The organism is Paenibacillus rhizosphaerae, assembly GCF_014192015.1.
Classification (GTDB): Bacteria; Bacillota; Bacilli; order Paenibacillales; family Paenibacillaceae; genus Paenibacillus_AQ; species Paenibacillus_AQ rhizosphaerae.
On the sequence record NZ_JACHXJ010000003.1, the window covers coordinates 115,343 to 346,028 of the forward strand.

The 230,686-nt window shown below is 53.6% G+C and carries 218 protein-coding genes, 3 tRNA genes, 1 other RNA gene, 3 pseudogenes and 2 riboswitches (2 of these 227 cut by a window edge); of the genes and pseudogenes, 87 read left to right on the top strand and 138 right to left on the bottom strand.

From position 1 onward, the window contains the following. A protein-coding gene (locus FHS19_RS17110; protein ID WP_183583098.1) for a CD3324 family protein crosses the window boundary here: on the bottom strand, positions 1–254 show its 5' portion. It extends 10 nt beyond the left edge of the window; the window shows 254 of its 264 coding nt (coding positions 1–254); its start codon is at positions 252–254; the stop codon falls past the left edge of the window. A gap of 49 nt (positions 255–303) precedes the next feature. Continuing rightward, positions 304–1,335, bottom strand: coding sequence for a Cfr family 23S rRNA (adenine(2503)-C(8))-methyltransferase (locus FHS19_RS17115; protein WP_183583099.1), 1,032 nt, complete (start codon positions 1,333–1,335; stop codon positions 304–306). A gap of 457 nt (positions 1,336–1,792) precedes the next feature. Between FHS19_RS17115 and FHS19_RS17120 the strand changes: the two genes are divergently transcribed. Together FHS19_RS17120 and FHS19_RS17125 are read left to right on the top strand one after the other, a co-directional pair. Continuing rightward, positions 1,793–2,212 carry a DUF1259 domain-containing protein gene (locus tag FHS19_RS17120; protein WP_183583100.1) on the top strand — a complete coding sequence of 140 codons (420 nt, stop codon included), beginning with the start codon at positions 1,793–1,795 and terminating at the stop codon, positions 2,210–2,212. A 52-nt stretch (positions 2,213–2,264) separates the two neighbouring features. After that, positions 2,265–2,684 (top strand): DUF1259 domain-containing protein, encoded by a 420-nt coding sequence (locus FHS19_RS17125; RefSeq protein WP_183583101.1) that lies wholly within the window; start codon positions 2,265–2,267, stop codon positions 2,682–2,684. Between the two features lie 109 nt (positions 2,685–2,793). Here FHS19_RS17125 and FHS19_RS17130 read toward each other — a convergent pair whose 3' ends face one another. Beyond that, positions 2,794–4,407 (bottom strand): GMC family oxidoreductase, encoded by a 1,614-nt coding sequence (locus FHS19_RS17130; protein ID WP_183583102.1) that lies wholly within the window; start codon positions 4,405–4,407, stop codon positions 2,794–2,796. Positions 4,408–4,706: 299 nt separating this feature from the next. On the opposite strand from FHS19_RS17130, the gene FHS19_RS17135 reads away from it, so the two are divergent. Next, positions 4,707–5,321, top strand: coding sequence for a DUF8580 domain-containing lipoprotein (locus tag FHS19_RS17135; RefSeq protein ID WP_183583103.1), 615 nt, complete (start codon positions 4,707–4,709; stop codon positions 5,319–5,321). A 216-nt stretch (positions 5,322–5,537) separates the two neighbouring features. On the opposite strand, the gene FHS19_RS17140 is transcribed toward FHS19_RS17135, so the two are convergent. The 4 genes and pseudogenes from FHS19_RS17140 to FHS19_RS17150 form a co-directional block, all read right to left on the bottom strand. Next, on the bottom strand, positions 5,538–6,347 hold the full coding sequence (locus FHS19_RS17140) for a sugar phosphate isomerase/epimerase family protein (protein ID WP_183583104.1): 810 nt from the start codon (positions 6,345–6,347) through the stop codon (positions 5,538–5,540). A gap of 475 nt (positions 6,348–6,822) precedes the next feature. Beyond that, complete coding sequence (locus FHS19_RS34940; protein WP_246426669.1) at positions 6,823–6,978, bottom strand: hypothetical protein; 156 nt, start codon at positions 6,976–6,978, stop codon at positions 6,823–6,825. 172 nt (positions 6,979–7,150) lie between these two features. After that, positions 7,151–7,612, bottom strand: a pseudogene (locus FHS19_RS35720) (sugar phosphate isomerase/epimerase family protein); the annotation flags it as partial. A gap of 12 nt (positions 7,613–7,624) precedes the next feature. Next, positions 7,625–8,719 (bottom strand): Gfo/Idh/MocA family protein, encoded by a 1,095-nt coding sequence (locus FHS19_RS17150; RefSeq protein WP_183583105.1) that lies wholly within the window; start codon positions 8,717–8,719, stop codon positions 7,625–7,627. Between the two features lie 189 nt (positions 8,720–8,908). Between FHS19_RS17150 and FHS19_RS17155 the strand changes: the two genes are divergently transcribed. Genes FHS19_RS17155 through FHS19_RS17170 form a run of 4 tightly spaced genes read left to right on the top strand, consistent with a single transcriptional unit; the run spans position 8,909 to position 10,482 of the window. Continuing rightward, on the top strand, positions 8,909–9,775 hold the full coding sequence (locus FHS19_RS17155; protein ID WP_183583106.1) for an AraC family transcriptional regulator: 867 nt from the start codon (positions 8,909–8,911) through the stop codon (positions 9,773–9,775). A 56-nt stretch (positions 9,776–9,831) separates the two neighbouring features. Beyond that, complete coding sequence (locus FHS19_RS35725; protein WP_183583891.1) at positions 9,832–10,062, top strand: cellulase family glycosylhydrolase; 231 nt, start codon at positions 9,832–9,834, stop codon at positions 10,060–10,062. Continuing rightward, on the top strand, positions 10,059–10,307 hold the full coding sequence (locus FHS19_RS17165) for a hypothetical protein (RefSeq protein ID WP_183583107.1): 249 nt from the start codon (positions 10,059–10,061) through the stop codon (positions 10,305–10,307). Before FHS19_RS35725 ends, FHS19_RS17165 begins: the two co-directional genes overlap by 4 nt. A 25-nt stretch (positions 10,308–10,332) precedes the next feature. Further along, a complete protein-coding gene (locus FHS19_RS17170; RefSeq protein ID WP_183583108.1) occupies positions 10,333–10,482 on the top strand; it encodes a hypothetical protein in 150 nt (49 codons plus the stop codon). A gap of 110 nt (positions 10,483–10,592) precedes the next feature. Here the strand turns inward: FHS19_RS17170 and FHS19_RS17175 are convergent, their stop codons facing one another. The 11 genes from FHS19_RS17175 to FHS19_RS17225 form a co-directional block, all read right to left on the bottom strand. Further along, positions 10,593–11,879, bottom strand: coding sequence for a glycosyl hydrolase family 28 protein (locus FHS19_RS17175; protein ID WP_183583109.1), 1,287 nt, complete (start codon positions 11,877–11,879; stop codon positions 10,593–10,595). Positions 11,880–11,965: 86 nt separating this feature from the next. Beyond that, a complete protein-coding gene (locus FHS19_RS17180; RefSeq protein ID WP_183583110.1) occupies positions 11,966–12,253 on the bottom strand; it encodes a polysaccharide deacetylase family protein in 288 nt (95 codons plus the stop codon). Further along, a complete protein-coding gene (locus FHS19_RS17185; protein ID WP_183583111.1) occupies positions 12,229–12,978 on the bottom strand; it encodes a ChbG/HpnK family deacetylase in 750 nt (249 codons plus the stop codon). The genes FHS19_RS17180 and FHS19_RS17185 overlap by 25 nt, the downstream gene beginning before the upstream one ends. 312 nt (positions 12,979–13,290) lie before the next feature. Next, positions 13,291–15,114 (bottom strand): sensor histidine kinase, encoded by a 1,824-nt coding sequence (locus tag FHS19_RS35520; protein WP_183583112.1) that lies wholly within the window; start codon positions 15,112–15,114, stop codon positions 13,291–13,293. Beyond that, a complete protein-coding gene (locus FHS19_RS17195) occupies positions 15,111–16,679 on the bottom strand; it encodes a response regulator transcription factor (RefSeq protein ID WP_183583113.1) in 1,569 nt (522 codons plus the stop codon). Before FHS19_RS17195 ends, FHS19_RS35520 begins: the two co-directional genes overlap by 4 nt. A gap of 108 nt (positions 16,680–16,787) precedes the next feature. Beyond that, positions 16,788–18,434 carry an extracellular solute-binding protein gene (locus FHS19_RS17200; RefSeq protein WP_183583114.1) on the bottom strand — a complete coding sequence of 549 codons (1,647 nt, stop codon included), beginning with the start codon at positions 18,432–18,434 and terminating at the stop codon, positions 16,788–16,790. Positions 18,435–18,517: 83 nt separating this feature from the next. Next, positions 18,518–19,423, bottom strand: a complete 906-nt coding sequence (locus FHS19_RS17205; RefSeq protein ID WP_183583893.1) for a carbohydrate ABC transporter permease — start codon at positions 19,421–19,423, stop codon at positions 18,518–18,520. Positions 19,424–19,451: 28 nt separating this feature from the next. Continuing rightward, positions 19,452–20,324 carry an ABC transporter permease gene (locus tag FHS19_RS17210; protein ID WP_183583894.1) on the bottom strand — a complete coding sequence of 291 codons (873 nt, stop codon included), beginning with the start codon at positions 20,322–20,324 and terminating at the stop codon, positions 19,452–19,454. 447 nt (positions 20,325–20,771) lie between these two features. Next, the gene (locus FHS19_RS17215; RefSeq protein ID WP_183583115.1) at positions 20,772–21,737 is read right to left on the bottom strand and encodes a glycoside hydrolase family 43 protein; all 966 of its coding nucleotides are present in this window, start codon (positions 21,735–21,737) and stop codon (positions 20,772–20,774) included. A 57-nt stretch (positions 21,738–21,794) separates the two neighbouring features. Beyond that, positions 21,795–22,817 (bottom strand): zinc-dependent alcohol dehydrogenase, encoded by a 1,023-nt coding sequence (locus FHS19_RS17220; protein WP_183583116.1) that lies wholly within the window; start codon positions 22,815–22,817, stop codon positions 21,795–21,797. A gap of 16 nt (positions 22,818–22,833) precedes the next feature. After that, positions 22,834–24,954 carry an alpha-galactosidase gene (locus FHS19_RS17225; protein ID WP_183583117.1) on the bottom strand — a complete coding sequence of 707 codons (2,121 nt, stop codon included), beginning with the start codon at positions 24,952–24,954 and terminating at the stop codon, positions 22,834–22,836. A gap of 219 nt (positions 24,955–25,173) precedes the next feature. On the opposite strand from FHS19_RS17225, the gene FHS19_RS17230 reads away from it, so the two are divergent. Beyond that, positions 25,174–26,184, top strand: coding sequence for a LacI family DNA-binding transcriptional regulator (locus FHS19_RS17230; RefSeq protein WP_183583118.1), 1,011 nt, complete (start codon positions 25,174–25,176; stop codon positions 26,182–26,184). Between the two features lie 57 nt (positions 26,185–26,241). Here FHS19_RS17230 and FHS19_RS35300 read toward each other — a convergent pair whose 3' ends face one another. Both FHS19_RS35300 and FHS19_RS17240 read right to left on the bottom strand, forming a co-directional pair. Beyond that, complete coding sequence (locus tag FHS19_RS35300) at positions 26,242–26,517, bottom strand: S-layer homology domain-containing protein (RefSeq protein WP_183583119.1); 276 nt, start codon at positions 26,515–26,517, stop codon at positions 26,242–26,244. 187 nt (positions 26,518–26,704) lie between these two features. Continuing rightward, entirely contained in the window at positions 26,705–27,571 is an 867-nt protein-coding gene (locus tag FHS19_RS17240; RefSeq protein ID WP_183583120.1) for a class I SAM-dependent methyltransferase, read from the bottom strand. A 1,355-nt stretch (positions 27,572–28,926) separates the two neighbouring features. Here FHS19_RS17240 and FHS19_RS17245 point away from each other — a divergent pair. Together FHS19_RS17245 and FHS19_RS17250 are read left to right on the top strand one after the other, a co-directional pair. Continuing rightward, entirely contained in the window at positions 28,927–29,703 is a 777-nt protein-coding gene (locus FHS19_RS17245) for a hypothetical protein (RefSeq protein WP_183583121.1), read from the top strand. A 27-nt stretch (positions 29,704–29,730) separates the two neighbouring features. Next, a complete protein-coding gene (locus FHS19_RS17250; protein WP_183583122.1) occupies positions 29,731–30,189 on the top strand; it encodes a hypothetical protein in 459 nt (152 codons plus the stop codon). Positions 30,190–32,234: 2,045 nt separating this feature from the next. Here the strand turns inward: FHS19_RS17250 and FHS19_RS17255 are convergent. After that, positions 32,235–32,720 carry a hypothetical protein gene (locus FHS19_RS17255; RefSeq protein WP_183583123.1) on the bottom strand — a complete coding sequence of 162 codons (486 nt, stop codon included), beginning with the start codon at positions 32,718–32,720 and terminating at the stop codon, positions 32,235–32,237. 262 nt (positions 32,721–32,982) lie between these two features. Then, positions 32,983–35,589, bottom strand: a complete 2,607-nt coding sequence (locus tag FHS19_RS17260; RefSeq protein ID WP_183583124.1) for an adenosylcobalamin-dependent ribonucleoside-diphosphate reductase — start codon at positions 35,587–35,589, stop codon at positions 32,983–32,985. Positions 35,590–36,042: 453 nt separating this feature from the next. Between FHS19_RS17260 and FHS19_RS17265 the strand changes: the two genes are divergently transcribed. From FHS19_RS17265 to FHS19_RS17275, 3 genes are all read left to right on the top strand, one after another. Continuing rightward, a complete protein-coding gene (locus tag FHS19_RS17265) occupies positions 36,043–37,788 on the top strand; it encodes a DEAD/DEAH box helicase (protein WP_376771915.1) in 1,746 nt (581 codons plus the stop codon). Next, positions 37,788–38,729 (top strand): YqhG family protein, encoded by a 942-nt coding sequence (locus FHS19_RS17270; protein WP_183583126.1) that lies wholly within the window; start codon positions 37,788–37,790, stop codon positions 38,727–38,729. The genes FHS19_RS17265 and FHS19_RS17270 overlap by 1 nt, the downstream gene beginning before the upstream one ends. Before the next feature lie 138 nt (positions 38,730–38,867). Beyond that, complete coding sequence (locus FHS19_RS17275; RefSeq protein ID WP_183583127.1) at positions 38,868–39,860, top strand: hypothetical protein; 993 nt, start codon at positions 38,868–38,870, stop codon at positions 39,858–39,860. 80 nt (positions 39,861–39,940) lie between these two features. On the opposite strand, the gene FHS19_RS17280 is transcribed toward FHS19_RS17275, so the two are convergent. After that, on the bottom strand, positions 39,941–40,159 hold the full coding sequence (locus FHS19_RS17280; protein WP_183583128.1) for a YqzE family protein: 219 nt from the start codon (positions 40,157–40,159) through the stop codon (positions 39,941–39,943). 173 nt (positions 40,160–40,332) lie between these two features. Here FHS19_RS17280 and FHS19_RS17285 point away from each other — a divergent pair, with 173 nt between their 5' ends. Then, positions 40,333–41,043 carry an N-acetylmuramoyl-L-alanine amidase gene (locus tag FHS19_RS17285; RefSeq protein WP_183583129.1) on the top strand — a complete coding sequence of 237 codons (711 nt, stop codon included), beginning with the start codon at positions 40,333–40,335 and terminating at the stop codon, positions 41,041–41,043. Here the strand turns inward: FHS19_RS17285 and FHS19_RS17290 are convergent. Together FHS19_RS17290 and FHS19_RS17295 are read right to left on the bottom strand one after the other, a co-directional pair. Then, positions 41,018–41,926, bottom strand: a complete 909-nt coding sequence (locus FHS19_RS17290) for a divergent polysaccharide deacetylase family protein (protein ID WP_246426673.1) — start codon at positions 41,924–41,926, stop codon at positions 41,018–41,020. The two genes, FHS19_RS17285 and FHS19_RS17290, sit on opposite strands and share 26 nt — an antisense overlap. 174 nt (positions 41,927–42,100) lie before the next feature. After that, positions 42,101–42,185: transfer RNA gene (locus FHS19_RS17295), tRNA-Leu, on the bottom strand. Positions 42,186–42,388: 203 nt separating this feature from the next. On the opposite strand from FHS19_RS17295, the gene FHS19_RS17300 reads away from it, so the two are divergent. After that, positions 42,389–42,850, top strand: coding sequence for a YhjD family protein (locus tag FHS19_RS17300; RefSeq protein WP_183583130.1), 462 nt, complete (start codon positions 42,389–42,391; stop codon positions 42,848–42,850). 53 nt (positions 42,851–42,903) lie between these two features. Here FHS19_RS17300 and FHS19_RS17305 read toward each other — a convergent pair whose 3' ends face one another. The 4 genes from FHS19_RS17305 to FHS19_RS17320 form a co-directional block, all read right to left on the bottom strand. Then, the gene (locus FHS19_RS17305; RefSeq protein WP_183583131.1) at positions 42,904–43,119 is read right to left on the bottom strand and encodes a hypothetical protein; all 216 of its coding nucleotides are present in this window, start codon (positions 43,117–43,119) and stop codon (positions 42,904–42,906) included. A 259-nt stretch (positions 43,120–43,378) separates the two neighbouring features. Beyond that, a complete protein-coding gene (locus FHS19_RS17310; protein WP_183583132.1) occupies positions 43,379–43,708 on the bottom strand; it encodes a hypothetical protein in 330 nt (109 codons plus the stop codon). Between the two features lie 118 nt (positions 43,709–43,826). After that, entirely contained in the window at positions 43,827–44,399 is a 573-nt protein-coding gene (locus FHS19_RS17315) for a xanthine phosphoribosyltransferase (RefSeq protein WP_183583133.1), read from the bottom strand. 91 nt (positions 44,400–44,490) lie between these two features. Beyond that, complete coding sequence (locus FHS19_RS17320; RefSeq protein ID WP_183583134.1) at positions 44,491–45,081, bottom strand: DedA family protein; 591 nt, start codon at positions 45,079–45,081, stop codon at positions 44,491–44,493. 185 nt (positions 45,082–45,266) lie between these two features. Between FHS19_RS17320 and FHS19_RS17325 the strand changes: the two genes are divergently transcribed. Continuing rightward, on the top strand, positions 45,267–46,295 hold the full coding sequence (locus tag FHS19_RS17325; RefSeq protein WP_183583135.1) for a YkvI family membrane protein: 1,029 nt from the start codon (positions 45,267–45,269) through the stop codon (positions 46,293–46,295). Between the two features lie 77 nt (positions 46,296–46,372). Here the strand turns inward: FHS19_RS17325 and FHS19_RS17330 are convergent, their stop codons facing one another. Then, the gene (locus tag FHS19_RS17330) at positions 46,373–47,500 is read right to left on the bottom strand and encodes a glycosyltransferase family 4 protein (protein WP_183583136.1); all 1,128 of its coding nucleotides are present in this window, start codon (positions 47,498–47,500) and stop codon (positions 46,373–46,375) included. 134 nt (positions 47,501–47,634) lie between these two features. Between FHS19_RS17330 and FHS19_RS17335 the strand changes: the two genes are divergently transcribed. Both FHS19_RS17335 and FHS19_RS17340 read left to right on the top strand, forming a co-directional pair. Next, a complete protein-coding gene (locus tag FHS19_RS17335; RefSeq protein ID WP_183583137.1) occupies positions 47,635–48,801 on the top strand; it encodes a GGDEF domain-containing protein in 1,167 nt (388 codons plus the stop codon). Between the two features lie 43 nt (positions 48,802–48,844). Continuing rightward, complete coding sequence (locus tag FHS19_RS17340; protein WP_183583138.1) at positions 48,845–50,236, top strand: RsmB/NOP family class I SAM-dependent RNA methyltransferase; 1,392 nt, start codon at positions 48,845–48,847, stop codon at positions 50,234–50,236. Between the two features lie 102 nt (positions 50,237–50,338). Here the strand turns inward: FHS19_RS17340 and FHS19_RS17345 are convergent, their stop codons facing one another. From FHS19_RS17345 to FHS19_RS17365, 5 genes are all read right to left on the bottom strand, one after another. Then, a complete protein-coding gene (locus FHS19_RS17345; protein WP_183583139.1) occupies positions 50,339–51,139 on the bottom strand; it encodes a Cof-type HAD-IIB family hydrolase in 801 nt (266 codons plus the stop codon). Positions 51,140–51,217: 78 nt separating this feature from the next. Beyond that, on the bottom strand, positions 51,218–51,979 hold the full coding sequence (locus FHS19_RS17350; protein WP_183583140.1) for a pseudouridine synthase: 762 nt from the start codon (positions 51,977–51,979) through the stop codon (positions 51,218–51,220). Continuing rightward, positions 51,976–53,538, bottom strand: coding sequence for an RsmB/NOP family class I SAM-dependent RNA methyltransferase (locus FHS19_RS17355; protein WP_183583141.1), 1,563 nt, complete (start codon positions 53,536–53,538; stop codon positions 51,976–51,978). The genes FHS19_RS17350 and FHS19_RS17355 overlap by 4 nt, the downstream gene beginning before the upstream one ends. A 112-nt stretch (positions 53,539–53,650) precedes the next feature. Further along, a complete protein-coding gene (gene yjbM / locus FHS19_RS17360) occupies positions 53,651–54,481 on the bottom strand; it encodes a GTP diphosphokinase (protein ID WP_183583142.1) in 831 nt (276 codons plus the stop codon). Between the two features lie 24 nt (positions 54,482–54,505). After that, positions 54,506–55,600 (bottom strand): quinone-dependent dihydroorotate dehydrogenase, encoded by a 1,095-nt coding sequence (locus FHS19_RS17365; RefSeq protein WP_183583898.1) that lies wholly within the window; start codon positions 55,598–55,600, stop codon positions 54,506–54,508. Positions 55,601–55,788: 188 nt separating this feature from the next. Here FHS19_RS17365 and FHS19_RS35305 point away from each other — a divergent pair, with 188 nt between their 5' ends. After that, entirely contained in the window at positions 55,789–55,923 is a 135-nt protein-coding gene (locus FHS19_RS35305) for a hypothetical protein (protein ID WP_256992312.1), read from the top strand. Positions 55,924–56,010: 87 nt separating this feature from the next. On the opposite strand, the gene FHS19_RS17370 is transcribed toward FHS19_RS35305, so the two are convergent. The 3 genes from FHS19_RS17370 to FHS19_RS17380 form a co-directional block, all read right to left on the bottom strand. Next, positions 56,011–57,462 carry a L,D-transpeptidase gene (locus FHS19_RS17370; RefSeq protein WP_183583143.1) on the bottom strand — a complete coding sequence of 484 codons (1,452 nt, stop codon included), beginning with the start codon at positions 57,460–57,462 and terminating at the stop codon, positions 56,011–56,013. A gap of 128 nt (positions 57,463–57,590) precedes the next feature. Then, positions 57,591–57,833 carry a ferredoxin gene (locus FHS19_RS17375; protein WP_183583144.1) on the bottom strand — a complete coding sequence of 81 codons (243 nt, stop codon included), beginning with the start codon at positions 57,831–57,833 and terminating at the stop codon, positions 57,591–57,593. Positions 57,834–57,991: 158 nt separating this feature from the next. Further along, the gene (locus FHS19_RS17380) at positions 57,992–59,314 is read right to left on the bottom strand and encodes a DNA polymerase IV (RefSeq protein WP_246426674.1); all 1,323 of its coding nucleotides are present in this window, start codon (positions 59,312–59,314) and stop codon (positions 57,992–57,994) included. Positions 59,315–59,469: 155 nt separating this feature from the next. On the opposite strand from FHS19_RS17380, the gene cimA reads away from it, so the two are divergent. Then, positions 59,470–61,089, top strand: a complete 1,620-nt coding sequence (gene cimA, locus FHS19_RS17385; RefSeq protein WP_183583145.1) for a citramalate synthase — start codon at positions 59,470–59,472, stop codon at positions 61,087–61,089. A 127-nt stretch (positions 61,090–61,216) separates the two neighbouring features. On the opposite strand, the gene FHS19_RS17390 is transcribed toward cimA, so the two are convergent. Further along, positions 61,217–61,768, bottom strand: coding sequence for a TlpA family protein disulfide reductase (locus FHS19_RS17390; RefSeq protein WP_183583146.1), 552 nt, complete (start codon positions 61,766–61,768; stop codon positions 61,217–61,219). Between the two features lie 571 nt (positions 61,769–62,339). On the opposite strand from FHS19_RS17390, the gene FHS19_RS17395 reads away from it, so the two are divergent. After that, positions 62,340–62,795: a M67 family metallopeptidase gene (locus tag FHS19_RS17395; protein ID WP_183583147.1), complete on the top strand. Its 456-nt coding sequence runs from the start codon at positions 62,340–62,342 to the stop codon at positions 62,793–62,795. On the opposite strand, the gene FHS19_RS17400 is transcribed toward FHS19_RS17395, so the two are convergent. Genes FHS19_RS17400 through FHS19_RS17410 form a run of 3 tightly spaced genes read right to left on the bottom strand, consistent with a single transcriptional unit; the run spans position 62,781 to position 66,093 of the window. Further along, a complete protein-coding gene (locus tag FHS19_RS17400) occupies positions 62,781–63,521 on the bottom strand; it encodes an exonuclease domain-containing protein (protein ID WP_183583148.1) in 741 nt (246 codons plus the stop codon). The two genes, FHS19_RS17395 and FHS19_RS17400, sit on opposite strands and share 15 nt — an antisense overlap. Then, entirely contained in the window at positions 63,518–64,597 is a 1,080-nt protein-coding gene (locus tag FHS19_RS17405; protein ID WP_183583149.1) for a DUF294 nucleotidyltransferase-like domain-containing protein, read from the bottom strand. The genes FHS19_RS17400 and FHS19_RS17405 overlap by 4 nt, the downstream gene beginning before the upstream one ends. A gap of 50 nt (positions 64,598–64,647) precedes the next feature. Continuing rightward, positions 64,648–66,093: an ammonium transporter gene (locus tag FHS19_RS17410; RefSeq protein WP_183583150.1), complete on the bottom strand. Its 1,446-nt coding sequence runs from the start codon at positions 66,091–66,093 to the stop codon at positions 64,648–64,650. Between the two features lie 263 nt (positions 66,094–66,356). Between FHS19_RS17410 and FHS19_RS17415 the strand changes: the two genes are divergently transcribed. Then, positions 66,357–66,791, top strand: coding sequence for a MerR family transcriptional regulator (locus tag FHS19_RS17415; RefSeq protein ID WP_183583151.1), 435 nt, complete (start codon positions 66,357–66,359; stop codon positions 66,789–66,791). 31 nt (positions 66,792–66,822) lie between these two features. After that, complete coding sequence (locus FHS19_RS17420; protein ID WP_145135697.1) at positions 66,823–67,509, top strand: zinc metallopeptidase; 687 nt, start codon at positions 66,823–66,825, stop codon at positions 67,507–67,509. A gap of 53 nt (positions 67,510–67,562) precedes the next feature. On the opposite strand, the gene gltC is transcribed toward FHS19_RS17420, so the two are convergent. Further along, entirely contained in the window at positions 67,563–68,480 is a 918-nt protein-coding gene (gene gltC / locus FHS19_RS17425) for a glutamate biosynthesis transcriptional regulator GltC (protein ID WP_076170234.1), read from the bottom strand. Between the two features lie 48 nt (positions 68,481–68,528). Further along, positions 68,529–69,146, bottom strand: a complete 618-nt coding sequence (locus FHS19_RS17430) for a rhomboid family intramembrane serine protease (RefSeq protein WP_183583152.1) — start codon at positions 69,144–69,146, stop codon at positions 68,529–68,531. A gap of 121 nt (positions 69,147–69,267) precedes the next feature. On the opposite strand from FHS19_RS17430, the gene tpx reads away from it, so the two are divergent. After that, entirely contained in the window at positions 69,268–69,786 is a 519-nt protein-coding gene (tpx, locus tag FHS19_RS17435; protein WP_183583153.1) for a thiol peroxidase, read from the top strand. A gap of 71 nt (positions 69,787–69,857) precedes the next feature. On the opposite strand, the gene FHS19_RS17440 is transcribed toward tpx, so the two are convergent. The 3 genes from FHS19_RS17440 to FHS19_RS17450 form a co-directional block, all read right to left on the bottom strand. Beyond that, on the bottom strand, positions 69,858–70,250 hold the full coding sequence (locus FHS19_RS17440; RefSeq protein ID WP_183583154.1) for a DUF1499 domain-containing protein: 393 nt from the start codon (positions 70,248–70,250) through the stop codon (positions 69,858–69,860). 188 nt (positions 70,251–70,438) lie between these two features. Next, a non-coding RNA gene (gene ssrS / locus FHS19_RS17445) (6S RNA) lies at positions 70,439–70,630 on the bottom strand. Positions 70,631–70,704: 74 nt separating this feature from the next. Then, entirely contained in the window at positions 70,705–71,538 is an 834-nt protein-coding gene (locus tag FHS19_RS17450; protein ID WP_183583155.1) for a YesL family protein, read from the bottom strand. Between the two features lie 176 nt (positions 71,539–71,714). Here FHS19_RS17450 and FHS19_RS34600 point away from each other — a divergent pair, with 176 nt between their 5' ends. Beyond that, positions 71,715–71,834 carry a sporulation protein YjcZ gene (locus FHS19_RS34600; protein WP_204797545.1) on the top strand — a complete coding sequence of 40 codons (120 nt, stop codon included), beginning with the start codon at positions 71,715–71,717 and terminating at the stop codon, positions 71,832–71,834. A gap of 171 nt (positions 71,835–72,005) precedes the next feature. Here the strand turns inward: FHS19_RS34600 and cshA are convergent, their stop codons facing one another. Beyond that, the gene (cshA, locus tag FHS19_RS17455) at positions 72,006–73,574 is read right to left on the bottom strand and encodes a degradosome RNA helicase CshA (RefSeq protein ID WP_246426675.1); all 1,569 of its coding nucleotides are present in this window, start codon (positions 73,572–73,574) and stop codon (positions 72,006–72,008) included. A 317-nt stretch (positions 73,575–73,891) separates the two neighbouring features. On the opposite strand from cshA, the gene FHS19_RS17460 reads away from it, so the two are divergent. From FHS19_RS17460 to FHS19_RS17475, 4 genes are all read left to right on the top strand, one after another. Next, entirely contained in the window at positions 73,892–74,722 is an 831-nt protein-coding gene (locus tag FHS19_RS17460) for a YitT family protein (protein ID WP_183583157.1), read from the top strand. A 187-nt stretch (positions 74,723–74,909) separates the two neighbouring features. After that, the gene (locus FHS19_RS17465) at positions 74,910–75,104 is read left to right on the top strand and encodes a hypothetical protein (protein ID WP_076170738.1); all 195 of its coding nucleotides are present in this window, start codon (positions 74,910–74,912) and stop codon (positions 75,102–75,104) included. 339 nt (positions 75,105–75,443) lie between these two features. Beyond that, entirely contained in the window at positions 75,444–76,616 is a 1,173-nt protein-coding gene (locus tag FHS19_RS17470; RefSeq protein WP_183583158.1) for a putative glycoside hydrolase, read from the top strand. A 141-nt stretch (positions 76,617–76,757) separates the two neighbouring features. Beyond that, positions 76,758–78,116, top strand: a complete 1,359-nt coding sequence (locus FHS19_RS17475) for an MATE family efflux transporter (RefSeq protein ID WP_183583159.1) — start codon at positions 76,758–76,760, stop codon at positions 78,114–78,116. Positions 78,117–78,254: 138 nt separating this feature from the next. On the opposite strand, the gene pfkA is transcribed toward FHS19_RS17475, so the two are convergent. Continuing rightward, positions 78,255–79,223 (bottom strand): 6-phosphofructokinase, encoded by a 969-nt coding sequence (gene pfkA / locus FHS19_RS17480; protein WP_183583160.1) that lies wholly within the window; start codon positions 79,221–79,223, stop codon positions 78,255–78,257. 17 nt (positions 79,224–79,240) lie between these two features. After that, entirely contained in the window at positions 79,241–80,272 is a 1,032-nt protein-coding gene (locus FHS19_RS17485; protein ID WP_183583902.1) for a tetraprenyl-beta-curcumene synthase family protein, read from the bottom strand. Between the two features lie 325 nt (positions 80,273–80,597). Here FHS19_RS17485 and FHS19_RS17490 point away from each other — a divergent pair, with 325 nt between their 5' ends. Beyond that, on the top strand, positions 80,598–81,791 hold the full coding sequence (locus tag FHS19_RS17490; RefSeq protein ID WP_183583161.1) for an MFS transporter: 1,194 nt from the start codon (positions 80,598–80,600) through the stop codon (positions 81,789–81,791). A 164-nt stretch (positions 81,792–81,955) separates the two neighbouring features. Here the strand turns inward: FHS19_RS17490 and FHS19_RS17495 are convergent, their stop codons facing one another. After that, positions 81,956–82,153, bottom strand: coding sequence for a cold shock domain-containing protein (locus tag FHS19_RS17495; protein ID WP_068694440.1), 198 nt, complete (start codon positions 82,151–82,153; stop codon positions 81,956–81,958). 278 nt (positions 82,154–82,431) lie between these two features. Here FHS19_RS17495 and FHS19_RS17500 point away from each other — a divergent pair, with 278 nt between their 5' ends. From FHS19_RS17500 to FHS19_RS17520, 5 genes are all read left to right on the top strand, one after another. Continuing rightward, positions 82,432–82,665: a hypothetical protein gene (locus FHS19_RS17500; RefSeq protein WP_076170246.1), complete on the top strand. Its 234-nt coding sequence runs from the start codon at positions 82,432–82,434 to the stop codon at positions 82,663–82,665. A 6-nt stretch (positions 82,666–82,671) separates the two neighbouring features. Then, positions 82,672–82,866 (top strand): hypothetical protein, encoded by a 195-nt coding sequence (locus tag FHS19_RS17505; RefSeq protein ID WP_145024914.1) that lies wholly within the window; start codon positions 82,672–82,674, stop codon positions 82,864–82,866. Between the two features lie 200 nt (positions 82,867–83,066). After that, on the top strand, positions 83,067–84,857 hold the full coding sequence (pepF, locus tag FHS19_RS17510; RefSeq protein ID WP_183583904.1) for an oligoendopeptidase F: 1,791 nt from the start codon (positions 83,067–83,069) through the stop codon (positions 84,855–84,857). Between the two features lie 83 nt (positions 84,858–84,940). After that, on the top strand, positions 84,941–85,267 hold the full coding sequence (locus tag FHS19_RS17515; RefSeq protein WP_183583162.1) for a LapA family protein: 327 nt from the start codon (positions 84,941–84,943) through the stop codon (positions 85,265–85,267). Between the two features lie 36 nt (positions 85,268–85,303). Beyond that, positions 85,304–86,341 (top strand): M42 family metallopeptidase, encoded by a 1,038-nt coding sequence (locus FHS19_RS17520; RefSeq protein ID WP_183583163.1) that lies wholly within the window; start codon positions 85,304–85,306, stop codon positions 86,339–86,341. Positions 86,342–86,516: 175 nt separating this feature from the next. Here FHS19_RS17520 and FHS19_RS17525 read toward each other — a convergent pair whose 3' ends face one another. From FHS19_RS17525 to hemE, 10 genes are all read right to left on the bottom strand, one after another. Then, positions 86,517–88,229, bottom strand: a complete 1,713-nt coding sequence (locus FHS19_RS17525) for a M56 family metallopeptidase (RefSeq protein WP_183583164.1) — start codon at positions 88,227–88,229, stop codon at positions 86,517–86,519. Continuing rightward, the gene (locus FHS19_RS17530; RefSeq protein ID WP_183583165.1) at positions 88,226–88,525 is read right to left on the bottom strand and encodes a M56 family metallopeptidase; all 300 of its coding nucleotides are present in this window, start codon (positions 88,523–88,525) and stop codon (positions 88,226–88,228) included. Before FHS19_RS17530 ends, FHS19_RS17525 begins: the two co-directional genes overlap by 4 nt. A 2-nt stretch (positions 88,526–88,527) precedes the next feature. Continuing rightward, positions 88,528–88,956 (bottom strand): BlaI/MecI/CopY family transcriptional regulator, encoded by a 429-nt coding sequence (locus FHS19_RS17535; RefSeq protein ID WP_221223997.1) that lies wholly within the window; start codon positions 88,954–88,956, stop codon positions 88,528–88,530. 157 nt (positions 88,957–89,113) lie between these two features. Then, on the bottom strand, positions 89,114–91,057 hold the full coding sequence (locus FHS19_RS17540; RefSeq protein ID WP_183583167.1) for an ABC-F family ATP-binding cassette domain-containing protein: 1,944 nt from the start codon (positions 91,055–91,057) through the stop codon (positions 89,114–89,116). Between the two features lie 215 nt (positions 91,058–91,272). Beyond that, positions 91,273–92,082, bottom strand: coding sequence for a DUF92 domain-containing protein (locus FHS19_RS17545; protein WP_183583168.1), 810 nt, complete (start codon positions 92,080–92,082; stop codon positions 91,273–91,275). A 6-nt stretch (positions 92,083–92,088) separates the two neighbouring features. After that, positions 92,089–92,712, bottom strand: coding sequence for a fumarylacetoacetate hydrolase family protein (locus FHS19_RS17550; protein ID WP_183583169.1), 624 nt, complete (start codon positions 92,710–92,712; stop codon positions 92,089–92,091). A gap of 80 nt (positions 92,713–92,792) precedes the next feature. Then, the gene (locus tag FHS19_RS17555) at positions 92,793–93,521 is read right to left on the bottom strand and encodes a glycerophosphodiester phosphodiesterase (protein ID WP_183583170.1); all 729 of its coding nucleotides are present in this window, start codon (positions 93,519–93,521) and stop codon (positions 92,793–92,795) included. A 29-nt stretch (positions 93,522–93,550) separates the two neighbouring features. Next, positions 93,551–95,032, bottom strand: coding sequence for a CapA family protein (locus tag FHS19_RS17560; RefSeq protein ID WP_183583171.1), 1,482 nt, complete (start codon positions 95,030–95,032; stop codon positions 93,551–93,553). A 151-nt stretch (positions 95,033–95,183) separates the two neighbouring features. Next, entirely contained in the window at positions 95,184–96,134 is a 951-nt protein-coding gene (hemH, locus tag FHS19_RS17565) for a ferrochelatase (protein WP_183583172.1), read from the bottom strand. Positions 96,135–96,186: 52 nt separating this feature from the next. Next, a complete protein-coding gene (gene hemE, locus FHS19_RS17570; RefSeq protein ID WP_183583173.1) occupies positions 96,187–97,227 on the bottom strand; it encodes a uroporphyrinogen decarboxylase in 1,041 nt (346 codons plus the stop codon). A 201-nt stretch (positions 97,228–97,428) separates the two neighbouring features. Between hemE and FHS19_RS17575 the strand changes: the two genes are divergently transcribed. Continuing rightward, complete coding sequence (locus tag FHS19_RS17575) at positions 97,429–98,640, top strand: MFS transporter (RefSeq protein ID WP_183583174.1); 1,212 nt, start codon at positions 97,429–97,431, stop codon at positions 98,638–98,640. 380 nt (positions 98,641–99,020) lie between these two features. Continuing rightward, positions 99,021–100,286 carry an asparaginase gene (locus FHS19_RS17580; RefSeq protein ID WP_183583175.1) on the top strand — a complete coding sequence of 422 codons (1,266 nt, stop codon included), beginning with the start codon at positions 99,021–99,023 and terminating at the stop codon, positions 100,284–100,286. Between the two features lie 97 nt (positions 100,287–100,383). Here FHS19_RS17580 and FHS19_RS17585 read toward each other — a convergent pair whose 3' ends face one another. Further along, positions 100,384–101,010, bottom strand: coding sequence for an O-methyltransferase (locus FHS19_RS17585; protein ID WP_183583176.1), 627 nt, complete (start codon positions 101,008–101,010; stop codon positions 100,384–100,386). A gap of 193 nt (positions 101,011–101,203) precedes the next feature. Between FHS19_RS17585 and FHS19_RS17590 the strand changes: the two genes are divergently transcribed. Next, positions 101,204–102,343 (top strand): THUMP domain-containing class I SAM-dependent RNA methyltransferase, encoded by a 1,140-nt coding sequence (locus FHS19_RS17590; protein WP_183583177.1) that lies wholly within the window; start codon positions 101,204–101,206, stop codon positions 102,341–102,343. A 129-nt stretch (positions 102,344–102,472) separates the two neighbouring features. After that, positions 102,473–104,446 (top strand): LTA synthase family protein, encoded by a 1,974-nt coding sequence (locus tag FHS19_RS17595; protein WP_183583905.1) that lies wholly within the window; start codon positions 102,473–102,475, stop codon positions 104,444–104,446. A gap of 37 nt (positions 104,447–104,483) precedes the next feature. On the opposite strand, the gene FHS19_RS17600 is transcribed toward FHS19_RS17595, so the two are convergent. The 12 genes from FHS19_RS17600 to FHS19_RS17655 all read right to left on the bottom strand — a co-directional run bounded on the left by FHS19_RS17600 (position 104,484) and on the right by FHS19_RS17655 (position 112,976). Further along, a complete protein-coding gene (locus FHS19_RS17600) occupies positions 104,484–105,308 on the bottom strand; it encodes an aldo/keto reductase (RefSeq protein ID WP_183583178.1) in 825 nt (274 codons plus the stop codon). Positions 105,309–105,498: 190 nt separating this feature from the next. Continuing rightward, positions 105,499–105,780, bottom strand: coding sequence for a hypothetical protein (locus FHS19_RS17605; RefSeq protein ID WP_183583179.1), 282 nt, complete (start codon positions 105,778–105,780; stop codon positions 105,499–105,501). A 135-nt stretch (positions 105,781–105,915) separates the two neighbouring features. Then, on the bottom strand, positions 105,916–106,218 hold the full coding sequence (locus FHS19_RS17610; protein ID WP_183583180.1) for an iron-sulfur cluster assembly accessory protein: 303 nt from the start codon (positions 106,216–106,218) through the stop codon (positions 105,916–105,918). A gap of 174 nt (positions 106,219–106,392) precedes the next feature. After that, positions 106,393–106,674, bottom strand: coding sequence for a hypothetical protein (locus tag FHS19_RS17615; RefSeq protein ID WP_183583181.1), 282 nt, complete (start codon positions 106,672–106,674; stop codon positions 106,393–106,395). Between the two features lie 168 nt (positions 106,675–106,842). Next, on the bottom strand, positions 106,843–108,042 hold the full coding sequence (locus tag FHS19_RS17620) for a M14 family metallopeptidase (protein WP_183583182.1): 1,200 nt from the start codon (positions 108,040–108,042) through the stop codon (positions 106,843–106,845). Between the two features lie 269 nt (positions 108,043–108,311). Continuing rightward, entirely contained in the window at positions 108,312–109,124 is an 813-nt protein-coding gene (gene racE, locus FHS19_RS17625) for a glutamate racemase (protein WP_312887257.1), read from the bottom strand. 206 nt (positions 109,125–109,330) lie between these two features. Continuing rightward, positions 109,331–109,672, bottom strand: coding sequence for a YtxH domain-containing protein (locus FHS19_RS17630; protein WP_183583184.1), 342 nt, complete (start codon positions 109,670–109,672; stop codon positions 109,331–109,333). 3 nt (positions 109,673–109,675) lie between these two features. After that, positions 109,676–110,140: a DUF948 domain-containing protein gene (locus FHS19_RS17635; RefSeq protein WP_183583185.1), complete on the bottom strand. Its 465-nt coding sequence runs from the start codon at positions 110,138–110,140 to the stop codon at positions 109,676–109,678. A gap of 185 nt (positions 110,141–110,325) precedes the next feature. Continuing rightward, positions 110,326–110,751: a DUF86 domain-containing protein gene (locus FHS19_RS17640; RefSeq protein ID WP_183583186.1), complete on the bottom strand. Its 426-nt coding sequence runs from the start codon at positions 110,749–110,751 to the stop codon at positions 110,326–110,328. Positions 110,752–110,906: 155 nt separating this feature from the next. Beyond that, a complete protein-coding gene (locus tag FHS19_RS17645) occupies positions 110,907–111,194 on the bottom strand; it encodes a Dabb family protein (protein WP_076170272.1) in 288 nt (95 codons plus the stop codon). An 88-nt stretch (positions 111,195–111,282) separates the two neighbouring features. Then, the gene (locus FHS19_RS17650; protein ID WP_183583187.1) at positions 111,283–111,699 is read right to left on the bottom strand and encodes a phage holin family protein; all 417 of its coding nucleotides are present in this window, start codon (positions 111,697–111,699) and stop codon (positions 111,283–111,285) included. 116 nt (positions 111,700–111,815) lie between these two features. Further along, entirely contained in the window at positions 111,816–112,976 is a 1,161-nt protein-coding gene (locus tag FHS19_RS17655; RefSeq protein ID WP_183583188.1) for a polysaccharide deacetylase family protein, read from the bottom strand. A gap of 313 nt (positions 112,977–113,289) precedes the next feature. Here FHS19_RS17655 and FHS19_RS17660 point away from each other — a divergent pair, with 313 nt between their 5' ends. The 5 genes from FHS19_RS17660 (at position 113,290) to FHS19_RS17680 (ending at position 119,070) form a co-directional block, all read left to right on the top strand. Next, positions 113,290–113,883, top strand: a complete 594-nt coding sequence (locus FHS19_RS17660) for a helix-turn-helix domain-containing protein (protein WP_076170275.1) — start codon at positions 113,290–113,292, stop codon at positions 113,881–113,883. Between the two features lie 535 nt (positions 113,884–114,418). Then, the gene (locus FHS19_RS17665) at positions 114,419–116,575 is read left to right on the top strand and encodes an ATP-dependent Clp protease ATP-binding subunit (RefSeq protein WP_183583189.1); all 2,157 of its coding nucleotides are present in this window, start codon (positions 114,419–114,421) and stop codon (positions 116,573–116,575) included. A 289-nt stretch (positions 116,576–116,864) separates the two neighbouring features. Continuing rightward, a complete protein-coding gene (locus tag FHS19_RS17670; RefSeq protein ID WP_183583190.1) occupies positions 116,865–117,311 on the top strand; it encodes a MerR family transcriptional regulator in 447 nt (148 codons plus the stop codon). A 106-nt stretch (positions 117,312–117,417) separates the two neighbouring features. Next, positions 117,418–118,635 carry an MFS transporter gene (locus FHS19_RS17675; RefSeq protein ID WP_183583191.1) on the top strand — a complete coding sequence of 406 codons (1,218 nt, stop codon included), beginning with the start codon at positions 117,418–117,420 and terminating at the stop codon, positions 118,633–118,635. Between the two features lie 12 nt (positions 118,636–118,647). After that, on the top strand, positions 118,648–119,070 hold the full coding sequence (locus tag FHS19_RS17680; RefSeq protein ID WP_183583192.1) for a universal stress protein: 423 nt from the start codon (positions 118,648–118,650) through the stop codon (positions 119,068–119,070). A 141-nt stretch (positions 119,071–119,211) separates the two neighbouring features. On the opposite strand, the gene pstB is transcribed toward FHS19_RS17680, so the two are convergent. The 4 genes from pstB to FHS19_RS17700 all read right to left on the bottom strand — a co-directional run bounded on the left by pstB (position 119,212) and on the right by FHS19_RS17700 (position 122,864). After that, positions 119,212–119,982, bottom strand: a complete 771-nt coding sequence (pstB, locus tag FHS19_RS17685; protein WP_183583193.1) for a phosphate ABC transporter ATP-binding protein PstB — start codon at positions 119,980–119,982, stop codon at positions 119,212–119,214. 5 nt (positions 119,983–119,987) lie between these two features. Continuing rightward, on the bottom strand, positions 119,988–120,884 hold the full coding sequence (gene pstA, locus FHS19_RS17690) for a phosphate ABC transporter permease PstA (RefSeq protein WP_183583194.1): 897 nt from the start codon (positions 120,882–120,884) through the stop codon (positions 119,988–119,990). Next, entirely contained in the window at positions 120,881–121,747 is an 867-nt protein-coding gene (gene pstC, locus FHS19_RS17695) for a phosphate ABC transporter permease subunit PstC (protein ID WP_376771938.1), read from the bottom strand. The genes pstA and pstC overlap by 4 nt, the downstream gene beginning before the upstream one ends. A gap of 172 nt (positions 121,748–121,919) precedes the next feature. Beyond that, positions 121,920–122,864: a phosphate ABC transporter substrate-binding protein PstS family protein gene (locus FHS19_RS17700; protein ID WP_183583196.1), complete on the bottom strand. Its 945-nt coding sequence runs from the start codon at positions 122,862–122,864 to the stop codon at positions 121,920–121,922. Between the two features lie 197 nt (positions 122,865–123,061). Here FHS19_RS17700 and FHS19_RS17705 point away from each other — a divergent pair, with 197 nt between their 5' ends. The 6 genes from FHS19_RS17705 (at position 123,062) to FHS19_RS17730 (ending at position 129,763) form a co-directional block, all read left to right on the top strand. After that, the gene (locus FHS19_RS17705) at positions 123,062–123,970 is read left to right on the top strand and encodes a LysR family transcriptional regulator (protein WP_183583197.1); all 909 of its coding nucleotides are present in this window, start codon (positions 123,062–123,064) and stop codon (positions 123,968–123,970) included. Positions 123,971–124,218: 248 nt separating this feature from the next. Then, entirely contained in the window at positions 124,219–124,977 is a 759-nt protein-coding gene (locus FHS19_RS17710; RefSeq protein ID WP_183583198.1) for a metal ABC transporter ATP-binding protein, read from the top strand. Further along, entirely contained in the window at positions 124,977–125,840 is an 864-nt protein-coding gene (locus tag FHS19_RS17715) for a metal ABC transporter permease (RefSeq protein WP_183583199.1), read from the top strand. Before FHS19_RS17710 ends, FHS19_RS17715 begins: the two co-directional genes overlap by 1 nt. A gap of 66 nt (positions 125,841–125,906) precedes the next feature. Beyond that, positions 125,907–126,851, top strand: coding sequence for a metal ABC transporter substrate-binding protein (locus tag FHS19_RS17720; RefSeq protein ID WP_183583200.1), 945 nt, complete (start codon positions 125,907–125,909; stop codon positions 126,849–126,851). Between the two features lie 456 nt (positions 126,852–127,307). After that, entirely contained in the window at positions 127,308–129,506 is a 2,199-nt protein-coding gene (locus FHS19_RS17725) for a sulfatase-like hydrolase/transferase (RefSeq protein ID WP_312887258.1), read from the top strand. Between the two features lie 180 nt (positions 129,507–129,686). Beyond that, a tRNA-Pro gene (locus FHS19_RS17730) sits at positions 129,687–129,763 on the top strand. Between the two features lie 174 nt (positions 129,764–129,937). Here the strand turns inward: FHS19_RS17730 and FHS19_RS17735 are convergent. Next, complete coding sequence (locus tag FHS19_RS17735; RefSeq protein WP_183583201.1) at positions 129,938–131,290, bottom strand: MATE family efflux transporter; 1,353 nt, start codon at positions 131,288–131,290, stop codon at positions 129,938–129,940. 156 nt (positions 131,291–131,446) lie between these two features. Between FHS19_RS17735 and FHS19_RS17740 the strand changes: the two genes are divergently transcribed. Together FHS19_RS17740 and FHS19_RS17745 are read left to right on the top strand one after the other, a co-directional pair. After that, a complete protein-coding gene (locus FHS19_RS17740; protein ID WP_183583202.1) occupies positions 131,447–132,133 on the top strand; it encodes a TetR/AcrR family transcriptional regulator in 687 nt (228 codons plus the stop codon). Positions 132,134–132,268: 135 nt separating this feature from the next. Next, positions 132,269–132,796 (top strand): annotated as a pseudogene (locus FHS19_RS17745) (AraC family transcriptional regulator); the annotation flags it as partial. A 126-nt stretch (positions 132,797–132,922) separates the two neighbouring features. On the opposite strand, the gene FHS19_RS17750 reads toward FHS19_RS17745, so the two are convergent. The 8 genes from FHS19_RS17750 to FHS19_RS17785 form a co-directional block, all read right to left on the bottom strand. Beyond that, a tRNA-Leu gene (locus tag FHS19_RS17750) sits at positions 132,923–133,007 on the bottom strand. Positions 133,008–133,208: 201 nt separating this feature from the next. Further along, the gene (locus tag FHS19_RS17755) at positions 133,209–133,778 is read right to left on the bottom strand and encodes a spore coat protein (protein ID WP_183583203.1); all 570 of its coding nucleotides are present in this window, start codon (positions 133,776–133,778) and stop codon (positions 133,209–133,211) included. Positions 133,779–133,913: 135 nt separating this feature from the next. Continuing rightward, positions 133,914–134,600, bottom strand: coding sequence for a hypothetical protein (locus FHS19_RS17760; protein ID WP_183583204.1), 687 nt, complete (start codon positions 134,598–134,600; stop codon positions 133,914–133,916). Next, positions 134,597–135,493, bottom strand: coding sequence for an ABC transporter ATP-binding protein (locus FHS19_RS17765; RefSeq protein WP_183583205.1), 897 nt, complete (start codon positions 135,491–135,493; stop codon positions 134,597–134,599). The genes FHS19_RS17760 and FHS19_RS17765 overlap by 4 nt, the downstream gene beginning before the upstream one ends. Then, entirely contained in the window at positions 135,490–135,861 is a 372-nt protein-coding gene (locus tag FHS19_RS17770; protein WP_183583206.1) for a GntR family transcriptional regulator, read from the bottom strand. The genes FHS19_RS17765 and FHS19_RS17770 overlap by 4 nt, the downstream gene beginning before the upstream one ends. 191 nt (positions 135,862–136,052) lie before the next feature. Beyond that, positions 136,053–136,820 (bottom strand): MerR family transcriptional regulator, encoded by a 768-nt coding sequence (locus FHS19_RS17775; protein ID WP_183583207.1) that lies wholly within the window; start codon positions 136,818–136,820, stop codon positions 136,053–136,055. Positions 136,821–136,975: 155 nt separating this feature from the next. Then, positions 136,976–137,323, bottom strand: a complete 348-nt coding sequence (locus tag FHS19_RS17780) for a winged helix-turn-helix transcriptional regulator (protein ID WP_246426679.1) — start codon at positions 137,321–137,323, stop codon at positions 136,976–136,978. A 115-nt stretch (positions 137,324–137,438) separates the two neighbouring features. Continuing rightward, positions 137,439–138,518, bottom strand: coding sequence for a glycoside hydrolase family 113 (locus tag FHS19_RS17785; RefSeq protein WP_204797546.1), 1,080 nt, complete (start codon positions 138,516–138,518; stop codon positions 137,439–137,441). A gap of 135 nt (positions 138,519–138,653) precedes the next feature. Between FHS19_RS17785 and FHS19_RS17790 the strand changes: the two genes are divergently transcribed. After that, positions 138,654–139,118 (top strand): MarR family winged helix-turn-helix transcriptional regulator, encoded by a 465-nt coding sequence (locus tag FHS19_RS17790; RefSeq protein ID WP_183583208.1) that lies wholly within the window; start codon positions 138,654–138,656, stop codon positions 139,116–139,118. Between the two features lie 28 nt (positions 139,119–139,146). Here the strand turns inward: FHS19_RS17790 and FHS19_RS17795 are convergent, their stop codons facing one another. After that, positions 139,147–140,376 carry an MFS transporter gene (locus FHS19_RS17795; protein WP_183583209.1) on the bottom strand — a complete coding sequence of 410 codons (1,230 nt, stop codon included), beginning with the start codon at positions 140,374–140,376 and terminating at the stop codon, positions 139,147–139,149. A gap of 166 nt (positions 140,377–140,542) precedes the next feature. Here FHS19_RS17795 and FHS19_RS17800 point away from each other — a divergent pair, with 166 nt between their 5' ends. Then, entirely contained in the window at positions 140,543–141,289 is a 747-nt protein-coding gene (locus tag FHS19_RS17800; RefSeq protein ID WP_183583210.1) for a MerR family transcriptional regulator, read from the top strand. Positions 141,290–141,619: 330 nt separating this feature from the next. Here FHS19_RS17800 and FHS19_RS17805 read toward each other — a convergent pair whose 3' ends face one another. Continuing rightward, complete coding sequence (locus tag FHS19_RS17805) at positions 141,620–143,353, bottom strand: Ig-like domain-containing protein (RefSeq protein WP_183583211.1); 1,734 nt, start codon at positions 143,351–143,353, stop codon at positions 141,620–141,622. A gap of 385 nt (positions 143,354–143,738) precedes the next feature. Here FHS19_RS17805 and FHS19_RS17810 point away from each other — a divergent pair, with 385 nt between their 5' ends. Together FHS19_RS17810 and FHS19_RS17815 are read left to right on the top strand one after the other, a co-directional pair. Beyond that, entirely contained in the window at positions 143,739–144,482 is a 744-nt protein-coding gene (locus FHS19_RS17810; protein WP_183583212.1) for an SDR family NAD(P)-dependent oxidoreductase, read from the top strand. A 232-nt stretch (positions 144,483–144,714) separates the two neighbouring features. Further along, the gene (locus FHS19_RS17815) at positions 144,715–145,284 is read left to right on the top strand and encodes a TetR/AcrR family transcriptional regulator (RefSeq protein ID WP_183583213.1); all 570 of its coding nucleotides are present in this window, start codon (positions 144,715–144,717) and stop codon (positions 145,282–145,284) included. A gap of 3 nt (positions 145,285–145,287) precedes the next feature. Here the strand turns inward: FHS19_RS17815 and FHS19_RS17820 are convergent, their stop codons facing one another. Then, the gene (locus FHS19_RS17820) at positions 145,288–145,950 is read right to left on the bottom strand and encodes an O-methyltransferase (RefSeq protein WP_183583214.1); all 663 of its coding nucleotides are present in this window, start codon (positions 145,948–145,950) and stop codon (positions 145,288–145,290) included. A gap of 149 nt (positions 145,951–146,099) precedes the next feature. Here FHS19_RS17820 and FHS19_RS17825 point away from each other — a divergent pair, with 149 nt between their 5' ends. After that, positions 146,100–146,990 carry a LysR family transcriptional regulator gene (locus FHS19_RS17825; protein ID WP_183583215.1) on the top strand — a complete coding sequence of 297 codons (891 nt, stop codon included), beginning with the start codon at positions 146,100–146,102 and terminating at the stop codon, positions 146,988–146,990. 77 nt (positions 146,991–147,067) lie between these two features. Here FHS19_RS17825 and FHS19_RS17830 read toward each other — a convergent pair whose 3' ends face one another. Both FHS19_RS17830 and FHS19_RS17835 read right to left on the bottom strand, forming a co-directional pair. Then, a complete protein-coding gene (locus FHS19_RS17830) occupies positions 147,068–148,096 on the bottom strand; it encodes a methyltransferase domain-containing protein (protein ID WP_183583216.1) in 1,029 nt (342 codons plus the stop codon). Positions 148,097–148,580: 484 nt separating this feature from the next. Then, on the bottom strand, positions 148,581–149,048 hold the full coding sequence (locus FHS19_RS17835) for a GNAT family N-acetyltransferase (protein WP_183583217.1): 468 nt from the start codon (positions 149,046–149,048) through the stop codon (positions 148,581–148,583). Between the two features lie 149 nt (positions 149,049–149,197). Here FHS19_RS17835 and FHS19_RS17840 point away from each other — a divergent pair, with 149 nt between their 5' ends. Then, positions 149,198–149,536 carry a VOC family protein gene (locus tag FHS19_RS17840; RefSeq protein ID WP_183583912.1) on the top strand — a complete coding sequence of 113 codons (339 nt, stop codon included), beginning with the start codon at positions 149,198–149,200 and terminating at the stop codon, positions 149,534–149,536. 62 nt (positions 149,537–149,598) lie between these two features. On the opposite strand, the gene FHS19_RS17845 is transcribed toward FHS19_RS17840, so the two are convergent. Beyond that, the gene (locus tag FHS19_RS17845; protein ID WP_183583218.1) at positions 149,599–150,813 is read right to left on the bottom strand and encodes an MFS transporter; all 1,215 of its coding nucleotides are present in this window, start codon (positions 150,811–150,813) and stop codon (positions 149,599–149,601) included. 182 nt (positions 150,814–150,995) lie between these two features. Between FHS19_RS17845 and FHS19_RS17850 the strand changes: the two genes are divergently transcribed. Then, entirely contained in the window at positions 150,996–151,874 is an 879-nt protein-coding gene (locus tag FHS19_RS17850; protein WP_183583219.1) for a LysR family transcriptional regulator, read from the top strand. 60 nt (positions 151,875–151,934) lie between these two features. Here the strand turns inward: FHS19_RS17850 and FHS19_RS17855 are convergent. From FHS19_RS17855 to FHS19_RS17865, 3 genes and pseudogenes are all read right to left on the bottom strand, one after another. Continuing rightward, a pseudogene (locus FHS19_RS17855) lies at positions 151,935–152,448 on the bottom strand (DinB family protein). A gap of 30 nt (positions 152,449–152,478) precedes the next feature. After that, positions 152,479–152,808 carry a chaperone CsaA gene (gene csaA / locus FHS19_RS17860; RefSeq protein ID WP_183583220.1) on the bottom strand — a complete coding sequence of 110 codons (330 nt, stop codon included), beginning with the start codon at positions 152,806–152,808 and terminating at the stop codon, positions 152,479–152,481. A 138-nt stretch (positions 152,809–152,946) separates the two neighbouring features. Then, on the bottom strand, positions 152,947–153,762 hold the full coding sequence (locus FHS19_RS17865; RefSeq protein ID WP_183583221.1) for an alpha/beta fold hydrolase: 816 nt from the start codon (positions 153,760–153,762) through the stop codon (positions 152,947–152,949). A gap of 184 nt (positions 153,763–153,946) precedes the next feature. Next, positions 153,947–154,112: riboswitch (cyclic di-AMP (ydaO/yuaA leader) on the bottom strand. Between the two features lie 88 nt (positions 154,113–154,200). Continuing rightward, a riboswitch (cyclic di-AMP (ydaO/yuaA leader) is annotated at positions 154,201–154,388 on the bottom strand. 482 nt (positions 154,389–154,870) lie between these two features. Between FHS19_RS17865 and FHS19_RS17870 the strand changes: the two genes are divergently transcribed. Further along, positions 154,871–155,500, top strand: a complete 630-nt coding sequence (locus tag FHS19_RS17870; protein ID WP_183583222.1) for a hypothetical protein — start codon at positions 154,871–154,873, stop codon at positions 155,498–155,500. A gap of 49 nt (positions 155,501–155,549) precedes the next feature. Here FHS19_RS17870 and FHS19_RS17875 read toward each other — a convergent pair whose 3' ends face one another. The 10 genes from FHS19_RS17875 to FHS19_RS17920 all read right to left on the bottom strand — a co-directional run bounded on the left by FHS19_RS17875 (position 155,550) and on the right by FHS19_RS17920 (position 164,619). Further along, positions 155,550–156,929: an MATE family efflux transporter gene (locus FHS19_RS17875; RefSeq protein WP_183583223.1), complete on the bottom strand. Its 1,380-nt coding sequence runs from the start codon at positions 156,927–156,929 to the stop codon at positions 155,550–155,552. Further along, positions 156,929–157,753, bottom strand: coding sequence for a sugar phosphate isomerase/epimerase family protein (locus FHS19_RS17880; protein ID WP_183583224.1), 825 nt, complete (start codon positions 157,751–157,753; stop codon positions 156,929–156,931). The genes FHS19_RS17875 and FHS19_RS17880 overlap by 1 nt, the downstream gene beginning before the upstream one ends. A 27-nt stretch (positions 157,754–157,780) precedes the next feature. Beyond that, the gene (locus FHS19_RS17885) at positions 157,781–158,836 is read right to left on the bottom strand and encodes an oxidoreductase (RefSeq protein ID WP_183583225.1); all 1,056 of its coding nucleotides are present in this window, start codon (positions 158,834–158,836) and stop codon (positions 157,781–157,783) included. Positions 158,837–158,869: 33 nt separating this feature from the next. Further along, complete coding sequence (locus tag FHS19_RS17890) at positions 158,870–159,805, bottom strand: AraC family transcriptional regulator (RefSeq protein ID WP_183583226.1); 936 nt, start codon at positions 159,803–159,805, stop codon at positions 158,870–158,872. Positions 159,806–159,892: 87 nt separating this feature from the next. Then, positions 159,893–160,645 carry a sugar phosphate isomerase/epimerase family protein gene (locus FHS19_RS17895; protein WP_183583227.1) on the bottom strand — a complete coding sequence of 251 codons (753 nt, stop codon included), beginning with the start codon at positions 160,643–160,645 and terminating at the stop codon, positions 159,893–159,895. Positions 160,646–160,697: 52 nt separating this feature from the next. Further along, entirely contained in the window at positions 160,698–161,810 is a 1,113-nt protein-coding gene (locus FHS19_RS17900; protein ID WP_183583228.1) for a Gfo/Idh/MocA family protein, read from the bottom strand. Between the two features lie 233 nt (positions 161,811–162,043). Continuing rightward, positions 162,044–162,838, bottom strand: coding sequence for a DUF2935 domain-containing protein (locus FHS19_RS17905; RefSeq protein ID WP_183583229.1), 795 nt, complete (start codon positions 162,836–162,838; stop codon positions 162,044–162,046). A 177-nt stretch (positions 162,839–163,015) separates the two neighbouring features. Then, entirely contained in the window at positions 163,016–163,918 is a 903-nt protein-coding gene (locus tag FHS19_RS17910) for a LysR family transcriptional regulator (protein WP_076170320.1), read from the bottom strand. Between the two features lie 97 nt (positions 163,919–164,015). Beyond that, entirely contained in the window at positions 164,016–164,414 is a 399-nt protein-coding gene (locus tag FHS19_RS17915; protein WP_183583230.1) for a DUF6220 domain-containing protein, read from the bottom strand. Continuing rightward, positions 164,395–164,619: a DUF5957 family protein gene (locus FHS19_RS17920; protein WP_183583231.1), complete on the bottom strand. Its 225-nt coding sequence runs from the start codon at positions 164,617–164,619 to the stop codon at positions 164,395–164,397. The genes FHS19_RS17915 and FHS19_RS17920 overlap by 20 nt, the downstream gene beginning before the upstream one ends. Before the next feature lie 367 nt (positions 164,620–164,986). Between FHS19_RS17920 and FHS19_RS17925 the strand changes: the two genes are divergently transcribed. Further along, complete coding sequence (locus FHS19_RS17925) at positions 164,987–165,676, top strand: response regulator (RefSeq protein ID WP_183583232.1); 690 nt, start codon at positions 164,987–164,989, stop codon at positions 165,674–165,676. Next, entirely contained in the window at positions 165,666–167,030 is a 1,365-nt protein-coding gene (locus FHS19_RS17930) for a sensor histidine kinase (protein WP_183583233.1), read from the top strand. Before FHS19_RS17925 ends, FHS19_RS17930 begins: the two co-directional genes overlap by 11 nt. Before the next feature lie 120 nt (positions 167,031–167,150). Here the strand turns inward: FHS19_RS17930 and FHS19_RS17935 are convergent, their stop codons facing one another. Beyond that, complete coding sequence (locus FHS19_RS17935; RefSeq protein ID WP_183583234.1) at positions 167,151–167,387, bottom strand: ArsR/SmtB family transcription factor; 237 nt, start codon at positions 167,385–167,387, stop codon at positions 167,151–167,153. Positions 167,388–167,458: 71 nt separating this feature from the next. On the opposite strand from FHS19_RS17935, the gene FHS19_RS17940 reads away from it, so the two are divergent. Continuing rightward, complete coding sequence (locus FHS19_RS17940; RefSeq protein WP_183583235.1) at positions 167,459–167,659, top strand: hypothetical protein; 201 nt, start codon at positions 167,459–167,461, stop codon at positions 167,657–167,659. 12 nt (positions 167,660–167,671) lie between these two features. Here FHS19_RS17940 and FHS19_RS17945 read toward each other — a convergent pair whose 3' ends face one another. After that, the gene (locus FHS19_RS17945) at positions 167,672–168,634 is read right to left on the bottom strand and encodes an NADP-dependent oxidoreductase (protein ID WP_183583236.1); all 963 of its coding nucleotides are present in this window, start codon (positions 168,632–168,634) and stop codon (positions 167,672–167,674) included. 162 nt (positions 168,635–168,796) lie between these two features. Between FHS19_RS17945 and FHS19_RS17950 the strand changes: the two genes are divergently transcribed. From FHS19_RS17950 to FHS19_RS17975, 6 genes are all read left to right on the top strand, one after another. After that, positions 168,797–169,369, top strand: coding sequence for a TetR/AcrR family transcriptional regulator (locus FHS19_RS17950; protein ID WP_183583237.1), 573 nt, complete (start codon positions 168,797–168,799; stop codon positions 169,367–169,369). A 130-nt stretch (positions 169,370–169,499) separates the two neighbouring features. Then, complete coding sequence (locus FHS19_RS17955; RefSeq protein ID WP_183583238.1) at positions 169,500–169,997, top strand: DinB family protein; 498 nt, start codon at positions 169,500–169,502, stop codon at positions 169,995–169,997. Positions 169,998–170,069: 72 nt separating this feature from the next. Next, on the top strand, positions 170,070–171,059 hold the full coding sequence (locus FHS19_RS17960; RefSeq protein WP_183583239.1) for a helix-turn-helix transcriptional regulator: 990 nt from the start codon (positions 170,070–170,072) through the stop codon (positions 171,057–171,059). A gap of 91 nt (positions 171,060–171,150) precedes the next feature. Beyond that, a complete protein-coding gene (locus FHS19_RS17965) occupies positions 171,151–172,599 on the top strand; it encodes a spore germination protein (protein WP_183583240.1) in 1,449 nt (482 codons plus the stop codon). Further along, positions 172,596–173,699 (top strand): GerAB/ArcD/ProY family transporter, encoded by a 1,104-nt coding sequence (locus FHS19_RS17970; protein WP_183583241.1) that lies wholly within the window; start codon positions 172,596–172,598, stop codon positions 173,697–173,699. The genes FHS19_RS17965 and FHS19_RS17970 overlap by 4 nt, the downstream gene beginning before the upstream one ends. Next, positions 173,696–174,805 carry a Ger(x)C family spore germination protein gene (locus FHS19_RS17975; protein WP_183583242.1) on the top strand — a complete coding sequence of 370 codons (1,110 nt, stop codon included), beginning with the start codon at positions 173,696–173,698 and terminating at the stop codon, positions 174,803–174,805. The genes FHS19_RS17970 and FHS19_RS17975 overlap by 4 nt, the downstream gene beginning before the upstream one ends. 56 nt (positions 174,806–174,861) lie before the next feature. Here the strand turns inward: FHS19_RS17975 and FHS19_RS17980 are convergent, their stop codons facing one another. The 7 genes from FHS19_RS17980 to FHS19_RS18010 all read right to left on the bottom strand — a co-directional run bounded on the left by FHS19_RS17980 (position 174,862) and on the right by FHS19_RS18010 (position 183,597). After that, positions 174,862–176,463, bottom strand: coding sequence for a glycoside hydrolase family 43 protein (locus FHS19_RS17980; protein WP_183583243.1), 1,602 nt, complete (start codon positions 176,461–176,463; stop codon positions 174,862–174,864). Continuing rightward, positions 176,460–177,443 (bottom strand): pectinesterase family protein, encoded by a 984-nt coding sequence (locus tag FHS19_RS17985; protein WP_183583244.1) that lies wholly within the window; start codon positions 177,441–177,443, stop codon positions 176,460–176,462. The genes FHS19_RS17980 and FHS19_RS17985 overlap by 4 nt, the downstream gene beginning before the upstream one ends. Positions 177,444–177,479: 36 nt before the next feature. Then, positions 177,480–178,370 carry a dienelactone hydrolase family protein gene (locus FHS19_RS17990; RefSeq protein WP_183583245.1) on the bottom strand — a complete coding sequence of 297 codons (891 nt, stop codon included), beginning with the start codon at positions 178,368–178,370 and terminating at the stop codon, positions 177,480–177,482. A 3-nt stretch (positions 178,371–178,373) separates the two neighbouring features. Next, positions 178,374–179,744 (bottom strand): glycoside hydrolase family 28 protein, encoded by a 1,371-nt coding sequence (locus FHS19_RS17995; RefSeq protein WP_183583246.1) that lies wholly within the window; start codon positions 179,742–179,744, stop codon positions 178,374–178,376. After that, complete coding sequence (locus FHS19_RS18000) at positions 179,741–180,886, bottom strand: glycoside hydrolase family 88/105 protein (RefSeq protein WP_183583247.1); 1,146 nt, start codon at positions 180,884–180,886, stop codon at positions 179,741–179,743. Before FHS19_RS18000 ends, FHS19_RS17995 begins: the two co-directional genes overlap by 4 nt. Before the next feature lie 141 nt (positions 180,887–181,027). Continuing rightward, positions 181,028–182,557, bottom strand: coding sequence for an extracellular solute-binding protein (locus FHS19_RS18005; RefSeq protein WP_183583248.1), 1,530 nt, complete (start codon positions 182,555–182,557; stop codon positions 181,028–181,030). A gap of 74 nt (positions 182,558–182,631) precedes the next feature. After that, complete coding sequence (locus tag FHS19_RS18010; RefSeq protein WP_376771920.1) at positions 182,632–183,597, bottom strand: ABC transporter permease; 966 nt, start codon at positions 183,595–183,597, stop codon at positions 182,632–182,634. Between the two features lie 291 nt (positions 183,598–183,888). On the opposite strand from FHS19_RS18010, the gene FHS19_RS18015 reads away from it, so the two are divergent. Next, on the top strand, positions 183,889–184,779 hold the full coding sequence (locus FHS19_RS18015; RefSeq protein WP_281382542.1) for a carbohydrate ABC transporter permease: 891 nt from the start codon (positions 183,889–183,891) through the stop codon (positions 184,777–184,779). Positions 184,780–184,846: 67 nt separating this feature from the next. Here FHS19_RS18015 and FHS19_RS18020 read toward each other — a convergent pair whose 3' ends face one another. Next, positions 184,847–187,090 (bottom strand): helix-turn-helix domain-containing protein, encoded by a 2,244-nt coding sequence (locus FHS19_RS18020; protein ID WP_183583249.1) that lies wholly within the window; start codon positions 187,088–187,090, stop codon positions 184,847–184,849. 160 nt (positions 187,091–187,250) lie between these two features. On the opposite strand from FHS19_RS18020, the gene FHS19_RS18025 reads away from it, so the two are divergent. From FHS19_RS18025 to FHS19_RS18045, 5 genes are all read left to right on the top strand, one after another. Further along, complete coding sequence (locus FHS19_RS18025; protein ID WP_183583250.1) at positions 187,251–188,264, top strand: LacI family DNA-binding transcriptional regulator; 1,014 nt, start codon at positions 187,251–187,253, stop codon at positions 188,262–188,264. Between the two features lie 104 nt (positions 188,265–188,368). Next, complete coding sequence (locus FHS19_RS18030; protein ID WP_183583251.1) at positions 188,369–189,778, top strand: tagaturonate reductase; 1,410 nt, start codon at positions 188,369–188,371, stop codon at positions 189,776–189,778. 11 nt (positions 189,779–189,789) lie between these two features. Continuing rightward, positions 189,790–191,277, top strand: coding sequence for a UxaA family hydrolase (locus FHS19_RS18035; RefSeq protein ID WP_183583252.1), 1,488 nt, complete (start codon positions 189,790–189,792; stop codon positions 191,275–191,277). A gap of 52 nt (positions 191,278–191,329) precedes the next feature. Further along, positions 191,330–192,751 carry a glucuronate isomerase gene (gene uxaC / locus FHS19_RS18040; RefSeq protein ID WP_183583253.1) on the top strand — a complete coding sequence of 474 codons (1,422 nt, stop codon included), beginning with the start codon at positions 191,330–191,332 and terminating at the stop codon, positions 192,749–192,751. A gap of 94 nt (positions 192,752–192,845) precedes the next feature. Continuing rightward, entirely contained in the window at positions 192,846–193,556 is a 711-nt protein-coding gene (locus FHS19_RS18045) for a rhamnogalacturonan acetylesterase (RefSeq protein WP_183583254.1), read from the top strand. Positions 193,557–193,705: 149 nt separating this feature from the next. Here the strand turns inward: FHS19_RS18045 and FHS19_RS18050 are convergent, their stop codons facing one another. From FHS19_RS18050 to sigZ, 3 genes are all read right to left on the bottom strand, one after another. Next, the gene (locus FHS19_RS18050) at positions 193,706–194,914 is read right to left on the bottom strand and encodes an MFS transporter (protein WP_183583255.1); all 1,209 of its coding nucleotides are present in this window, start codon (positions 194,912–194,914) and stop codon (positions 193,706–193,708) included. An 84-nt stretch (positions 194,915–194,998) separates the two neighbouring features. After that, positions 194,999–195,610, bottom strand: a complete 612-nt coding sequence (locus FHS19_RS18055; protein WP_183583256.1) for a TetR/AcrR family transcriptional regulator — start codon at positions 195,608–195,610, stop codon at positions 194,999–195,001. A gap of 264 nt (positions 195,611–195,874) precedes the next feature. Beyond that, entirely contained in the window at positions 195,875–196,609 is a 735-nt protein-coding gene (sigZ, locus tag FHS19_RS18060) for an RNA polymerase sigma factor SigZ (protein WP_183583257.1), read from the bottom strand. Positions 196,610–196,867: 258 nt separating this feature from the next. Here sigZ and FHS19_RS18065 point away from each other — a divergent pair, with 258 nt between their 5' ends. Further along, the gene (locus FHS19_RS18065) at positions 196,868–197,887 is read left to right on the top strand and encodes an aldo/keto reductase (protein ID WP_183583258.1); all 1,020 of its coding nucleotides are present in this window, start codon (positions 196,868–196,870) and stop codon (positions 197,885–197,887) included. A gap of 220 nt (positions 197,888–198,107) precedes the next feature. On the opposite strand, the gene FHS19_RS18070 is transcribed toward FHS19_RS18065, so the two are convergent. The 3 genes from FHS19_RS18070 to FHS19_RS18080 form a co-directional block, all read right to left on the bottom strand. Then, complete coding sequence (locus FHS19_RS18070; protein ID WP_183583259.1) at positions 198,108–198,872, bottom strand: class I SAM-dependent methyltransferase; 765 nt, start codon at positions 198,870–198,872, stop codon at positions 198,108–198,110. Between the two features lie 309 nt (positions 198,873–199,181). Next, the gene (locus FHS19_RS18075; protein ID WP_183583260.1) at positions 199,182–200,405 is read right to left on the bottom strand and encodes an amidohydrolase; all 1,224 of its coding nucleotides are present in this window, start codon (positions 200,403–200,405) and stop codon (positions 199,182–199,184) included. A gap of 101 nt (positions 200,406–200,506) precedes the next feature. After that, a complete protein-coding gene (locus FHS19_RS18080; RefSeq protein WP_183583261.1) occupies positions 200,507–201,736 on the bottom strand; it encodes an amidohydrolase in 1,230 nt (409 codons plus the stop codon). 161 nt (positions 201,737–201,897) lie between these two features. On the opposite strand from FHS19_RS18080, the gene FHS19_RS18085 reads away from it, so the two are divergent. Then, positions 201,898–202,788, top strand: coding sequence for a LysR family transcriptional regulator (locus tag FHS19_RS18085; protein ID WP_183583262.1), 891 nt, complete (start codon positions 201,898–201,900; stop codon positions 202,786–202,788). A gap of 138 nt (positions 202,789–202,926) precedes the next feature. On the opposite strand, the gene FHS19_RS18090 is transcribed toward FHS19_RS18085, so the two are convergent. Together FHS19_RS18090 and FHS19_RS18095 are read right to left on the bottom strand one after the other, a co-directional pair. After that, entirely contained in the window at positions 202,927–203,556 is a 630-nt protein-coding gene (locus FHS19_RS18090) for a nitroreductase family protein (protein ID WP_116232374.1), read from the bottom strand. 111 nt (positions 203,557–203,667) lie between these two features. Then, positions 203,668–204,267, bottom strand: a complete 600-nt coding sequence (locus FHS19_RS18095) for a phospholipase D-like domain-containing protein (RefSeq protein ID WP_183583263.1) — start codon at positions 204,265–204,267, stop codon at positions 203,668–203,670. Positions 204,268–204,731: 464 nt separating this feature from the next. On the opposite strand from FHS19_RS18095, the gene FHS19_RS18100 reads away from it, so the two are divergent. The 7 genes from FHS19_RS18100 (at position 204,732) to FHS19_RS18130 (ending at position 212,002) form a co-directional block, all read left to right on the top strand. Next, positions 204,732–205,079, top strand: coding sequence for a Na-translocating system protein MpsC family protein (locus FHS19_RS18100; protein ID WP_105441668.1), 348 nt, complete (start codon positions 204,732–204,734; stop codon positions 205,077–205,079). 364 nt (positions 205,080–205,443) lie between these two features. Further along, a complete protein-coding gene (locus FHS19_RS18105; protein ID WP_183583918.1) occupies positions 205,444–206,487 on the top strand; it encodes an ABC transporter substrate-binding protein in 1,044 nt (347 codons plus the stop codon). 134 nt (positions 206,488–206,621) lie between these two features. Further along, positions 206,622–207,566, top strand: coding sequence for a nucleoside hydrolase (locus FHS19_RS18110; protein WP_183583264.1), 945 nt, complete (start codon positions 206,622–206,624; stop codon positions 207,564–207,566). A 15-nt stretch (positions 207,567–207,581) separates the two neighbouring features. Continuing rightward, entirely contained in the window at positions 207,582–208,403 is an 822-nt protein-coding gene (locus FHS19_RS18115) for an ABC transporter permease (RefSeq protein WP_183583265.1), read from the top strand. A gap of 4 nt (positions 208,404–208,407) precedes the next feature. Beyond that, positions 208,408–209,196, top strand: a complete 789-nt coding sequence (locus FHS19_RS18120; protein WP_183583266.1) for an ABC transporter permease — start codon at positions 208,408–208,410, stop codon at positions 209,194–209,196. A gap of 16 nt (positions 209,197–209,212) precedes the next feature. Then, complete coding sequence (locus FHS19_RS18125) at positions 209,213–210,268, top strand: ABC transporter ATP-binding protein (protein ID WP_183583267.1); 1,056 nt, start codon at positions 209,213–209,215, stop codon at positions 210,266–210,268. An 18-nt stretch (positions 210,269–210,286) separates the two neighbouring features. Further along, positions 210,287–212,002: an adenine deaminase C-terminal domain-containing protein gene (locus FHS19_RS18130; protein ID WP_183583268.1), complete on the top strand. Its 1,716-nt coding sequence runs from the start codon at positions 210,287–210,289 to the stop codon at positions 212,000–212,002. 411 nt (positions 212,003–212,413) lie between these two features. Here FHS19_RS18130 and modB read toward each other — a convergent pair whose 3' ends face one another. Together modB and modA are read right to left on the bottom strand one after the other, a co-directional pair. Beyond that, positions 212,414–213,127, bottom strand: coding sequence for a molybdate ABC transporter permease subunit (modB, locus tag FHS19_RS18135; protein ID WP_183583269.1), 714 nt, complete (start codon positions 213,125–213,127; stop codon positions 212,414–212,416). Between the two features lie 3 nt (positions 213,128–213,130). Then, complete coding sequence (gene modA, locus FHS19_RS18140) at positions 213,131–213,973, bottom strand: molybdate ABC transporter substrate-binding protein (RefSeq protein WP_183583270.1); 843 nt, start codon at positions 213,971–213,973, stop codon at positions 213,131–213,133. Between the two features lie 237 nt (positions 213,974–214,210). Between modA and FHS19_RS18145 the strand changes: the two genes are divergently transcribed. Further along, positions 214,211–215,164, top strand: coding sequence for a substrate-binding domain-containing protein (locus tag FHS19_RS18145; RefSeq protein ID WP_183583271.1), 954 nt, complete (start codon positions 214,211–214,213; stop codon positions 215,162–215,164). A 178-nt stretch (positions 215,165–215,342) separates the two neighbouring features. On the opposite strand, the gene FHS19_RS18150 is transcribed toward FHS19_RS18145, so the two are convergent. After that, positions 215,343–216,563: an acyl-CoA dehydrogenase family protein gene (locus FHS19_RS18150; RefSeq protein ID WP_183583272.1), complete on the bottom strand. Its 1,221-nt coding sequence runs from the start codon at positions 216,561–216,563 to the stop codon at positions 215,343–215,345. Positions 216,564–216,957: 394 nt separating this feature from the next. Between FHS19_RS18150 and FHS19_RS18155 the strand changes: the two genes are divergently transcribed. Both FHS19_RS18155 and FHS19_RS18160 read left to right on the top strand, forming a co-directional pair. Next, positions 216,958–217,347: a MerR family transcriptional regulator gene (locus FHS19_RS18155; RefSeq protein WP_183583273.1), complete on the top strand. Its 390-nt coding sequence runs from the start codon at positions 216,958–216,960 to the stop codon at positions 217,345–217,347. 66 nt (positions 217,348–217,413) lie between these two features. Continuing rightward, complete coding sequence (locus FHS19_RS18160; protein ID WP_246426680.1) at positions 217,414–218,247, top strand: NAD(P)-dependent oxidoreductase; 834 nt, start codon at positions 217,414–217,416, stop codon at positions 218,245–218,247. A gap of 186 nt (positions 218,248–218,433) precedes the next feature. Here FHS19_RS18160 and FHS19_RS18165 read toward each other — a convergent pair whose 3' ends face one another. The 11 genes in view from FHS19_RS18165 to FHS19_RS18215 are tightly spaced (at most 44 nt apart) and all read right to left on the bottom strand, a layout consistent with a single transcriptional unit that may run on beyond the window. After that, the gene (locus FHS19_RS18165; protein WP_183583274.1) at positions 218,434–220,242 is read right to left on the bottom strand and encodes an ABC transporter ATP-binding protein; all 1,809 of its coding nucleotides are present in this window, start codon (positions 220,240–220,242) and stop codon (positions 218,434–218,436) included. Between the two features lie 13 nt (positions 220,243–220,255). Continuing rightward, entirely contained in the window at positions 220,256–220,750 is a 495-nt protein-coding gene (locus FHS19_RS18170; RefSeq protein ID WP_183583275.1) for a lasso peptide biosynthesis B2 protein, read from the bottom strand. Then, a complete protein-coding gene (locus FHS19_RS18175; protein ID WP_183583276.1) occupies positions 220,737–221,042 on the bottom strand; it encodes a lasso peptide biosynthesis PqqD family chaperone in 306 nt (101 codons plus the stop codon). The genes FHS19_RS18170 and FHS19_RS18175 overlap by 14 nt, the downstream gene beginning before the upstream one ends. A gap of 18 nt (positions 221,043–221,060) precedes the next feature. Further along, positions 221,061–222,098 (bottom strand): dTDP-glucose 4,6-dehydratase, encoded by a 1,038-nt coding sequence (gene rfbB / locus FHS19_RS18180; RefSeq protein WP_312887260.1) that lies wholly within the window; start codon positions 222,096–222,098, stop codon positions 221,061–221,063. Between the two features lie 35 nt (positions 222,099–222,133). Next, positions 222,134–223,297, bottom strand: coding sequence for a nucleotidyltransferase domain-containing protein (locus tag FHS19_RS18185; protein WP_183583278.1), 1,164 nt, complete (start codon positions 223,295–223,297; stop codon positions 222,134–222,136). 15 nt (positions 223,298–223,312) lie between these two features. Next, positions 223,313–224,656 (bottom strand): UDP-glucose dehydrogenase family protein, encoded by a 1,344-nt coding sequence (locus tag FHS19_RS18190; RefSeq protein WP_183583279.1) that lies wholly within the window; start codon positions 224,654–224,656, stop codon positions 223,313–223,315. A 31-nt stretch (positions 224,657–224,687) separates the two neighbouring features. Beyond that, positions 224,688–226,058 (bottom strand): sugar phosphate nucleotidyltransferase, encoded by a 1,371-nt coding sequence (locus FHS19_RS18195; protein WP_183583280.1) that lies wholly within the window; start codon positions 226,056–226,058, stop codon positions 224,688–224,690. Between the two features lie 44 nt (positions 226,059–226,102). Continuing rightward, positions 226,103–227,551, bottom strand: coding sequence for an oligosaccharide flippase family protein (locus tag FHS19_RS18200; RefSeq protein WP_183583281.1), 1,449 nt, complete (start codon positions 227,549–227,551; stop codon positions 226,103–226,105). Positions 227,552–227,591: 40 nt separating this feature from the next. Continuing rightward, positions 227,592–228,740: a glycosyltransferase family 4 protein gene (locus FHS19_RS35525; RefSeq protein WP_183583282.1), complete on the bottom strand. Its 1,149-nt coding sequence runs from the start codon at positions 228,738–228,740 to the stop codon at positions 227,592–227,594. Between the two features lie 4 nt (positions 228,741–228,744). Next, complete coding sequence (locus FHS19_RS18210; protein ID WP_183583283.1) at positions 228,745–229,980, bottom strand: O-antigen ligase family protein; 1,236 nt, start codon at positions 229,978–229,980, stop codon at positions 228,745–228,747. 33 nt (positions 229,981–230,013) lie between these two features. Then, positions 230,014–230,686: the 3' portion of a glycosyltransferase family 4 protein gene (locus FHS19_RS18215; protein WP_183583284.1), read on the bottom strand. 575 nt of this gene lie beyond the right edge of the window; 673 of the gene's 1,248 nt are visible here — the last part of the coding sequence; its start codon lies off the right edge, out of view; its stop codon occupies positions 230,014–230,016.

Here is a 230,686-nt window from a genome sequence, read left to right on the forward strand (position 1 = left end):
TGAATTATTTTTCTGATCGCATAGGTCGACAAGTGGAACGATTCCGAGAGCTCCTCGACGGATGCTCCTAGTACATAGGCCTTCAGTATTTCACTGTTTCTTTTATTGATCTCCATTCTGGCGCCGGATAACGCTCCCCAGCTCCGATGCTGATTTTTTATAGCGGGAATATAGAGGTATTCCCCTTGTACAAATTCCTGTAATTTTTCAACTAATTCCTCTGGCAAGACGGCTGATGCGTTAATGTATCTCACTGAGACTCACTCCTTGAAAAAATGGTTCAAGCAGCAAAATTCCGAAATTTCACTGTGATCCGTACAATTGACCGCATGCTGCGTTGATATCGGAACCGAACTGGGTTCTGACGGTAACATGGACTCCTTTGGTCTTTAAGATTTTAAGGAACATCTTTATTCCGCTCTGATCCGATTCTTTATAACTTTGCGGGGTGGCCGTGGTGGAATTGTAAGGGATGAGATTGACGTGATATAAATGTTCCCATGATCCTCTTCCCCGCAGTAAATCAGCAACCGCTTCGGCGTGTTTGGCCGAGTCGTTGATTCCCCTCAAAAGGATATAAGCAATGTATACCTTTCGTTTCGTCGTTTGAATATGCTCATCGAGCACCTTCATCACTTCTTCCAGCGGGAAATGATGATTGATGGGCATAAGCTCACTCCTCTGATCCGGAAATGGGGAGTGTAGAGAAAACGTTAGATTCATCTGCGGAAAATCCTTCATTAATTTCTTTACTCCAGGCAGTATGCCTATGGTAGACAACGTAATTCTCCGATGCCCCAAACCGAACAGCTCAGGATCCGTCAGCACATGTAAGGCATCAAACACATACGGATTGGCAAGGGCCTCGCCCATCCCCATAAAGGACACGCTGTCCAATGGGTAGCCATTCAAGTGGAAATAAAGAAGCTGGTCCGTGATTTCATCCGCTGTAAGATTTCTCTTTAACCCCAGCGTTCCTGTAGCGCAGAAGGTACAACCAAATCCGCAGCCGCACTGGGACGAGATACAATAGGATTCCCATCCGTCTTTATAACTTAACTTGACGGACTCGATATGTTCGTCACCAGGAATGGTAAAAAGAATTTTGCTTACTTGCTTGGACTGCTGCACGATTTTGGGCGTAATGCCCAGCACATCGTCACCAATCTCCTTGATTAATTCGTTTCTTACAGCTTTAGGCAGGCTGCTCATTTCTTCAAAATGCCTGATTTTCCGCTTGAAAATGGACTCTGTCATTTGCCTGTATCTATAATCCGGTTGTTTCAGGATGGATAGGATCTGACGGATTTTTTCATATTTAGTGATGTGCTTCATCGTTAATGATCTCCTTTTACACGGAGACAACGCAAAAAAAGCACCGGCTTACCGGTGCTTTCTTGCAATACATTAACCTAGCTATACACAAACAAGCGACTATCCTATAAAGAAGTCACCCGCGATATCTACGCATAGAAGGATAAAGCTCCGGTATCCGATTTGTGATTTGGTGAACCTTGTCCAGCTTTGCTCTCGAAGACAGGTTCACCTGATCATCTACAATCTCAGAAATCGTCATCGCTCTATCCCTCCCTGTTCATTTGATATGGATGAAACTATCACAAAATGCCCCTCCCCGTCAAGCATTTGTCATGCTGCCCATGCGGAAAAAGCGTGATAGGTTCAGACAACGTCGATGGGTTCGTTTTTTATGCTAGTACCCTATGTGATCAGTCCATACTTCTTTCTTCCGTGGTCATAGAATACATAGAACTTGATTAAAGGAGGACTTATAATGGCGGAACAAGTTAAGGTTAGCCCGCAATTCAAAAGACTTTGTACCCAATTCGGAAAAATATTGGGAGGCGAGTCGGAAATTGAAGCAGGCCCGGTTTGTTTTGTTACGCGGATGACGAATTTAAGAGAGACCATTCTGGGAAAAAGAACACGTTCCCCTTTGGTTCAAATGCAAATGTTTTCCTTCGAATCTCTTGATAAGTCAGGCCGCGCGCTTTGTTTGGGTGAAACTGCCGTTCACCAAAATCAGGTTAACCGATTGATGTCCAACCTCCGTAAACGCGGGATTAAAGTAACCGCAGTTCATAACCACTGGCTGAAAGAGCAGCCTCGCTTAATGTATATGCACTGGGAGTCTATTGACAATCCGGTTGCATTTGCCAGAAAAACAAAAGAATCCATTAGATTCCTGGGCTAACACGGTTAAACGGGCTGGTTCATTTATATTATTTATGGGAGGATGATTTCGGATGGCGCAAGTTAAAGTAAGTCCTCGCTTTAAAAAGCTTTGTGACGAATTTTCAGCTATTTTAGGTGGAACGGAGCATGAAATTACGAAAGGCCCGGTTTGTTTTGTCTCCAGAAATCGGGTCATTAGAGCCTCTATTTTAGGAAGACGTACTACTTCTCCTTTGGTCCGTTATCAACTCTTCTCCTTCGAATCCCTGAACAGTTCGGGTCGGGCACTCTGTTTAGGCGAAACGGCTCTCTTCCAAAATCAAGTCAACCGCTTGCTGACCAATCTCCGCAAAAACGGGATTAAAGTAACGGCAGTCCACAACCACTGGTTGTTCGAGAATCCGCGCTTGATGTACGTTCACTGGGAGTCGATCGATGATCCCATTGCTTTTGCCAGAAAAACAAAAGAATCCATTAAGTTTTTGGGCTGAGGAACAACAAGAAGCAAAGCGCTTCAGGTTACTGGCTGCATCGCAGGAAAAAGTCCCCGGGTTTTCAAACTCGGGGGCTTTTGCGTTCTTTATGAATAAGATGGGGGCATTACTCTTCGTCGCCCTCGGATGGCTGTCTTCTGCCTTTTTTATCCGGCGATATCAACTGCCTGGCAATCGTATACCCAATAAGGAAAGCAGCGGCTGAAGTATTCCCGTCCACCGTAAATGGAATGATGGAAGCATCGGCAACGATTAAATCTTCCACCCCATGCACATGACCTATTCGATCAACGACCCCTCCCTTTTTTAACGGAGCCATGCGAAGTGAGCTTTGCTGGTGATGATTATGGTCGAAGTTCTGTTTAATATACTCCTCCAATTGGGAGTCGTCCTCAATCATATCCAGTGTCGGTGAAACAAGCTGGTACGACAGATCGATGGCTGCCAGCTCTGCCGCTATATTCTTGATATAGGTTCTAAAAATATTTTTTACGGCTTCCATGTCATCCGGATTGGCGAGAAATCCCTCATCCGCAAGCACGATTTTAAGCGGATCCTTGTTCTGGATCTTAATCGAGCCGCGGCTCTTGGGACGCAAGTAAAGTATCGCCAAGGTTAACATATTCTCGGAACCAATGCCAACCAGCTGAACCGCCCGGCGATTGCTGTTTACTCCCGTCGGATCGGGCAAAAAAGCTCCCCCTGTATAAAGTGCATTCGGATCATTCGCAGGCAGGGCGGTATCGTTCGGATTCGTGGTGAATACGGCGGTGTTAAGCGTGTGATTTCTCAGCCTCTTACCTACGTTCGGGTTATTAAAAACTACCGGGATCCCAGCTTCTTTAAGTAATGCAGCCGGCCCAATTCCGGACAGCATCAATAGTTGAGCACTATTGATGCCCGCAGATATGATGACCTTTTTTTGGGCGTAAGCGCGAACGCGTCTTCCTTCTTTCAGGAATTCCACTCCTGTGGCGCGTTTCTTGTCAAAAAGCACGCGCAGAGCCGTTGAATTAAAGAACACCCTTAGTTTCCTGCCGTTTGCACCGCGGCCGGAAGGCGTCATGATGTCCGGGGAGAGAAAGGCTGTGGAGGAGTTTTCCCTCCGGCCATTTGGTCTTTGATACAACTGCCAGCGGGTAAACGGACCCAGGGGAGTTTTAGGATCGTTATAATCAAGGATCTCCGGATAGCCTGTAGCTTTCTCAATAGCTGAGGTGAGCTTTTCCGCCATAGACGTAGGGTTAACCGGGGCCTGCCTGATATCGATCCGCCCACTGAATCCACGGGCGTTTAAATCATCGGTTTCTCCGTTATACTTCTCCAATTTCTTAAATCGGCGAATAGCCCGTCTAGGTGACCATAGCGGACCTAATAGCTTTTCCCATTCCCTAAAAACAGCTGATGTAGGACGTACATACTGCTCACCATTAATTGATGACCCTCCGCCTAAGAGGCGTCCCGTAGTCCATTCAAATGCCCGTTCATCCAGCTCCTCTTGCGGAACCCCTTCCCCCTGCCAGAAGTATTGGGGAAAGAACTGTTCTTCCAATTCCAGTGCGAATGTAGAATCCCTAATGGGTGTGTCTTTATCGTTGTTCCCACCGGACTCCAGGACAAGAACCGATACTTCTTTATTATCACTTAATGTTTTGGCGATTACAGCGCCAGCAGGACCAGTTCCCACGATAATATAATCAAAGGTTAATTTCCGGCTCATTCGTGCTCTCCTTGTTATATGGTCTAATGTAAGGATATTACATTGACCTGTCTGATGTTCCTGAGCACCTTTTCGTTTTAAATGATACATTTTTTGAATAGAAGCAGATACTTGTTGCGTTTCGCGTTCCCGTGGAAGGGTAATTCCTCATCAATCATCATATTCATGTAAACGAAACAAAAAATAATGCTGTCGCGTCAGTATTTCAAGAGGCTACCCGCTTGGATATCATAAATCTGATGATGAAAACAAAAGACAGAAAGGCGTGATCTCGCGTGATTCCAAAAAGCTCTGGACGTATGAAAATATCGATTCTCGTCGTGGCCCTAACGCTTACGGCATGCTCAGGCACAGCGGAACCTTCCATCACCCCGGAAATATCAACGCCGGTTAATGAGGAAGTCACCGCTCCAGAAAGTGAGAATGAGCAGAAACCCGAGGCTTCTCGTCCTTCGAGCGAAAATTTTGATCTGATGACCGGTGAGGGGAATCCGTCGCATACCGCCACCTTGCAGCAAGGTGAAGGCTTTTCCTTATACGTATTTGAAAAGTTTGCCTTTGACGCGGCTAAGGGACGTCTGTTTCTCAGCAGCCATCCGGAGTACTATGTCGATATCGAAAAGCTGCCTGCGAATTATGACTTAGCACAGCTTGCGACTGCAGGTAAAAAGGAATTGGATCCGTTCGGCAAAGTATCCGATTATAGCGGAGAGCTTGTCGAGCATCCGCTGGGCTTTGCCGAGCTTTACCTTCAATCCTCGGGCGGTGAAGGGATTCACGATTATATCGTGTGGAAGTCAGAACCAGGCGATGCCTTCCTGTTTCGTCTTCGAAATCCCAAAGGGGAAGAGGCATCGGATTTCGCCGGTCCCGTCCTCGTTTCGTTATCTACGGTTCTGAGCGATTCAAAATAGATGAACACCTGGATTATTACCCGGTAACCTGACTTAAATAAAAAGCCTGATCCATTAAGGATCAGGCAAAGGACATGCATGTATAGTTCCATCCGGAAACTGCTTGAACTGTTCAATGTGGATGTTTGCGATAATGCCAGCACCGACCATTCCAATATTTAATCGATCATTCAAATCCAACTGAATTCTCCTCGGTCATTCAGATTTATGCAGCTTCTATGCAAGCTCGGTTAACCATTGGCGCAGCCTGCTCAGGCTGGTCGCGACTTCCTCGGTCGGGTCGTGATCAAACGGCTCGTGCTCAATGGTGAGCGCGCCTGTATAGCCGATGCGCTGCAAAGCAGACAAAACGCCCTTGATATCCACAATGCCGTCTCCCAATGCACAGGAATGATGTTCGCCGGCGGCTTTCATGTCCTTCAGATGAACATGGATAAGCACGTCCTTAAGTTCATGAACGGCTTGCACCGCATCATATCCCTGCGTGGCGAACCAGCCGGTGTCAAGGGCTGCGCCGACCCAAGGTTCATACGGGTTCACTTTCGCCATCACTTCCGCAGGGGATTTCTCAGGATGATTCTCATGTGCCATGCGGATCTGGTATTTTTCGACGAATTCCTTCAGCAACGGCCCATTGTCCGGATGGAACGCGTTCGCCAGCACAGACGCCCCGATCGCTTGTGCCGTCTCGAAAATTCGCAGCGCCTGTTCCCGCGTCATCCCCGGCTGTCCAAAGCCAGCCGTATAGGCTACCACCTCCACCTGGTAGTCGCGGAGAATCCGCACCGCTTGCTGAAGCATTTGGGGCGTGGCTGAATGCGGTTCTAGATGAGCAACCCACAGCTCAATCGCATCAAAACCCAGGCCTTTGATTCCACGGATCAGCTCTTCGAATTTGTGTTCGAATTGCGGTCCTTGAAAGGCTTGGACGGTAGCGTCATGAAACCGCATCCATTCGCTTACCGATGTTCCGGTATAGTCCAGTTCTTTGGCAACATAATTCGCCGTCATAAATGCTGCTTTCACTCTATTTCCCTCCTATTCCTGTACCCCGTCATGCCATTTCAAACCTGCCTGCAGCGATTTCATCCAAGTGTTTCATACTGGAGGACAGCACTCTCCGAACCGAAAAGTATCCGCACCTCCCTGCTCCCGCACTCCATCCGGAGCACGGATGCGTCCGCGCTGATGCGGGCAGGAATTTCCTTCCCGTCCAGCCAAGGGCTGATCTTGCATATGAGCCACTCCATCGCGTCCCTGTAATAGTCTTTAAATACAGCCCCTAGCCCAATCCATGAGGAGCATTGTCTACATACTGAAATGCAAAATAAGAGCCGTGATAACTGAATGGCGTTACCTTTAAGTCAAGCTGCATCGCCGGCGCTCCTTTCTCTATGCAAAAATATGAATGAAATCAGAATCATCCCATTCTCAGTGTAGACGATGCTTCGGACATGCCGGGAGCGAGAATCGGTTGGTAGAGGTAGGACAAATGCTCTCACTATTGCATTGCGCCCAGATGGCGCAAATGCTCAATCGAACGGTGAGAGTCCTCCTTCATGCTGCGGAAGGCGCCGGTGTCCTGGCGATGCCAGAGCTCTAGCGTCAGCCATCCTTCGTAATGTACCGCTTTCAATGCATCCATGATTTCCGCCATTGAAATCTCCCCTTCCAGCAGATCTTCGGTGGGCATGCTGCCGTAGGCGTTTCTCAGATGAACGGCGGCGATTCTTTCGGGATATTCCCGAATCCAGTTGAGCGGCTGAGATGCCGGAGGCCCAAGCCCAGGCCGTATCCAGGCACAGCAGCACATCATTCGAAGCGTATTGGATCACAGATCGGAGATCTCCATCACATAGCACAAGCTCATCGGCATGATTGTGGAAGCAGGTTCGAAGGCCATACTCCCTGGCTATGCGGGCAATCAGGCTTAAATTTTCACCTTGTCTTTTCAGCTCATTCTCTGTCTTGATCTCGGGATGCGACCAGCTTCCCTTGGGGTCTGCGTTTACGATCAAATACCCGGCTCCGGCTGCCTGCAGCTGCTCGCCCGCCGTCCGAATGGGATCCGGCAGACTTCGTTCATCGGCCGGTTTATGGAGATCAAGTCCCAAGTATCCAGCCGACATCCGGAGTCCGCTTCCCTGAAGTGCTTCAAGAAGTTCTTCGGAAGGCTCGTCTTCAATGGCATTAAACCCCGACTCCCGATTTTCCTGCAGAGCCTGCCCGATGTCCCATGCCCTTCCTTCGGCTTTATATTTTTCCTTCCAGCCGTACCAAATTGCTCGAATAGCCTTTGATTTTCATGCTATATCCACTCCCGACCGGGTAATTTCAACTGCGGTCCCGCTCTGCGCGGACTCATATATTCCTGCCAGCACATTGAAGACAAAGACCGCCTCGGACTGTACGAGGGCCGGTGAATTCTGGCCTCGAACGGCATCAGCGAAGAATATGACCGGTTTATGCATCGGATCGTTCGGTTCCTGCTCTTCCACCGTATACACAGTCGTCTCAGGCTGTCCGTTAACATCTACAGTTAAATGAACCTCGTTTCCGCCCCAGTACGGCGAGAAAGTCACTGCGCCCTTTTTGCCTTCGAGCTGAACGAGCTGCATCTCTTTCCCGTGCGTGCAGGAAGAACGCTCATATTGGACCCAGAATGGATTTCCGGCGCGCGCTTTAACGCTCAGCTGTGCCCCGACATGGAACTCAACATCCATCACCGTAACCGGGTCGGCCTCTGTTTGGGGCGAAACGCACCAGGCTCCTTTTACTTCCACGGCATCCCAATCCAGCAGTTCATACAGCAGAGCCAGATCGTAAGGTCCCCAATCGAACAGCGTTCCGCCCCCAGCCTTACTCCGATCGAGAAACCAGCGGCTTTGCGGCTGATATTCAATACCGGAACGCCCTCTTCTTGTTTTCTGCACAAACGTGACCTGATACAGATCTCCGATGCAGCCTGCATGCATAAGCTCGGATACCTTTTTGGTAATCGGACTGCCCAAGAAACGCATGCTGCAGCAGCCCAGCAGGACCCCCGCCTTCTCTGCGGCCTCCGCCATTTCTAACGCTTCCGTCCGGTTCATGGCCAGCGGCTTTTCGCAAAGCACATTCCTCCCGGCCGCTATTGCTTGAAGCGCGAGACCCTTATGGGTAAAAGGCGGCGTGGCGACGATGACAATATCCTCCGGCTGCGCCGGCTCGGCGAGCATGGCGCCCGGGTCAGAATATGCTTCCACATCGGGAAAACCCACTACAAACGAGTCCAGTACAGCCAGATTCACGTCAGCCACCTTGATGCTACTGTCCACGTTATTGTTCACAGACCAGTGTTGAATGGCCTGGACATGCGTCCTGGCAATGGCTCCGGCTCCTATAATATAAAAACGCAAAGTATTACCTCCCTTGTTCATGTACTCCGTCTTAGTATACAAACGGTGAGCGGCCTATTCTTGCGAAAAACCCGCCAAAACTCCTCATTTTGTCCAGACTTCCGAACTGATCTATCCACCAAATATGTTATAGTAGGGAAAAGTTCTGATCCACTCGGCTAAGATCACAATGGAAGCGAGGATTAGTGTATGTTTTACGAGTCCATTCGACTGGATCAACCCTTTAAATTCAGCTCGTTTACCGGAAACTGGGCAACACATGAGCTCCATATCCACGATTGTCTTGAAATCGGCGTGATAACGGCAAACCGCGTAAAGTACCGGATCGGAGACCATGAATATGTCGGAACAGCGGGTGATGTTTTTTTGCTGCGCCCATTCGAGCCCCATTGGTGCTTCAGCTGCGAAGGGGAGGATTATGGCTATCAAATGCTATTGTTTCACAGCTCCGCGGTCCGCAGCGTCCCGGACGGGGAACAGCTAATCATTCCCTTCTACTCGTGGGCAGATACCATGTCACCATGTATTCCGGCGGAAACCGAAGCAGCACAGACCATCAGCATCTGTATGAATGCTGCGCTGATGGCCGGAAGCAAACAGCAAGCAGGGTGGAATGCCAGACAGTACGCGTCATTTATCCAGATCCTAATCTCGATTTACGACCTGTACGGCGGATATCATTCCGCCGGCACCGGCAACCGCCGCATTGCTGCCGATACAGTAGCTGCTTTTAAAGGCGTCCAGGTATACTTGTCAAGGTATCAAGAACCCATTGCGGCAGAAGATGGCCGCGCAGCATCCGGTTTAACCCGGACGGCCTACCATCAGCTGTTTCGCCAGCTGACCGGCCTGACCCCCCATGTATTCCTGAGCCGGATCCGCGTCCATGCCGCAATGGACCTTCTCGCCAACAGTGGCCTCAGCATGATTGAAATTTGTGAGGAGAGCGGATTTCTTTCACTGAGTACCTTTAACAAGCAGTTCAAAAATTTGTTGGGCTGCTCCCCGAGTGCTTACCGTCAACAGGCCGTTCAAAAAAGGAAAAGGACGATGTAACTGTTGACCGCACCGCGAATTAGCCGGGGCTTGGCAATTATTCCGTTTCAGATTCCATTGAAAAGTGGAAAAACTTCCATGACGAGATCATTGGAGCCATCCGGGCGACGGGGGCACAAAACATCATCGTGGTTGATGAGCACAATTGGGGGCAAGCGAACGGTTATTCCGGCGGAGATGCCGACAGCGCCGTACTGACACAAGGAGCATATCTCAGCAATAAATACGGCACATCACATTCACCCTGCATATATATGAAAATTGGAGCAACGGAGCCGACCGGTTGAGCCGTTACCTTGCTTCCGCATGCAATCAGAACTTAAGTGTTCATATTGGCGAATATGGGGCCAGTAACGGCTCAACTGCACTGGCCACGGAAGCGATGTTTAATGTCCCCAACAACGTCAGCGAAGGAAGTGACGGCTTTGATTTGACGACCGGACCGGCCAGTGGAGGCGGTTATGAAATTAACGCACAGGACAGCAGCAAGCCGACCAATCTGACCTGGTTCGGCCAGTCCTGTCTGGGATGACAACCACGGAAACCTGGGGACCCCGGTGCCTGAAAATCCGTACCTAGTCATGAACGACGGGTTTTTCGAGAACGGTATGACGTATTGGAACAACTGGGGCGGGGACGTATTCGTATGGAAAAATGATGCGTCATCGGACTTCTATGCAGACGACATTCAGATTGTAAGGCAGTAAGTTCATTTTAAAATTGGACCAGATAAAACCCACAAGGACAACATGTTATGGATAACAAGTCCCTTGTGGGTTGTTTCTTGCATTGAACTCATATAAAGCTGAGTCGATGACTACTTAAACGTAATATCCTCCGCCTCTTTCGTAAACAGATCCAGTTGATTGGCGCAGGTTACTTTCTGATGATTCAGGCAAAAGTTGTCAAAGGTCACGCGCTCGACCCGATGATCGCCGTCGTAACCGCCGATAACGGAAATGGAATAACCGGGATTATGAACGGATTGATGCACGAATATATCTTTTAGCAAAATATCATGAATGCGTCCGCGTTGTTCGTCCTTGAAATATTTGGACTTGATTACACGGAAATCGACGAGTTTGTCGTAATAGTGCTCTACCCGAATATTTTCAAAAACGATATGGTGTACGGCCGCCCGATCACCGACGTGGATGCTGAATGCAGCTCCGTAACCATGAACGGATATGATGTCGATATCATGGAAACAAACGCCAGTAATCTCATCTGTCGTGAGCTCATGACCGATCTCGATGGCATTACCCGCACGCGCATTGACAAAAATGGAGGAACGGATTTCAACATTGTATACGTTCTTTGAGGCAGCAAACATGCTGCCACCGGCATCCGCCCAATCAAATGCCTTGATAACCACGCAGTCATCATTATTCCGCAGGATACAATTTTCAATCAGCACGTCTTGTGAGCCGACAATGTCAACCCCGTCCGAGCTGACCACCTCCCCGATCTGCTTGATCCCGTTAATATGAACTTGACGGCAGGCCGCCAGCATAATCATCCAGCAAGGCGGTTCTAGCATGATAATGTCTTGAATTGAGACTCCTGTACAGTCGTACAGCAGAATCGTGCGGTAATCGGGGACATCCCGGAAGCATGAACTATCCAATATCCCGTTCCCGTAAATTTTTATATTGGCTGCCCCGTTCGCTCGGATGCTTCCCCTAACAACTGCACCGCTTTCAATATAAATCGACTCGTTATCATGAAGCTCCAGCTCGCCGGCCTCGTGAACCTGACCCCCTTTGAAATAATAGGTGGCCAATCCGTCATACGCGGATTCATGGTTACCGTAGAAAAACAGAGGAAGCGATACACCTTCCATTTCAATATGTAACTTTTCATTAGCTGAGACTTTAAAACGCAAGGTACGGCTCTCAACCTGAGAGGGGATCATGCGGGACAGGGGACTTATCTTCGCAGCACGGATATGATCTGCTGCAACGATCTCCACCTGTGCCTCGCCCGAATATTCGAACGACGTAAAATATGCGACATTCGTACAAAGCACGTCAGCTTCGATTCCGTTTACTCTGACGGACAACTCGGTACTGCGCGGAACCGATTCAGGAAATGCTTGATTCATGAGCTTCTTCCTTTCTGTATTAGGGTATCAACAGTTCGTCAAAACGTAACGTTTCAATTCCATGCTGAGCATAAAATAGTCTGAGCTCAGGATTCATGAGCATCAGCCTGTCCGCATTCCGCTCTCTTGCGATCTGCGCCCCCGAAAATATGGGAGTTGCCCATCAGGCGCATCTCATCACTGTCCAGGCCAGGGTGACAGATGACGGTATAGATTCCTGCATCCGCAATCGCAAGCGATTCGATATGGTTACAAAAGTAATAATCCGCCAGCGGCCCAGAGGGCAAATCGCTTAGGTCATCCTTCGCCTCGGGATCCGGCGGTGTCCTGTATACCTGATGGAAATTAATTAATCCTTGTTCCCGGCACCACATATCCAGCCACTCATGGTAACCGGAAATGAAATAACCGAAAAATGCTCGTCCACATAGGAAATTCTGAATCCAAGCTGCTTCAATATGCGAAATTGTTCCATCGTTTCATCGATTGCCTGGCGCAGTAAACTGTCCTGGTTTCCGAATTCTGACGGACTGCTGAGAAAGTAACCCTGACTGTCTATAAGCTGAGATACCTTGTCAGGAGGCAGAAGCGGTTTCCACTGTACTTGGACCCATTCGGCATTCATCGTGATATGCATCCCGAAGCGACATCGGTCCTGTGCGCAAAATACCTTGCGGCTTTCCTCGATCGAAGGTCCGACCGCCATCAGGCTAATATTCTTTATGACACCGGCTTCACAGGCTTCCCATATCGCCAAATTCGCCGAACGGCTTCCGCCGCAGTCGTCCCCGCGAATGATCAGGCGAATTGCTTCTTTACTTTTCTTCAAACCAAGTCCCCCCACCCGATTGAAATCGCCAACATTCTCGAAAAGCCCTGGCACGAAATCACCTATCCTCAGGTTACCCTTCTCCCGCAGACAGGCATCTCCTGATCCATGCCGCCAGACCATCCGAAGTTTGAAGATGCCCTTCTTCGGAAGGATGGATGAAATCCGCGGTAACAGATCAGGCTGCTTCAACAACGCCGTGCCCGGCATGTATCGGACATGGGGCAAATCTATCCGCTTAACCGTTAAGACGGGCTGTCTGCTGAGCAATCGGATGAAGCCACGTCCGCAGGTCGTTGGGCAGACGGCAAAGCTCGACTCCACTGCTATCGACCAGCGGTACAACCTCTGCAATGTTATGAAGTTCAGCCCGGCTGTAGATCATCATGATAACCTTCTGAATTTCGTCTTCACAGTTAAATCGTTTCCTTCATCGTGCCGGGAAGCGCGACTGAAGCCATTATCATACACATTTCAAGCTGAGCGAAAGCCATATTTGTTCGAAAAAAGTAGAAAATTGACTCAACCTCGTCAGTTTCCTCTTTTCTTCCGTTCTCTTAACTGAAATGGGCTATTAGGAAATCAGCCACTTTCGCTTGTCCGGTTTGCTTGCTTCGTTCGGAATGCAATTTCTTTCGGAATATTCCCTAAAACGGCCGGAATTTCAATCCTCACGCTTGTCCCCATTCCTAGCGCGCTTCCAAAAACTACGCCAAATTGCTGGCCATACTGGAGCTTGATCCGTTCGTCCACGTTCCGGATCCCATATCCAACGCGAACCGCTTCGGTGTTTCGAATTCGATGGAGCTGCTCTCGGGACATGCCGATCCCGTCATCAATAATACAGAAAATGAGTCGATCCTTTTCCCGGCGAGCCGTTAACTTGATTGTCATCGTGTCTGCGTAGAAAGCATGTTGAAGGGCGTTCTCAAGAAAAGGCTGAAGAATCAGCTTAATGGTTTCATATCCGTAAACTTCCGGATGGATGTCATACCAAACCTGGATACGATCCCGGTGCTTGATTTGTTGGATCTCCATATAGGTTTTTGCTTGTTCCAATTCCTTTTCTACCGGGATATGCGTTTTTCCCTCGTTCAACGTAAGCCTGTAGAACCTTGCAAGACCTGCAACCATCGACTGCAGCTTGTCGAGCTCGCCCATTTTGGCCAGACGGCTGATGGAAGACAGCGTATTGTAAAGAAAGTGGGGATTGATCTGGGCTTGAAGCGTTTCGAGCTCAGCCTCTTTTTTCTGGTAATTGACAACATAATTTTCCTGGATCAGCTCATTGATCTCCCGTCCCATTTTGTTAAAGGCTCGGGCAATTTGCGCAAACTCGTCCTTACCGCTAAAATCCATGCGGTTATCGAATTCACCCGCTCTAAAAGCATCGAAGGAAAGGAGAATCCTCCGAACCCGCTCCGAGAAATACCGGGACAGGAGCGCACCGATAAGCAGCAGCAGTACCGTGCTGGCGACGCAAACGAGTAACGTAATATTTCGGACACGGATTGCATCTTTTTCCAGAACTTTTTTTGGGATAAGCGCATTTAACTGCCAGCCCGTTACCTCTGCATTCTGGGAAATCCGCAGCATATCTTTTTCGCCGTTTGTGGAAGAGTCTTGAGGCAACTGAGGATAAATTACCGCTCCGCTGCCGTCTTTTACAAAGACAATGCTACCTTCACTTAAATCCTTGTCCGAAACCGATTCAAAGATTTCCTTTTCTTTAACGATAATCCGGATCAATCCAATGGTTTTCCGGTCATCAAAATCGACTAGCCTGCGAATCATCGAAATATTCCCGAACTTCTTGTCGTTGTCCACTTGTCGCCATAGGACTTCCTGCCCCTTGTAAACGCCAACAGGGATTGGTGAATCCAATGACCAAGGAAGGCTCCTGAGCCAATTCTCCGAACCAATCCGATCGTAATGAAGTAAATCAAACCGGTTAGTGTCGGACAAAGGGTCCAGGTCACTACTGCTCTCCCCGTATATCTCAGGAATCCCAGTTTCCACAAAATAAATGCGCATTTGCATTTTAGCGCTGGTTTGGAGCATGATATTCTGAAGCATCGGAAGGGCGTAATTCTGGAGTTTCTCATAACTAGTCCATCCTGCCTGGCTTGTCCGCAACAATTTCTGTATGTTCAGGTCATAAAATATCTGGTCGGAAATTCGCTGGATGCCAGATGTCTTGTACTGCACATTCTCCTTCATTTGGACCAATGCTGCCGTCAAATTGCTCTCAGCCTGAGTTTGAATGGATTTAAGCGAGGAATGATAGGCTATGAAACCCACAAGAGACACTGGCGTCAGTACCAGAACCAGATAGCTAATCATCAGCTTAAACCCGAAACTGATAAAACCGCTCTTTTGAACAATCCCCAGTGCTTTTCCAATCACAGTTGTCTCCTCATTTCACTTGGTGTCAATCCAAAGTGTTCTTTGAACAACCGGTTAAAGTGCATGATGTTCTTATAACCAACGGCGGAAGCAACCTCATAAATTTTAAGCTTAGAGTCATGCATCAGCTCTCTTGCCCGGTTCATCCTCTCCTTTGTAACAAAGTCGCTAAAATGAATCCCCACTTCCTCCTTAAACAGTTGACCGAGATAATTTGGTGAGAATGCAAACCGTTCAGCGATCTCACGCAGCACAATGGTTTGATCCAAATTTTCCCGGACATAGGTTTGCACCTCACCGATTATTTTGCGATTTTTTCGGAGTCGCTTCATATGAAGCAACTCGGAAATTTCGAAGGTTCGTCTTCGCATCCATGATTGAATATCATCCAATGTTTCAAAGTGATAGAGTATATCTAGCTGATCCATCCCAAGCCCGAGCATGCTGGTCAGATTCTCGTTCATTGAAGCGAGGAATGCATCTAATCTTGAAAGCAGATGCTGAACAAAGTTGTGCACCGTGAGCTTCCGCTCAAAACCCCTGGCCATTTGGAAAAGTTCCTGAAGTTGATCATCCACGCAGACCAGATCATACTGAACCATCGCAGCGAACAACCGGTTCAACACTTGCTCTAAATTCCGGGTATCTCGGGCATGGATAGCCGTCGCATCTTCTGGCTTAATAATACGATTCTTGCCTAGAAACAATTTTTGCTCCATGAGCTGTTCGGTTTCTTGGTAAATTGAAGGGAGTGCTTCCCATGAATAAGCTTCTCTGGAAAGGGCTATTGTAGCTGTCATGCCTTCCTGTGACCTGAGCCAGAAAAGGAGTGATTCAGGCGGCCTCAGGGTTAGCCCCTTATCCACATCCGCTGCCAGAAAAATCCGGTTCCGGTCTGTACGTACGGCCAGCATATATCCGCTTTTTTCTGCTTCCATCATGAATCGCTGCTGCCAGCGGCTGCGCTCCTTCAGAACCTTTTGTACGTTAAGTGGTTCAGGCATCAACTGATTATCCGCTTCAACCAAAATCCCTCTAACCGGATAATCTATGTGCTCCCATGACGTTGGCGGGTATGGAATCTGATTCTCCTCCGTCTCTTCCCCTTTCAGCCATCGCTGCAGGAGCTCCTGCTTCATCCACTGCTCCGATTCCTTGTATCTGCTCTCCATCCAGATTTGTTTATGCTCTTCGTCCAATTGTTGACGGACTTCCTTCAACACCCGGATCATTTCTTCATCACTGACCGGTTTCAACACATATCCGGATGCGTTCATCTGGATGGCTTTCCGGGCATATTGAAAATCCTCGTAACCACTGACAAACACGACTTTGGTAGAAGCGGATTCCTCTTTCAATGCAGCTGCTAGCTCCAGTCCGCTCATGATAGGCATACGGATATCGGTCACCAAGACATCTATTGGATGGTTCCGGATAAACTCCAGCACCTTGAAACTATTTGTTGCAGTATACACCACTTCCATGCCCAAGTCGGACCACGGAACGAAGCGCTCCATACCTTCAAGATCCAACAGTTCGTCATCGGCTAATGCAACGTGATACATCGTCATACACCTCACTTGCCCAGCAGGGTCCTCAATCAAAAGAGGTGCCGGAAGATACCATAAGTATACCTTCCGACACCTGAATCCACTATCCATTTTGTACAGATTTTATTTGGCCTGCATCTGCTCTAGATTCTTCTTCCATTGAGCCGTTTTGTAATCGAGAAGCTTCTGATACCCTTGTGACATGGCCTCATCATTAGCCTTTTTTAGAATCGTATCTACTTCGGCATCGCTTTGAGCGAACAGGGCCTGGGCAAAATACTTCTTGTAAATATCGTCCACTGCCGTCTTGGCAATGCCTTCCTCTGAGTCGCTGGCTGGATCTAGATTAATAAATGGGGTCAGATCCTGGGACGTTTTCCAGGTGACATTCGCTTGCTGCGTATTATCCCACCGTCTTTGCTCAGGCTTCATTTTTTTGTCGTTAGCCATCTTCATGGTGTCCAAGTACGTCGTATTTCCTACGTACGCATAACCACCCAATTTTTCTTTGTCCTTGATTTCCTGTGATGTATTAAACCATTTATCGGTGAGTACAGGGTATTGGTTGCTGTCCATTTCATTCCAGTACTTGCCTTTCGGCCCAAAGTACATCGTGCTCATGCCTTCCGGGCTAGTCAGCCAATCCATATAAGCGAAAATGCCTTCCGGGTTTTTGGCGGTGGTAGTGATGACGTTGACGTTCCAGCCCAGACGGTTGTAGCTGTTTGGATAAACCTTCGTTTTATCGACGCCATCCTTGTGCAGCGGCCAGATCACTTCGTATCCATTGTCAGGGTCTTTCGCGCGCAAGAGTGTATTGGCATCCATGACTTTTGGTTCAAGAACCGAATATGCCGAATATACGGCAACTCTGCCGTTGGCCAGCTTCTCATCCACCTGTTCCCTCTTCTGTGTCAGCGTATCTTGGGTGATTAGCTTTTCACGGAACAGCTTGGAAGCGAATTTCATCGTTTCATTAAATACCGGGTCCGTAAACAATGAAGTAAACTTGTCGCCTGAAGGAACCCCGCGTTCGCCGATCCAGCTCGGCGCAAATCCTTCCTTGAATCCGCTTGTCATAATCTGAACACCCTGGCCTTCAATATCGGTTTCAAACGGAATCATATCAGGATATTTCGCTTTGACCTGCTTTAAATAGTTATACAGATCGTCGAAACTTTCGAGCTTCGGAGATCCAAGTTCCTTATAAACCTTGCGGTTGATCAGATATCCTCCATTTCCGTTAGCCGAAGTCGTGTACCAGTTCGGGACTTGGTAGATCTTTCCGTCCGAAGATCGCAGCATATTGATTGTTTCTTCGCCCATCCACTTTTTCAGGTTCGGATACTTATTATAATAATCGTCAAGAGCAACGAGCTTCCCGGCCTGGCGCAGCTTCTCGACATCCGATCCTCTATCCATCAGAATCACGTCAGGCAGGTCGTCCGTGGCCAACATCGTGCTGAATTTTTGCTTAGCCGCACCGCCGGACTGGATCGGAGTAACGGTGACTTTGAGATTGTCTGTGATCCATTGGGTCTGAGGGTCTTGTCCCCATGGTTCAAGAGTTAGCCAGTCATAGTTCGGATACATGGTGAAGTTAACAGGCTCGCTGCCAAGTTTAAATGGACCCGATTGGCTTGCTGCATTCTTTGCCGGTATGTCTCCCGAAGTGCCCGTATCTCCTGAACCTGAGCCGCAGGCACTTAGGGAGGTCGTGAGAGCCAGTGAGACCGCTGCTAACCCGAGCCATTTGCTTTTCTTTTTCATAGTAATGCTTCCCCTTTCTGTTTACGAGTTGATTATATGCAGATTCAAGCGGACCAAACCATTTAGCTGGCTCGCATGAAATTCTACCCTTTAATGGAGCCTACTAGGACACCTTTGACGAAATACTTTTGCAGGAACGGGTATACGAGCATGATCGGCAGAGAAGCGACCAGCATGGTAGCCATGCTGAGTGATTTGCTGCTTACAGTTTGAGCTTGGTTGGCCGCGTTTATCGCTGCAGCATTTCCGCCCGTCTGGGAAGCTAGCATTTCAGTCGCTAGATTGGAATTCAGAATTTGCTGTAAGATGGAGGAAACCGGCATCAGCTGGGCTTTATTGATATAAATGGAGGCTGTAAACCAGTCATTCCAATGAAATACAGCCGTAAAAAGCGTTAATGTCGCAAACACCGGGCCTGAAACCGGCACAACGATGCGTACAAAAGTACCGAAGCTGCTGCAACCGTCAATCTTGGCCGATTCCTCAAGACCGACTGGGAGCTCCCGAAAGAACGTTCGGAAAATGATCATGTTATAAACATTGATAATGAAAGGGATGACCATAACCCAGAATGTATTGTTTAAATGCAGTTCCTTCATAAGGACAAAAGATGGAATCAGACCACCGCTGAAAAACATCGTAGCGATGCAAAAGAACATATAGAACTTATGAAACATAATATGGTTTTTGGACAAACCGTACGCCAACAGCGAGGTGAACGCCACGGATAATCCGGTACCGGCCACAACGCGAAAGATTGTAATCAGAAATCCGTGAGCGATACGCCCATCCTCAAATACCAGCTTGTAGTTGTCGAGCGTGAAAGCTCTGGGCCAAAAAGTGACACCGCCCATCGCTGTATCCGACCCTGCATTCAGTGAGACAACTCCCGCATTCCAGAAGGGATACAGCGTGATGATTCCAAGTATGGCTAACAACCCATAAATCAATATATTGAACATTTGTTCGCCTTTACTCAATTTTAACATGCCCGTACGGCCTCCTTTTCGTTGAAATCTACCAAAGACTTTGGCCAAACCGCCGGGACAGCCTGTTGGCTCCGATCAGAAGTCCAACGCTGATAACGGATTTGAATAATCCGACCGCCGACGCATAGGAGTAGCGCTGGGTTTGAATTCCTGTTCGGTACACGTAGGTGTCAATGACATCAGACACGTCTCTCACAATCGCGTTAACTCCGTTATTCGTCAAAATCAGAATATCTTCAAATCCGGCATTGAGCACATTGCCGATGGCCAGGATCAGGAAAATCAGTATGACAGGCATGATCGACGGCAGCGTAATGGAACGGATCTGACGGAAGCGCCCCGCACCGTCCATGGCAGCAGCTTCGTACAGGTGAGGATCGATTCCTGCAATGGCCGCCAGGTAGACGATTGAGGAGAAGCCAATGTCCTTCCAAACGTTGCTTCCAATCAGAATGCCCCAGAAGTAAGAAGGCTTGGATAGCCAGTTAACCGGTTCATCAATAAGATGAAGCTTCATCAGCAATATGTTGATACTACCGTTATCAACAGACAGCATCGAAATGACGAAGCCGCCAACGATGACCCAGGACATAAAGTGTGGCAGATAACTGACGGTCTGGATCACCCGCTTGAAGGCGATCTTTCTTACTTCGTTTAGCATCAATGCCAGGATGATCGGAGCAGGGAAGCTGATCAAGAGCTTCAACAGGCTTACAACCAGCGTATTTCGCATAATCATCCAGAAATCCGGTGAATGAAAGAACATTCTGAAATGCTTCAGTCCTACCCATGGACTGTCCGCAAATCCCCGGTACAAGTTATAATCCTTGAATGCAATCAGCACGCCATACATTGGCAAATAACAGAAAACAAAAAGCAGCAAAATACCGGGCCATATCATCAGGTGAATATCCCATTCACTTTTAAGACGTCTGATGCCGCCTTTCAATTTCGTGTTCAAGTATTTGACCTCCTCTGCCTACCTCTCTTTTCTTCTTCTATCATAACGGCTCTCTGAAACCGCTCTCAATATTCGGCTGCAACGATTAATAGTCTGATGCAATGAAGTTTGGTCCGGAATAAAAAAACACCGAGTAAAACGGGTTTACCACTTGGGGGGCGGTAAAACCCGTTTACCTGGTGATTGTCTTTAACACTTATATACATCGACGATCCGGCGCTTGCATTCCAGCAGCTCGTCAAGGTTCCATCAATAGCTGATCCGGACAAGAGAACACGTAAAATCAAATATCGGTCATCTCTTGCCAGTACGTTCCACAGTCGAAATATCGTTGATTCACCCGGTCAATACCCGGTGACGGTACGCAAGGGACAAAGGAATCACCTTCTATTCAAAAATAGATAAATCCCACACATCTCTCCACTGAATGGTTATTGCACCATTCTGCGAGAATTCGACAGGCAGCCATACATACGCTGATTCCCTCAAATGATAACGATTCCAGCGGTCTGCCATGAAGATAAATGCATGTTCTTTTCCGGCAACCGGAATCACAAAGGTACTCTGGCTATAATAGGTGCGGTCGGCATGCTCCCCGATGCAGGGGTTGCCAACAACCGTCCATGGCCCCATGACAGAAGGAGCGACCGCGTATTCTGCCGGATTGGCATCCCAGCCCGTACAGCCGGAAGTCACCATGTAATAGGTTTGATGGTATTTGAATACGGCCGGCGATTCACGGGACATATGTTCATTTGGCATCACGAAATGCTCTGCCGACGCATTTTGCACATCCAAATAATCCCCAGTCAACGGAAATGTGACAACTTTGCTGTTCATATTGGTGGAACAGATCAGGTAGGCGGTTCCATCATCATCCTGATAGACAGTCATGTCTCTGCTGTCATATCCGCCGGGCCGGAAGCTCCGCACATAGCGGAATGGTCCGGTTGGCCGTTCACTGACGGCCAACCCTACCCTGGCAAATTGATAATCACCGTGGTCCACATGCATCCACATTACAAATTGCTTCGTCCATGCATTATAGAGGACCTTCGGCCTTTCCAGAACGTGTGAGGGATGAAGATCATGTCCGGGTTCTTCGTTGGCATGAAGCACAGTCCCTTCATTGTTCCAATGATATAAATCCTTGGACGAATAGCAGGAAACGCCGATCACATCAACCCGGTCGATGCCGGATTGTTTGTGCGCCTCCGAGTTCTCTGCATCTTTGTTTTCCCCATACCAATAATAGATGCCCTCATGGTACAGTATCCCGCCGCCATGGGCCTCTATGAGGCGTCCGTCCGTATCAAGCCAAGGTTTCCCCGGGTGAAATTCGCGAGAAGTCATGATTTTTCTCCTTTTTTTCAGGGTACAGTCGAAATTAAGCTGCTCGTCACGTTTCTCTTATTCTTCGTTTCTCCAATCGATAACGGTGCAGAAATATTCGTTCAAGTTTTCGCGCAGTCCGGTATAGGTTGCAGGTACGTCGCCCGGAAGAATAAGATGGCTGATCAGCTTCTGGGCATCGATGCGCTTCTTCTGAATCAGGTCGAAAGCCGTCGCAAAAGCCCATTCCACATCCATTTTGACGCCGCGTCCGGATTTCACAGGATAGCGGAACATATGCATACCGCGGATGGACTTGCCGTTTAAATGCACATCCCACATGATTTCGTTAATATCTCCCGCTAATGGTGCCCGTGGAGACCCCAGCAAAAGAATCTCTCCCATCGGAGCGGTTGTTTTGACGCAGGTGCGGATGATGGCGGAATGTCCGACGGCATCGACAGTGTATCGCGCGCCCTGGCCTCCTGTCCGCTTCATGACTTCCTCGACTTGTTGATCCGGCGGACAGCTTATCACCTCGTCGATGCCCAGGGAGAGGGCAAGGTCGCAGCGCTTTTGGACCGGATCCGCTGCGATGACATGAGCGCCTTTGATTTTGTACATCAGCGCAGCCAGCATGCCCACGATACCGAGGCCGTATACCACCACGGAATCGCCGATCCGAAGCTCCGTGAAATTTGGTGCTGTCATTGATATTTCGACCATGCAACCAAGCGCAGCTTCTACCGGGTCCAAATCCTGCGGCACAGGGAACAGATGCCCCCATTGATGTCCCTGTTCATGCGTAAACCGTTGAAGGGAAGCGTGATAGCCGGTATAGAATACGCGGTCCCCTACCTCAAAGTCATTGATCTCATTCCCTTTGGCAAGAATTTTCCCGATGGATCCGTAGCCAGGCCGTTTTGGGAATTGAACGCCGATCTCTTTGCCTGCCAAAGTCGCCAGCTCCGTGCCAGGACTGATGATCGATGCCTCATTGCGGATCAAGACCTCTTTGGGTCCCAGACCGTCTGTCTTCAATTCCTCTGTTTTGACCTCAACGACATTCGGTTTAGGAAACACAACATATTTGGATAACATCTTAAGTTCCTCCTTTTTATTGATTCGGGCTTGGGTCAGCACGGAGCACAAGCATGCAGCTGTCCAGGTCGCCTTTCAACTCAAGCTCGATGCCAACACTCATCCATGCCTTGCCGCTACGCCGCTGCTCCGTGCCTTCCAGCACGTAGTATTTCGTCTCATCCAGCCCCTTCAAGCGAAGCGGCCGAAGTTCGTCTCCATTACGGTTTCCGTAGAGGAACGCAAAGACCACCGCAGTATCCTGTTGCTCTGACACGTACATCACGGAAGATACCGGATTGTTTTTCGGTGATTGCAGCCGATATTGCCTGCCGTTTTGGATGCCAGATCTTACTTTCTTGTAGGCCTCAACATAACCTCTGGCTTCTTCCCTTTCCTTCTCGCTCCAGGCATGCAGATTTTCCCCGATTCCCAATACGCCCGTCATGGCGACATGAAAACGGAAGCGGAGCGGCAAACGGCGGTTGTTCATCCAGTGCTGCTCTGCCGTGACCCATGATTCCATGGTTTTCGCGCAGTAGGCATACGAGTAACCTTCTTGAATAAAGAGCCGGTCATAGGCGTCTGTATTGTCGCTCACCCATACCTGGTCGAACAATTCTAGAATGCCAAGGTCCACCCTGCCCCCGCCGCCAGAACAGGATTGGAAATGAACGTCCGGATGGTTCTTCCTTAAAGTCTCGACTATGTCATAAAGAGAGCGAACATGACGCACCCAAATTTCACGCTGCTGCTCATAAGGCGCATCCAGGTAGCCGGGTTCGCTGAAAAGTCGGTTCATATCCCACTTGACGAAGCGGATCCGGTTCTCCGTCAGCAGCCGATCAAGGCAGCCGATCAGATACTGCTTCACGTCCTCCCTGGCCAGATTCAGGACGAGTTGATTGCGCATTTCCGAATTCACACGGTTCGGAAAGTGATACACCCAGTCCGGATGTCGGCGGTATAAATCACTGTCCGGGTTGACCATTTCCGGCTCCACCCAGATGCCGAACTCCATGCCGAGCTCCTCAACCCGTTCGATCAGTGGGCGCAGTCCGTTCGGGAATTTCTCAGGGTTCACGGTCCAGTCGCCAAGCCCTGCATGGTCGTCGTTTCGACGTCCGAACCAGCCGTCATCCATAACAAACAGTTCGACTCCAAGCGTGGCTGCCAGTTCGGCCAGCCGGATCTGATCCTGTTCATTGACATCAAACCTGGTGGCTTCCCAGGAGTTATACAACACTTTCCGGTCCTGCCGAACCGTCTGACGGGGCAGAACGTATTCCAGCTGATATTGATGCAGTTGACGGCTTGCTCCCCCGAATCCTTCTGCAGAATAACCGATGGTAAATGCGGGCGCCGCAAATGTCTCGCCGGCATTCAATCTCCAGCGGAAGTCAAAGTCATGCACGCCCGCGCTGGCTTTGATCTTCCCGAACCTCTTTTCAAAAACCATCTTCCAGTTGCCGCTGTAGGCAAGCGCCCCGAAAAAGACTTTGCCGTAGTCTTCGGTCGAACAGCCGTCCGGATCCATGGCAAACCAAGGATTCGTCTGATGGCTTGTCGTTCCCCCCCTGGATTCGAGAATGAATTTGGCATCAGGCATCTCGATTTGCCGAAGCTGGGTCTCCCCGGCCCATTTCCCGCTTAGGTAGCTCAGCCGGTAATGGTTCTCCGCAGGCAAATGGAGCTCTCCCGACAGCACTTGTTCCAGATCGACGGGATGCTCCCCGGTATTGACAATTTCAGCCGTTCTTTGAATCAGATTCAATTCTGCAAAAGGCTTATAATTTAATCTAATTTCAAGCGGATAATGCGCATCCCGGAGGGTGATCACGAGAGCCCCGTCCTGGATAACATATTCCTTGTACACGAGGACCAGATCGCGGACATGATCGTGAAACTCTACTTTAAGGCACGGCTCCGAGTAGCGAACACCGCCCCATCCTGTATATTCTTCAGGGTTCCTGTCCGCTCTGCTGTTGAAAGATGCCCACCCGTGTTGGTCTCTGGGTTCTGGATAGTCCGTATGGTAAGGAAGACTCTCCCCGAAATACAGATGTATCAGCTGCCCCGTCTCTGTCAGACCCAATCCGTATGCAGCCTGATCGGTCTCGATAATCCATGTTCGCCGGTGTTCAAGATAATGGATCAAAACTTCACCTCATTTTGTAATAACGTTTTTACATGATTAAGTTAATAACAACTTATATATCATATAAAAAATAATGTGTAAACGTTTTTATAAACCTTTTATTCTATCCATAATTAGAGTCATCCTTTTTTGTCTGTTAGGTCTGTGATAGGATAAAAAGGCAAGGCTAAGCGCTTGGCAGATGTCCTGCAATAATTTGTGAAAGGAAGCACACGGGCTGTGAAAACGACAATAAAGGATGTAGCGGAGCTGGCCGGCGTGTCCATCGCAACCGTTTCCCGCGTCCTGAACAACAAAGACCGCGTAAATGCAAATACCAGGAAGAAAGTGCAGCAGGCAATTCAAGCGCTCGATTTCAAACCGAGTACCATTGCCCGCTCCATGATTAACAATGAGACGCATACCATCGGTCTCTTGATTCCTCTTCTGTCCAATGAATTCTGGTCCAATTTTGCCGAGGGCATTGAACAATTGTTATGGGACCATGGTTACACGACAAACTTGTTTATGGCTGACAATAACAGCTTCGATAAAATGAAGGCGATCATGAAAACCATTGAAAATAAACGACTGGACGGTATCATTTTATGCTCGGTTCCACAGCTCCCTGAACAGGTAAAGGAACTTTCTGAAATGATCGTTGCCGCAAACATCCCAGCCGTCACTTTTGAGTTTTCTTTGCCCGGTATTCCTTCCGTGAAGGGAGATCATATCCAAGGGGGCTGCATGGCCGTCGAACACCTGATCCGTTTCGGTCATCGGTCTATAGCCTATATAGGCGGTCCTGAGATCAGCATCGCGCGCGAAATGGGCTTCAGACAGGCTCATCTTCTGCACAACATTCCCTGCCAAGAAGCGTTGATCCAGTACGGGAAACCGACTGTGGATTTTGGCAGAGAGGCGATGAAAAAACTGCTTGTCTCGGACATGATTCATACGGCCGTGTTTTGCGCCAATGATTTGCTGGCAATCGGGGCTATGGAGGCGATTCACGCCAGAGGACTTCAGATTCCCCAGGATGTTTCGGTCGTCGGGTATGACAATATCAAGGCATGCGAATATGTAACCCCTCAGCTGACAACCATCGTCCAGCCGGTCCCCCAAATGACCCGCCTGCTTGTGGAGACGCTGCTTGAGGCCAAGGATGACCTGTCCCATGTTTCAAATCGCAATTTCATACTTCCCATGGAAATTAAAGTCAGGGGAACAACCGGGCCGGTGAAAGCTTAAGTGGATGGGGCTAGTAGCTTACTCGGGCGCCCTCACTTATGCCTTCGGCTCTTTTCTTTACAAAAGATTCATCAGGCCATACACGATTTTGGCAGCCTCGGCGCGGGTTGCTCCCGCAGTCGGCTTGAAGAGCCCCGGATCGGAGCCTTCGATTACCCCCGCTTGTTGCATGGCTGAAACGGCTTCCTGTGCATAAGCAGCGATCGCATCTTGATCGGCGAAAGCAGTTGCCGTCGTTGACTTTTCCGTCTTCGCCCCTCGAGCGCTCGCATGGCAAGTATGGCCATGTCCTGCCTGGTGACGAGATCCTTCGCTCCAAAAGCTTTTTACCATATAGTACCATTAACGTTGTTTAGCTAATTTGTCCGTTAACATAATGAAGCTGCAAAACAGCGCGGCAGCTTCTTCCTAGACATTAATTCCAATTTATAGTTCCTCCGTTAGTTGAACAAAGGCAGCCGATCACATTGGTCGGCTGCCTCCTTTGTTATATTGTGCTGTCGTTTCCCTTTCCCGTTAGTTAATTCAATTCACAAATAAAAGCCGCAACCGGTTTTGAAATGATTAATTCTCCATCACATGATTCAATTTTTTGCCTAGTTAAAGCTAGAAAAGTTTGGGCGATTGCTTCCCGATGTTCTCGACTTAACGCGTTGTCATTAAAAGGTCCTTGATAGAGTTGGGTTGCCATATAGTATTGTAGTACAGGCTCTGGTTCTGTTACCTTAAACCCCGCCTCATAAGTCATTAGTTCTACTCGATTAAAGTGCTTTGATAGTATAGCCTCCCCATTTTCTAAAGAAAAAGGAATCGGATCTTCTTTAATTTCAAATGGGATATGTAATTGACGCATTGTCTCCTGATGTAGTGTGAAGAATTCAGGCATCCCCCGGCTGCTATTAGTAGTAGCTAAGAACTTTCCTGTGTTTCTTAAAACTCTGCTGATTTCCTTCAATCCTTTTTTCAAATCAGGTAGGTGGTATAGCATATGGTTTGCCATGACGACATCAAATTCGTCAGAAAGAAACGGCAAATTCTCGGCGTCAGCAATCATGTGGAGGATAGGTAGCCCTTCCTGTTCTGCCTGAATACGTGCTGAATTCATAACTCCTTCTGCTAAGTCACAACAAACCACAAACCCGCCATTGCTTTTCAAAATTTTACTGGTGGGAATCGAGAACCTCCCATTCCCTGTACCAATATCAAGAACGCGTTCACTGCCCAGCAAATTAAGTTTTTCTATTATCCATGTTTCAAACAACTCTTTTGATATCCCATATTTACCCATGACCTCATACTTAGCACTAAGATTATTACCTGTGTGGTAGATGAATTGTATACTTTCTTTATTTTGTGAATTCTCGTAGTAGTTCCGGACTTGACCCATACTCTCGTCCTCCTAACACACTTTAATTGTTCACAAATTCAATATAAGTTAAAATCTCAATAATAGTTAGGGGTAAATTTGTCGATATCCTCTGATTGCTACCCTTTCCTTACAATCTACATAACTCTGCTTTGCTTTTTCTCCAATTTGGCAATGAATTCTTGGGCTTTCACGTCAACAATATGTTTGCTAAAAGGTTTTCAAAACCGAACACATATACCTCTTAATCGAGCATTCACCACCTGCAACTGTTAAGTTTCTGTGCTTCCCTGCTCAACATTCTGCTCTCAGACATAGTACTCCACTTCAGTAGCTTTCTAATGACTACGCTTTAGTTAGGGAAAAGTCGACGATGGTTATGTCAGTGATTTGTCCCGTCTCATCCTTACTTTTTCTACCCACTCCGGATCGTATCGGCCCCTGGGTTTCTCAATAAGAATGGAAAAGACATACCCATTCGACTAATACCAATGTATTTTTCCGTCATCCAAATTGATCGGCAGGAAAAATAAACCGGCAGCTTGGGGTGTTTGTTTCCCCAAACTGCCGGTTAACCGATTTTCGGATTTATTTAAAATGTACAACACTTTTTCCCAAACTCATGTTGTTCTCCAAAAGGTTTGAAAAAAACAATTGATTAAATCGAGGCATACCAAGGGGTATTTTCACAAAAGTTGCTACGGCATCTTCATTTAATTTGAAAATAGTTGTTAAATTCTTTCTAAAGTTTGCAAAAGGTTGATTTTTTCCTTAAAGTTCGAAAAAGCTTTTGAAAATTTTATAATGTTAGAAAACGGATGCATCTTCCAGAAGGACCAACATAATCGATCATAAAGTATGAAAATGGTGTCGGATATTAATTATCCGGCTCCTTTTCATTTGTGAAAAAGTGTTAGCACAGCCTTGCAATTCCCGGCGCGGTGGCTTCATAAAAAAAGCCGGATTCAGTTTTTAACGAAATCGACTTTTTCTTTTATGCAGTCATCCAACTTCTAGGGTTATGAATGCGCGTGATTCTTCCTTTACCTTGAATGCACTTCCAGTTTTTGCTGCTGTCATTATAATATGCTAACTCCAGAGTGCAAAATTCCCATTCCATTTGGCGTGGGTAGTGCCGATCTTTTACTTTTATTTCTCCTTTGTAGGAATTTCTTAATTTGCGATAGTAGCTCCAAAACTTAATAAACAGCTAAAGTTATACATAAAAATTAAGCTAATGTTTCAAGACAGGCAGGTCGCCACCTACCCTGGAAATACGAAAGTCAAGGAGCTCCTGAGAGATATTGGGCATGTAATTTTATTGTTGGGGAATATTATAAACACTATTACAATTTATCCTCAGAGGCATGGCGCTTATGAAAAAGTTAGTTTTATTAATCCTTGTTATTGGATTGTTTTGCCAAATGGATATTACAAAAGCAAGTTTTCAATCAAAGAAACCGTTACTAATCCCAGAGGATGTTTTATCTCTTCAAGTAAACGGTTTATACGGTCGTTCTCGTTTCTTTAATGAACGTGATGGGTATGAGGAAGTAACCATCAATAAGGTTATTAAATGGTTTAATACATCAAACCTTTCCGTTGGACCAACTGAATTAGAGCTTAATCCCCCCCCTACTCTCCCCAATTTAAAAATAAAAATGAAAAACGGAAATGTTTCTGTTATTGAACCTGCATATAATTGTTTATCTGCATCCAAAACAAAGATATGCACGCTAGCGGAAGGCGAGGTTATATATACCTGGAATAATAAAAAGGTTCGATTGCAATCCAGAGAACTGTTCGACTGGCTATTAGTCGGGTGGAAATATGAAAGTGTAGGAGCTTCTAAAGAAGAGCTGCTTGAAGAGACCTTATACTCCAGATACTATCCTTATTTCGATAAAACTTACTCGGATTTTATCATGTGTCCCCGAATAGATAAAATTGAAAGAATAAATGGGGATACAAGAAGACATATTGTTCGCGTAAGTGCGTTAAATTATAGTGCACATCATGGTGATATTCCCTACGATAGAATCCATATTACGTTGAGTGATACTTCAGAAAATGGTGTTAAAATAATTAATGTTGAGATACAAAAAGGTATTTCTGTAACAGAAAGTCGTAAACAATGTAGAAGAGAAAACTAAAAACCTGTTGAGCTAAGGGGAACCAAAATGAAAGGGAAATTGTTCGCGTTGCTTGTTATCTGCCTTCTGGTCTACGGCTTCGCTGTTGTTGCTGAATCGTCCCCATCTAAAGCATTCCGAAGCAACTCTAATGCGCAAGTGTTTAGATTAACTTCAAACGATGTTCAAACAGCCTATGTAAAATGGGGTGAATTTTGCTGGACGCTGAAAAGTGAAGAAATTGATTCGTTTATCATCATGTTACGAAAAGTGAGGAAGGAAGACATCAAACCATATCATGGTCCTTTTCCAAAAGGAGGACCATTTCAAGTAAGCTTAACAATGAAATCAAATGAACATTTCACTTTCACGGTTGGTGTTGGCGGACAGGGGTATGTCCTTTTCTCCCCACGCGAAAAGGTCTATCTTCCGGGATTTAATGAATTTAAGAACCCATTTATCGAACGAAGAGCCAATGAAGCTAAGAATAACAAGCCGGCGCCATGATCGAGTTTAAAAGGAAGTTAATAGGAGTCCATCGAATGAGCGATTGACTTGACCGTGACGCCCATCTGGGAAACCGATTCCTCATCTGCGTGCTAATTTCCGCTACCATCGGATCGTAAGCGATTGGCTAGGTTATGTACCCAACTCTCATGCTCTTCTCCATCCCAGCTATAACTTTCAAAAGCGGTCGGTCGCTGAATATCCAACTTAACATACCTTCTTTCAATAATTTTTATATCCCCTTTAATTTTAGATCGAACATTTGCTTTTAGGATCTTACAAAAAAACGAAGCGTTAAAATACCGCTTCGTTTTTTTGTAAACAATCTTTATGATTTTGAATAAAGCTTTTTCAAACTCTGTGATCGAAAATAATCTTTTTCAAACTTTATCGAAACAGCAGATCTTGGAACCCACTAAGATTTCAGTGGTTTGGAAATTATTTTAGCGCTATTATCAACAAAACCCAGTCGTGGCGTACGTTTAACTAGCTTAAATTTCCAAACTTTATTTTCACTTTTGCAAACCTCTTGAAGGATTACACTAACTTTGAAACAAATCCAAATATTTATGAAATATCACACTCTCTCTTCCCATCTCTCTATTACCTCATTTACCTTACGAGCACTTATTAGGTCGGGTATTTTTGTATACGTATACACATCAAATCCTTATTTTGACTGAAGTTATACACGATATGATATAAACGTATACATATACATAAAGATCAAATTGTGCGAAGGAAATGGGAGTCTCGGCATTCGTAAGTCGGTGACAGCGCACTAATGCCACTCTTTTAGACTTTAAAATCCATAGATTGATAGTATATAGCAAAGGTATTAATAGAGAAAATTTAGGAATGCCGTGTCCAAAAAAAGTCAAATAACTTAATAAAGGAATAGACCATATGTCAGCTATTAGCAGCATACTGAATGATGCTTTTATTACTGCATGAGAGGCAAGCAATGAAGGCAAAAGCAAAAAAAAAGATAACAACCAAATATTGAATGTCTCCGGGATCTGTGCGAAACCAAAAAATCAAAAATACGGACAGAACAATTCCTAAAATTGATCCAATAATGCCCAAGACCCTTCCTCTCGTTCCCACGAGATTCCCCTCCAACTATTGTGTGGTAATGAAATGGTAGACACCGACCAAAATTAATAGACATATTACAACAACGAATCCAATCAGAAAATTCTTTAGCATTGTCCCTTCACCTCATTACCATGATAATCCATTTTAAGTAGTGAGAACTACAAGTAAGTAAATTAAAGGGGACCGGTGGAAATCAATAGGTAAAAGACAGGTAATTCTCCTTGCCCACTAGTAATCACCTAAATATTACACACTATGTATAACTGGGTCTGCCTAATGACCCTACGGAAGGATTTCCCTTACAGGCTATTGAATATTATTAGCTATTATAAAGGGGGATAGCCAATGAAGCTAAGCTTACGAATCAAATTATAAAGGGATTAAAGAATTATCTTTAGACATTGAGAACATCAGTCAAGAACCTATAGTTTCCACGCCACTTTTACGGATGTTACCGATGCAGAAGCAGAAATGCATGGCATTAGAAGTCGTATCGGAAGAAAACCGCCTCGGCGGTTCTTCGTTAGCCTAACGAGGATAATTTGATTTTGTGCTTAAAGTAATACCACAACGAACTAAAAGCGATTACAAGATGTAACAGATAAGGTGAGTATTCAATATATCTTTCTGGAATTCTTGCCATTTGGTCTATTATTAAAAACCCCCAAGTCAACTGATACAAGAAATTAAGTAAAAATATGGGCTTTCGTATACGATACCAATCGTTTGAGTATATAGCGATCCCCAAAAAGATTTGAATAAGGCACCAGATTAAACCATACTCCGCCGACTCTACACCCCAAAAAAACTGTAATATCGGTGGGAAATATAATATCCCCATTGCTGTAGTTGCCCGCCCGGTAGCCGGTAAAAATTTATCTGCTTTTATTTGAATCCCTCCTTATTCATCTTACTTTATTCCCTCCTATAGTGTCCGATAGGAATCTTTAGTCTATGGTTATAATCTGCCATTCACCACTTTTATCTTTTTCAAAATAGAATGTATAGCCCATTTCCTTTGTGTCATCACCTTGTTTTTTACCTCCCACTTGCACTAGAGTGCGCCCATTTTCTTCGTATGCTTTATCAACATCCGTGAAATTTACGGGATTGTCTAAGAGATAGTCATGCTCGGTACCGACATCCGGACCGAGCGTCTTATGGAACGCTTCTACATTCTTAGCGACGATCGCCTCAACTGATGCTTTGAGCTTTTCTTTTATGGCATTATCAATCAGCGGATCTTTAATCTCATCCCATTTGACGTTATCGCTACTGGAGAGTGTAGATCTGTTATCTGTTTCTGTTATGGAACCTGTATCCGAAGTGGCAGATTCTGCGGTATTATGGGATATTCCTGGTTCTTGATTTCCACAAGCCGCTAATAATGTTGCCGAAAATATTAGGGTAGCAATGCTTAATGTAACTTTCATAAGTACACTTCCCCTTTTTGTTTTACTACTATTTACTTTCACATAAATCTAGACATACCCATTCGACTAATACCAATGTATTTTTCCGTCATCCAAATTGATCGGCAGGAAAAATAAACCGGCAGCTTGGGGGTGTTTCCCCAAACTGCCGGTTAACCGATTTTCGGATTTATTTAAAATGTACAACACTTTTTCCCAAACTCAACTTGCTTATTTACACTCGTCTTCTTCTCTTCCATCTCTGTGTATGACCACGCTCTAATTACGAGCACTTGCTGTACCCGCAGTTGCCGCAAGTTTTGCAGCCCTCGATATTGATCAGCGCCGCGGCCCCGCAGGACGGGCACAGGTCTACCGATGCCTTCGGCGCATCATGGCTGTGCGAGTGAGTGCCGCCATGGTCCGCCGTCTCCGGTGCCAGCGTGGCCGCTACCGGAGCAGGCTCCGGATGGTCTTCGTCGATACCGCTCTGCACGTGGGCTTCCAGCGCTTTGGCGACTGCGTCAGCGATCGATTCCACGCGGTTGACGCCAAAGCCGATCGCGCCAGATCCGCCGATGCCCTTCAGGTGCTTGATGAGCAGCTCCACCTTGTGTCCATGGTCGCCGTAGCGGAGGAACAGGGAGCAGACGCGGCCCAGTGCTTCCGCCATGGCAAACACGTCGGAGCCTGCCTTGCCCACGTTCAGGAAGATCTCGCTCGGGATGCCGTCGAGGTCGTTGATCGTAATGTACGCCATGCCGAACGGCGTATTGATCTTATAGGTTGCGCCGCGCAGCACCTGCGGCCGGCGCTTGTACTGCTTATCCACTACGGAGCTCTGGCTGCTTGCTGCGGCTACCTGGGCACCCGCCTGCTCTGCGGCGGCCGGCACGGCAGCCTCGGGGGCAGCTGTTTCCGCAGCCGGAGCGGCCTTCGCTTCGCTCTTGTCTTCCTTCTTCTCCGTTTGCAGCACCTGCACGTCGCGGCTGCCGTCACGGTAGATCGTCACGCCTTTACAGCCAAGATCGAACGCCAGCTCATACAGCCGCTTCGTTTCTTCAACCGTGAAATCTGCCGGGCAGTTCGCAGTCTTCGAGATGGAACTATCCACCCACCGCTGAATGGCGGCCTGCGCGCGGATATGATCTTCCGCCGTCAGATCCATCGCCGTCACGAAGTAATCCGGCAGTTCTTCGCCCGGATGGGCGTCCAGCCAGTCCTGCGCGATCGGTACAAACTGTTCGTCGAAGCCGAGTCGGCTCTGACGGAAGTATTTAAACGCGAAGTACGGCTCGATACCGGTCGACGTGCCGACCATGGTTCCCGTGCTGCCGGTTGGCGCCTGGGTAATGACGGTCACGTTGCGCATGCCCTTCTCACGGATGGCTTCGCCGACTTCCGGGAACGCCTCGGTCATATTTTTCATAAATCCGCTCTGCAAATACGGATCCGCGTCAAACGCCAGGAACGAGCCTTTCTCGGCCGCAATGTCGGCCGATGCCAGGTACGCTTCGCGGGCGATAAATCCGTACAACTTGTCGAGGAACTCGAGCGATTCCGGACTCCCGTACCGGATGTTCAGCTTGATCATCAGCTCCGCCAGCCCCATCGAACCGAGTCCGATCCGGCGCTCCTTCTTCTGGTTTTTCTCGTTTTCTTCGAAATGGTATGGCGTCGTGTCGATGACGTTATCCAGGAAACGCACGGAGTAGCGTGTCACCGTCGCCAGTTCGTCCCAAGCCACGTCGTGCTTCTCTTCATCATAGAACTTGGACAGATTCATCGCGGACAGGTTGCAGACGCCCCATGACGGAAGCCCCTGCTCGCCGCACGGATTCGTGCAGATGATCGGGTTGAAATACCAGCTGTTGGACATCTGGTTGTAGTATTCCATAAAGACAACGCCCGGCTCGGCCGATTTCCACGCCGATTCGATAATGGTATGCCAGATTTCGCTCGCCTTCACCGTCCGGTACGGAATGACGGCATGGCCGCCCTGCTTCCATTTCTCAAGGTCGCCGTCCCACAGCTCGTCGTAATCGGGATCCGTCGTATCCGGGAATACCAGCTCCCAGTCCAGGTCCTCCTTGACCGCCTTCATGAAATCATTGCTGACACAGACGGAAAGGTTGGCGTTCGTCACCTGTCCCATCGTCTGCTTGACTGTAATAAAATCGAGCACGTCCGGGTGCCAGTCGTTGATCATGAGCATCAGGGCGCCGCGCCGGCTGCCGCCCTGCTCGATCAGGCCGGTCGTGTAGCTGAACAGCCCGCCCCAAGATACCGCACCGCTCGAGGATCCGTTGACGCCTTTGACCACGGATCTGCGCGGACGGAGCGAGGACAGGTTGATGCCGACCCCGCCGCCCCGCGCCATAATTTCGGTCATCTCGGACAGCGTCGCCATGATACCGCCGCGGCTGTCCTTCGGCGAAGGAATGACGTAACAGTTAAACAGCGTCAGCTCGTCACTGGCACCCGCTCCGGCGGCGATCCGCCCGCCCGGAACGAGCTTCCAGTCTTCCAGAATGTAGCGGAACTTCTCTTTCCACTCGGCTTGCAGCTCCGGCGTAGGCTCCGCCGAAGCCATGGCTCCGGCCAGCCGGTCCCACATTTCCTCAGGCGTCTTCTCGATGTTCAGCGTCAGCTTCTCGACGTCCGTCTCCACCAGCTCGCCGCGGCGTGTTTTTACCGTCGCCCGTTTCCCCTCTCGCGATACGATTTCGCCGACTTCCTTCGTCGGAAACTTGGGATCATCCTTCGTCAGTACAAGTACGACGTCCCCTACTTTGGCGTGATTCGGGTCCGGGTCCTTCCATGCATACCGGTCCAAAAAGATTTTTTCGCTTAACCCCTCAAGCTTCTGTTTGCTTTGAACTTGATTCACTGTTCCATTCTCCTCCCATGACTGGTTCTGCCGAACGTATCGGCTCCGGTTCCGATCAGCGGATGGTATCGGTCTGCCGACTGCGTTAAAAGTGCCGGTTCACTTCCGGGAAAGTCCTGTATGTAGCCGAGTTCCTTCCATTCTATAAACGAAATAACCCCATTTAAAACGCAAATCCGCTCGTCATGTACAATATATTGTGTGCATTGATGATTATACTATACCACATATTGTTACTCCACGCCTTAATCCTGAAATTTAGACCATGAAAGCTCTTCACTCTGGGACAACCTTTGCTTTTCTCCGCCAATCTCACTTTTTTGCTCCGGTTCCTTTGAAAAAAGTTGTGAAAAACAGGTGGATGCCTTCATCCATACGGAGGTTATGAACTCTCCGGTTTACGTGCATACTACTGTTACGCGAGATTACGAACCTATGAAGGAGGTACAAGGCTTGAAAACTTCTCATCTCGGTAGCGGGGCGCAGGCCGGGGACCTTCCCGTTCCCCTCAATATTGACCGCAGCTGGCTGGATAACCTGGAATCCCGCCTGGACAAAGGTGGCCCCTGGGGAGACTTCCGGCTGTTCCAGCTGGCCGTTCAGGGCGAAGAAGCACGGCTTGTGACGAGCTTTGACGAGCTGCAGTGTGTGAAGCATTTGCAGGACCTGTCCCCCCTTCCCCATCAGATCGACACGGCGCGGAGAGTGCTGTTTGAGATGTCCGGAAGAGCCATTCTGGCCGATGAGGTCGGACTGGGCAAGACGATCGAAGCGGGACTCATTTTAAAAGAATACATGGTGCGCGGGCTGGTATCCAAAGTGCTGATTCTGGTGCCCGCCTCCCTGGTGCTTCAGTGGGTCCGCGAGCTGAACAGCAAATTCGGCATCCCGGCAGTCGCGCAGAAAAAGGCGTATTCCTGGCATTCCGACGTCGTCGTCGCCTCCATGGATACCGCCAAGCGCGAGCCTCACAAGGACATGCTGATGGAGCAGGAATACGACATGCTCATTATCGACGAGGCGCACAAGTTAAAGAATAAGAAAACGACGAACTATCAATTTATCCAGAAGCTGCGGAAAAAGTACTGCCTGCTGCTGACCGCGACGCCGGTTCAAAACGATATGAGCGAGCTCTTCAACCTCATTACGCTGCTGAAGCCCGGCCAGCTCGGGCGGCAGGGGGATTTTGCGGCCAACTTCGTCGTCGGCAAGCGGCAGGCCAAGAACGAAGACCAGCTCCGGGACGAGCTGGCCAAGGTGATGATCCGCAACCGGCGCGGCGAAGGCCCGGTGCAGTTCACCAAGCGGACGGTACGCAACGTCAGCCTGCAGCTCTCTCCTGAGGAGCAGGCGCTGTACGACGGTGTGACTTCTTTTGTCAAGAACCAGTACAAAGCGTCCGGTGGCAACCTCAGCAGCATGCTGTCCCTGGTCACACTGCAGCGTGAAGTGTGCAGCAGCCGGGACGCGGTGTTCCTGACCCTCGTGAACCTGTCCAAGAAGATTCCGGACGACTCTCCGCTCACCGCCGAGGTGTGGGAGCTGGTGAACGCGATCCGGAACATCAAGGCGAACACCAAGGCCGAAAAGACGATCGAGCTGATCAAGGACATGAACGAAAAGGTCATCGTGTTTACGGAATACCGGGCGACCCAGGAATACCTGCTGCAGTATTTTCAAAAGCACGGCTTGTCCTGTGTACCGTACCGCGGCGGAATGAACCGGGGCAAAAAAGACTGGATGATGGACCTGTTCCGCGGACGTGCCCAGGTCATGATCGCCACCGAAGCCGGCGGCGAGGGCATCAACCTGCAGTTCTGCCACCATATGATCAATTTTGACCTGCCGTGGAACCCGATGCGGGTGGAGCAGCGGATTGGCCGCGTGCACCGGCTCGGGCAGCAGAACGACGTGAAGATCTACAACCTGTCCACCACCGGAACGATCGAGGAGCATATCCTGAACCTGCTGCACGAAAAGATCAACATGTTCGAGACGGTCATCGGCGGCCTGGATGTCATTCTGGAGCGTTTCGAGAAACAGGAATCGTTTGAGAAAAGCCTCTACAAGCTGTTCCTCGAGTCCGAGTCGGATGAGGAAATCCGCAGCAAGGTCAGCTCGCTCGGGCAGTCGCTTGACCTGATCAAGCGCGAAATCGAATACGAAGATGCGGAAACCGTCATTGAGGAGGAAGCTTGATGAGCCTGTCCCCGCAGGAAGTCCAGAAGCAAGTGTTAACCTATCTGGAGACGACCGAATGCAGCATTATCGAGAAGTCTCCCTATCACGTGACCGTCAAGCTGTCACCGCAGGCGGACAAACAGCTGACCAACCGCCCCTACTACTGGGGCTTTATCGAACGGACGGGGGCGGAGCCGGAGACACTCTCCTACACTTTCGTCTTTGACCCGGACCAATATAACGAACAGACCGCCAAAACCCCGCCGCCCTCTGCGCCGCCCCAGCCGCAGGACAGCATTCTTTCTAGATATTTCGGGGTGAATCCGGCGGGACCGCGGATCGGCCCGGGGCGGATTCCCCGTGAAGACGTCACGTACGGAAGCAGCCGGCTGCAGCAAATTTGGGCCGTAGCCCGTCAGGAGGGCTCCTGCGTGTACTTGTTCGAGCAGCCGGGCCCTTTGCAGCGGGAGACGCTGTTCTCCGCCCCCTACGAACCGTGGCTGGGCGTCTGTTTCAAGGTCGAGATGACGTGTGACGTGAAGAAAGAAGCGCTCCACTTCATCGGCATTTCGTTGGTGACCGGGCAGATCGACCCGCAGTTTGCCCGGCGTCTGGAGACGCTTCAGCTCGGGCCGCGGCTGCCCGAGAACATCCATATCCAGCCGGGAAGCCTCTCGCTCGCGGGCGCGGCCAATCTGCTGGAGAAGCATATGAAGGATCACCTGGCGGGCGAGGATTATGCCTGGGCGGAAGCCGCCAGGGAGCGCCTAAGGGAAGAGCTCGCGGTGATCGACATGTATTACGAAGACCTCCTGAAGGAAACCGAGGAGGAGAAGCTAACGGCCATCCGGGAGCAATACGACAACCGGCGCAGCGAAATGACATGGCAGTATGAACCCAAGGTGAACCTGTCCGCCATAACCTGCGGTCTGTTTCACTTAAGATCCATCCGTCTGTGAGCATTTGACCTCCCTCGCTAAAAGAAGGCAAAAAAAGACCCATGCCAGCGCTCCAAAGCCCGACACCTTGCAACAGCCTTTTTACAGCTTGTCCGCTACAATGATGTCAATAAAGCTCTGAAATCGAGGAGGGTGAATATGGTGAGGATGGTATCTCTCGCTTTAAAAGTGACGGCGTTGACCTGTGCCGTCAGCTGTGCCTGGGGTCCCGCGGTCCCGCAATCGGCCGCAGCGGCCGGCATCTCTGCCGCCAAGGCTGCAAGCCCAGCGCGGGCAGCCTTGCTTCGGATCGCAGCAGGCTCGGACATGCAGGCGGTGCCCGCGCCGCTGGAGAGCTTTGCCGGCTCCGTCGTCCGCGAGTTGTCCACGCAGTCGGAGTTCCAGCAGTGGGACGGCGCAACCATCGTTTATTATCCGCTGGGACCCGGCACCCACAGCTGGCTTGCGATCGTTGCGAGGGACGGCAAGCAGCTGGGATATTTAATATTCACCGCCAGGGAAGAAGGCGGATATATGCTCAGCGAGTACGGCGGCGGTCCGGCCATCCCTTACAGCAGCGATGCGCTCCATGACCGGCTGGCTGAGGATGGCCTTATTCCCGATCAACCCGGCCTCCCCGCAAACGTTCAAATCCAAGCTCAATATTCGGCGATGCTTCCGGTTTGGAAAGTGACCCTGCCCGGCAAGCCGGCGATGCACATCAATGCGCTGACCTTGGAGCTTCTGCCGGCAAATGCTGTTTCCTCCAGCACCTCTACCGCAGCCAGGACGGCAGTCGTTACCAATCAGAACGGTCTCCGGCTCGAAGCATCGTCTACCGTTGCGAAGAAAGGTGGCGGCGACCCTTATGACGACCTGCTCTGGATGACGTCACCCCGGCTGAACATCCGCCGCGGAGACGATCTGCTGAAAGCAGTCGCATCCGGTGGCAGCCTGATCTTCACCGCTCCCGGCCGTAACGCCTCCTATGGGGCGCCGTTTGCGGTAAGCGGGGTTCATACATGGTCCCCGGCCGCAAGCGCTCCTGCGGTCAGCTACGCGGCCACAGGACGTGCCGGAACCCGGTACCTTCCCGTCTCCATGCTGATGGCTGCCGGAGAATTCCATGCCCGCCCTAGAGCCTCTTCATGACCCTCTTTTCCCGCTCTTATCGCGCTTCATCCCAAAAAAACGCGAACCCGTATGGAGTACGAGGTCCGCGTTTTTCATTTTCAGTCATGAAGATTCCGCGTCTTGACTTTTCGCCGCTTGGGATGGCGTTTGTTAGCGGTCCGGCCTCCCCATTGGGACAGTCCGAACGGGATCATGCCGAACCATTTGACTGTCCATGGCTCTTTATATTTTTGCTTCCTTCGTTCTTCCTTGGGTGTCTCCATGTAGCTGACGACGCGCTCCGTAATGTATTTTACAAGTTCATCTCCACTGGCCATTTCCATTCCCCCCATTAGCCAAATTACAGCTCTGCCATGCTCTTAGTTTGCACAGAGATTCCGTGATCTAAACGGAGGAAAGCGAACGATGCATTTTTTACCGTTTATTGCACATTCTAACTTCGATATCAATTTTACGCCCAAATCCCGTTTCGAAAGGACGGCCATCCTTTATGCCTATCAAAAGCTTGATCGCCGCCATCCTCCTGATCCCGGCAATCCTGTGTGCAGACGGTTCTTCCGTTTGGGCTGCATCCCCCGCCGGCAAAATCGCGAACGCCTATCCGGAGCATCCGGCTTTTCCGCATGAAGTCATCATCGTGGATGCAGGACATGGAGGTGTCGATGGGGGGACTTCATTTCAGAACATTCTGGAAAAGGACATTAATCTCGCGATTGCCCAGAAGCTGTTTATGCTGCTGCGCAGCCAAGGGTACGACGCGGTTTTAAACCGGACGGCCGATTACGCCCTCAGCGACGACAATCACTGGCTCCGCAGTTCCTCACGCCATAAACGCGATCTGGCGCAGCGCAAGGAGTTAAGCCATCAACTGCCGACCTTGATCGTCGTGAGCCTTCACGTCAATTGGGGCCGCAACACTTCAAAGAACGGGGCGCTTGTGCTCCACCAGAACGAAGGGCGCAGCGCCCTGCTTGCGGACAGCATCCAGCAGCAGCTCAACCCGCTGTACCAGACGAAGGGAAGTATCCGGCTGGGAAGCCCGTTTTACCTGTTGAACCAGGTCAAAGATCCTGCGGTCATCGTTGAGACCGGATTTCTCAGCAATGCGGCAGACCGGGCGATGCTGTGCAACCGGCGCGGGCAGCTGAAGATCGCCCAGGCCATAGCGAACGGAATCAATTATTATTTGACGGCAATATAGGAGCCGGCTTCCAATCCCAGATATCCCGGACCAGATCGCTGATGCCTACAAAGGATACGGAATTCTGCATACCGGCTACACTTTGGCGGATGGCCTCCGCCGTCTTTTTGCCTTGCACACCGACATGCCCGATCGTTACGCAGTTCTGATGTTCGTTCGCCCACGTTTCAACGGCTTTCATTTGTTTGCTGACATGGCTGACGGTGTGCCGATCGTCCAGAAATATGTTATTCGCCACAGGAGGCATTCCCATCTGAACGGCCAGCTTGCCGACAACGGAATGGTAATTGGTTTTGCTGTCCACGAAGAACAACCCGCGTTCGCGGCAAACCTCCAGCACGATGGCCATGATCCGCTCGTCTCCGGTGATTTTTGAACCCATATGATTGTTCATACCGACCGCATACGGCACGTTGTCGATAGCCTCCTCCACCCGTTTGCGAATCTCCTCATTGCTCATATTGGAGGTGATGGCGCCGGGACCCAGCCACTTTGGATTGCCCTGCTTGGGCTCCATCGGCATATGGACAATGACGTCGTGCCCTTGTTTATGAGCTAGCTCCGCGTCGGTTTTACTGGTAGGAAGAAACGGCATGATGGCCACGGTCAGTTTAATCGGCATGGACAGCATTTCATCGGTCCCCCCTTGCCCGTTCCCGAAGTCGTCAATGATGATCGCAACTTTTTTAGCCGGCTTCATGTCACTTTGCTGCTGGTCTGCCGCCGGCAGCTCTGCTTGCTCGTTGATCACCCGCTCCGTATGCAGTGAGCGTTCGCCATCCGCGAAGGCGGTTTGACCGGAAAGCGCAACCGTAAGCGCCAGCCCTGCAGCCACGATAGTACGCCAGCCATGATGCAACTTATTGAAAGATGATGTACTCAAGCAACTTCCTCCTTTACTCGGTAGCTCCACGATGTGCTTTCATTGTTTGAGGAAGTTGGAGGAATTATGTATAGCAAAAATCCCCGTTGAGACCCTCTCAAAGGAGTACGGTGAACAACAGATAACACAAAAAGGCGTCCCCGCTGTTTCAAACGGGAACGCCTTATGTATGTATGCGGTCGAGAGGACTCGAACCTCCACGGGGGGTTAGCCCACACGGACCTGAACCGTGCGCGTCTGCCAATTCCGCCACGACCGCAAATCGGTCGGTCACTCTTTGAAAGATTCAATCTTTCGCGGCGACAAGATAGATCATACCATGCTGGACAAGTATAGTCAATACTTTTTTTGAAAAAGTTTAATCTCCCCTTCATTCTGAGGAATTTCCAGTTCCTATCTATTGAATAATCCAAGCATTTGCGGGTAAAATAAGAACATAAGTTCGTACAGGTGGTGATAAGGATGGCGGCACCCGGCATGACGTCGGAAGAAGCATCGCTGATTAAGAGTTACCTGCTCCTGATTTTTATTCATAAAGTTTTCGAACGGGACATTCGGATTATGGAGGAGAGCGGTGTGTTCAAGACACCCCAGCTGTATTCGGAACTGATCGTGAACGGCGACAGGCAGGCCGGCACGCTGCTCGCCGAAGTCAAGCGGGAAATGAGAAGACGTAAGATCCGGATCCTTCGCATCGCACAGGACGATGCCGGGGTCAGGGCGGAATATTCCTGCAGGGGCTATACCGACGAAATGAATATCCTCTGGCCGGCTTTTCGCAACGAGATGCTCGTTCGGATGAGAGTTTATCTGGGGCTTGATCCGTTTTCTCCCGAAGATCGTTCTCTCCTTCCCGCATCTTCTTTTACTCATCCTATGGACCATCCCGCTGCTCCCTATTTTCAGGAAGGCTCAAGACCATAAGAGCCGCCTGGAATTCCCAGATATTAACCACAGGGAACCAGACGGCTCTGCTATTATTCCAGAGGGCTTTGACGCGGAGCGCTCACAGGCTGGAACAAGTAGTTCCGGTCCAGCTTGACCACTTTGCGGTTGCGGCGGCGAATCAGCACTTGGCTGCCGTCCCAAGCCACAACAATCCCGGTTACATCATTGCTTTCGATGCCGTCGCGAACCACCCGAACCTGTTCTCCGGACTGGCGGTACGCATCCAATTCCTCATCGCTGATCATGTGCAATCCTCCTTTTACTGCTGAAGCAATCTCTTCATGTAATGAACATGGATAAGTATATGCCTTTCCCGCATATCTTACAATGGAGCCGGGGTGTACCAACCTTTATTCACGAAGACAGAGCGGGTTCAAAGGAATTTTCAATTATATTCAGCCTGTATTATTAAGAAAGGACCAGCAGCCATTGGGCCGCTGATCCTGAATGTGTTGGTATAAAGGTGTGTATTAATCAACTGAACCTCTCCGTGACGTTCAGCAATTAACGTTGTGCGTGTTCTTTACTGTCGTTCTTCTCGTACCAATAATCGAGCACCGTCGACGACATCACTCGTTTTTCCAGATATTCAACTTGATGAGGGGTAAACAATTCCTTCCAGGAGAAGTCTAGCTCATCACACATGCCCACGATGGTCAGCAGTTCTGACCAGGCCACGTAGCGTTTATACCAAAAAAACTGAGGATGCTCCATAATATAGGGATAGAGGTCATCGAATTCGGTATGCTTGCAGTCAAGCGCTCTTTCAAAGTGATCCTTTGCTTTGGCCAATTTATCAATGAAATACTGTTCGGTTACCGGTTCTTTCCCCATTGTGCTGCCTCCCCTCATGATCATCTAATACATATTATAAGCCAAAAGACGGCCGGTTGAAAGAAATTGTTTCGATTTATCCGCGGAAAATGCAGCGAAACGGGCTTTCATCCCAGGCTTATTCCGCAAAAGTGATGACGCCGCCTTCGAGCGACTGGATTCGGACAAGCGGCTCAATGCTTATGCCCTGCTCACGGATGGTCCGGGCCCCTGCCTGAAAGCACTTCTCTACGACGACACCAAGGCCGACCAGTTCGGCGCCGGAGCGTTCGATAATTTTGATAAGTCCCCGCGCGGCATCCCCGTTTGCAATGATGTCATCGATAAAGAGCACTTTATCCTGCTCGCTGATATAATGACGCGACAGCATAATATCCGTCACGATCCCTTTGGTAAACGAAGGAACCCGTTCGCAAAGAGCGTCCGGATCCGCCAGCAGCGTCTTCTTGCGGCGGGCGAACACCAGCGGCACGCCAAGCTCGTAAGCCGTCGCAAAGGCCACCGCAATCCCGGACGACTCCACGGTAACGACCCGGGTCACGCCGGCTTCGGCAAACCGGGAAGCAAACTCTTTTCCCATCTCCATCGTCAGCTCCGGATCCACCTGGTGATTAAGCAGACCGTCCAAGTTCAGCACCTGCTCCGAAACGATCACGCCTTCTTGTAAAATTCGTTCTTTTAACTTATCCATTTCAATAGCCCCCTACGCCGTTCCTTTGACGTAAAAGTAACATATCTTGGGCTCCCACTTCAAGGGGAAACTCCATACATAACCACAAATGTCATTGTTTCTTCCATCGAAGCAAACCAATGGCCGCTCCGAACGCAAGTATGACCGCAAGCAGCCCGACCCAGACTGTGGCGTGAGTCATCCTCCCGGCAATTTCGTTCCAATGATATCCAACGGCATGTCCGATCAGCATAAACGTGGTGCACCACAAAGCGGCGCCTGCTCCTGAATACACGACATAGGCCCTGACAGGAAGTTTCGTCGTCCCCGCGATATACGAAGATAAATGCCGGAGTCCCGGCACAAAGTAGCCGACGATAATGCTGAGCGATCCATAACGCCTGAACCACTTCTCCGTTGAAGCCAGCCGCTCCGGAGTCATTCTTACCCATTTTCCATACCGGTGAAGCAGGGGTTCCCCGACCAGGCGTCCAAGAGAATAGCTGATCATCATACCGGTCATGCTTCCCAGAAAAGTGACGGCCAGCGCAACGGCAAAGTTGAACTCTCCCCTCGCGGCCATTCCCCCGAAAGCGACGATCAGCGTTTCGTCAGGCACCGGAATGCCCAGAATGCCCAGCGCCAGCAAAAAATACATCGCGGCATACCCGTAATGGGCAATGTAAAAGGTAATTCCAGCCATACAAAGCCTCGCTTTCCTAGCGGTGTTTCTTTTAGTCCATTTGAACGAAGACGGTGACGGGAACCCCCCTTAATGACTGCGTTCATGCGGCATGGACAGGTTCCAGTCATGTCCTACCTCTAATCATCATAACCTGTAGTACAGGCAGGACACAAACCGGACTGCCTGGAGCAGGGAGGAGAACGATGAAGAACGGGATCAGGGTACTTCAAATTGCTTTTACATATATCGGAACCATTGTGGGTGCAGGCTTTGCGACCGGACAGGAGATCCTGCAGTTTTTTACCCAATACGGCAAATGGGCGACGCTGACGATTCTGCTGTCCACCGCCCTGTTTATTTGGCTGGGGACCAAGATGATGCTCATTTCTCGGCGGATATCGGCCAAGTCATATGAGGACCTGAACAAGCATTTGTTCGGGGTAAAAGCCGGGGGAGTCATCAGCATCGTGATGCTGTTCGTGCTTATCGGCGTGAACAGCATTATGCTGGCAGGTGCCGGTTCCGTGTTCGTCGAGCACCTCAACCTTCATTATCAGACAGGCCTCCTGGTGACCTTGATCGGATCGTATATTATACTTAACCGGGGCATGAACGCCATTATGCAGATGAACAGCATCGTCGTTCCGTTGATGCTAACCTTGTCACTTGTAATTATTTTCAACACGATCCGGATGCCGGGTGCGGACAGCTTTCTCCGGATTACGACCGACCATCATTATACGTCCGTATGGATCTCCCCACTGCTGTATGCGTCCTTCAATCTCGTCATGGCTCAGGCGGTGCTGGTACCCCTCGGGAGCAAGACGGAAAGCCATGCCGTGGTCAAATGGGGAGGCATCCTCGGAGGCGTCGGCGTCGGGTTTATGCTGCTGGCCGCCCATATGGCCATGTCCGCACATATGCCGGGCATCCGGCAGTATGAGATCCCCATGGGCAGTATCGCCAACAATCTGGGCACCGTCGTGCAGCTGATTTATGTGATGCTAATTTTTCTTGAAATTTTCAGTACCTTCGTCGCCGACCTCTACGGGGTCAGCCTCCAGCTTCAGCAGCACATCCATCTGCCGCCGAAGCTGCTTATCGCTTGCATCATGTTCATTTGCTTTCTGCTGAGCCAGATCGGATTCAGCTCCCTGCTGTCCGTGCTGTATCCTTTTTTCGGTGCGATGAGCCTGCTGTGGGTCGTTAAGCTGATGTTCAAATCCAAATGACCGCACCCTTATACAAAATGAGGCAGGAGCTGATTCCCTCAGCACCTGCCTCTTTGAGTTGAACGGCTGACCCGCCGCTACACCTTTTGATAAGATATATAAATTTTTTTCAGTTCATTCACCGCATGCGTCAGCGAATATTGGCTCTTTGCTTTATCCCAGGCCGTACGGGCGAGGTCGTAGCGGTACATCGGGTCGGTGATGACCTTCTCAAGCGCCTCGCAGAGCGCGATCGGATCCTCCGGCGGCACCAGCAGGCCGTTCACTCCGTCTTCGATCTGTTCCGGAATTCCGCCCACATCGGTCCCGACCAGGGCCAGGCAGCTGAGCGCCGCTTCCGCAAAAACCGAACCGAAAGCTTCCGCCCTGGAAGGCAGCACGAATATATCGAAAAACGGCATAAACTCTTCCGGATGCAGTGTGTATCCATAGAAAATGGTTTCGTTATAGATTCCAAGCTCTTTGGCCAGGCTCTCGAGCTCCGTGCGGAACGGTCCGTCTCCGATGATGTGCAGCACGTAGTCATGCCCCTTCTTCTTAAGCTCCGCACAGGCCTTCAGCAGAATATCCAGCCCTTTGGCGGGGACCAGGCGGCAGACCGTAATCAGCTGCGGTACCTCGTTCTCGTGTGGAACCGGCTTGAACCGCTTTTCATCAAAACCATTCGGTATGACGCCGATCTTCTCCGGATAGTCCACATAGTCCGACAAATAGCCGGCGAACGACCGAGAAACCGTCAGCATGCGCTGGCTCTTCTGCTCCAGCTCGCGGTACAGCGATACCAGAAACCGGTGCTCCGGTCCCCCGCTCTTAATGCGTCCGTTCAATATTAATTCCCGTTCATAACTGGAGTGAATGGTCTGAATTAACGGCGTATCGGGGAAAACCTGCTTGGCGGCCAGCCCGGCGATGGGATGGTGCGCATGGATCAGGTCATACGGCTTCTGGATCCGCAGACGCGTCCACCACAAGTAATCCTTGTACGTCTGAATATATTTTTGAACGACAGGGGAATCGGCGAACTCGGTCCAATCGAAGGTGTCGAACACAACCTCTTCATTCCCCTTGTTGCGGATCCGTTTAGGAAGCCAGAACAGCTCCATATCCCATCTTGATGATTGGAATCGCTCCTGCATATACGGAATCATGGAGGATACTCCGCCCGGCTGTTCGGGTGGGAAAAAGAGGGCCTGTAACAATCTCATAATGGGAAAATCACCCCTTTCTGTAGGTCTCTTAGCATTTCGGCATCTTGTAAATTATGATATATTAGAACATATGTTTCAGTAAAGCAAAACCGCTGATCCAAAGAATATTCAATAGAGCAGGAGAATGATCCATGCCCTACTCTTCATTCTTATCCCCCATTGTACCGGGGATTGCCGCCGCATCAGGTTTATATATCATACTCATCATGCTGCTGATTTGTCTCACGATGTACGGCAGGCAGCGCAAAAAAGCCTATCTCTACATGGTGGCGGCCTTCCTGTTCATTATGGCATACGAAGGGGTGAACATCCATTTCGCCTTCTCCGGAGCGCCGAGGCAAGGGAGTTATCCGGAAGCGGCCGATTGGCTGCAGGCCTTCTCCTTCCTCCTCCTGAACTTTGCCGTGTATCAGTTGTACCACCGCATGAACCGCAGGCTGCGGGCGCTCCTGATCGTGATGTCGCTCCTGTATACCGTGCCGCTCCTGTCTCACGGCTTTCTGAAAGGGACCGGAGGCTGGCAGGCGGGTTATATAGACCTGTGCCAATTGGGCACTGTAATGATAGGGCTAACCGGTATGGCGCCGCGGGTCGGCCAGCGCAAGAAATATACCGCCGGATTGGCCGTATATTTCATCTACATTTCGGTCCATCTGCTGAACCGCCTTATCCCCCTGGAAAAGACTTGGATTCCGGCCATCTGGATCTGGCTGCCGCTCTTGTTTTACACGCTCCTCTTCTTTATTTTGTTTACACGGATCGTGGAGCAAATGCAGTCGATCTACCGCTCATCCATTACCGACGGCTTGACCAATCTGTATAACCGCCGCTTCTTTACGAGGCAGCTGAATCGTTACGTGGATCAAGGGCTGAAGGTCTCGCTGATCTTCTGCGACATCGATAATTTCAAGAAGCTGAACGACACCGAAGGGCATGCCAGAGCGGATCAAGTGCTGAAGCAGGTTGCCGCCATTATCGAGGAGGAAGTCGACGAAGCGGGCCTGGCCGGGCGGTATGGGGGCGAGGAGCTGGTAGCCCTCATCGTGGATAAAAGGGCCAAAGTCAACCGGATCGCCGAGCAAATCCGGGCCCGGGTCGAAACCGAGACGATCGTGACCCTAAGCGTTGGATACAGCGTCCTTCGTGCAGGCATAAACGCCGGCACGCTCATTTCGCAGGCGGATCAGGCGATGTACCGGTCGAAGACGACAGGCAAAAATAAAGTGACCGCATACCGGTCCGCCAATCCGCCGGCAGCCGTCGGTACAGCCCCTTCGGCGGATAGTGCCAATACATAGAAACCGCATCCATGATGATGTTGAATAAAGGAGTATGTAACGAATGGGTAAACAGGATCTCCCCACAGCTTTTGTCAGACAGATGGAATCCCTGCTGGGAAGCGATACCGAAGCATTTCTTGACAGCTACGAGCGGCCGAGAACGCATGGGCTGAGGTTCAACGGTTTAAAGCTTGCGGACGTGCCGCAGCTGAAGGAGGCCGTCATCCGGGAGTACGGCTTGACCCCGGTTCCTTGGTGCAGCACCGGCTATTACTACGGGGAGAACGTCCGGCCCGGCAAGCATCCGTACCACACCGCCGGTTTATATTACATCCAGGAGCCGTCGGCCATGTCGGCAGTGGAACTGCTCGACCCGCAGCCCGGCGAGACGATCTTGGACCTTGCCGCAGCGCCGGGCGGCAAGAGCACGCATATCGCCTCGAAAATGAAGGGCGAAGGGCTGCTCGTCTCGAACGAAATCCACCCGGAACGGGCGAAGATTTTGGCCGAGAACATCGAGCGTATGGGCGTTACAAACGCTGTGGTTACAAGCGCGGCGCCGGACGAGCTGTCGCGGCGTTTTCCGCAGGCTTTTGACCGGATCATGCTGGACGCCCCCTGCTCGGGCGAAGGCATGTTCCGCAAGGACTCCGGGGCGATCGCGGAATGGACGCCGCAGCTGGTCGAGCTGTGCGCCGCCCGGCAGTGGGATATTCTGCAGGAGGCTTATGCCATGCTGAAGCCTGGCGGTACGATGGCATATTCGACCTGCACGTTTAACCGCAGCGAAAATGAAGACATGATGGAGCGCTTTACGGCTCATTATGCCGACATGGAAATCATCGACATGAAGCGGCTCTGGCCGCATCGCGAGGCGGGGGAAGGGCATTTTGTCGCCCTCCTCCAGAAACGGGGAGAAGCCGGCGGGCACACCTGGGAAGCCTCGCCAAGCGAACGGCAGCGGCCGCGCAAAAAAGGCCGAAGCGGAAACGGCAAGCCAGGAGCCGGCCTTCAGGACGCCCAGTCCGCCTTGAAGGTGTTCCAGGCCTGGGCGGCAGAGGAGCTGCCGGATTTCGCACTGCCGGCAGGTTCGCCGATTCTGTTCGGCGAATCGCTGTACCTGCTTCCAGGCGGGGAGCTGCTGCAGGAACAGCAGCTCCAGGGCCTGAAAGTGCCGCGGGCGGGCCTCCACCTGGCCCACCTCAAGAAAAACCGGATCGAGCCGGCGCATGCGCTCGCCATGGCTCTCTCACACCAGCAGGCGGCCAAGCGCATCACGCTGGCCGCGGTGGACCCGCAGGCCTACGCCTACCTGCGGGGCGAGACCCTTCAGGTCGATGTCTCCCTGAAGGGCTGGGTGCTCGCGGCCGTGGACGGACTGCCGCTCGGCTGGGGCAAAGCCAGCGGCGGGCAGCTGAAAAACCATCTGCCCAAGGGCCTGCGGCAGCACTAGCACCCGCCGCTTTAGCCGCTGCCCGCTGGCTGCCAAATAACAAAGAGCCTTCCTGCGCCCAGCTTGTACCCCGCTGGAGCCGTAGGAAGGCTCGTTTTTTCATTACGACAAGCAGTATTTCAGCAGCGCCGCATGCACGCCGTCCTCATTGTTCGATGCGGTTACTTCATTGGCAGCGGCCTTGACCTCCAGCGGCGAGTTATCCATCGCCACGCCCAGGCCCGCATAGGTCAGCATCGTAATGTCGTTATAATAATTGCCGATCGCCAGGACCTCCTCCTGCCGGAAGCCGCGCCGCTCGGCGAGCTGCTTCAGGGCGTTCCCTTTGGAGGCTTCCGGGTGCATCAGGTCGACGAAATATTCGCCGCTGCGCAAGATGTTAAATTCAGGCGTCCACGCCCCGATGTCCTGATGTACACGGTCCATCGTGTCCGGCTGCCCAAACGCCGTGACCTTGACGATCGGCTCCTGCAGGTCATGCAGTGGCGGCAGGACTGACGGCAGCATCAGATAGTTTTCATACATGCTGCGTACTTCCACGGCCAGTCCCTCAACGTCGTCGACAAACATTTGAAACGCCGTATTGACGTCAAAATGCACGCCCTCCTTCCGGAAGTAGTCCAGGTAAGGTACGATCGCCTTGGTATCCATCGCGTATTGGTGAACCACTTCCCGGGTATCCACCTTCACTGTAGCTGCCCCGTTATGGCTGATGACGTAGCCGGAGAGCCCCATTTGTTCCATAAACGGTATGGAATTTTGCGGTCCTCTCCCGGTGCACAGCACGATTTCGGCGCCTTGGCGTGCGGCCTCCTGAATCGTCTTCTGCGTCTGTTCGCTCACTTCATGCTCGTCATTGAGCAGTGTGCCGTCGACATCCAGCGCAATCAGTTTGTATTTCATGCTCCATCCATCCTTTGCAGTAAGATCTCTATCTGTTCTAAGGGGTACCGATCTTGGGTCTATTGTAGTATGCCAATGTTATCGGGATGTTTCATCCTTCCCCAGCTGCAGCAGCTCATCCTCCGTCAACTCCCGGTAAGTCCCGATGCGCAGGCCTTCATCCAGCTTCAGGTCCCCCATCTGCACGCGCTTGAGGTAGGTGACTTTTTTCCCGACAGCCTGGAACATCCGTTTCACCTGGTGAAATTTCCCCTCATGGATCACAAGGGAGATGTGGGAGACGACCTCGTCCCCCTGCTGCTCTTTGCGCAAAATGACGAGCTCGCCGGGCAGCGTGACGTAACCGTCGTCCAGCGTGACCCCGGAGGCGAACTGCTGTACATCGGCTTCCGTTATGTCGCCGGATACGACGGCCTCGTACGTTTTGGGAACATGCCGCTTGGGCGACAACAGCTCATGCGCCAGCTTGCCGTCGTTTGTAAGCAGCAGCAGGCCCTCCGTGTCTTTATCTAGCCGCCCGACCGGAAACGGCTCGAATGCCAAATACTCCGGTTCCAGCAGATCCAGCACGGTCCGGTCCCGTGTATCTTCTGTCGCCGATACGACGCCCGGCGGCTTGTGCAGCATGAGATAAATAAATTCCTTATACTGCACCTGTTCCCCGTCAATCCGGATGTCATCCTTATACGGATCGACATGCATGCCGCTGTCCTTGGCCCGGACTCCGTTGACGGTAACCCCCGCCTGTTTGATTTTCTTCTTGATATCGCTCCGGGAACCATATCCCATATGCGTTAACACCTTGTCCAACCGCAGTGTCGTTCTGCCCTGCTTGCTCATGCGGATGTCCACCTCCAGCCTGCCGGATATTCGTTCTTCAGCATCCCCTCCTGCCACTTGCCCCATCCGGCCGAATAGCCGTCGATGCAGACCAGGGCGTAGCCCTTGGGCGAAGCTTCGCCCCCGCATTCCACGCGGTCCTCGGGAACGTTCAGCGTTTCGCCCTTCAAATAACGCACGGCTTCGCCGCTTCCGGAGTCCAGCCGGATGATCCGAATGAATTCACCGGGATGCAGCGCCGTCGCCAGCGGGTGGGCCGGAACGAAACGGCCGTTCTTGACATCGCCCATGTACCAGCCCGGGCGGATAACCTTCAGCCCGTCCAGAAGGCCTGGCGGCAGCGGCGATTGATAGATATGGGAGCCGTAGACGACCGTATGGCCCCCCGGCACGAAGCCAATAAGATGCTCGCGGATGAAAGTTTCATACGCGGCCGTTGATGCGGCTTCGCCCTGATTCCCCGCACCTTTTTTCGGCGGCTTCCCTTTTATGGGCTTGGCGTTTCGCGATGGCCGCTCCTTTCCCTTAGTCCGGTCAGCGGACTCCGACGGAGCCGTGCTGCTCAGCAGTGCGGCTCTGGCCCGTTCCGCTTCGGCGGCTGACCCGGAGTTCGCCTCATGCTGCAGGACGGCCAGGAAATGTCCTTCGCCTTCAATCCGGTGCGGCCACAGCCGCGCCGTGCCCCGAACCTGCTCCCAAACCTGGTCGGGAATATCCCCGAATCCGGAGCCTTGTTCCTTCAGCCAATCCGTTTCACCCGCGGCAAAAGTACCGGTGCCTCCGACCGGAAGCACACGGAATTCTGGATGAGCGGCCACAAACTCCGCAATCATCCCCTCGTTTTCCTCCGGGGAAAACGTGCAGGTCGAATACACGATCCGTCCTCCGGGTCTCAGCATGGAGGCGGCTGACCTTAGAATGCTGCGCTGCATGTCCGCATACTTCAGCGGCGAATCCTCGTTCCATTCCTTGATCATCGCTTCGTCTTTGCGGAACATCCCTTCGCCCGAGCATGGGGCATCGATCAGAATCTTATCGAAAAAGGCCGGAAACTTCGCCGCGATCCGGTCGGGATGCTCATTCAGCACAACCGCATTGCGGACGCCGTACAGCTCGATATTTTTGGCCAGAGCTTTGGTCCGGTCGGCATTCAAATCATTGGAGACCAGCATGCCTGTCCCGCGCAGCTTGGCCGCAATTTGCGTCGATTTGCCACCCGGAGCGGCGCACAGGTCCAGTACGGTCTCGCCCGGCGTCACGTCCAGCAGCTCTACCGGAGCCATTGCACTTGGCTCCTGAATATAATAAAGGCCCGCATGGTAATACGGATGCCTGCCGGGCCGTTCACCCGCTTCGGTATAGAAGCCTGTCCCGCACCAGGGAATCGGCCGCAAATCCCACGGGGTGGTAGCGAGCAGATCCTCTGTGGAAATTTTCAGCGTATTGACCCGGATGCCGCTGCGCGGCACACGGTCATACGAATCCATAAAATCGGTATACTCCTCTTTCAGTAAGGAACGCATCCGTTCCTGAAAGGCAGCCGGCAGCTTGAGCGCCATGTGCTTCATCATCCTGTCTTATATAAAATCGTTGGCCGGACCCCATTGTATCAGCCCTCGTCCATACAAACAACCCGCTGCGCATCAGTCGGCAGCGGGCTGAATCCGGATGTTATGCCTCATCGGAAGGATCGTTTTTCTTGTAGGCTGCGATCAGTTCCCGCACCTCATCGAGGAGCTGCCTCATGCTCTCCATGTCATGAGGTTCACCCGGCTCGGTCTGGGACCAGATTTGATTGAACCGTTCCTGGAACGCCATCGCCTCGTTCACCAGATGATAGAAATAGAGCTGGTGGATCATCGCCAGCACCGATGTGGTCACGTTGGAATCGTCCTCAAACTGCTTCTGTGCCTCGAGAATATCCTCACGGATGCTCGACATTTCGTTATCCAGCACGGATGCCGCTTCCGCCGCGGTCTGTAGACGCTTGCGGATGTTCTCCGGAAGGCTCTCCCGGTACTTATATCTGAGCGAATGCTCGATCGTGGCCCAGAAATTCATTGCCAGCGTGCGGATTTGGATCTCCGCCAGTACCGGTTTTTGACCAAGCGCCGTCTGAACCGGGTACTCCACGATCATATGGAAACTGCGGTAGCCGCTTTCTTTATAATTCGTAATATAATCCTTTTCATACAGTACCGTCAGGTCCTTCCGCTTGCGGATATATTCGGCCACGCGGCGGATATCCTCGACGAACTGGCACATGATCCGGATGCCGGCGATATCCTCGATCCCCTGCTCCAATTGGTCCATCGGAACGCTCAACCGCTTCGCCTTGTCCAGAATGCTCGATATTTTCTTGACGCGTCCGGTCACGAACTCGATCGGGGCATATTCCTCTCTCTTCTTCAGTTCCGCACGCATCGTCTTGAATTTGACTTTCAGTTCCTCAACGGTTTGTTCATACGGTAGTAGAAACAATCCCCAATCTCTGCCGTCCATTCACATGCCTCCTGTCTGTCTCCCTCAGTGATGGTCTGCCCCCACAGCCTCGGAGATATGGGCAAAGCCGTCACGACGCAAAAGCTCTCTCAGCCCGGCGTTGATTTTCCGGTTGATTTCGGGTCCTTCATATATAAGGGCAGTATAGATTTCCACCAGGCTTGCACCCGCCCTGATCTTCTCATAAGCATCTTCAGCTGTAAAAATGCCGCCGGAACCGATAATCGGCAGCTTGCCGCCCGTCTGGCGGTATACCCGGGATACGACCTCCGTGGAACGGATACGCAGCGGTTTGCCGCTTAGTCCCCCGGTTTCCCTGGCGTTCGGATGGCTCAGCCCTTCCCGCCCAATCGTCGTGTTTGTGGCGATAATGCCGGAAATCCCGCTCGGCGCCAGCGCATCGACCATTTCTTCCAGCTCGCCGTCGCTCACGTCAGGCGCAATTTTGACCAGAATATGCTTGGACTCCCCGTGCTTGGCGGCTTGTGCCCGCATCTCTTCCATAATATGCCGGACCAATGTCGAAAGTTCGCTGCCGTACTGCAGATTGCGCAAGTCCGGCGTGTTCGGCGAGCTGATGTTAACCACAAAAAAATCCCCGTACGGATACAGGGTACGCAGGCATTCCTGATAATCCTTATAGGCTTCCTCGTTCGGAGTCACTTTATTTTTGCCGATGTTCACGGCGACCGGGATCCGGCGGTTCTTGATGGCCGCCAGCCGCTTGGCCATGGCCTCCGCTCCCTCGTTGTTGAATCCCATCCGGTTCACAAGCGCCTCATCGGGCGGAAGGCGAAACAGTCGGGGCTGATCGTTGCCCGGCTGTCCCTTCGGCGTCACCGTGCCAACCTCCATAAAACCAAAGCCGATGGAAGAAAAACCGTCGACCGCTGCCGCATTCTTGTCCAATCCTGCTGCCAGTCCAACCGGTGTCGGAAAATGTATGCCGAACAGATCCACTGCGAGGTCTGCCGTCTCGTTCACGCCGTACATGCTTCGCAGTAGGCCCGTTCCTCCCGGAAACGCGCCCGCGGAATGAAGTCCGCCGATGACCAAATGGTGAGCTTTCTCCGGATCCATTTTAAAAAATATCGGTTTTGCCAAATTTCGGTACAGCACCAGCCAATCTTCCTCTCCATGCACATTGTTATCTCTATCCTTCAGTTTATCCTTAATCGGTATAAAAATAAAGTTTTTTGCCTGATCGGGCGGCTGGCGCCAAACCCTGCCCCTGCTGGCATTTTACACTGAAAGCCATTACAATGGGGGGTAAGATTGAATCTGATTAGGAAAGAAGGTAGAACGTCATGGCAACCAAGCGCAAACCGCCGACGCTTCAGCAGAAGAAGGAAGAAGTCAACCGGAGGGCGGTGCTTTGGGTCGGGATCGGCCTGCTTTTGCTCATTCTGCTCATTTCGGTTCTGATTATTTTCAACGTGTAAAAAAAGCGTCTATCGACGTAATGCAAAGAAGACTGACCGCGTTTACCGGAAGTTTTTCTGGACAAGCCTTTCTGTCAAGGGTGCGGTTCACAGCCAGTGATACGTCTGATGGGGGTTCGTCTGATCCTGCTTCGGCTTCGTAAGGAACCTTTCCTTCGGAACGAGCGGCAGATCAGGCAGAACCCCCTTGCTTATGAGTACAGGAGTGCCCAGTGGAACGAGATCAAACAGCTCCTCGATGTCCGCCTTGCTCATACGGATGCAGCCCTTGGATTCGTCTTTGCCTACGCTGCCCGGTTCATCCGTGCCGTGAATCGCGTAATTGGTGTCCGACAGCTGCATGCCTCTGCTTCCAAATTCGCCGTCATCACGGCCGTTCGGATTCATCACCTTGATCGAAATCGTGAATTTTCCCTCCGGTGTCCGTTCTCCCCCCAATCCAACCTTATAACTGCGGATGAGCTTATCCCCGCTGACCACAGCCAGACGGTGCGCCGCTTTATCGACGATAATTTCGAGCCTCTCCTGCAAAAAGGGCCCCCGCCCCCACGTCGAAGCAAACGGAGACGACGGCGTATTGGCGCTGGATGCCGGTTCACCGCTCCCGCTTTCCGGTCCCTTAGAGGGATTTCCGCCGGCTTGCATCCATTCGGCCATCGGGGCAAACGCCTCCTGCATCCGCGGCGTCCGTCCTGAAACCCAGTTTTCCGGAAACGGCCGCGTCAGATCGTTCACCGACCTCGGCAGGGCTCCGTTCTTTTCCCGGAAGGCAGCCATGGCGCTGTACAGCAAAGCCAGCTCTTCCTGCTCCAGCGTCCATTTCGCGGCATCGGACTGCAATGCTTCCTGATCCTGCGGTTTGCATGCGCAGTCTTTGGCGATATAGGACTGATAGGTCATCTTCCCATTGCCGCCGGAAAGCATCGTATAAGAGACCGGCAGATCGCGCGACCACAGCAGCCATTTTCCCAGCCGTTTCATGGTCAGGACCGCCAGGCGGTTTTTGGTTTCCTTCGCGCTTGACAATTCTTCCGCCAGCAGGCGCGCCTTGCCGCCCGCATCGTCCTCGCCCAGCGCGGTAAACACCGCACCAGGAACAGGCTGTCCGGCTTCTACTGCAGCCCCTTCGCCTTTACCGGTATCCTTGGTCCCGGGCATATCTCCTGCCGCTGCTGCCTCCCGCACTTCTTCCCCGGGGTTCGCCGATTCCTCTGCAAGGCTCTGCCGCTGCGGCGACTCCACCGAAGGCATCAGCACCAGAATGAGAATCATCAAGGCAACCGCCGCCCGGCGGATCCGCCGCCGCTTCCGCTCCGCGTCCTCGGCCTGCTTCAGCAGCTTCTGTTCGTATTCCAGCCAAATATCCGAAGGCACCCGGCTCGTTTCAAAGGCTTCATAAATTCCGCCCGACTGGTTAAAGCAGTAGTTCGCTTTTCCCTGCTGCCCGTTTTTTTCATATTCCTTCCCCAGCAAATACCATCCCATTTTGTTATCCGGATGCATCTGAACGTATTTTTTGAGATAGAGCGAATTCTTCACCGGAAACCTCCATGCGCAAATGTTCTTTCTATTTATATCGGCACGCGGGAAACAAAAAAACATCCCCCTCGGGGCCTATTCGGCCGGGGGATGCTTTCAGAAAAGGGCGAAAGCCAGCAGTAGATGCTTTAGCCTTCTTTATGAAAAGGGCAGTCCGCGATCTTGATCGAATCGGTCGGGCAGCCGTCAACGGCATCCTGCAGGTCGTCGTACATCTCTTCAGGAATTTCGATGTTGCCAGTATTGTCGTCGCCTCCGTACACAACCCCGGCCAGCCCCTCGTCGTCGTAATCGTAAATATCCGGAGCGGTTGCGCCGCAGGCGCCGCACGCGATGCAGGTATCTTTCTCAACCCAAGTATATTTGGCCATGGCTCTCCTCTACCTTTCTATTTATCTATCAATCTATCAAAAAACGTAATGTTCTCCACTATAGCAGCAAAACCATACTTATATGGTAACGCAAATTTCACCGTCTCTTCAATGACAAAAATCACATATTTTCGTTTCGTGACTTTCGCCCTAGCCGCCTAAGGAAGATCTTCGTCGCGCTTATCGACAAAATCCATCTGCAGCGACGTTCCCCTGACCCGGTGGTTGCGCAGCAGCGCCGACGGATCGTCGCCGAGCATCCCCGCGGTAACGACGGCGTTCTCCCCGAACTTGTTCCGCAGCTCGTCCATGATCTTGGTCAGGGACTCCTTCTTCGGCTGCTTCTCGTAGCTGAACAGATCGAGCTGAATCGCCGACTCCTCCTTCGGCACCAAATGCTGCAGCGTCACACCCAGCAGCCTGACCGGCTTGTCCCAACTCCAATGCTCCGCATACAGCTTGCGCGCCGCCTCGTAGATGTCCTCGGCATTTTCGGTCGGGGCAGGCAGCACGCGGGCACGGGTGATTGTCTTCATGTCCGGCGTCCGGATCGTGATCTGCACCCCGCCTGCGACCAGCTCCTTCCTTCTTAAGCGCCGGGCAACTTGATCGCTCAAATTGAGCAGCACCCGGTTCACATCTTCCTTGGCGCTGATGTCGTGAGGCAGCGTCGTCGTATGTCCGACCGATTTGCTCTGCTCCCGATCCTCCACCACCGGAGAAAGGTCAATGCCGTTCGCCGCCTGCTTCATCCAGGCCCCCACGACCCCGAACACGCGGATCAGCGCATCTTCGTCCGTACGCGCCAGCTGGCCGATTGTATGGATGCCGATTTTGCGCAGCTTCTCCGCCGTCTTGCCGCCGATCCCGAACAGCTCGCCGCAGGGCTTGTTCCACAGCACGTTCGGCACATCGCGGATGCGGAGGACCGAGATGCCGTTCGGCTTTTCCATATCGGACCCCATCTTGGCCAGCAGCTTATTCGGAGCAATCCCAATAGAGCAGGGGAGCCCCAGCTCCTCATAGATGCGCCGCTGGATTTCCTCGGCGATGTGCTGGGGCGTCCCGAACTGCTTCGATCCGGTAATATCGAGATAGCATTCGTCAATCGAAGTCGCCTGCATCAGCGGCGTATAAGAATAGGCGATTTTCATAAACGCCTTGGAGTATTTGCGGTATAAATGAAAATCAGGCTTGATGACGATCAGCTCCGGGCACAGCTTGAGCGCCCGGGTGACCAGCATGCCTGTCGAAATGCCCCGTTTCCGCGCAGCATAGGAACAAGTGACGATAATCCCCTTGCGCAGCTCCATGCTTCCTGCAACCGCGGTGGGCATGCCCCGGTATTTCTCCGGCTCCTCCGCCTCATGGACGGAGCAGTAGAACGCGTTCATATCAACATGCAGAATGACCCTTCCATTCTGCGGATAATAGGCATCAACGCTTGGCTTGTCCATCTTTCTCACCCTTACCAAATTCATAAATCCAGCATACCCCTCACCAGAAACGAGGTCAAGAACCCCGGGAACCTACTTGCACGAGGAATTCTTTGTTACATTCCCGCGTAAAAATGATATAATAATGAATTATACAAATGACGTAGTGATCATTCCAAGACTTCCAAAGGAGGACTCCCATGTCTAAGTCCATTTCCATCTTCGATACGACCCTGCGGGACGGCACCCAAGGCGAAGGTGTCAGCTTGTCCGCCGACGATAAACTGAAGATTGCCAAGAAGCTCGATGAGCTTGGCGTACAATATATTGAAGGTGGCATTCCGGGAAGCAACAGCAAGGACATCGAGTTTTTTAAAAGGGTTCAGCAGCTGGGCCTGAGCGCCAAAATCACCGCTTTTGGCAGCACGCGCCGCAAAGACAGTAAAGCTGAGCAGGACGGAAACTTAAAGCGTATTCTTGAATCCGGCGTACAAGCCGCCACGCTCGTCGGCAAATCTTGGGACTTTCATGTTCATACGGCGCTGCAGACCACGCTGGAAGAGAACCTGGCCATGATTTACGACTCGATCGCCTTTTTGAAGCAGCAGGGGCTTGAAGTCATTTTCGATGCGGAGCACTTCTTTGACGGCTACAAGAACAATGCGGACTATGCCGTTTCCGTGCTGAAGAAGGCCAAGGAAGCCGGAGCCGATTGGCTGGTGATGTGCGACACGAACGGCGGAACCCTCCCGCATGAGATTCATGGAATCGTCTCGAACTTGACGACCCTTATTCCTCAGGCCCAATTCGGCATCCATACGCATAATGACTGCGAGCTGGCCGTGGCCAACACACTCAGCGCGGTGGAAGCCGGCGCCCGTCAGGTTCAGGGAACGATCAACGGTTACGGCGAACGCTGCGGCAACGCGAACCTCTGCTCCATCATTCCGAATCTGGAGCTCAAGCTCGGCTACGAGTGCATTGGCGAAGACCGCCTGAAGCAGCTGACCAACACCGCCCGCTTTGTCAGCGAAATCGCCAACGTCAACATGCCGGTGAACCAGCCGTATGTCGGCAACGCGGCATTCGCGCACAAAGGCGGAATCCACGTCTCCGCCATTCTTCGCGACTCGCGCACGTACGAGCATATCGTGCCCGAGCTCGTCGGCAATAAGCAGCGTGTGCTGGTGTCGGAGCTGGCCGGCCAGAGCAATATCGTGTCCAAGGCGCAGGATATGGGCCTGGATTTCGATTCCACGAGCGAGCATTCACGCAAAGTCATCGAGAAGATCAAGGATCTCGAGCACCAGGGCTATCAGTTCGAAGCGGCCGACGCGTCCCTGGAGTTGCTGCTGCGCGAGGCCGGCGGCGAAATGAAGGAGCTGTTCACCTTTGAATCCTTCAAAATGCTGGTAGAGAAAACCGCCGGCAGAGCCGTCGTTTCCGAGGCCTTCGTCAAGCTGAACGTCGCCGGCAACAACGTCTATACGGCGGCCGAGGGCAATGGTCCGGTCAACGCGCTTGACAATGCGCTGCGGAAGGCACTTGTTCAGTATTTCCCGGCGATCAAGGAAATGCACCTATCCGACTATAAGGTCCGCGTGCTCGATGAGAAGGATGCGACCGCGGCCAAGGTTCGCGTACTGATCGAATCCCGCAACATCAACCAGTCCTGGAACACCGTCGGCGTATCGGAGAACGTCATCGAGGCGAGCTGGGAGGCGCTGGTCGACAGTATGCGGTATGCACTGCTGGGACAGATCCTTCAGGCGTCTGCACCTGAAACGGCTTCACCGTCGCAAGGGCTGGTCAATCACTAACGATAAAACATACTTTTTTTGAAACAGACCGTCCGGAGCCACTCCGGGCGGTCTTTTATTTTCTAAAACAAATCCTCAAAAAAAGAAGCCCGCCACCGGCGGGTCTTCCATTCAGCTTATTTAAAAACTAGGACTCGATCAGATGCTTGATCTTCTTCTCCAGATCCTTGGACGGCAGTATGCCCAGAATCACGTCCTGCACAACGCCGTTTTTGTCGATCAGGACGTTCGTCGGAAACACGGCTCCCTTGTACTGGTCGTAAATGGTTCCTTTCAGATCCAGCATGACCGGAAAGTTCACGTCGTATTTCTCAACGAAGCTTTTGGCGTTTTTCTTGTTGTCGTATTTGGTCACATTGATGCCGTAAATGTTCAGGTCATCCTTGTATTTATCCGCCAAGGCATGCAGCTCGGGCGCTTCCTGCTGGCACGGATCGCACCAGGAAGCCCAGAAATTCACCAGGATGGCCTTGTCCTGCGCTCCGCCGACACGGTATTCCTTCCCGTCGAGCCCCGTGGCCGTGAAGGCCGGCGCCAGATATCCCGCCTGTGGCTTCGTTTCGGTCGGCAGCGGCTTCTCTTGTTGAAAGGCAGCCTGGATTTTGTCCCCTGCACTTTGATAGACTACAACACCCGCCAGCACCAAAAAGGCGAGTAGAATATACAAATTACGTTTCATGGATGTCGCCCCTTTTTCATAAAGAGGATGTTCAAAAAGTCCGCTTTTGATAAGAAAACCAGTCGAGGCCAATCCAGGATGAATGATCTCGATTAAAATGTAGGTTTTCTTGCGATATAGAATTTCATCAGCTCTGCTGATAACGAATAAAATTCTATATCTAACACGAAGTAAATCGGGAAGCTGATTCGGCATCGAATCTTAAATTCAGCCGGGCCTTCCGGTGCTCACGTACCCACTACGTACGCTCTGCTCCTCAGTCCCTAGCTTCATCCAATTCAAGTGTTTTGAAAAAACACACATCGGAAGCGTAAACTTCAGTGCTGAAAACCGACCTTTTTGAACACGCACTTAAAGTGGTATCCCTTATATTTTACCCTCTTTTCACGGGAACTTACAAATGAACTGCAAAATTTTTCCCACCCGCCCTATCCGCCTTGTGTCATCGTCCGATCTGCCGAACACATCCCTTGCGATCGTACGGGCATCCCGCTACACTTGACATGATAGGAATACACAAAAAAAGAGCCCCTGCCAAATGCAGAGGCCAAAGTGAGAGGGGAGAATACGGTTGACAGAGCTTCACGTATACGACGAAGAAATATGGCTGGATGCTGCTTGCGCCCACGGATTGGCGGAGCAGCTATTTCTTCATCGGCCCAATGAAGCCTGCGGTGTACTGCGGGGTAATGCTGCAGCGGGCGGCATGCGAATCGAGACGATCATCCCGATCCGCAACGTAGCGCCTGACCCGCTGCACCGCTTCACCCTGAATCCCCAGGAGTGGGTGCAGCAATGTCTGAACCCTTCGGGACTGCTCGGAATCTTTCACACGCATCCACACACCATTCCCGTTCCGTCCGAGGAGGATTTGCGTCAGCTCCCGCTATTCGGAGATATGCTCCGAATCTATTTGATCAGCTCCCCCGACAAATCGGGATCTTCCATCCTGACTCAAGCTTACTTCATTGAACGATCGGCGGCAGGCGGGTTTCATCTCCGCCCCGCCCGGTTACGCATGGCTTAAATAGGCGTACAGATCACCCAGCGTTTCTACCTGTCTCCTGCGCGATATGTCCCGCAGGTACATGACCCACAGCTTCGCGGTCATCTTGGCATCCTCCAAAGCGTGATGCCTTCCCTCGATCGGGATATTTTTCGCCATCAGCAGGTCGTCCAGTGCAAAGCTCGCGCGTTGCGGCTCCAGCCAGCGGGCAATCATCATCGTATCGATCACCCGGTGGCTGAGGTTCACCTTCGAAGTTTTCCACAGCGCCGCATTCAAAAATGATTTGTCATGGGCGCTCGCATGGGCGACCAGCACCCTTCCCCCGACGAAGTTCATGAAACCGTGCAGACCGTCCATCAGTGGCGGCGCCTCGTTGATCATCGCCTGCGTAATTCCCGTTAATCCGGTAATATGGGACGGCACCGGGCGTTTGCATTGAACGAGGCTGTAGAACGACTCGTCATCCTTGATCTCGCCGCCTTTGACGCGAAGCGCCCCGATCGACAAAATCTCGTCGCCCTGCTGAACGTTAAACCCCGTCGTTTCCAAATCAAACACGACCGTTTCCAGCTCGCTTAGCGGCGTATGCAGAACCTCCGGCCGCCGTTGTTCTCTCATCAGCGAGCGGATAAACGCCATCTGCTGTGCGGAAGAGCCTCCCATCACAGAAGCAATCGCCGAGGGCATGCCTCCCTGCCGAAGCAGGCTCCAGAACCCGCTGTTTCCCCGCTCCGGCGTCTTCATGACCTTCTCCTCTCCGCGAACCGGAGCTGACGCTGCAGAGCCCGGTGAGTCCGCCTGACGACCGTCAGACTTTCGCGGAGCTCATACATCAGCGGCCTTTTCTTGAGATCCTTCTGCGGAATGTACCCGCTGCTCATGAAAATGCCCCTGTCTTCGCGGTGGGGAGCGGTCGACCTCAGCATCAAAGCAGTAAGAAAGGCCCGCTGCACGTTTTCGAGCAGCATGTTGCCTCCGTCCAGTACCATCAGCCTCTCCAGCCGCTTCAGCGTCGATGATTCCTTGACGCCCTGCTGGAGCGCCATATATCGGACGCTGTTGACGATCGGAATGTACACCCCATACTTCACGTCAAAATCTCCGGCATGCTCTCCAAACCGTTCGGTAACGACCTGGCCGAGCAGATTTAGCGTTGCTTTATGTCTGACCGTATTCCGCAGAATTGCGATCGCCAGTTCCGGCGTCTCGTCGAGACATTTTCCGAAATAAGCCTTCCACGCCTCAGAAAGTGTGCGGTCACCAGAAATATAGCGCATATCTGTAGCGATAATCAGGTAGCGAACCGGTTCCCAGCTGAAGTCACCGCGCCAGCGGGAGAGCTGCATCTTCCACTCCTCCAGCGTTTTGCGCCACAGCGGCTCGGAGCACATGACTTTCCCCTTGCATTTTTCATAGCCCAAGTACTCAAACAGGTCCGACAGCCGTTGACCGAAGTTTTGAAAGTAAGCTTCCTTATATGCATCCGGCTCGTCACTGATGATGAGCCCGTTATCCTGATCGCTCCACAGCGTCGACTCCCTGCGGCCCGCACTGCCGAATACGACAAAGGCGTAGGAGACGGGAGGCAGGCCGTACCCGGCCTCCTCCAGTTCCCGCTCGCAGATGTCGACGGCTCTGGCCGCGATCAAATCATGCATTTCATTGACGAGCGCAGACCAGGCGCCGATCGGCATATCAGCGAACATTTCCTGAAGCTGTTCCTGGCAGTCCAGCCGCCGGCTCCGAAGCTCTTCACGCGAGTTGGCATAAGCGATCGTACCAAGATCCAGATCACAAGATTCCGACTTCAGCGGTTCCATACGGTTCACCCCCTCCATGGTGAATTATATTCAGACATCATTCTTTAGATTTAGGTAAAGGACTCATTGGTTCCGGCAGACGGCTTGGGAGCCGGCGCGGAAGACGCCGATGGTCTGATCTCGGAATCAACGAGCAGCTTCATTTGCTCCGGATAGCCGTAAGTGCCATGTTCGCTGATGTCCAGACCCATCATTTCTTCCTCTTCGGTAACGCGAATTCCCATCGTTGCTTTCATAATAGCGATAACGATGAAGGAGATAACGAGAACGAATACGAACGCCCCGAGGACACCTAGCACTTGAACGCCCAGCTGCGAGAATCCACCGCCATAGAACAGTCCGGGTTTACCGACTCCAGTAATCTCAACAAGCTTCGGCGTTGCGAACAACCCTGTGGAAACGGCACCCCAAACCCCGGCAATACCGTGTACGGAAAAAGCGTAGATCGGATCGTCAAGTCCTGCTCTCTCAAACCATTGGGCCGTGAAGAAGGTAATGATACCGGCAACGGCACCGATCACAATTGCTGCCCACGCATCCACGAATGCGCAAGAACCAGTGATAGCAACGAGAGCGGCCAGAACGCCGTTCAGCATGCTGGGGATATCGGCTTTGCCGAATATTGCCCAGGAAATCAGCAGAGCCGCTACAGCACCGGCAGCAACAGCCAAGTTGGTAGTCAATGCCACATATCCGAAAAACCCGTCCATCAGCGGAGTCAGCGCACTACCCGGGTTAAAACCGAACCAGCCGATCCATAGAATAAACACGCCAAGTACCGATAATACCTGATTGTGGCCCGGAATGCTGTTAGGCTTGCCGTCCTTGTTGTACTTGCCAAGGCGCGGCTTCAGCATGTAAGTGATGACCAGGGCAGCGGTCGCACCTGTCAGATGCACGACGGTCGATCCGGCGTAGTCCTGCATTCCCAATTGACCCAACCAGCCGCCGCCCCATACCCAGTGGGCAACTACCGGATAAATCACGATCATGAAGATCGTTCCAAATACGATATATACGCTCAATTTAGCGCGTTCCGCCATACCGCCGCAAGCAATGGCCAGCGAAACGGCCGCGAAGGACAGCTGGAACAAAAACTTAACCGTCAGCGAAGCATCCGATGCGGATAAGGAATCAAAGGATGCTGCCATGGAATCGCCGGTCAGGAAAAATCCCGTCGTTCCGAATAAACTATTCCCATTGCCGAACCCAAGGCCAAAACCCACTGCCCAGAAGACGACGATGGCAATTCCGAGTGTCAGTACGGTCTTCCCTGCGATATGACCCGCGTTCTTCATCCGTACCGTGCCGGCTTCCAAAAGCGCGAAACCCGCCTGCATAAAAAACACGAGCATGGCAGCCATAAATACGAAGAAGGTGTTCAACCCAGCCTGTAGTTGAACGTTGGTTGCCCCGTCATCGGCCGCAAAAACCGTTACGGGAAACGTCAATAATGTAAGCATTAATAACATGATTCCAAGCCATTTCCTTTTCATGTACCCCATTCCCCCAATGTCAATATTTCTAACACAAAGTGAAATTCTTAATGACATTATAAGCCGATGGTCCTGAAATTGACAAGATATTTTTTGAAAATACTGAAAAAATGTTTCTGATGTAATATTAACTTACAATGTCAGATTTACAGAAAAAGCATGACGTTTGACTGTACGGTTCGGATTCATGTATCATAATTTAAGTAATATAATATGGAAACGAGCATTCGTTAATTTCCTGCGAGGTGATAGAGGATGGGGATATGATACTGTATCGGATCGGTGAATTGGCTAAGGCAGGTGGTGTCAGCGAGCGTACAATTGATTATTACACCAAGCTGGGATTGATTTCTCCAGAGAAGCGCACGCTTAAGAATTACCGTTTATACAGTCATGAAACCTTGGTCCGGCTTAAACGTATTAATGAATTGAAACAAGAGAAATATAGTTTGGATGAGATTAAAGAAATGCTTGAGAAGTGGGATTCGGTTCCGGAAGAGAAGCAGGTATCCGACAAGCTGTCTCACCTTGAGCTTCATATGCAGCAACTGCAGCGCGAAGTGAAGGAGCTTGAACCGCTGATTAAGCAAATGAAGCCAAGCCATGCGCGGCTGGTGCTGCTGAATCTCCTCCCGCAAGGTGCGGCGTGCATTGAGGCCATTCGCCTCTTCCTTGAACAGCACGGCCCAACCCTCTAGTTTCCCGCAAAATAAAGCAGGAGGTATGGAAATGTATTTCGACGGAATGTATATACTCATCATTATTGCATTTCTGTTTTCGCTCTGGGCCCAATTTCGAGTTCAGGGTACCTTCAAGAAGTGGTCCACGGTTCAGGCGAACAGCGGCATGACCGGATATGACGCGGCCCGGCACATGCTGGACACCCACGGGCTGCACGACGTGCCGATCGAACCGGTACGCGGAGCACTATCCGACCACTACGACCCGATTAACCGCGTCGTCCGCCTGTCGGAACCGGTGTATTACGAGAGCTCCATCTCGGCGATTTCCGTTGCCTGTCATGAAATCGGCCACGCCATTCAGCACAAGGAGCACTATCCGATGCTGGTACTGCGCCACCGGATTTTCCCGATCGTCAACTTCGCGTCTGGACTTGCTCCGATTCTTCTGATTGCCGGCTTCCTCTTCCAATGGTTTGGACTCATCGGCCTCGGCATTATTTTCTTCTCCGTGGCGGTTGCATTCCAGCTTATCACGCTGCCGGTTGAATTTAACGCAAGTAACCGGGCCCGCGAGATTATGGTATCGGAAGGATACATCACGAACGAAGAAGAACGCGGCGTGGCCAAGGTGCTGAACTCCGCAGCCCTGACCTATGTTGCAGCAGCGCTGGTTTCCCTGCTCGAACTGCTCCGGTACATTTTGATCTTCACGAACAGCAACAACCGTGACTAATCCGAACAGGTTAAGCAAATATCTGATCTCAATACAAAAATACCCCGTGTCGGTTAACCGACCGGGGTATTTTTATTGTTCTGGTGTAAGCCGAAATATTTAAGCAGAAAGGTGCGGAAAGACTGGGCCACCAGAGGAAGCTTATCGTCCGAACGATGAATCAGCCCGATCGTGCGGGTGACTTTCGGCTCCGAAATTTTTACGCGTGCCGGCTGCAGCGGATTGGTCTGGAACAAGGCCAGCTCCGGCAGGATGCTGACTCCCATGCCGGCCGCCACCAATCCGCGGATCGTATCGGTCTCCTCTCCTTCGAAGGCGATCTTCGGCGTAAAGCCGGCCTCGAGGCAAGCATGCCAAACGATCGGCCGCAAAGAGTAGCCTTTGCTGAAGAGAACGAACTTCTCATCCTTCAGCTCGACAAGCTTGATGCTCTCCTTTTCAGCCAGCGGATGGTTCGGCGGCAGGATCGCATACAGCTCTTCGGTCAGGATCACTTCGCCTTCCACGTGTTCATGCTTTTCCGGGAAAGGAGAAATAAAGGCCAAATCGACTTCCGCTGAGATCACGTCACGGATCAAGGACGGGAACATCCCCTGCTTGAAACGGAATTTCACGTTCGGATACCGGCGTTTAAATTCGGCCACCACGGAAGGAATCAAATGAATCCCCAAACTGTGCGGAAATCCGATGCGAATCTCCCCTTGCTCCGGATCCAGAAATTCATGAACCTCCATAACCGCCTTATCCAAATCCTTCAGGATGCCCTCCACCCGTTTGCAGAACAGCTGCCCTACGGGGGTTAACTGCAGGTTTCTTCCTTTTTGCATGAATAAGTGGACTCCGAGTTCCTCTTCCAACTGATGAATCTGCCGGCTCACCGCAGACTGGGCGACATGCAGCTCCTCCGCCGCCTGCGTGACATGCTCCTTCTGTGCTACCTTCAAAAAGTATTGCAACTGTCTTAATTCCACTACTTTCGCTCCATTCTGCTTATACGATACCTGTTCATCCGAGCATGGCTAGTGGCGCCTTCTCAGCACCCTGGCCATCAGTCCATAAATAAAGAAACCGCCGATCAATCCGCCCAAGTGGGCTACCCAGTTGATGTTGTATTGCGAAACCCAGGTTACGATAACGCCCACGATCAAAATGCCGTACACGGTTTTCCGGGAGGCGTCGTCCATCCACTGCCGCTGAAATAAGGCGATATACAGATAGGCGCCGTATATGCCGTAAATCGCGCCTGAAGCGCCTATGGAAATCAGGATCTCTCCGGTACGGTTGTAATGAGCCACTGTCATCAAATTCCCCAGAATACCGCTTAACAAGTACAGCAGCCCGTATCGCCAAGGACCTAGCAGCCTCTCGAGAGGCGGGGCAAAGACGAGCAGCGCGAAGCTGTTAAAGAGCAAGTGGGAAAAACCCGCATGCAAAAACATGGAGCTGACAAATCTCCACCACTCATTATATTGATCGATGTTCGTCAATGCTCCAAACCGGATCAGCGTTTCATTGTTGGTGGAGCCCCCGTTAAAGGCCATAATGAGAAACATCACCAGGTTGATGACAAAGAGCAGCGTCGTGATCGGGTAGTACTTCAAATAACTTTTTAAATTCTCATAACGTACAAATAACATGTTATCCTTCCTTCTATATCCGAGTAAGCCACCGACGAAATTGGACAATGCCTTTTTAAAAAGATTATAATGGACTTTGTCACGAATCACCAATTTTTGATAACCAGGAAGGAGATTTCACATGGCACAAGAACGTACCAATGCAGCTACATTCAAAGGCAATCCGATTACCCTCATTGGCCCGGAACTTCAGGTGGGCGACGCCGCTCCCGATTTCAAGGTCAGCAAAAATTTGCTTGAAGAGGCTACTCTTAAGGACTATGCCGGCAAAATCAAATTAATTAGTGTCGTTCCTTCTCTTGATACGGGAGTATGTGACGCCCAAACGCGCCGTTTCAACGAAGAAGCCGCCGGCCTTGGCGACAACGTGATCGTGCTGACGATCAGCGCCGACCTTCCATTCGCTCAGGAACGCTGGTGTGCCGCTGCCGGAATCGACCGCGTCGTGACACTTTCCGACCACAAGGAGATGTCGTTCGGCGACGCTTACGGTGTTCATATCAAGGAATTCCGTCTGGACATGCGCTCCATTTTCGTCGTGGACAAAAACGACAAGATTACATATGTCGAGTACCTCAAGGAAATGGCCGAGCATCCAAACTACGAAAATGCCGTAGCAGCCGTTAAAGAACTGCTGTAATTCGGCTCAAGCCGCCATGTTTCCATAAAAAGCGGGAGAAAGAGCTGATCTTTCTCCCGCTTTTTCCTTACTCATTGTGTTATTTTGTATTTAGCCAGTTTCTTATCCAAAATGCCGAACAGGTTTACAATAATCCGGTAATTATACCCCAGATCCCCCAGCGAGCCCCGGGAGGCCGAGTACATATCAACAGCGGTGCGGACTGGACCAACCGATAGCACCGAAATGGTAATATCCACGGTACGGCCAAGCGAGGTTCTCTTCTCCAGCGTGATCTCCCCGACGGAAGACACCTCGTGCAGCACTTTGTAGCCAGGAATTTTTTTAAGTGTCGAGGAGATTTCCTCCCATGCCTTGTCTTTCGATAAATTGTAATAGCGCGTTTTCATTTTAGGATCCTTCGCGCGGTCGCTTGTTCCTTCTTGACTGCGAATGACCCCCACTAGAACTCTCTTTAGCGACAAGACCTTTCCTCCTTTATAGTAAACATCATCAATACTTAACAGTTTATCATTGTTACGGTCAGAACAAAAGAGTAAGTACGGAATGATGCCGGAGATTCAACAAAAAAAACACCCCGAACCGGGTATAGAACCGGCCGGGATGTTCTCTATTCTGCACCATGATGGTCACAATGGGTTCATCGACAAAATAAAAACCCGCCTATGCCGTCCGGTTAAATTGTCTTCTGAACCTGCTCTAGCAGGTGGGTGATCGCATCAGCGGTTTTGAAGTCCCCATGTCATATAGACAGGGCGTTTCAGCTGCGCTTCATATAGATCTCCCTCAGACATTATCATTGGTTCAAAACAACGATTAACCGTGGCGAACATCGCAGGATGTAGTCTTATTATAGACCGAAATCGTCAGCATGTAAACGAATTGGTAAAAATTCAGAAGAAAATATCGCTTGCTGGCTTAGTTTCTTTTACCCGGCTCATCGCCATTCGAAACGCTTTCTTCACGCCATTCATCTATCTTGTCCGGATCGCCCGGCAGACTTGCGGAATCTTCCGCGTCAGCGGCTTCCTGCTGTGCCTCTTCTTCTTTCTGTTTGAGGCGCTCCGCTTGCTCTTGCATCTTCATGTAGGTGCCGTAGAAGTTGAAAAACGCCCACAGCGCGATAACGCTTCCGCCAAAGAAAAAGATCAGCGCAGGATACTTAGACCCGATAAACAGGACAACCGCACTCCCGAGCACGGTAGCGAGCACGCGGAAAGGCCGGATGATCGTAATCAGAACTGCATTCTTCAAAATCTGTCCGATGGACATATGATAATGAACAATCATCGAGAAAAAGTTGAACATCGACAGGAACAGGACGATCAGCAGGATCAGCATCACAATCCCGATCAGCTGCATATTGCGGAACTGGGTCATATAGACCGTATAATCCACCATCATAATGACAAGCAGCAGCACGTAGAAAATACCGCCGAGCATGCTTTGTTTGTAGTTTTCCTTGTACGCTCTGAAATAGGTGCTGAAAATTTTAATATCGGTATCGCCCATCACCCATTTGCGCACCACCGCAAACAGCGCCGCCGTTGCAGGGAACAATGTAAACGGTGCCACGATTCCCATGGCCCAGTTCATCTGCAGCGACTCGTTAGCCCCCGTTACCAGCAGCTTCGTTACCAGAAAAAAGAAGAATGGTATCGAACACAGCATCCACAAAATATTGCTGTAAGCAATCCGGGTAATCCACTCTGTAATTTTGTAAATCCCACCCATTGCACCTTTGAATTCCAAGTAAAAGTCTCCTCCTCCACTAACATGCCTGTACCTTAATAATACCGCATTAGGGACATACATTGCCAGAGCCTAATTTCCGGCATCTGGGTGTTGGTCTATACATGCGGGCGATAACCGTCATAAGATACACCGTAATCCAAAAGAGTTTAACTTTTCGAAGGAGGTTATGATCAATGTCTCATGCTGTAGGCGGAGTTGGTTATGGTTGCGGTGCCGGCATGTTTGGTTCCACAGGCGCCATTCTGGTGCTGTTCATCCTGCTCGTTATCATCACTCGTGCATTCATCTGGTAATTTGATGATATAAGAAAAACGCCTGTCGACGTACATTCGTACGAAGACAGAACGCTTAAGCGGAAGTTTTTCTCGCGATTATAGAATGGTTCAGCTTCGCAGAAATGAATACATTCTATAATCATGAAAAAAAGAGGCGAAGTGCACGCGGCACTTCGCCTCTTTATTTTTTTACTTCTCGTAAGAATCTTCGCGTTTCGTCGTACGGCGTCCCTCTCCGCTGCTGCTTGTGCGCGGTTTACGGTCGCCACGGTACGAATCCCCGCGTCCGCTGTAGCTCTTGCTGTAGCCGCCGCGTCCGTCGCCGCGGTCACGGTTGTATCCTCCGCCGCTACGGCTGCCGCTGTTGCCGCCGCGGTAGCCGCCGGACGGTTTCCGTCCGCTGCGCAGGTCCGGCTTACCGCTTTGCCGGCGCTTGACGCGGATCGGGTCTTCCGGCGTCAGCTGGATATCCGAATCCTTCTTCTCGCCTGTCAGCATCTTCAATGCCGCAGACAGCAGCTGCACGGAGTCGTACTGCTCCAGCAGTTGGATGGCTAGCCCTTTGTATTCATTCAATTCGCCCTTTTCCACGGTTTCAAGCAATCTTTCTGCCGTCACGCGCTGTTTGCCTTCGATGGCTTCGGCCAGCGTAGGGAGCGGCTTGCGTGGAATCCGGTGGCGGGTTACGCGTTCGATCAGGTGCAGGTGATCCATCTCGCGCGGAGTAACGAAGGTCCATGCGGTTCCTTCTTTGCCGGCACGGCCGGTACGTCCGATCCGGTGCACATAGCTCTCCGGATCCTGCGGAAGGTCAAAGTTCACGACGTGGGTAACGCCGGATACGTCAAGGCCGCGGGCCGCAACGTCTGTAGCTACCAGCACATCGATGCTTCCGTCACGGAATTTGCGCATTACGGCGTCGCGCTGGTTCTGGGACAGGTCCCCATGCAGGCCGTCCGCGGAATATCCGCGCTTCTGCAGAGCTTCAGCCAGCTCGTCGACACGGCGCTTCGTGCGTCCGAAAACGATGGCGAGCTCCGGAGATTCCATATCGATCAAGCGGCTGAGCGCTTCGAACTTCTGGCGTTCCGGCACCTCGATATAAGCTTGGTCGATCAGCGGTGCGCTGACTTGTTTCGGAATGACGGAAACATGCTCCGGATTTTTCAAAAATTGCTGGGCCAGCTTCTGAATGTTCGGCGGCATCGTAGCGGAGAACAGCATCGTTTGGCGTTCTTCCGGTACCAGCTTCAGGATCGTCTGGATATCCTCCATGAAGCCCATATCCAGCATTTCGTCGGCTTCGTCCAAAATGACGGTTTCGACGTCGTCCAGGCGGATCGTTTTGCGGTTAATGTGGTCAAGCAAACGGCCTGGCGTGCCGATAATAATTTGGGGCTTCTTCTTCAGCGCGCGGATCTGGCGTCCGATGTCTTGACCACCGTAAATCGGCAGCGAGCCAATTCCCTTAAAACGGGTCAATTTTCCGATTTCCTCCGCGACCTGAATCGCAAGCTCCCGGGTAGGTGTCATAATGAGGGCGACGATTTTATCCGTATCTTTGGAGATTTTATTAATCAGCGGAATACCAAAGGCAGCGGTTTTGCCTGTACCCGTCTGTGCTTGGCCAATCATGTCCCGTCCGCTCATCGCGATCGGAATGGATTGTGCCTGAATCGGTGTCGCTTCCTCAAATCCAAGCTCCGTAATGGCCTGCAATACCTTTGGTTCGAGGCCTAATTCTGCGAAATTTTTCAATTTTTTCATACTCCTTCTATAAAGTGGACATACCACAATCTTGTCTGTATTCTTAAGTAGCGGTAAACATTATATAGGGTAGCCAAACTTCGATCAAACTTTTCATGGCTTCGATTCTCTATAGCGTTTATCCGGGCAAACAAAACAGCCTACAGAATTTAGTAAACGGTAATTATTCTCCTGAAACAATGCAAAATAATACTATTGTACAACCGTACTCAAGAACATCTAATACATTATATCACAAACCAAATTACAAACACCAGTCAAGCTGAAACAACTTTCAAACGTCTTGCAGAAAATTACATAATGAGGTGATGAGCTTGGAGCTCAAAAATATTTGGAAGTATGTGGTTGTGGTTCTTGGTGCGGCTTTTATTGCCTGCGGGTTCAATTTATTCCTCGTTCCGCTTCATTTGCTGAGCGGGGGCGTGTCCGGCCTGTCCATGCTCGTGAATTATTTTACACCGATCAGTCTCAGCGTTCTTTATTTCGTGTTTAACATACCGATGCTTGTCGCCGGCTGGTTCCAGCTCGGCAAACGTTTTATTATTTTGAGCATTCTGTCGGTCGTCGCCACGACGTGGCTGATCGCGGTAGTCCCCGAAACGGCCCTCGTGTCCGATACGCTGCTGGCCGCGGTATTCGGCGGTGTACTTGTCGGGATCGGCGCAGGCATTTCGTTCCGGGCCGGGGGCTCATCAGGCGGATTCGATATTATCGGGTCGATCGTTACCCGTTACCGCGACTTCCCGATCGGAAACATCCTGGTGGCCATGAATGGGGTCGTCATCCTCGCAGCCGGTTACTTACAGGGCAATTGGAACTTGGCGCTCGCCTCCATCGTTTCCATCTTCGTCACAGGCAAGGTCGTGGACATGATTCATGTCAGCCATTTCAAAGTCACGGTATACATCATCACGAACGAGACGGACGCCCTTCTGCACCTGCTGCTGGAGCGGCCGCGCGGCGTAACTAAGATCAAGACGCAGGGCGCTTTTTCCAATGTGGAAAAGGATATGCTGATGACCGTCACCACCCGGTATGAGCTGGCCGAGCTGAAGCGCATCATCAAGCAGACCGACCCCAAGGCGTTCGTCAACATTGTCGAGACCGTCGGCGTCATGGGTTCCTTCCGCAGAAGCTGATTTTTGTATGCGCTGTGTAAAAAAAAAGCCAAATGTGGTATATTAATAGTGCGCGCTTCCTACAATAGTTCCATGAGATTAGGATCGACCCAAATTTCCCAAAGCACTAAAACGCTTTTCCGATTCGCCTTGCGTTGGATCATCTGACTGTGAAGATTCGAAGGAGGAAAGGGTGATTTTTGTGGAAATGGAAATGGAAACGGTAAAGTTGTCCCAAATCGTCATGAAATGGTTCCCGGATATGATGCCATTCTTGAAGCAAAATGAACTGAATTCCCTCATTGTGCTGCGGGACGGACTTAGCATTCTGGAACAAGAAGATGCCATGGAGATCATCCAGTACAGCATCTGTGAACATCAGAGCTCAGCGCTGCTTCACTGATTTATAGCAAGTAGCAAGTGCTTGAATAACATGCCATTCGCGAATGGCCGCTTCGGCGGCAATGCGGATGGCATTTTTATTTGGCCCTGAATCGGCTTGATGCATGGGAACCACAATTTTTGTCAAAATGTTGGAAGTCGCTTTTCCCGCAAGTATTTAAGCATCCCGGTGGTAACCCTACGGAAGAGGGGAGCCGTTTGATTCCAAGCCGATTCGTTTAAAAAAAGAGAAGGCGTCCAACCGCACGGCCTTCGCCAAATGATTACAAAGCTGTTGCACCAAACAGGAGGTCGTTCCGATATAATTGACTTGTAAAGTCATTCAAGGGGAGAGAGTATTATGAATATTATTTGGGCGCTGCTGCTGTTGCTCGGCAGCAGTGCCGGGCATCCGCAGCAGGACAGCAATCATCCGTTAAGTCAATTGTTCAAGGCAACCGTTCATTCCGCTATGATCGCATCCCAACAAGGCGTCCCGGTCAGCGCAGACCATCCGCCCGTCAAGGTAGATCCGCAGGTCACCGCCCCCAAGGTTAAAGGGATTTACGTTACCGCTTACAGTGCAGGCGGTTCACGCATGAATCAGCTGCTGGATCTCACCGATAAAACCGATTTGAACGCGATGGTGGTCGACATCAAAGACGATGCAGGATACATAACTTATCAGACGGACAATGCCACGTTGAAGCAGATGGGCAAACCGCAGTCGTTTATTCCCGATATCAACCGGCTCATGCAGCGCCTGAACAAACATAAGGTATACCCTATCGCCCGGGTGGTCGTATTCAAGGATACGGTCCTTGCCAAAAAGCGGCCGGATCTGTCGTTCAAAAATCCGGACGGGACCCTCTGGGAGAACGGCAAAGGCGACAGCTTCGTCAACCCGTACAGCAAGGAAGTATGGGATTATAACATCGCGATTGCCAAGGAAGCGGCCAAGCTAGGCTTTAAAGAAGTTCAATTCGATTATGTACGGTTCCCGGAAGGATTTGAGAAGCGTGCCGATACGCTGAAATACGTCAAGAACGAAAAGTCCCGCGTGGATACGGTCGCAGAGTTCGTCCAATATGCCCGCAAGCAGCTGGCCCCTCTCGGCATTCGCGTGTCGGTGGACATATTCGGCTATGCGGCGTCCGTTCCGGCCGCGGAAGGGATCGGTCAGGATTTTGGCAAAATCTCCGAAAACGTGGACGTCATCAGTCCGATGGTGTATCCGAGCCACTACACGACCGGCTGGTTCGGCGCCGAGGATCCGGACAAGGAGCCTTACAAGACGATCAAGGGCTCTATGGCCGATACCCACAAAAAACTGGACCCGCTCAAAGACCGCAAGCCCATCATCCGCCCGTGGATTCAGGATTTTACCGCCAGCTGGCTCGGTAGCGGCCATTACGAGAAGTACGGCAAGCAGCAGGTAGAGGATCAGATCCGCGCCTTAAAAGACGCCGGCGTGAACGAATACTTGCTGTGGAACGCTTCCAACAGGTATTCCCAAGGCGTAGCGTACAAATAGACCTTGTCTTATCCCGGCGTGTCTTCGCCGGGTTTTATTTATTTGGATAGAGCTCTGTTCAAACCGGTGTGCCATGGTTTACAATAATAGTCTTGTCACCTTTATGTCAGAATTCCAGATATCTGTGAGGCTCATTTCATTATGAAAACAACCATGTCGCTCAAGCAAAAAACGATGCAGTTTCTCGTCATCCTGCTGCCCATTCTGGTCACGCAAATCGCGCTGTCCGCGATTACGTTTTTCGATACCAACATGTCCGGCCGGGCCAGCTCGGCCGATCTCGCCGGCGTGGCGATCGGCACAAGCCTGTGGATCCCGCTGCAGACCGGCCTGAGCGGTATTCTGATGGGCATGACCCCGATCGTGTCGCATCTGCTCGGCGGCGGCAGCCGCAATAAGGTAGCGTATCACGTCATACAGGGCCTGTATCTCGCTATATTGCTGGCCCTTGTGATCCTTGGAATCGGTTCGCTGCTGCTTCCCGTTATTTTGGACGGGATGAACCTGGAGGGGAATGTCCGGGACATCGCTTTCCGCTTCTTAAGCTATCTGTCCATCGGTATCGTGCCGATGTTCGGTTACACCGTCCTGCGAAGCTACATCGACGCCCTGGGCCAGACCCGGATTTCCATGATGATCACGCTGATCTCGCTGCCGATTAACGTCGGCTGCAATTACCTGCTCATCTTCGGCAACTGGGGGTTCCCCCGCTTGGGAGGCGCAGGCGCGGGAATCTCTTCTGCCATTACTTATTGGTGCGTGTTCTTGATTGCGATTCTATTTATCCACCGGCTCCATCCGTTCACCGATTACGGCATCTTCCGGAAGCTGTACGGCATATCGCTCTCCGTGTGGAAGGAGCTGCTGAAGATCGGGGTGCCGATCGGCTTCTCCATCTTTTTTGAAACCGGGGTATTCTCCGCTGTCACCCTGCTGATGAGCAGCTTCGATACGGTGACGATCGCAGCCCATCAGGCAGCAATGAATTTTGCGTCCACGCTCTATATGATTCCGCTCAGCTTCAGCATGGCGCTCACCATTCTGGTCGGCTACGAGAACGGGGCGGGCCGGCTGCGGGACGCCAGACAATACAGCAGGCTGGGGATTTCCACCGCTGTGGGCCTCTCGCTGATTACCGCCGTCGTTCTGCTCGTAGCCGGACGTTATGTCGCCGGATTTTATTCGGAGGAAAGCCATGTGATCGAACTGATTCAGCATTTTCTGATCTATGCGATTTTCTTCCAGATCTCCGATGCCGTAGCCACCCCGGTCCAGGGCGTACTGCGCGGATATAAAGACGTCAATCCGGCATTTATCATTACGTTTATTTCGTATTGGGTCATCGGTCTTCCCGTCGGCTACCTGCTGGCCGAGTTCACTCCGCTTCGGGCCTACGGCTATTGGGTCGGCCTGATAACAGGGCTCGCGGTCGGCGCGGCACTTCTGCTCGGACGGCTCGTTAAGATCCAGCGGCGGTTCGCTGCCCCCAAGCAAGCGTAACCGCCCGGGTTCCCCCCGAGCGGCTGCTGAATCTTGGTTTGTGCAAGCGAAACCGGCCTACCGCTCCCCATTCCGATTCACCACAAAAAGGCGCTGCAGGGTTAAAACCCGCAGCGCCTTGTCTGTGTACCGTTATGTTTATTGCGAAAGCCGTGAAGCGAGCTCATACAGCTCCCGGTTAAATTCCTTCTTCGTATTGACAACTTTATCGATATCCGTCAGCACGAGTTCGCCTTTCATGATGCCGCAAGCCTTGTCGGACTCGCCCTCGATCAACATGCGTACCGCAAAATCACCCAGCCGGCTCGCAAGATTCCGGTCCGCCGGAGTCGGGGTTCCGCCGCGCTGGATATGTCCAAGCACCGTTACCCGCGGTTCCAGAGTCGGGCAGCGGTCGGTCAGTGCCTTGGCAACCTCTTCCCCGCTTCCCACACCTTCGGCCACGAGCACGATACTGTGCCGTTTGCCATGGGCAAAGTTCTGCTTCATCCGCTCCGTAATTTCATCCATGTCATGCGGCATTTCCGGCACGAGAATCGTCTCCGCGCCCGATGCGAGGCCCGCATGCAGAGCGATATCCCCGCAGTGTCTTCCCATGACTTCCACAATCGAGGACCGTTCGTGCGAGGACATGGTATCGCGCAGCTTATTCACCGCGTCAACGACGATGCTGACGGCCGTATCGAATCCGATGGTGTAGTCCGTAAACGCGATATCGTTATCGATCGTTCCAGGCAGTGCCATGGTATTGATACCGAGCTTGCTGAGCTTGTTGGCGCCCTGGTATGAGCCATCGCCGCCGATAACGACCAGGCCGTCGATTCCGTGCTTGCGGAGGATGTCCGCACCCTTCTGCTGGCCTTCCGGCGTCATGAATTCCTTGCAGCGTGCCGATTGGAGAATGGTGCCGCCGCGCTGGATAATATCGCCCACGCTGCGCAGATCCATCGAAAAGATGTCGTCGTTCAGCAGGCCGTGATACCCGCGCTGAATGCCGTAAACCTCAAGTCCGTGATACAAGCCGCTGCGTACGACGGCGCGTACGGCTGCGTTCATCCCTTGCGAATCTCCGCCACTGGTTAATATTGCGATTTTTTTGACTGCCATGTTATTTCCTCCTCTTATCACTCGTACAAATGCTTGCGGATCCACCGGCTGTTGAAGAAGAAGAATAAGCGGGTTAGCGGGCTTCCCTTCATCAAACGTTTGGATACGGAGCGAACTTCCTGCTGCTCGCTGACTTTGGGATCGGATAAATAGATTGCCAGCAGCCCCTCAATGATCATCCGATGGAACGGGGGCACCGGGATGGCCGCAACATCCTTCCGGGCCGATTCCACAATAAAGGCAATCCGGTCCAGCATGACTTCGGGGCTCTCATAGTAATTGCAAAAATTGAGGTCTCCGCCAAGCCGATCCTCTTCCTGATCAATCAGGTAATCCAGCATAATATGCAGACAGCAAACATGTGGAAAATATGACGCATGAATGGAGGCGGCGGCAGTGCTGCTCAAATTGCGGTCGCTTGCGGCCAGAAAGAGCATAAACACGCCCAAAGTCGAACCGGTTGCCGCGGCGAACTCGTTCCACTGAAGCTGGGGAGTCCGTTCACGATGCAGCTCCCACCACGCAAGCAGCGCCGGTTCCCTTAACTCCGGTTTGATGTGCTTGTAAACCTGCAGGTCGGTATACAGGCCCGCTAAATCCCGGATAAAGGGCATCGCGGCAGCGTAGCCGGGCAGCTGGCGTATGCAGCTTTGGCAGGTTGTCACCAACCCATGCAAATAACCTCCGTCATTTTGCTCCTGACGAAGTGCATAGTAATTGACAGGTTCAGCCGCCGGGTCGATCGCATCCAGCATCGATTGGTGAAGCAGGCGGAAATCTTCGGCTTCCATGGATGTGCTGCGGTCACACAGGTTATCCAGATAGTCGCTGATCGTCTGATAGGCCACGATGAGCTTGGTAAGTATAAGCCGCTCCGGCAGCGGAACGGCGGCGTAGATGCCTCCGCCCTCACAGTGAAATTGTTTCGTCTCTATACTCGCCAAGGCTTGCTTTCTCAGCTCGGGATCAGGGATGTTCCCTGCCTTCCTCCGCCATCCGTCCAGTTCTTTTCGCACTTCCGGCAATATATGCTTGTACACCCGGCTCATTAAACTGACAGGATTCCGGGGAACTTGATATCGAGTTTGCCCATTTACATTCAAGACGGTGCCTCCACATTGTTGTCTACTTGTATCGATCCTAATGTCCTTTATTATAATATGGTCCTGGAATTTGCACAAATAAACCGTGCATGAATCCTCCCTTTTTTCACAACAATATGTGTCCAATTAAAGGAGTGTGCCGGGATCTCCTCGAAAAGGTAAGCTGAAAGATTCCACCGCAGCAGCATATGCTCATCTATAGTATAGCGGTCGGCACCATGCGGCAGGGTGACTTTTTGCACAAAAATCACAAAACATCGGGGTATTGATCATGAAACTAGAACAATCGACGCCAGACGTCAATTGGCAAAGGGCATTCACCTTTACCATCTATGGGACCAGCGTCCTGGTCGCCTCCTACTTCCAGCTTTACTTCAGCCACCTCGGCTTCAGCAGCTCGCAGGTCGGCTATCTGTACGCCGTCGGCCCCTTCATCTCCATCTTCTCCAACATGTTCTGGAGCATGGCGAGCGACCGCTACCGGACAACCAAAAAGATCATGCTCCTGCTGTTCGCCGGACAGCTCGGCATGGGGCTGCTCCTGTCGGCCACCTCCTCCTTTTATGCGGTATTCGCGTTGATTACGGTTTTTTACTTTTTCTACTATCCGGTATTTCCGCTGTCGGATACGATGTCGATCCAGACCGCCCAGAGGCACGGGAAAAATTTTATCGTCATCCGGGTCTTCGGTTCGATCGGTTACGCCTTCTTCGCCTTGTCCATCGGCTATATCCTCGCCAACGTTGGTATTTCCCGGGCGCTGCTTCTGGCCATCCTCATTGCGGGGGCCTGCCTCCTGCTCGCCACAAGGCTCAGGGACGGCGTCAAAACGAACGGTCAGAAGATGGAATGGAAGGGCCTGTGGAACGTGCTCCGGCAAAAGGAAGTGCTGTGGTTCTTCGCAGGCGTGTTCTGCCTGGCCCTCCCCTACCGGATGAATGAAGCGTTCCTGACGCTGACGCTCAAAAGCATGGGCGCAAGTGAGGGGCTGATCGGCTGGTCCCTGCTGGCGGCGGCTCTCAGTGAAATTCCGGTTTTCTTTCTGCTCAGCCGCTTCGGAGAGCGTTTCAAGGAACTGCCGCTCCTCGCTCTGGCTGCACTGATGTTCGCACTGCGCTTCTTCTTGATGTCGATCGCGGAACACCCCGGATCGGTCATCGCGGTACAGACCTTGCACAGTGTGACCTTCGGCATCTACTACGTGACGGCGGTCCGCTACATCACCCGGATCATTCCGGATGAATTCCGGGCAACGGGACTTGCGCTGTTTACGATCGTATGGTCGAGCGCAGCCGGGCTCGTCAGCGGAACGTTCGGCGGCGTTCTGTATGAGCAGGCCGGGCGCACAACTTTCTATTTCATCGCCGCAGGGCTGGCTTTGGCCGCCTGTGCCGGCTTTTTGGCGAGACACCTGCTCGGAAATGCCAAGGCTCCGGGCGCATCGATGGACAGCCGAAAGATGTAACCCCAAAAAAGCCCATTTTCTAACCGCGGAGAACGGAAGAAAACGGGCTTCTCTTTTTCACAAAAATATATAAAGACAAAAAAGCACAGTCCCCGCATGAGAACTGTGCACAATAAGCAATTTGTTAACCAAAACTTATAAGAAATCCGTTACCGGAGTCAATCTTATAATTTGATTACGTTAGCAGCTTGAGGGCCACGGTTGCCTTCAGTGATTTCGAATTCAACTTCTTGACCTTCGTCCAAAGTTTTGAAGCCGTCTCCTTGGATTGCGGAGAAATGTACGAATACGTCCTCGCCGCCTTCAACTTGGATAAAGCCATAGCCTTTTTCTGCGTTAAACCATTTAACTGTACCTTTCAAATGAACAACCTCCTAAAAATACCGCCATCTATGGCGAATAAATACATTATACTTCATGGCCTTTGACAATGCAATCGCTCTTTTTCGTCCGAAGCTTCTTTTTAAGGAACGGTATTTGTCAATCTCATCCATGCTGAACCATTCCGTTGTCGCAAGAAAAACTTCCGCTATACGCGGTCTGTCTTCAATAAATTATGCATCGATGACGTTTTTCTTATTTGCTTTTACACAAGCCTCTGCGGTATCATTTTACCAAAAGACCAAACGGAGAATACGACATGATCAAAAAACATGAAATATACAAAAAAGACAAATGGAACATGATGACTGTCGAAGTCCAGGGCCGCTACATCGTCCTGCGGGAAATTTCCGATCAATGGGGCGAAGAGACCCACACCTTTATGAGCCGGCCGGCCATGATGCAATGGGTGAACAACCGCTTTCCGAAGGAAGATTACCAGGGCAACGAGGATGAGTGGCGTCAAATCATGAATGCGTTTAAAGAGGTATAATTCAGGATGGAATACGGCAGCGTCCTGGTCTTTGTTATTTTGGCCTTCTGTTTAGGCGCAGTCTTGATCATGAAGAAGGATACGATCCCGCCGAAGCTGAAGCGCGGCATGGCCATCTTCGCCCTCATCATGATCCTGGTTGCCTTTTTCCTTATTGTATACAATTTGCTTACCATGGGTTCCAGCCCTAATGGAGGATAAATAATCTTTTTCGGGTAAGGTCATACTAAGGGGTATATTTCTTCAAGACAGACCGTCAGAGGAGGCCCCCTTTCGTGAAATACTCGAAGACCCTGAAGCTTGCCGTCGCCATCAGCATGCTCTCGGTCCTGTTTGTTCCTCCTGCGGCTTCTTCACACGGAGCCCGATTCATATTAACCCAACAGTCAAGGAGGATTCCGATGGAACAATTACCTAAACGTTCAGAAGTACCCGCCGAGCACCAATGGAAGATTGAGGACCTGTTCGCCAGCCAGCAGGCCTGGGACGAAACGTATGCCGAGCTTCAGAAGGAAGTGAAAAAGGCCGGGGATTTCCAAGGCAAACTGAACAATGCGGCAGCGGTGAAGGACTGCTTCGCCCTGGAGGATGAAATCTCGCTGAAGACGGAACGCCTATACGTGTACGCTCACCTGCATCACGACGAAGATACAGCCAACTCTACATACCAGGCCCTTTCGGCCAAAGCCAAAAAAATGAGCGTACAGGTGGGCGAAGCCCTCTCCTTCATCACGCCGGAAATTTTGTCGCTGCCGGACAGCAAGCTGGACGAATTCATTGCCGACCCGCAGCTTGCCGAATACAAATTTACGCTGACCGAAATGAAGCGCGAGAAAGCGCATGTCCTGTCCAAAGCGGAAGAAGCGCTGCTGGCCCAGGTCGGCAACCTGTCCCAGGCACCGCAGACAATCTACGGGATGCTGAACAATGCCGATCTTAAATTTCCGAAAATCAAGGACGAGAACGGCAAGGAAGTTGAGCTGACTCACGGCAGTTACATCCAGTTCCTGGAGAACCCGAACCGTGAAGTCCGCGAACGGGCGTTCAAAGCGGTGTACGAAACGTACGCCAAGCAAAAGAACACGATCGCGTCCACACTGAGCGCCAATGTCAACAAGAACATGTTCTACGCCAATGTCCGCAAGTACCCTTCCGTGCTGGAGATGTCTCTCTACGGCGACAACATTCCGAAGGAAGTGTACACGAACCTGATCGACACCATCCATGAAAGCCTGCCTCTGCTGCACCGCTACATGAACCTGCGCAAGAAGCTGCTGGGCGTGGATGAGCTGCATATGTACGATCTGTTTGCCCCGCTTGTCGACGAATACAAAATGGACATTACGTATGAAGAAGCGAAAAAGACCGTATCCGAAGGCTTGAAGCCGCTCGGCAAAGACTATCTGGCTTCCCTGCAGGAAGGCTTTGACAACGGATGGATCGACGTATATGAAAATGAGAACAAGCGCACTGGCGCATACAGCTGGGGCGCCTACGGCACGCACCCTTATGTGCTGCTGAACCACAAGGAGAACCTGAACAGCATGTTCACCTTGGCGCACGAGATGGGTCATGCGCTGCATTCCTATTATTCCGACAACGCTCTGAAATACCGCGATGCGCAGTATACGATTTTCCTGGCGGAAGTGGCCTCCACGACCAACGAAGCGCTGCTGATGGACTACCTGCTCAAGAAATCGACCGATCCGAAGGAAAAAATGTACCTGCTGACCTATTATGCCGACCAGTTCCGGACGACGGTGTTCCGCCAAACGATGTTCGCCGAATTCGAGAAACTCGTTCACGAACGCGCGGAGCAGGGCGAAGCATTGACGCCTCAGGCGCTGTCGGAGATCTACTATGACCTGAATGTGAAATACCACGGCAAGGACATGGTCGTTGATAAGGATATCGAGATGGAATGGGCTCGCATCCCCCATTTCTACACCAGCTTCTACGTGTACAAATACGCCACGGGCTTCTCGGCGGCGACCAGCTTCTCGAAGCAGATTTTGGAAGAAGGCCAGCCGGCCGTCGACCGTTACCTCGGCTTCCTGAAGAGCGGAGGCAGCGACTTCTCGATCAATATTCTGAAGAAAGCCGGAGTCGACATGTCTTCGCCGCAGCCGGTCCGCGAAGCGATGAGCGTCTTCGAGAGCATTATCGAGCAAATGGAACAGCTGACAAAATAAGTTGAACGGCCAGGCTTATCATAATCCCTTGCCCGCGGGGCGGGGGATTTTTCTACTGTCTGCCGGAGAGGGTGTTTTCAAAAGTGAAAATGCAGTGGTCACTCATATTCGGGCTTCTGTTTGCGCTGCTCACCGCGATTTTTGCCGTGATCAACGTCGATCCCGTAAAGGTCAACTTTATGTTTGCCGAGGTGAACATTCCGCTGATTCTGCTCATTCTCGGATGTACGCTGATCGGCGGGATCATCGTCGGATCCTACGGAATTTTCAGGCAGTACAAACTTCAGAAAACGGTCAAGCATCTCTCGGTCCAGCTGGCTCAGGTCCAAGCCGAAACGGGGTATACCTTCCCGGACCCTGCCGCAAACAAGGCGGTCTCTGAGGATGAGGCCGGGACGAAGCCGTTATAACGGGAATGCAATATCAAACGGAGGGGAACCGTGAACATGTCGATACAACCAAATGAGCAATACGTTTTAACCTTTTTGAAAAAGCTGCTCGATACGCCGAGCCCTACGGGATATACGGGACACATCATGAAGTTCATTGAGGAGGAAGCCGCAAGCCTGGGCATTCCGCTGACCCGGAATCATAAAGGCGGGGCGATTCTGGAGGTGCAGGGCGAGGATCCTTCCCGCACGGTCGCACTGAGCGCCCATGTGGATACCCTTGGGGCAATGGTCAGAGCGGTCAAGCCTTCGGGCACGCTGCGGCTGACGTCTGTCGGCGGATTCATGATGCACAGCATCGAGAACGAATACTGTGTCATCCATACGCGCAGCGGCAAGACTTATACCGGCACGATCCTAAGCACCCATCCATCGGTGCATGTCTATAGCGACGCGCGCGATTTCAAACGCCAGGAGGACCATATGGAAGTCCGCATCGACGAGCTGGTGGAATCCAAGGAAGACGTGCTGAAGCTGGGCATCGCGGTCGGCGACTTCGTCTCCTTCGATGCGAGAGCGACGATTACGGACAGCGGCTATATCAAGTCCCGTCATATCGATGACAAAGCCAGCGTCGCGGCGCTGTTCGGCCTGCTGGAGTCGATGAAACGGGAAAATTGGAAACCGTCCACCAATGTGAAGCTGCTGATCTCCAATTACGAGGAAGTCGGACACGGCACCGCCTATATTCCTTCGGATATCGATGAAATGATCGCTGTGGACATGGGCTGCATCGGCGACGACCTCAGCTGCAAGGAGACCGACGTCTCGATCTGCGCGAAGGATTCTTCCGGGCCGTACGACTATGATATGACGAGCCGGCTGATCGAGCTGGCCAAGGCTGAAGGCATTCCTTACGCCGTGGACGTGTATCCACACTACGGCTCGGACGCTTCCGCCGCCCTGTCCGGCGGGAATAACATTCGCGCCGCGCTGATCGGGCCGGGCGTTCACGCCTCCCACGCGATGGAGCGCACCCACAAGCAGGCGGTGCTGAATACGGTCAAGCTGCTTGCGGCTTATATTCGCGGGTAACGCCGAGCCGTTCCATCAGCCGTATCCCGGGCTCACGCCCATCAAAGCCAAACCGGCTGTCCATTTGGACAGCCGGTTTGTTCTGTATATTGCTGATCCCGATATCAGCAGCGTGTATACATTGATTTGTCACACTATGCGAAATCTCGATCCGCCCGCCAGGGAGGCGTCTGTATCAGCGTCGTCCGCCGGCAGGGGCGGCTGCCTGTACAGGGCCGGAAGCCGAAACCCGGCTATTGCCGGGTACTGCCTGCTCGGAGGGCGCCGAAGCGTTTCCTGCTTCTTCAACCGGGACAGCAGTTGTTTGAGCATTGGCCTGCGCTTGCGTGGAAATTGGTGCCGTCTCACGAAGGGCCTGGGCCGAAGCGGCGCTTTCGCTTGCACCGGATTGTGCAGTCGCATCGCCGCCCATGGTGGAGCGGGCCGCTCTCGGCGAATAGACCGAAATGTGGTCCAGGCGCTTGGTGGCATGCGGCCCGACGAATTTCAACTCGTAATCGCCTTCTTTATAGGTAAGCACGTCATCCGATCCGCTCGTCTTGACGGAGCTTGGTTTGCCCAACGTGTTCTCGATTTCCTGGAAGCTGATTTTGCTGAGATCGGTACTCTCATCGATACCCGATCCGAAATAACGGATGTCGTACACCACTTCGCCCTGCCCGATGCCAAAAGCGTAGCTGCCCCGCCCCGCCCCCGGCGAGTAGGAGTCATAGGCGTAACGGTCGGTCGGCTGCCATGGCCGGTCCGGCTCGCCCCATGCGTTATGCACGTCCTCGATCGTTGTTTTGCCGGATACAAAGTCAGCGCCCTTTACTCTGCCTTTCTTGGCTAAAGTGGCGATATCCTTGATTTGCTGCTGGTGTCCGCTGGTTGCACTGCCGTTCCCGGATGTGCCCGAGCCGCTTCCCGCAGAACCGGTGCTGTCACCGGTAGTGGAGCCTGTCCCTGTACCATTGCCGGCATCGGTTGATCCGGAATCCGTCTTGCCGCCGGTTTCGTTCTGGCCTTCCCCGTTCTGCCCATTCGATCCGTTACCATCATCCGAGGGAGTCGTGCCCGAGTCTGTATTGGTGCTTCCAGCCGGCGGAGACGCCTGATCCTGTGTGGATTTTCCGTCGGTCAGGGCACATCCGCCTAAGGCGAGCACAAGCACCAGACCGATCACCGTCCAGCGGATGGAAGCCGGTTTAAACGATTTAATCATTAGTATCCTCCTTCTCAGCTGCCTGCGTGAAGCAGATAGTCTTGCGGTTCCCGGAACATAAGCATCCGTCCGGTATTGTTCCAAAAGCGTTAGAATTGTATACCCATACTGGGCGATTTGGTTCGGATCCATCCGTCTCAATGCCAGCGCATCGGCGGACAGCTCCTGATCCTCCCGCATCCGGTAAAATGCGTACCACAGCAGCGGGTTATACCAATGAAAAGCGAGGAGAATCTGCGCAACCCAATTCACCAAAATGTCCCATCTTTTCGCATGCGCCAATTCGTGCAAAAAAATATGCTTTTGCTGCGCCTCATCCAGTTCCGCCATGCCCGGCGGCATGATCATCCGCGGACGAATCACCCCGAACAGCGTGGGCGAGGAAACGGCGGGCGATAGCTTCAGCCCGATGCTTCGCCTCACGCCCATACGGGCCTTGGCCTCTCCCAGCATTTGAACCATCCCCGGGTCTGTCTCTTGGGAGTGTCTGCCGAGCAGCCGTGTGTAACGGACGTTCGCGATGACGAGCCGGATCAGCAGGAGCGCCGCCCCGGTCAGCCAGACCGTTATCAGGATCGAACGGACGGATAGCCCGCTATCCTTTTGCGTCGGAGGTGAGGTTCCGAATTCATGGCTCCCCGCCAGTTCGCCAGGGAATAAATCGGCCTCGTCCCCCAACTTCACCGGTGTCTGCGCTTGGCCGGAGGAGGGACTTCCGCCGCCTGCTGTCCAAACAAGGCGTTTCCCGGTCCTGCCATGGAAAAAAGGTTTCCCATGCTGAATGAACTTTCCGGACCGGACGGGATCATCAGCCGGAGAATTAACAGCAGCCACAAGGCATAATGCCACCCTGGCTTCAGCCAGCTGCCGAACACCCGCTTCATCAGCAAAATGAGGACCACCATCATACCGGCCAGCAGCGTCGTATGGATCATCCAGTCAAACAAATCGTTCAGGAGGGGGTACAGGTTTCCCGGCACGCTCATCCCCTCCCTTCCGGTCCGCCCGAATCATCCAGCAGCTTGCGCAGCTCGGCGATCTCCTCCTGCGACAGCTTCTCCTCCTTGAGAAAGTTCACCAGCAGCGGCTTGAAGGATCCGCTGTAAATGCGCTGTAAAAAGCTCTTCGTCTCCGCCCGTTGGCATTCTTCCTCCGAGACAAGCGGGGAGTATCGGTATGGGCGGCTGTCCGGATCGAACGAAGCGGCCTCTTTCGTGACGAGACGGTTCAGCAGCGTTCTGACCGTCTTGGGGCTCCAGTCCATGCGGCCGGCCAGAACGTCAATGACCTCGCCCGCCGTCAGCGGCGAGCCGGCCCACAGCACCTTCATGACCTCCCATTCGGCCTCGGAAATGACGGGAAGTTGTTTCACCGGTATATTCTCCTTTCTTATGATCACATTTGTAATCATCGCATGCATCCAATATTACACACGTAATCCAGGATGTCAATCCGTTCTTTGCCCGGAAACATGCCGCTTGCTGAAAACACTCACAACAATAGGGCGCCCCGTATTATTTACGGGAACGCCCTATTGTACTAACCGTCAGCTCGATGTGCCGCTTGAATTACGCCTTGCTCTGCTCAATTCTCTCCGCCAGCTCGTTCAGATACGTCCAGCGGTCCATCAAATGCTCCAGCTCCTGCTCGGCTTGCTGCTGCGCCTGCAGCAGCTCCTGCAGTCTGGCCGAATCGCTGAACGCGGCCTCCATCTCCTTCTGTATGCCCTCCAGCTTCTGCTCACAGGCTTCGATCAAGCCGTCGATCTGTTCGAATTCGCGCTGCTCTTTATAGCTGAATTTCAGCTTGTCCCGCGGCGCTTCTTTCGCCTGAGATGAAGGCTGGCCTCCCTCCGGGGAGGCCCCGGCCTTCTTCAGACCGTCCGTGGAGGAGCCGCCTGCGGCAGACGGCGCATTCTTGCTCATCCATTCCGCATACTCCGTGTAAGCCCCCACATGGACGCGAATCGCCCCCTCGCCTTCGAAAGCCATAATCTTCTCTACGGTACGGTCAAGGAAGAAGCGGTCATGGGACACCGCAAAGACTACGCCCGGAAAATCGTCCAAATAATCTTCCAGCACGGACAGCGTTTGAATGTCGAGATCGTTCGTCGGCTCGTCGAGCAGAAGGACGTTCGGGGCCGACATCAGCACCCGCAGCAAATACAGGCGGCGCTTCTCTCCCCCGGACAGCTTGGAGATCGGCGTCCACTGCATAGCCGGCGGGAACAAAAAGCGCTCGAGCATTTGGGAAGCGGTGATCTGGCTGCCGTCGTCGGTCCGGATCACTTCCGCTTCCTCCTTGATGTACTCGATCACCCGCATATTGCCGTCCATTTCCTGATGCTCCTGGGTAAAGTATCCCAGCTTGACCGTCTGACCGACTACGATTTCGCCTCCATCAGGCTCCAGCCGGCCGGCAATCAGGTTCAGCAGCGTCGATTTGCCGCTTCCGTTCGGGCCGACGATGCCGACGCGGTCGCCGGGAACGGCAATATAGCTCAGATCGCGGATCAGCGTCCGGCCATCGGCCTTTTTGGCCAAATGTTCGATCTCGAGGATTTTCCGGCCGAGCCGGGTCGAAAGCGCAGCAATATCCACATTCCCGGCACGCTGCGGCCCCTTCTGATCCTTCAGCGCCTCAAAGCGTTCGATGCGCGCCTTCTGCTTCGTCGATCTCGCCTTGGCTCCGCGCCGGATCCAGGCCAGCTCCGTCCGCAGCAGGTTCTGGCGCTTCTGTTCGGAAGCCGCCTCCCGTTCTTCCCGCTGGGCCTTCAGCTCCAGAAAGGCCGAGTAATTGGCCTCATAGCGGTACAGCCTGCCCTGGTCCAGCTCCAGCATGACATTCGCGACGCGGTCCAGGAAATACCGGTCGTGCGTAATCATCAGCAGCGCGCCGCGGCGCTTCTGGAGGTACTGCTCCAGCCAGGCGACCGAGTCATTGTCGATATGGTTGGTCGGCTCGTCCAGAATAAGCAGCTCGCACGGCTGGATCAAGGCGGACGCCAGCGCGACACGCTTCCGCTGGCCGCCGGACAGCGTCCCCATCAGGGCATCAAAGCTTGAAATGCCCAGCTTGGACAGGATCGTCTTGGCTTCGCTCTCAAGCTGCCACGCCTGGAGGGCGTCCATTTCCTGATTCAGCTTCAGGAGCTTCTGCTGCAGCGTTTCGTCCGAAGGATTCAGCTCGACCCGCTCCATCGTTTCCGTATAATCACGGACGATCTTCATCTGCGGGTCCTGGCCCTGGAACACCTGCTGTAGCACCGTCATGCCCGGGTCAAAATCCGGATTTTGCGCCAGATAGCGGACCCGGACGCTGTTGCCGATGGAAATCTGGCCTTCGTCCAGAGGCTCAAGTCCGGCGATGACCCGCAAAAAGGTGGATTTGCCGGTGCCGTTGACGCCGATGATTCCGATTTTATCCTGATCCGCCATCCCGAAGGACGCGTCCTCAAACAATACCTTCTCTCCGTAGCTTTTGGAGATATGTTCAACTGTCATTATGTTCATAACTATTTCCCCTACTCATCCAGCGATTTTCTGTTCCTTAATATTAACACAAAAACCGCCCAAAGGCTGGGCGGCATGTATGCTACGCTTCTATCAGATATTGAGAGCGTGTTGTCCAGGGCGAACTGCACCTTCCCAGACGGCGGGGTAAACGCGGAAGCGGGCTGGCTTAAGCACTTTAAGCAAAGCACTTTAAGCCCTTTGAGCTCCCGGATTCATGGGAAAAGCAGCAGCGCGGCAGCGAGGGCAGCTCCCCCTCCGATGAAGGAAGAGACGACATTGACGGCGTCGTTGTTCATGAACCGCCATCCGCCCATACGCCGGGTCCTGCTTCCGCAGTGCGTCATGACCTCGACCTCTTTGCCGCACACCGGGCACTTATACATGATCTGTACGGATGCGCCAAGGATGGAATCGGCGAAAGCCCCGGCCAATCCGCCGACTATCCCCAGCACCAAAGCCAAGGCCAGCGAATGGGTGGCCGTCCCGGACAGCCGTTCAAACAGCCAGGCGAAGAGGCCGATCAGCGCTCCTCCTCCCGCGGCGGCGGTGCTGCCCAGCAGCGACACCCCTCCCGACGTACCGGGAGGGAGCACGCGCCCGTTCAGGACCGAACGAGGCGGCTTGCGGCTGAGGCTGCCCAGCTCCGTGGCCCAAGTGTCGGCCGTTACCGCCGCCATGACGCCAATGAAGGCGAACACCCAGTCCTCATGCGGCCAGAAGGCATTCAGCAAGCATAGCAGCATGCCGGCACCCCCGTTGGCCAGCACTTGTCCGGCGTCCCGGTTGCCCGTTTTGGCGTAGGATTTTTCCAGCTCGGCCTTCCGGCTTGCCTTCACCTTGGACAGCGCCGATGAGCTGATAAAAAAGACGAGCAGGGTGCCAAACCACAACAGATTCCCCGCTCCAAAATAAATCGTTCCCATAACAAAGGCGCAGACCGCTCCCGATATGGTGAGCGACCGCTTCCAGTACGCAGCCCCGGCGACAACGAGCGCGCACAGCGCCCCGATGATCCACATCATGGCGATTTAGCCGATGCGGCAGCTTCCCAGCTGCTCCTCGCCCCAGCCTAGAGCGAACGTATCGCCTTCGGATGCCGGGCCGACGCCGGCCGGCGTACCGGTGAAAATCACGTCGCCTTCACCCAGCCCGTAATGAACGCCGATATAATCCACAATTTCCTGCAGGGAGAAAATCATGTCCCGCGCATTGCCGCGCTGCACTTCCTCATTATTTTTCAAAACGGTGAAATCCTTCTCCGTCACGCTGCCGGTTCCCGGAAAAGGAATGAAGCCCGTGATGGGAGCGGAATTTTTAAACCCTTTGGCCGCCGTCCACGGGTGGCCCTTCTTCTTGATGACCGACTGCACGTCTCTCAGCGTAAAATCGATGCCGAGTGCCATTTGGTCCACCAGATCATCCACCACGGACCCAGGCTCATAATCACGCGCGATGCGGATGACGATTTCGCCTTCGTAATGAACCTCCCCCTGATCCTTCGGGAGGGCGAGCACGGCGTCCTCAAGCGGAACGACCGCGTGGGACGGCTTCATGAAGATCATCGGCTCGGTCGGGACCTCGTTGCCGAGCTCGGCGGCGTGCAGTTTGTAATTTCGGCCAACACAGTATACGTTACGAATCATCTCGATCATCCTTTGCTATGATGGATTAGGTGTTGCACCCGAACAGGGCGGTAATCGTTGCGAAGTTCGAGCATTGCCGGGTTTTTCGGTCAGCCGGGAAAGGTTTTCCGCCAAACGTCCGGCCGGTTGGTACAGATCAATATTTCGGGCGACATCGCTGCGATCCTTTTCATGCCTTTGGCGTCATCGATCGTCCAGGCCATGACCGTAATGCCTTCGAAGATCAGCAGCGACGCCAGGCCCGTATCGAGATTAGGGTGACCGATCGACAGGAACGAGCACTGCAACGCCTTAAGGCGCGAAGGCAGATCCTTGGGCCTGCCGTCGAGGATCAGCCCCGTCTTGAACGCTTGGTTGATCTCCTTCACCCGCTGCAGCGCACCGGTGTCAAACGAAGTGATCACCACGTCCTGCTCCATATGATAGCGCGATACGCGTTCGAGCACCGCCTGCTCCAGTCCCGGATACATATTGCCGGATGTTTTCAGTTCGATGTTCAATCGGACCCTGCCGCAGCTTAGGCGAAGTACTTCGTCCAGGGAGGGAATGCGTTCTCCTTGAAAAGCGCGCCCTTTCCAGCTTCCCGCGTCCAGCCGCTGCAGCTGCTGCCACGTATGGTCTTTGACCCTGCCGCTGCCGTTGGTCGTCCGGTCCAGGCTGAAATCGTGAATGACGACGGGGATTCCGTCGGCGGTCAGCTGCGTGTCGATTTCCATCCATTGGACGTAAGGCTCCGCCATCGCCATCCGAAAAGCCGCCATCGTGTTCTCCGGCGCCTTGCCGGAAAATCCCCGATGAGCCACACACAGGTTGTTCATTCCCTCTCCCTCGCTCTCCTAAGTTATGGTCAACGTGCCGAGCCAGTCGTTACGGTCCCGTCGCCGGATACCCGGACGCCCCCAATGGACAGCTGCTGCATTTCCTGCATCAGCTTCTTCCCTTCGTCGGGTGTCATCGGAACCGGCTGGCCCAGCTCCGTCTTGTAAGGGATCAGTTTCATGCCGCATCCGCCCTCCGGCCGGCAGGACGCCTCAAATACCGCGGTTTTCCAGGTCGCCGGTACGGTTGATTTGGTGAAAATGAAGTTGCCCGTACTATAAGCAATCCATTTGCCCTTGTACTGCTCCAGCCCCTGCAGCACATGCGGATGCGCTCCGATGATCAGATCGGCGCCCGCATCGACGAAAGCGTGGGCCAGCGCCTTCTGGTTGGCATCCGGCGTGCTCTGCCGCTCGATGCCCCAGTGTGCCATCACAATGACCAAATCGGCGTTTTTGCGGGCTTCGGCAATGGATTTCAGCACCTCGGGAGCCTGCCCGTAAGCACTGGCCACACCCGGTTTACTGGTACCCGCGGCCCAGCTCGATTCCGGGTACACGCGGCTGGCACCGACAAGCGCCACCTTCATGCCTTTTATAGAGAAGTATTCCGGCGCGTAGGCACGAGCTGCGTTCTTCCCTGCACCGACATACTTAATGCCGCTGGCACCCAGGTGGGTGACTGTATCCAGCAGCCCTTCCTCTCCCTGGTCCAGGATGTGGTTGTTGGCGAGCGTGACGGCGTCCATGCCTGCGGCGCGCAGCGCATCGAGCGCCTTAGGGGATGATTTAAAAACATACGTTTTGTTTTTGGCCCCGACGCCGCGGGTGGTGACCGGTGTCTCCAGATTTCCCAGCGTCAGGTCGTCCTTCTTAAACAGATCCCCCAAATATGTAAAGGGGTATGAATAACCCTTGCTTTCAAGCAGCGTTTCCACTTTGCCCGAAAAAATCATATCGCCCACAAAATGAATGCGAATCGTTTGGCCGGACGGCGCATCCGACGTCCCTCCGGAAGCCGCTTTCTCCGGGATTTGATCCTGCTGCGGCTTGGCTTTGCCGGAATCGGAATTCTTTCCCGTCTCCTGCTTTCCTTCTTGTTCAGCCTGCTTACTCCCGTTTCCTGCAGGCTGGTCCTGCTGCGCGCCGACAGTCTCCTGATCCGGCGGTGTTCCCGTTTGATCCGGTGGAGGCGGATCCGCAGCTTCCTCCGCGGGTTGTTCCGAAGACGTCTCCGGACCGGAATTTCCCGCCTCTTCTCCGCTTCCCGGCACCGCTCCTTGCCGTTCATCAGTCTGCTGCTCTGCAGTCTGCCCTGCGGTCTGATGTTCAGGATTGCGGGACTCCTGCGCGGAGCCGCCCGTATGCGCCTTTTGTGTCAACAAATAATATCCAATAAGTAGTACAATGACGGCAAGCAAGCCGAGATTTACGTATCCCCACGTCCGCCCCTGCCTTTTTCGCCTGGCTTTTTTTCCAGTCTGGTGTTTCTGTGATCTTGGCGGGTACATGATTCACCCCTCATAACGATTTTTCTAAAATAATGCGGCCCTCCCCTGAAAGCCCACTCCATTATATCAGGTTCCCGGGAACAAATAGAACCCCCGGTCCATGACGCGGGGGTTCGTCTTCACTATAGAGATGCCGTCTTTTTCGAGATGATTACTCCGCCCGGCCCATTTCCCACTGCCCGATCACCGCATCGGCCAGCGTCTGCATATAGAGCGGATCGCTGTTCAGAGAATCGATCCGCATCAGCCGCAGATCCAGCTCCTTCGCGACCTGCTGGGCTTCGATGTCCAGATCGTACAGCACTTCGAGGTGGTCGGACACGAAACCGATCGGAGCGACCAGCACGTCCTCGACTTCTTCTTTGCTCAGGTTGCGGAGCGTGTCCAGGATATCCGGTCCGAGCCATGGCTCGGCGGTACGGCCCGCACTCTGCCAGGCAAACTGCCAGGAAGTGATGCCAGCCTTCTCCGCCACCGCGCGGGAAGTTTCCAGAAGCTGCTCCGGATACGGATCGCCCAGCTCCAAAATTTTCTCCGGCAGGCTGTGGGCGCTGAAGAGCACGCGCACTTTGCTCCGGTCCGCACCGGCTTCTTCAAACAAGGCCAGTTTTTCGTTCACGCGGCGGGTAAAAGCCTCGATCAGCTGCGGATGCATGTGGTAGCTTTGCACAAAGGTCATCTCAACCCCAACCTCGTCAGCTTTCGCTTTGGCGCGCTTCATATAGCTTCCGACACTCATGGTCGAGTAGTGCGGCGCCAATACGATCCCGACCGCTTTGCTAATGCCGTCCTTAGCCATCGCCTCCACGCCGTCCTCAATGAACGGGGAAGCATGCTTCAAGCCTTGATAGCAGACGAATTCCATGTCGGGATGGCGCCCGTCCCGGTTCAGAGTTTCCTGCAGGCTGGCCACCTGCCGGTTGGTGTTCTCCCGGAGCGGGAATACGCCGCCCACGATCGCCTCATAACGGTCGACCAGCTCTTTGAGCTGCTCCGGCGAAGGGGCATGCCCTCTGCGGATATGCGTGTAATACGCCTCAATGCCTTCCATGCTCTCCGGTGTGCCATAAGACATCACCAGTACGCCTACTTTATTTTTCACGAAACGATCACCTCTTCTTTATATATCGGTTCTTGCATGAAGAAAGGGTCTCCTAGCGGAGAAGGGATGCCGAGTATTCATGAATATATTCCGTCAATTCCTTCAGCTTATCCAGCGAAGCTTCGGGGAACAGGCCGTGGCCCAGGTTGAAAATATAACCCGGCTCCTGAACCCCTTGATCGATAATCTCTTTGGCATACTTCTTGATGACGTCCATCGGGGCAGTCAGGACATAAGGGTCCAGGTTGCCCTGAACGGCGAATTTCCCGCCGGTCCGCTTCCGTCCCTCGGCAATCGATACTCTCCAGTCGAGCCCGATCACGTTCGCTTGCAGCTCCTTCAGCGTCGGCAGAAGCTCGCCAGAGCTGACGCCTGGGAAATAGATTTTCGGTACATGTAAATCTGAAAGTTCGGCAAAGATACGGGTAATGGTAGGCAGTACGAATTTCTCGAAATCCAGCGGCGCCAGCGCCCCTACCCAGCTGTCAAACAGCTGGAACGCCTTCCCGCCGTTTTTGATATGCGCACGCACATAGGTTATGACCATGTCGCCCAGTTTGTTCATCAGCTGATGCCAAACTTCGGGCTGGCTGTACATCATCGTTTTGGTAAGAATATAGCTTTTCGAAGGACGCCCTTCGATCAGATAGCTGGCAATGGTAAACGGAGCTCCGGCAAACGTAATCAGCGGAACGTCCAGCTCCTTGTCCAGAATGCGGATCGTCTCCATGATGTGGCTGAGATCCTTGTCTACATCGATCGGACGCAGGCGCTCCACGTCTGCCGCGGTCCGGATCGGAGTGTCGATCACGGGCCCGATATTTTTTACGATATCAAAATCGACCCCCAGGGATGCGACCGGATTCATAATATCCGAATACAGAATGGCCGCGTCCACACCAAGCTTGCGCACGGGCATCATCGTTATTTCGGCCGCGAGCTCGGGTTGGCGGCAAATTTCCAGGAGCGAATATTTCTCTTTGATCTTGCGGTATTCCGGATCATAGCGACCCGCCTGTCTCATATACCAAACAGGAACATGGCTGACTTCCTGCTTGTAGCTGGCGCGGATCAACGTATCGTTATAGGTCACGAATAGGCCTCCATATCTATAAATTCTCTGATTTCTATTATGCCCTTTTTAAAAGTAAGTAACAACCGCCGCACCCTGACATCTGATGACAATCGTATGACATCTTTAACATAAGACATTCAGGAAATGTGCTATACTGGTGAAACTGTGTTTTTTTCAATCATTCATTTTCAGTCAACTTAGAAAGGAAGTGAAAGCACATTGAAACCGTGGAAGGTCAACCTCATTGTGCTTTGGTTCGGCCAATTTCTGGTCAATTCCGGGATGACGATGATCACGCCGTTCCTGTCCCTGTATCTGGCTAAAGATCTGGGGGTGCAGGGCGAGCACGAAATCGGACTCTGGGCGGGCTTTATTTTTGCGGCCAACTTCATGACCTCATTTATTTTTCAGCCATTATGGGGCAAGCTGTCGGACCGGTACGGCCGGAAAATCATGCTGCTGCGCTCTGGCTTCGGGATGGCCATCGTCATCGTGCTGATGGGCTTTGCCCGGAATCCGTGGGAGCTGCTGCTGCTGCGCCTGCTGAACGGCACGATCTCCGGCTTCAACCCGGCATCCATCTCGCTCGTATCCAGCACGACCCCCAAGGAACGGATGGGCTTTGCAATGGGGATTATGCAGTCGGGCTCGGTGGCCGGAACGATTCTCGGGCCGCTGATCGGCGGCGTCCTGGCCGACCTGATCGGCTTCCGTCCGATCTTTTACATTATCGGCATGCTCATCTTCGCCGCTTCCCTGCTGGCGCTGTTCCTGGTCAAGGAAAATTTCAACCGGGAAAAGGCCGCCCATGCGCCGCAGGTGTCGGTGCTTGAAGGCTTCAAGGAGCTGGCCCGCATCCCGCAGCTGCCTGCGCTGTTCGCCGTGACGTTTCTGCTGCAGTTTGCGATGATGAGCCCCATGTCGCTCCTGCCGCTGTACGTGGAGAAGCTGCACCGGTCCTCCGTTGACATCGCCTTTTGGGCAGGCGTGGTCAGCGCCGTGACGGGATTGTCCAATATGATCACTTCCCCGATCCTCGGGCGCTTCAGCGACAAGGTCGGTGCCCACCGCATTCTGACCTACGCCCTTATCGGCGCAGGCCTGTGCCTGATCCCGCAGGCGTTCGTGCAGAGCGTTTGGCAGCTGATCGCCGTCCGCTTCCTGATGGGCATCTTCATGGGCGGTCTGCTGCCCAGCGTCAACGCCCTGATCCGCTCCTACACGCCGGGAGGCATGGAAAGCCGGGCCTTTGGCTTCAACACGAGCACGCTCGCACTCGGCAATATGCTTGGCGCGCTCGTCGGCGGATTCCTGTCGGGATTTATCGGCATCGAAGGACTGTTCATCATTTCCGGCAGCCTGCTGCTGCTGAATATGGTCTGGGTGCGGCTGAAGCTGTACAAACGCAGCAACACGCCGCAGTACCGCTGAACTGCCGTTGTTCACGGCAAAGGGACGGCTGGAGAGTCACACATGTGACCTGCGGCCGTCTTTTTTTTCGCTGTTTACAATCCCCCCGCAACGTTTCCCGCTCCCCTTAACAGTAGCCCCACCATATTTATGTAATATAAACTAACACATATCATTATTTCCAAGGCTGTTTCAACTCAAGTTCCAACGTAATTTAACCTCTTAAGTTTTACGGAAATTACGTCAAAATAGCAATGAAATAGGCTATTATCTACTATTTTCTCCGCAAATAAACGCTTACACAATGAATATTATCATTTGTCATATAACCTAACACATTGTATGATCATCTCAGATTTCATTACATAACTATTACATGTAAATGAGGAGCTGATCGATCGATGGAGAAAAGAACATTCGGCAAGTGGTCCCTGATTCATGCATCTGCGCTGACGGCACTGTCCCTCTTCGCCGCACCGGCAGGCAGTGTATTCGCCGATGCGGCAGCGGCAGCAAGCAGCTCGGTGACAGCGGCGGCGGCAGCCGCAACGACGAGTCCCACACTACCGACAACCGCACCTGCACCCACAACGACAACCGGCACAACCGCCCCGGTTCGCAACACGGCTATCCCGCCGATGACCGATGCCGACAAGGCTTCCAAGCTGCCTAACGTGCTGGTGATCGCTACAGGCGGCACCATCGCCGGGCAGTCCGTCGACCAGACCAGCTTTCAAAATTACAAGGCGGGCAGCATCCCCATCGCACAAATGGTAAGCGAGCTTCCGGACAAGCAAAAAATCGCCGACGTTGAAACGCTCCAATTCGGCAACTCGGGCTCCTCCGCCTACTCGATGGCCGATCTGTACGATCTGTCCCGTTCCGTGGATGAAGCGCTTAAAACTTACGACGGCGTCGTCGTCACTTCCGGTACCGACACGATGGAGGAAATCGCCTACTTCCTGGATCTGACCGTCCAAAGCGACAAGCCGGTCGTCATTACGGGATCCATGCGGCCGTGGACGGTCGTCGGCTCCGACGCCAAAGCCAACCTGTATAATGCGATCAAGCTGTCGGCCAGCGGCCGGACCGCCTCGTTCGGCACCGTCCTCATGCTGAACGACACGATCAACCTCGCCCGCGGGGTCACGAAAACGAACGATTACCGCGTCGACACTTTCGAGACCCCGATGCTTGGAGCCGTCGGATATATCGACGAGACGACGATCCGTATTTACCGGGCTCCGGAGCGGGCCCTCCTTGGGCCGGGCAAAGGCAAGCCGGTCTTCGACCTCTCCAAAATCAAAAAGGCCGATTTGGCGAAAACCGAAATCGCCTATTCTTATCAAGACGCCGGCGGCGAAGCCATCGAAGGATTTACCGCCGCCGGAACCAAAGGCATCGTTACTGCCGGCACCGGAGCCGGAGGCATTTCATCCGCGATGAGCAAGGCGCGCAGTAAAGCAATTGAGCAAGGCGTGGTCTTCGTCACCACGACCCGGACCGGTTCCGGCAGCGTTTACGGCGGCGGCAAGGGAATCATTTCCGGGGACAACTTAAGTCCGCAGCAGGCCCGCATCCTGCTGATGCTCTGCCTGTCCCTCAGCAGCGACTTTGAAACGGTCAAGTCGTGGTTCGCAACATACGGGGTCACGGAAATCGAATAAGCTGTAACCTAGGAAATCTTAGCACTCCTCATATTCATTTCACTCGAAAAAAAGCCCGATCCAAGACTGCATCCGGATCGGGCTTTCGTTTGCTGTTTTACTTGACCATGGCCACCGCCAGCCCGTCATAAGCCGGGAGAATGGTACCGATCAGCCGGTCATCGGTGGCCATCGCTTCGTTGAAGCAGCGGATCGCCTGGACCGAAGGGCCGTTTTTGTCCGGATTGAGGGTCCGCCCCCGCAGAAAGGTGTTGTCGCCCGCGATCAGCGCGCCCGGATTGGCCAGCTCGATCGCGTACTCCAGGTAATTCGGGTAGTTCTCCTTATCCGCATCGATAAAAAAGAAGTCGAACCTCTGCCCCTCCGCTTTCAGCTGCGCAAGGCTGTCCAGCGCCGGTCCGATCCGGTATTCCACCTGGCCGCCGAACCCGGCTTCGGTAACATTGGCCCGCGCAACATCCGCGAATTCCTGCTTCAGCTCCAGCGAGGTAAGCGTTCCTTCCGGCGCAAGCCCCCGGGCGAGACAAATGCCGCTGTATCCGCCCAGCGCCCCGATTTCCAGGACGCGGGCCGCTCCCGTCGCCTTGACCAGCAGCGTCAGCAGTCTTCCGTAGCCCGGCGCGATGGCGATTTCGGGCATTCCTTTCTCGGCGGTCACCTGCTTGACCCGATTCAGCACCTCGTCATTTTCGATAAAATGGTCTGCGTATTGTTCTGGATTCACTTTCCTACTTCCCCTTTTCCGTACCGAACCCGGCAATTTTTACGTAACGAACACAAATGTTTGTGATTGACTTTACATTATCCTATAATGTGAGGATGAACAAAGATCCGCACCGGAACGCTTGCTGCAGGATCTACCATCATTGTATGAATTTTTACGATGGTCTACAAGAATAATGGAGTTGAACCGCACCATGCCAGAGCTGCAGTTGATCGCAACCGCCCCGATGGGCCTTGAGGCCATCGTCGCGCGGGAGTTGAAGGATTTAGGTTATAACGACGTTCAAGTCGAAAACGGAAGGGTTAATTTTACCGGAGATTACAAAGATATTTGCCGCTGCAATCTGTGGCTCCGGACGTCCGACCGCATCCTCGTCAAAATGGGGGAATTTCCCGCCAAGACGTTTGACGAATTGTTTGAAGGGACCAAAGCGCTGCCCTGGCAGGACTGGATTCCGGCGAACGGGGAGTTCCCCGTGGAAGGCCGTTCCCACCACTCCCAGCTTAGCAGCGTGCCCGCAAGTCAGGGCATCGTCAAGAAAGCGATCGTTGAAAAGCTGAAACAGAGCTACCATACCGAGTGGTTCCAGGAGAATGGCCCGCGTTATGTCATCGAAGTCAATCTGCTTAAGGATGTGGCGCTGCTCACGCTGGATACAACCGGGCCGGCCCTACACAAACGGGGATACCGCAAGCTGGTGACCGAGGCTCCCCTGAAGGAGACGATGGCCGCGGCTATGCTGCAGATAAGCCGCTGGAATCCGTCCCGGCCGCTGTATGATCCATGCTGCGGCTCCGGTACGATCCTGATCGAAGCGGCCCTCCTCGGCTGGAACATTGCGCCGGGTCTGCGCCGATCCTTCCCTTCGGAGCATTGGCCCGTCATTCCCGAGGAGCTGTGGAGCGAAGCCCGCGAGGAAGCGTTCGATGCGGTGCAGGACGATCAGCCGCTCCAGCTGACCGGCAGCGATATCGATCCGAAGGCGATCGAAGTCGCCAAAGCAGCCGCCAAAAGCGCGGGCCTCGCTGGGGAGATCGATTTTCAGGTGCTCCCCGCCTCCAAAGCCCATCCGCAAGGGGAATACGGCTGCCTGATTACCAATCCGCCGTACGGAGAGCGGCTCAGCGAGAAGACCGAGGTCGAAAAGCTTGTCCGCACGCTGGGGCATACGGCTAATCAGCTGCCGACGTGGTCTTTCTTTGCCTTAAGCCCGACCAAACAGTTCGAGCATTACTTCGGCCGGAAGGCCGACAAGCGGCGGAAGCTGTTCAACGGCCGCATCGAATGCCAATATTATCAATTCCTGGGGCCTCTTCCGCCCCGCCGTTCGTAAAACCCGCTGCCGCTTTTTGTCAGGAGCTGTCCACTTGGACAGCTCCTATATGGTTTGGGGGTATAACTTATCATGACCTATCTACAACGCTATAGCAGGAGGTTGTCCAATTTGAACTACTCATTCAGCATGTCCAGTCACGCTTCAAATGGCGGCTTCGGGCGGTTCATCCGCTCCCGTTACTTCACATACTGCTTATTTTTGCTGTTCATGATATACAAGCTGCTTCTATTCCATATTAAGCTTCATATCAGCAAAATCGATTTCAACCCGCTGGACTTTTTCATCGGCCTCGGCTCCCTGATCCTCGTATCGTTCTGGACCTTATGGCTTCCACGGCGCGGGCAGCGGATCGCACTTATCGTCGTTAACATTTTGCTTTCGGCGCTGTTGTACGCAGACTTGGTGTACTACCGTTATTTTCAGGATCTGGTTACCTTTACGGTCATGATGCAGGCCAGTCAGGTGGACTCCCTCGGGGACAGCATCATGACGCTGCTTCATTGGAGCGATCTATGGTTTGCCGCGGATTGGCTGCTGCTGGCCGTCCTCTCGTTATGGAAGCCGTCAGGATGGCGAAGTCCGGCACATGGGGCGATGAACTTCCCGATCGGCAAATCGCCATCCCGGAGGGGCGGATTCGTGCGCCGCTTCTCATCGGGGATCGCTGCCCTGGTCATCGGCTGCGTCGTAACGTTTGCACCGCTCAAGTTCTATATCGATTACTACGCTGTCGGCCTCTTTACCGGAAATTGGTGGAACCTTTCGCTTTATAACGTAACCGGGCTGCTCGGTTTTCATGTATACGATGCATACCGCTTCGGTAAAGAGCATTTCGGTCCAAAGCCCGTGCTCGCTTCGGGCGAAGTCGACAAAGTACAGCAATGGTTTGATCATAAAGATACAACGCGTTCGGAGAACGACGCCATGTTCGGCAAGTACAAGGGCAGCAACGTCATGGTCATCCAGACCGAGGCGTTCATGAATTTCATGATCGGCAAGAAGATCGGCGGACAGGAAATCACACCGAATTTCAACCGGCTCATGAAGGAAAGTATGTACTTCAGCCATTATTATCATCAAACCGGCCAGGGCAGAACCTCCGATGCGGATTTCTCGTCCCAGACTTCGCTGCATCCGGTTCCGTACGGATCGGTATTCATCCGTTACGCCGACCATCAGTTTGGCTCGCTCCCGGCGATTCTGAAGGAGCACGGCTACACGCCGAATGCGTTCCATGCTTATGACGGCAGCTTCTGGAACCGGAATGCGATGTACGAAACCTTGGGCTACGACCAGTTTTTCAGTAAAAAGGATTACGATATCGATGAGCCTCTCGGCTGGTCGCTTGGGGACAAATCCTTTTTCAAGCAGTCCATGGATCAAATTGAGCAGCTTCCGCAGCCGTTCTACTCGTTTCTGATCACGCTCTCCTCCCACCATCCGTTCTCGCTGCCGGACGATGTGCAGGAGCTGAATGTCGGCGAGTTCGACGGAACCGTCTTCGGGGATTACCTGCAGGCGATTCACTATGTGGACGCAGCGCTCGGCCAATTGGCGGAACGGCTGAAGCAGGACGGCTTGTGGGATCATACCATCCTGTATATCTACGGGGATCATGACAATTCGGTGAAGGACAAAGCCGTCTATGAGAAGTTTCTGGGCAAAAGCCTGACTGAATTGGACATGGAGCAGATCATGAACGAGGTGCCGCTTCTCGTGCATTTGCCGGACGGGGAAGGTGCAGGTGTGTATGACAAACCTGCCGGGCAGCTGGACATGGCACCATCGCTCCTGCACCTGCTGGGCATATCCGCCAAGTCCCAGTACATGATGGGAAATGACCTGTTTGACGGCCAAGACCGGTTCGTGGTTCTGCGCAGCGGAGCTTATACGGACGGCAAAACGTTCTACATTCCCTCCCAAAGCGGCATGTTCGAAGACGGCAGCTGCTATAGTCTGAAGACCGGCACAACCGTCGATGTCAGCACTTGCCGTGCCGGCTACGACCGGGCGAAAAAGGAGCTGTATACCTCCGATGAAACCTTGCAGTACGACCTGATCCCTAAGCTCAAGCAAAATGAAAAACCCGGAACTCCTTAATGGAGTCCGGGTTTTTCCGCTTATATCGATACGAAATCTAGAACAGAAGCTTGTCCGGATCGCTGCCGACGCGGCGGTTCTGATTGAGGCTGTCGATCTTCCTGATTTCGTCGGACGACAGCTCGAAATCAAAAATTTCCGCATTCTCGCGTATCCGTGATGGCGTAACCGACTTCGGAATCGTAACGATCTTGTTTTGGATGTTCCAGCGCAGGATAACCTGAGCCGGCGTTTTGCCGTATTTTTGGGCGATGCCCGCCAGCGTCGAATCATCGGTAAGCTTGCCCTGCATCAGCGGACTCCACGCTTCGAGCTGAATTCCCTGTGCGCCGCAGAAATCCTGCAGATCCTGCTGGATCAGCCGCGGGTGCAGCTCCACCTGGTTCACGGCAGGAACCGTAGTGCTATCCTGCAGCAGGTCCTTTAGATGGTGAACGTGGAAGTTGCTGACGCCGATGGCCCGGATCTGCCCTTCCTCATACAGGCGCTCCATCGCCTTCCATGTATCTTTGAATTTGTCCCTGCCAGGCCAATGAATCAGGTACAAATCGATGACCTCCAGGCCAAGCCGTTTCTGGCTGCCTTCGAAGGCCCGGAGTGTGGAATCATAACCCTGGTCGTCATTCCACACTTTAGTCGTGACGAAAAGCTCGCCTCTCGGAATGCCGCTCTCGGCAATCGCGCGGCCTACTTCTTCCTCGTTGCCATAAACTTTCGCGGTGTCGATGCTTCGGTAGCCGAACTCCAGCGCCAGCTTTACCGCCTTATACACATCGTCCCCTTGGGCCTTGAAGGTGCCCAGTCCAAGCCATGGCATCGTAACTCCGTTATTCAGGATGGTGCAATCGGTAATATGCTTCATACTCTCACAACCTTCCTTATGAAATAATGAGCAAATAAAGAAGACAATCCTCATTATAGCATAATCAGGGACCGGCCCCAAGAAAGCCCTTTCAATAGTGTCGTAACACCATGCGGTATGGATTTGACCCGAATGAGGCTATGCAAAAAAACCCGCAAAGCGCAATGCGCTTCACGGGTTCAGACAGGAACTACGCTTTCGTATCCCCTTGTTCGGACGTCAGCGACGCCAAACGGCTCTTCTCCTCGGCCAGCATTTCTTCGGCCAATTCGACGGCTTGGCGGTTCTCCGCCAGGCCGGCTTGACGTACGGCTTGTTCCGTATGAGCCAGACGGTTGTGCGCCTGCTCGATCATTTGCCCGGTCGGATGGGACAAAGCCGAGGAAACCGCGTTGTGGAGCTTTTCCACCGCATTTTGAGCCTGGGATACCGAATTTTGTGATTGCAGACTGGAATCGTAACGTGTTGTCATAAACAGTTGCTCTCCCTTCACTACAAAGTTCCTACCCGTCCTTAGAATGGGATGGGAGCAGCGGAACTATGCAGCAATCCGAGAATCCACCATTTTCCACCAGATGCCAGCGCGTAGGTTCGAAAAAAGAGCGCCTTAGTGGTCGCCGTGATTGCCTTGGGATGGATTGGTGATCACAAAGCCTTCCTGCGGAAAATACAAATAGTCGATTTTGACGCCGTCGAGAAGCGGCTCATTTTTGTCCAGAAGCACATCGATTTCCTTATCAGTGCTGACGATTTCATCCTGATCCTTGGGCTTGTCCATATCCAGGCCGTAATGCGCATGGTCGCCATGGGCGTGCGTCACGAGCACGCGAAGCTTCAGATCGCGGTTTTCTTCCTTCTCGAGTTCCTTTTTCAGCACCTTGGCCGCATTGCGGGTAATTTTGCATTTCATCGGCTACATCTCCTATAGGTAAGGTCAGTTTTACATTCTGTATAGATTGAACTCAAGTTCCGAATTGTACCCCTGTTGTAACAGCTTATCCAAGCTCTTCAACATGAATTTATTGAGTTCATTCTATATGCAACTATTGATTGTACTGTATCGGATATAGGATGGCAAGAAGCCTCAGCGCACCGGACCCTTGGGCGGAGGAATCGCACCGCCGTCCAGCAGACCGGGATATTTTTTATCCATCCGGGAGACAAACCATCCCGTCATCAGCATCGTGACTCCAATATCGTCAATCGGGATAAACGGCATAACGTCGGGCAGCACCCAATACAGCACCACCGGAACGAGAAACAGCAGCTTGTCCATGGTGGCCACTTGAGGCGACACCAGGTAACGCCAAATCCGGGAGAACATGCGGGACCAGCGCCGCAGCGACAGCAGTCTTCTCCATTTCATGCCTTTCCCTCCTCTTCTTGTATACGTATATGGCGGCCAATCCAAGACACGGACGAGCTATTACGCGAAAAAAGGAAACGATCGCCGGTCTCTACTTAAACCTAACACAGCGTCCGCTCCCTTAATCATATCATACGTAATCTTGCAGAAAATGTTTCATTATTTTTTTCACAATGACATGAGTTCAGCCAAAATCAAACCGACGTCCAGGCTGATCTGATCGTAATCCTCCAGCGGTAGCGGGTTTTTGCCCAAGCCGACCTCGACGGTAAAGCCCGGGCGGCGGAAATGCTGGATAAACCAGTCTTTGTAGCCGGCGTCGCTGCCTTCCAGCTTCACGGGACGATAGCCGCTGACCTGGCCCAGGCGGCGGGACCACTCCCGGCTCTCCTTGGGCTCATAGTTGCGGTAATTCCAGTAGATCTCCTGCCCCTGGCTATGCAGGGATACGGCCGCATCGGGCGACGTTTCCAGCGTAAAGGCCGCCAGTGCCGCCGCTTCCGGCTCTGTCAGCGGAGCGGTACCCGGGTAGTCCCGTGGGGACGGAGACCGTTTACCCCGCCTTTGCACCTCTTCCTCCCAATGGGCCGGAAACTGATCGCCCAGGTCCACGCCATGAATATTGGCCTTCCAATGCCGGAAGTCGCGGCGGCAGCCGTTCCACTCCGTCAGCTGCCTGTAATACGGATGGCCGGGATGAATCCCTTCCTGAACCAGCTCCACACCGTCCGGATTGACCATCGGAACGACCCAGAGCGTGCACTGCTGGAACCATTGCACGGGATCATAGCCATTCCAGCGCTGCCCGGATTGCAGACTGCAGGCGTATTCCTCGACGAAACGTATGACGGACGGCGTCGTAATCCATTCGTTCGCATGGATGGAAGCGTTCACATGTATATGTTTGCCGCCTTCTCCGATTTTTACATACGGAAGCGGTTTTCCGAGTACGCTTTCTCCAATCGATCCGGTTACGATCTTAGGATAGAATGCCGTCAGCTGCCGGATATCATCCTTCATCTGACGGTAACCATACTCTCCCATCAGCTGGACGATACCCGCCCGTTCGGCCGGAGGAAGCACCAGGATGCGCCCTTCGGGAAGAACATGCGGCGAAATGCCGGGATTCATCTCCATGATCGCCTCTTCCCGGGTTTGAAAGACCGCTGCGATGCGATCCAGCGTATCGCCGGCCTGAACCTCATACCTTCTACGCGGAGAAGAGGGAAGGTACAGAATCTGCCCCGGAATTAAATAAGGCTGGGTGGAGGCCCAAGGGTTAGCATTGATTATATGACTCGCCGATAACCCCCTGCTTGCGGCGATGCGTCTCAGGGTGTCGCCTTTCTTCACGGTATACTGCTGCATGGCATCGTTCCTTTCCGCGGGACTAGGACCGCAGTCATCATCACCATTCGTAACATTGTATGCCCCAGTGAGCTTGGCCCATGCGGTAAAACGGTCCCTTGGCGCCCTGCGTTCTTTTCGAAACCTTACGACCGCTTCGCTTCTTCGGAATCATCGACTCCTTTGCTTGCATCATAAATGCTGTGGCTTCAAAGTTTCATCTTCCTTATATCTAAAAAATCCGCAAGTCACCCTGAGGGCGGCTTACGGATTTAGACGGTCCAAAGTCCTTATTCATCAAATTTGGAGACCTGCCATACGACCGGCGTCCGCCGGATTTGCTCCCCCAGCCACAGCTTTGCGATCCGTTTAAACATTTCAGGGTCGCCGCTGCAGAAAAACTGATGGACCGGGCTATCCTCCCGGCTTGCGAGCTGCCCTTGATTATACAGAATAGTGCTGATTTCACGGGCCGTCTCGTTAGCCGAGCTGATCAGCTTGACGCTGCTGCCGATTACTTCCTGGATCGTATCCTTCAAAAAGGGATAATGCGTGCATCCCAAAATCAGACAATCGATGTCGGATTGGCTGATACCCGCGAGCGATCTCTTCACGATCGCCGTCGTTTCTTCAGAGCGGAACAAGCCCTGCTCCACGAGCGGAACCAGATCCGGACAAGCCTGGCTGACCACCTTGACATAAGGCGACAGCTGCTGCAGCGCGGTGGTGTAGGCGCCGCTGCGTATCGTGCCAACGGTCCCGATGACACCCACCTGACCGGTTTTGGTCGCGCTGATGGCAGCTCTGGCACCGGGATGAATCACCCCGATGACCGGAATCGGCACTTTCCCGGAAATATAGTCCAGCGCCGCAGCCGTCGCCGTATTGCAGGCGATCACGATTGTCTTGGGACTGAATTGGATCAGAAAGTCGACGATCTGCTCTGTAAATTTTCTCACTTCATCGGACGAACGGGGTCCGTAAGGGGTACGGGCGGTGTCTCCAAAATAAATAATTTTTTCCCGTGGGAGCTGTCTCATGACTTCTTTGGCCACGGTGAGCCCGCCCACACCCGAGTCTAAAATTGCGATTGCCTGCTGCACGAACACACCGCTTCCTTCTCGTTTTCTTCTCTCTGTAGCTACCATATGACATCCGTCAACAAAACGTACCTCATATCTTAACCCATTTCGTTTTTTCGGACAACCGCGACATAACATGCGAAAATATGGCAAAACAGGCCCTGCTCCCGGGTGACACCGAGAGTGGGCCTGCGCTTTACGTTATCAATTCCATGCCTGCTTCCAAATTAGTCCCGCTTCGCTTCGGCATCGGTCAAATCGAAATCCTCGAACTCATCGGACTTCCCGGCGGCTTCTTCAGAGAAAGAGGAGATTTGGGCCAATTCGCCTGCTTCTTCCCCGTCGGCCTTGGATTTACGCCAGGTCTGGATATCGGCGATGACGTTGCCTGCGGTATCCTTCACCTTGCCGGCCCATTCCTGGGTTTTGCCGCCAACCGTGCGTGCGCCCTCCGCAATATCCTGACGCAGTTCTTTTCCGGATTTCGGCGCAAGCAGCAGCGCGGTTACCGACCCTACAATACTTCCGACCAATGCGCCCCACAGCAGGCTTTTATTCTTTTCCTTCATATCTCATCTCTCCTTTTCGCTTGATGGCACTGATCCCGGCGGGTAAGCCTCCTGCTTCCAGGAGTGCCATACCGACAGCCCCACATCCAGCCACCGGAACGCTTCCGCGAGCCGAAGCTCGTTGTCGCGGTGAGCTTTTTCCAGGCGCTCCATGGCGGAATCGGTGACGAGCTTCGAGATCGAATCCAACCGCTCCAGCGTGCCGGTTAACGTTTCGCCAGCCAGCCGCAGCGATGAACTGAACGGTTCGATGTCTTCCACCCGCTCATGCAGAAGCGATAGCGTTGAAGATGCCTGAGTCAGCAGCTCCCTGGATTCTGCAGCCAGCTGTGTCATGTCGGCTCCCGCCTTTCCCAGAACGGATTCCGCCCGCAGCAGTACTCTCCTCAGCGTATGTAGAAGGATCATTGCCACAACAGCGAACATGATAAATCCGCAAGCGATGAGTATATAGCCCCATTCCGCCATGATGTTTCACTCCCTTCGCCCAGCCGGGCTAATGCCTAGTTGATGGTGTATTATAAGCAGGGCGGGGTTGTCTTGACACAAAATGGGCGCAATTTTTTTAAAAAACCTGCCGTCATAACAAAAAGACCCGTCCATTTCCATGGACGGGTCAATGATAACCTATGCCGCTGCGGCGGAGAACCGGATTATACACCCAGCTCCTGCTTCAAATAATCACGCACCTGCACGGAAAACTTTTCGAGAATGTCCGGCAAGACCGGCGTCAGCTTGTGCAGGCTTCTCCGGTCCCATGCGTAATATTCCTGTACCAACGGTTTGCGGAGACTGACGAGCTCCGCCAGCACGGCAAACACTTCATCGTCAAACACGCGCTCCTCATGCGTAATGTCCACGATATCCTCGTAACTGCTTGCGTCGCGCATAATAAATCCGTCAATTAAATAACTGCCGACATCGGTCACGACCTCGATAGCCAAATGCAGCGCCCGTTCCTGAACGAAACCGGACACGATCCCGCCATCCCAATTTCCGGCTGTCTGCTTCAATGCTTCCACGATGTCGGGAATCGCTTCCAGACGCCGCTGAATTTGTTCCTGGTTCACGTAATACACGGCCTTACCTCCATGATGTGGAAATTTATTTGTCCCGTTTTCCGCGGCGCTTCAGCCAGAATAACATTACAAACAAGGCCGCAATAAATACGATAAGCAGGAATAAGGTCTCCATCGGATATTCTAAATCGCTCATGTCCCATTCTTCCTATTCTTTAGAATTCGTAGTCCACACTCACGGATACGTCTTTCACTTCGTTGATGTGGCGGATCACGATCTGGTGTTCCGGATGAACCTGGTAAGCCTGCAAATCTTCCAGCGATGCAAGCTCCGTCACCAGCGCGATATCAAAAGAACGTTCCGAATGGATGACGTCGAGTCCAACCTCAATCGATACGAGTTGCGGGATCTTTCCCTCCATATTGCGGAGGACCGCGGCGGTGCGTTCAATACTTTCCGGTGATCTGTCCTTTAATTTAAAGAAGACGATATGCTTAATCATGGTATCATGCTCCTTGTCCCATTCGAAAAGTGTACTGAGAAAAATATACCATATCCTCCCCCTCAGGGAAAGGAAACACGAAGAACCGTCACATATCGGAACCGTCATTTTTGTCTTTATTTCGCAAAACGGCGATGAGCTGGCGGATTTTATCCGGCAGGGGCAGGCCAAGCCGACCGTAATTCTCGGTAATCGATATTAATTCGTTGGACATGTAAAAATAGATCGCCCCGGTCTTGATGACGTCGCTCCCGCTGCCGATGAGGACGTCCATCTGGTGCGCAAGGATGATGACAAGCAGCATCAGCGCTTTCCGGGTAAGACCCCAGAATCCGACCTGGCTGTCCAAGCCGGATCCTTCCTTGATGGAGGCCAGAACCCCAGTTGCATAGTCGATGAGTATGGTGATCAGAAACACCGTAAGCAGCTGATCCCATCCGCCGAATGCAACGGTAAGAATTCCGCCGGCGACCGCACTGATGCCGTTAACAGCCAGATAATTCATCTCACAGCCCCTCCTTTCCTACCATCTCTTATATGAGTATGAAAGGAGAGCGGAATCTGCGCAGCCGGATATCTTCCATCACGGGCCTATTTCATAGATTTACAGGGCGGCTGGTCTTACCGTTTGTCGTTCCAGAAGTTGACCGGCGGCGTGCTGTTGGTCAGCGGCTTGAAGGTGTAGCCTTCGGCTTTCAGCGCTTTGATCAGCTTGTCCAGAATCGACGTGGTCGCCGTCTGGTCATGGAAGAGCACGATCGGGGTTACCCCTCTCTTCTTCATAGCCTTCACATCTCTCAGCACGTTGTTATAAATCGTCTGCGGATTGCTCTTGTAGCGCCAGTCGTCCGAATCAATGTTCCAATCCCACAGATGGTAGCCGTACGAAGCCGTCAAATCCCGGTAGCTCTGAGTAAAATACGGCTTGCTTCCATAAGGCGGGCGGATCATTTTCGTATAGACGCCGGCGGCGGCATGCAGCTTATCGTTATCCGTGTTCATCTCACCCAGCGCTGACGAAGGTGAAGCGTAGAACGTATTCTTCTGGTGGCTCATGCCGTGCAGGCCGGCCCCATGCCCCTCCTTCACGATTCTGCGGACCGCGGACGGATGGGAAGCGATGTTATTTCCCAGCATAAAGAAGGTCGCTTTCACTTGATTGCGGTCCAGCACATCAAGAAGGCGAGTCGTACCTGCATTTGGACCGTCGTCGAACGTAATGTAGATTACCTTGCTGCCCTGCTGCGCCGTCGTGCCGTTCCCCGCGGAAGGCTTCTGGACAGCCGTCTTCTTATGTTCCTTGATAAACGTGCTGTATTTCAGCGCCAGCTGATGGTCCGTCAAGGAAGCGGAGCTGTTCACCGCACGGTACAGCGACTGGGCGGCATTGTAAGAAATTTGGTAGCCGAACTTGTCGGTCAGCTTCCGCAGGGATACGAGCGTTCTTCCGTTTTTCAGAATAGCATCCTTCCCGGGAACCGCCAGGACAAGCGCCTGTTTTCCGCGCGAAATGGTCAGTTTGCCTGCGGCGTACTTCGCCGACGCATTCATTTGGGAAACCGTAGATGCGACGGGCACAAACAGTGTACCGTTATGTATAAGCGGCTGGGGCTGGTCGTAAGTGATCAGTTTGTCATTGACAGCAACGAAGACGGAAGCCTTGACGGAAGATGCCGTGCTGCCCGCGGCCGTAGCCAGTCCTCCTTCTGCCGAAAGGACGGTGCCAAAAACAATCAGGAATGATAAGAGCCATTTCGAGTAGTGCAACTTCTTTTTCAACATAATCTACCAACCTTTTTCTCTCGGATTTGGCTAAGATGTCGTAGATAGGCGAATCTAGTAATCTAGCACCCTTGCATTGTACCCTTCCCGGCTGGTGAGTTCAATTTCAATTCGGTAACAGTTTGATGACTGAATTGGAAGCATTTTGGGGTTGAAGTGAAAAAATAGTTCCTATTATTCACTTGACAACGGGATACCGTAAATTCCCGGGTCGTTCGGCTGAAAACCGGGACCTTGCAGAAACAGGCGATAGCACTATTGAAAACGCAGCCGAAACTATTGTAGAATTTTAAGAAAAATCATCGGAGGAAATATGCCTAAACAACAAGAACCGCATTCCATTCAGGCGTGGTCTCTGATCAATCGCAAATACTTAGGAAAAGGAATCCGCGTCAAACGCTTCCGTAAGCCGTCCCGGTGCCAAATCCGCAACCGCGTGCTGCTGGCCGTACTGATGGCCAACGATATCAAGCTGTCCCAGCTGGCTGAGGACATATCGGTTTCGTCCCGGAGCGTGAGCGCCTGGGTGTACGAAGGACGGATTCCGGGAAAAAAGAACCTGGACAAGGTATGCCAATACCTGGGCTATCCGCATCACATTCTGTTTAATCATACCGTCACATCCACAAGTCCGATCATCTGTCAGCCATCCTCTTCGCGCTTCATGCGCCGGACGCTGACCCGGTCGCCTGTCAGTAACAAAATCCTTACGGGACTGTGCATGGTTCACGACCTGTCCGTCAGCGACGTCAGCGAATGGATGGACATCCATCCCGGAACGTTCCGGAAATGGCTGCACCAAGGAACGCTGCCGTCAGCCAGCTTCCAAGACCGGGCGGAACAATTTTTCCGCATCCCGAAATTCATTTTGTTTGCCGACTGCATATTGCAAGACGAGGAGTCATGACGCTTTTGGCATATTCACAGCATTGATCATACAAGATAAGCCCTGCTGTTACGGAGATATTCCGGACGGCAGGGCTTTTTTCATGCTTCGGGAGACCCTGGCTTCGTTTTATTGCAAAACAGTTTCCGTAAATGCGTCCGGCTCTTCGTATGTACGCCGATAGACATTTTTCTTTTGCCTGCCAGCCGGTTTTTCCGGCTCCAAGCAGGTCACTCCCGCTCATTCTCAAACCTTTTTCTATATACTTACTAAAAATAACTGAAAACCTGTTGACATGTGTTTCAAGTGATGTATAATATGGTCAAAGAAAGTCAAAGTCAGATGAGAAAGATCAAACTTGTACCGTATGAACAACCTCTTAAGAAGTTTGTCTTTCGGTATAGCCGTCTTTGTCCTGACGGGATTCTGACTTTTATCCCTTTATTCCGGCGGCCTGCTTCCGTAAGGCGCGGGCAGCCGTTTTCCTGATTAGGGCATCTGAATGCAGTATCCAAAGATTGAATATTCCATTAACTAACGAAAGGGGCATGCCTTCATGCGCTGTCAACATTGTAATCATAACCAGGCAACCGTAGGTCTGAGCCTCACTGTCAACCATAAATCCGAGAAATTGTTTCTTTGCGAAGATTGCTATGCCAAAGTAAACGGCGGCGTGCCGTTTGCGGCCGGCTTTGGTCCTTCCGGCGGCTATTCTTCTCCGCTGGAAGATCTGTTTCGCGGCTTCATGCAATCCGGCCAGCCGGCATCCGGCGCGGCGCAGCAGCCTCCGAGAGCCGCCGCTCAAGAGGGCGGACGGCGCGGCGGCGGGCTGCTGGATCAGCTCGGACGCAATCTGAACGACGCGGCGCGCGGCGGCAAGATCGACAACGTCATCGGCCGCGATGAAGAGATCGACCGCGTTATCGAAATTTTGAACCGCCGGAACAAAAACAATCCGGTCCTGATCGGCGAACCGGGCGTCGGCAAGACGGCCATCGCCGAAGGGCTGGCGCTGCGAATTACAGAGGGCAATGTACCGACAAAGCTGCGGAGTAAGGAAGTATATTCGCTTGACGTCGCCTCCCTCGTAGCGGGAACCGGCATCCGCGGACAATTCGAAGAAAAGGTCAAACAGCTGATCGCCGAGCTGGAGCAGCGTAAAAATGTTCTGCTGTTCATCGACGAGATCCATCTGCTGGTCGGGGCGGGCTCCGCGGAGGGCTCCATGGACGCCGGCAACATCCTGAAGCCGGTGCTGGCACGGGGCGAGCTGCAGGTCATCGGCGCCACGACGCTCAAGGAATACCGTCAGATCGAGAAAGACGCCGCGCTGGAGCGCCGCTTCCAGCCGGTGACGGTTGACGAGCCGACCGCTGAGGAAACGATTGAAATTCTGAAGGGGCTGCGTCCGAAATACGAGCAGTTCCACGGTGTACGTTACTCGGACGAAACGCTTGAAGCGTGCGTGCGTCTGTCCAGCCGCTATATCCAGGACCGCTTCCTGCCCGATAAAGCGATCGACCTGCTCGACGAATCGGGCGCCAAGCTGAATTTGCGGGCTCCGGTCGGCAGTGCGGACGAAATCCGCGCCCGCCTGGAACAGATCACAACCGAGAAAGACGCGGCCGCCCGCGATGAAAACTACGAGCTCGCAGCCAAGCTGCGCGACGAGGAAGCCGGCCTGCAGCAGCGTCTGAACGGAGATGCCGCTGCCGGAGAGGTGCTCGAAGTGACCGTCGAGGATATCCAGAACATCATTGAGCGCAAAACCGGCATCCCGGTCGGCAAGCTGCAGGCGGACGAGCGCGGCAAGATGAAAAATCTGGCCGCCCGCCTCACAAGCCGCGTCATCGGCCAGGGCGAAGCCGTCGACAAGGTCGCCAAAGCCGTTCGCCGCGGACGCGCCGGGCTGCGCAGCGACTCCAAGCCGATTGCATCCTTCCTGTTCGTCGGACCGACCGGCGTCGGCAAGACCGAACTGTCCAAGGCGCTGGCAAAAGAACTGTTCGGCAGCACCGATTCGATGATTCGCCTCGACATGAGTGAATACATGGAGCGGCACTCCGTCTCCAAGCTGATCGGTTCGCCTCCAGGATATGTCGGCCATGAAGAAGCCGGCCAGCTGACGGAACGCGTACGCCGCAACCCGTACAGCATCATCCTGCTCGACGAAATCGAGAAGGCCCATCCGGACGTGCAGCACATGTTCCTGCAGGTGCTGGACGACGGCCGTCTGACCGACAGCCAAGGGCGCACGGTAAGCTTCAAGGATACAGTCATCATTATGACTTCTAACGCCGGTACGGCCGCCGATAAGAAAATCATGGTTGGTTTCACCGCCAAGTCCGAGCAGACCCGCTCGATTCTTGATTCGCTCGGCAGCTATTTCCGGCCAGAATTCCTGAACCGTTTCGATGGTATCGTACCGTTTGCCTCGCTGAAAGAAGAAGACCTCGTAACGATCGTCGACAATATGCTCAGCGAAGTATCGGCCAACCTGTCGGCGCGCGGTATCTCCCTCGACGTGACCGGTGAAGCGAAACGCAAGCTGGCCGAAATGGGTTACGATCCGGCCTTCGGCGCCCGTCCTCTCCGCCGCATCATTTCGCAGCATGTGGAAGACGGCATCACGGATCTGCTGCTGGACGACGAAGACGTTAAAGAGATTTGTGTCGAGCTGGAAGCAGACCAAGTTCGCGTCGTTCGCGCTTAACGTCTCGCCGGATTTACCAGCGTTTACCCTCTTAAGCATAAAGCTGTCCCTCAACCGCTACGCGGTGCGGGGACAGCTTTTTTTGTGTACTAAAATCGCCCTTCACCCGATCAAGGCCGTACTCCACACAAAAAAGGAGGATGCCGGGCATACTAACCGACAACCGTATTCCATTGAAAAATAGGACCTCAGAAATATCTTTTCTGTTTCATAAAATTAACGTTGACGTTAACGTTAGCTAGGATTACAATGAGTAATGTTACCCGGGAATCTTTGAGGGAGGAAGGAAATGGATGAATATAAAATCGACGATGTCGCCCGAGAGTGCGGCTTGACGAAGCGAACGATCCGTTACTATGAAGAGATCGGCGTCTTTCCGACCCCTGAACGGAGCGAAGGAGGCATCCGCCTCTATACCCGCGAGGACATCGAGTACTTGAAGAAGATCGTCAATGCCAAAGAAATTCTCGGTTTCAGCCTGCAGGAGCTGGTTTCGTACTTATCCGTATCGGACGCTTACAAGCTTCACCACCAGACTTACCACGATATGACCAGCCGGGACCATCGGAGACAGCAATTGACCCATATGAGCGAAATGTTGGAAGAACAGCTTCAGATGCTGCGCACCAAAGTGGAGAAAATGCGCCTCATGCAGCAGGAACTGGAACAGACCCAGAAGCGGCTGGATGATTTTATCCGTAAATTCGACGAGGAGACCGATTCCCTCGATAGCTAAGCGCCGCAGGGGTCTATGCAAGATGCGTCGACAGACGTTTTTTTGTCGTGGAGATTCATGAAAACATGAAAATACAAGATTCATCAAAATGGAGGTAATGTTACTTATGAAAACCAATGCTTCGCAGCCTCTCGAGCTGGAACAGCGCCAAGGGGGGCTGTTATCCCAGCCGAAGGCGGTATGGGCGATCGCTTTCGCCTGTATCATCTCCTTTATGGGCCTCGGCCTGGTTGACCCGATTCTGCCGGCCATCGCCGAGCAGCTGCACGCATCCAAGAGCCAGGTTTCGCTCCTGTTTACGAGCTACAACCTGGTCACGGGCATAGCGATGCTGATTACCGGCGTCATTTCCAGCCGGATCGGCATCAAGAAGACGCTGCTGACCGGGATGCTGCTCATTGTCATCTTCGCGGCGCTGGGCGGTCTGTCGAACTCCATCGGCGGCATCGTCGGTTTCCGCGGCGGCTGGGGACTCGGCAACGCCCTCTTCATCGCCACCGCGCTGTCCGCGATCGTCGGGCTGTCCACATCCGGTACGGCCAAAGCGATCATTTTGTACGAAGCCGCACTCGGTCTCGGCATTTCCGTCGGACCGCTGCTGGGCGGCGAGTTGGGCTCCATCTCCTGGCGCGGGCCTTTCTTCGGCGTGGCCGTTCTGATGGCCATCGGTTTTATTTTCGTTACGTTTATGCTCCCGAACGTGCCCAAGCCGAAAAAAGCCAGTACGCTGGCAGATCCCTTCAAGGCGCTGTCCTATCCGGCCCTGCTGATCCTTGGGATTACGGCGTTCCTGTATAACTTCGGTTTCTTCACCCTGATGGCGTACTCGCCGTACGTCATGGATCTGGATGAGCACGGCCTGGGTTATGTTTTCTTCGGCTGGGGCATTCTGCTTGCCTTTACGTCGGTATTCGTCGCTCCGAAGCTGCAGAAGCGCTTCAGCGTCGTGTCGTCCATTGCAGCGGTGCTTACGCTGTTCACGATGGTGCTGCTCATTATGGGCATCGGCACGTATAATCACTCGCCACAAACCGTTATCGTCTGCGTCATCGTGGCCGGGATCTTCCTGGGCATCAATAACACGCTGATCACCACGGCCGTCATGCAGGCCGCTCCGGTGGAACGTTCCGTTGCTTCCGCGGCGTACAGCTTCGTCCGCTTCCTGGGCGGTGCCGTCTCTCCATGGCTCGCCGGCAAGCTGTCCGAGTGGTACCAGGCGGAGACGCCGTTCTACTTCGGCGCCGTCATGGTCTTCCTGGGCGTCGTTGCCCTGCTCGTATCTCGCCGCAAGCTTGCCCATGTTGACCGGGCAGAAGGCCATTAAGGAGGTTCTCCTATGTACACACGTATTCTCGTACCCGTCGACGGGTCCAACCACGCCCGGCATGCGCTGGATTCCGCCGTGTCGCTTGTGCAAAGCCTGAATACCGCTCCCGAGCTCGTCGTCCTGCACGTCAACCCGACCGTTTCCATCAATGAACCGCCGGTGGGCGTAGACCTGGAAGAACACATCCGCCAGGAAGGCAAAAAAATTTCCATCCCGGCCACCGAGGAAGCAAAGCGTTCGGGCGTCACCTTCCGCACGGTCAGCAAAACCGGCGATCCCGCCAAGGTCATCTGCCAAACGGCCAAGGAAGAGTCGGCCGACCTGATCGTGATGGGCAGCCGGGGCATGGGACTCGTGTCCGAAATGCGGATCGGCAGCGTCAGCCACAGCGTCGTTCAGCATGCGCACTGCCCGGTCATGATCGTCCGATAACATTCCCCGCAAGTGGAGTTTTTGCTCCGAGAGTGGATTCCAATCCTTGCGGGACCCCGGACTGTATAAATCTTTATAAATCAAAAAGCCGTCCCCCCATTCATCTCTGGGGAGACGGCTTTTTGATTTTCGGCAAATCACTCATCCAAACCGTCCGGAGATATACTCCTGGGTCATGGCATTGGCCGGGTTCGTGAAGATAATCTCGGTATCGTTATGCTCCATCAGCGTGCCGAGGTAGAAATACGCCGTATAGTCGGAAATCCTTGCAGCCTGCTGCATATTGTGCGTCACGATGACGATGCTCAGCTCTTTCTTGAGCTCGACGATCAATTCCTCGACCTTGGAGGTCGAAACCGGATCGAGGGCCGACGCCGGCTCATCGAGCAGCAGAATTCCCGGGTTGACCGACAAGGCGCGCGCAATACACAGGCGCTGCTGCTGGCCGCCCGAGAGCGACAGGGCGGACTGCTTCAGGCGGTCCTTTACTTCGTCCCACAGCGCCGCTTTGCGCAGGCTGGACTCGACGATCTGGTCGAGCTCTTTTTTATTTTTCACGCCATGGTACTTCGGTCCAAAAGCGATATTTTCGTAGATGGATTTATAGAATGGATTCGGCTTCTGCCATACCATTCCGATTTTTTGCCGCAGCTGAATGACGTCGGTGGAAGGATCGTTGATATCCTCCCCGCCGATCCAGATCTTCCCCTTGATCACGGCCTGGGAAATCTCGTCGTTCATTCGGTTCAGGGACCGCAGAAACGTCGATTTCCCGCAGCCGGACGGGCCGATGAGCGCGGTAACGCTCTTGTCCGGGAAATTCAGGCTGATGTTCTTCACGGCTTCGTACGTTCCATAAAACACGCTCAGGTTTTCAGTGCGGAATGTAGTCGATGTTTGTTGCATGCTCATTTCTCCTATCCCATTCGTTTGGATGCCGTCATGATCTTGTAGAGCAGGTTGCCGAACCAGCGGGCAAACAGGTTGAAGACAAGCACGAGGATCACGAGCACCGCCGAAGCGCCGGCGGCAATTTCCGCCGCATCGGGCGCGATGCCCTCACTGTTGATTTTCCAGATATGCACGGCCAGCGTCTCCGCCGGACGGAACGGATTAATCGGCGACGTCGGGCTCAGCGGGTTCCAGTTGGTAAAATCAAGTCGCGGCGTGGACATCCCTGCGGTAAACAGGAGCGCCGCCGCTTCCCCAAATACCCGTCCTGCCGCCAGAACGGTACCGGTAACGATACTCGGCAGGGCGACGGGAAATAGCACGGACGTGATGATTTTCCATTTCGATAAACCGAGCGCAAGTCCCGCTTCCTTTTGTTCCTTCGGTACGCTGCGGAACGCCTGCTCCGTGATGCGGACCATAAGCGGCAGATTAAAGATCGTCAGAACGAGCGCGCCTGAGAAGAGCGAGAACCCAAAGCCGAACGTGTTGACGATCAAGAGCAGACCGAACAAGCCGACGACGATGGACGGGAACGAGGACAGCACCTCGACGACGAGGCGGATCGCTCCGGTGATTTTGCCTGGTTTTGCGTACTCGGCCATATAGATGCCGGCACCCAGGCCCAGCGGAATCGTAATAATAAGCGTCAGCACCAGCAGGAACAAGGAGTTGAACAGCTGCGGTCCGATGCCGCCGCCCTCCCGGATCGTTTGGGGCACCGAAGTCAGGAAGTGCCAGCTGATGTGGCTGAGTCCCCGGTACATAATAAATCCGAGCAGTCCGAGCAGAACCGCCACGATTAATAAGGAAAACACCACAATAATGGTTGTTGCAATTTTGTCAGCGGCTTTAGCTTTCAAATCCGATTTCTCCTTTCGAGCAGGCGAACGATAACGACGAAGATAAAGGTCATGAACATAAGTGCCAGCGCCATGCTCCACAGCGCATTACTGTGCGGGGTGCCCATGACGGTGTTGCCCATATCCAGCGTAATGACGCTGGTCAGCGTCGAGGCGGATTCGAACAGCGACCGCGGAATATGCGGTGCGTTCCCGATGACCATCTGTACCGCCAGCGCTTCCCCGAAGGCACGGGCCATGCCGAGGACCACCCCGGTCAGAATAGAAGGAAGCACGGTTGGCAGAATAACTCTGTAGATGGTTTGCCAGCGGGTTGCGCCGAGTGCGTATGAAGACTCTTTGAGCCCCCGCGGCAGCGAGGACAAGGCGTCGGTACCGATACTCGTAATCGTCGGCAGAATCATGACCGACAGCACGATCGAGCCCGCGGCGATCCCGATCCCCTGACCGGGAAACATGTCGCGCAGCGCCGGAACGATGACCGTCAGGCCGACAAATCCGTATACGACCGACGGAATTCCGGCAAGCAGCTCAATGACCGGCTGCAGCAGCTTTTTGCCCCAGCCCGGTACGATTTCCGTCATGAACAGCGATGCGCAGATGCTGAGCGGACTCGCGATGACCGCCGCCAGAATCGACGTTGCGAATGAACCGAAAATAAACGGCATGACGCCGAACTGCGGCTCGCCATGGTTGCCGTCCGGATCCCATTTGGAGCCAAACAGAAATTCGCTGAAGCTGACGCCGTCTCTAAAGAAGGTCGCCAGTCCCTTGGAAGCGACAAAATAAACGATGGACAAAATAATGACGATCAACAGAATCGCGCAGATCGTCGTATAACTGCGTCCCGCGAAATCTTCCATATGATGTTTTTTAAACCGCCCGGGACGGGGGTTGTCAGCGATGCCTACAGGCCTTTCATCTATAGCTTTCATCGTTGTCCTTCTTTCTAAAGTGAAAATAGAGGCAGAAGTTGGTCTCTCCGCCTCTTGTCGTACATATTCAGTGTTTCATGGGAGCTCAAGGAACCTGATGTTATTTCGTGATGTTGCCGTCCTTGTCGCGTTTCACTTCCATTTTGGAAGCCGGAATGTATCCGAGCTCAACCACGTCGCCGTTTTGCACGGTATCCGAAGTCATGTAGTCCAGGAACGCCTTCACTTCTGGAGCAGGCTCACCCTTGGTGTACATGTGCTCGTAAGCCCAGACTGGATATTTACCGGAGGCTACGTTCTCTTCCGTTGCTTCCACACCGTCATATTTCAGAGTTTTCACTTTGTCGTCCAGGTAGGACAGAGCAAGGTATCCGATGGCACCCGGCGTTTCGGAAATGATCTTTTTTACCGTACCGGAAGAATCTTCTTGGATCGAACCTTGCAGGTCTTCTGTCTTCGTTCCAAGTGCATATTTCTCAAACGTTGCGCGAGTACCGGAGCTTGCAGGACGGTTTACGATAACGATCTTTTCATCCTTGCCGCCAACATCTTTCCAGTTCGTCACTTTACCTGTGAAAATATCAACCAGCTGCTGCTTTGTCAGGCTGTCTACGCCTGCGTCAGGATTCGTTACAGCCGCCATAGCTACGACCGCTACTTGATGGTCAACCAGTTCCTTGGCTTTGTCAGCATCCAGCTTTTCTTCAGCAAATACGTCGGAGTTACCGATGTTGGCCTGGCCGCCGGAAACTTGAGTCAGGCCGGTGCCGCTGCCGCCGCCTTGCACTTGAACTTGGATTTGGGAATATTGGGACTCGCCCATGAATTTTTGCGCCACTTGCTCGACAAGCGGTTGAAGCGCGGTGGATCCTACAGCCAGTACGGAACCGCCGAGCGTTTCCTCTGCCGCCGGTTTATCTTCAGTCGTGGTTGTTCCCGCAGCACTGCTGCCGTCTGAGGTTGCATTGTTTTTGCTGCCGCAGGCAGCCAGCATAAGTACCAGGACCAACGTACAAAACATAAGTAACGGTTTTTTGAATTTCATAATCTAATGTTTCCCCCCATTTTGGTTTGCCGTGTAACTCTATGAAGTTTACCGACAAGTTCATTGTAGTTCTCTATCATTTTGTAAAATGATGCGTTTTGTAAAAAGAAAGATAAATATCAGAATATAATCTTTATGATCCCATAGATTAATTCTATAATAAAAAGGAATCGGACCTCACCGAGGGGGAATCATCGTTGAATTTGTTAAAATTGCAAATCCTTGTTTATATTGAAAAATACAAGAAGGTAACCGATGTAGCCAAAGAGCTGGACATGAAACAGCCGACCGTCACCTTTCATATGAAAAGCTTAGAGGAAGAGCTGGGCATCGCCCTCTTCGAGTCCAGGCGGGGCCGCATCCTCTTGACCGACGCCGGCAAGGCGCTGTACCCCTACGCCGTCAAAATGACGGGGCTGGCCGCCGAGGCCCGGAAGGCCGTGCAGGACTACGCCGATTTGGGCAAAGGCATTCTTCATATCGGCGCCGACAGCCTGATGGGGACGATTCACCTGCCCAAGCTCGTCAACCGGTTCTGCCGGCAGTATCCCGGCATCCAGATCGAGCTGACCGTTCAGCCCAGCCGGACCGTTCAGGAGCTGCACTACAACCATGAGGTGGACCTGGCCTTTTATTATTCGCAGGACGTGGCGGCAGCCGGCATCAAGGAAGACTTGCTGCTGGAAGACGAGCTTGTCGTCATTTTCGCGCCAGGGCACCCTTTCTCCAGCCTGAAATCGCTGAGCGACCAGCTGGTCGCCCAACATTTCTTCATCCAGCATGCCGAAGGCTCTTTTATGCGGGACTTCACCCGGACCTACGCGATCGAGAGCGGGATTCATCTGTGGGAGCGCATGATCATCCATTCGCCGGAGTCGGTCAAGCATACGGTAGAGGACGGGGACTTCATTTCCTTCTTCCCCTTGTCCGGCATCGCAAGCGAGCTCGCCGCCGGAAGTCTTCAATACTTGGCGGCCCCCGGCTCCGCAGGCAAGTCGGTCAAGGCCTATATGGCCTATCATGCCGATCAGCCCTATTCACCGCTTAGGGAGCAGTTCAAGCAGTTCGTCAAACAGCAAATCACCGAGCTGAATATGAAGCCCTGATTCCACGGAATCGGGGATTTTTTTCGGCCCGGTTCCTATTATCGCCCTGCATTCCAACACTGTTTCACCCTCGCTTCAGCCATTTGAAAATGGACATCCCCGGCAAAAAAACACTTTACATTTTCCCCCATCTGTTTTAGCCTATACTCAATAAAGTTTCCTTAGGTAAAAACTTTTATATATACGCATTAATTTGTCCCACGGGAAACTTATGTCAAAGTTTTCATAATCCAAAGGAGGTTTATGCTATGCTCCCCCGTCACCGCGACCCTTCAGTGTCCGTCGACAGCCTCTTCGTCTCCTATCACGGCAAGGATGCCCTTCGCGACGTCAGTTTCACGCTTCTTCCCGGCAGCATGACCGGTATTATCGGACCTAACGGAGCCGGCAAATCCACGCTGATGAAGTCGCTCCTTGAGCTGATTCCGCGGGACCACGGCGAGGTTCGCATCTTCGGCGGCAGTGTCAAGGAAACCCGGACCCGCATCGCTTATGTTCCACAGCGCAGCGAAATCGACATGACGTTCCCGATTACGGTGATCGATACCGTCCTGCTCGGCACCTACCCGAAGCTGGGCCTGCTCAAGAGGCCCCGTCGGCAGCATAAAGAGCTCGCTTATCACTGCCTGGAGAAGGTCGGCATGGAAGACTTCGGCTCCCGGCAGATCGGCGAGCTGTCCGGCGGACAGCAGCAGCGCGTATTTCTGGCCCGGGCGCTCGCCCAGGAGGCGGAGCTGTTCTGCCTGGATGAGCCCTTCGTCGGCGTGGACGCCGCCAGCGAGGAGACCATTGTCGCCATTTTGAAAGAGCTGCGGGATCAGAACTGCACGGTGCTCGTGGTCCATCACGATTTGAGCAAGGCCGAAGTGTATTTCGACGGGCTTGTGCTGCTTAACGGCGAGCTGGTGAAGGCGGGTCCGGCCCGCGAAGTCTGCCGCCCGGATATTCTCAGCCAGGCTTATGCGGCGCAGCTGACCTTTCTTGAAAAGAACGGAGTGGGTGTGTAATGGAATTCCTGAGCGGAATCCTGGAATACGGCTTTTTGCAAAAAGCGCTGCTGACCTCGGTTATGGTCGGAATGATCAGCGGCATTATCGGCTGCTTTATTATTCTGCGCGGCATGGCGCTTATGGGCGACGCGATATCCCATGCGGTCCTGCCCGGCGTCGCCCTGTCCTATATGCTGGGAGTCAACTTCTTTTTCGGCGCCGTGGTGACGGGCGTGCTGACGGCCCTCGGCATCGGATACGTCAGCCAAAACAGCCGGATCAAGAACGACTCGGCCATCGGCATCGTGTTTACTTCCTTTTTCGCTGTCGGGATCATCCTGATTACCTTTGCCAAAAGCTCGACCGACCTATACCACATCCTGTTCGGCAACGTGCTCGCGGTCCGCGCCTCCGACATGTGGATCACACTGATCATCGGTATCGTGATCGTCGCGGTCGTCTACTTGTTCTACAAAGAACTGCTGGTCAGCTCGTTCGATCCGGTTATGTCCGCGGCTTACGGACTGCCGGGGCGGCTTATCCATTACCTGCTGATGACCCTGCTCACGCTCGTGACTGTCGCCTCGCTGCAGACCGTCGGCATCATCCTCGTCGTCGCCATGCTGATCACCCCCGCCTCCACCGCTTATCTGCTGACCAACCGGCTGTGGGTGATGATTTATCTGGCCGCCGGCTTTGGCGCATTATCAGCCGTGGTCGGGCTGTATTTCAGCGTCAAATACAATCTGGCCTCCGGTGCAGCCATCGTGCTCGCGTCAGCTGTCTGGTTCATACTGGCGTTGGCGTTTTCACCGAAACAGGGTGTCCTGTGGCGTCATTTCCGTTCCCGGAGGAAGAAGGCGGCGCTGAAAGGACTCTGACGCCGGCCGCCCGGCAGGCAGCACGTTTACGCTGCAATCATTCGCTTTAAAAAAGGAGGGAGTCATATGAAACATACAAGGAAGGTCAGGCTCGGAGCGCTACTTATGCTGATCCTGGCACTTACCGCCGGCTGCTCCGGGCAAACCGGGAACAAAGCCGGATCTTCCGGGGAGAAGCCCATCGTGCTGACCACATATTCGATCCTGTATGACATCGTGAAGCAGGTTGCAGGAGACAGAGTAGAGCTGTATTCGATCGTGCCGGTCGGCACGGACCCCCATGAATATGATCCGCTGCCGGCGGACCTGAAGCATGCGAGCGATGCCGATGTCATTTTCTATAACGGGCTTAATCTGGAGACGGGTAACGGCTGGTTCGCCAAACTGCTGGAAACGTCGGGAAAAGCGGGAGAGAACGCGCCTGTCTATGCGCTGAGTGAAGGCGTGGAGCCTATGTACCTGACCTCCGCCGGCAAGGAATCCGAGCAGGATCCGCACGCCTGGCTGAGCATCGAGAACGGGATCCGCTATGCGGAAAACGCCCTTGCGGCACTGGCGAAAGCGGACCCGGGGAGCCGGGAATATTACGAGCAGAATGCCGGGAACTATATGGAGGAATTGAAGAAGCTTCACGATGATGCCGTGACACGCTTTGCCGACATCCCGGAGGAACGCCGGATTCTCGTGACGAGCGAAGGGGCCTTTAAATATTTTTCCGCAGCCTATGGCCTGAAGGCCCAATACATCTGGGAGATCAATACGGAGAATCAGGGTACGCCTGAGCAGATGAAGCGGATTATCGATATCGTGAAGGCGGATCAGGTGCCCGCGTTGTTTGTGGAGACCAGCGTGGACCCGCGCAGTATGGAGAGCGTCTCCAAGGAGACCGGGGTTCAAATATTCGGCAAGGTTTTCACCGATTCCACCGGCAAGCCCGGGGAAGACGGCGACAGCTACCTCGCCATGATGAAATGGAACCTCGATACGATTCATGCCGGACTGACGAAATAACCTGAACCGCCGCCTATGTTCACGCATCTCTCCCTTTTTTCGCCGATGGAATGATCCTGTCTCTTCCTTTATATAATAGAAGTGATGACATCGCTTCTTCATCAATCATCTGCCCGGTTCGGGAGGCTTTGCCCAGCCGGGTCCCTCCCCCCCTCTTCGCATCCCTGGCGATTCTTGCAATTCCCTGGGCCCTGTGCTTAAATTGCTATAGTGTAATAGTTACTATTAACTTCATTGTTCCGCATATGGCCCGGCTTAGCACAGGTGTCCAAGCCTTGTGTTTGCTGTGGCCTGATGGCGTTTTTGATAAGAGGTAATCCATGATGCTGAAGGGAACGCGGGCGGCCTGCCGGCAGGACAACCTGCGGATAATAGACTGTGCGCTGATCATTCCTATGCGCCCTTGGATGGGCTTGGCGATCTGAGTGGAAATTACGAAAGGGGCGTCGATTGATTTTGCATAACCGTTTTTCATGGAGAGCGCTGATAGGTAAACCGTTTATCTTCTTCTCCATTGTCATGATTTTAAAAATGCTTTTGGTCTGGACGGTCGTGTTCAGGGAAAATGCCGGAAGCTTCGGCATGATGCTGCTGACGGGCATACCGCCCGTATGGCTGCTCTTCTGCCTGATCGAAACGCTGGCCTACCGCAAGAAGCTGGTCACCTACCTGATTGTGGACCTGGTTCTGACTATTATTTATTTTGCCGTCATTATGTACTATAAGTATTTCGGAGTTATTGTTACGTATCATGAGCTTCGCCAGGTGAACCAGGTATCGGAGGTCAACAGCAGCGTCTTTTCTCTCATGGATCCGTATTACCTGTTCATTTTCACCGACATTGTCGTGCTGTTCGTCCTTATCTGTTCCAACCGGCGGTTCCGCGCCTTTGGGCGCAGCTTGTCCGTCCGAACGGGCCGCCCGTGGTTTGCGGGGGGAGCCGTCCTGGCACTGATCGCCTGTGCCGCGTGCATTTTTCCGTTCCGGAGCGGGATGAACGAATTCCAGCAGGCCCGGGACATGGGGATTCTTAACTATGAAGCCTATGTCGGCTTTGCCCCTTCCAAGAACATCAAGGTTGACGCCAAGTCGGTCACGCCGGAGGCGGTTGCTCAGGTGAAGGGAACGACCGAGCCGGCGCAGCCGGCATACTGGGGTGCCGCCAAAGGTAAAAATGTCATCATCATTCAGCTCGAAGCGTTCCAGAATTTCCTCGTCAACCTGAAGATCGACGGCAAGGAAGTTACCCCGAACATGAACAAGCTGGTCAAGGATCATCTGTATTTCCCTCATTTCTTCCAGCAGGTCGGTCAGGGAAATACGGCGGATGCCGAATTCGTTGTGAACACTTCCCTCTACGTTCCGTCGAACGGGGCAGCGTCCGAGGTGTATGCGGACAAGGCACTGCCGAGCGCGCCTAAGACGTTTGCCGCAAGCGGCTATCAGACGGCGACATTCCATACGAACAGCGTCGTGTTCTGGAACCGGGATCAGCTGTATAAAGCGCTCGGTTGGGAAAAATATTACGACGACAAGTTTTTCGGCAAAAGCGACCTCGTATCCTTCGGCGCCTCGGACGAGCTGCTTTATGCCAAGACGGCCGAAGAGCTGGCACGGATGCAGGGAGCCGGCAAGCCGTTCTACGTGCAGGTCATTTCCATGTCGGGCCATCACCCGTTCCGCATCCCGGAAAGCAAATTCAAAATGCAGCTTCCCGACCGCTATAAGGGAACCCTTGTCGGGGATTACATTCAGTCCCAGAATTATGCGGACTACGCCCTCGGCCAGTTCGTGGACGAGCTGAAGAAGAACGGCGTATGGGACAACAGCGTTATCGTCCTGTACGGTGACCATCAGGGACTGCCGATTTACTCGCTGAACAACAAAGAGAAAAAGCTGATGAAGGAAATTTACGGACGGGAGTACACCCTCCCCGATATGATGAACATTCCGCTCGTCCTCTCCGTGCCGAACCAAAAAGCCCAGACGCTGGAGCAGGTCGGCGGGCAGTCGGATATTTTCCCGACGCTGGCCAATCTGGCCGGCATCTCGCTGAAGAACCAGGTGCACTTCGGCCAGGATCTGCTCAACCAGAACAGCCCCGTGCTGCCACAGCGGTATTACCTCCCTTCGGGCTCGTTCATTTCGGCTAAGGGAGCGTTCGTACCAGGCTCCGGATACGCGGACGGGATAACCTACCCGCTGAACGGAGGCAAGGTCACCAAGCCGCTGGATTCGAAGGAAACGTACGAGCGGGCGCACAAGCTGATCAGCATGTCGGATGCTTACGTGTCGTCGCTGCCGGAGTGGAAGGATCAGGAGAAGGAGCATGCGAATACGGATACGGCCACCCCTCCTGCTGGTTCATCCAAGACGAATGGCTCTCCGAAAGAGGGCACTTCAGGGAAGGCCAATTCCGACAGTACTCCGGCGGCTGGATCGGGATCGGCCGGAGCAGGCTCGGCGACAGGCGGAACTAAGCCCGTTGATGCCGATGCCAAGACGGATGGGACCAAGCCGGCGGATACCAAAGCCACCGGCACTCCGGCCGAAACGAAGGCCGGCAGTGCACCGGCGGGCAGCAAGCCAGACAGCACCGCCCCGGCGGATGCCACGGGAACGCCGTCCAAGCCGGATGACGCTGCAGGCAAATAAAACTTTCGCTTTAGAAACCAAACAAGACCGGAAGGAATCTTTGCGATTCCCCCGGTCTTTTCATTTGCTGGCAGCACAGGATCATTTTGCCCCATCGTTAAACGAATTGTGAATTTTTCTTTTACCCCCTTTACAAAATGTAAAATCGGAGTAAATTTTATAGTATAAGCTTTCTATTAACGAGACGTGGCTCAGCTTGGTAGAGCGCTTGCTTCGGGAGCAAGAGGTCGCAGGTTCAAATCCTGTCGTCTCGACCATTATACAATCAACGGTTGCGGGGTGTTTGACCGCAGCCTTTTTTATGTTCAACACCAACTGCTCTTATCAAAATCATAATAGTCCAAAAGAGCATCGGCCACTTTTTGTAGTAGGCCCCTCTCCTTTTTCCTTCGTCAATGTAATCTCCTTAACGAACGATAACCCTATGTTTTCTACTGTACTAAACTCTCCAAATCCGGCTGCAGTTTGTTCCGCAGCACATACATCATGATGGCCCCAACAAAGAACGCGACGGCATCCGCAATGACGAGCGACCAGACTACCCCGTGAAACCCGTTCATTCGATTGGCGATATAGAGCACAGGAATCAGAGTAATTCCTTGAATGACCGACATAATCAACGCGGCGGTTCCTTGCGCTGTCGCTTGAAAGATCCCGGTAAACAACGTGGTCATGCCCGTAATGAACAAGGATAGGAACGTTACATGCAAATTGTAGCTGCCCATTTCGATCAATTGCGGGTCATTCGTAAACAAACCAATTAAGTGGTCGGAAATCAGATAGACGATAATGCCGAACGCCACGGCAAACGCCACGATCGCTTTGATCGTAAATCCAATGGTGTGCTTCATACGTAATTTATTCGCTGTAAAAGAGAAGGCAATCAATGGCACGACTCCCTCGCATAAGCCCATCAGAATAAACTCAGGAAACTGCAATAGACGTGATGAAATTCCGTAAGCCGCTACGGCCTGATCTCCATATTCGACCAGAAAACGGTTAAAGATGAGCGACATGGCACCTAAAAAGATACTCATAATAAAAACGGGAACTCCGATTTTGAATACATTGCTGAGAATGTCCTTGTTAGCCTTGAACCACTTTATGGAGACCGTTAAGAACTGGCTCTTATATCCCATATGGAAGGCGTAGAATGCGCTCGCGACTAGGTTAGAAGCGACCGTAGCGGACGCAACGCCGATCACGCCCCAATGTAAAGCGAAGATGACTAACGCATCGAGAATCATATTCACGACAACACTCAGAATCATCCCCATCATCGACGTGATCGCCGCACCCTCCGAACGTACGATATTTTCCAGGGTGAAAAACAATATGACGAACGGTGATCCTATAAGCATCATCATGACGTAGTCCTTCGTGAAGCCGAAGGAGTCGGGCGTTGCCCCCAAGCCATGGACAATGGGATCAATCAGCGGAAGACCTGCGGCAATCACAATAAGACCAAGGGCTAGACTGGTGTAAAAAGCGAATGAAGACACATGCTTTACATCATCCAATTTTTTCTCTCCCAGCAAACGGGAGATGAAGGTACCGCTGCCCATGCCAATCAAGTTGCCCAGCGCCATAATAATCGCGAATAAAGGCAAGGTTAGCGCAAGCGCGGTTAACATGGCTGTATTGTGGAGCGTGCCAAGGAAATAGGCATTCAAGATGGAATAGATGACACTCATTGACGTGCCTAGCATCATCGGTACAGCGAAGTGAGCTACGGCTTTGGAGACCGGTGCTTTTTCAAAGTAATAGAGGTTTTCTGTATCCATGAAGGTCCCTGCTTTCTATTTTTTGTCTTGAATCTAACAGCCTTAGTTCGCGAACCTTACAGTGTTAGGTTGTGCCTTACAGTGTTAGATGATATCATGGACTTAGGAACATGTAAAGCATAAACTTACACTGTTAGGTAAAAGGATGGTTACCCGATGAAAAAACAGCAGCCTCCGATTTCGGAGGATCGGATTTTCGAAGCCTCGTGGGAACTTCTTGGAGAGGAAGGTATCGAGAAATTCAGCATGAGACGATTGGCCGACCGGCTGGGGATTCAGGCTCCCTCTCTATACTGGTACTTCAAGAGCAAACAGAATCTCTACCAGCGGCTGGCCAACCAGGTATCGAAAATCATTCTGGAGGAATATCACTCTCAGGGGGACTGGAAGGAGCAGCTGAAGGGGCTTGCGGTAACGGTGCGAAGCGTGCTCGGCCGGTATCCCTGCTCCACGCAGCTCATGATGTTGACGCTGCCCCACGAACCGGACATCATCCGGTTCAACAACCGGATGCTGCTCTGCGTGGAATCAACGCCGCTTGAGCAGGAACAGAAAATGCAAGTGGTTCTTACGCTTATGAATTATATCTTCAACTTCGTTCTGGACGATTATGAGCACCAGCGCAACGTCTCCGCGATTGTTAGGGAGCACGGAGAAGGAGGGCTTCCGGGTGAGGAAATGATTCGCCTTCTGGACTCCATGAGCGAGACGGATGCCGGACTGTTCCGGAGGATGTTCACCAACGGGCTGTTCGAGCTGATGGGGACAGACAGGGCGTTTGAGTTCGGACTGAAGCTGATTCTGCTCGGGATCGAACAGGTGATCAAGGAGCAGGAGCAATAGGATGCAAAAAAAACCGCTCCTCCGGTTATCGGATGGGCGGTTTCACTAGGGTTATCGTTTACATGGCAAAGACAGCTTTCTTAGGAGGGATTCTCCTGAAGGATGTTGTCTTTTTCACTATGAATTCCCCTACTGAAATTGGGGTTATTCGTGGAACAGACGAGTGCACCTCTGCTGGACGCGGCTGTCAGGCTTGTCCGCCTGCTCGATAATCCGGAGGATGTGCCGGTGCTGGCACCGCTCATCGAACGTGAGATCTTATATCGGGTTTTGCAGGGAGCGCAAGGAGATGTTTTAAGGCAAATGGCCTTGAGTGGAAGCAGTTCGAACCGGATTGCCGTGGTGGTAGAGCAGCTGAAGCGGGAGTACATGGAGCCGCTGCGGATCGATGAGCTGGCGGCCGCCGCCCATATGGCTCCCTCCTCCCTGCACCGTCACTTTAAGGAGGTCACGGCCATGAGCTCACTGCAGTACCAAAAGCAGCTTCGCCTGCAGGAAGCCCGACGCCTCTTGCTGTCCGAATCAGCCGATGCTGCGGATGTTGCTTTTCGAGTCGGGTACGAAAGTCCGTCCCAATTCAGCCGCGAATACGCCCGGCTTTTCGGCCTTCCGCCGATCAGCGACATCACGCGGCTTCGGGAGCAATTAGGCCGGGTGCTCTGATCCAAGAGCCCCGGCCCCGGTCTGTAATCACAATCCTGAAGACAACAAAAAAACGTCCCCGACGTAAGTAAACATAAAAATAGGATCATGCATTGCTTATCAGCAATCTCATGATCCTATCAATGATGCGGTCGAGAGGACTCGAACCTCCACGGGGGGTTAGCCCACACGGACCTGAACCGTGCGCGTCTGCCAATTCCGCCACGACCGCATATTCAGTTGGTCACGTTCGAAATGTTTTTTTCTTAGCGACAAGATAGATCTTACCACGGATCCATTATAATCGTCAAGCGTTTCGCAATTTTTTTTGAAAAGTTGAACAAACGGAGTTCCGGCACGAATCTGCCGGGTGATTCCCCGGTGTCCTTCGTTCCAAAACTCCGCCGCGTTCCGTTACGGTCCTCCGGCAAGGTCAGCTGTACATTTGTCCCGGCTGGTGCTCCGGTACGGATTTATAAATTTGCTGCATCGACGAAACCACTTCCTGTGGTGCCTGTGCGGTCGGGTAATAGCCTTTCGCCGCCATGTACTGCCATACTTCGTATGCCTGATGGGAGCACATTTGAAAGGCGCTTTCCAGGAAAGAGCGCAGCTGCGGCGTCGAGCATTCAAACGCGGACCAGGCATACTCGCGGCCGGCGCGCTTCAGTGTCAACAGGTAGGAAGTGGCGATCGCGCGGTCGTTCAGCTGCTGCAGCTGAACGCGGGGCTGAAGCGGCGGATACTGCTGCGTACCGAGCATCGGCATGGAGGAGCTCATCGGCATCGCCGGCACATTCAGCTGATCCTGGCTGTAAAACCGGTTTGCGTACTCTACCTTCATGTTGTAATCCTGAACATGGACGTCATAGTGACGGGTAATCATGCTTTTCAAAATGGGATCGGTGGCCTGATTAATAAATAACGCCATGCTTTGAATGGAATTGGTACAACTGAGCAGCAGCTCGTTCAGTTCGTGGGCTTCATGGGAGCCAAGCGGCATCGGACATATCTCCTTTTGGTCTTTTGAAATTTTGCATATCCGTCCCATAAATTGCTCTACATTTCCAGTCTTTATTCATGACCGGCCGGTTTTTCGCCCCAAATCCGGTATGCGAATCAAACCCGAACCTATACGTCAGGATACCGTCGCTCTGCGAAGCAGCACGTAAGATAGCAGCGCATAAATCAGAGTCAGCGGAATCGTCCACAGAAACAGGTCTATATAATGCACTCCGATCCAGCGGAAGGAGTCCAGCCAGAGGCCGTAATACGTCATCGCGAAACTGCCAATGCTGGAGACGAGGATCAAGGCGATGAAGAAGATGAACATGCCGTGGCGCCCAAACCGGCGATGAATGCTCGAGATGACAAAGCCCATAAAGAACATGTGGATCATCACGATAAAGTAAATACCGAGCCTGCCCAGCGGAGAAACTTCTTTCAGAAACGGCAGGTGAAAATAATGAAGCTGCACTCCCCAGGCATTCGTTAACTGTTCGATCATGCCCATTGCAAACAGAAGCACGGAAGAGACTGCACTGACAAGCAGCGCCATCGCGGAAGTCCCCACAAAGTAATCGGTCCTTCTTATATTAAGCCCCAGCATAAACGGGAACGTCTGCGCCTGTATCATCAGGATCGCGATAAACATATACACGTAAATGGTGATCAACCCGCCTGAATTGATCTGCTCTTCTCCTCCGGTCAGAATGCCGATGGCCAAATTCACAGCAAAGCTGAACAGCGTGACTACCCAAGGTACGTACATCCAAAACCACTTATCCCGCCAATGGATTTTCATGACGCTTACCGTTCGGTTCATTGGAATCCCGCCACCTTTCCGCTTGTTTTGCTTTGGGTTAAGTGCACGATCAGCTGCTGCATCGATATCGGAATCAACTCCAGGCCCTGCGCCTCCGCCCGGCGTTTTTCTGTGGGATCCTGCCGCTCAAACAGCGTCACCGACATCATGCCTCCGATCGATTCCTGATGAATCGTATTCTTACCGGACGCAAACGATTCGACTGCCGCCTTAGGGCCAAGAACCGTGTACGCTTTGCCGCGGAGATCATCCGCTTCCTCGTCAATCAGGAGCCGGCCTTGATCGATCACAAGCACATGCTCCAGCATATTGCTGACTTCGTCGATCAAGTGGGTGGACAGCATGATGGTTCGCGGATTCTCCGCATAGTCCTGCATCAATCGTTCGTAGAACAGGCTGCGCGCAACGGCATCCAGTCCCAGGTAGGGCTCGTCAAAGATCGTCAGCGGCGCCCGGCTCGCAAGTCCGATGATAATACCGACGGAGGACAGCATCCCTCTTGAGAGCTTCTTCATTCTCCGCTTCAGCGGCAGCCGGAAATCCTCGAGCAGTTGGGCGGCAAAATTCCGGTCCCAGTACGGATAAATGGAAGCCGCCACCTTGAGCACGTCGATCACGCGGTAGCTGTCCGGGTATCTCTGACTTTCCTTGATGAAGCAGAGCTGGCTCAGCACGCGGTTGTTCTCATACGGATTCTCCCCGAACACCTTCAGCTCGCCGCTTGACGGAAACAGCTGGGCGGTAAGCATATGCATAATCGTCGTTTTGCCGGCCCCGTTTCTGCCCAGCAGGCCGTAGATTTTCCCTTCCTCCACCGCAAAGGTGACATCCTTCACAACGGCGTCCCGACCATATTCCTTAGTAAGCCGGTTGACTTCAACAATCCGGTTCATGACCACTCATCCTCTCTCCGTACCATGTCGCTCAACTGTTCTATCGTAATGCCAAGCTTCTTGGCTTCATGGATCATCGTGATGACGTATTGCTCGTAAAACTGTTCCTTCCTCTTCTCGACGAGCTTCTCCTTCGCCCCTGCCGCTACGAACATGCCGATCCCCCTCTTCTTATACAAAATCCCCTGGTCCACCAGCAGATTGACTCCCTTTGCGGCTGTCGCCGGGTTGATGTGATAAAAGGATGCGAACTGGTTTGTGGAAGGGACCTGGGATTCTTCCGGCAGCCCGCCCCCAATGATGTCATCTTCGATCTTCTCTGCGATTTGCATAAAGATCGGACGGCCGTCATCGATTATCGGCCCCATATCTTCACCACCTAACTGGTTAATTACTCGAGTAACTAACCTTAATATATAAGACCACCCTGTGCCTTGTCAACGGGCGAATCCATATTTCACAAAAAAAAATAAGACCGCCTACCGTCTGGTCTCCCAGGCCGTTCGGCGATCCTATTCCTTACTTGATTCTCTTAACATCGTCAATTAGCAGTTCATGTTCAGGACTTCTTCATCCCTGTGTAGACCAGAATTGCATCCCGCAGAAACTCCGCCGCTCCCGGCTGCTTCGCATCATAGTAAGCCTTGAAGCGCTCGTCGTCTACATACATCTGGGCCAGACCGGCATGCGCCTCTTTGCTGTAATCGCTCCAGTAATACGTCAGCCACTGCTTGTGGAGGTCAGCCGCCTTCTGGGCGAGCTCACCGGCGGGATCTCCAGTTTGATATGCCTGCCCGAGGGTGGACAGCACCTCATCGGCCAGGCTCGACACCTCTTCGTACTGTTCCTTGGTCATGTTTTTCACCTTGGCGTTGGAACGCTCAATGGCTGCATCCCCGTACTTCTCACGGATTTCCTTCCCATACTTCTGCTCGTTATCGTCAATGAGTTGTTGTTTGAAGCCTTCGAATTTCTGCTGATCCGTCATGATCATTCTCCCTTCCTGATACTGGATCGTCCGTTCCACGTTGGCAATCAGCCGGTCCAGCTGCCTGCGTTTGTCAAGAAGCTTCTCACGATGTTCTTTCAGAGCGTCGCTGCTGTTAAAAGAAGGCGAGGACATCAGCTCTTTGATGCGTTCCAGGCTTACGTCCAGCTCCCTGAAAAATAAAATTTGCTGCAGCCTGTTCACTTCATCCTCCCCATAAATCCGGTACCCTGACGAATTGATCCTTGCCGGCTTAAGAAGACCAATTTCGTCATAGTACCGCAGAGTCCGGGTGCTGACGCCCGCGAGCCTTCCCAGCTTCTGTACGGTGTATTCCATGGGATCACCTCCTGACGGTTTCACTGTACACCTTTACGCAACGTCAATGTCAAACCCTTTTTTTGCGCACAACAAAAAGGGCTTACCAGGCGGACCTTCAAACGAAAGCCATGCCATAGAGCCCCAGAAGTAACATTGACTTATTCCATGTTCCTTTACTCAGCCGGGTTTCGTTCACCCCATTTATCCACCCACCGCTCCATTTCTTTTAAGGCAAGCTGAAAATCGGCTCCCTTCTCCGTAAGCGAATATTCGACGGTCACCGGGACCGTAGGGAACACCTCGCGGTTCACAAGTCCCATCCGTTCGAGATGCCGGAGCGTATCCGTCAGCGACTGGGTTTTGATCACGGACGCATTGCGCTGAAGCTGATTAAACCGCTGCGGGCCCTTCAGCAGCTCATCCAGAACGAGGAATGCCCATTTGGTCTTCAGGATCTGGAGAACCTCGCATATTTTCGAACCTGACTCTTCGGGATCATATTTCAAAGCATGTTCTTCCAAAACGCTTCACCTCCCTCATATTCGAGACAAAAAGTACCGCCGTTATCCCGCCTGGCCGGCAGGATGCTGCCCTGAATATATAGCTTCGAGGTGTCCGTGTCAATGAGCGGATGGACTACGGCCGATTATAAAGCTCGCCCAGTGCCACAAATGAAGCCTTCGTGTCCCATGGCATCCCGGGATAGACTGCCCCTGTCCGCCCGCCTTTGAACGAACGCACCACGCTGTAGCTCGCCGTATCCAAGTTAAAGGCAGGCTCTTCGTCATACGGATAGCTTGGCATGGCAAACGTAAACCAAAAGGCTCCATCCACCCCTTCTTCCTGAAAAATATCGAAAAGCTCTCTCATATACCGGACCTGCACCTGTTCGTCCCTCACGATGCCCTCCCCCAGCCGCTTCGGCGAATGTCCATGATCTACGACGTTCCAGCCGTAACCTCCCCGGTCCTGCGCCCCTTCGTAGGTGCAGCATCCGAATTCTGTGATGACTACCGGTTTCCCGTGCTTGAAATAGGCGCGCAGCTGCTCCCGGTAGCGCTGATGGTTATGCGTATCGCGGTAATGATCGGCCGAAACGATGTCAAAGAGATCCCAATTCACATTTTCCCACGTACCGGAAGCATAGGTGACCTGCCCATGGAAATGCTCCCGGATCACGTTCAGGGCTTTGCTGAGAAAAGCGTTCAGACGCCAATGAAAAGATCCCTTCCGGATTGTGTATTTAAGCAGCCGCCAGGGATTCATCAGCACCCCGATCCGGTCGAAGGACGTGGCTCCTTCCAATATCCCTTTCATGAACACGCTCAGCTCGCAGCCGGCCACAAACACGACGTCCGGCCCTTGTCTCCGCAGTGTCTCCGCCGCGATTGCACATTCCCTGTAGTACTCGAGCATCGCATGTTCATCTTCATCGATCAGAGCCGGGGAGAACCACACCTCGAGCCCTTGTTGAAGAGCGGATTCCGAGGCGGCCACCAGCCTGTCTACATCCCTGCCCGAAATACGGATGCTGGTGCAGTGCAGTTCGCTCTGGATGATCTCCATTTCCTTCCGGACGGTTTCCGGATCGAAAAGTTCTCTCGATGAGGGTTGATTCGTTCCCCGGGTGTACGTTCCGACATCATAGTTGATTCCCCTCCGGCGAGGAACGCGGCTGCTGCGCTTGATCGGATCATTGACCATGCCATGGGTCATGGGGGTTCCTCCTCTGTATCTCTATTTTGATACATATTTATTTACTATTATTGTTGATAATTTGCAATAATTCGTAAATAATATAAATAAATATTTACTATCTGTCAAATGGACAGGAATGAAGGAGAATACGCAATGTATCCAGACAACTCCAGGCTCGCCGCGACTTATATTCAGCTGATTCCGCTGCTTCACCGCGGCTTTGACATACCTTCAGCGCGGAAAATGATGCCTGAGCTGACGCATCTGCAGTACCACGTCTTGGAAGCTTTATATCATCAGCCGGATTGTTATTCGATGAGCCTTCTGGCCAAAAGTCTGCATATATCCAAACAGCAGCTTACGCCTCTGATCGCCAAACTTGAAGAAAAGGAGTGCCTCACCAAGCATCCGGACCCTCAGGATAAGCGTCAGATCGGATTGTCTCTGACCGGGAAAGGCCGGAGAATCGTCAGCAGCCGGTGGGAGTCCTTTCACCAGGAGCTGAGCCAACAGCTGGACCTTCTTACCGAGGAGGACCGAAGCGACCTCGGCTTCTGCCTCGAGAAGATGACCCGGATCCTGCGACGGTTGGAGCCCGATACGGCTAAGGCGGATTAGCCCGGCCTGTACGGCCAGGCACTATCCGTTACTCTGGGCGGCTGGCGGGGGCGGATTCCCGCTGCCGGTACAGCGGGAGCACGGTCAGCAGGCCGAGCAGCAGGCACAACCCGGCCAAGCCGTAGATGATTCCCAGCGGCAAGCGGCTGGCGAGCACGCCGGACAGGCTCATCATCGCGAGCATGGCACCCGTCATAAGTGGCGTGCGGATTCCGCTCACCCGTCCGATGTATTCGGGCTCCGTATGCTGCATGACGAGCGTTTGGTTCCCGATAAATATCGCGGGCTGCAGCAGGGCAATAACGAACTGGGCCAGCATCGTGAGCCATAGCATGCCGGACCATCCGGTGACCGCAATCCCGGCTGCATTGACGATCAGGCCGAGCATCAGCAGTGTCTGGGGAGCCATGCGGCCGGCCAGCGCAAACACGGCGATCCCGCCGACAATTTCACCGGCGCCATACGGAATGGACAGCCATTTCAGGTGATCGGCGGGAAGACCGAGCTTGTCGGTCAAGATGAAGACGCTTAGCGGCGAAATGAGGCCGATCCCGAGACCCACAGCCGCAAAACAGAGACTGAGCCGCCCCAGTACGCGGTTTGAAGCGACATAACGGATACCGTCCCTCATCTCCCGGAATACCGAGGTCCCTTTTCTTCCTCCTCCTGTTTCAGCCTTGGAATCCGCAGGAATCCGTCCCAGCACGGCGGCGGACAGCAGAAATACAGTCCCTGCCAGGCCCATGGAAACGCCGATGCCGAAGGTTTGGTACACCCATGTCCCCAGAACCGGACCGAGCACCATGAACACGGCAAACATCGTCTGCAGCACGGACATCGCCGGCTGGATCAAGTCCGCTGCGGCCCGTTCTTGAAACAGCCTCATCCCTGAAGGCTGCGACAATTGGGACAGCACGGCGGATATCAAGGTCGGGAACAATACGGCTTCCCAGGCACCCGATTTCATGGCCGCGAGGACGATCCAAATGGAGGCGGCGGCGAGCGCGTCGCACCAGATCAGCGTTCTGCGCGGCCGCCACCGGTCAGCGAACACGCCTCCGATCAAGGCAAACACCAACATCGGAGCATACTCGGCAACCGAGATCATGGAGACGGCGATGGCGTCGCCGCCCGTCTTGTCAACCACATAGAGCAGCACCGCGAAGTTCCGGACCCAAATACCGGTTTGCGTCAGCAGATTGGAAATGAGGACGATGCGAATCCATCGATGACGTAACGGTTTTAACGAAGCGAACATATCTTAGACTCCCTTCCTGGCTTGGATTTCATCATGTGCGTGTTATGGATTCCATGATGCAGCCTCCTCCAAGGGGAGAGTCAATGAGTCATTTTTTTCGGGTTCCCTGCTTGACTCTGACCTTAGGGGAGGCTATACACTAACCGCGAAAGGAGGAAATGACCAGGTGTACACCGTGAAAGAGGTATCGGAACTGTCGAATGTCACCATCAAGACGCTTCACCACTACCACAAGATCGGCCTCCTGATGCCGAGGGAGATGACCGAGGCGGGATATCGGTTATACGGCATGGAAGAACTGGAGCGTCTGCAGCACATTTTGTTTTATAAAGAGCTCGATTTTTCGCTGGAGCAAATCAAGCAGCTGCTGGAGGATCAGCCGGGCAGAGCCGAGATTTTATCCGGTCAAAGGGAACTGCTCCTTAGCCGGATGAGCCGGCTCGACCGGCTTGTGCATACGCTGGATGAGTCCATTCAACATACACGGGAGGGAAAAGCGATGGATACGAAGGATATGTTCCAAGGATTTCAAAGCGAGGAGGAATGGAAGGAAGCGCTGGCGGAGCAAAACCGCCATATTCAGGAGAATTACGGATACGACATGTTGGAAGAACACCGTGTGGATCCGGTCGAAATGAACGAGCAGGCCGCGGAGGCGGTGCGTTTTATGAGCGGAATGGCGCAGGCGCTGAAAGATGGCGTCAAGTACGATGACGATCCGATTCGGCAGCTGATCGCATCGCATCTGGAGGCTTTGAAGAAGCACGGACATGACGCGGAACCGGACACATTTGCCGTACAGGCGCGCTTTTTCCTGCAGGACGACTTTCACCGGAACATGCTGGAGTCCCAGCAAACCGGCCTGTCCTACTATTTGTGCACCGCAGCCGAGGCGTTTGCGCAGAACGCTTAACGGGTGTATAAGCCTGAATTTTGGTTACAACCCAATGGGTGCGTGGCTTCCATAAAGGTCGAGAGCCGTCAAGGCGCATAAAGACCCGAAAGAACCATATGAGTGTAAGGCTACAGGATCGTAAGGCACAGGATCGTAAAACGTCGAGTCCGATAGAAGTAGGATCGAGAGTCATCCAAGTTCCAGAGCCATCAAGTTCGATAGACGCAAAAAGACGGATCAGCTGCAGCTGATCCGTCTTTTTTGTCTCTCCAAGGGTGATGCGTGAGAGGGCGCGACTGGGCAATTCCCGCTCCCCCTTTGATGCGCTGACGTGGCCTATGGTTTTCCTTAACGCTCCGAGCCGGCCGAACGCATCACCTGCACGTCTGCCATGACGTGGCTGCCCTTATAAAAAGCATAAACCGTCGTATTCCCTGCCCGCTTCCCGACCAGATTTCCTTCGGCATCGATATCGGCGATATCCGGGTTTTCGCTGCGGAATGCAGCCTGCTTGGTTACGTCCTTTTCCTTGCCGGTCTTGTAGTCCAGAAGCGTCAGACGGATATCCATCTGCGTACCGGCAGTCAAAGAATACTCGTCCGAATCCAGCTGAAGCCGCCCTTTGACCTTATCGAATTCATCGCTGTCCTCCGGCAGCACCTGGACCTTGATCCTAGCGGTCAGGCCCTGGAATTCCGCAAGCAGATAGGTTTTTCCCTTCGAGACGCCGGTTACACGCCCGGAAGGGTCCGCCCCGGCAATGGACGCATCTTCCGTGCTGTACACCGCCGCCGTGGACAGATCGCTGCGCGATCCATCCTCATATACCGCCTCAAGCACGGAAGGAACACTTTCCCCTTCTTTCAGCTTCAGTTCCTTGCCGGTGAACACGATGCTAGTCGGTTTACGGTCATCGGCAGGTCCCTGCTCCTGAAAAGGGCTGAGCTTGATCAGCTGGAATTTCGTCGTTTCCTCCCGCAGGACCGTGCCGGGAACGATGATGCCTCCGTCCGGTCCGGCAGTCCCTGCGCCGTAGCGGGCTAAAGCAGCCTCCTTGAACAAGTGGCGGTTCAAAAGGTTGCCGTCCCTGTCCACAGTCAGCACATCGTACTGGATTTTCCGGTCCAAGGGGGTACCCGAATAGTGGCCCCCTAACAGGGCGTATCCGTCGCCTAAGGGAATCAGGTTGTTAAACACCTCATAGTCCGAGCCCTCCGTCTTGAACGTTTTCTCCCACTGCGGCTCCCCGTTCAGATCCGTCCTCGTCAGAATCGTGATGCGCTGCTGGTCCACCAGCCGCTGGCTGCCGATCAAATAACCATCGTCCCCTGCGGGAATTACTGCAAAAGCGCCCCGATCCGTGTGGGGATCGCTGATTTGCTTAGACCAGACCTCCTGCCCATCCTCATTCAATTTGACGATCAGCAGCGCGTCCTGATCCCCAGCTTCGTATTCCGGTGAATTCACCGCGCCTACCGCGATCAGTCCGCCGTCTACCGCTGGAATCATATCGTCAAAATACTGGCTCTCCGCGTAACGGTATTTGTTGTACCACAGCTCCTGTCCCTGCCCATCGACCTTAAGCGCGTAAGCGGACTCGTATCCCATCTTGGAGATGCCTTTGCCGCCGATGACGAAGCTTCCGTCCTCCAGCTCCACCGCTGCCTTCGGAGTGCTGTAAATATATGGATCATCTTGGGTCCGGTCCCACTGCAGCCCGCCTCCGGCATCCAGTTTGGCCAGGTACATCTCGCTGTACGGCTCACCGGCCTGATTGGTGGACGTTCCGTACACGAGATACCCGCCGTCCCGGGTTTCTATCGCGGACAGCGCTTCATTGGTACTCGAACCGCCGTAGGCCATTCTTTGCTCCCATTCCACCTCTCCCTCTTGGCTGAGCTTCATGATATAAACTTTTTGCTCATAATTGTCCCACTCTCCGGCAGGCACGACTTCCGTATAACTTCCCAAAGCCAGGTACCCGCCGTCCGACGTAGGAAGAACGCCTTCACCGGCGGACCAGCTCCCGTATTCCCGCGACCATTCAATATGCGTCTGGCTGTCGCTTTCAGCGCGGGCCACCCCCGCCTTTCCCCCTGGCATCACAATCAACAAAACCAACATCATGCTTGTAAATCGCAGCAAAAACCTGGACATATGCGCACCCCTCACGTCTTGTCTGATTAAATTCCATAATATTTCAATCTGCTCTAATTATGGGTTCAAATCATCCGGCTGGGTATCCCCCTAATCTCATAAATCCCTGTGTCGTATGGACGGTTTTCCGTTCACCGATCAAGGTCCTCTGCAACCCTCTGGACCTAGTTCGATGGAATGAGCCCCGCTAGTAGCGCCATTGCATTCGTCATGAAAGTGTGATATTAATTGTATGAACTATTTTACACGATGTAAACAAAATTTGATAAAAAGGATTCGTTTACACTTTATATGGGGGAGGCAATCAAATATGAGATTACAAGGCAAAGTGGCGATCATCACCGGAGCAGCCAACGGAATGGGGGCGGCGGAAGCGAAGTTATTTGCCAAAGAAGGCGCAAAGGTCGTTGCAACCGACTTAAACGGAGAGAAGCTGAATGAAATGGTTGCCGAAATCACAGCAAACGGCGGCGAAGCGGTGGCGCTGAGGCAGAACGTAACCTCGGAAGAGGAATGGAAGGCGATCGTGGCAAAAACGGTTGAGCTCTACGGCAAAGTGGACGTTTTGGTGAATAATGCCGGTGTCGCCAGCCCCAAAACGATGGCCGATATGGACATGGACGAATGGAACAAGGTTATGGATATCAATCTGAACGGCTGCGTGCTTGGCATGAAATACTGTATCCCTGAAATGAAAAAGGCCGGCGGCGGATCGGTTATTAATATTTCATCCATCGGCGGCATTGTGGGCATGGCGGGGTCAAGCCCTTATACCGCTGCCAAAGGGGCGCTGCGCGCGTTGTCGAAGTCCGCTGCCGTCGAGTACGGCAAGGATCGAATCCGCGTCAACTCCGTACATCCCGGCATCATCGTTACGCCGATGACCGCTCCTTCGATGGCATCCGCCATGCCTTACTATGAGGCGCACACCCAGCTTCCTTACATGGGCGAGCCGGAAGACGTCGCTTATGGCGTCGTATTCCTGGCCAGTGACGAGTCCAGATTTATGACGGGTGCGGAACTCGTCATTGATGGCGGCTGGACGGCGCTGTAAGCCGGGAGCGTTTTTCTATCCCATAAAAAAGGGACTGCTTCTCAAATGGTTCGAACCTTTGAGGCAGTCCCTTTTTGAAAACTCGGCATCCTTATATCGATAGATAGACCATCGGTACATGTAATCTGGCTGTCTTGAATTTATGTCGATGGATGTTTTTATGCTAGTATAGAGTTACCAAAAGATAGGTGTGATGTGCGTGGAAAGAAAAGATCCAAGGCAAGTGCATTCGATGAAAAAAATACAACGGGCTTACTTGTCGCTGATGCTGAAGGAAAACGAAAAAAGCATCAACATTCAGCGCATCTGCCAGGAAGCTCATGTGACGCGGCCTACGTTTTACAAATTGTATAAAGATATTCTGGAATTGCGCGTCGACCTGCACAATGCGATTTTAAACGATTTAAGGCAGTCCTTGACCATTACCCATCCCAAGAGGATTGACGAGCTGCGATCCGAGGACCTGCCGGAAAACATGGTCGCTCTGTTTGAGCATATCATTCAAAACCAGCTTGCCTATGAAGTCATGCTGGTGTATAAACCGGACGACTTATTCATTCAGGAAGTAAAAAACATGATCCGGCATTACGTAGAAGACGGCATTCGCGTATCCCAAACGTCCGAAGAAGGGCTCCGCATGGAGATGTCCTTCGTCATTTCCTATACAACCGGCGCTTATTTGGAAAGCATCGTTTGGTGGGTTCGCAGCAATTATAAATATTCCGCCGTCACCATGGCGTCCAAACTGCTCGAAATTTCCTTCCACGGACCATACAAAGACCCGATATCGTGGAATAAGTAAGACCTATTTCACAATGCCGATCATAAACCCGTCGTACCCCTTGCTCCCCACTGTCTGCAGGGCCGTGGCTGAAATGTTCGGATGCCCGCTGAGCATATCATAGAACGTTCGGACACCCTGCACCCGCGGGTCGGTGCTGTGCCGATCGACAATTTCCCCGTTGCGGATGACGTTGTCCCCGACAATGACCGTTCCCGGCCGGGAAAAATGCAGCGCCCAGCGGAGATAGTTCGGATTATTCGGCTTATCCGCATCGATAAAAATGAGGTCGAACGGCTCCACCGCCTCTTTCTCCATTTGGGCCAGCTGCTCAAGCGCATCCCCGGTGCGCACCTCGATCGTCTGCTCCAGCCCCGCCCGGGCAATGTTCGCCTTGGCGACTTCGGCATGATGCGGACTCAGCTCCAGTGTGATGATCCGCCCGCCTTCCGCCAAGCCTCTGGCCATCCATATCGTGCTGTAGGCCCCCAGCGTCCCGATTTCCAGGATCCGTTTCGCCCCTTTGATCTGCACGAGCAGCTGCAGAAACTTCCCCTGATTCGCCGTCACGTCGATTTCCGGGAGGTCCGCCTTCCGGTTGGCCACGATCACTTCGTCCAAAATGCGGTCATTCGGGCACAGCCGGTCGACAATATACTCATCTACTTGTTCCCATACCTGATTCATTCCCCATCACTCCTTAACATTTCGTACTATCTTCTTTAAGTTAGAAGCGCTTCTGGTTCTATTGTAGATCGACTATAATGATATGAATAATATATCTTTCGCCGATTTTCATATATTAAAGATATGAATAGATGAGGAGATGATACGCCTTGAACCTGCACGCCCTGCGCTTATTTCATGTGATTGCTTCCACCGGGAGCGTGACCCGGGCATCCGAGCTGCTGAAGATCAGCCAGCCTGCGATTACCGCCCAGATCAAGAAATTCGAGAAGGAGCTGTCCCTGATCCTGCTCGAACCGCAAGGAAGGGGCATCCGGCTGACCGATGCGGGGGAAAAAATAGCTGCGCTCGCCAAGAGGCTGTTCGCCGTCGAGCAGCAAATCGAGCAGCTGGCGCGGGATTACGAGCAGGGAACGGCCGGCCACATCCGTCTGGCGGCGACTTATCTGCCTGCGCACTTTCTCCTCCCGACCTGGCTGGCAAAGTTCAAGCAGCAGTACGAGCAGGTCGAGATGAGCATCACCACGACCAACTCCAGCGGGGCGCTCCGGCAGCTGCTGAGCGTCGAAGCCGACCTGGCCATTTATGGCGGGCTGCCGGAAGAATATCCGGACACGATTCAGACCGAGGAGCTGTTCCAGGACGAGCTGTGGTTCGTCGTCGCGCCGAATCATAAGTTTGCGAACCGCCACCTGTCGCTTGCCGAAATGATGAGCGAGCCGTTTGTCATGCGCGAGGAAGGCAGCTCCACGCGGGAGCGGCTGTTCGCGCTATGCCGCACCTACAATGCCCCGGCCCCCAAAGTATCGCTGCAGTTTAACGGTCTGCACGAGGCGATCACCGCCGTCATTGCCGGATATGGCGCGAACTTTGTCTCCTCGCTGGTCGTACGCGAATATGTGGCGCGGGGAGAGCTGTGCCGGGTCTATGTAGACGACGTCCGTTTGACGAACGTCATCGCCATCTGCACCCGCAAGGATGAGCCTCTGTCTCCGGCGGCCGCCAACCTGGTCGAGCTGATCCGCAGCAGCCCGGTGTAACGCGGCGTAAAATGCCGGTATGCTGCATTCCGCTGCATATTGCCCGAAACGCGTTTTAGCCGTGCGGCAGGGCCGGACTAATCTTTTTCCAGCAAATAAATGGACGGATGCAGTCCCTTCAACCGGAGGTCGGCTACATTGGTCAAACGGAGATGGGCTTTCTCGGCAGCTGCCTGAAGAGGAGCCTCCGCATCGGTTAAGCAGACCATACGCCCTCCCGGTTTCAGCACCCGCTTCATCTCACTAAGCACTCCCTCATACAATGCGGGAAGGCATGCTATGGACGAAATCTGCTTTCCAAAAGGAAGATTGGTCACCACTTTGCCGGCATATCCCGAATCCAGCGGCAGGCGCTGCGCATCCCATGGCTTAACGTGCACACTGGAAATGTGGCCCACGTTGGCACGGGCAGCTGCGACGGCCTCCGCGGAGAGGTCTCCGCCGTGAATAAGGGCATGCGGATACGCACAGCGCTCGGACAGCACGGTTCCTGATCCGCAGCAGGGGTCAACGAAGATGTCGTCAATCTCCGGACGGGCCACCCACACGAGCGCGTGCGCAACAGTCGGCCGCAGGGCGGCCGGCGTAAATTCCCGCGTCTTTCCCCTATACCTGAACGCCGCATCCGTCATCCTGACGGCAAAGACAGCCTCTTCCTGAACCAGATCGAGCCGAAACTCAAGCTGATGACCGCCGCTGTGATCTTGTCTAAAATGCCGGTTTCGCCGCATGATTCCCCATTCCGCAGCCTCTGCCGCTTCGAACCTGCTGTAGGTATGGTTCCCCGATCGGCTGGCATTGACCTTGAAGCTGAGCATTCCAGTTCCAGAAGAGGCTGGGAGGATCATGGATAAATCCAAACGGGAGATTTCTTTTTCGATATCGTGCAAATGCAATTTATGGGGACCCACCGGGAACCGGTGGATGAAACGATACAGATTGTCGGCGGTCCGCAGCGCCAGGAAGTGCTCTACTGGCAGGTCAGAGTCAAAATAAACCTTACCCCTGGCCTTGTCCCGGATACATACACCGGAAATTTTAACCCGCATCTCGTCGGCGAGAATTTCTTCCAGTCCTGGCAGTACGGTAACAAAGTAGTGTGGCATATATCGATCACCTCGTCATGGATGGTAAGCATAGAATGAAGCCCGCAAAGCGCGGCTTTGGCTCCCGTGCCGGTTCAGGTGCCTGGCATTTGAGCCCTGGAAACAAAAAAAACGCGAATGAACAAAAAGTCCATTCGCGTCTTCTATGCAAAAAGGCACAGACTGCACTAGGCTGCCTGCATAAGAACGTGATTAAGGAATTCCGTTTCATGGCCATTCACTGCATCCCCGGAAGCTGCATATCAAATATACCCAGCCCCTATCGGGCTTGGATACCTTATGCTTCCGGCATGCTATTCAGTTTAGTTCACTGAATGAATGGTCAAGAAAACGGTCATCATCATCATCGTTCCAACCTCCATCAATTACGAAATTTCCCCCATTATATTACAGACTTCAGGCCACCGCAAGAGATCTGAGCGCCAACAGGCCCGTCAATCCCCTTGCAGCTCTTTGCAGTCCTTAAGAAATTCAGACAGGAGAATCAACCCTTAGCGACCGGCAGCCTCCAGACCTCCTCTTCCCCGTATACCGCCCCGGTTGGCGTGAAGCCTGCCGACTCATACAGACGCTTGGCAATTCTGTTGTCCCCATGGACAGTCAGGCGGATTTCCCGGCAGCGATCCCACCGGCTTACGATCCACCGGATCATCTCCGTCAAAGCGGCCCGGCCATACCCTCGTCCTTGGTAGCGCTCATCAATCAAAAAGCCGTTGATCCAGTACATATCCGCCGTGTTTTCTTCACATGCGTGCATCATAAACCCAACCATTTGGGGCCCATCATATATGGCGAAGGGGATATAATCGACGCTGTCCCCATCGGGTTTTACGTATATTTTTGCCAGCGAAACGGCGACCGGCGGAGTAAATCCGGCCTGTTCCTCCGCAACTCGAAGGGAAATGGCTTCCTCCCAATTTCCCCTTGTCACTTTTTGAAGCTGAATATCCATACCGAAGCCTCCTGCCAGGTGACGGGTCTACATCGTGAACGCCACCTCTTTTGACCCCCATTATACCGGAACCTTATCACTTGCATAAAGGTCATATAATAATGGGGTAAGCCAAAAAGTCATCTCATTTTGAAAGGACGGCGGTAATGATGAAAATCAATCATTTGAATTTAACGGTGACCGATGTGGCGGCATCCCGGGCCTTTTTGGAAACTTATTTCGGCCTGGACTGCCGGGCGGCCCGCGGCGACAACTTCGCGGTGCTTTTCGATGATGACGGGTTTGTGCTAACGCTGATGAAGGGCCGTGAGGTGCAGTATCCCAAAACGTTCCACGTCGGTTTTCCCCAGCCAACCGAGGAGCAGGTCGACCGCATCAACCAAAGACTGCTGGAGGATGGCTACGACGTCAAGCCTCCGCAGCATGCGCACGGGTATACATTCTACGTCGAAGCGCCCGGCGGGTTTACGGTCGAGGTTCTCTGCTAAACCGCGTCCGATCTTGACTGCCAACCGTCAGACTGATGCTCGCGTCATCGACGGCCCTTTCCTTACTCTGCCAAGGGAAGGGCCTTTTCCTTTTCCCGCGGCTTGTTCAGCACCTTCGCCGCTTTAGGCTTCGCGGCCAGCTGCTGAACCCCGGCCATGGCCACCGTGACGGCAAGCAGCACCGGGATGAGCAGCGTATAGCTGCCGGCAGCGTCGTGGATTACGCCCAGAAGCATCGGTCCCATCGCGCCGATCACGTATCCGACCGATTGGGTCATGGCCGACCAGGACGTCGCCTGCTGTGCATCGCTTACCGCTTCGATCGGCATCATCAGATTGACCGGGAACAGCACACCCGGGCCGATGCCGATCAAAATCGCCGCCAGCCAAGGCGCCACGGACATCCAGAGCATCAGGAAGCCGGCGGCCATCGACAGCGCGCCCAGCGCCAGCCAGAAGCGGCGGGAAGGCAGACGCCGGAGCAGGTGCGGAAACAGGAGACCGACGGGGATCTGCGTCAAGGAAAACAGGACGAGCATGTTCGCCGCATAAGCTTTCCCGTATCCCATATGTTCCACGACCGGCGGCAGCCAAGCTGTGACGGAAAAGAACAGAACGGCCAGCAGGCCGAAGGACAACGTGAGAATCCATGCTTTGGCGCTGTTCCAGGGAAGTCCGGCCGGCCGGTTCGAGCGCGCTTCTCCAGCGGGCCGCCGGGTATGGCGGACAACCGACCACCACCATACCGGCAGGGCGACGGCAGCCAGGATAGCCCATAGCGCCAGCGATTCCTGCCACGAATGGGCCCGGACCGACAAAGGCAGGGACAATCCCGATGCGAGCGCGGCTCCGACCGCCATGGATACGGTATAGAGTGAAATCATGACGGGTACCTTGGCGGGAAAATGCTGCTTAATGAACCCGGACAGCAGCGGTCCTGCCGCAGCAATCCCGAGCCCGGCCAGCACGGTAGTCAGAAGCAGATACACTGACGACCCGGTGAACCATCTCAGCACCGTTCCGGCACCGATGACCGCAATCGACCAGCCGATGACGCGCTCCAGCCCGGCACGCTGGCCCAGCTTGACCGCAAAAGCCGGAAATATTCCCATGCACAGCACCGGAATGGACGTAAGCAGACTTGCCGACAGTGCGCTCATACCCAAATCCCGCTGGATGGCTTGCAGCATGGGCGAGATGGAATTCATCGCGGGCCGCAAATTTAAAGACGCCAAAATGAAGGCGACAGCCATCATGAACAGTGAAGGTTTTCTCATGAATCTCTCTCCCTCAAATCGATTTGATCACATCTTAATGGGAGAGGGATCATTTATCAATTATATTGAAATTATAATAATAATTTGTTATACAAATGATAAATCCATGTTTTCACGCAATCTCAGGTATGCTGCCACTTCGTCGCCCGCCGATCTACCGTTCAAGAACAGGAGGAATTGATTTGGAACTGAGACAACTGGAGTATTTTGTGGCCGTTTGCGAGGAGCTGCATTTTACGAGGGCCGCAGATAAGCTCGGCATCTCCCAGCCGAATTTAAGCCTGCAGATCAAGGCGCTGGAGGAGGAGGTCGGGATGCCTCTGTTTGACCGGATCGGCAAACGGATCGCGGTAACCGATGCGGGCTCGGTCCTGCTTAAGCATGCAAGGGGGATATTTCAAAATTTGCGGAACGCCAAGCTGGAGATCGGTGAACTTCGCCATCACCAGGGCGGTACGCTCGGCGTCGGAGTGCTGCCTTCCGAGCTCGATTTCCGCCTGACCCCGATGTTCATCGATTTCCGCAACCGGTATCCGAACGTCCGGCTCAAGATCGTCTCGGCCGTCGATGTGGCGGACCTCGTCCTTAGTACGGAAATCGATATCGGCATCTCGCTCAAGCCGCTTTACGACAACCGGCTGGTGGTCCGGTCCCTGCCCCGGGAGGAGTACGGTGTGGTGGTATGTGCCGAACACGAGCTGGCCGGCAGGGAGTCGGTCTCCCTGACTGAACTGAACGACCTGCCGATCATTATGTATCCTAAAGGGTTCTGGGGAAGGGAACTCGTCGAGCAATACTGCCGGAAGCATGGGTTTGACCTGGACATCGTCGTGGAAACGACGTCCAATCCTTCGCTCTTCCGCTTTGTCAGGGAGAACATGGGGGTTACCGTTCAGACGCTTACGCTCGTCGAAGCCATCGGCGATCCGATGTTGCGGTTCCTCCCCATCCATGATGATCCGCCTTACAGGGAAATGAGCATCATTTACCGGGCGGATAAATATTTGGGCCATGCCGCGCAGGCTTTTATTCACCTTGCCGAGGAGCGCCTCAAATCATAGTGAGGGCCGGGTGCGCTCAGCATGGCTGCAATCGGTCAAATTTTGACGGTCCGCAGAAGGTTATATGTATCTTTCCTGGATCACGTTATAATGGTGGATTTCATGCCCGGTCAGGATATACGCCCAAGCGCCGGCGGTGGATTCATAACCGTTCACGATCCCTCTGCGGGTCCAGGCCTCGTCCGGAATGCTCCGCAGCAGCGTCAGCGTGAGAGCGGCGAACGGCGGCAAAATCCTCGAGAAGCTCGGCGATAGAGAAACGGTCGAAGTCAGCGCCTTCCATCAGCACCTCCTCGTCATAGCCGGTCAAAGGCGTGGTGTCCCCCCTGGCGATGCGGAGCAGCCTGTAGCTCATGATGCGCTCATTATCCGTGATATGGCCGAGCACCTCTTTCAAGCTCCATTTGCCTGGCGCATAGCGGTAGTTCCCCTTTTCTTCCGTCAGTGCAGAATAAAACGCGGTCGTCCGGTTCAAAGACCCGTGCAGAATCTCCACGAGGTTCCCCTCAGGTACGAGAGAGACATACTTGGCGAAACCTTCGTTGTAGTCTTCCTTCGTTGGGCGCAGAATCATCGGTATCCATCCTTTCGTTTTGTAAAATGTTCAAGCTATGGGCGTGCCGTTGACGACAGGCACATCAGGGGCCAACAGCACCACGTCGCCCTCTTCCGGAACTCCGCCGAGAACCAGCACCTCGGATTCATATCCGGCAATCCGCCGCACGGGAAAATTAACGACGGCGGCCACCTGGCGACCGACCAGCTGCTCGGGCGTATACCTTCTCGTAATCTGGGCCGAGGAACGCTTCACCCCAAGCTCCCCGAAATCAATGCTCAGCTTGATCGCCGGCTTGCGTGCCTCCGGAAAAGGCTCCGCCTTGATCACCGTTCCGATGCGGATATCCAGCTTCATCAAATCTTCGATGGTTGCCACAACGTTTCCTCCTTCTTGTGCCATGCAAATATCCCTCTATTATATCCCGCCTGTCAATGGCACAAGCCCTTACACCGATCTAAAAAAAGGCTGCACACCGCAGCCCAGATTCCCATAACGTATTTTATCGATATACGGCTATCCTCCATAGGCTTCCCGGGTGCGGTAAATATGCTGGTCCATCAAAAAGTTCAGCAGCATCCGGTTGAAGGCATGGGGCTGGCATAAATGGGTCGGATAGATCGCATCCTCAATCGTTGCCAGCTGCACATGCCGGAACAGGGTGACCGCCCGCTGCATTTGTTTGACGAACCACTCGCTTTGGCTGCCTGCAACGCACAGCACAGGCATCGGGAGCCGCGCCAAATTGGCGGGCATCTCCATACGCAGCAGCTCCATGCGCTGCTTGATCGACTCTGTCGGCCGCTTGTGGTACAGCTCCTTGCGCAGGATGCTGTAGACCGGTCTCCACCGGTTATACGTCACGCGAAGCGACCGGAGGAAAAACTCCGCAGGCAAATAATAAGACAGCCAGCTGCACGCCTCGCAAATATTCAGCAAATGGTTCTTTTTCCCGAAACACCCGGCGAAATAGCTGTCTACGAGCACCAAAGCGCTGACCCGGTCCGGATGAAGGGCGGCAAACGTCTGGGCCAGCACGCTTCCGCTGGAACAGCCGACCAGCGTCGCCTGCGAAATTTGCAGCTTATTGAGCAGCTCGCACAGATCGCTGCATTGGGTTTCCATAATGTGCCCGACCTCCACGTCAAGCTTTCCCGAATTGCCGTAACCCCGGAGGTCCAGTACGATCACCTTTGCCCGTTTGCTGAAATATTCGACCTGTGGCTCAAACATATGATGGGACGACAAATGCCCGTGAATGAACACGATGGGCGTGCCGCTGCCGTGAATTTCATAATATAACGTAGTTCCGTTTACTTGTATCTGGGGCACTTCATGTTCTCCTCTCTCCCAAATAACCTGTTTTCTCTGTTGTGTGCGCAATCGCGGGCGCCGCCCGCCTGGGAATCGATGCTTCTCCTTGTTTAAACAACAAAAAAAGAAGCACCGAAAGAGGACACTCTTCCATGCTTCCAAATCCAAGGCCGAATAAGCCTTGCCATCTGCATGAATAACAGCTGCCTCTCTTAATACGCTTGCGTGGTTAGCTGACGGATTCGGGCCAAAGAGTAGCCCTACTCTATACTTTCGAGATTCACCCCATATGGCCGCAGCGGATGCTGCAGACACGACCGGTTCCCCCGCTCTCCGCCATTCCGGCGGAAATTCAGCGAAATAGACATATTCAATGTACACGACTCATCCTTCAAAATGAGCGCACAGAAAAACACAGAGCAGATACCCTGTGTTTATGCGTCAAATCACAGTTTCCTCCGCTCTCAACTACGCTTACGAGGTTAGCTGACGGATTCGGGCCGTGAGAGTAGCCCTACGGAAACAGGCGGTATCCTGCCTCCGATTCACCCCTGCAAGCCGCAAGCCCCAGCATAAAGATTTGTGGGACGAGGACTGCGATTGGTTCCCCCGCTTTTCATCGGAAAATTCAGCGTTCATTAAGTCGCAAATCTTACTCTATTGGATGATGAAATGAATATACGCCTGGGACGGCGAACTGTAAAGCAGGGAAACGTTACGATTCCCAGCTTTATTTGGGGATCTGATGGGAAAACGGGTCCTAATCCGTTAGAATCATTGTTTTACGGCCTTTCCTACCGCTTTCCTTAGCTTTGCTGGCTAACTGAAGGCGGGAAACCATCCAAATGGCTGAAGCCGCCTATTTAGCAGGCAAAAATGCCCGAATATGGCTGAAGCCGCTAGGCTGAAAAAAAGCTGCTTTTTGCCGGAGTTTTGGTCATTGCGCCGGAAAGATGCTGGTTTTGATCCGAAAAATCCGCCGCGTCTTCTTGCCAAGAGAACTCCCTTGGACGTATGATGCGGATAGTTTACCAAGCGGACACATGTATGGACCCTACTGGCCGTGACGATCCGGAAAAAGACGGCAGGGCGCATCCATGAAATCACAGTATAGGAGGATGTCACGATGAACCGGGCTTTGATTTCCACCATCGAACTGTTTGAAATCGATCTGCCCAGCTGCCGGCACCACAGCCTGGGCTGGCTGGACAATTGCCGGATCGGCCTTTTAAAGCTGCCTTACTCGGGAGAGGAAGGGCTTGCCGAGGGCCTGCTGTGCTCAGGCAAGCAAGCCTTCGACCTGGTACAGTGGGGCTGCTGCCTGCGTTATCTTTGCGGCCTAACGCTGGAAGAGGCCATCACCGCGACGGCCATGCACATTTTGAAGCTGCCGGACCACAATCAATACCCGCTCGCGCTGATGGCGCTGCTTGATGTCAGATCACGCCTGGAACATCTTGACACGCGCACAACAGTAGATGATATGGGAAGGCCTCTTGATGCCGTCCCTCTTCAGCTGAATCGTACGGCTTACGCCAAAGGAGGCGCAGCATCGCTGCGCATCGGGGGAGGAACGTCGCTTGCGATCTCCGGCCTGACGGCTGCCCTGGAAACGGAAGATCTGGAGAAAGCTCCCGTAGACCGCCTCCCGCTGCTCGGCCCGGAGTTCCCGACAGATACCCCCGCCTTGATCCGCCGCTCCTCGGCATACTTGTCCCTGTTCGGTGCCAGCACAAAAAACCGCCACTCCGGATAATCCCCGAGTGGCGGTTCTTTATGCTGCCAGCGCAGCCGGTTCGAGGCGGCTACAGCGCCTGCTCCTCGCTGCGAAGCTGCACCAGCGCTTTTCGCTGCCAGGCCTTGCTCCTCCAGCGAACCCAGAGCAGGATGCCCCGCAGCCATTCGTCGGCGATAAACGCCGCCCAGATGCCGTACAGGCCGTATCCCCAATGGATGCCGAGCAGATACGTCAGCGGCACGCTGAAGAGCCAGGTCACCGTGATGGACACGAACATGGCGGACCGGGCGTCTCCGGCGGCCTGCAGCGACCTTTCCAGAATGACGTTGAAGTTGCGCCCCGGCTCCAGCAGAAAGCTCAGAAGCAGCAAGGCCGCGCCCATCGCAATAATGTCCGGGTCGGTCGTGAACAGCTTCATCAGCGGCTGCCGGAACAGCGTCAGCACGCCGACGGCCGCCAGCGTGATCAGCTCGCTCCGGATCAAATTCCGGATCACCTGCTTGTAGGCCTCTTCCCTCTGACCCGCGCCGACCAGCTGCCCGACGATAATCTGCCCGCCCCGGCCCAGCGAGACGGCCAGAATCATGACGAAGAACATGATGTTCTGCGTATAAATTTTCGTTGCCAGTACACTGGCCCCAAGCGACGAAATGAAAGCCGTGGTCACAAACTGGTTGGCGGAGTACGACAAGGACACGGCCGAAGACGGCACCCCGACGCGAAGGACCTTCCCGATATGCTCACGGCTCCACACGAACAGGTCGTTCCAGCGGATGTAGACGCCCGCCGCCTTGCGGAGCAGGACCAGATTGACGGCCAGCCCGACGCACTGGGCAAAGGCGGTGGATATCGCCACCCCGACGACGCCCAGCTTCGGAAAGCCTCCCGGACCGTAAATAAACAGGTAATTGCCGATAATATTCAGCACGTTCATGCCGATCGTAACGACCATCGTCTGCCGGGTTAATCCGTGAGACTGGATCATGGCCGTGACGGCGGTCAGCAGCGCCTGAATGACCAGGGCGCCCCCGGCGATGAGCAAATACTTCTTTGCCTGCCCGAACAGGGAAGGGTCGAGGTCGAATATCCGCAGCAGAGGCCCGCTGAGCATCATGACGACGACGCTCACGACCAGGCCGAACAGGAAGTTCAGCGCCAGCGAGGACCCGGCCAGCCGGCCGATCTCATGCTGTCTGCGGGCACCCAAATACTGCGAGATGACCACCGCGGAGCCGAGCGCCACGAAATTGAACATCAGCACCGCAAACATGATGATCTGGTTCGCGACACCGACCGCCGCAACCGCGCCGTCGGACACCTTGCTCAGCATGAACGTGTCCGATGTCCTGAGAAACATTTGAAGGGCCGATTCCACAAAAATCGGCCACGTAATCGCAAGCAGCGACAGCTTGCTTACGGGGTTGTCTCCCGCGATGGATCTGGACATTACAGGCCGTAAGCCTCCCGGATCTTGGCGATGCCAAGCTTCGCGGTCTCCAGGGCGGTCAACCCGCCGTAGCTGTCCATAAACAGCTCCAGCGACAGGTAGCCCTCATATCCCGCATCCGCCAGCGTTCTGGCGAGCGCTCCGGAAGGAGCGCTGCCGTCTCCCGGAAATACCCGGTGGGCGTCCTGGATCTCAGAGCGGGACGGCGCCGCCGGATAATCGTTCACATGGACGATGCCGATCCGGTTCCCGGACAAGCCTTTCAGGTCCTGAAGCTCGCTTCCGCCGGTGTACATATGGAACGGATCGATGAGAATTTTGGCGTCCGCCACCCCGCTGGCTTGAGCTACGTAGATCGCATCCTTCAGACAGTTCAGCCGGGCCGCTTTTCCCCAGAATTCAAGATAGGGCTCTATGCCGATCCTGCGGGCCAACTCGGCCAGCTTGGCAAAGGAAGCGGCAAATTCGTCCAGCGTGACGTGGGCAACCTGTCCGAAGGGGGGCGCCGCAGCCGCGAGACAGCCCAGCTCCGCCAGCATCTCCATTTCCTTCTCCGCTTGATCGAAGCCGCGCTGTCTCGCTTCGGGATCACGGTCGGCCCAAGTCCAGAAGGCGATGGCGTTCGCCACCTTCAGTCCATGATCTTCGATATACCGTCTAAGCTCCTGCAGACTGCCGCCCTCCGCAAGGTAAGCTTCAATATCCCGTACCCACAGCTCGATGCCCTCATAGCCTGCTTCCGCCGCCACGCGGACCTGCTCTTTGACGCCCAGTCCGTAAGGCAGCAGTGTAGATGTATTCAATGACAATTTGAAAGGAAACAAGCCTGATCTCCTTCTTTCCATAAGTAATTAAGGGGTAAATGGCACCCTTCTCTGTTCGGCATGACTCTGCATACCCAGCTCGATGACACGGATCGCCATCCGGGCCTGCTCGGGCTTTACGCCAAGCTCCGACACACCATGGATGGCCTCCGCAACATTGCGGTAATAGGCGTCGTAACATCCCGGAATCGTCTTCAGACGCCCCGTAAACTGCAGGCCATCCCGGCTCGCCACGAGGCTTCCCCACATCTCCTGCGGCTCTTCGCCCCATCCGGGTGATCCCGGCAGCCTCCCGGCCTTAAGCAGATTTTCCTGAGGGTCTTCTCCGTACTTCACAAAAGAACCCTCCGTCCCGTATAACCGGTATCTCGGAGCCGGATCCCGGGCCAGCAGGGTCGATTTAACCGACACCTTCAGCCCATCCGGATACCCCAGCGATACGTCAAAATAATCCGGGGCCAGCGTCCGCTCCCGCTGCGTCCGCACCTCCGCCTGCACGCTGTCAGGAAGCCCGAACAGCGTCAGCGCCTGGTCGATCAGGTGGACGCCCAGGTCGTAGAACGTCCCCGACCCTTCAGCTCCCGCATCCCGCCAGCGGCTGGGATCGGCATTCGGGCTGAACCGGTCCCAGCGGAATTCCGCTTCAGTGATCCGGCCGACCAGGCCGCGGCGGACGACCTCCTGCAGCGTCAGGTAATCGCCGTCCCACCGGCGGTTATGGAACACGCTGAGCACCAGCCCTTTGCCTTGGGCCAGCGCAATCAGTTCGTCCGCTTCCTCCGTCGTCGCCGTGAATGGCTTTTCCACGACGACATGCTTGCCGGCCAGCAGGGCGTCCTTGACAAACGAATAGTGCGCCGTGCTCGGCGTCGTAATGACGATCAAGTCGATGTCCGGATCCTCATAAGCCTCCCGGACGTCCTGTACGGCCTGAACGGACGGGTAGGCCTGCAAGCACGAATTGCCGCTGCGCTGGACGATCATCGCCAGCTCCAGCTCCGGTACGGCCGTGATGACCGGGCAGTGAAACGTCCTGGCGGCGAACCCGTAACCGATCACCGCTGCCCTCACCTTCTCCTTCATTCGCATCACTCTCCTATATAGCCAGGCCAATGTTTAACCTTCGCCGGCCCCGATGTTATACAGAATCCGGTTGACCGGATACAGCGATTCCGACTCCTTGACCGGAACCAAATCCCGGTACATGGGATTGTAATACTTTTTGCGGTACTGGCTGGCGGTGAGCCCCTTCACGGCCTTGAACACCCTGCTGAAGTAATTTTCATCCGAGAACCCGACCGCAAAGGCGACCTCCTTGATGCTGTGCTCCTCGTACAGCAGAAGCTGGCAGGCGCGCTCGATCCGCCTTTGAATGATCGCATCGCGTGGCGTGCGGCCCATATACTGCACAAAAGACCTCGAGAAATGCTCGTGCGACCAGCCGATTCGCCTCGCCAGCATTTCGACCGAAATGGCCTCCCCCAAATGCTTGTCGATATAATCGAGCGCCTTGACGATTTGGGGAGGAATCCGGTTGGCCGGTGTCGTCAGCGGCTCGTCGTAGAGGTGGCCGCTGATTTCCGTCAGCAGCGACCATAGAAGCGAGCTTCCGCGGCTCTGCATCCGGTCCGTGTGGGCATGGGCAATATGCATGATTTGCTTCATCATGCCGACCGGAAGCTCCTCGTCCAGCGGAATGCAGCTCGGGCCGCCGGGCGCCAGGAGCGGAAGCACCGCTTCCGTCCCGACACCTTCCGGAAATCCGAAATGAATGAACAGATGCCGCGCAGGCTGCTGCGGGTCATATTCATAGGCGTGATATTCGCCCGGCCTGGTCACGATAAAGCTCGGTTCCTGCAGGATGAATGCCTCCCCCTCCACCCTGTATACGCTGCGCGTTCCATCCGGAAAATACAGCAGCTCGTAATCGTGAATCCGCCGCGGGCCGAGGGAGGTGCCGGGCTTCTTGACAATGTCCCCGACGATATGAATCCGCGGCAGGTGCACAAGATGCAAGGCTGCCCGGCCGGATTGGCTTTCCGTTGTATTCATGGCAGTTCCCTTCCTCATCCCCACGAAGTGGAGTCTTAACTTCGTTTCCTTTTCAGGCAATTATGTTCGTTCCGAGACGGCAAATCATTAAATCAGTCCGAGCCCCTGCAAATTGCGGTAGCTGATCGCCAGGCTCTCCAGCGGATCGCGCCGGCTCTGATCCTGTTCGACGACGAGCCAGCCGGTTCCTACTTCCCGTGCCGTTTGGGCGATGGCCTTAAAATCGAGAATGCCCTCCCCGATTTCAGCGAAAAACTGCTCCTCGCCGGCTTCCACGTCTTTGATATGGAGCAGCGGGCACCGGTTCTGAAGCTTGCCAAGGTACGACACCGGATCTTCGCCGCCCCGTTTGACCCAATATGTGTCCAGCTCCATCTGAACCAAGGAAGGGTCAGTTTCGCGGAGCAAAATATCGAGTGCGTATTCGCCGTCAAATTTGGCGAACTCCCAGTCATGGTTATGGTACAGCAGCTGAACCCCGCGCCGGCGGAACTTCTCGCCCGCTTCGTTCAGCTTGGCGGCCTTGGCCAGCACCTCGTCCCTGGACGCAAAACGCAGGGACAGCGCCACGAATTTACCGCCGTCCACCTCCTCGAGATAATCCGCGATATCGTCCGGATTGAAGTCAAACGTATCGAATCCGGCATGGGTACCGATGACCTTAAGGCCGATCCGATCCAGCAGCGCCTTCTGCTCCGCCACGGTGATGCCTTCCGGCGGGCGTCCGAGCTCAATGCCCTGATAGCCGATGGCGGCGATTTTCTCCAGCGTGCCTATATAATCCTTGCTTAATAGTTCGCGAACCGTATAAGGCTGTACGGCGACGGGAAATTTGGTCATGATCTATGCATCCTCTCTTGGTTTGAAATGGGACAGGTTCTCCGTGCGGTGTTTACAGATCCAGCATGTTGTATTTCAGGCCGAGCGGCAGCGGAGCCGGACGTTCCACCGTGGATTCCAGGTGAATGTGTCGTCCCTGCTCAGACGCTTCGAAGATGCCGAGCGAGATGTCCAGCACATGGCGCGCCAGCTTGCCGCTTGCCCGGTTCGGCCGGCCCGACTGGATCGCGTAAGCCATATCGGCCACGCCCATGCCGCGTCCTTCCTCGGCATATGGATGGGAATGCGGTATTTCCTTCGTTTGCCCGTTCGGGAACTGGATGGATACGGCGCCTCCGAAGAAGTTCGGATCCGGAACGTACAGAATTCCTTCCGTGCCGTACACTTCCAGCCGTGGAGAATACCCGAACGCCTCCTTGGCTGCCTGAAGGGTTGCCACCGCACCGCTGTGGAAGTCGAGCACCGCCGATACGTTCGTCGGCGCTTCCACCGGCACCGTCTGGCCGAATGCCGGCGACTTCGGATTGGCCACCACGACCTCCTGCTGCAGCTGGCGGGCGGATCCCGTTACCCTTTGAACGGGTCCGAGCAGCGCAATCAGCGCCGTCAAATAGTAAGGTCCCATATCCATGATCGGATCGCCGCCCAGCTTCAGGAAGTTGCGGAAGTTCGGATGCATGCCGCCCGCGGCGTTCCCCATGATGATCGTAGCGCTCGCACCGTAAGGCGTGCCGATCCATCCGTCATTGATCAGCTTGACGCAGGTCTGGATGCCGGCGCCGAGGAAGGTGTCCGGCGCACAGCCGACAAGCAGGTTCTTGGACTCGGCCAGAGCCAGCACTTCATCGGCATCCTCGCGGTTGAGGGCAAACGGCTTTTCCGTGTACACATGCTTCCCGGCCTGAAGCACGCGCAGGTTCAGCGGGGCGTGCGCGGCGGGGGCAGTCAAATTGAGAACGATTTCAATTTCCGGATCGGCCAGCAGCTCCTCCACGGTGTACACGTTCGGAACGCCGAACTCTTCCGCTTTTTTCTGTGCGAGCTCCGGAACCATATCCGCTACGGCTTTGACCTCGACGATGTGGTCAAGCATGCCGGTCAAATTTTTCAAATATACGGTGCTGATCATGCCGGTACCGATGACTCCAACCTTGATTTTACGCACGAATACATCAACCTCTTTTCGTTTGGTAGTGATCTTGTGCCCTCATTATCACGCATCGCCCGGTCGAACTCAATGGACTGCAGCGCAAATAAACTGGATTTATTTGATATTATCCATCGCTGTCTGCAGCAAGCCGGTTGGTTACCATGAGTAAAAAACCTCCCGCCGCCCGGGACATCCCCGAGGAGCAAAGAGGCATTCTGAAGCAGGTTTATTTTCAATCCCTTGGGGCGCTACTCCACCCTTGGCTTAGCCGGGTCGCAATCAGGCCGCGGCACCTCGCCGAATTGGGACAGCTTCTGCAAATAATAGCATTCTTCCCGGAACATATGGTCCGGCACCAGCCTGTTTAGCCTGCTCAGCAGCTCGGCGCTGATGTCCAGCTCCTCGACTTCCAGCAGAAAGTTCATAAACGCCGACATTTCCAGATCTACGTCGCTGTGGAACTTTTTTACCGCCGGATATGTCGTCCGCAGCGTACGCAAATATCCCACAAGCTCAAGCGCCTTTAAATAAAATTCGTTGAAATGCCGCTCGAACTCCTTGCTCCTTTGGATCAGCCTCCGCTCAACCCCGTCCAGATCCGAAGCGATCGATGCCGAGTGAAAAGCGGCGTCAGGCAGCCACAGCAGATCGTGATGGAGCGGGTGATAGCGGGGAACCGGATTTCCCTTCAGCAGCTCGGCGAGAATGCGCTCATATTCCTCCAGCTCGTTCACCATATGATTGATAAACGTCGGCGATAACCCGATGACCACCTTGCGCAGCAGCACCCGGTCGAGAAGATCCAGCTTAAACGCCCGCAGTTCATGCACCGCCTGATTCGCCTGTTCGTTCAGCTCCGTCAGCGGCTGTCCCTCAGGAAACGAGCGCGCCTGTCCCAGCAGCCGGTCGAACCATTGGACGAACGAAGCCGCCGTCTGTACGTCCTTGACTTCCTTGGAAGCCAGAGCGTTGTAGATAAAACGGGCATGATCCCCCAAAATTTGCAGCCAAAACCTGTGCTCAAAGAGCGCCTCTTCGTTCATTGCAGGCCTATCCCTCCCATCGATAACCATCCGTCACTGGACAATATATGTGATGGGACATCCAACTTATGCGTTAGAAAAAACCACCCCCACCGCATAGAGCGGCAGTGGCGGCTGCAAGAACTCATACCTGTAACAACGTCGCTTCAATTCATCCTTACTTTTCAACATTACGGATCAATCGGAAATCGCCTGGTGCAGCGCTTCGATATACTCCAGCGCCAGCTTGGACAACGCCGCATTCTGATGGCAGATCCAGCCCACATTGATCGTCTCGTCGCAATCGAGCGGCACAGGAATGATCTCGTTCCCGTTCAGGTCGGCGCTGAGAACACCGGTTGAGATCGTATAGCCGTTCAGTCCGATCAGCAGGTTAAACAGTGTGGCGCGGTCGTTGACCCGGATGCTTTTCGGATGCGTCAGCGTGCTCAGAATTTCCTCGGAGAAGTGAAAGGAGTTGTACTCCCCCTGCTCAAACGACAGGTAGGGATAATCCTGCAGCTGGTCGATCGTCACGATGGACTGCTTGGCGAGGGGGTTATGGATGCTGATAAAAATATGAGGCCGGGCCGTAAACAGGCTCGTGAATTTCAAATTGGCGTCCTTCAGCAGCCGGTTGATGACTTTGCTGTTGAATTCATTGAGATACAGAATGCCGATTTCGCTCCGCTGGCTTTTGACATCCTGGATGATTTCATGGGTCTTCGTTTCTCTCAGCGCCAGTTCGTATTCGTCCTGCCCGTACTCGTTGACCAAATGCACGAACGCATTGACGGCAAACGCATAGTGCTGTGTCGATACGGAAAAATGCTGCGGCGACGGCTTGGCGTTCATATAACGGCTCTCCAGCAGCTCCGCCTGCTCGGTCACCTGCCGGGCATAGCCGAGAAATTCGGCGCCTTCCTTGGACAGGGTGATCCCTTTGTTTGTCCGTTCAAAAATCGTAATGTTCAGCTCTTCCTCCAGATCCTTGATCGCGTTCGACAGGCTTGGCTGCGAAATAAACAGCCGTTTGGCCGCTTCATTCATGGACCCGCGGTTGGCGACTTCGATGACGTATTTTAACTGTTGTAAGGTCACTGCTACAGCCCTTTCTTTGAAAACGTAAGATCTTCATTTATTTCAAAGTATACCCGGGCACCGGTCCCCTCACAACTGTTCGGGGAATAACCCCCTATTACTGCCGCCGTATGCTTCGCAGCGCGGTGTACAGCGACAGCAGGATGAGCACGAGGGCCATCACCGGATGTATAGCACCCAATGCAGGTACATGAGCTGTCATGTATTGCAGGTAGATCAAGGCAAACATCCCCAGGCTCAGCCAGGCGCTGCCCTTGAAACATTTGCCCGTATTCGCAAAAACAATCATCAGAAGCGGCACGAATTCAAAGATATGAACGAAGTTCTCGTGCATTTTCCAATTCGACGGATTCTGGAACACGGCTGAACCCGCAATGTACACCTGAACCGTGATGCAGGCGACCAATATCCAGGACAGCCCTGTAAAGATGCCTCGGGAAATCCGTCTGCCCCCCGAAATTTTATCTTGTGATGGGTTAGGATGGATGCTTGTCATGTGGTTTTCCTCCCTTATAATCGGACGTCAACGCGGCGATCCCCGCAAACAACGCAGCCATGATCAGCGGAAGATAGGGCGTTCCGGCCGGCCGGTCATGGATCAGATAACCAAGAGCGGCAATAATGGTTGACAGAAAGATGCCGCAGGCAGCGCCGCCGACGGCAGCCAGCAGTACTTTGATCACATGGTGCTGCTTCAGCATAGTCTCCCCTCCCCTTGGATTGCACTCAACTGAATTGGCTTGCAATGAAGGCAATGGATTGCGATGGTTTGCGGCGATCCCCGTGCTTTGCCGCCTGGAGTTTATTGTAGCAGCAACTTGTTGTGAACCTGTGAAGTTTTCGTGCTGTTGTTATGAAAATGAAATATGGACATTTTGCGGCTTTTACCGGCCCCATGCCGGGGTTGCCCGGGGGTTTTCCCTCAGGAATGTTGCGAACTTGTTGCGGTCTTTTACGGCTTTGGTGAATTGTCCCCGCATCCGCGGGAACCGGTATATAATGAGGGGGATAACAGCCGGAAAGGGCTGCAATGGCCCGAGGCTGCTCGAGAAAAAGGAGAATGAACACATGACGCATACTCTGCTGCTTGTCGATGATGAAAAGGAAGTACTGGCCTTTATGGAGCCGTTTCTACAGCAGGAAGGCTACGAGACGATTACGGCCTTATCCGGTCAGGAAGCGCTCCGGATCGCTGGCGAACGGAAGCCGTCCCTGGTCGTCCTTGACTGGATGATGCCGGGAATGAGCGGCATTGACGTGTGCCGGGAGCTGCGGAAGCTGCCGAAGCTGGGAATCATCATGCTGACCGCCAGAGTGGAAGAAACGGATAAAATCATAGGGCTGGAGGTCGGCGCCGACGATTATTTGACGAAGCCCTTCTCCCTCCGGGAGCTGGTCGCGCGAATACGCTCGGTCCTCCGGAGAATCCATGGGGACGAGACTCCGGACGACCGGATCGTGCGGGGTGACTTGACGATATCCGAGGCACAGTGCCGGGTGTGGAAACGCGGGGAGGAGGTTCTGCTGACTCCGACCGAATTCAAAATGCTTGCCACCCTGGCTTCGCGGCCGGGCATCGTATACAGCCGCCTGCAGCTGCTGGCTGCGGTCGATGACGACCTGCTGAACGACGAGCGTACCGCAGACGCCCATATCAGCCGGATCCGCAAAAAGATCGAAGACGATCCGTCCAACCCGGTGTTTATTCACACCGTGTACGGATTCGGATACCGGTTCGGTGACCGCCGTGAACGTTAGTCGGAAACTATTCTGGGCCATGGCCGCCTTTATTGTGGTCATGAGCCTGACGTTTATGCTGATTACAAACGCCGTCGTGCACGGGCTGCTGGGCGAGCTGACACCTTCGCCCGATCAACGCCAAATCAGTGCCCTGTCGCGTACGCTCGCCGAATATTATGACCGGAACGGCGGTTCCTGGAGCGGCATCGAGAAGATGGCCCCCGGCTCCTTGCTGGACGAGGTTCAAGACAGCGGCCTGATCTTGTACGACGTCAACGGCAGGAAGCTGGCCATCTACGGCAGCGCGGCCGAGCCCATGATCAGGGGGCTCGGAGAAGAATACCGCATTGAGACGAATGGACGGGTCGTCGGGTCCTTCCGTTACTATGACCCGGAAATCAGCGTGATCTCCAAGGTGAAGCTGGGCATTTCACATGGCGTCGGCTTTCTGCTGATCGTCTGCGCTGTCGTGTTTATCGGTGTCGCCCTGCTGGCCGCTTACTGGATAGCCAAGCGGCTCACCTCCCCGCTTCGGCAGCTTATCCCGGCAATCGATCAGGTACAGCGGGGCCGCGCCGGGGTGCAGGTCCCGGTCACGACCAAGGATGAGTATGGCGAGGTCGCCTCCGCCTTCAACCGGATGTCCCTGCAGCTGGGCCGGGCCGAGGACGCGAGGCGCAATCTCGTGGCCGACGTCGCACATGAGCTGCGGACTCCCCTCTCCATTATGAGAGGGAAGATGGATATGCTGCAGCAGCAAGGCGAAGCGATCGAACCCGAGCATCTGCTTCCGCTGCAGGATGAATTGATCCGGCTCACCCGGCTCGTGGACGATCTACATCAGCTTTCGCTGGCCGAGGCGGGCAAGCTGTCGTTTGAGTTCAGCCGGACGGACGTCCGTACCCTGCTGGAGCAGACGCTCGAACGGCTCCTGCCTCGCGCTCAGGATGCCGGCATTGCCATGAGGCTGTTCAGCCAGGCCGGCTCCTCTACGGTGATCCCCGTCGATTCCGGCCGGATCACGCAGGTTTTCCTCAACCTGCTGACCAATGCCATCCGGCATACGCCGCACGGCGGGTCGATCCAGGTGATCCTGTCGGAGGTTCACGACGCACATGGACGGCCATGGCTGGAGATCGCGGTGAAGGACACCGGCACCGGCATCGCCCCTGAGCATCTCCCGAACCTCTTCGGCCGCTTCTACCGGGCCGATGCTTCCCGCTCCCGGCACAGCGGGGGAATGGGGCTTGGGCTCTCCATCGCCAAAGAATTCGTCGCGGCGCATCAAGGCACCATCGATGCCGAGAGCACGGCCGGCGCCGGAACGACGTTCAGGGTCCGGCTGCCTTACAACAGGGAAGAGCAGGCATGATCGCTGGTGACTGCCTGTATGGCCTCAAATCGAAACATCCCCCGACAACGTCGGGGGATGTTCGTCTTTACTGATAAGGAGCAGGTGCCAGCAGATCTGTCTCCAAACCCGCTCTCCTCCTTATTCATTCAGCCAGCTCAAATCTTTCGCGAACGGCTTCAGCCTTTCCGGCTGCAGCGAATCATAATGCCTTTTTCCCTCCCTGCATTCCTTGATATACCCCTCATCCTTAAGCTCCTTTAAGTGGTAGGACAGCTTAGAAGGTGATACGTCTCCCAGCTTAAGCTGCAGGTCCGCGGGGCATACGGCCGCAGGGCTGACAGGCATCATGATCGGTATCGCAGCGACCGCCCTCATCCCGCTGGGGGCGTATGCCGGCTCCGGCTATCTGCTTATCGTACCCGGATTAATCATTTCCGGCCTCGGGTATGGCCTCAACGACGCTCAATATCGGCAACGCCATCGGCATGGCCTTCCTGATCTTCATTGCCAATTCCGGTATCGCCGGCCAAAGCGGCGGCTCGCTTCTGGCCGCGCAGGCTGCAGGTGTCCGCACCGCCTTGTATCTGGCCGCCGCCGGGATGATCATCGGGGGAGCCGCATCCTTGTTCCTTCCACGAAAAAAATAATGAAGCTTTTTATCATTCCGCCGTGCTGCTTACATGAATCATGATCTTCCCCCTGGCCCGCCGGCTTTCGCTGAGTTCATGAGCCAGGGCGGTCTCTTTCAATGGATACTTCCGCCCGATGACCGCACGAAGATGCCCTTTCTCCACCAAGCGGGATAGCCGGTCCAAATCCGCTGTCGTGACCGGAATCATCGCGACTTCGTGAACCTTAACCTGCTCGGCGGCCGCCTGATCAGTGTCATAATGCCCCCAGGTGACCGGAACCAGCGATCCTCCAGGCGCGAGCACACCCAAAAGCCGGTCTCCCTCGGGACCGCCAACGGTATCAACCACAAGTTGAACCGGATCGACCGTATCAATCCATGAGCCCGCCGAATAATCGACAAATTGATCGACTCCAAGATCACGCAAAAAAGTCTCGTTCCTGCCGGAAGCGACGCCGACCACCTCGGCTCCCGTCCACTTGGCGAGTTGTACAGCATAGTGGCCGACACCGCCGGAAGCGCCGTTGATCAGCACCCTTTGGCCGGCTTTCAGGCCCCCTTGAACGAACAGCGCGTTCCAGGCCGTACAACCCGACTGCGGAAGGGCGGCCGCCGTTTCATAGCTGATGCTGCGAGGCTTCCGTGCAAGCTGCGCCGCCGGTACGGCCGCATATTCCGCGCAGGCACCGCTGTTCGCCGTCATGCCAAAAACTTCGTCGCCGACCCGAAGGGAAGTGACGCTTGTCCCGACCTTCTCAACGGTACCGGATACATCCCAGCCGGGAATATACGGCAGCGGAAATCGGTCTCCCGCCATCCCCGAGCGGATCTGCCAATCTCCCGGATTGATCGATGCCGCATGCACGCGGACCAACACTTCGCACTCGTTCACAAACGGAACCGGAACATCTTCATACCGGAGCACTTCCGGCCCCCCGTACCGGTGATACCGGATCGCTTTCATGGTTTCTTTTCGCTGATAACCAGACATGTTCACCTTACCTCCATCAATTGAATGTTTTCCTGCTACCCCCTACAATAGGGAACAAACGGGCCGGGGAAAATCGTCAATCCCCCGCGTTTGACCTTTATCCGACACCTGAGCCACATTGTTGAATATCGATTTCATAGGTATAAAGGAGGCGGTTCACAAATGGAAAACGGAGGGAGTTCACAGGACCGGCGAAGCAGGCGCTCGGAAAAACGGCTGAAGCAGTCGTTCGCCGAGCTGATGAAAGAAAAAGGATTTACCGCCATGACGGTTCGGAGTATTGCTGAACGTGCGGATGTCAACAGGGGCACCTTCTATACGCATTATCCGGACAAATACGCCCTGCTGGAACAATCGATCCGCGATAAGCTCCACCTCCGCCTGCAGCAGCATCTGCCCCCGGAAGCCGGATGGAACAGCGACCATCTTCGAATGCTGGCCGTGATCCTCCTTGAGCATTTCCGGTCGCTTCACGGGCGCTGCAGTCCGGTGGATACGATCAATCCTGTCTTTGAACGGACGATGCAGCAGGAAATTAAAGCGCTGATCACGACCTGGCTGCAGCGGCTTGAACCGGAGGATTTCCGCTGGAACGTCCCTTTGGATACCGTAGCCCTTGGGGCCAGCTGGACCCTTTACGGCGCTGCCCTCGAATGGAGCCGGGGAACCGCTGCGTGCCCCGCAGAAGAAACAGCCGGTTATATTGTCCAATTGATCATCGGAGGAACGGCTTAGCGGTTGTTGCACGCATGAAAAAATGAATAAATACAGCAGCATTTCAAAAATCACTGACCGAGACTGTCAGTGATTTTTGTGTATACTTCCATTAAACCGAACAAAACCAAAAAAAATGGAGGAATGCATTATGTTTACTAGCATTAAAGATTTTGCTGCAGAATGGACAAACGAAGCGGAAATGACCCAGAAGATCATGAACGCGCTGACCGATGAATCGCTCGGACAGGCCGTAACGGACAAGCACCGGACCCTGGGCGGGCTGGCTTGGCATCTCGTGGAATCCGTTCATTATATGACATCGCTCGGGCTGGCGTTTGATGCACCCGATCACAGTGACGAAGTGAAACAATCGGCCGCTGCGCTCGCCGGTCAGTACGAGCGGGTAAGCCGGGCCATTCTCGAAGCGGTCGAGACGCAATGGACGGACGCCAAGCTTCTGGAGACGCAAACCATCGCCGGCCAGGAGTGGAACAACGGTGGTTCGCTGCGCTTTACCCTCATGCACCAAGCCCACCACCGCGGACAGATGACCGTCCTGATGCGGCAGGCCGGATTGAAGCTGCCGGATTTGTACGGTCCGACTTATGATTCATGGGTGGAACAAGGAATGGAACCGCTCGCCTAGACGCGTTACAATGGAGCTGATATCCGGGATCATCATCCCGGGTAACTTCTCTTCAACGAAAGGATTTCTCCGATGTCCAAAGCCGATAACATGCTCTCGATCCTGTGGATGCTCCGATCCGGCAAAAAAATGACGGCACAGCAGCTGGCCGACGAGCTGGAGATCCATGTCCGCACGGTGTACCGGTGCATTGATTCGCTCTGCGCAAGCGGCGTCCCGATCATTGCCGATTCCGGCCCGAACGGCGGGTTCCACATCCTCGGAACCTTTGCCGACTCGCCGCTCGTGTTCGATGCGGAGGAACAAAAGGCCCTCGTCCATGCTTCGGTGTTTGCCCAGGAGGCAGGGTATCCTCATACCGATGCGCTGGGCAGGGCCGTGGACAAGCTGAAACGGTATACGAACGAGAAGCAGCTCACGCACATTGAGCGCCACAGCAGCGGGCTGTCCGTCCTTCAGCCGCCAATCGACGCTGAGCAAAAAGGACGGCTGCAACGCCTTGAGGAAGCCGCCGGACAAAGGCAGACCCTCCGGATGGTGTACGGCTCCAATGGAGATCACGAAACCGGGTCCGTACGGGAGTTCGATCCTTACAGCATCATCCATTGGAAAGGGCAATGGTACACCACCGGATACTGCCATCTCCGCAAGGCCTTGCGGAACTTCCGGGTTGACCGGATTGTGAGCCTGGACGTGACGGATCGGCGTTTTGAGCGCCCCGAGGACTTTTCGGCCAAGGACGTTCTGCTGGAGCAGCTGCTGCCTGACCCGGCTGGCGATCCTTCCCTGGTCACGGTCCGGATTCAGGCTCACGATCATGTCCTGAACGAACTGAAGCAGCACTGGCTGCTCGGTCATGCACTGATTGAGCGAAGCCCAGGAGAGGCGGTATACCGGCTTGATCCCTCCTCCCTGCATTCATACGTCCCCTACTTTCTTCTTCCCTACGGAAAAGCGCTGACCATCGCCGAGCCGGAATCGCTGGTGCTGCGTATGGCCGAAGTCAGCCGGGGAATCGCGGAACACTACGGATCGATGCTGTCAGAATTGCCTCCAGAATAACCTCACTTTCCTCTTGCATAATTTGATGCAGCAATTGGAATCATTAGGAGGAGTCGAAGGCAAAAAGTGTCATGCAAAGGATGATCGACCCGTGGAACCCAGTAAAGGTACAACGATGCTTCAGCAGCTCCAGTATACGTCCTCTGAATTTCTCCTTCCCCGGCTCCAGGAGGCTTTTCGGCACGCGGCCGACTTCCAGGCCGTCTGCATCGGTGAATCGGACGCCGGCAAGCTGTATTTGCTGTACCTTACGACGCTTGTCGGCTCCGATCATTTCCTATTCCATTTGAACCGGCAGCCCAAGGATGGTGTTTTGACCACGCTGCACAGTTATTACGGCACCAGCTATTCGGCTGGTGATTTTTCCGCTTGCGAAAAAGCGGTTTGCGCCGGCAAAACGGTGTTGTGCAGTGCGGAGTCCGCCAACGGCCTGATCCTGGATACGGAAAACCCGCAGCAGCGGGGGCTTCAGCAGCCACAGACGGAGAACGTGATTCAGGGTCCGATGTACGGATTTATCGAGAACTATCAAACTAATATCGGCCTCATTCGCCAGCGGATGCAAACCTCCCGCTTGAAAATTTGGGAGACCAGCGTCGGAGATTTGACCAACACGAAGGTCGGCGTACTTTACCTGGACGGGGTAACCGATCCGGGTCTCGTCCAATACACCTGCGGTCAACTCAACGCCATCCAAGTGGACGGAATCCAGGATTCCGGCGAATTGCTGAGGTTCATGGACCCCGGATCCTCCCGCCTCTTCCCTGCCGCCGTTACGACGGAACGCCCAGACCGGGTAACGGCCTCCCTGTTAAACGGCAAGATTGTCGTCTTGATGGACGGAACGCCGTTTTCGATCATCGCTCCGGGGTCCTTCTTTGATTTCTGGGAATCCCCCGAAGATCAATACCTGACGCCTTTGATCGCATTATTCTTAAGGTGGCTGCGGTTCATCGCCTTAATGATCAACCTGTTTCTGCCCGCCCTTTACGTGGCGATCACTTCGGTGAACATTGACCTCAACCGTCTGGAAATCAGTCTGGCCGCCGCCGGCAGCAGGGAAGGGGTCCCTTATCCCGTGTGGATCGAGTCCCTCATCATGCTGTTTCTTCTGGACTGCATCGTCGAGGCCGGCATACGCCTGCCAAGATCGATCAGCTCCACCGTTACGATGGTGGGAGGGGTGGTGCTGGGACAGGCGATCATTCAAGCGAATATCGTGAGCAATTTGCTGGTGATCATTGTCGCGACGACGGCGCTGACCAATTTTATCGTCGTGGATTATCAGATGGGCCTGGTTCAGCGGATCCTGAAATACTTCGTGCTCACCGGGGCCAGTGTCATTGGAGTTCTCGGCATATTCATCTGCTTTGCCATTCTGGTCATCTGCCTCTCCCGTCTCCAGTCGTTCGGCGTTTCCTATTTGACTCCGATCGGTCCCGGTGCCCGGATCCGGTCCATGAGTCTCGGGCTGATCGGCGGCTCCCGGAAATTTTCACTCAGCTACTGGATTACCTTCGGAAGAGGGTCGAGACAATGAATCCATCCAACGAGGAACAGAAAATCTCCCTGCCCCAATACTTCGTCCTGCAGATGATGGTATTCGGGGCGATCTCCTTTCATTTGTACCCCTGGCTTGTACTACAATCCACCGCCCAGAGCTACTGGATCCCGATCCTGATCTGGATGCTGCTCGGACTGCTTGGCGCCTGGCTGTTCAGCCGGGTGCTGGCGCTGCATAAAGGAAAAGACGCCTATACGATTGCAAAACGCGTACTTGGGTGGCCGGGGGTTATTCTTTTTATCGTTCCGCTGCTCTGGTTTATGTGGAGCGCCATGGTGATCGTCGTCCGGGCTCACAGCGAGATGATCTCGATGACGATCCTTCACAGCACGCCCCAGTGGTTTTTGGACGGAATGATCTTTATTGGCGTCTTTCTGGCTTTCGGAGGTATCGGTTCGATCATCCGTGCTTCCGTCCTTTTTCTGCTCGTCAGCTTTCCGCTGTCCGTCGGGCTCGTATTGCTGGGCTTCGGCGATCTCAATGTTAATCTGGGTAAACCGTGGCTCTACACCAACGGGGATTTTCTGACCAGCCCGAAATTCTACACGACTTCCTTCGTCTGGGCCGGCTATCTTTATTATGCGGCTTGCGGCAAATACGCCGAACACCCGAAGAAGCTGTGGAGACCTTATACCGTGGCTGCGCTCTGCTTTCTGCCTTTACTGGCCGCATCCGTCTATCAGCCGGCACTAACGTTCAGTCCGGAGATGTCAAGAATTTTGACGCTTCCTTATATCAGCAAAATGGACTCGGTAAGCTATTACTGGCTGGTGATCGAAAATTTAACCGCCGTATTTATCGTTAGCTCCATTCTCTATTTGTTTCTATTGCTTGCCCTGATCATGAACTGTATCGTAACGGCAGTCAGGGCGGTATTTCCCAGCTGGAACGAAAAGCTGCTGTGTGTGCTGGCAGGAATCACGGCATACGCCGCCATCCGGCTTATTCCTTCATGGGAATGGATTGAAAGAGCCGTGGAGTGGGACACGGCTCTTCGCCTCTACTTAATGTATGGCTTCCCTATAGCCGTGCTGGCCAAGTCCTTTATTTCCAACAAAATGAGGTCCCGCCAATGAGCAGACGCGCAGCCCGATGCCTGGGCATCATATGCTTGCTTCTCTTCCTCCCCGGATGCTGGGATGTCAAAGATGTCGACAACCGGCTCCTCGAGACCGCTATCGGCATCGAGCCGGCCGGAGGTGACCGGGTGCGGGTCTGGATGAGGTTCCCACTCTCCCAGTCGCAGGACGGAGCCCATAAGGAATTTTTCGTCATCAAGCAGGAAGGAGGCACCGTGATAGAAGCCATAGACCAGCTTCGGTTAAGGCTGCCCAAAAGCCTGGATATGTCGCAGAACCAGTCGATCTTTCTGGATCAAGCGCTGGCGAAGAAAGGGTTCATGCCCTATTTGGAATTCACGATCAGGGACCGGACCGTTCCTCTGGATTCGTTAATTGCGATCACGACAGGCGGCATGGAGTCAATATTTGAACGTCCCAACCCGACGGGCGAGCTCTCGGGCATCTATACCAAGCTGTTCTTTGAACGCTACGGCGGCGGAACCTCTCAAAAAAACGTCGTATCGCTGTGGGAAATTTTCAGAGGATACTACGATCCGCTCGAGGAATGTCTCGTGCCAGTATTGGTGACGGATCCCGAAACGATATTCCGGGTCGCGGGCAATGCTTTCTTTAAAAATGACGCCATGATCGGCATGATCTCTCCGGAGGAAACCCTGATTTACGAAATCGTTACGGGCAAGATGTCTCCTTTCGAAATCGAAACCGCGGATAAAATGAACCTGAAAATCCTGGATTCCAGTGCCGACATCGACACGGACATGAAAAACGGCAAGCCTGTCATCCGCATTCATGCCAAGCTCTCGATGACCCTCATGGATTCCGCGCGCGGAATCGACATCAAGGCGGAGCATCTGGAAGCTTCCATTAACCGCCTGATCGAGCAGCGGGCAGCCACCGTATTCCGGATCACCCAAGCGCAGGAATCCGACATTTTCGGACTCGGCAACCGTTTCAGAGGAAAGGTTCCGCCCAGCCAATACGACCGTTGGCCCAAGCTGTACTCGGCAGCGACCCTGGAGTTCAAGCTGGATTCCGAGCTAAAAAATACAGGTCTTCAGCTGAGACGCAGGCCGTTCATTAATCCGTCCAACGAAAAGTAGGAAACGAAACAGGGGCTGCTTCACATTCGAAGCAGCCCCTGTTTCATCATTACCGATCATCCCTGCGCTTCAATTCCGGTATAACGAAAATGGGAAAAGTCCGCAAAGCTTCCCTTAAAGGTCTGCATATCATGGACGGCGATGCCGACGAAGTTGCCGGTGAAGCCGCCGCAGAGGAAGCGGATGTCCTGTTCTTCAAACAGCGGAACCCAGTCCTGCCCCGCGCCGAACCGGCCATAGAACCGTCCGCGGATGCCATGGATTTCCACGGCTAATTGAACGGCTTCCCCGGTATCAACCGGAACCATGTCCGGCATCACGGTGAACGCATCGTCCTCGCAGCGCATAAGCCGGATCACCTTGCCTTGTTCTTCATCCTGCGTCACATAAGCGTACAAATAATTTTCATCGTTCAAATACAGCATCAGGCCGGCCATCTGCAAATAGCTTGCGGGCTCGAACTCCATCGCGGTCTCGGCCCGGAAACGGACATCCGCCTGCCGGACGGCTACAATATGGTGGTGAAACAGGCTTTGCGGCGATTCTCCCGCACGAAGGCGGAGATAGCCCGGGCGCTCCGACAGCGAGCACCAGGATGGATCCACCGGTATGCGGAGCGTATTCCAGGCTTTGGCGAGCTCCGGTCCGTCAAAGGTATCTTCGAACAAGCTCCGTTCCGCGGCCGCTTTGGCCTCTGCCCCCGTGATCCCCTTCGGACGCGGGACCTCCATCTGCGGGGAATTCCCCCCGGCGGTCAGGCGAAGCCATCCTTCCTCGTCCCAGTACACCTGCTGCAGTGCCGTTTCCCGGCCAAGGAGCGCATACTGGCCTTCAATCGGACGCGTGCACAAATGGGCCATGTACCATTCCCCTTGCGGCGTCTGGATCAGGCTGCCGTGGCCGGCACACTGCAGCGGGAGCTCCGGGTTGTCCCGGGAGGTCAGCATCGGATTGCGGGGGTCCACTTCGTAAGGGCCCATCAAGCTGCGGGAACGGGCTACCGTCACGGCATGGCCGCTCCCGGTGCCGCCTTCGGCCGTAATCAGGTAGTAATAGCCTTGATGCTTATACATATGCGGCGCTTCGGTCTTCTTCAGATCCGTACCGTCAAACAGCTTGAACGGCTGTCCAACAAGCTTCTTCTGCTGCGGATCATACTGCTGAATTACGATGCCGCTTGATTTATTCCCTTCCGGAATGCGGTAATCCCAGATTTCATTCAGCAGCCATTTCCGCCCGTCTTCGTCATGATAGAGGCTCGGATCAAATCCGCTGCTGTTCAAATAGACCGGCTCGGACCAAGGACCGTGAATTGAAGGAGCCGTAATCAAATAATTGTGAACGTCCTTGAACGGACGCTTGGTGCTTTTCACGTCGGTATAAATGAGGTAAAATAACCCGTCTTGGTAGCTGAGCTGAGGCGCCCAGATGCTGCAGTTCTTCGGGTTTCCCCGCAGGTCGACCTGATCGGTCAGCACGTCGGTGCAGTGCTCCCATACAGCCAAATCCTTGGAGGCATATACCCTTACGCCAGGGAGCCACTCAAAGGAAGATACCGCGATATAATAAGTGTCCTTTGCCCGCACGATGCAGGGATCCGGATTAAAGCCCGGCAGCACCGGGTTTTGGATCGTTCCCGTTTGGGTGGATATGGTCATGCTCTTCCCTCTCCTTTTCGTTTCCAAAAGTCCGTTCCAGCAAAAATCTGCTCCTTCCGTGGAGCCCCTTCGAGCGTATCCTGATAGAACGCCCATCCGGCCCTCTGTCCTCCCGGCGCCGGCATGTCCGGATCGGAACGCGTGCCGAATTCCCGGTACCTGACCGTCAGCCGCCGCTCCGGAACGTTCCAGTCGTCCCAGCCCAGCGGTTCGATATGTCCGTCCATCCGGCAGTCGACGTAGTCGGTGCGTGCATAGTTGCGCCACGGCCTTCCCAGATACACGCCAGACACGCCCGGCTCCGCCGTCAAATAACAGAGGTTAAAGACAAACCCGTGTTCCTGCCCCGCCGGAGTAGAAGCCGCGGCGATATAACCGGCATGCCCGCCCGCATGGCGTAGGCTGCGGATCTCGCAGCGGTCAAAGAAGGCGGCCGCCCCGCCGAATATAAAATCCACCGTACCCTCGATGCGGCAGTATTCGTACACCTGTCGGTACTCGGGGTGATGCTCCCGGAGCGGGACTCCTCCGAACACGCCGCCCTGCTTAGGCGCGGGCGGAAGCGGTCCGGTAAACAGCGTGTCCTGGTGCCCTTTAAAAGTGCAGTAGCGAAAAACCGTTTCGTCGCAGTGCGCGTAGACCGCCACGGCCTGGCCGATGTCTTCGCCCTGCCCGGCCGAATTGGTCACGACCAAATTCTCGATCAGCAGCCGCCGTCCCCCGAGGAACAGTGTCGGCGTTGCAAACGTGCCGATCTCATTCCCGTCCGAGTCCAGCTCCTTGGCATACCGGCCCTTCGTGATTTCCACATATCCGATACCGATCACGGCCAGATCGGACCGGTAAATCCGCACCGCCTCCTCATAGACACCCGACAGGATGTACAGCGTTTCCGGCCACTGCGGATTATGCCTCTCCAGGGCGTCCACTGCCTCCTGGATCGTCGGGTAATCGCAGTGGTCCAGCTTTCCCACAATCATGACCTCCCCCCTTTCGTTTCGGGCTGCAGCCATCGCTTACAAGTGTTCAGCCAAAAACCGCTGCCAGCGGGTCCGCATCTCGGCCGTCTCCATATGCCCGCCGCCAGTCATGACCGTCTGCCAATGCTCCTCCTGTCCTGCGGCCCGGTACACCTCCCGCAGGCCTTCGGCCAGCAGTACAACGCCTTCTTCCGGGGTCAGCCGGTCGCTGCGCCCGGTCAGGCTCATCCTTGGCCGCGGGGCGATCATGGCCTGGATTTCCAGTGTCGTAAAGTGCTTCAGCAAGCCCGGAACGTAGTAGTAGAAGCCGTGGTGATCCAGCCCGCGCTTTGTCATCAAGGTATGCGCGTCAACCTGCCCGCAGATGTCCACGGTCACCTTGACCCGCTCGTCCAGCGCCGCCAGCCACCATGCCATCATCCCGCCCATGGACATGCCGAGGGTCGCGACCCGCGAGGCGTCGATATCCTCCCTGGAGCACATATAATCCAGCATCCGGCGGTTATCGTACAGCATCATGCCCCACATGACGCGTCCCTGCCACAGCATTTCCTTGACGATTTCGCTCTCCGTCTTGCCCGACCGCTCATGGAAGCCCCACATGTCGATGCAGCAGACGGCATAGCCCATGCCGGTCAGCGTGCTGGCAAAAGACGGCTGCTGCAAATATGAGCTCCCGCTGATGAGCTCCCTGCGTCCGTTCGTGTAATTGCCGCCATGCGAGTGATTGAAAACGACGAGCGGATAGGGGCCCTCTCCGTCTATGGGCAGTGCGACATAAGCGGGTACCCGCTCCAAGCCGTTTAAATCCAGCAGCAGCGTCTCCAGCCGGTACCCGTCCGTCTCTTCCTGCTTGAGCAGCTCCGCCTGGATGGGCCGGTCCTCCGGCACATCGCCCAGCAGCTTCACAAGCCGTTCCCTCATCATTGGTTAAACCTCCTCTTCGCTGAGATTCTCCTCCTGCGGAACTACGTTTACCTGTTGTACAAGCTGTTCCGGCACCTTCGTATCCTTTGACCGGCACTGCTGCCATTCCACATCCTCACTGTTCTCGACGTAGAAAGCCGGCCCTTCGTGGCCACCAACCGTGACCCGGTCAAACCGAATGTCCCTCACATTGCCTAAATAAAAGCCGCGCGCCTTCATATCCTGGATGCCGGACATCATGGCCGGGCGCCCCGGAACCGGGTTCTCCGCCATGGAAATATGGATATCGGCAAACGTTAATTCCGAAATATACCTTTCCGCAAGACCATAAATAAACCCTGCCGCCGCATGTACGTTCCTTGCGGTAATATTCGAAAAATGAATCCGCCGGAACGTCGGCGTTTCGAGGGTGACCGGATAAGGCCGCTTATCCCAGACGTACTTGTCCTTGCCCCGCGGCCCGCAAAAATAATACAGGTTCAAAATGAACGGGCAGATGACTTCCTCCATGACGATGCCGCTGACCCGGATATCCTCCACCGTTCCTCCGCGCCCCCTCCGTGATTTCAGCCGGATGCCGCGGTCCGTGTGCTTAAAGATGCAGTTGCTGATCACGACGTTCCGGATGTCCCCGCTCATCTCGCTGCCGAGCACGACGCCGCCGTGGCCGTGGATCATCGTGCAGTTCGTGATCGTGATGTTCTCGCATGATACCCGCTGCGCCGTGTCTTCCGTGCCGGCCTTGATGGCGATGCAGTCATCGCCGACGTCGATGTGGCAGCCGCTGATCCGCACATTTCTGCACGACTCCGGGTCGATGCCGTCGGTATTCGGCGAATCCGCGGGATTGTATATCGAGACGTTGTCGATCGTCACGTTGTCGCAGAGAATCGGATTGACCGTCCAACTCGGGGAGTTGATCAACGTGACGTTCCGGATCGTCACCCGGGTGCAGTGGTCAAGGCTGATCAGCTTCGGCCGGGGGTGGGTCAGCTCCTCCGGGCGGCTGCGTATCTTGTCCCACCAGGGATGGCCGTTGCCATCCAGCGTGCCGCTGCCGGTAATGGACACGTTCTTCAGCCCGTGTCCGTACACGCAGGAGGCGTGCACCTCGCGCAGCACACCTTCCCACCGGGAGGTCACGACCGGATAATCCGCCGGATCGGTGCTGAAGGACAAGACCGCTCCTGGGTCCAGCCTCAGCTCGATGTTGCTGCGCAGAATGATCGCTCCGGTCTGGTATGTGCCTGCGGGAACGAACACGGTCCCGCCGCCCGCGGCATCAGCCGCTTCGATCGCCGCAGCGATCGCTTGGGTCGCCGGTTCGGCGCCGCCGGGCACCGCCCCGAACTCGGTGATGCTGTATACGCTCATGGCTGTTCCCCTTTCGCCGCGGCGGCCGGAATTCTGGCCTCGTATTCACCGCAAGCCTGCAGAAACGCACCCAGCCCCTTCTGATCGTTGGTGATGATCGGCTCGCTGATGTAATAGGCATACGTCCCGTCGCGCCGGTCGGCTCCGCCCAGGCCGGCCACCTGGCAGTTTTTGTTCAGGTTCAGCCAGCCTTCCTTCGTCTCCAGCACAAACTCCTCCAGCAGCCCCCGGTACGCCCGGTCTAAGCTGTCCTGCCATTCCTGCGGCTCAAGCACGCCGAGGCGCAGCCCTTTCGCGATGGCATAGGTGATCATGCTGGAAGCCGAGGCCTCCAAGTAATTCCCCTTGCGGCCTCCCTCATTGACCACCTGATACCAGACACCGCTTCCCGGATCCTGATAAGATCTCAGCGCACGCAGCGTATCGCGCAGGATGCGCTCCAGCTCCGGATAATCGGGATGGCTTCCCGGCAGCAGCTCCAGGCTGTCCGCCAGCGCCATGACGAACCAGCCAAGGGACCTGCCCCAGAAATTCGGGGATAAGCCGGTGGCCGGGTCGCACCACGGCTGGGCTTTTTTCTCATCCCAGGCGTGGTACAAGAGCCCCGTGGCCTCATCCTTCGTATGGAGCTCGCACAGCTTGAACTGCTTCGTCACGTCGTCCAGTCCCGTCCCGTCTTCAAACGTCAGCAGATATTCCAGATAGAAAGGTGAGCCCATGTACAGACCGTCCAGCCAAATTTGATATGGATAAATTTCCTTGTGCCAGAATGCCCCTTCCGACGTCCGGGGATGGGAAGCTAGCTGGGATCTCAGCAGCCCGGCGGCCTGCTTGTATTTTTCCTCTCCCGTCTCCCGGTACAGGGTGAACAGCAGCTTGCCGTTGTTGATATGGTCGATGTTGTATTCATCGGCCCGGTATCCGCGGATGCTCCCGTCTGGCTGAATGAAATGGTCCATGTTGCCTTGGATATACTCCCAATACCGGCGGTCTCCGGTCTGCTTCCACAGCAGCTCGAAGCCCTTGAGCACCACGCCGTAATCATACGACCACTTGCCCTCATATCCCTTACTCTCGTACAGCTTCGGCGTCCGTGCCATAATGGACTCCGCCATGCGTTTCGCCGCGTTGAATGTCTCCATGCTGATCCTCCTCGGATAAAATTTCCGGCTTCGCCGGGGATTGCTTCATTACACCCTGCCGTTTCGAAAAAAACACAGTCCTAACCCCCATGCAGGCGGGATAGGACCTGTTATACCTTCTTCTTGTGCTCGGCTCAGCCGTTATTTTTGCTGCGTAGCCTTGTAGGCCGCCTCGTATTCCTCGATAATTTTGCTGCCGCCGGACTTCTTCCAGTTCTCTACCTCAGCTTTGAATTCGTCCAGATTGATTTTGCCGAGAAGGTACTTGTAAGTCGCATCGGTGATGATTTTTTGCAGCTCGGAGCCCTGTGTCGTGTACGTTTCAGATTCCAGGGAATATGCCGGGTTCAGCACCCCGTAATTGGCGTTTTCCTTGATCAGCTTGTCGGCCTCGGCCTTCAGCGGATCGGCGTCATGGATTTTGTAGCCCGTTTCGCTTGGACGGGAAGAAGCAAACGGCTGGACTTCCTGCTGCCACAAATCGGTGTTGGTAATCGTGACCGCGTCATTCGCATCCACGGTATAATGGACGCCTTTGATTCCGTAAGTCATGAGGGCGTACACATCGTCGTCCATCAGATCATTGACGAATTTCAGAACGCGCTTGAGCTCGGCCTCATCCTTCACTTCGGATTTCGGGAAGGACAGCAGTCCGCCGATTCCGTTGTTCGCCGCCCAAATCGCGCGGTCGCTTTCGTTGCCTGTTGATGTAATGTTGTTGACCAAGGCGAGCTGCATGTTATCCTGAACGCCCTTGGCCATATTCAACAGGTTTTTCCCGTCAAACAGGGCACCGACGTAAATTCCGGCTTTGCCTTGGGCGAATTTTTGCTGCTGGTCGGTCTTGGCGGTCACCGCAAAATCTTGATTGATATATCCCTTTTCGTACAATGCCTTCATGTAATCCATCGTTTTGACGTACCCCTCGGTTTCGAATTCGGGGATCATTTTCCCGTCATCCGTCACCTGCCAGTTATTCGGCGTGCCGAAGTAAGATCCAAGCGTCTTGAAGGCGCCGTAGATCAGATCGCTCCGGTCCATGAAGCCCGTCGTATCCTTTTGCCCGTTGCCGTCCGGGTCCTGCTCCGTGAACGCCTTGGCGACGTTCATCAGCTCATCGGTCGTCTTCGGCACGGACAGACCGAGCTTATCCAGCCAGTCCTTGCGGATAACGACGCCGTTGCGGGCGAGATCCTTCTGGAATGGCACGCCGTACAGCTTGCCGTCGATCGAAGCCGATCTCCGCGTATCCTGCGAAATTTTCGCCAGGTTCGGGAACTCGTCCAGGTACGATTCGACTTCCCAGAACATGCCGGATTTCAGGGCGTTGCGCACGGAGGAATTGTCGAGAATGGTGAGTGTGACGATATCCGCCAGAGAATCGGACGCCAGGGACGTATTGATGCGTTCTTCCTTGGAAGCATCCGGGATCCATGAGAACTTGATATCCGCTCCGGTCTTCTCCTCAATCTTGTTCAGCACCGTATCGGTCGGCGGTGACGCCGTGTGCAAAATGTTCAGCCATGTAATCGACGTTTTTTCGTCACCTGCCGCAGCGCTGCCTCCCGAGCCCTGGGCCGTCTCCCCCTTGCCGCCTCCCCCGCCGCAGGCCGAGAGCAGCAGCCCGCAGACCAGCGTAAACGCAGCCATCTTGCTTACCATTGGTTTCATGTGCCATTTCCCCTTTTCTATTATCCTTTGGTTGATTTCACATCCGTGGATGGATCCCACAACGCCGTGCCTGATTAGTAGACGCCGTCCTCGCCGAACTTCTTCGCCAGCCTGTTGGAAGCCATGACCAGCACAAGTCCTACCAAGCCTTTGAACAAGCCCACCGTTGTACTAAAGCTCAGCTGTCCGTTCTTCAGTCCCGCCGTATAGATGTAGGTGTCGAAAATTTCGGCCACCTCGCGGTTCAGCGAATTGAGCAGCAGATACATATGCTCGAATCCCAGATCAAGCGTGCTGCCGATCTTGAGGATGAGCAGGGTGATGATGACCGGGCGAATCGCCGGCAGCGTCACGTGCCACGTTTTGCGGAACCGTCCGGCTCCGTCCATTTCGGCTGCTTCGTACAGCTGAGTGTCCACCACCGTGATTGCCGACAGATAAATAATGGTGGACCAGCCGAGCTCCTTCCAGATGATCTGCCCGATGTACACGGTACGCAGCCACTCGGGAGCGGTTAGGAAGCTGATTTTGTGCCCGCCCAGTTTGGCGATCAGCTCGTTCAGCACGCCTCCGTCCACGGTGAGAAATACGTAAGTAATGGAGACGATGATGACCCAGGACATGAAGTGCGGGATGTAGATGATGGTCTGTACCCAGTTTTTGAACAGCCGGTGCCTGACCTCATTCAGCATCAGCGCCAATATAATGGGAAGCGGAAAAAAGATCACGATGTTGAGTGCAAACAGAATCAGCGTGTTGCGCAGAAGCATGAAGAATGTCGGTTCTGTAAACAAGCGGACAAAGTGCTTCATTCCGACCCAAGGGCTGCCCGTGATCCCCTTGAAAGGCTGGTAATCCTGAAAGGCAATGACGAGACCGCCCATCGGCAGATACTTAAAGATGATGAAATACAGCACGCCGGGCAAAATCATCAGGTACAGCAGCTTGTGACGTTTGATACGGTCCAGCGCGGTGTCCGTCCGTACCTTCCTGGCCGGTTTGACATTCATGTTCATGACGGCCGTGTTCGAGTCCTTCACCAGGTCGACCTCCTTGTAAGCGTTTCCTGTTACGACTCCAGCTTAGGCCGATTTGGGTATTCCGTACATAATCATTTCATTGACACCACCTGACAAACCGCATAACGGCGCCATTTTCGCCTTCCGCATCTCAGCTGATGATTACGGATTGAAGCTGATGATTATCCGGCGGACAGCCGCGGATTCCCCGCTCATCCCTTACCGGACAACACCTCAGGAGCTGATTATATACGTAACCCGGTACGCTTGGTACAGTCGAACTGTAAACGATTACAAGGAGGATACCCGCGTATGACACCATCCACAGCTTTGCGTAGAAAAGAGTCTTTCGGCAGCCGCCTGTTTACCGTCGTAAACAGCCTCCTGCTCATTTTGATTGCCCTCATTTGCCTGCTGCCTTTTGTAAACGTGATTGCGAGCTCCTTCGCTTCCACCCAGGAAGTCGTAGCCAAAAAATTCATTCTGTTCCCGACGACGTTCTCCCTCGATGCTTATAAGTACATTTTATCGACGCCTACGATTTTTAAAGGGCTGGGGGTATCGATCGGGATCACCGTAGTAGGGACGATCGTCAGCATGTTCCTGACGGCGCTCATGGCCTATGGCCTGTCCCGGAGATATCTCTACGGCCGGGGCTTCGTCAACTTCATCGTCGTATTCTCCATGCTGTTCAGCGGCGGCATGATCCCGACCTTCCTGGTTGTGAAAAGCCTCGGTCTGATCGACTCCTACTGGTCGCTCATTCTGCCGGTCGCCATTAACGCGTTTAACCTCATTATTATGAGAAACTTTTTCCAGGCGCTTCCGGACGCGCTGGAGGAATCGGCCAAAATTGACGGATGCAACGATTTCGGCGTTTTCTTCAAAATCATGCTGCCGCTCGCCCTGCCATCCATCGCCACCATCTCGCTGTTCTATGCGGTAGCTTACTGGAACACCTATATGAATGCGATCCTGTACATGACGGATTCGACCAAGTGGCCGATCCAGGTGCTGCTCCGCCAGATCGTCATCGTCTCCAGCGGCATGCAGGCCGAAGGGACGTCCGTGGACGTCGTTCCGCCGGCGCAAACCATCAAAATGGCGGTGATCGTCATCGCAACCGTACCGATGCTGATCGCGTATCCGTTCGTGCAGAAGCATTTTGTCAAAGGGGCGCTGCTCGGCTCGGTCAAAGGGTAACGAACAGCAAAGTCTTGCATTCCGCTTACAGAGCAGCCCGGACGGAATTGCAAGACTTGTGTTTTGTTTATTGAGCCTGTTTGACTTTGCGGTAATTCCCCGGCGTCACGAGTTCCTTTTTGCGGAAAGACCGGATGAAGTTTTGCGGATTGTGATACTGGAGCCGCTCGGCGATTTCCTTGATCGTCATGTCCGTTTCAATCAGCCATTTCTTGGCCATCTCCAGCCGGTAATTCATCAGGTATTCGCTGAACGTCATGCCAAACTCCTTTTTAAAAATGCTGCTTAAATAGTTCGGATTATAATGAAGCCGGTCGCTGATCCACTCCAGGGACAATTCCTGGTCGTACTCCGTGCGGACGATCGTGGCGATCTTCTCGGCGAGGGAGCGGAACTGCCGGTTGGTCTTCTCCTTCATGCTGCGCACCATCGGCGAGATGACTTCTTCCACGAGGATCCGCTCGATCTCTTCCGGGTTGCGGATATCGAGCAGGCGGTGGTACAGCGCGTGATTGTCCTGCGTCAGAAGCACCTCCACGCCGAGCAGCTGCTCCAGCTGGATCAAGTTGTTGACGAAACGCACCAGGGCTACTTCAAAATTCATCGAGTTTTTGTTCTTCTTCATCATCTCGGCCAGCAGCGGATACAGCGCCCGGGGGACCTGCTCCTCGTCGCCCAGCCGGATCGCGTCGAACAGCTGGGTTTCCAGCTCCGTCGGATAATGCAGAAGCACCGGTCCCGAGACGACCGTCTCGATGTCTTCATAGAAGATGATCGATTCTTTGCCCAGATTAAGCCGATGCCGGAGCGCCTGCTTGCTCATTTCGCAAGCCTCCTTGCTCTCCCACAGATGCCGGTACGTCTTACTGATCCCGAAGCTGACGGAGCAGTTCAAATAATCGCGCGCCGTCATCATAATCGTTTTTGAATAGGAGAGCACCTGCCTGCGAATCTCCTGTTCCTCCTGGTCCGTAAACGTCAGGATGGTCGCCTGCGTGTTGTCGTTTAAAATAACCGGCAGCATGCGCCCTTCCTTCGGCACGACTTCCTCGACCATTTTGTTGATGGCGAGCAGCAGCATATCCCGGTCCGACGCCTCCCGGCCGCCGTAACTGTCCATCTGGATCAGCATCGCGACGAACGACGGCTGCGTAAGTTCCGGATACCCGAACCGCGGCAGCATCCGCTCCAGCTCCTCCGGGGACACCCGGTTCCGGAACAGATTCAGGATCAGCTGCGTTTCCAGCTGGGGCAGCTCGGCTTCCATCATGCTCTCCAGGTTTTCCTTCTCGGTGACGATCGTGTCGATGGAATGAAGGATGCCTTCGATTTCGTTCTTATATGGCAAATGGGAGCTGCGCGGCAGGCTGCGCTGAATTTGGCGGATCGGCTTCGTGAAATAAACGGAGATGCCATAAGCCACCACGATGATCAGCAGCGTAATGACGGCCACCATCAGCATGATCCCGTATTTGGTCGTCTTGAGCGCGCCGGAAATTTCCTTCTGGTCCAGCAGCGTCACATAGATCCAATTGTTGTAGCTGGATTTCGCATAGATCGCTTCGGCCGACTGACGCCCGGTTGCGGTCACCTTCAGCCTGCCGGCGCGGTGATCTTCCCCGGCCGACTGAACGATGCGTCCAAGCTGGTCAGCGGACAGCAGCTGCTTGTCAGGATCGGTTTCGTACATCAGCTCTCCCTGTTTGTTTAAAATGATGACCGGCGCATTGTCCTCGGTCTTGAGAATCCGGTCGAGCGTGGACCGGGAAATATCCGACAGGGCGATCGCCTGCTTTTGCTTGGAAAAGACCGGCAGCGTGTTCACGAAACGGATGCCGTCATCCGTTTTGATCCAGAACAGACCTTTGTCTTTGTTATCGATGTAGGCTTCGTACAATTTACGCCGGTCGGCATCCGTCAGATAAGACAGCTTCCCGCTCGTAATCTGCCAATTCTGTACGAGGCTGATGAGCGAATACTCGGTCCCTTCCAGACCCATCGTGGCGATATAGTTCAGCTGCGTATTGACGTTCCGGTATTCTTCGAAGTCCTGTTCCGTGATCGGCCTTTTCACGACGGCATCAAACGAGCTCGTCGTGCTGTATGTATTAAAGGCGTATTCGATCGTCTGGATTTTCTGCTCAAGCGAATTTTTGGTCTGGGTAATAAAGCTCTGCTTGCTGCCCGCCACCCGGTCGATCACCGAGTGGGTCGTATTGATATAAATATAGCTGCCAAAACTGACGACGAGTCCGATCCCGAGGACCAGAATAGGAATAAACGTCTTATAAAACATGCGGCCTTTTTTCATTGTGATGCTCCTTTAGCCCGTTCTTGTTTCCAATTATAGCGTTTTCATGATTGGGTTGACAATATGATTCACGTGTGCATTTTTTCGGATTCATATTGACTTGATCCCTGTCTGAACTTAAACTGAAACCGTTAACAAATATTTCATGTCACGAGGTCATATGATTACGATTAAAGACATCGCCCGCGTCGCAGGGGTCTCGCATACCACCGTTTCCAGGGCGCTGAACGGCAATCCGCTCATCAAGAAGGAAACCCGCGACCGCATCGAACGCATCGCCGCCGAACTCAATTACATTCCCAATTACAGCGCCAAGAGCCTGGTTATGAAGAAGTCCTACACGATCGGCCTGTTCTTCTCCAGCATCGATCAGGGAACTTCGGCCAGCTTTCTCGTGGACGCCATCAAGGGCATTCATCAGGTGCTCGACGAGAACTACAGCCTTACGGTCCACGGGATCGACAGCATCCGGCACTATGATGCCATTACGCCAAGGCGTTTCGACGGCGTGCTCGTCATGAGCCAGAGTGAAGCGGACAATGCTTTCATTTATCACCTGAAGCAGACCGGCATCCCCTTCGTCGTGCTGAACCGCCAGCTGGATGATCCCGGCATTCTGAACGTGGTCGCCAATGACCGCGAAGGCGTTCGGGAAGCGCTGGATTACGGCATCGGCCTCGGTCACCGGAAGATCGCCATCATCGAAGGCAGGGCCGGCTTCAAATCGACAACAGAGCGGAAGCAGGGATTCATGGACAGTCTGATCGCCCACCGCCTCCCGCTGATTCCGGACTATTTTACCGCCGGGGACTACGGGGTCGAAAGCGGCTATAACGCCATGATGTCGCTGCTCTCCTTGTCCGATCCGCCGACCCTGGTCTTCTGCTCGAACGACGATATGGCCATCGGCGCGCTGAACGCCTGCTACGCGCGCGGCATCACCCTTCCCGGACAGCTGTCGCTGATCGGGTTCGACGATATTTTGTTCTCGCAGTATACGTACCCGCCGCTGACAACGATCCGCAAACCGATTGCCGATATCAGTAAGTTCGGCACCACGAAGCTGATCGAACGGCTTGAACAGCCGGACTCGGCACCGGAACAGCTGTTTGTCCAAACGGAGCTGATCGTGCGGCAAAGCGTTGCGGCTGTCAAGAATGAGGGGCAGCTGTGATACGCTTGATTTTTCGAGGCCGATATTTCAAACATGATTTTTTTGCAGCAAAATGTTAACGTGTGCATCATGTTCATTATCTCTAGAGGAGGCTTGAAATACGTATGACAACACGTCTATCCCGCAGCCAGTTTCCGGACCTGCCCGCCTTGCCCGAGCGCATGATCCAGTTTGGCGGCGGCAACTTTATGCGGGCTTTCGTCAACTGGCAGATGCAGCAGATGAATCTGAAGGGGTTATTTAACGGAAGCGCCGTCGTCGTGCAGCCGACCGCACACGGCAAGAGCACTGCGCTCATGGAGCAGGACGGCTTATACACCGTGCTGCTTAAAGGGCGGCTTCAAGGGCAGCTGGTCAACTCGAGCGAGGTCATTGCCACCGTCAGCCGGGTCATCAATCCCTATACGGATTATGAAGCCTACTTGAAACTGGCCGAACAGGACCAACTCGAGTTCATCACCTCCAACACGACTGAAGCCGGCATTGTTTATGAGGCCGGCCTGCGCCGGGAGGACGGTCCGCATTCCAGCTTTCCCGCCAAATTGACGGAGCTGCTCTACAGACGGTTTCAGCTCGGCAAACCCGGCTTTATCATCCTCCCCTGCGAGCTGATCGAGGACAGCGGCGAGAAGCTGCGCCGCTTCGTGCTGCAGCATGCCGCCGACTGGAAGCTTGGCGATGCGTTTGCCGACTGGGTCACGGAAGCCAATACGTTCTGCTCCTGCCTGGTAGACCGCATCGTTCCGGGTTACCCGCGGGATCAGGCGGACGATCTGGAGCAGAAACTCGGTTATGAAGACCCGTTCATGGTCAGCGCCGAGCCTTATCATCTGTGGGTGATCGAAGGGCCGGCGTGGCTGCGGGAGAAGCTTCCGCTTGCCGAAGCCGGTCTGAACGTCATCGTCACGGATGACCTGTCGCCTTACCGCGAGCGCAAGGTTCACCTTCTCAACGGCCCGCATACGGCCATGGTGCCCCTGGGCCTCCTGGCCGGGCTTGAAACGGTCGAGGACGTGATGAAGGACAGCGATTTGGGCCGCTTCGTCCAGGAGCTGATGGAAGACGAAATCCTGCCGGTGCTGAAGCTGCCGCGGGCCGAGCTGCTCGAATACGCGGCGGCTATCCGCGAGCGGTTCAACAACCCGCTGATCCGGCATGAGCTGGCATCGATTTCGCTGAACAGCATTTCGAAATTCACGGCGCGCCTGCTGCCGGTGCTGATCCGTTACCAGCAGGCCCAGGGGAAGCTTCCCCGCCTGCTTGTTCTCTCCTTCGCCGCGCTTCTCCTGACCTACCGCGGCGACCGGGTCGCCCGCCGCGATGTGCCGGAAGTGCTGGAGGCATTCGATCGGAACTGGATCGAACCGGATACGTTTGTTACCGGCATCCTAAAGGAAGAACGGCTGTGGGGCATGGATTTAACCGCGGTTCCGGGTCTTGAAGCGCTGCTTGGGGAGCATATCGGCCTGCTGGAACGCGAAGGCGTCCGGGCCTCGCTCCATCAACTGACCTGAGGAGGATTGACATGAAATCATTGATGAAACTGAACCCGCGGGACAGCGTCGCCGTCGCCCTCCGGCCGATTCAAGCCGGAGAACCGCTGGAAGTGGACGGCGTGAAGCTCGAAGCCGCCCAGGAAATTCCGCAGGGCCACAAAATCGCCCTGACGGCGATTACCCCGGGTGACATGGTGATCAAATACGGGTATCCGATCGGCCACGCGGTTTCCGCGATCGCTCCGGGCGATTGGGTGCATACGCATAACCTCCGGACCAACCTGGACGGTGAGGAGGAATACGAATACCAGCCGGATCTTCACCCGATTTCCTACCCGAACCGGGGCCTCACCTTTGAAGGATACCGGCGGGCCAATGGCAAGGCAGGGATCCGTAACGACCTGTACATCGTTCCGACCGTCGGCTGTGTGAACGGCGTGGCCGAGCTGATCCTGCAGGAATTCAAAGCCGTCCACCCGGACCTCGGTCCCTTTGACAACGTCACGATTCTGAAACACCCGTATGGCTGCTCGCAGCTGGGCGACGACCATCGCCAGACCCGCAGCATCCTGATGGACGCGGTCCATCATCCTAATGCCGGCGGCGTGCTCGTATTCGGCCTCGGTTGCGAGAACAACATTGTCACTGAGTTCCGTGAACTGCTTGGAGACTACGACGAGTCCCGCGTCAAATTCCTCGTGGCCCAGGAGGTCGGCGACGAGGTCGAAGCCGGCATGGCCCTCCTCGAAGAGCTGTATGAAGCCGCAAGCCTCGACAAGCGCGAGCCGATCCCGCTCAGCGAGCTGAACGTCGGCCTCAAATGCGGCGGCTCCGACGGATTCTCCGGCATTACGGCCAACCCGCTGCTCGGCGCCTTCTCCGATTTTCTCATCTCGCAGGGCGGATCCACGATTCTGACCGAGGTGCCGGAGATGTTCGGCGCCGAGCGCATGCTGATGGCCCGCGCCGAAAGCCGCGAGGTCTTTGAAAGCATCACCTCGCTGATCAACGATTTTAAGCAGTATTTCATGTCGTATGGGGAACCGGTGTACGAGAATCCGTCCCCGGGGAATAAGGCCGGCGGCATCAGCACGCTGGAGGACAAATCGCTCGGCTGTACGCAAAAGGCCGGCACTGCCCCGGTCGTCGACGTGCTGCAGTACGGCGAGAAGCTGCGCAAGAAGGGACTCAGCCTGCTGCAGGCGCCGGGCAACGATCTTGTCGCCTCTTCCGCACTCGCCGCCGCGGACTGTCAGCTCGTGCTATTCACGACCGGACGGGGCACGCCGTTCGGCAGCTTCGTCCCCACCGTCAAAATCGCGACCAACCACGACCTCTACAACAAGAAAAAGCACTGGATGGATTTTAACGCCGGATCGCTGCTCGATCGTCCGATGCAGGAAGTGCTGGAGGAATTCATCGCCTACCTAATCCAGGTAGCCAGCGGCCAACAAACGCGAAACGAACAAAACGACGTACGGGAGCTGGCCATTTTTAAAACCGGGGTTACCCTGTAATGTCACTGGACTCTTAAATCCATTTCGATTTTATCCAAAGGAGCTGTGGACCATGTTCTTGAACGACGATTTTCTGCTGACGACCGATACCGCCCGCAAGCTGTTTCATCAGCATGCCAAAGACATGCCGATCATCGACTATCACTGCCACCTCGATCCCAAGGAGATCTATGACAACCAGAACTTCCGCAACCTGACCGAAGCCTGGCTCGCCGGCGACCATTACAAATGGCGGTTAATGCGGGCGAACGGCATTCCGGAATCGCATATTACCGGCGACGCCTCCGACTACGACAAGTTTCTGGCTTGGGCCCGGACCGTTCCGAAAACGGTTGGCAATCCGCTGTACAGCTGGACGCATCTTGAGCTGCGCCGCTTCTTCGGCATCACCGAGCTCCTGAACGAGGAATCCGCCCCGCGGATTTGGGAGCAGGTGAACGCCAAGCTGGCGACGGACGATTTCCGGCGGCGGAACATCATCAGGAACTCAGGCGTCAAGGTCGTCTGCACGACCGATGATCCCGCCGATTCGCTGGAATACCACCAGCTGCTGAAAAAAGAAGACATCGGCTTCCGCGTATTCCCGGCCTTCCGTCCCGATAAAGCGCTGAACATCGACGCTCCCGGTTTTACCGATTGGCTGGAGCGCCTTGCCCAAGCCGCAGGCCAGCAGGTCACGACATATGCCGAGCTGCTGGACGCCCTGAAGCAGCGGATCGACTTTTTCCATGAACAGGACTGCCGCCTCTCGGACCATGCGATCGACGTGCTGCGCTATCAGGAGGGCAGCGCGGAAGAGCTGGAGCGCATTTTTGCAAAAAGAACGGCCGGCGAAACGCTCTCCCTGGAGGAAATCACCGTTTACCGGACGGAGCTGCTGAGCGCGCTGATCGGACTGTACCACAGCAAAAACTGGACGATGCAGCTGCATATCCATGCCTTCCGCAACAACAATACGCCGATGTTCAAGCGTCTGGGGCCTGACACCGGGTATGACGCCCTGAACGACCTGCCGCTGGCCGGCCCGCTGTCCCGACTGCTCGACCGTGCCGAATGCGGCCAGGGCCTGCCGAAGACGATTCTGTACTCGCTTAACCCGAACGACTATCCCGTCCTGCTGACCCTGATGGGCTGTTATCAAAAGGATACGGCCGGCAAATTCCAGCTCGGTTCCGGATGGTGGTACAACGACACGCGCAGCGGCATGCGTCATCAGCTCACCCTGCTTGCCGACAACAGCCTGCTGGCCAACTTCGTCGGCATGCTGACCGACTCCCGCAGCTTCCTTTCCTATACCCGGCACGAATACTTCCGCCGCGTGCTGTGCGAGCTGATCGGCGAGTGGGCCGAGCGCGGGGAAGCGCCTGACGATGAAGCGCTGCTCGGACAAATGGTCGAAGATATCGCCTACGGCAACGCGGAGCGGTATTTCGGCTTCAAGGAACTCGGCATTCCCGAGGCGCTGCGCTCCTAAGCATTCGCGTGGGTCGATGCTGAGCGATAACACCGAAAGCCATGCCGCCAGATACTTTTTGTTCTCTGGTAAAAGAAAGGGAGGACTCCGTTATATGACCCTGACGCTGTATATCGTCGGCGATTCTACAGCCGCCCTAAAGGGCGCCATCGAGAAGCCCATGACCGGCTGGGGCGAATACCTGCAGCAGCACCTGGATCCGGCGATCCGGGTAGACAACCGGGCGATCAACGGGCGTAGCACCCGCTCTTTTATCGCCGAGGGCCGCTGGGCCGCCGTGGAGAACGACCTTCAGCCCGGCGACTACGTGTTCATCCAGTTCGGACACAACGACCAGAAGCAGGAAGATCCTTCGCGCTTTGCAGATCCTGCTCCGGGCGGGGAATACCGCGCCAACCTGAAGCGGTTTATCGAATCGGCCCGCTCCCGCGGCACAACTCCCGTGCTGCTGACTTCCGTCAGCCGCCGCCGTTTTACGGCGGAGGGACGGCCGGATCCCGACGCTCTTGGCCCCTACCCCGAGGCGATGCGCGAAACCGCGCGGGAAGCCGGTGCGCCGCTGCTCGACCTGTTCGCGGCTTCCCAGCAGCTGTACCTCCGGATGGGCCAGGAGGAGTCGAAGCATCTGTTTATGCATCTGCCCGCCGGGTCCCATCCCAATTATCCCGATGGGATCGCCGACGACACGCACTTCTCGGATCGGGGTGCCCGGGAAATCGCCGGTCTCGCGGCGGAAGCGATCCGGCAGTGTGAAGCGCTGCCCGGACTGCACCCGCTGCTGCGCAACCTTGCCCCGACAAGCTGATGCGATGATGGTCTTCCTGGAATGGCTTTCGGCTTCATTCCGCTTCCGCTAATAGACGCAAAAAATCCTCCGGGCCCCGTAGGGCTCGGAGGATTTTTCTTTGTAATATCCCGGTATTTATTTTATATAACATCTAACTTATTTCTGAATTAACGGACCGATCTGGAATCCAGCTCATACTGCGTTTCCCGGGACTTGAAGGATAGCAGAAATCCGAACACCAGCACGATGCTGGCGAGAACGTACGGATAATTCACATTCATATCAAACAGCGCCCCCGCAATGATCGGGCCGATGATGTTGCCCAGGCTCGTAAACGCCGAGTTCAGTCCCGCCACATAGCCCTGCTCCTCATTGGCAAACTTGGACATTTGCGTCCCGATGGCCGGGCGCAAAATATCCATCGCGAGAAACAGAACGAAGGTCACGGCGACCATAAGCCAGAAGGTATGCACAAGCAGCGTAAAAATAATAAAGAGGATCGACACGAAAATGCTGAGCGTGATGACTCTTTTCTCTCCGAACCGGTTAATGATCCAGCCAAAGATGGTCACTTGCACAACCGCCCCGCAGATCGAGCCGAACGTAATGATAAAAGCGATATCCTTAGGCGTAAAGCCGAATTTATGATCGACAAACAGGCCAAACACCGTCTCGAAATTGGCGAGTCCGAACGAAGCGACAAATACGACGATCAGACTGATAAAATAAGGCGCCCGGTAGGCACCTGCCAGCTGGCGCAGCAATCCGGCTGGTGCCATCTTGGCATCCGGTCCGTCGCTGGTCTGCGCGGCCTTCGGCACCTCTCTCAAGAAAATAGCGGTAACCGCCATAGCCAGCAACCCGCCGACCGCGGCAGCGTAGAAAGGAACCCGAATGCCGTATTCGGCAAGATAACCGCCGATGCCGGGACCGATGATAAAACCGGTGGTGATGGCGGCGTTGATGAAGCCCATCCCTTTCCCGCGTTCTTCCTCGCTTGTAACGTCAGCGGTATAAGCCATGACGGCCGGCATAACCAGAGCCGCACTCACCCCGCCCAGCATTCTCGCCAGGAACAGAAAAGGCAGCGTGCTGGATGCGCCGAACATCCACTCCGACACGGCGAACAGCAGCAGTCCGGCCAGGATAACCTTTTTGCGGCCGATAGAGTCCGACAGCCTTCCGGCGATGGGCGAAAAGACGAGCTGCGTAATGGAAAAGGCCGCGACCAGCAGGCCCAGCACACTACCGTTGATGTGCAGCAGATTCATATAACTCGGCATAATTGGAATGATAAGTCCGATGCCCGTAAAAATAATAAAGTTGTTCAGCATGAGGAGCAGAATGGCTCCCCTGTTTCTAATCAGCAGCGACATAAAAAAGCCTCCGTAAGCAATTTCAGCATGTATACTGAACGTTCGTTATGTATTATGGCGTGAGATAACGAAGACCATTCTCCGCTATCGTTCTTTTGCTTGCTTATCCGTCGCCACTCCGTTCAAAAAGACAGTGACGGCATCCCGGTACAGCAGGGTCGTCTTCTCAGGGTTCAATCTGCGCGACAGCTGATTGGCGCCGAAAAAGATCGCCTCCAGCACGACAGCGAGGCGCTCGGCATCGCCTGGCATGAATTCGCCCCGGTCGATTCCTTCCTGCAGCAGGTTCTGATTAAACGCCAAATGCTTGACCTTCATCTCGGCCATGCGGGATTCCACTTCGGATGTCTTTTCTTCATTATGAAAAAATTCATCGGCTGCCTTCGTGAGCGGATGATTCAAGTCGTCAGCCGCCAACTGTTCCGCCACGGCATACAGCTTCTCGGTAGTGGTCTTATACAAGTGCTCGTTTTGCTCCCAGTTCAGTTCCCATTCGCGGTCCCATTCTTCGAGCAGATGAAGAAACAAGCCTTCCTTGCTTTTGAAATGGTAATAGATGTTGCCTTTGCTGCTCCCGGTCGCGGCCACGATTTCTTCGATCGAAGTCGCTTTATAACCCTTTTGAACAAACAGCGCGCGGGCGGCTTCTGCAATCTTTCTCTTGGTCTGTTCGCTTTGCAGCTGCTTCTGGTTCATGACGCTCACTCCAATACATATATATACCGAACGTTCAGTCAGTATTGTAGCACGGTGCTATTTTTATGGCAAGGCGAGGTTTTATTTCCCTGTTAAAAAACTGTGTGCCGGTATACCTGGCGCCGGTTTGCGTAAACGGCCTGGCGGCACAAATGGCTGCTATTCAAGCCGTTACATGATCATTTATGAAACCCTGCCATCGATGAAAGAAACGACCTCGATATTGGACCAGCCCCAAGTCTCGATGGTCGTTCCTTAGTTTCATCATTGCTCCGCCCGGGATCCCGCGTTTCGCCGCGACGGTTTTTTGCTAACCCGCCCGTAGACCACCGGTTTGGGCAAATTCACGCGGTAATCTATGATGCTGCCATACTTGTCGGTCCGGATCGTGCAGCAGCTGTTCATCAAATCCCGCACCATTTCCCGGCCCCGCTGGACTCTGGATTTGGCGCCCGAATAAGAAATGCCGAGCCGCTGGCTCAGTTCCTTCTGCGACATCCCCTTCAGTTCGGAGAGCTCGACCGCCTCCCGGTACTTATCCGGCAGATATGGGATGACGCCTTTCATCCCGCAGATCGCTTCCTGTGAGAAATCGTCGTCTTCCTCTTCCGCCACACTTGGCAGCTGCTCCGGCAGCTCATCCAGCCGTCTCTCCTTGCGGAAATGATCCGCCACCGCATTCCGGGCAATCTGATACAGCCAGGCCCGGAGCCGATCCGGATCCTGAAGCTCCGGCAGGTGCCGGTAAGCCTTCATGAATACCGTCTGAACGATGTCTTCGGCATCGGGATGGCGGTTCGTCCGGCGCGCGACAAAACCAGCAATAGGTTCATGGTATTGATCCCACAGCTTTTCCGGTGTGATCGCCGGACTGCAGCCGGAGGCGTTCCATGCTGCCTCATTCGTGCATGCAGCCGAGTCGGCCGTCATCACGGAATTCCCGGCTTCGTTTTCCTTTTTCGGCTCCTGCACCTTTTCCTGCGTTGGCCTTTCCTGCATTCCAGTAGCTCCTCCCCGATTTCCCGGCTTTTTTGATATCTATCCTGCACTTCGTTTATATTTTCCAAAAAAATTTCCGCCATTTTGCGTCTTTGATCGGACTCCCCCGTCTCCATCAATATAACAAAAACATCTACCGACGTACATTCTCAGAAGACAGACCGCGTTTAGCGGAAGTTTTTCTTGCGAGATCAGGATGTTTGGCCTCAGAGGTTTATCATTTCTAATCTCTTAAAACAAAATCTGGAGGGATAAAAGATGAAATACAATTTGTTGGGAAATACAGGCGTGCTGGTATCGGAGATCGGGCTGGGAGCCATGACGTTTGGCGGCGGCGGCCAGTGGGGCGTCTTCGGCGGGCTGGGAGAACAGGACGCTGCAAGGCTTGTCGGGCAGGCGCTCGACGCGGGGGTCAACTTTTTCGATACCTCCAACATTTACGCCGGCGGCCGCTCAGAGGAAATTCTCGGCAAAGCGCTTGGGACGAAGCGGCAGGATGTCATCATCGCCACCAAAGTAAGGGGGCGTACGGGCAGCGGTCCGAACGACCTCGGCTTGTCCAGACTGCATATCATTCGCCAGGTCGATGAAAGCCTGAAACGGCTCGGCACGGATTATATCGACCTGTATCAAATTCACAACCCGGACCAGCTGACGGATTGGGAGGAAACGCTGCGGGCGCTGGACGACCTGATCCGCAGCGGCAAGGTCCGCTACATCGGCTCTTCCAATATGACCGGCTGGGAGCTGATGAAAGCCCGGGGCATATCCAGGGAACTCGGTCTTCACGCCTTCAAAAGCAGCCAGTCGTATTATTCACTTGCTGGCCGTGACATCGAAAGGGAGATCATTCCCGTCCTGAAGGATCAGAACATGGGTCTGCTCGTATGGAGCCCGCTTGCCGGCGGCTTCCTGTCGGGAAAATACACCCGCACGCGCACCGGAAATACGGATGACCGGCACACCAAATTTGCTTTTCCGCCGGTAGATGTGGACAAAGCGTATTCCATCATCGACGTGCTGGAGGATATTGCGAAAAAACGCGAATCTACCGTAGCCCGCATCGCGCTCGCCTGGGTGCTGAACCAGCCGGCGGTGACCAGCGTGATCGTCGGGGCCAAGCGCCCGGATCAGCTGCAGGACAATCTCGAAGCCAGCGGCATCGTGCTGACGGATGACGAGCTGGCCCGTCTGGATGAGGCGAGCAGGCTGCCGATCGAATATCCGGCGTGGCCCTTCATGGAAGAGGATGATTCGATTATCCGCAAGCATCCTTGAAGGTGAAGCCATCCTGCTGATCGAGCAAAGTTTACAGAAGAAGCCGGACCCGCGTTCGCATTCAGCAGGAGTCGTTACTGCAAGCATGGAATGGATCAACCACACTGGAATATGGTTAAATGCAATGATAGTGGATAACGCAAAAAAAGCCGCGGAGCCTTGCGCCAATTAGCCAAGGCATCCGCGGCTTTTATGCTGTCCGTGCCCGAACGTTCTTCCCCTACACTTCACCCCAGAACAATTCCGTCTCGTAATCGAAGCTGACCTTCCCGTTCGCTTGGGTCCGCTCAAACAGCTCCTGCAGTCCCTGCTTCATTTGCGCGTGGTTCGGCTCTCCCTCGGCCGGCACATAAGAAGACGACATGGCCCTGCCAATCAGCTCCTCCAGATTAAACCGCTGGCGGTTGCCAAATACGGCGGTATGCATATCCCCGTCCCGGAAAAACGGCTGCAGCTGCGCACCGGATATGTTTTTGTGGGTCATCTGTCCGTAATCGGTACTGTACTGCTTCAGCAGCTGCTCGTATCCCTCCAGAAAAGGCGTACCGCTCGTGAGCCGGGAATTCCAGATCAGGACGGCTTTGCCGCCGGGCTTCAGAATCCGGTGAAACTCCGCCTGTGCGGCCGGACGGTCAAACCAATGAAACGATTGGGCGCACACGATAAAATCGACCGCGTTCTCAGGCAGCCCGGTATCTTCCGCCGCGCTGGCGTGCGAGCGGTAATTCGGCGACGCGCCAAGCTCTTGCTCCGCTGCTTCACGCATGGCTGCGTTAGGCTCCACGGCGATAACCTTGCTGCCCCGCTCCAGCAGCAGCTTGGAGAAAATGCCGGTACCCGCGCCGATATCGGCAATCACCGAATCGGCCGTCATCCCGACCACGGAATAAAGGTAGTCCACCGCTTCGGCAGGATAACTTGGGCGGTACCTGACGTAGTTCTCCACCCGGTTTGAGAATCTTGCCTTGCTGTCACTGCTCATCATGCTTCACGCTCCTTTAGCATCAATAGATCATGCCTCGCATCGAACTACAGACCTGCAACCTGTTGAACCTTCTCAACGCCAAGTTTCACACAATGAAACAATGTTCCATTTATTGCTGACTTGATTATAGAAAACCTTACGTTTCGTTGCAAGACCTAATTTAGATCATCATGACACCTTACCTGTCAGCAGACCCGCCCCCGACACAAAACCGACAGCGCAAAAAACCGCCGCCCCCTGCATCGCAGAGGTTGACGGCTTCTTTCATGTTTTTCACCCGACCTGCAGAGACCGGCTGTCTATTGAGTTTCAGTCCAGCGCTCCGGCCACGACGCTCCCCCGGAACAATGTGGCGACCCGGGCGGATTTGCGGGCGACCGCTTCGGCCGAGCACGACGCGTCCACCAGCGCCAGGCTCGCCTCGTCGCCGATCCGCGGCCATGCCTGGCGGCCTTCGGCATCAAGCGGCGTAACTCCGCCCGTGATGTACTGCAGGCCCTGCGCGAGCGACTGCTCGTTCGCCCAGCCGGAAATTTCGGCCAGGCGGCCGGCGCGCTCGAGAATGTCGCCGTTGCCAAACGGCGACCATACGTCAAAGACGTTGTCGCAGCCGACCGACACGGATACGCCCCTGCCCTGCAGCAGCCGCACGGGCGGAAACTTGCGGTTCATCGGCACGCTCGTGATGATGCCGATCCCGGCTTCCGCCAGCATGTCCGCGGCCGCTTCGGCCTGCCCGGCGGGAATGTCCCCGAGGCAGAACGCATGGCTGACAGCGACCTTGCCCGCCAGACCGGCTTCCCGGGTGAGGCTGGCCAGACGCTTTAGCGTAAACAACCCGAGATGATCCGGGTCGTGCAGATGCAGGTCGATCCCCGCTCCTTCGGAGGCCGCGAGCTCCACCATCATCCGCAGAGATTGTTCCACATCTCCATCGACCGTCGCCGGATCGACCCCGCCGACGAGCGACGCCCCGCTGCGCAGCGCTTCCCGCACCAGCTCGGCAGACTTTGAGCGCAAGAGCCCCTGCTGCGGAAAAGCGACGATTTCATACGTCAGCTTGCCTTCGAACGCCTGCAGCGCCTTCTGCACCTCCTCCATCTGCTTGAGACCGGCCTCCGGGTAAATGTCGACATGGGTCCGGACGTGGGTAACGCCGGAACGCAGCGCCGTCTCCAGATACAGGGAGGCGCGCTCGGCGATGGAAACGGCATGCTCCGCATGCAGGCGCTTCTCCTCGTCCAGCCGGTCAAAAATATGCTTTGCCGGCGTAACCGGCCGCCACTTGGAACCGAGCAGCGTTTTGTCCAGGTGGCAGTGCTTCTCTATAAAAGAAGGAAGCGCCAGATACGACCTGGCATCCAGCCGCGGCAGATCGTCCGTAATCGCCTGACTTGCGGCCATTTTATCCGTGATCCGGCCGTCCCGGATCAGGAGATGGCACAGCTCCGTTTCCGTGCCGGTCACTACGCCGTTGTCCGTTTGGAGCCCGCTCTCCAGGCGGACGTTCGTAAGCCAAAGAGCCGATTGCATCGATATCAACATCCTTTCCATCATATAGAATGATCTAAAGTTAACATTTATTTCTTTAGTTCATTCTATGTCATATAAGAAATTCAAAAGAGGCATTGCCCTCAGACCGATTCCAAGCCGAAAACGGGTTTGCCCCGATGCAGCAGAGCTTTCCGCGCTGCCCGCCGTGCCACGGCTTCCGCCGAGCAGCTTGCATCCACAAAGACGGCGCTCGCTTCGTCCCCCGGCATCGGCCACGCCCGGCGTCCCTCCCCGTCCAGCGGGGTCCGTCCACCGGTCACAAAGCCGAGGCTGGCGCCAAGCGCCGCCTCACTGCCCCAGCCGAAGCGCTCCGCAAGCGTTCCGGCCTTCTCCAGGCTGTCCCCTTTGCCGAACGGGGACCAGTGATCGGTGATGCTGTCATGCCCCAGCTCCACCCGAACCCCCTGCTTCGCCAGCATCGGGATCGGTATCGTCCGCCCGAGCGGTACGGACGACGTGACCGAGATGCCAAGGTCCGCCATCCGGGCGGCTACCGCAGCCGCCTCCTCCGGCGGAATGTCCGCCAGCGCCAGGGCGTGGCTGACCGTGACTCTGCCCTGCCATCCGGCCTGCTCGGTCAGATCCGCGAGACGCTGGATCGTAAACACGCCCAGGTGGCCCGGATCGTGCAGATGCAGGTCGACTCCGGCGTCCGCCTCCACGGCGAGCTCCATCATCGTGTTCAGCGACTTTTCGATGTCGCCGTCCACGGTGGCCGGATCCACGCCGCCTGCCAGGGAAGCCCCGCTGCGCAGCGCCTCCCGCACCAGGCCGGCCGCCTGGCTGCGCAGCAGCCCGTGCTGCGGAAACGCCACAATCTCAAAGGTGGCGCGGTCCTGATAGGTCTCGGCCGCCCGCAGCGTTGCTTCCAGATTGTTCAGCCCGACAACCGGATCCATGTTACAGTGGGTACGAAAATGCGTCGTCCCCGACGCAAGCAGCAGCTCGATAAGCCGCTCCGCCCGGTACTGCGCCGTCGGCAGCAGCTTGGGCAGCAGCTGCTCCTCCTCTTCGATCCGGGAGAAGATGCCTTGGGGTGCCGGCCCCGGTGCTTTCCATGGGCCGCTGTAATACGTTTTGTCCAAATGAATATGCATGTCCCGCATCGCCGGAAGCATCAGCGCACCGCCCATGTCCGTTTGGGGGACACCGTCCTCCGGCAGCGCGTTCGCCGGCCGGATCTCGGCGATGCTCCCCTCCGCAATGCGGATATGGTACAATGCGGTTTCCGTGCCGCTGACGGCGTCTCCTTCGCGGCGCCAGCCGGTCTCCAGCCGGACATGGGTCAGCCATAATGATGAATGTTCCATCAAGCCCTTCCTCCTTTGGTAGTCCTGCGATGGCAGCGCAGACTTTCCTGCCTCATATTCCGTATGCTAACATGGGATATGATATATGAAAAATATTTATAATATTTGAAATGAAAAGGTTTTATATATACATTGAACAGAAATGACTGGAGGGATGGTCCATGGATGTCAGACAGCTGAGGTATTTTACGATCATCGCAGAGGAAAAGCAGATCTCCGCCGCAGCCCGAAGGCTGCACATGTCGCAGCCTCCGCTGAGCCAGCAGTTGAAAGCACTGGAGGACGAGCTCGGATCGGCTCTTGTCGAACGAAGCGGCAAGCATCTGGAACTTACCGAAGCGGGCAAGGCACTGTACAGCTACGCCCTGAAGCTGCTGCAGCTGATGGATGAAGCCAAGACCGAGGTTCAGGAGATCGGCAGCGGCTTTAAAGGGGTGCTCCGCATCGGCATCAACACGCTGTCGTCGGTGGACCTCCCCGGCACGCTGATGCGGTTCAAGGAGAACTATCCGCAGGTCACCTACAAAATCCAGCAGAACGAATCCGCGCAGCTGTGCAGCATGGTCAAGAGCAGGGTGCTTGAGCTCGCGATCATCCGCCTTCCGCTGGCGCTGGACGAATTCTCGGTGCTTCACTTGAATACAGAACCCTTTTATTTGATGGCATCCAAGCAGCTTGTCCCTGAGCCTCTGGCTCCGGAGATCCCGCTTGAACAGATCGGAAACTACCCCTTAATCCTTCCGAGCACGGAAGGACTCGGCGTTCACTACACCGTCCTGATGGCCTGTGCGAAGCACCGTTTCGAGCCCCGCATCATCGCCGAATGCTCGGATATTCCCCTGCTGTTATCTTTGGTGTCGAGCGGCTTCGGGGCGGCGGTCGTCCCTGAGACGATCGTTAAGCTTCATGCCAGCCATGATGTTCAGGTTGCGACCATCGCAGACCCGGACTTGTCATCGGCGTATGCTTTGATCTGGCTGAAGGAGCACCATCTGTCCCAGGCGGCGCGGCATTTTATCGACATGATCTCCCCGCCTGCATCCAGGAAATGACAGCGTAACCGTAAAGGGATCGCAAACGAAAAAGCCCTCCCGCATATCGGAGAGGGCCTTGGTTCGGCACTTCTTTATGAATAATAACATGAACTTACCGCCAAATAACGTTGAGAACGGCCGCCGCAGCTTTTTTAATCAGTTAAAACCGTCGTATGTCACGAACTCCGCCACCGGCTTCCGGTACCCGCGCGGTCTCTGTCTGCCCGTGTCCTCTTTGCCGATCGTAATCAGCATGGCCGGCACATACCGGTCAGGAATGTTCAGCACCTTCCGCAGCGCTTCCGGATCAAATCCGATCATCGGGCAGGTGTCCCAGCCCCGGTCCTTGGCGATCAGCATGAACAGCATCGCGGACAAGCTGGCGTTCCGGATGGCCTCATCCCGTTTGAACGTGTCCCCTCTGCTCTCATACATGTCTGTTACGCTGCTGACTGTCTCCTCAAATTCGCGCTGGTCGATGACGCCCAGGCTGAGCAGTCCTTCGTTGATTGGTCCCACATTGTGGTAAGCCTCAAGATCGCCCAATACGGCGATGACGGCCGAGCTCGTTAACACCTTGTACTGCTTGAATGCGGCTTCATGCACCTGCTCCTTCTTCGTTGGATCGATGACGGGAACGTAGTGAGCGTGCTGCAGGTTGAAGGCAGAGGGCGCGAATTTGACGAGGTTGAACATGTCGTCCAGCTCCTGCGGGCTGATGGTTACGCTCGGGTCGAATTTATTGGCGGATCTTCTTGCTTTGACAAGGTCTGTAAAGGACGTCATGCTTTTCGCCTCCGTATGTATAAACTTCCAACTAGCTATGAAGTTATCCTATCATACTAACTGTAAAAAAGTAAGTTGCAATTTCAAAAATGTTTTTTACGCTCTGGCATATTACCCGCTCCAATCCGTGAAACGATAGGCATCGTCCCACAGATGGCTGAACACCTGCTCAAACTTAGCTGCAACGGCCGCGTCCTTGATGATCAGCGCGACGTCGTCATTTTCCCGGGCGGAGGACTCCAAATAATTCATCGATCCGGCCTCTACCCGGCTATGATCCGCAATCAGCATTTTCAGATGCATCTTCCCTTGATGCGCATTCACCTTGACCGGAACGCCGGCTTCCCGGATCCGCTTCAGCGCTTTTTTCTGCTTCCCTTTCTCTTCGGCATGCCCCCGGTCCGTAATGAGCCGTACCTGAACCCCGCGGTCCGCCGCATCAATGATCGCTGTCACGACCGGCTCGTAGCTGATGCTGTATACCGCAATATCCAGCGAGGATTTCGCCTCCTCGATGAGCTGTACGATCGCTTCCTCCGGATGTTCGCCTTCGCTCGTGAACAGCGCTTGAACGTCGGCTGAGGAGCCTTCCGTTACTGCACCCTTATTAGCAGGGTCTCCTTGCCCGGGTTGTTCTTCTGAGGCAGCAGAGCAGCCGGTAACGGCAGCACACAGCAGAATGGCGGATACGGAGCTGTTGATGACTCTCATCGGATGACCTCCTTCAAATCATGGATATTTCAGCGTACAGGTAGAATACCACTCCTTTCCATCGAATCAAAAATTCGCTGAACAAGCGCGGCATGCAGCTCACTTCATCACGGCCAGGACATCGAAGGCATCAGCATCATCGCACGCCAACGCCTACAGCTACAGCGCAGCCGAGAACGGCGCTCCCAAGCTGCTGATCAGCGATCTGTATTGGGATTCCAGCGGCTGGCCGTATGACAATTGATGCTTTTGTAACTGTATTTCCCGTTTCGGAACAGCCGATCAAACCTGACATCGGTTGGAAAGTTCGTAAATGGATTCAATTCAAATCATTTATCACATTAATTTATCATCAAAAATCGACAAAACCCGAACGATGGCCTTGCAAAAAACTCGTTTTTTATATAATATAGACCTATCTGAACTCCTCATCACCAAAATAATCAACCGTTTGTAGGTGACCAATGGTTCATTTAGATTCCAACGAATTCAAGCAGAAGCTGAGTCAGGTATATAATGAAGTTTCCAAGGAGCTGTTTGGCTTTGGCACTTCTTTATTGAAGACAAGCATCCAGCCCGATGCGATTACCTTGTATGCCAGACACCGCCGGTCTCCCCGCTCCACTGTGCTTGAGGGCGAGGTTCCCGCTTTGAAATACGAGGTCGATTTTTACATGTCGATGATTTACAAGAAGAAGCTGAAATCTCGGCTGGAAGAGGAACTGGGACTGAACATCGAGGTTCTCCTTCGGGATTATGATCCCGCCACGCAGTGGGCAGTCACGAACATCATATTGTCACAACCTGAATGATACGGCCCTTTTCTTTTGATTTATCTTAAGGACTGGCCGAACCGTAACAAGAACGGATGCCGCTATTCTTTGTTTACATTGAAAAGCGCTCTAGTTAGAGATTTCTTCTATCTAGGGTGCTTTTCTTTTTTAGTTTATAGATTTTGTTTATAGAATTTGTTTGATTTTTCTTGTGACATGCCAAATGTCTATTCAAAAAAGGGGGATACAACAACCGTCCGAAAGGGAAAAACATTCATATACAGCACAGAAAAAATTTCCCGGCGGCGGAAGCCCGGCATACGGCCTGCAGCAGAAAAACAAATAAAAAATAAACCATTACAGGAGTGAATCGATTGTGAAGAAACCATGGATTAAGGGACTCATGACTTGTACGCTGGCAGCGCTGGTACTTGCGGGATGCGGAAACGGAGGCAGCGAAGACAGCAGCGCCGGCGGCTCGTCCGGCGGCCAGAAGAAGCTGGTTGTCTCGACCTGGGGATTTGCCGAGGATTTCTACAGTAAAGAAGTCTATGCCCCATTCGAAAAAGAGCACAATGTGAAAATCGTCCTGGAGACCGGCAACAACGCCGACCGCCTGAGCAAAATTTTGCAGGGCAGCTCCGACGTCGATGTCGTCTATCTGTCGGATTATTACGCACAGCAGGGCATTGAAGCGGGAGCCTTCGAAAAGATCGACCGCAGCCGCCTAAGCAACCTTGACGCGCTCTATGATATCGCCAAAGCGCCGAACGGTGAAGATTACGGTCCGGCCTACACGATCGGCCAGCTGGGCATCGCTTACGACCAGAAAGCAGCCGGAACGACGGTAAGCTCCTGGGCCGACTTGTGGAAGCCGGAACTGAAAGGGAAAGTGACGATGCCGAGCATTACGTCCACCAGCGGTCCGATGATGGTCGACGCCGCTTCCAAGGTGGCCGGAAGCACGGAATTCAATGAAGACAAGGCGTTTGCCAAACTGGCCGAGCTCAATCCGAGCGTCGTGAAATACTACAGCCAGACGTCCGAGTTCATCAACATGTTCACGCAGGGCGAAGCCGCTGCCGGACCGATCATGCAAATGTATCTCGGCGACCTGAAGAAGGCCGACCCGAACGTTGAATTCGTAACGCCGTCGGAAGGCGCGTACGCCATCATCAATACGCTGAACGTCGTCAAAGGAAGCAAAAACAAGGAACTGGCCGAAGACTTCATCAACTGGCAGCTTAGCCAAGAAGTTCAGGAAAAAGCGGCTAAAGCCAAAGTCGACTCCCCTGCCAACCGTAATGTAAGCCTCAGCGCTGAGGAAGCCGCTGCTGTAACGTACGGCTCCAGCGTCGTTGAGAAGCTGCAAAAGCTGGACATGGCGTTCGTCAACAAGAACCTGAAGAGCTGGACGGACCGTTTCAACCGTGAAGTGACTAAGTAACGCCAAGCCCTTTTTTCTAAAATATAAGCAGCCTTACGGGGTTATGATTCAGCAGGGGCTGCCCGCCCCTGCTTTTTATTCACCGCTGCCTGGATACAAGGCGGCCCATCCTTCATTTTGAAAGGGGAATCCATGTGAAGAAAGCCATCCTGGATGTCGATACCGGCATTGATGACGCACTCGGGATTATGCTGGCCGTCCGCAGCGGCGAGCTGGACGTGCTCGGGATCTCGACGGTCAACGGCAACGTGTCGTTGGAAACTGCCACCCGGAATACATGCAAAATATTGGACTTTATCAAGGCGCCGGCGTCCATCTCGGTCTATCCCGGGGCATCCCGGCCGCTCCTGCGGGACCGTCTGTTTGAGCACCGCGTGCACGGTGAAGACGGATTAGGCGGCGCCCTCCGGGACATGCAGCCAACCGACCGGACCGATCCAAATACGTTCGGGCCCGATTTCATCGTGGAGCAGGCCAAGCGCTATCCCGGAGAAATCACGCTGATCGCCACCGGGCCGCTGACGAATGTCGCTCTGGCTCTCGCCAAGCATCCAGGCCTTGTCCACGATATCAAGGAACTGGTCGTCATGGGCGGTGCGGTCCGTACGCACGGTAACATTACGCCGACAGCGGAATATAACATCCATGTCGATCCCGAAGCGGCGCGCCTGGTCTTCCAGGCCGGGTTCCCGTCCCTGACGCTGGTCGGACTCGACGTGACGCGCAATGCGCTGCTGACCAGCGCGCATATCGATGCGCTCGGTAAATCAGAGATCGCCGATTACGTGCGCCAGAGCACGTCGGATTACATGGAACGCTATTATGAGCGCAACGGGGTCCGGGCCTGCGCGATGCACGACCCTTTGGCGGTCGGCGCTGCCATTTGGCCCGAGCTCGTCCAAACGCAGCGTCTCTACGTCGATGTGGAGACCCGGAGCGAGCTGTGCGACGGGCAGACGGTGTGCGATTTTCAAAACCGACTGCAGCGCCAGCCGAACCTGGACGTATGCCTTGATGCCGATTCGGAAGCATTTTTGAACCGCTTTATCGCCGTGCTGCGCGGTGGATCCTACCAATAACAGGAGATTACATTCATGAAAAAGCGATACTTGTACCTGCTGCTCGCACCCGGGCTGCTGTTTCTGGCCTTGTTCATGATCGTTCCGCTGATCCTCACGGTCGGCTCGACGCTGTTCAAGGACGGGAGCTTCACGTTCGGCATCTACTGGCAATTTTTCAAGGACTCGTATTTCCTTGATATTTTGGGGACGACCCTGCTCGTCAGCGTCGCGACCACCCTGCTGTGCATCCTGATCGGGTTCCCGGTCGCCTACTATTTGTCCATGATGCCTCCGCGCAAAAAGGGCATTTTGCTGGCGCTGGCGATTTTCCCGCTGCTCACGAGCTCGGTCGTCCGCTCCTTCAGCTGGATGATCATTCTCGGCAAAAACGGTCTGGTCAACAACATCCTGATCAAGCTGGGCATCATTCACGATCCGCTCAGCATTCTTTATACGCCGACGGCGATGATTATCGGTCTGGTCCATCTGTTCCTTCCCTTGATTCTGATTACGCTGGTCGGGGTGCTGGAGTCCATCGACCACGATCTGGTCCGGGCGGCGCAGAGCCTGGGGGCGTCCAAGCTGACGGCTTTCCGTAAAATCGTCATCCCGCTCAGTATACCGGGGCTGATCGTCGGCAGCATTCTCGTGTTTGTGGGCAGCCTGACCGCTTACACCACGCCTGCCCTGCTGGGCGGAAAAAAGCGCGTTGTCGCGACGTTCCTGTACCAGAACGCCATTACGCTTAACGATTGGCAGGCGGCTTCGGCCATTGCCACCATCATGATGATCATTACGTTCATCGTCATCGGGCTGATGAATAAAGCAGCGGCCAAATTCAATCCGAAGGGGTAGAACTATGAAGACCAAAAATCCGGGGCTCGCCCTCTTTTCCTTTATCGTTTACTTGTTCCTGCTCGGGCCGCTCCTGATCATCGCGGTGACGTCCTTTGAGCCGGGACAGGTGCTGAAATTTCCGCCGACCGGTTTTTCGCTGAAATGGTACCAGAATATTTTTGACGTGGAGATGTTCATGTCGACCTTCAAAACGTCGATTTTCGTCTCGCTGCTCGGCAACGTGATTGCGATTCTGCTTGGTGTTCCGGCCGCTTACGCCTTGAACCGGGTGACGTTCCGGGGCAAAGACACGCTGAACGCGGTGTTCCTGTCCCCCCTGCTCATTCCGGGGATCGTGCTGGGCTTTACACTGCTCAAGTACGTCGTCATCACGTTCCACTTTCCCATTTATACGTCGCTGCTGATCGGTCATACGATCATTATGCTGCCGTTTATTATCCGGGTCATCGGCTCCAGCCTCGCCAACTTTGATTTCGCAGTCGAGGAAGCGGCACTGAGCCTCGGATCCAGCCGGCTCGGAACTTTTTTCAAAGTCGTCCTGCCGAACATTAAATCCGGCATCATCGCTTCGGTGCTGCTCGCTTTTCTCGAATCGTTCAATAACGTGGACATCTCGCTGTTCATGACCGGTCCGGGGGTCAGCACGCTGCCGATCCAAATGCTGACCTACGTCGAAAACTATTTTGACCCGACCATCGCAGCCATCTCGGTCCTTCTCATGCTGATCACGGCCGTGTTCATGTTCGTCATCGAAAGGCTGCTCGGACTAACCTATTTCACCAAACAATAACGAAAGGCGTGAGACGATGGCTTTACTACAACTTGAAAATGTGTCGGTTGCCTATGACCAGCAATATATTTTGAAAGACTTCAACCTTTCCATTGAGAAAGGACACCTGATTTCCCTGCTGGGGCCCAGCGGCTGCGGCAAAACGACCACCCTCCGGCTCATCGCCGGCTTCCTGGAAGCGACGGACGGAGCCTTCAAATTCAGCGGCAAGGATTATACCCGCGTGCCGATCAACAAGCGGAATTTCGGCTTCGTGTTCCAGAGCTACGCTTTGTTCCCGCACCTGTCCGTGTTTGACAACGTCGCCTTCGGACTGCGCCAGCGCAAAGTCAAGGAGGACGAGATCAAGAAGCGGGTTATGAACATGCTGGAGATCGTCAACCTCGGCGGATTTGAAAAAAGATTCCCGCAGGCGCTCTCCGGCGGCCAGAAGCAGCGCGTCGCCATCGCACGGGCCCTCGTCATCGAGCCGGATCTGCTCCTGTTTGACGAGCCGCTCTCCAATCTCGACGCCAACCTCAGGGTCAACATGCGTGTGGAAATCCGCCGCATTCAGCAGGAACTCGGCATCACGACCGTGTACGTATCGCACGACCAGGAAGAATGCTTCTCCATTTCGGACCGGGTGGCCGTCATGAACAAAGGGATCATCGAGCAGCTGGATCAGCCGTCGGTCATTTTTCAGTATCCGAAATCCGAATTTGTCGCCCGCTTCATCGGCTTCAACAACTTCATTCATTTTGATGAGCGGGACAGCGAAGGCTCCTTCTTCACCCTGCGCAAGGGGGACTACCACTTCCATGCCGCCAAGGCCGAAGGCATGCCCGTCACCATGAAGGGCGCCATCCGTCCCGACGATCTCATTGCCGGCACACTGCAGGAGATCCATCCCGGCGACAACGTCCTGACCGGCAAGGTCAAAATCAGCACGTATCTTGGACGCAGCTACCAATACGTCGTCGATACGCCGCTGGGCGAATTTACGGTCAACCAGGAAATGCAGCAGCCCTATGCGAACGGGCAGGAAATCCGTCTGTTGTTTCCATCGGATAAGCTCGTTCTTGTCGAATAACCATAGGGGGAACAACGTATGCATGCAGATTTGCTTTTTCTTCAAGCCAAGGTGTACAACAGTTACTTTAAGCAGTGGTCTATAAACAACGTCGCCGTCAAGGACGGCAAGTTTTTCTATATCGGCCTGAGGGGCGAAGATACGTTCCAGGCCAAGCAGGTCATTAACGCGGAGGGACTCTACATGGTCCCCGGCTTCATCGATATCCATCTTCACATCGAAAGCACCATGGTGACGCCTGAATCCTTCTCGGCGGGTCTGCTGCGAAACGGCGTCACCACGATCGTGCCCGAGCCGCATGAAATGGCCAACGTGTTTGGCCTCGACGGCGTTCTCGAGATGATCAAGGCGAGCCGGAACTGTCCGGTGGACATGTTCTACGCCATTCCGAGTTCGGTCCCGTCCACCTCGATGGAAACGACGGGCGGATCGATCGAAATCGAGGACATGGATGCCCTCCTGTCTACGGGGGATGTCATCTGTCTCGGCGAAATCATGAACTACGTCGACATCATTACCGATCCGGACTGCAAAACGAACCGCATCCTGGAGCATATCCGCTCGCATTATCCTGAGCTCGTGATCGAAGGCCACGTGCCGAAGCTGCTGGATCTGGACCTGCAGCGCGTCATTTACGCCGGCGTCAACTCAGACCATACGCATCAGACGCTGCAGGGTCTGGAAGAGCGGATTGCCGCCGGCATGTTTATTGAAATTCAGGAGAAATCGATGACGCCGGAGGTGATGGACTACCTGATCCGCCACGACGTATCCGAGCATTTCTGCTTCGTGACCGACGACGTCATGGCGGATTCGTTCCGTGCCCGCGGCCATCTGAACCAGATCGTCCGCAAGGCCATCGCCATGGGGATGTCTCCGGAGCGGGCGATCTACGCCGCAACCTTCTCCCCGTCCCGCCGCATGCGGATGTACGATCGGGGCTCCATCGCCCCGGGCAAAATCGCCGACTTCCAGCTGATCTCGGATTTGTCCGAGCTGAAGCTGGAATCGGTGTACAAGAACGGTGCGGAAGTGTACTCCGCTGCCAAGGCCTTTGAGCCGCAGTCGAGCGGCTACCGGTTCCCGGAGCACTTCTACCACAGCGTCCAGCTGGATGAGCTGAGCGCCGCCGATTTTGAAGCGGCGGCCGTCGTGGAGGACGGCATCTACCGGTGCCGGGTTATGACGATCCAGGACGGCTCGACCTTCACCAAGGAGAGCCAGGTGGACGTGCCGGCCGCGGGCGGCCGGCTGTTGTGGGAGCAGAGCGGCTGCGGCATGATCGCCACGTTCGAACGGTACGGCAAAGGACGCCAAAAAGCGTTCGGCTTCATCGCCGGCGATACGATCCAGCGCGGCGCCGTGGCGACGACCTACTCCCACGACAACCACAACCTGCTGGTGATCGGCCACAACGTAGAGGACATGGTCCTCGCCGCCAACACGGTCATCCGCCAGCAGGGCGGCTTCTGTGTCGCCCTGGACGGCGAGCTCAAAGCCAACATGCACCTTCCGGTCGGCGGTATCCTGACCGAGGATCCGCTCGATCTGGCCGCCGAGTCGGTCCAGCAGGTGCGCGAGGCGATGGAAGCGCTCGGGTACAAGCACTACAACCCGATCATGTCGATCGCCACGCACTCCCTGCCGGTGAGCCCATACCTCAAAATCACCGATCATGGGCTGATCGACGTCAATGCCGGCAAGGTCGTGCCGCTGATTATTGAGCAGGTGTAACAAACCGGTTAGAGTAGAACATTTACCGGGTAGGCTTGGCATTGCCTCTGGGTTATGACATTTGCCGATTAGGTATGACCTCACTGTTTATATATGACAAAAGGCTGTCCCCGCCATTTTGGCGTGGAGACAGCCTTTTGTGTATGGAAGATCAATCCGACCTGAGTAAGTGCAAAAGTGCTCCTATCTTCGCTCTAAAGCCGCTTTATTTAGGAAAAACCACAAAATACGATTTCAGGAAATCTCGCAGCAATGATATGGAGCTTTATTGCAGGGTTGATCTATAAGCATTTTCCGTGGTGGCTGAGAAAAATAGTTCTCGATTTGATATCGGCTATGCTGTTTTGCCTGGGGCTGTATATTCTTATTGCTGCATGAACAGAAGCGCCCCCGAATCCAATACTTTCCCCATTATCCCCGGTTTTCCTTCGCTGCACCCGTGCCCGCTCGCGGCCGCTCCGCTCCCGGTTCTTTTCTTCCCGTCAGCAGCAGCATGACAAAAGATATCGCGATAATCGCCAGCGTCCACGCCCAGGCCATCGGCATGTTGCCGGCGTCGACCGCCACGTAAATGGCCGTCGGCACCGTTTGCGTCTTGCCGGGAATGTTCCCGGCAACCATGAGCGTGGCGCCGAACTCGCCGAGCGCGCGGGCGAACCCGAGCACGAGCGCAGTCAGCAGCGAGGAATAAGTGAGCGGCAGCGTAATGGAGCGGAACACCCGCCACTCGCCTGCCCCGTCGGACCGGGCTGCCTTTTCCAGATCCGGGTCAACGGCGGCAAAGCCGTTCTTCATCGTCTGATAGACGAGCGGGAACGCCACGACGACGGTCGCCACGACCGCGGCCCACCATGAAAAAATAATCGGCGCATCCCACAGCCATTCGATCAGCTGCCCCACCCAGCTGCGGCGGCCGAGCAGCATCAGGAGCAGAAACCCCACCACGGTCGGCGGCAGGACCAGCGGCAGCATAAACAGCGTCTCCAGTACGATCTTGCCCGGGAAATGATGCCTTGCCATCCACCAAGCAGCTCCCGTACCGAGGACGATCACGACCAGGCTTGAGAGCAGGGCGACCTGCAGGGACAGTCTGACCGGATCCCAAAACGCCTGCCAGTCCATCATCCGTTAACCCTGCTGAGGTATGGAAAATCCGTATTTTTTAAAAATGTCCCGTGCCGCATCGGTTTGCAGGTACTCGTAAAAATCCACCGCTTCCTGGCTGTGCTTCGTCGCCTTGACGACTCCGACCGGATAAACCACCGGTGTATAGGCAGTCGGGTCGACAGTAAATGCCACTTTAACCTGATCCGAGGTTAATGCATCCGTCTGATACACAAAACCCGCATCCGCATTGCCTGTTTCCACGTACTGCAGCACCTGCCGCACATCCTTAGCCTGCACCAGCTTCGACTGGAGCGTGTCCCACAGCTTGGCGTTCGTCAGTGCTTCCTTGGCGTAGTTTCCTGCCGGTACACTTTCCGGAATGCCGATGGCAATTTTTTTCAAGCCAGAACCTTTCAGGTCCTCCATGCCCGAGACTTGGGCCGGTTCTTTGGCGCTCACCACGGCAACGAGCTCATTAGCGAGAAGGTCTTTCTCATGCGAAGAATCGATGAGCTGCTTGTCCTCCAGCGCCTTCATGTTCTTCACGGCAGCCAACAGGAACAGATCCGCCGGTGCGCCCTGCTCGATCTGCTGCTGCAGCGCACCCGAAGCGCCAAAGTTATAATTCAGTTTGACGTTGGCATGCTCCGCCTCGTACGCTTTTTGAATCTCCTGCAGCGCATCCGTCATGCTGGCCGCAGCGGAGATGGTCAGTTCTACCTGCTGTGCAGACTCCCCGTTAGAAGTTTCCGCAGCAGCTCCTAAGTCGGCCGATTTCGGGTCGGGAGCCGAACCGGAATTCGATCCGCAGCCTGCCAGCATCAAAACGAAGGCGGCGAGGACCAGCCAAAATCTTGGTTTCATACCCCTTTTGATCATCCGTAATCTCCAATCCCTTATCGTTATATTTAGTTATAATTAGTTATAATTGATTATATCGAGTGGCCCGCGAAGTTGTAAATACGGTTTGCAGAATTTTCACATCCGGGTGTGATACAATAGAAGACACTATGTTCACGGAGTTCAGCCTAAGCCATTATAAAGAGTGATCGATACAACTTACAACGCACAAGGATACCTGCAACCACAAGGAGGAAGCTCATGTCCAGCGACATTTCGTATACGACCGAGGAGATCGCCAAGCTGTTGAAAATATCCAAGCTCACCGTCTACGACCTGATCAAAAAAGGCGAGCTGCCTTCGTATCGGGTGGGCAAGCAGATGCGCGTCGATGCCGCGGATTTGGAAGCCTACAAGCAAAGGGCCAAAGGACTGCAGGCGGCCGAATACCGCCCCGCTCCGGTCGAACCGGTTACCATTCAGCCTGCACCCGTCCCAACCGGCGGAACCCGTTCGGTGGTCATTACGGGGCAGGATATCAGTCTTGATATTCTCGTTAAGCATATGGAAAAGCAAACGCCCGGCATCCGTCCCCTCCGTGCCTATGTCGGGAGTCTCGACAGCCTGATTTCGATGTACCGCGGAGAGTCCGACATCGTGAGCACCCATCTGCTCGACGGCGATACCGGCGAATACAATTTGCCGTACATTAAGCGGATTTTGGTCGGCTTTCCGTATATGGTCGTCAACCTGCTCTCGAGAAAGGCTGGCCTGTATGTCCAAAAAGGGAACCCGCTCGGGCTCAAAGACTGGGCCGATCTTTCCCGTCCGGGGCTTAGGCTCGTCAACCGCGAAAAAGGATCGGGTGCCCGCGTTCTGCTGGACGAACAGCTGCGGCTGCACGGTATCCGGCGGGATCAGCTGCAGGGCTACGGCGAGGAGCAGACCAACCATATTGCAGTCGCCGGCACGGTAGCCGCCGGGGAGGCCGATGTTGGAGTTGGCATCGAAAAAGCGGCAGCGATCGTAAGCGGCGTGGATTTTATCCCGCTGATCGAGGAACGTTACGACCTGGTCGTGCTCAAATCGGCGGAGAATATGCCCTGGATCGAGTCGCTGATGGGCATTTTGCGTTCGGAGGAGTTCCGCCGCGAACTGCAGAGCATCGCAGGGTATAATCTGTCCCGTACCGGGGAGATCTTGCTTGAGACGTAGGTGTATATTGCGGAAACGGCCCCATTTCATCCTCTTATCCCCCAACTCGAGAGAGTAATGTCCAATCATGATAAAAAAAGGCAGCCGGAATTATTCCGACTGCCTTTCTTGCTATATCCATTCTACGAGCCTACGCAACAAGCCTACGAGCCATACATACCTACAAGCCGGGCTGGCCTTACCGGGTGGTGCCGGTGCTTCCTTCCCCAGCACCGGATACGTCCGCGATCGCCCGGCGGGCAAGCATCGATGTGACCGTGTCGTCCATCGGCGGGTTGTGCAGACCCGCCCGCACGTCGCGGTACATCCGCTCCAGCGGAAGCTGGCGCGACAGGCTGGCCCCGCCCACGATCCGCATCGCCAGATCGACGATGCGCAGGGCCGCATGCGTCGCCGTCGTCTTGACGAGCCCGAGATCGGGCCTCATACCCGGCCGCAGCTCCAGCTGGCGGTCCCAGCGGTCCGCCACGCTGTACATGAGCGTACGGGCGGTGATCAGCTCGGACTCCATCTCCCCGATCTTCTGCTGGATATGCGGCAGGTCGGCAATCGGTCCCGGCAGACTGTTTGGCCGGTAATTCGCGGCGTAACGCACCGCAAAATCCCGGGCAGCCCAGGCAATGCCGATATAACATGCCGGGATATGCAGCAGCCCCCCGCCGTGATCGGACATTTTACCTGACGGCAGTCCCCCTAACGGATCCTCACTATCGATCCGTTCCCCGTCCGGCACGAATGCCTCTTCCAGCACCAGATCGTGGCTGCCGGTCGCCCGCATGCCCATCGTATTCCACGTTTCGTCAATGCTGACGCCCGGACCCTTCCGCACCAAGAACGTTCCGGTCTTGTCTTCTTCCTCCACAAATGCAGTGACCGTAAACTGGTCGAGCACCGGGATGAGCGAGCTGAAGGTTTTACGGCCGGTCAGCAGCCATCCTCCTTCCGTACGTTCCGCTTTCGTTCCCGGACGGCCGCCCCGGCTCGGACTGCCGGTTGCCGGTTCGCTGGCGAACTGATTGATCATCGCCCCTTCCCGGACGATTTGCTTGCAAAAGCCGGCATACAGCTCGCGCGGCCACGACTGGCTGATGCGCATCTGCAGCACCTGGCTCACATGCCAGCCGACCGCGAGCGTCGTCGAGCCGTCCCCTTTTCCCAGCCGTTCCTGGGCAAGAATCATTTCGTACAGCGACGCTTCCTCGCCGCCAAATTCGGCCGGTACGGTCAGCTTTAAATAACCCGACTCCTTCAGGTCGTCAAAATTTTCGAACGGGAAGGATCCCTCCCGGTCATGTTCCGCGGCTCTCTCCGCAAACACCGCCGCAAGCCTCTCGGACCTGGCCGCGATCTCGGCCTCCCGGCTATTTCGTATAAACGGATCCGTTTGCATGGAATTCATGCTGCACTCTCCCCTCGCCTGTATCTTTTCTCCTAACGGCATCAGAAAGCATCCGCTGTGACGCCGCACTCTGACTTTCCCAGAAGACCAACCCTAAGCGTGGTCTGTTTTCTGTGTAGAAATATCGATAGATGCTATTTACTCATTGTATAATGCGGTGGCTGTGTTGTCCAAAGATGAACCTGTTTCTTTTTAAAAAGGAGTGATCGGAAAGGTTAGGTGCTTCAAGGGCCGCTTAAGGCAGCCGGTGACCTAATTTTCGTTTGCTTTGCGATCATTTTGCTTAACACCGAAACGGGATGCAGCTGGGACAATATGCGTACTCGCTTTACAAAGTCGGATAGAAGTGATATTTTATAAACACGACGTTAACGTCATGTTTGGAGGGCAAGATATGAAGGATCGCATGCGCATAGGGGATTTATCGGAACGAGCGGGGGTTACTCAGCGTACGGTTCGATATTACGAAAAAATGGGGTTGATCCCTCCAGGCGAGCGTGAAGGCAACGGGCAGCATTACTATACAGAAGAGACCGTTGCCCGGCTGCGCAAAATCGACCAATTAAAGAAGCTTGGGCTCAGCCTGGAGGAAATACGAGATGTGATCGACCTCTATTTCATGGACCCGAGTGGTGTACAGCCTAAACAGAAAGTGCTCGGCATCTTGAGGCAGCACCTATCAGAGGCGGATCGGAAGATCGAGGGGTTACAACAATTCCGGACCGATTTACTGACTAATATCGAACGCTTTGAGCAATGGCTCAAGGACGCCGAGCAGCTTTAATTTTTTTTGCTACAAACATGACGTTAACGTCATGTTTGTATATATTTTTTTTGTAGGAGGATAAAAATGATGAACGAAAACGAGACGATCGGATTTATCGGACTTGGCAGCCTAGGTCTGCCGCTGGCTACGAATCTCCTTGATGCAGGGTATCCTTTGGTGGTGCATAACAGGACAGCCAGCAAAGCCGAACCTTTGATTGCCCAAGGTGCCCGGCTGGCATCCAGACCGGATGAGGCCGTCACCGCCGGCGGAATCGTCGTCACCATTTTGTGGGATGATGCGTCTGTGGAGAGCATCGTCATGAGCGATGGCTTTTTAGAGAAGCTTGGCAAAGAGGGGATTCATATCTCAATGAGCACGGTATCGCCAGATACATCCCAAAAGCTGGCCGCTGTTCACGCCGAGCATGGCAGCATCCTGGTCGAAGCCCCCATCTTTGGAGTCCCGGAGGCCGCGGCAGCGCGTCAGCTCTCCATCCCCGTGGCTGGGCCGCAGCAGGCTAAAGAACGCGTCCGCCCGATTTTGGAGGCTATGGGAGGGTTGAATATTTTCGATTTTGGCGAAGCAGCCGGGGCAGCGAATCAGGTGAAACTGGTTGGAAACTTCATGATTACTTCCGCCGTGTACACCATTCGGGAAGCTCTCTCCATGGTCGAGAAGAACGGTGGCGATCCCAAGCCTGTGATGGATATGCTGACCCAAACGCTGTTTAACGCCCCCATTTATAAGCGTTACGGCCAGATGGCTGCCGAGAACATGGATCATCTCTTTACTCAAAGCCATATTCCGTTAAAGGACGTGGGCATTTTTAAACAAGCGTCACAACGGGCTGGGGCCCCCACACCTTTGTCGAACCTGTTGTATGACCTGTTAAGCAGTGAGCATAAACAAGGATAATATCGATAACATCGTAACCCATATACGTTTACGAGGAAAAGGAGTATGCATGCGGCCCGCTCGAAAGAAAGGAAAAAAAGGCTGAGGTTCCAGGGAATGCTTCTCTTTGGACGCCATCTTACGTTAAATAAAACAGCAGCCCCCGCAGAGCGCGAACGCACTCCCGGGGGCTGCTGTTCATATGGATCATACCTGCATTTGAGCTCCGCTTTGGTAGCTCAGCAGTTTGCTGAAGGAACCTTTGCTCTCCTGCGACAGCTGCAAATAGCCGCCCTGCTGGATGACCTCGCCCTGCTCCATCACGATCACATGGTCCGCGTTCCGGATGGTGGACAGACGGTGGGCGATCACAATCATGGTCATGCTTCCCTTTAGGCGTTCCAGCGCCTGCTGGATCAGAAGCTCATTTTCGCTGTCGAGCGCGCTTGTCGCTTCATCCAGAACAAGGATGCTCGGCCGCTTCAAAATCGCGCGGGCCAACACTAGCCGTTGGCGCTCCCCACCTGACAAGCGAACGCCCCGGTCCCCGATGACCGTGTCCAATCCTTGCGGCAGCTTGCGGACAAACTCGGCCGAGGCCGAAAACTCCAGCGCCTGCCATAGATCGTCATCCTGCGCATCCGGGTCCACCAGCTGCAAATTGTAGCGGATGCTCTCGTTGAACAGGAACGGATCCTGCGCTACGTATCCGATCGAGCCGCGCAGCGCCAGCAGCTGGTGTTCACGCTGCAGCGAGATGCCGTCCGCCCGTACTTCGCCCTCTTCCGGATGGATCAGTCCCATCAGCAGGTCGACCAGGGTGCTTTTCCCGGCGCCCGATTTGCCGACGATGGCGGTCATGCGGTTCGCCGGAATCTGGACATTAATATCGCGCAGTGCATATTGCGGCTCCTTGGGGTTGTACCGGTAGCTGACATGGGCGCAGCTGATTCCGTCTGCCAAGGCAAGCTTAGAAGCCCCCGCCGCTTCCGGGCTGATCAGCTCCTGCTCCGCTTCGTACTCCTGCTGCAGCTTCCGCATGTCATGAAACGCTGGCAGATTCGAGCTGAGCTGCTCCATATTTGACTGAATGCCGATAAACCTTGGCCACAGCCGGGTGAAAATGAGCACAACCGTAATCAGCTGCTCCGGCGGAGTATGCAGTACCGCGATCGCCATGTACATAAATGCTGCGACCAGCACGACGGAGGACAGGCGGTAAATGACCTGTGACATGGAGTTCACCCGGCCGAACTCGAGGAAATTATGCTCCATCTGATAAGTCAGCTTACGGAACCAATGGATGTGGGACGCCTCCAGCCGGTTGCTTTTGATATCCTTAATGCCGCCGAAATGGTCGCTGATCCCTGCAAAATAATGCTTGGACAGCTCGGTGGTCTCCTCGCCGATCCGCTTGGACCTGCGCACAAACCTCCGTGCAAACAGAGCCAGCAGTCCCCCGCTGACCAGCACCATCAATGTCAACGCCGGCGACAGCCACAGCGCCAGGGCAATTTGAAGCACGGTAAAGATCAGCGACGTCACCATCTGTAAAAATAAAGTCGTGCCGTAATTGACCCGGCCCAGCTCGTTGGACATCACATGGTTGAAATCCGACCGGCGTTTGCGCAGGTAAAACTCCCATTTGGCCCGCAGCAGCCCTTCATACGTCTCGGTCCGCAGCGTCCGGATAAAAGATTGAATAATCCTTGCATTCAGGAGGGTCTGGCTTCGCTGCAGCAGCGCTTGTCCACCCAGGATGAGGACATAGACGGCCAGAACCAGTGGCAGGCTGAGCTGCAGGGACCAGGAATGGATCATCCCGGTAAGCGGGGCCAAAAACGGCAGGCTCCCCGAATCCATTTGCAGCAGGCCGATCATGCCCAGCAGCGGAACGATCAAATACATGCCGATGCCGTCCAATAGACTGATGAGAATGGTCATGGACATGTTCAGGTACAGTTTGCCTCCGGCGACCCGCTGGATTTTACGAATATAGTAGAATAAATCCTTCATTGTACGTAGCTCCTTATCCGGATTGCCGCGTCATGAGCCCGGCCTCTCGGTCCGCTGCCGCTCCGTTTCCGAAAATGCCCACAACCGTATACTTCTCGTGTCCTTCTCTTCCCGTCACGATGTACGACCCGCAGCGCAGCCAGGCATGAGCCGCCAGCCGTCCCTGTTCGTCCCTGCCGCTACCCAAATAAAGCGTGCTCGACAGGCCGCGGCGCTTCAGCATTTTCATGGCGGCGATCGCCTTGACCAGGCATTGGCTCTCCCACCAGGTGTACCGGCTCATGCCGTGAACGGCTTTGGATACTTGACGGATTGTCAGCAATTTTTCCCGGTCAAGCTCGAGCGCCGGTGTCTCCTTCATATAGCTCCCCAAGGAAGGGGCAACTTTGGCGAACGGGAGTGCCTTCAGCACTCTTCCCCATGCCAGGAGCACATAGGCTTCGGCATACATCATCTTCTGGGCCCATGGAAAACGGACAAAAGCGCGCAGCTGCCTACTCCAGCTCATGCCCGTTTCTCACCTGGATCAGGCTTTCGGCCGCAAGCTTGTTCAGAAACGGATGCACCTGCTGCTCGCAGGCCTCCGGCCCGATATCATACTCTTCGACCAATTGGGCCACCAGATCCGTCAGGCTGATCGGCGCAGCAATCAGCTCCCAGATCCGCCCGCCGATCTGCCCCAGGTTGTAATACTTGCCGGTTTCAATGCTGAGCATGACTTTTTCCCCATCCATGTCGCTGACGAGATAGCCGGGGGATTGGGAGATGATGTTGGCTGCAGCGATTTCTGCTGTACTCATGATTGACCTACCTCTTTCTCATATAATTTGTTGAGAACCCATCGGGATGTTAGATTCACAGCTACGACTATTCGGCTCTTGCCACCAACCTACGTGCTGCATGTACCAATCCACGGTTTGTTTCAACCCTTCTGCAAACCTGTATTCGGGTTTCCATCCGAGTTCATTCATAATTTTTGCCGGATTGTTGGCATACCGGTAATCCTGACCCGGCCTATCCGGGATGAACTCAATGAGGCTTCGGGGTTTCCCGAGCATATCCAGAATAAAATGCGTGACGTCAATCGTCTTCACTTCCTGATGTGAACCGATGTTGTATACCTCTCCACTGCGCCCCAGGTGCAACACGCGGTCGATTGCCGTATTGTTATCACGAACATAGACCCAGTCGCGAATGCTGAGCCCCTCGCCATGGATCGGAATCTTCCTGTCCTGCAAAGCGTTCATGATGACCATAGGAATGAGCTTCTCCGGGTGCTGTGCAGGGCCGTATGTATTGCCGAACCGGACGATATTAAACGGCAGTCCATACGTATTGCTGTAGGAATGAATCAGCATATCCGCTCCAGCCTTGCTGGCCGAATACGGATTGTTAGGGGCAATTGGGGAGTTTTCCGTAAAATAACCTGTGTCATCCAAAGAACCATAGACTTCGTCCGTCGAGATCTGCAGAAACAGCCCAATGTCATAGCGGACTGCGGCGTCAAGTAGAGATTGCGTTCCATTGATATTCGTGGCGACGAATGTTACCGGATCTGCTATGCTCCGGTCTACATGGGATTCACCGGCAAAATTGATGATAACATCGATCTGGTGCTCCCTGATGATGGCATCTACCAGGTCCCGGTCGCAAATATCGCCTTGAATAAAGGTGAAATTGTTATAATCTGATAAGACGGCGATATTTTGTATATTTCCCGAATAGGTCAACTTATCGAGATTAATGAAGCGGTATGAAGGATACTTCGGAAGCATTAGTCTCAGAAAATTGCCCCCTACGAATCCCGCACCGCCTGTAACCAAAATAGCGGGATTGACCTTAAACCGTTGATTCACTTGCATGCCTCTCCTCTTTTCTTTCGGTTTTGGGATCAGCCGTTGTTCACGGGCTCTTTACTGAATACATAGCGCCAAAACCACAGAAACGGACGTAGGGGAAAATAGAGGAAATGCAGTAATTTAGGCAGTGGCAGCAGCGAAACATCCTTTGTGCTAGGGTAAAGATAATCCATGATCAACGACAGCTTTTCTCTTCTCGACATTAAAGAATATAAATACCGCTTGTAGTATGCCAATATTCCCTTGTCACCGTTAGGGGATAAATCAACAGGGTTCCTGATGAAAAACAGCGATGCTCTTGCAAGCTCCTCCGCATACACATTACGGGATAACTCTTCCAGGTCACCGCCCAATGGCGTTGACAACAGTCGATTCGTTAAAATGACCGCCTGTCCGGCTAGATCTCGCTCCTTCCGCCGATGGTAGTGTTCCAATAACTTGTGAACATCGAATGATTTTTTTCGTATCATCCGGTCCATATCACATAACCACCGAAGGCGGAACCAGCCATGTCTCGCGCCATGCGACACCAAGTACATAAATAGATCCTCGTCGCTTAAGTAATGGATCGGCCGTCCGGAGAAGGAGATCGTTGTGCGCCGATCCCATAGAGTTGTGAAAGAGGCCCCGGGCAGTTCCGCACTCATCCGCCAGTGCAGTTCCACCTGGGTAAAGTAGAGCGGATGCACGTAACTGATATGGTGTTTTTTCCGTTTCCAGGAGCCCAAAGTTTTCTCGTCCTCGGTGACATAGCCTAACTCATTCAAAATCCCTTCCGCTTTTTCCAAGTGTCGGGGGGAAACCAACACATCGAGATCTTTGGAGGTCCGAAGCGACAAGTCCCCGTATAGCTGCTGTGCTAGAACCGGCCCCTTCAGGAATATTGCTTCAACTTGATGTTTCATCAATGCAGAGTTGATCTTTTCCATTTCGGAGCTAAGACGCAGCATGCTGATCACATTAGCGGAATATTTGGAATACAGCGAATCCATTACAGAGCGCGGGACACTCTCATAGCCCCGTTCCTTTAAACGCACATACAACAACGGATAGGCCCGGTGATGATAAGCAAGGCGGATCAATTCCTGCCAGTCTAACCCTTCTAAATCTTCTTCCTCCCACGGTCCGGATCCAATAATTCGGAGAAGCAGCGACAATTCCCTGGAAAAATCACTCGTATTCAGCGAGTTATTCATTCACATTTCTTCCTCTCATCCCTGCATCATAAAGACCGGGCTCCGCTCGCGAATCCCTTTGTTCAGGTTGGGCCGGCCAATGGAGTAATAAGCAAATTGTGTCTTTGCGATCTCTTCTTCCGAATAAATATTCCGTCCGTCAATGAGGTTCGGACTTTTCATCCAGGTTTCAAGCTCATAAAGCGAGATCTGCTTAAATTCCTGCCATTCTGTCAGAATGCACAGGGCATCCGTCTCCTGAGCTGCCTCTCGCGCTGTTTCGCAATATTTGACATTGGCGTAACCGAGCACGCTGCTAAAGTTGTTTGTCGCAATTGGATCGTAAGCCTTGACGACTGCTCCGCGATCAATAAGCGATTGGATAATTTCGATGGAAGGCGCATCCCGGACATCATCCGTTTCCGGTTTGAAGGCGAGCCCCCAAATGCCAACGGTTTTTCCGGAGAGCTCGCCAAGCAGCTGCTCCAGCTTACGAATGACGTTAAAGCGCTGTCCGCGGTTGACTTCGACCACCGATTTCAGCAGCTTGAAGTCGTAATTCATTTGACCGGCAATTTGAATCAGGGCTTGGGTGTCTTTTGGAAAACAAGAGCCTCCGTATCCGATCCCCGCTTTCAAAAAAGAGGAGCCGATGCGGTTGTCGTATCCCATGCCTTCCGTCACTTTGGTGATATCCGCTCCGACTTTCTCGCAAATGTTCGCGATTTCGTTGATAAAGGAAATCTTTGTCGCGAGAAAAGCATTGGAGGCATACTTGATCATCTCCGCGCTGCGGATATCGGTGACGAGGATATGTTCGGTCAGCCCTTGGTGAAGCTTCCGCATAATCTCAGCTGCCTGCTCGCTCTCCGCGCCTATAACAATTCGGTCCGGATGCAGCGTATCCTGAACGGCCGATCCCTCTCGAAGAAATTCAGGCAGCGAAACGCTGTCGAAGTGAATCGGCGACTGGCTTTGAATCAAATACCGTATGCGTTCGTTAGTTCCAACGGGAACGGTGCTCTTAATACAAATGACCTTATAACGGTCAATAACCTCTGCGACTTCACTAGCCACTTGTTCAATATAAAAAAGGTTTGCCTCCCCGTTCGGTAATGACGGGGTGCCAACAGCAATAATGATAATATCTGAGGCGGTAACCGCCTCTTTCAACTCGGTTTGGAAACGCAATCGGCCTTCCGCAGAATTCCGAATGACGAGCGGCTGCAGCCCAGGCTCATAAATGGGAATTTCCCCTTTATCCAACTTTCGAATTTTCTCCTCGTCTTTGTCCACACAAATGACATCGTGCCCGAGTTCAGCATAGCAAACCCCGGATACCAGGCCGACGTATCCCGTCCCGACGACTGTAATTTTCATTTCAGACACCTCACTCTTAATGAATTCTTCGTCAGATAAAACAAAATTGAAGAATTTCCTCCCAGTGCATTGCCAGCCTTACGATATCTTCCTCCACCAGTTCCGTTCCCGTTTGAACCTCAATAATCTCCATATCGGTTGCGGCCTTCAGGCTGTGTTTGCTCTGAGCTGGTATGACAATGACATCACCAGTAGTAATCCGTCGATAGTGCCCGTCCAGTATCATTTCACCGGAGCCCGCAATGACCGTCCATACTTCCTTCCGCTTGTGGTGGTATTGATAGCTCAAATTTTTGCCGGCCTGAATACAAATTCGCTTCGTCAGTACTTCCTGTCCGTCCTCGTATTTCAAAAAGTCTAATACTCGATATCTGCCCCAGCGTCGTTCCTCGACCATTGGCCGGAGCTCGTCCGAGTTCAGCAGTTCCTTAATTCTTGGACTTGCCTCTTTATCGGATACAAGAATGCCGTCTGGACTAGCCGCAATGATAAGGTTGGATACACCAATCGCCGTGACGGGAATGTCCAGTTCATTAATGACATGAGTATTTTGGGAATCCGGTGACAGCGTTCCTTTCCCGATTAATGGGGAGGCGATTTCCTCTGTCAGCGTATTCCAAGTCCCCAAGTCCTTCCATTCACCGTCATAAGGCATGACCACGATCCGTTCTGTTTTTTCCACTACTTCATAATCAAAGCTCGTCTTGAGAAAACGACCATATTGCCTTACAGCCTCCTCGTAGTGAATCGGCAGTTTTCTCTCGATTAACATGTCGATGATAAATCCGAGCCGAAAAGCAAAAACCCCGCAATTCCAAAGCGCGCCTTGGCGGATCATCTTGGCGGCTTCTTCTTCGCGGGGCTTTTCCCGAAAGCTGTGTACCTGTAAATAGTCAGAAATGTTGTCTTCCATGTTCTTAGGAACAATATACCCGTATTTTTCGGATGGGTACGTTGGAAGAACTCCAAGTAAAGCCAGGTCCGCCCCCGAGGTTTGTACCACTCTCTCCAGCTTCCGGAGCCGATTGAAGAAGGGTTGCTCCACGAAGGGATCCACAGGCATAACGATCATGACTTCATCCAGCGGCATATCCTTCATCGAATATAAGTAAGACGCCGCAAGAGCAATCGCCGGAAATGTGTCTCTTTTCTCCGGTTCGATCACGATCTCAGCCTCGCTTCCAATTTGGCTTTGGATCATGTCGACCTGCCCTTTGCTTGTCGCAATGCAGGAGTCCTGCCTGAAACCTTCAGCCGCTAACTGGTCCCATACTCGCTGCAGCATGGAGATTCGCTCCCCTGTACTGGTTTCCAGCACTCTCAAAAATTGCTTCGATCTGGCGTCATTGGACAAGGGCCACAGCCGCTTGCCGCTTCCGCCGGACAATAGTACGATTTTCATACTCATTCACACCCCTGTTCCGAATTGGTCCCATTTCGTTTTGTTCAAGCATCCGACTTGGCCAGCCGTTTCTGTCTTACGACCGACAGCTTTCGCATAAGGAGCGTACGAGCATTCATGATATTCAAGATGACGAACATGGCCGCATATACGACAGCTCCTACTGCGATTTGGCAGATTAAAGGTAGCAGCCCTGTCTGTCCCTTAAGCAGGAAAAGGACCAGTCCCATCACGAGGGAAGATCCAATAATTTTCACGCTTTCCGCATGGGGGAGCGGTAAATAAAAAACGCTCCTGGCCACAAACCAATTTGCCAGGAACGAACATAAGTATGCCGTCAATGAGGATATCGCTGCACCAGTGAGCCCAAGCCGGGGAATGAGCACCATATTCATGACGACGTTTAGTACAATGCCAATCAATACGGGAATGGCCTGCAAGTAGGTTGTTCTCCCTAACTGAAAGGAGTTGTCTGTATAGTAGCTTTTTAAGCCTTGAAAAAGCATTGCAAAAGAAATGAAAGGTAAGATAACAGCAGCCTCCTGCGCGTAATCTTTCCCGAATATGACGCCCGTAATATTACCTGATAAAATGGTTAATCCAAGCACCGCCGGAAGAGAAATGCCTAGCAGCAGTTGATAATTTTGTGTCAATTGCCCTTGCGCTGATTCGTACCCCTCAGTCTCCAGTCGCCGTATGACCAGCGGCAGTGCGCTTAAGTTTACAATGAGCATTAACATGCCCACAGTCTGGAGCGCAAAATCGAAAGTAACGGAGTAGATCCCTGCAGCAGACTCATCCTCTAACCAGCCGATCATCACCCTGTCAATCGACTGCATGATGTAGGCCATTCCACCGCTAATGATAAGCGGAAGCCCATACTTCACCAGCTCTACCAGAATGGAGCGGTCTACCGACCATCCTGCTCGAATGTTCCATTCCCGGATGAACACTACATTAGCCACGAAGGTCCCAAGTGAAATCCCGATCAGCAGGCCCACTTCGCCATATCCCATCGCCAAGGCGAGCACCCCAAATCCGAGGCTTGCCGCCGATTTCAACCCGGTCATCATCGTAAAGCGGACTGGCTTCAAATTGGAGCGCTGCACGGCCTGCGACAGCTCAAACCAGGCCGCCGTCCACAGGAAAAACAGTGTCACTGCCATCTGCACTGCGGATTGGATACCCACAAACACAAGGATGCCCCCTGCTAAAAGAGTGAACAGGCAGCATCCGAGGTAACAGACGATCACAGTACTGAGAAGTTTGTTATATTTGCCCTTATCGTTGTGATATCTCGGGATATATCGAATCAGTCCCAAACGAAACCATTGATACAACAAGGAATTAATCAGGTTCACATATACGAGGACCAACGCATACCGGCCATACTCATCCGGTATAAGCATCCGGGTATAAAGGACAATCGATAAAAACCCGACCGCTCCGGCAAACAGCTTCGCTATAAAGTAAATCAAGCCATGCTTTACCATGTTTTGTCATCCCGACTTTACAATAGAATCCAACTCAAACTCATCCATGTTGATTTAAAACACTCAAAAACCGACGTGCTGAATTACTCCATCTAAAAAAAGTCGCCCTTTCTAGGCCTTGTTTAATAAGCTTGTCCCGTAGTTGAGTATCATTCAATAAAAGACTGATTTTTTCGAACATTTCTTTTTCATTGTTGGGGTCAATGCAAATAGCAGCCTCACCTACTACTTCAGGAATAGACGAAGTATTTGAAGTAATTACTGGCACGCCAGATGCCATTGCCTCTAATGGTGGGATGCCAAACCCTTCATATAAAGATGGATATACAAACAAAGTTGCATTTGCATAGAGATATGGTAAGTCCTCATCCGCTATGTAGCCTGTTAGCTTAACCTGATCTTTTAATTCCAATACTTCGATTTGTTTGATCAGTTCTTGGTATCCAGATCCTTTTGAACCACAAATCAATAATGGCAATTGCGACTGACCTTCTTTTTTTAGATAAGACATAGATTTCAATAGTGATTTCAAGTTTTTTCTAGGTTCAATAGTTCCTACAAATAAAATGTATCGATCGGGCAAACCATATTTCTTTTTTACTAATTCATTCCTGTCCAAATCCAATTTCGAAAGCGGTTTAAACATACTGGTATCAACGGCACAATATGTTATATGGACATTGTTTTCTTGAATTCTCCCGTAATGCTTTAATATATCCTGTTTAGAATGATTCGACACTGTAAAAATTTCAACTCTGCCTTGCAGGGATAAAAAAAGGAACAGGCGATTATACCAGCGCTGTATCATAGAGAATGCCTTTGGAACAGTAATAAAAGTCAAGTCATGGATCGTTAAAAAAGCATCACCTCTATAAAATAATGGTTTAAAAAAATTAGGCGAAAAGAAGATATCGACTTGATCGTCTATCAACTTATTTCTAAGATTAAAATTTTGCCAGAAAGGGCTTTTTATTTTTTTGGTTAATCGGTGTCTAGCCTTCACTGGTAAGCATTTTAGAATACAATTTTCTTTCCCAAAATCAATAGGAACGGGATTATTCGTATACAAAATGTATGTGTTATGTTGATCTATTTCCAATATTTCCCTTATCAAATTGAAAGTATACTTTCCAATGCCTGCCTTGTTATTTTCTAATTTTCTGGCATCTATCCCTATAATCTTCCCCACAGCATCATCTCCTTTCACTTGTTATGGTAATTTTTCTTTTTAAAATGGATGGATTAACTATGCACATTCCAATCAAAGCCCAGAATAAAACATTGAACGGGTACAACTCCAAGGTATTAGTTACTAAGCAAGAAAACGATGTGGCCAGCAAGATGGCCAGGCCTTCATCAGAGCCCTTTTTGTATAAAAGATAGGCGCTAACCAACATAAAAAAGAAAACGAAACAAATTCCCATTAACCCTATCTGCTCAAACAACGCAATGTACTGGTTATCAACTGGGTAATCTAAGGAATTTATATTTAAGTCGGATATTCTTCGGCTGGCCGCACCAACAATTCCCATCCCCCGGCCGATAATTCCTTCTACACTGTTTAAAGGTTGTACAAAATCAAACCAATGCGTTAGTCGATCGATAAACGATTTGGAAGATGCATAAGAAGTATTTGTAAAAACTGGGAGAAGCATTATACCAAATGAACCCATAAAACATATTATTGATGTAATAAAGCTACGCATTCTTTTAGATGACTTTACTAATTTAAGAATTACTGTTACCAAAATATAAACCAACCAGAACAAGATGGCTGTCCTTAAAGTTGACAAGATAACTAGAACAGTAGACAGGATGAGAAATAGAGCTCGAAGTTTACCCCTTAGCTGAGTGTTAATAGCTGCACTAATTAATGCGATGTACATAGCGTAATTATCAGGAGCGCCAACTGTTGAAGGGAGTCTTAGTTGTCCTGAAAAATGCTTAATGTTTACTCCATAAACAAACCCCATTTCCATCAATCGATCAATGCCCAGATAATATTGTATGAGCCATACCGTTACCAATATAAAATAGATAACTACAAGATTTTTTTTAAAGTTGTACTGGCCCGCAATGATCGGGCCGAAAAATATCATACCCATTGGCAACAAAGAGATTTTTACTCCATAGATAAAAGAAAGCAAATCATGACTAACTAATATGCTGGTCAGGGATATCAAGTACAACGATCCATAAATAAAGATTAATAAGTGGCTCAACAACTTATGATTGAAAGAATAAACAAAACCGTAAAATACCATTACGAGTAATATTAAATCCTTAACAGATCGTAGACTGATATTTGTCATGAATATTGACATCGTACCGTAAACAGTTATATAGAATAAGAAAAAGGTAAAAAAAATAACCATTAATTTCTTATGGGAGATATCCCCCTTTTCCCAATCAATAGTGGTTGTATTCATATATCCCCCAGTGAATTAATCTAATTTCTTTCCTTAGGCCAAAATCTGTACCCATTTTTCTTTTATACTGGCATCACTGAAATTTTTTAGAACAAACAACATGGAGTTATTGGACAGCCTTTCATTTTCTCTTTCATCCTCAATTAAATTCAGTATAGCTTGGATTAATTCTTCTTCATTTTGATAGTGATAATAATCTAATTTTGTTCTTGCATTAATGCCTTCCATTCCAATTTCGTTGGTAACTACAGGAACACCAATTGACATTGCCTCAATAATTTTGGTTTTTACTCCTGTACCAAATAACAGGGGGGCAACAAGCAATGCAGCGTCACAAATAACCTCATTAATATTGTCAACCTCACCTGTTACTACAACGTTTTTATATTTATTGGAAAGGTCCAAAATACTTTCTGTAGGGCATGAACCAACAACATAAAAAACTAAATCCGGGACTTTTTCTATTAATTTCGGCCAAATTTTTTCACAAAAAAACAACACTGCCGAAGTGTTGTGTGGAACATTCATTTTACCTGTAAATACAATTTTATATTTATTATATTGTCTTTTATTTGATCGATTATTAACATCATATTTCATCGGAATTCCATAACAGGACGGATGCTGAGTAACTTCCTTAAAGAACTCTGCTTCTTTAGGAGATGTAAAAACTAAATGTTCAAATCTTTTTGAAATATTTAATTCA

Excerpts from the sequence above, each read along its gene's own strand:
- FHS19_RS17115 (WP_183583099.1), bottom strand. The coding sequence starts at position 1,335 with ATGAAGCACATCACTAAATATGAAAAAATCCGTCAGATCCTATCCATC.
- FHS19_RS17120 (WP_183583100.1), top strand. The coding sequence starts at position 1,793 with ATGGCGGAACAAGTTAAGGTTAGCCCGCAATTCAAAAGACTTTGTACC.
- FHS19_RS17125 (WP_183583101.1), top strand. The coding sequence starts at position 2,265 with ATGGCGCAAGTTAAAGTAAGTCCTCGCTTTAAAAAGCTTTGTGACGAA.
- FHS19_RS17130 (WP_183583102.1), bottom strand. The coding sequence starts at position 4,407 with ATGAGCCGGAAATTAACCTTTGATTATATTATCGTGGGAACTGGTCCT.
- FHS19_RS17135 (WP_183583103.1), top strand. The coding sequence starts at position 4,707 with ATGAAAATATCGATTCTCGTCGTGGCCCTAACGCTTACGGCATGCTCA.
- FHS19_RS34940 (WP_246426669.1), bottom strand. The coding sequence starts at position 6,978 with ATGGCGGAAATCATGGATGCATTGAAAGCGGTACATTACGAAGGATGG.
- FHS19_RS17155 (WP_183583106.1), top strand. The coding sequence starts at position 8,909 with ATGTTTTACGAGTCCATTCGACTGGATCAACCCTTTAAATTCAGCTCG.
- FHS19_RS17175 (WP_183583109.1), bottom strand. The coding sequence starts at position 11,879 with ATGAATCAAGCATTTCCTGAATCGGTTCCGCGCAGTACCGAGTTGTCC.
- FHS19_RS17180 (WP_183583110.1), bottom strand. The coding sequence starts at position 12,253 with ATGTGGTGCCGGGAACAAGGATTAATTAATTTCCATCAGGTATACAGG.
- FHS19_RS17195 (WP_183583113.1), bottom strand. The coding sequence starts at position 16,679 with ATGTATCACGTTGCATTAGCCGATGACGAACTGTTGGATCTTGAAGGT.
- FHS19_RS17200 (WP_183583114.1), bottom strand. The coding sequence starts at position 18,434 with ATGAAAAAGAAAAGCAAATGGCTCGGGTTAGCAGCGGTCTCACTGGCT.
- FHS19_RS17205 (WP_183583893.1), bottom strand. The coding sequence starts at position 19,423 with ATGTTAAAATTGAGTAAAGGCGAACAAATGTTCAATATATTGATTTAT.
- FHS19_RS17210 (WP_183583894.1), bottom strand. The coding sequence starts at position 20,324 with ATGATATGGCCCGGTATTTTGCTGCTTTTTGTTTTCTGTTATTTGCCA.
- FHS19_RS17215 (WP_183583115.1), bottom strand. The coding sequence starts at position 21,737 with ATGACTTCTCGCGAATTTCACCCGGGGAAACCTTGGCTTGATACGGAC.
- FHS19_RS17220 (WP_183583116.1), bottom strand. The coding sequence starts at position 22,817 with ATGTTATCCAAATATGTTGTGTTTCCTAAACCGAATGTCGTTGAGGTC.
- FHS19_RS35300 (WP_183583119.1), bottom strand. The coding sequence starts at position 26,517 with ATGGTAAAAAGCTTTTGGAGCGAAGGATCTCGTCACCAGGCAGGACAT.
- FHS19_RS17240 (WP_183583120.1), bottom strand. The coding sequence starts at position 27,571 with ATGGGTCAAGTCCGGAACTACTACGAGAATTCACAAAATAAAGAAAGT.
- FHS19_RS17245 (WP_183583121.1), top strand. The coding sequence starts at position 28,927 with ATGAAAAAGTTAGTTTTATTAATCCTTGTTATTGGATTGTTTTGCCAA.
- FHS19_RS17250 (WP_183583122.1), top strand. The coding sequence starts at position 29,731 with ATGAAAGGGAAATTGTTCGCGTTGCTTGTTATCTGCCTTCTGGTCTAC.
- FHS19_RS17255 (WP_183583123.1), bottom strand. The coding sequence starts at position 32,720 with ATGAAAGTTACATTAAGCATTGCTACCCTAATATTTTCGGCAACATTA.
- FHS19_RS17270 (WP_183583126.1), top strand. The coding sequence starts at position 37,788 with ATGAGCCTGTCCCCGCAGGAAGTCCAGAAGCAAGTGTTAACCTATCTG.
- FHS19_RS17275 (WP_183583127.1), top strand. The coding sequence starts at position 38,868 with ATGGTGAGGATGGTATCTCTCGCTTTAAAAGTGACGGCGTTGACCTGT.
- FHS19_RS17280 (WP_183583128.1), bottom strand. The coding sequence starts at position 40,159 with ATGGCCAGTGGAGATGAACTTGTAAAATACATTACGGAGCGCGTCGTC.
- FHS19_RS17285 (WP_183583129.1), top strand. The coding sequence starts at position 40,333 with ATGCCTATCAAAAGCTTGATCGCCGCCATCCTCCTGATCCCGGCAATC.
- FHS19_RS17300 (WP_183583130.1), top strand. The coding sequence starts at position 42,389 with ATGGCGGCACCCGGCATGACGTCGGAAGAAGCATCGCTGATTAAGAGT.
- FHS19_RS17305 (WP_183583131.1), bottom strand. The coding sequence starts at position 43,119 with ATGATCAGCGATGAGGAATTGGATGCGTACCGCCAGTCCGGAGAACAG.
- FHS19_RS17310 (WP_183583132.1), bottom strand. The coding sequence starts at position 43,708 with ATGGGGAAAGAACCGGTAACCGAACAGTATTTCATTGATAAATTGGCC.
- FHS19_RS17315 (WP_183583133.1), bottom strand. The coding sequence starts at position 44,399 with ATGGATAAGTTAAAAGAACGAATTTTACAAGAAGGCGTGATCGTTTCG.
- FHS19_RS17320 (WP_183583134.1), bottom strand. The coding sequence starts at position 45,081 with ATGGCTGGAATTACCTTTTACATTGCCCATTACGGGTATGCCGCGATG.
- FHS19_RS17325 (WP_183583135.1), top strand. The coding sequence starts at position 45,267 with ATGAAGAACGGGATCAGGGTACTTCAAATTGCTTTTACATATATCGGA.
- FHS19_RS17330 (WP_183583136.1), bottom strand. The coding sequence starts at position 47,500 with ATGAGATTGTTACAGGCCCTCTTTTTCCCACCCGAACAGCCGGGCGGA.
- FHS19_RS17335 (WP_183583137.1), top strand. The coding sequence starts at position 47,635 with ATGCCCTACTCTTCATTCTTATCCCCCATTGTACCGGGGATTGCCGCC.
- FHS19_RS17340 (WP_183583138.1), top strand. The coding sequence starts at position 48,845 with ATGGGTAAACAGGATCTCCCCACAGCTTTTGTCAGACAGATGGAATCC.
- FHS19_RS17345 (WP_183583139.1), bottom strand. The coding sequence starts at position 51,139 with ATGAAATACAAACTGATTGCGCTGGATGTCGACGGCACACTGCTCAAT.
- FHS19_RS17350 (WP_183583140.1), bottom strand. The coding sequence starts at position 51,979 with ATGAGCAAGCAGGGCAGAACGACACTGCGGTTGGACAAGGTGTTAACG.
- FHS19_RS17355 (WP_183583141.1), bottom strand. The coding sequence starts at position 53,538 with ATGGCGCTCAAGCTGCCGGCTGCCTTTCAGGAACGGATGCGTTCCTTA.
- yjbM (WP_183583142.1), bottom strand. The coding sequence starts at position 54,481 with ATGGACGGCAGAGATTGGGGATTGTTTCTACTACCGTATGAACAAACC.
- FHS19_RS35305 (WP_256992312.1), top strand. The coding sequence starts at position 55,789 with ATGGCAACCAAGCGCAAACCGCCGACGCTTCAGCAGAAGAAGGAAGAA.
- FHS19_RS17375 (WP_183583144.1), bottom strand. The coding sequence starts at position 57,833 with ATGGCCAAATATACTTGGGTTGAGAAAGATACCTGCATCGCGTGCGGC.
- FHS19_RS17380 (WP_246426674.1), bottom strand. The coding sequence starts at position 59,314 with ATGAATTTGGTAAGGGTGAGAAAGATGGACAAGCCAAGCGTTGATGCC.
- cimA (WP_183583145.1), top strand. The coding sequence starts at position 59,470 with ATGTCTAAGTCCATTTCCATCTTCGATACGACCCTGCGGGACGGCACC.
- FHS19_RS17390 (WP_183583146.1), bottom strand. The coding sequence starts at position 61,768 with ATGAAACGTAATTTGTATATTCTACTCGCCTTTTTGGTGCTGGCGGGT.
- FHS19_RS17400 (WP_183583148.1), bottom strand. The coding sequence starts at position 63,521 with ATGAAGACGCCGGAGCGGGGAAACAGCGGGTTCTGGAGCCTGCTTCGG.
- FHS19_RS17405 (WP_183583149.1), bottom strand. The coding sequence starts at position 64,597 with ATGGAACCGCTGAAGTCGGAATCTTGTGATCTGGATCTTGGTACGATC.
- FHS19_RS17410 (WP_183583150.1), bottom strand. The coding sequence starts at position 66,093 with ATGAAAAGGAAATGGCTTGGAATCATGTTATTAATGCTTACATTATTG.
- FHS19_RS17415 (WP_183583151.1), top strand. The coding sequence starts at position 66,357 with ATGATACTGTATCGGATCGGTGAATTGGCTAAGGCAGGTGGTGTCAGC.
- FHS19_RS17420 (WP_145135697.1), top strand. The coding sequence starts at position 66,823 with ATGTATTTCGACGGAATGTATATACTCATCATTATTGCATTTCTGTTT.
- FHS19_RS17430 (WP_183583152.1), bottom strand. The coding sequence starts at position 69,146 with ATGTTATTTGTACGTTATGAGAATTTAAAAAGTTATTTGAAGTACTAC.
- tpx (WP_183583153.1), top strand. The coding sequence starts at position 69,268 with ATGGCACAAGAACGTACCAATGCAGCTACATTCAAAGGCAATCCGATT.
- FHS19_RS34600 (WP_204797545.1), top strand. The coding sequence starts at position 71,715 with ATGTCTCATGCTGTAGGCGGAGTTGGTTATGGTTGCGGTGCCGGCATG.
- FHS19_RS17460 (WP_183583157.1), top strand. The coding sequence starts at position 73,892 with ATGAGCTTGGAGCTCAAAAATATTTGGAAGTATGTGGTTGTGGTTCTT.
- FHS19_RS17465 (WP_076170738.1), top strand. The coding sequence starts at position 74,910 with ATGGAAATGGAAACGGTAAAGTTGTCCCAAATCGTCATGAAATGGTTC.
- FHS19_RS17470 (WP_183583158.1), top strand. The coding sequence starts at position 75,444 with ATGAATATTATTTGGGCGCTGCTGCTGTTGCTCGGCAGCAGTGCCGGG.
- FHS19_RS17475 (WP_183583159.1), top strand. The coding sequence starts at position 76,758 with ATGAAAACAACCATGTCGCTCAAGCAAAAAACGATGCAGTTTCTCGTC.
- pfkA (WP_183583160.1), bottom strand. The coding sequence starts at position 79,223 with ATGGCAGTCAAAAAAATCGCAATATTAACCAGTGGCGGAGATTCGCAA.
- FHS19_RS17485 (WP_183583902.1), bottom strand. The coding sequence starts at position 80,272 with ATGAGCCGGGTGTACAAGCATATATTGCCGGAAGTGCGAAAAGAACTG.
- FHS19_RS17490 (WP_183583161.1), top strand. The coding sequence starts at position 80,598 with ATGAAACTAGAACAATCGACGCCAGACGTCAATTGGCAAAGGGCATTC.
- FHS19_RS17500 (WP_076170246.1), top strand. The coding sequence starts at position 82,432 with ATGATCAAAAAACATGAAATATACAAAAAAGACAAATGGAACATGATG.
- FHS19_RS17505 (WP_145024914.1), top strand. The coding sequence starts at position 82,672 with ATGGAATACGGCAGCGTCCTGGTCTTTGTTATTTTGGCCTTCTGTTTA.
- pepF (WP_183583904.1), top strand. The coding sequence starts at position 83,067 with ATGGAACAATTACCTAAACGTTCAGAAGTACCCGCCGAGCACCAATGG.
- FHS19_RS17520 (WP_183583163.1), top strand. The coding sequence starts at position 85,304 with ATGTCGATACAACCAAATGAGCAATACGTTTTAACCTTTTTGAAAAAG.
- FHS19_RS17535 (WP_221223997.1), bottom strand. The coding sequence starts at position 88,956 with ATGATTACAAATGTGATCATAAGAAAGGAGAATATACCGGTGAAACAA.
- FHS19_RS17540 (WP_183583167.1), bottom strand. The coding sequence starts at position 91,057 with ATGAACATAATGACAGTTGAACATATCTCCAAAAGCTACGGAGAGAAG.
- FHS19_RS17545 (WP_183583168.1), bottom strand. The coding sequence starts at position 92,082 with ATGATGTGGATCATCGGGGCGCTGTGCGCGCTCGTTGTCGCCGGGGCT.
- FHS19_RS17550 (WP_183583169.1), bottom strand. The coding sequence starts at position 92,712 with ATGATCGAGATGATTCGTAACGTATACTGTGTTGGCCGAAATTACAAA.
- FHS19_RS17555 (WP_183583170.1), bottom strand. The coding sequence starts at position 93,521 with ATGAACAACCTGTGTGTGGCTCATCGGGGATTTTCCGGCAAGGCGCCG.
- FHS19_RS17560 (WP_183583171.1), bottom strand. The coding sequence starts at position 95,032 with ATGTACCCGCCAAGATCACAGAAACACCAGACTGGAAAAAAAGCCAGG.
- FHS19_RS17580 (WP_183583175.1), top strand. The coding sequence starts at position 99,021 with ATGGAGAAAAGAACATTCGGCAAGTGGTCCCTGATTCATGCATCTGCG.
- FHS19_RS17590 (WP_183583177.1), top strand. The coding sequence starts at position 101,204 with ATGCCAGAGCTGCAGTTGATCGCAACCGCCCCGATGGGCCTTGAGGCC.
- FHS19_RS17595 (WP_183583905.1), top strand. The coding sequence starts at position 102,473 with ATGTCCAGTCACGCTTCAAATGGCGGCTTCGGGCGGTTCATCCGCTCC.
- FHS19_RS17600 (WP_183583178.1), bottom strand. The coding sequence starts at position 105,308 with ATGAAGCATATTACCGATTGCACCATCCTGAATAACGGAGTTACGATG.
- FHS19_RS17605 (WP_183583179.1), bottom strand. The coding sequence starts at position 105,780 with ATGACAACACGTTACGATTCCAGTCTGCAATCACAAAATTCGGTATCC.
- FHS19_RS17610 (WP_183583180.1), bottom strand. The coding sequence starts at position 106,218 with ATGAAATGCAAAATTACCCGCAATGCGGCCAAGGTGCTGAAAAAGGAA.
- FHS19_RS17615 (WP_183583181.1), bottom strand. The coding sequence starts at position 106,674 with ATGAAATGGAGAAGACTGCTGTCGCTGCGGCGCTGGTCCCGCATGTTC.
- FHS19_RS17620 (WP_183583182.1), bottom strand. The coding sequence starts at position 108,042 with ATGCAGCAGTATACCGTGAAGAAAGGCGACACCCTGAGACGCATCGCC.
- FHS19_RS17630 (WP_183583184.1), bottom strand. The coding sequence starts at position 109,672 with ATGAAGGAAAAGAATAAAAGCCTGCTGTGGGGCGCATTGGTCGGAAGT.
- FHS19_RS17635 (WP_183583185.1), bottom strand. The coding sequence starts at position 110,140 with ATGGCGGAATGGGGCTATATACTCATCGCTTGCGGATTTATCATGTTC.
- FHS19_RS17645 (WP_076170272.1), bottom strand. The coding sequence starts at position 111,194 with ATGATTAAGCATATCGTCTTCTTTAAATTAAAGGACAGATCACCGGAA.
- FHS19_RS17650 (WP_183583187.1), bottom strand. The coding sequence starts at position 111,699 with ATGAATTATCTGGCTGTTAACGGCATCAGTGCGGTCGCCGGCGGAATT.
- FHS19_RS17655 (WP_183583188.1), bottom strand. The coding sequence starts at position 112,976 with ATGTTGAAAAAGAAGTTGCACTACTCGAAATGGCTCTTATCATTCCTG.
- FHS19_RS17660 (WP_076170275.1), top strand. The coding sequence starts at position 113,290 with ATGCCTAAACAACAAGAACCGCATTCCATTCAGGCGTGGTCTCTGATC.
- FHS19_RS17665 (WP_183583189.1), top strand. The coding sequence starts at position 114,419 with ATGCGCTGTCAACATTGTAATCATAACCAGGCAACCGTAGGTCTGAGC.
- FHS19_RS17670 (WP_183583190.1), top strand. The coding sequence starts at position 116,865 with ATGGATGAATATAAAATCGACGATGTCGCCCGAGAGTGCGGCTTGACG.
- FHS19_RS17675 (WP_183583191.1), top strand. The coding sequence starts at position 117,418 with ATGAAAACCAATGCTTCGCAGCCTCTCGAGCTGGAACAGCGCCAAGGG.
- FHS19_RS17680 (WP_183583192.1), top strand. The coding sequence starts at position 118,648 with ATGTACACACGTATTCTCGTACCCGTCGACGGGTCCAACCACGCCCGG.
- pstB (WP_183583193.1), bottom strand. The coding sequence starts at position 119,982 with ATGAGCATGCAACAAACATCGACTACATTCCGCACTGAAAACCTGAGC.
- pstC (WP_376771938.1), bottom strand. The coding sequence starts at position 121,747 with ATGGAAGATTTCGCGGGACGCAGTTATACGACGATCTGCGCGATTCTG.
- FHS19_RS17700 (WP_183583196.1), bottom strand. The coding sequence starts at position 122,864 with ATGAAATTCAAAAAACCGTTACTTATGTTTTGTACGTTGGTCCTGGTA.
- FHS19_RS17710 (WP_183583198.1), top strand. The coding sequence starts at position 124,219 with ATGCTCCCCCGTCACCGCGACCCTTCAGTGTCCGTCGACAGCCTCTTC.
- FHS19_RS17715 (WP_183583199.1), top strand. The coding sequence starts at position 124,977 with ATGGAATTCCTGAGCGGAATCCTGGAATACGGCTTTTTGCAAAAAGCG.
- FHS19_RS17720 (WP_183583200.1), top strand. The coding sequence starts at position 125,907 with ATGAAACATACAAGGAAGGTCAGGCTCGGAGCGCTACTTATGCTGATC.
- FHS19_RS17735 (WP_183583201.1), bottom strand. The coding sequence starts at position 131,290 with ATGGATACAGAAAACCTCTATTACTTTGAAAAAGCACCGGTCTCCAAA.
- FHS19_RS17740 (WP_183583202.1), top strand. The coding sequence starts at position 131,447 with ATGAAAAAACAGCAGCCTCCGATTTCGGAGGATCGGATTTTCGAAGCC.
- FHS19_RS17755 (WP_183583203.1), bottom strand. The coding sequence starts at position 133,778 with ATGCCGCTTGGCTCCCATGAAGCCCACGAACTGAACGAGCTGCTGCTC.
- FHS19_RS17760 (WP_183583204.1), bottom strand. The coding sequence starts at position 134,600 with ATGAACCGAACGGTAAGCGTCATGAAAATCCATTGGCGGGATAAGTGG.
- FHS19_RS17765 (WP_183583205.1), bottom strand. The coding sequence starts at position 135,493 with ATGAACCGGATTGTTGAAGTCAACCGGCTTACTAAGGAATATGGTCGG.
- FHS19_RS17770 (WP_183583206.1), bottom strand. The coding sequence starts at position 135,861 with ATGGGGCCGATAATCGATGACGGCCGTCCGATCTTTATGCAAATCGCA.
- FHS19_RS17775 (WP_183583207.1), bottom strand. The coding sequence starts at position 136,820 with ATGGAATACACCGTACAGAAGCTGGGAAGGCTCGCGGGCGTCAGCACC.
- FHS19_RS17785 (WP_204797546.1), bottom strand. The coding sequence starts at position 138,518 with ATGACCCATGGCATGGTCAATGATCCGATCAAGCGCAGCAGCCGCGTT.
- FHS19_RS17790 (WP_183583208.1), top strand. The coding sequence starts at position 138,654 with ATGTATCCAGACAACTCCAGGCTCGCCGCGACTTATATTCAGCTGATT.
- FHS19_RS17795 (WP_183583209.1), bottom strand. The coding sequence starts at position 140,376 with ATGTTCGCTTCGTTAAAACCGTTACGTCATCGATGGATTCGCATCGTC.
- FHS19_RS17810 (WP_183583212.1), top strand. The coding sequence starts at position 143,739 with ATGAGATTACAAGGCAAAGTGGCGATCATCACCGGAGCAGCCAACGGA.
- FHS19_RS17815 (WP_183583213.1), top strand. The coding sequence starts at position 144,715 with ATGAAAAAAATACAACGGGCTTACTTGTCGCTGATGCTGAAGGAAAAC.
- FHS19_RS17820 (WP_183583214.1), bottom strand. The coding sequence starts at position 145,950 with ATGAATCAGGTATGGGAACAAGTAGATGAGTATATTGTCGACCGGCTG.
- FHS19_RS17830 (WP_183583216.1), bottom strand. The coding sequence starts at position 148,096 with ATGCCACACTACTTTGTTACCGTACTGCCAGGACTGGAAGAAATTCTC.
- FHS19_RS17835 (WP_183583217.1), bottom strand. The coding sequence starts at position 149,048 with ATGGATATTCAGCTTCAAAAAGTGACAAGGGGAAATTGGGAGGAAGCC.
- FHS19_RS17840 (WP_183583912.1), top strand. The coding sequence starts at position 149,198 with ATGAAAATCAATCATTTGAATTTAACGGTGACCGATGTGGCGGCATCC.
- FHS19_RS17845 (WP_183583218.1), bottom strand. The coding sequence starts at position 150,813 with ATGAGAAAACCTTCACTGTTCATGATGGCTGTCGCCTTCATTTTGGCG.
- FHS19_RS17870 (WP_183583222.1), top strand. The coding sequence starts at position 154,871 with ATGAACCGGGCTTTGATTTCCACCATCGAACTGTTTGAAATCGATCTG.
- FHS19_RS17875 (WP_183583223.1), bottom strand. The coding sequence starts at position 156,929 with ATGTCCAGATCCATCGCGGGAGACAACCCCGTAAGCAAGCTGTCGCTG.
- FHS19_RS17885 (WP_183583225.1), bottom strand. The coding sequence starts at position 158,836 with ATGAAGGAGAAGGTGAGGGCAGCGGTGATCGGTTACGGGTTCGCCGCC.
- FHS19_RS17890 (WP_183583226.1), bottom strand. The coding sequence starts at position 159,805 with ATGAATACAACGGAAAGCCAATCCGGCCGGGCAGCCTTGCATCTTGTG.
- FHS19_RS17895 (WP_183583227.1), bottom strand. The coding sequence starts at position 160,645 with ATGACCAAATTTCCCGTCGCCGTACAGCCTTATACGGTTCGCGAACTA.
- FHS19_RS17905 (WP_183583229.1), bottom strand. The coding sequence starts at position 162,838 with ATGAACGAAGAGGCGCTCTTTGAGCACAGGTTTTGGCTGCAAATTTTG.
- FHS19_RS17915 (WP_183583230.1), bottom strand. The coding sequence starts at position 164,414 with ATGACAAGCATCCATCCTAACCCATCACAAGATAAAATTTCGGGGGGC.
- FHS19_RS17920 (WP_183583231.1), bottom strand. The coding sequence starts at position 164,619 with ATGCTGAAGCAGCACCATGTGATCAAAGTACTGCTGGCTGCCGTCGGC.
- FHS19_RS17925 (WP_183583232.1), top strand. The coding sequence starts at position 164,987 with ATGACGCATACTCTGCTGCTTGTCGATGATGAAAAGGAAGTACTGGCC.
- FHS19_RS17935 (WP_183583234.1), bottom strand. The coding sequence starts at position 167,387 with ATGAGGGCGGTCGCTGCGATACCGATCATGATGCCTGTCAGCCCTGCG.
- FHS19_RS17940 (WP_183583235.1), top strand. The coding sequence starts at position 167,459 with ATGGCCTCAACGACGCTCAATATCGGCAACGCCATCGGCATGGCCTTC.
- FHS19_RS17945 (WP_183583236.1), bottom strand. The coding sequence starts at position 168,634 with ATGTCTGGTTATCAGCGAAAAGAAACCATGAAAGCGATCCGGTATCAC.
- FHS19_RS17950 (WP_183583237.1), top strand. The coding sequence starts at position 168,797 with ATGGAAAACGGAGGGAGTTCACAGGACCGGCGAAGCAGGCGCTCGGAA.
- FHS19_RS17955 (WP_183583238.1), top strand. The coding sequence starts at position 169,500 with ATGTTTACTAGCATTAAAGATTTTGCTGCAGAATGGACAAACGAAGCG.
- FHS19_RS17960 (WP_183583239.1), top strand. The coding sequence starts at position 170,070 with ATGTCCAAAGCCGATAACATGCTCTCGATCCTGTGGATGCTCCGATCC.
- FHS19_RS17970 (WP_183583241.1), top strand. The coding sequence starts at position 172,596 with ATGAATCCATCCAACGAGGAACAGAAAATCTCCCTGCCCCAATACTTC.
- FHS19_RS17975 (WP_183583242.1), top strand. The coding sequence starts at position 173,696 with ATGAGCAGACGCGCAGCCCGATGCCTGGGCATCATATGCTTGCTTCTC.
- FHS19_RS17980 (WP_183583243.1), bottom strand. The coding sequence starts at position 176,463 with ATGACCATATCCACCCAAACGGGAACGATCCAAAACCCGGTGCTGCCG.
- FHS19_RS17985 (WP_183583244.1), bottom strand. The coding sequence starts at position 177,443 with ATGATTGTGGGAAAGCTGGACCACTGCGATTACCCGACGATCCAGGAG.
- FHS19_RS17990 (WP_183583245.1), bottom strand. The coding sequence starts at position 178,370 with ATGATGAGGGAACGGCTTGTGAAGCTGCTGGGCGATGTGCCGGAGGAC.
- FHS19_RS17995 (WP_183583246.1), bottom strand. The coding sequence starts at position 179,744 with ATGAGCGTATACAGCATCACCGAGTTCGGGGCGGTGCCCGGCGGCGCC.
- FHS19_RS18000 (WP_183583247.1), bottom strand. The coding sequence starts at position 180,886 with ATGGAGACATTCAACGCGGCGAAACGCATGGCGGAGTCCATTATGGCA.
- FHS19_RS18005 (WP_183583248.1), bottom strand. The coding sequence starts at position 182,557 with ATGAAACCAATGGTAAGCAAGATGGCTGCGTTTACGCTGGTCTGCGGG.
- FHS19_RS18015 (WP_281382542.1), top strand. The coding sequence starts at position 183,889 with ATGACACCATCCACAGCTTTGCGTAGAAAAGAGTCTTTCGGCAGCCGC.
- FHS19_RS18020 (WP_183583249.1), bottom strand. The coding sequence starts at position 187,090 with ATGAAAAAAGGCCGCATGTTTTATAAGACGTTTATTCCTATTCTGGTC.
- FHS19_RS18025 (WP_183583250.1), top strand. The coding sequence starts at position 187,251 with ATGATTACGATTAAAGACATCGCCCGCGTCGCAGGGGTCTCGCATACC.
- FHS19_RS18030 (WP_183583251.1), top strand. The coding sequence starts at position 188,369 with ATGACAACACGTCTATCCCGCAGCCAGTTTCCGGACCTGCCCGCCTTG.
- FHS19_RS18035 (WP_183583252.1), top strand. The coding sequence starts at position 189,790 with ATGAAATCATTGATGAAACTGAACCCGCGGGACAGCGTCGCCGTCGCC.
- uxaC (WP_183583253.1), top strand. The coding sequence starts at position 191,330 with ATGTTCTTGAACGACGATTTTCTGCTGACGACCGATACCGCCCGCAAG.
- FHS19_RS18045 (WP_183583254.1), top strand. The coding sequence starts at position 192,846 with ATGACCCTGACGCTGTATATCGTCGGCGATTCTACAGCCGCCCTAAAG.
- FHS19_RS18050 (WP_183583255.1), bottom strand. The coding sequence starts at position 194,914 with ATGTCGCTGCTGATTAGAAACAGGGGAGCCATTCTGCTCCTCATGCTG.
- FHS19_RS18055 (WP_183583256.1), bottom strand. The coding sequence starts at position 195,610 with ATGAACCAGAAGCAGCTGCAAAGCGAACAGACCAAGAGAAAGATTGCA.
- sigZ (WP_183583257.1), bottom strand. The coding sequence starts at position 196,609 with ATGCAGGAAAGGCCAACGCAGGAAAAGGTGCAGGAGCCGAAAAAGGAA.
- FHS19_RS18065 (WP_183583258.1), top strand. The coding sequence starts at position 196,868 with ATGAAATACAATTTGTTGGGAAATACAGGCGTGCTGGTATCGGAGATC.
- FHS19_RS18070 (WP_183583259.1), bottom strand. The coding sequence starts at position 198,872 with ATGATGAGCAGTGACAGCAAGGCAAGATTCTCAAACCGGGTGGAGAAC.
- FHS19_RS18075 (WP_183583260.1), bottom strand. The coding sequence starts at position 200,405 with ATGCAATCGGCTCTTTGGCTTACGAACGTCCGCCTGGAGAGCGGGCTC.
- FHS19_RS18080 (WP_183583261.1), bottom strand. The coding sequence starts at position 201,736 with ATGGAACATTCATCATTATGGCTGACCCATGTCCGGCTGGAGACCGGC.
- FHS19_RS18085 (WP_183583262.1), top strand. The coding sequence starts at position 201,898 with ATGGATGTCAGACAGCTGAGGTATTTTACGATCATCGCAGAGGAAAAG.
- FHS19_RS18090 (WP_116232374.1), bottom strand. The coding sequence starts at position 203,556 with ATGACGTCCTTTACAGACCTTGTCAAAGCAAGAAGATCCGCCAATAAA.
- FHS19_RS18095 (WP_183583263.1), bottom strand. The coding sequence starts at position 204,267 with ATGAGAGTCATCAACAGCTCCGTATCCGCCATTCTGCTGTGTGCTGCC.
- FHS19_RS18100 (WP_105441668.1), top strand. The coding sequence starts at position 204,732 with ATGGTTCATTTAGATTCCAACGAATTCAAGCAGAAGCTGAGTCAGGTA.
- FHS19_RS18105 (WP_183583918.1), top strand. The coding sequence starts at position 205,444 with ATGACTTGTACGCTGGCAGCGCTGGTACTTGCGGGATGCGGAAACGGA.
- FHS19_RS18115 (WP_183583265.1), top strand. The coding sequence starts at position 207,582 with ATGAAAAAGCGATACTTGTACCTGCTGCTCGCACCCGGGCTGCTGTTT.
- FHS19_RS18120 (WP_183583266.1), top strand. The coding sequence starts at position 208,408 with ATGAAGACCAAAAATCCGGGGCTCGCCCTCTTTTCCTTTATCGTTTAC.
- FHS19_RS18125 (WP_183583267.1), top strand. The coding sequence starts at position 209,213 with ATGGCTTTACTACAACTTGAAAATGTGTCGGTTGCCTATGACCAGCAA.
- FHS19_RS18130 (WP_183583268.1), top strand. The coding sequence starts at position 210,287 with ATGCATGCAGATTTGCTTTTTCTTCAAGCCAAGGTGTACAACAGTTAC.
- modB (WP_183583269.1), bottom strand. The coding sequence starts at position 213,127 with ATGATGGACTGGCAGGCGTTTTGGGATCCGGTCAGACTGTCCCTGCAG.
- modA (WP_183583270.1), bottom strand. The coding sequence starts at position 213,973 with ATGAAACCAAGATTTTGGCTGGTCCTCGCCGCCTTCGTTTTGATGCTG.
- FHS19_RS18145 (WP_183583271.1), top strand. The coding sequence starts at position 214,211 with ATGTCCAGCGACATTTCGTATACGACCGAGGAGATCGCCAAGCTGTTG.
- FHS19_RS18150 (WP_183583272.1), bottom strand. The coding sequence starts at position 216,563 with ATGAATTCCATGCAAACGGATCCGTTTATACGAAATAGCCGGGAGGCC.
- FHS19_RS18155 (WP_183583273.1), top strand. The coding sequence starts at position 216,958 with ATGAAGGATCGCATGCGCATAGGGGATTTATCGGAACGAGCGGGGGTT.
- FHS19_RS18160 (WP_246426680.1), top strand. The coding sequence starts at position 217,414 with ATGATGAACGAAAACGAGACGATCGGATTTATCGGACTTGGCAGCCTA.
- FHS19_RS18165 (WP_183583274.1), bottom strand. The coding sequence starts at position 220,242 with ATGAAGGATTTATTCTACTATATTCGTAAAATCCAGCGGGTCGCCGGA.
- FHS19_RS18170 (WP_183583275.1), bottom strand. The coding sequence starts at position 220,750 with ATGAGCTGGAGTAGGCAGCTGCGCGCTTTTGTCCGTTTTCCATGGGCC.
- FHS19_RS18175 (WP_183583276.1), bottom strand. The coding sequence starts at position 221,042 with ATGAGTACAGCAGAAATCGCTGCAGCCAACATCATCTCCCAATCCCCC.
- FHS19_RS18185 (WP_183583278.1), bottom strand. The coding sequence starts at position 223,297 with ATGAATAACTCGCTGAATACGAGTGATTTTTCCAGGGAATTGTCGCTG.
- FHS19_RS18190 (WP_183583279.1), bottom strand. The coding sequence starts at position 224,656 with ATGAAAATTACAGTCGTCGGGACGGGATACGTCGGCCTGGTATCCGGG.
- FHS19_RS18195 (WP_183583280.1), bottom strand. The coding sequence starts at position 226,058 with ATGAAAATCGTACTATTGTCCGGCGGAAGCGGCAAGCGGCTGTGGCCC.
- FHS19_RS18200 (WP_183583281.1), bottom strand. The coding sequence starts at position 227,551 with ATGGTAAAGCATGGCTTGATTTACTTTATAGCGAAGCTGTTTGCCGGA.
- FHS19_RS18210 (WP_183583283.1), bottom strand. The coding sequence starts at position 229,980 with ATGAATACAACCACTATTGATTGGGAAAAGGGGGATATCTCCCATAAG.